The following is a 230686-nucleotide window of genomic DNA, read 5'->3' on the forward strand; positions in this document are numbered from 1 at the left end:
ACAGCGTCGACAATTTGTAATTTAAAGCCTAATGAATAATCTCGTTGTGTTCGTTTAAGCGGTGTATTATTTGACTTGGTCATAATAAGTCCTAAATGTGTAAACACATTTCAGGACGAGACAAAAGAAACAAAAAAGCCTGCGTAAATAACGCAGGCTTTTTAATATGGCTGGGGTAGCAGGACTTGAACCTACGAATGGCGGGATCAAAACCCGCTGCCTTACCACTTGGCTATACCCCAAGAGAGTAAATGAATAATATAATTAACCATTTACTTTAAAAAATGGCTGGGGTAGCAGGACTTGAACCTACGAATGGCGGGATCAAAACCCGCTGCCTTACCACTTGGCTATACCCCAACAATACTGTACAAAATGGTGCGGAAGGAGAGACTCGAACTCTCACGCCGTGAAGCACTGGAACCTAAATCCAGCGTGTCTACCAATTCCACCACTCCCGCATACTTCTATCTTATTTAAGATAAAAGTGGTGGCTACAGCGGGACTCGAACCTGCGACCCCATCATTATGAGTGATGTGCTCTAACCAGCTGAGCTATGTAGCCACTTAATCACTCCGTCTCCGAAGTGGCGCGTATTATGCTGATCTTACTTTTTGTCGTCAACCGTTTTATTACAATAAAATGTTCGTTTGGCTAGATACTAAGCAACTTAGTGATTTTAAGTAGAAATGTTGTTCAAATTCTCCAAAAAACTCTGTGATTAATCTTATTAAAACTAAGTTTGAAAGCAAATAGCTCTCTTAAATTTATTTAATCATACATAATATTTCAAAAGTTTTTTGAACCGTAAGGAAAATAAAATGTTTAAATTTCGTGCAGTGATAGTATTAATTAGTTTTATGTTTGTGAGTCTTTCTATCGTTGCAAAGGCCAAAGAAGAGGATCTCGATAAAAATTATGACTTGCTCTTAAGTGATTATGACTACAGCTTGGCTGTTAATAACATTGAATTACAGTCACAGGGGCAAATATTAAAGATGTCGTACAGTTATATTCCTCCTAAAGGAAATAACCCTGTAATTACATTACTTCATGGTAAAAACTTTATTGCTGATTATTGGACAGGTACTGCAAATTATTTAAGTCAGCTAGGGTATGGGGTGTTAATGCCTGATCAAATTGGGTTTGGTAAGTCTTCAAAACCGAAAAATTATCAATATTCTTTTGCTGGCCTGGCTAGTCATACAAAAAGTTTACTGGACAGTCTTAATATTAAAACGTCCATAATTCTAGGACACTCTATGGGTGGCATGTTAGCCAGTCGTTTTGCATTGATGTATCCACAGACTACGCAAGAGCTGATTTTGCTCAATCCAATAGGCTTAGAGAATTATCTTAGCTATGTAGAATATAAAGATACCAATTTTTTCTATCAAAATGAGCTAAAAAAGACAGCGCAAGGCGTAAAGAGCTATCAGCAAAAATTTTATTACGATGGCCAGTGGAGTGAGCAATATGCAGCACTAACTGATTTCATCGTGGGGCAAATCAATAATGCAGATTATAAAGATGTAGCTTGGGTAAATGCTAAAACATATGACATGATTTTCACTCAACCAGTGGTGACTGAGTTTGGCGATTTTTCTATGCCTGTAAGTTTAATTCTAGGTACAAGGGATAGAACAGGACCTGGGCGTAATTGGAAAAAGCAAGGGGTGGATTATGAGTTGGGCCGTTATGATAAGTTAGGTAAAACAGTCATGAAGCTCATTCCCAATGGGACATTATATGAAATGGAAGGGCTAGGGCACTTACCTCATATAGAGGATTTTGATAGGTTTACTCAAGTGTTAAATAAAGTCCTTAAGAGTGGCAACTAAGGCATAGAAAATTCTGCAATCAATTGTTCCCCTTGATAAGTTTGAAGATCGCGCTGATTACAAAAAAAGCCCGCAAAATAGCGGGCTTAGTGATTTTCTAACTTTTTACTAGTTAACGTAATTTACACATTAAATCTAAAATGGATAACGTCACCGTCTTTAACTATGTAGTCTTTACCTTCTAGGCGCCATTTCCCGGCGTCTTTAGCACCTTGTTCGCCATTAAATTCAACAAAGTGCTCATAACCTATGACTTCTGCTCGAATAAAGCCTTTTTCAAAATCGGTATGAATTACACCTGCGGTTTGTGGGGCAGTCGAACCTTCTTTGTATGTCCAAGCACGTACTTCTTGAACACCTGCGGTAAAGTAGGTATTTAGTGCAAGGAGTTCATAGCCACTACGAATTACACGGTTCAAGCCTGGTTCTTCTAGGCCCATATCCGCCATAAATTCAGCTTTTTCTTCTTCGTCTAGCTCGCCTATTTCTGCTTCTATTTCAGCACATACAGCAACTACAACAGCGCCTTCAGCATCGGCTATTTCACGTACCTTGTCTAGGTATGGATTGTTTTCAAAGCCATCGTCATTTACGTTTGCTATGTACATAGTAGGTTTTAAAGTCAGATAGTTCATGTAGCTAATTAATTTTAGCTCATCTTTATCTAACTCTAATGAACGTAATAATTCACCCTCGTCTAGGTGTGGTTTGATTTTTTCGAGTACTTTAAGCTCTGCCTTAGCATCAGCATCACCACCTTTAGCTCGCTTAGCAACGCGAATTAAGGCTTTTTCTGTGGTGTCTAAATCTGCAAGTGCTAGTTCTGTGTTGATGATATCTATATCATCCTGTGGGCTTACTTTACCTGCCACGTGTACTATGTTTTCGTTGTCAAAGCAGCGCACTACATGACCAATAGCATCAGTTTCACGAATATTGGCTAAGAATTTATTGCCTAAGCCTTCGCCTTTAGAAGCCCCTTCAACTAGACCTGCTATATCAACAAACTCCATAGTAGTCGCAATGGTACGCTTAGGATTCACTATGGCTGCTAACTTGTCTAAGCGCAGATCTGGAACAGGAACCACGCCAGTATTAGGCTCTATGGTACAAAATGGGAAGTTAGCTGCTTCAATACCAGCTTTGGTTAAAGCGTTAAAAAGTGTTGATTTACCAACATTAGGTAAGCCGACTATGCCACATTTAAAACCCATTTTGATTTCCTCGTAATATATGTGTTTTAGTTAAAATATTACTAACTAAAATTAAATTTTTGTCACTGATTAATAACCAACGTTAAAACTATAACGCTTTAAAAGAGTGCAAGCGATTCATTGCTTTTTTCAAGTCATCTTTAATTAATATATCTAGACACCTTGTGGCTTCATCGATTGCATCTTCAATTTGTTGCTGTTCTTTTTGTGGAGCTTTACCAAGCACATGACCCGTTACTCGGTTTTTATCACCAGGGTGACCAATACCAATTCGTAGTCGTAAAAAGTCTCTTTGATTTGCCATTTTGCTGACAATATCACGGATACCATTTTGACTGGAGCTGCCACCGATTTTAAATTTTGCTACGCCAGGAGGCATATCTAGCTCATCAAAAGCAACCAGTAAACTTGATAGTGGTACACGATAAAACTTTGCCATAGCTGCTACAGCTTGACCGCTTTTATTCATGTAGGTAGTTGGGATAAGAAGACGTACATCTTGTCCACCAATCGAGATACGACCGGTATAACCATAAAACTTGTTTTCAAGCTTTAAGGAACAGTTATAACTTTTCGCCAGAGATTCAACAAACCATGCTCCAGCATTGTGGCGGGTGTGCTGATATTCGGGGCCTGGATTACCCAGGCCCACAATTAACTGAATATCAGTCAAGCAACTTATTCCTCTGTTGCTTCTTCAGCTGAATCATCTTCTTCAGCTTTAGGGCCTTTTGCTATTTTAACAGTTACAACAGCTAAATCGTGTGATTCACCTTTGTTTAGTTCAAGCAAAGAAACGCCTTCAGGTAGTACTAAGTCAGTTAAATGTAGCGTTTGACCTAATTCTACGTTTTGTAGATCAACTTCGATGTACTCTGGTAAGTTACCAGGTAAACAACTAATTTCTACGTCAGCCATGTGAGTTTCAGCATGACCACCTTGAACTTTAACAGCTTCTGCAGTTTCTTCATTTATGAAGTGAAGCGGTACATTAGTGTGAAGTTCTTTATTTGCATCTACACGTAAAAAGTCAAGGTGCATAATTAGAGGTTTAAAAGCATGACGTTGCATGTCTTTAACTAATACTTCAACGCTTTCACCTTCAATGTTTAAAGTTAAAACATGAGAGTAAAAAGCTTCAAACTCTTGCGCTTGAAATACTTTGTTATGAGTAAGTGTTAAAGACTTGGCTTCTTTATCAGCGCCATATAAGACAGCAGGTACTTTACCAGCATGACGTAGGCGGCGGCTCGCACCTTTCCCTAAATCAGTACGGATTTCTGCGTCTAGTGTAAAAATTCCATCAGACATTGTGGTAACTCCAAAATAAGTAAATGTGTGTAGATTTTTGCGACCAAAATCTACGCTTATAGTAAGGTTTCGCGTTAGAAACTTACTACCCCCATAAATTAGGGCGGCGCATGTTAACATTGGCACCGCTTACGGACAAGTAGAACCTAAGATTAAATGCTTTATTTCTTTAGGCAGTGGGGCTTACAGCTTGTCATTATTAACTTAACTTGCTGAAAGAGATTTAAACACAAGTTAGACAAATAAAAGATTGAACCGAAATCGTAGAAAGGGAGGCAAGCATATGACTGTTTTCTTGGTGTCGAAAAAAAAAGCCGCTGTTAGGCAGCGGCTTTGGTGGAACTACTTAGATTAAAATATTGTTAATATTCAAACATTGCAGAGATGGACTCTTCATTACTAACACGGCGGATGGCTTCAGCTAGCATGTTTGAAAGAGTAAGTTGTTTGACTTTAGATATGGCTTTAATTTCATCACAAAGTGGAATGCTGTCAGTAATGATAATTTCGTCAATAACAGAATCTCTGAGGTTTTGCGCTGCATTTCCAGAGAAAATTGCATGGGTTGCATAGGCATAAACATTTTTTGCACCGTGGGCTTTTAATGCTTCTGCGGCTTTTGCCAGCGTACCGCCAGTATCAATCATATCGTCAACGATAATACAATCTCGGTCTTGAACGTCACCTATAATATGCATCACTTGCGCAACGTTTGCTTTAGGGCGACGTTTGTCGATGATTGCAAGATCTGTATCATTCATAAGTTTTGCAAGGGCACGAGCACGTACTACACCACCAATGTCCGGAGATACAACTACTGGGTTGTGAAAGTCTCTTTGGCGCATATCATCTAATAAGATAGGTGTACCAAAGGCATTATCTACTGGTACATCAAAGAACCCTTGAATTTGCTCTGCATGTAAGTCTATGGTTAACACACGGTCAACGCCTACATTGGATAAGAAGTCAGCAACTACTTTTGCTGTAATTGGAACACGGGCTGAACGAACTCGCCTGTCTTGACGTGCATAACCAAAATAAGGAATTACAGCTGTGATACGACCGGCTGATGCGCGGCGAAATGCATCAATCATAACAATCAATTCCATTAGATTGTCATTAGTAGGTGCACAGGTTGATTGTACGATAAATACGTCTGAACCACGTACATTTTCATGTACTTCGACACTTATTTCTCCGTCGCTAAAACGTCCAACACTCATGTGTCCTAGTTTAGTATACAATCTGTCAGCAACTTTTTGAGCTAATTCAGGTACTGCATTTCCAGAGAAAATTTTCATATCCGGCACGGTAAAACCCTCGGTGCGTATTAATAGGCGCGTTCCCTATTAATAATAAAATTGGCTGGGGTAGCAGGACTTGAACCTACGAATGGCGGGATCAAAACCCGCTGCCTTACCACTTGGCTATACCCCAATTAAACGATTAAATGTGTGCTTGGATTTGGTTATGTAAAGGAGATGAATCCACCCCTTTTGCAACGAAGCTTGTCATTTTATTTGGCAATAACGATTGAACATGTAGTGCATCTTTCTTATGTTCAAACATGGCAAATATACAAGCACCAGTACCGGTCATCCTCGACGGCGCGTATTCTAACAACCACTGTAATGCGTTTGCAACATCCACATGCCTTTCACAAACCAATTTTTGACAATCATTTCTAGTGTTTGAAAATTGATATTCTGAAAAATCTATTTTTGGTGTATTTCTGGGCAAATCTGGATCTTTAAAAATGTCAGCTGTTGACACATGACAATTGGGAAATACCACTAAATAATAACTACTTGGTACAGATGTAAAGTTGAGCTTCTCCCCAACGCCTTCAGCAAAGGCTGTTTTACCATAGATAAAAATGGGAACATCAGCCCCAAGTGATAGTCCTAATTTAGCAAGAGTGTCTAGATCAAGATTGCATTTCCAAAGGTGGTTTAGCACTAATAGGGTAGTGGCTGCATTGGATGATCCTCCTCCAATTCCCCCTCCCATGGGTAACTTTTTCTTGAGATAAATGGTGCAGCCGAACCTCTCAGCTTCTGGCGAGGGCGCTGTTTGCTTCAATAGTAACGCAGCTTTTATTATCAGATTGTCACTGTCTGGCACGCCTTCTATTGGGTTGGCTAAGTGGACTTTCCCAGAATTATTTACCTCAAAGGCTAATTCATCACCAAAGTCTAATAACTGAAATAAACTCTGTAATTGATGATATCCATTTTCGTATTGTCCGTTAATGTGTAAAAAAAGGTTTAATTTAGCGGGGCTGGGCCACCATGTTAATTGTTTAGTTTTTAATTCAGTGACCATGTGTTGACCTTAATTAAAAGTTGGCTACCAGAAGAATGATTATTTAATGTGATTTTGTGAGGCAACCATACGCCCTGGACGCTTTGGTAATCGTCGTAGTCTATAATCCAATTTTCACAAAGGGTACATTTGGGAATAGCCTGTGTCACCCAACCTTGCTCGCTAATAATCACTTCATCATTTAATTGGTACTGTCCTTTAACCCAAATTTTTAAGTTTTCAATGGGTAGTTCCCACCCAGTAATACGCGATATTAAACTGCTAGCACTAGTATCTGTATAGGTTTCATCGTCTGTGGTGATAGTTGCAAAACTTTCATTTCCTGACATTTTAAGAATGGATGTACCTATAATACTGGTTAAATTTAGTTGGTAATCAGAAACGTTTTGGTTCCAACGAAAGTTCGCGCTTTGCTTTTTGGATTGACTTTTAAAGCCAATTTTGCCTTTTATTAACCAGTTATTTTTTGTAGATAAGGTTACTTGATGATTATCAACATAAAGGTCTTTAGTTGGCTGAGTCGCGCAGCTTGTTATGACTAAGGTAAGCAGTGTAACAACAAGGTATTTAGAATACCGATTGGAATAATTGATTAAAGTTTGCACTTTTAAATAGGGCTCTGAGTATATTTGAGTGAACTAATGGGAACATACTTAGCACACAGCTTTCAATATTTATACCTTTTGCGTACAATGCCGCCCTAAATTCACTTTACGTACTTTTTAGTTTATCTATACATTTCATGACCCTTATTGCTTTTGGTATTAATCATAAAACAGCGCCAATAGAGTTGCGTGAGAAAATTGCGTTTTCTCCAGATGCTATTGTTGAAGCATTAGGTTCGTTAGAGGTTCAGACTGGTGCCGCTGAGTCAGTAATTGTCTCAACCTGTAATCGTACTGAAGTGTATGCGCAGCTTGAGCAGCCAAATAAATCCTTTATTGCTACTTGGTTAGCTAAATTCCATGGCGTAAGTGAAGTAGATGTAGACAAAAATAGCTACTTTTATACAGAACAAGATGCTGCCGAGCATATTATGCGCGTGGCATGTGGACTTGACTCCTTAATGTTAGGTGAGCCTCAAATATTGGGGCAGATCAAACAGGCTGTGACCCACTCAAAGAATACTGGGGTTATTAAAGGAAGTTTTGACCGACTCTTTCAACATACGTTTTCGGTTGCTAAAAGAGTTAGAAGTGAAACCGACATCGGTGCCAATGCAATTTCTGTGGCTTATGCATCAGTGCAATTAGCAAAGCATATCTTTTCTTCTTTGAAAAATAGCCGTGTTTTACTGATTGGAGCAGGGGAAACTATAGAACTTGTTGCCAAGCATTTAAGTGAACAAAACGTAAAATCTTTAACCGTAGCCAACCGAACTTTAGCCCGTGCCCAAGCATTGGCGGAGCCATTAGGGGCATCGGTATTAACCCTAGCGCAAATTCCTGCACACCTGAAAGATGCAGACATTGTATTTAGCTCAACGGCTAGCCAACTGCCTATTTTAGGGAAGGGATTAGTGCAACGGGCTTTAAAAGAACGTAGGCACAAACCTATGTTTTTGGTTGACCTTGCTGTTCCACGGGATGTGGAAGGTGAAGTTGCCTCCCTTGATGATGCCTATTTGTACACAGTAGACGACTTACAACAAATAGTTGAGCAAAACCTTGCAAATAGGCAAGATGCGGCAGAAATTGCACATCAAATGGTACAAGAGCAAGCGCAGCAATTTATGCGCTGGCAACAAAGCCAAGCCTCTATTGATTTACTGAAAAACTTTAGGCAGCAAAGCGAGTTACAGAAAAGTACGCTAGTAAGTAAAGCCTTGAATCAGTTGGCTGATGGTAAAAATGCTGAAGATGTTGTTCTTGAGTTAGCCAATAAATTAACGAATAGTCTTATTCATGCGCCTACCAAGGCTTTGAAAAAAGCAGCAAGTGAGCAAGACACAGAGCAACTATCCATATTAAAAGACGCTTTAGCGTTAAATAAACAGGATTAATTAGCGGCAAAGTATTCCCGCTTACAGGAAAATAATGAAAGAATCGGTACAACGAAAACTAGAATCTTTAATCGAGCGCTTTGAAGAAGTTCAAGCACTACTTGGTGAAGCTGAGGTTATTGCAGATCAAGATAGATATCGGGGTTTAACGAAAGAATATTCACAACTTGAAGATGTAGTGAAGTGTTTCCGTGATTATCAACAAGCTCAGCAAGATTTTGAGTCAGCTCAAGAAATGATGCAAGAAGATGATCCAGAAATGCGAGAAATGGCGCAGGAAGAATACAAAACAGCGAAGCAAGATATAGAAGACTATACTCAGGCGCTGCAAATATTATTGTTGCCAAAAGATCCTAATGACGATAGCAATTGCTTTGTTGAAATACGCGCCGGCGCAGGTGGTGATGAAGCCGCCATTTTTGCAGGGGATTTATTTCGTATGTACAGTCGCTATGCAGAAAAACAAGGTTGGAAAGTAGAGCTTGTGACTGCTAATGAAGGTGAGCACGGCGGCTACAAAGAAGTTATTGCAAATATTCTAGGGGATGGCGCTTACGGTATTATGAAGTTTGAGTCTGGTGGCCATAGAGTACAAAGGGTACCTGAGACTGAATCACAAGGCAGAATTCATACATCAGCTTGTACTGTTGTGGTTATGCCCGTGGTTCCAGAGTCAGAAGCTATAGAAATCAATAAAGCTGATTTAAAAATAGATACCTTTAGGGCATCTGGTGCAGGTGGTCAGCACGTTAACAAAACCGACTCGGCTATACGTATTACCCATAATCCGACGGGTATTGTAGTTGAATGTCAAGATCAACGCTCGCAACACAAGAACAGAGCGCAAGCAATGGCAATATTGCAGTCACGACTAAACCAATTAGAAGATGAAAAGCGTGAAGCAGAGGAAACGTCTACTCGTCGAAACTTGGTTGCCAGTGGTGATCGTTCTGAGCGTATTCGTACATACAATTTCCCTCAAGGTCGGGTAACCGATCACAGAATAAACCTTACTCTATATCGCCTGGATGATGTAGTTGCTGGGGATCTAGGGGCAATACTTGAGCCTATCAGGCAAGAGCATCAAGCAGACTTGTTAGCATCATTGTCTGATGAATAAATATCAGGCTTCTTAGTTTGTTAGAGGCTGGCGTAACAATAGAAAAGGCCCTTGCTTGGGCCAGAACTATCTTAACCGAGAATCAGATTAGTGATGATGGCGTACACGATTCCGCTGCCATAGATAGTAAAGTGTTACTTTGTGCTGCATTAGGTTGTGAGCAAGTTTATTTGCATACTTGGCCAGATAAAGTACCCAATAAAACCCAAATTCAAACGTTCCAACAGATGATCGAGAAACGAATCTTAGGTTATCCTGTTGCTTATATTATTGGATTTAAAGATTTTTGGTCTTTGCGTTTAGCAGTGTCAGAAGCCACCTTAATACCCCGCCCAGAAACAGAGCTTTTAGTTGAACTTGCTCTTAATCTTGCACTACCAAATACATCCCAGGTATTAGATCTTGGAACAGGGACAGGCGCCATTGCTTTAGCCTTAGCAAGTGAGCAAAGTAAATGGTCAGTAACAGGGTTAGATAAAAGCCATGATGCCGTTAACTTAGCCAAGAAAAATGGCAAAGACAATGGATTACCAGAGGTGGAGTTTATTCAGAGTAATTGGTTTTCCTCGCTGAGTTCAGAGAAAAAGTTTGAACTGATTGTTACTAACCCTCCTTATATAGAAACTGACGATTATCATTTAAAAATGGGTGATGTTCGCTTTGAACCTGCTAGTGCATTGACTTCGGGGGAGGATGGCTTAGATGACATTCGCTTCATTATCCATGAAAGTGTGAACTTCTTAGTTAAAGGAGGTTGGCTGTTAATCGAACATGGCAATAGGCAAGGAGACAGAATTGCGGATTTGCTTGTATCTAAAGGCTTTTCTAATGTTAAAATTGAGTATGACCTCAATGAGCACGCACGGGTTACCATGGGACAATTTATTTAACTAAACAAAAGAAATGTAACAAAATGTAGGCTGGGGATTGTTTGTTTTCTATTAGTTGACTATGGTAGGTAAGTGTTTGTTTTAATGAGTAAACAAAATGTCAGACGAAATATTTTTCGCGGAAGACGACTTTGAAGAAGTAAAGCTCCACGGTTCATGGAAAGTGTTAATTGTTGATGATGAGCCAGAGATACATGCGGTAACTAAACTTGCCCTTGGGGATTTTGTTTTTCAAGACAAAAAAATTGAATTTATAAGTGTATTTAGTGGTGCTGAAGCTAAAAAAGCATTTATGGAGCACGACGACATCTCTATGGTTTTATTAGATGTTGTCATGGAAACAGACGATGCTGGGTTAATTGTTGCGGATTTCATCAGAAATGAACTTAACAATCATTTTACCCGCATTATCCTTCGTACAGGTCAACCAGGACAAGCTCCAGAGCGAGATGTAATTGTTAATTATGATATTAACGACTACAAATCGAAAACTGAACTTACTGCGCAAAAGTTATTTTCTGTTGTTATTTCAGCGCTCCGTTCTTATCACGATATTAATGTAATAGAAGAAAGTAGAAAAGGATTAGAAAAGGTCATTACTGCTTCTGCTGATATCTTTAGTTTACAATCTTTTGAGAGCTTTATTGAGGGAATAATGCAGCAATTGTCTTCTTTGTTAGGAGGGACGAAAGATGTTGCATATCTAACTTCTGCTGTAATGGGCCCTAATCCAATTGACCAGTACAACTCAAGAGAGTTGTTTGTCTTCACAGGTAAAGGTGAATACGAAAATAAAGAAGGGCTAAGGTTAGAGCAGGTCATAAGTGGCCCTCGATTAAAGTCTTGTTTGTTAGCGTACACAAATAAAAGCCTAATTTATGAAGAAGAATATATGGTGGCTTATTGTGATAGCAAATCCAAAAGGGGATCTATTCTTTACCTGTCTGGATTACCTTCAAAGTTAAGTGCAAACGACAAAAAATTAATAGAACTTTTTTCTCACAATGTACAAATAGCCTTTGACAACATCTTGCTAAATAAAGAGCTGCAAGATACGCAACAAGAAGTAATTGAGAGGCTAGGACAAGCTTTAGAGAGTCAAAGCGAGCAAGGTCGGCATATTCTTAGGATTGTTAAAATTAGTCAGTTATTAGCCCGAGAAGTAGGTCTTTCAAAGGAAGAAACTGAAACCCTAGGTTTGGCTGTACCTTTACACGATATTGGCAAGATCAAAATACCAGAACATATTCTTTTAAAAGATGACAAGTTAACCCCAGATGAGATTGAAGTTATAAGGGAGCATGTTGATTTTGGCTATAATTTATTGAAGGGGTCAAATAGGCCATTAATAAAAGCTGCCGCGTTAATCGCCAGAGATCATCATGAGTTTTGGGATGGAAATGGTTATCCCAGAGGAAAGTCAGGTGACAGTATCCATATCTTTTGCCGAATCACTTCCTTAGCGGATGCTTATGATGTTATGAGACATAAACATAGCTATAAAGACGCCTGGTCACCTGAAAAATCTCTCAGCATAATTTTAGAGCAAAAAGGTAAGCAGTTCGATCCTGTTTTAGTCAGTCTATTTGAGAAAAATATTGATACAATAGAAGACATTATTACCTTGTATCCAGATCACTAAAAACCTTAAATGCTGTTTTAAGTACACTAGGTGAACTGAATTTATACAAGGTCAATTGTTTATCACTTTAAAAGGCACATCTATGTACGAAATTGTAAAAATCACTCATATGTCAGCAGTATCCTTGAGTGTTTTATTGTTTTTATTCCGCTTTATTCTCACTTTAATGAAGTCAGATAAATTACAACAAAAATGGCTAAAAATTCTACCGCACATTGTTGATACTGTACTTATAGTAGCTGCTATTACCTTATGTATTCTAATTAAGCAGTACCCAATTGTGGATGCTTGGGTTACAGAAAAGCTAATGGCATTGATTATGTACGTATTTATGGTGGCTTTAGCATTAAAGTCACAGCAAACTTGGTTAATGCGAGGTGTAGGCCTAGTGGGAGCCTTGAGTTGGGTAGCATACGCTGGCTTTGTTGCTGTTACTAAGCAGCCGTTAATTTTTTAATGTTGTGGCGTAAATCATTATTTAAAAAATTCTAATAATTTTAGTAAAGGTCCCCCTTTAGAAACCGATAAATAAGATAGTGAGTTTTTAGTTGGGGGGGATCTAGTGAAAGAATTACAGCAAGCTATTGGAGAGCAAGATTGTTTTCTTGCTGGATTGCAAGTAGCCGCAGAGTTTCAAAAAAATATGAGGTGCGTACCTTATTATCAGCAACAAATGTCAGAATGGCAGGCAGATGCAAAGTTATATCTCAAATCATCTGATGTAAATACCGCTAATTTAACTCGTCTTATAGAGTTCTTTTTCGTTGAACTCGCCTTTAGTGGTAACGAGAAACATTACTTTTCAAGCCAATGTAGTTTAATTAACAAAGTGCTCGAATATCGAACGGGTATGCCGGTAAGTTTAGCTATTGTTTTTCAATCATTGGGAAGAGCGCTAGGCTTTGACATTCATGGTGTAAATTTTCCAGGCCACTTTTTGATTAAATGTAAATTCAACAATGAGCCGACTGTATTTGTTGACCCTTTGAATGGGAAGCTACTTAATCGAGATGATTTACATACATTGTATTTTTCAATCTTAAATGAATTTGAAGATGAGGAAATGCCAGAAGAAGCCTTAAGTGAGGCTTGTTGTGAAGAGACGCTGGTTAGATTGTTACATAATTTAAAAAGTGCATATATTTCAGAAAAAAAATATGAAGAAGCACTAGGGGTAGTAGAAACCTTAGTTCAGCTTTGTCCTAATGATCCTTATGAAAGAAGAGATAGAGGGTTTTTACTACACCAGCTAGATTGCACCCAGGTTGCTATTGCTGACTACCAGTATTTCATTCGGCAATGTCCAAAAGATCCTGCCACGCAATTGCTGCAAGCTCAGCTACAACAGCTAACTGAGCAAGCACAAGTGGTACTACATTGATTATGTTCTATATTCGGCATTGATTCGTACATAATCGTAGCTAAAGTCACAGCTCCAAATTGTGGCATTTTCGGTGCCTCTATGAAGTACGACACTAATGTCTATTTCAGCCTCATTAAGTATTTTTTGGCCAGCCTCTTCTGTGTAATTCGAGGCTCTTCCGCCGTTCTCAGCTACCAAAACATCACCAAAAAACAGTTGAATGTTATCAACATCTAAATCTATCAAAGACTCACAATCACGTGAAGCGTAGCCTATCGCAGCTAACACTCTGCCTAAATTAGGATCAGAGGCAAACATAGCGGTTTTTACAAGTGGGCTTTTAGCTATCGCATAACCAATAGCTTTTGCTTCATTGTTGTCCTTTGCAGCGTTTACATTTACGGTAATAAACTTAGTTGCGCCTTCACCATCTCGTACAATAGCTTTGGCTAGATATTGTGCTGTTTCTAATAAGCCATTGAAAAGAGCTTTGTATTCTGGCGAATCAGCAGTTGTAATTTCAGTGTTACAGGCTTTACCTGTTGCCATAATAATAAACGAGTCATTGGTCGATGTATCACCATCTACCGAAATACAATTAAAGGACAAGTCAGCAATTTCTTTTGTCATTTTATCGAGAAGGGGTTGAGAAATAGCTGCATCGGTGGCGACAAACCCTAACATGGTAGCCATGTTAGGATGGATCATTCCAGCTCCTTTTGAGATACCGGTAATTTGAACTCTTTTTGGCCCAATAGTTATTGAAGTGGCATAGGCTTTAGGCGCTACGTCAGTTGTCATAATGGCCCAAGCTGCTTCTTTCCAAGCGTCTGCACTCAATCGATTAACTGCTGGTGCTAAACCTGCCAATAACCTGTCCATGGGCAAGTGTTCTAGAATAACGCCGGTAGAGAAAGGCAGTATCGAGCTAACTGGTACGTTTAGTAAGGATGCTAAATGTTCACAGGTATTTATTGCGTCATTAAACCCTTTTTTACCAGTACCTGCGTTAGCGTTACCTGTATTAATGACTAAGGCCTTAATCTGCTTTGAAGTTTTTAGGTGTTCTTTGCAGATATGCACAGGTGCAGCACAAAACCTATTTTGGGTAAACACCCCTGATACTCTAGTTTCATCTTCGAGCTCTATGATTAATATATCTTTGCGGTTAGCTTTTTTAATGTTGGCTTCGGCCCAACCTAATCGAACTCCAGGTACAACTGGTAATTTTTGGTCATCAATAGATGGTAAATTTACTGGCATGGTAATTTAAATAAGCTTAGTGATTTATTGCCGCGATGTTACTTTGCTATGAATTAATATGCAAAAAATATGAATAGATTAACTGACTCATTTGGTGTGATAAAAGTATTGGTAGGAGAGTGACTTAGATCATTAATACTGACTTTGTTGTATGAAAAACAGACGTTTAAAGAGCGTTTAAATTTACAGCGATAAAAGGCGTGATAATCACAGAGATCTAAATCACGCCTTTAAATAATGAATAGGGGACTATGTTGCCGCTATTTCAGTTTTAGGTAGCCGTATAGCTCATCTATAGGTACTGGTTGATGGAAATAAAAACCTTGTACATAATCACATCCATGTTGAGTTACAAACTCAAGCTGCTCTTTTGTTTCTATACCTTCAGCTACTGTCTTTAAGCCTAGGGCTTTAGCAATTGAAATTGTTGCCTTCACAATTTCTTCTGATTTATCTAACTCGCCAATTTTAGAAATGAAAGAGCGATCAATTTTCAACATATCAAATGGTTTATTGATGAGGTAGCCCAAATTAGAATAGCCTGTCCCAAAATCATCCATAGAAAACGCCACATTTAAACTTTTATAGCGATCCAAATATTTAGTATTTTTATCATTTGAAACAATCACTTTTCTCTCGGTGATTTCTAGAGATAGCGAGCTTCCACTTACTTCAAGTTGCTGAAGTTGCTTTTTGAAGGCATGAAATAACCCATCACACTCAAGATCTTTTAAGGAGTAGTTAATTGAGATTTTGCATTCATACTGATAGGTGTTTCTTAAGTGTTTAATGGTATTCATTACTTCAAATACAACAAAGCTGGTAATCTCAGTAATTAAATCTGATTCTTCAGCTAAGGGAATAAATCTGTTGGGCATCACTAACCCAAGTTTTGGATGATTCCATCTAATGAGGGCCTCGAGGTGTTCAGTCTCTTGGGTTCTCAAATTAATAATAGGTTGGTAGTAAACCTCGAATTCATTTTTATTTAGCCCTTCTCTTATTAATGTCTCCATTGAGGCCTTTTCAAAGGCAAAAGTAGAGAGCTCTTGAGATATAAACCTGTGAGTATTTCGACCATTTTCTTTGGCGTCATACATGGCTATGTCAGCTTGGCGAATCAACTCATCCGCTGAGTGTCCGTCAGTTGGGTAAATGCTAATCCCTACACTCGCTCCTACCGTTATTTTGTGATTTTCAACGATTATTTCTTCTTTTACCGATCGAATTAAGTTTTCTGCAACTTTAGCTGCACTTAAAGCAGAGTCTAAGTCTTGTACAATAATGATAAATTCATCACCACCAATACGAGCGATTGTGTCAACTGATCTCAATACACTGGTAAACCTTTTGGCGACTTCTACTAAAATAGCATCACCAACATTATGTCCTAAGCCGTCGTTTACTATCTTAAAGCGGTCTAAATCAATGAATAGTATGGCAAGTTGTTTTTTAGAGCGACGAGATTCCTGTAGGGCGTGTTCTAATCTATCTGCAAACAGGGTACGGTTTGGTAGCCCAGTTAATGCATCATGATTTGCAAGATATTTAATTTTATCTTGGGATTGTTTGATAACTGAAATATCCGTTAAAACACCAACATATTGAATGATCTCTCCTTGGTTATCTCTGACGGCACTTATATTTAAATAAACTGGAAAGAAGTCACCATTTTTCGCTTTATTGATTATTTCTCCAGACCAAAAACCACTTTGAGTATAAGTTCGCTTCATTTCGCTATAGAAAGCAGGGGAGTGTTGGTTAGAGCGCAAAATTTCAATTTTTTTGCCTTTTATCTCATCAATTTTATAGCCAGTTATGCTTTCAAAGGCAGGGTTTACGTTGATAATGTGCGACTCTTTATCTGTAATAACAATACTTTCTTGGGTGGTATTAAATACCATCTTGGCTTGGATACTGTCTAAATTTACTTGCTTTTGATGGTCAATGTCTTCGATAACAGAAATAAAATAAAGTGGCTTGTCACCATCCCTCACTATAGCTACATATAACATGGCCCAAAATAAGGTCTTATCTTTTCGGTAGTAGCGCTTTTCCATCTTGTAGGAGTCTCGTTTTCCATCAAGCAACTCCTTAAGTAGTTCCATATCTTGGTTTAAGTCCTCAGCGTAGGTAATATCCTGAAAAGTAAGAGTCAATAATTCTTCAGACGAATAATTCAGCATATTTGATAAAGTGCTATTTACAGATACCCATTCTCCGTTTAAGCCAACATGAGCAATTCCAATATTGGCGTTATCAAAGGTAGTTTTGAATTTCTTTTGACTTAATGATAGTTCGGCTAACGCTTGCCTTTCTTTGGAGATATCAGTAGAAAAAGACCATATTTGGGTATTACCAAGCTCATCATTACTTATGTAATCTTCCACTTTAAGGGTTGTTATTTTATCTGGTGTGGGTTCAAGCTTAATAATATAAGGTCCAAATTTTCCTTTTTCTATTAACTCTCTTTTTCGGTTAGAAAAATTTGGACTTTCATGATGGGAATATAATTCCACTAAGTTTTTGGCAAGTAGTTGTTCTCTTGTTAAACCAGAAAATGTTTGTACAGCATGGTTAGTTTTTAAGATCAAACCGTCAAGGTTGGTAATGATAACGCCATCATTTATGTTTTCTAAAACAGATTCATAACGTCTATTGAGGGCACTATTCTTCTCTTTTATTTCGTAGTTTTCATGGAATATTTCTTTGAGCTCTGCATAAGCAGCCTGAAGCTCTTCATTTGTTGATTGAAGTTCTTCGTTACTGGTTTCCATTTCTTCATTTGTCGCTTGCAGTTCTTCATTGGCACTTTGCAGCTCTTCATTTGTAGCTTGTAACTCCTCATTGGATGTTTCGAGCTCTTCAACCAGAGTTTGCATATGCTCCCTAGTTTGTTTCAACTCAAGTTCAAGCTCTTGAGTTGATGAAATATCAATTTCATTGGTACTCGTTCGAACAATCGGTAAATCACTAGAACATATACTTTGAAAGTAAAATATGTACATCTGATTACGACCATTTAATACTGGGACTAGATGTATTTTTATAAGCCTTGCTTGGCCATTTTTATTGGGAATAGAAATATAGTTACTGGAACTTATTCCTGCCTCTTTTTTTGACGTGCTAAATAGTTTACGAAGGTCAATGGCTAAACGTGAATCAACGATCTTGTATAAATTATAGGAGACAAAGCCCTCTGGAATTGAGATAAAGTCAATATTCCCTTTTTTGTACACCACGTCTAATTGTTCGTTGGTGACTATCAAGTCAGGCATTAATAGCTTGGCAGCTTCATTGATAATTGTTTGTTGAATGGGTGTATCCTCGGCACTGACAACCTGAACCTCGGAAGTCTTATTTACATATTTGGGTGGTTTAACAGTAATAGCTGAATAGTTCTTACTGGTATCTGCAACGGTTTTGAATAGTTTGTTAGGTTTATCTATAGGCGCAAAAATGTGTTCAAAGTTAGTGGCGTTTTCAGATTTTCCTAAAAACAGTAAGCCGTTGGTTTTTAGGGCGTAGTGAAACGCTGGCATAATCCAATTTTGTGCGTCTAGGTTAAAGTAGATTAACAGATTTCGACACACAATAAGATCCAAATCCTTAAATGGGGGATCTGACAATAAGTTGTGATAGCTAAATATAATGCTTTGTTTTATATCTTTTTTTATTTCAAATTCATCACTATTAATAACGAAGTATTCTTTTATATGAGCTTCTGACACGTTAGCCGTTGAGGCTTCACTATAAATACCTTGTCGAGCTATTTTTAACGAATTTTCATCAATATCTGTGGCAAAGATTGTTAGCTGAGGGGGATTGTTTCGCTCACAAAGCAACTCTTTCACTATAATGGCAACTGAATAGGCTTCTTCCCCTGTTGAGCACCCTGGCATCCATACTCTTAATTCTTTTGCGTCATGCGTTTCATTGAGGTAGGTATTTAATGTGTTTTCTAGAGATAAATAGGCTTCTTTATCTCTGAAAAAACTGGTGACTCCAATTAAAATATCGTTGTAAAGTAAATCAACCTCTTTTTCGCTGCTTTGAATTAACTGCACGTATTCAACTAGCGTTTTTATCTTTAGTGCTACCATTCTCCTTTCTATACGGCGGCTGATAGTAGCTTTTTTATAAACCGAGAAATCTACATGTTTTATTTTGTATAATGCAGCAAAAATAGCGGAAATATGATCGTTTTCAGGGCTCACTTGGTGCTTTTTAAGGACTTTATTCCTAGGGAAGTTGGCTAACGCAACTAATTCCTCACCAATTTTTTCTGCTTCAATAAGAATATCTACAACTGAGCCATTAATGGCAGCCATTGGCATACCATCGTATTTTGCAGTGCTAGGCTTTTGCACTATCGTAATGCCGCCTTCTGAATTAATTGCTCTCATACCTTGGCAGCCATCAGAGCCAGTTCCAGATAATATTATACCTACGGATCTTTCTTTCTTTTCTTTAGCAATAGATATAAATAACTGATTAACAGAAGGTTTAGGTAAAAAAGAATGCTTTTCTGGTGCAGATAAGATGATTTGATTAAGGCTATTTATCTCGACATTCTTGTTTTGTGGTGTCACATAGATTACGTCGCTTTCTAGAAAGTGCTCATGCATAGCTTCCTGTACTTTTAACGCACTTTCCCTCGCTAGTAGGTCTACTAGCATAGTGTTATGTTTTGGGCTTAGATGTTGAGCAATAATATAGGCGGTGTTGTTATTTTTAGGTAAGCCACTAATGAGGGTTGTAAGGGCTTCTAACCCTCCAGCACTTGAGCCTATTCCAACAACCATTAGTTGATTTGTATTGTCTGAGTATATCTTTTTGTTTTCTGCTGCTAATTTAGGAAAGGGAAGCTGGGTACTCGAGTCAACTAGTTTGTCACCAGATAAAACTTGATTAATGATATGGAGTAACGTTTTATCATCTGCTGGTTTAGCTACCAATCCATTAATTTGCTCTTTGATGGTGTCTAGGATGAAATCCTCTTTTACAAAGGCACTGAATAAAATGACCGGGACTGTTTTGTTAGTTTTGCGTATTTCTTGAATTAACTCTGGCCCATTCATATGCGGGAGTGTTATTTCGGTTATGACTAGGTCTGGCTTATGGCTATTAAACTTGGTTATGCCTTCAAGGCCATTTGATGCTTCTATAACATGGTTAAAAACTGAACTAAAAAGACGAGAGTAAACTTTACGTATTTCACTGTTATTCTCAATATAAAGAATTGTCACTTCATCCATCATACTCAATCACCCTGTAAATTTACTTCCATTAACTTGAAACATAACTAAAATGCCATCTAATAACAATTACTTAGTTGTTTTTATCTTTTTAAATTTAGATGTTTTTTTGGTGTCTAAATTACATAAGTATTCATATCTAATGATAGGTAGAATTACCTGTAGTGGATAATTTTATTTCCTATGGAGATGAGCATGGCAAAAACATTAACTAGTGACAGAATAATTACATTGACTACATTAGTTTCTCCAATCGATAAACGCACTGGAGAAACAAGTTTTTCAGAGTTTCTAGAAGAGAAAGTATCAATAGATGATTACAATGGATTGATGATTTCACCAAGAATTTCTGCTCAAAACTTTCGGCATCGTATAAGTGAACCAGGTTACTTTAGTGATTGGCATATGGCAGGTGATGCAACCATGATTATTATCCGAACTGGAAGCTTACGTTTAGGGTTACGTTCTGGTGAGCATAAGCTATTTTGTGCCGGTGATGTGTTTATCGCAAAAGATTGCCTGCAGCCAAACGAACAATTTAATTCTAAAGTTCATGGACACACAGCAGAAGTCATAGGAAATCAAACCTTAATGGCGGTGCACGTAAAGCTTTAATACGTAGCTTGTCATAGCGTGTCATGATTAGAGCTCATTTAACACGCTATAAATGCTTTGTGTGAGCTGTCTTAATTGCTCTGGTGTTATAATGTAGGGGGGCATAATATAAATTAACTTGCCAAAAGGCCTTATCCACACCCCTCGTTTCACAAACTCTTTTTGAAGCTTCGCCACATCAACGCTCGTTTTAGTTTCTACAACTCCTATTGCACCTAATACTCTTACATCAGCTACCGCGGCCAGTTCAATACATGGGGTGAGTTCTGCTTTTAATTGAACTTCTATAGATGCCACTTGAGTTTGCCATTTACCTTGCTGCAATAGTGATAAGCTAGCATTGGCCACTGCACATGCAAGCGCATTTCCCATAAAGGTTGGGCCATGCATAAATACACCAGGCTCACCTTGGCATACACCTTGTGCGACATCTTCCGTGCATAAGGTGGCAGCTAAGGTCATATATCCTCCTGTGAGGGCTTTACCTATGCACATAATATCTGGGCTAATATCAGCATGTTCACAAGCAAACAGTTTGCCAGTACGGCCAAAACCTGTAGCTATCTCGTCACAGATTAAAAGGATATTATAATCATCACATAATTGCCTACAGCGCTTTAAGTATTCTGGATGATAAATACGCATGCCACCGGCATTTTGGACTATAGGTTCAATAATGAGAGCGGCTAGCTCATTGTGGTGGGCAGAGATTAACTGCTCAAGTGGCTTGATATCATCCTCATTCCAGTGTTTGTCAAATCGTGTCTGTGGAGCCGGTGCAAAAATCTGCTTCGAAAGCGCATCAGAAAATAAGCTGTGCATACCATTAATAGGATCGCATACTGACATTGCCGCAAATGTATCTCCATGGTATCCATTACGGGGGGTAATAAATTTATGTTTATGGCTGTTGCCTTGACATGCCCAAAATTGCAATGCCATTTTCATTGCTACTTCAACAGACACAGAGCCAGAGTCAGCTAAAAATACTCTATCTAAACCCATAGGGGTGATATCGATTAACGAACGGCACAGTTCAACAGCAGGCTGATGGGTCAAACCACCAAACATTACATGAGAAAAGTTGTCTACTTGGCTTTTTACGGCCTGATTAAGTCTTGGGTGGTTGTATCCGTGTATTGCAGTCCACCACGAGGAGACACCATCAACTAAGGTTTCACCGGATGATAAATGTATATTTACTCCGTCGGCCTTTTCTACTGGGTAACAAGGTAGGGGATTAATAGCTGATGTGTAAGGGTGCCATACATGTTCTTGGTCAAAGTTTAAATCTTTGTTGTTCAATATTTCTTCGCTTGTAAAGTTTGATTTTTAAAATGAATTGACAATGGGTCTGCAATACATAGACTAAGCGCCAGTTTACGCAGTGTAAAGCTAAAATATTCTAAAGGATAATTTATGTCTACAACATCACATTTGGGGTCCTCTTCACATACAGCTGCCAGCTTTGCAGGTGAGGTTCGTCATGATTGGACGATTAAAGAGGTAAATCATTTATTTGCTATGCCTTTTAATGATTTGATGTTTCAAGCGCAAATGATCCACAGACAACATTTTGATCCAAACCAAGTGCAGGTAAGTACTTTGCTATCAATAAAAACGGGCGCTTGCCCCGAAGATTGTAAGTATTGTCCCCAGAGTGCTCGCTATGACACAGGGTTAGAAAAAGAGCGGCTTTTAGAAATAGAAAAGGTCATCCAACGTGCCAAAGAAGCTAAAGCTGCAGGCTCTACGCGTTTTTGCATGGGCGCTGCGTGGCGTAACCCAAAAGATAGGGATATGCCTTATGTGACCGAAATGGTCAAAGAGGTTAAAAAACTTGGGTTAGAAACCTGCATGACATTAGGTATGTTGAGTCGAGAGCAAGCTTTAGGGTTAAAACAAGCTGGACTTGATTACTACAATCACAATCTAGATACATCGCCTGAATTCTATGGAGACATAATAACCACGCGTACCTATCAAGATAGATTAGACACCTTAGACAATGTCAGAGAAGCTGGTATGAACGTGTGTTCTGGCGGTATTGTTGGAATGGGGGAGACCTCTACAGACCGCGCTGGTTTATTGACTCAGTTGGCTAACTTAGCGCAACACCCTGAAAGTGTACCCATTAACATGTTAGTTAAAGTTAAGGGGACGCCAATGGAAAATGTTGAAGACTTAGATTACTTTGAATTTATTCGTACCATAGCGGTTGCGAGGATCATGATGCCTAAATCTTATGTGCGTTTATCAGCAGGCCGAGAAGCTATGAATGAGCAAATGCAAGCTATGTGTTTTATGGCTGGGGCAAATTCAATTTTTTATGGCTGTAAATTACTGACCACCTCTAACCCAGATACCCATGAAGACGTTATTTTATTTAAAAAGCTGGGTATAAATTCGAAGCAAACAAGGGAATATTCAGACGAAGCTCATGAGGCTGCACTGTTTGAAGAAATTGAAGACAAGTTTTCAGAAAATAAAGTGACAGATGATTTATTCTACGATGCAACAGCAAATCAAGTGGATACAGTTACCAGCTAATGGCATTTAAATTTATCACTGAGGCGATGACGGCTCGATTGCAAGATGGGTTATATCGTAAAAGAGAAGTTGTCGAGGCTGCAACTGGGCCACTTATCCAAGTTGGCGGTAAACATTACATTAATTTTTCAAGCAATGATTATTTAGGAATGCGTCGCTCTTCTGTGGTGATGCAGGCTTGGGCAGATGGTTTAGCAGAATTTGGTGCAGGCAGTGGAGCATCTCCCTTAGTAACTGGATATACAAGCGCCCATCAAGCCTTGGAGGTATACCTAGCTGAGCGCCTTAATCGTGACAGGGTTTTATTATTTAATTCTGGTTTTTCTGCAAATCAAGCTATATGCCAAGCTTTGTTTGGTCATAGTAACTCAAAGGCTGCTGATACGATCATTTCAGATAAGCTTATGCATGCTTCTTTTATTGAAGGGGCTCAAGGTGTTAACGCTACACTGACCCGTTTTAAACACAATAGTATTTCCCACCTAAAAACCTTACTAGCTAAAGCCAATACAGAAAATACCTTAGTCGCAACCGAAGGTGTGTTTAGCATGGATGGTGACCAAGCCCCTTTAATAAGTATTGTTCCTTTAATTGATAATCACTCTGCTTGGCTTATGGTAGATGACGCCCATGGCTTTGGCACCTTAGGGAAGACGGGCTTAGGTGTGGTGGAAAAACTGGATCTTTCACAGCAGCAAATCCCTATTTTAATGGGTACATTTGGTAAGGCTGTAGGTACGGCCGGTGCATTTATCGCGGCCAGTGAAGAGCTTATTGAGTACCTTATAAATTTCTCTCGTCACTACATTTATAGCACCGCTATGCCAGCGGCGCAGGCTTATGCCACATTAATGAGTTTACAAGCTAAATTAGCAGACGAACGTCGCCAAATACTTAAGACAAGAATTACCCTATTTAAAGAATTAGCGAGGAGTGCAGGGCTAACATTAATGCCTTCAGATACGGCTATTCAGCCCGTTTTGATTGGCGAGCCGCAAAAAGCCTTGGCAGCAAGTGAGAGGTTGAAGAACTTAGGCCTGTGGGTGTCTGCTATTCGATATCCTACGGTTCCAAAGCATACAGATAGATTGCGTATTACCATAAGTGCATCCCATGATGAGAGAGATATTCAGGCATTGGTAGATGGCTTACAGCTTTGTTTATTGGGCTGAATAAACTCGTGAACCTTACTGCAAAATATAAATCCCGTATTGCAAAGCAATTTAGTCGCGCGGCGCATACATACAATAGCGCTGCTGATGTTCAGTTAGATATTGCTTTTGATGGCTTAAATATGCTGCCTAGTGGAAGTAGTTTAGGGCTCGATATTGGCTGTGGTACTGGCCGAATTAGCCAGCAACTGATAGCTAAATGTAACAAAGTGATCGCTATGGATTTAGCCTATGGAATGCTTGAATATGCAAAGCAGGAGAGTGCTAAACATAAGGATTTACACGGAACAAAGTCAATTCAATGGTTACAAGGGGATGCAGAGCAACTTCCTATAGCAGATAAGTCTGTTGATCTGGTGTTTTCATCTATGGCTTTGCAGTGGTGTAGCAATGAATTTGAAGCATTATCTGAAATCAGTCGTGTTATGAAACCTGGTGCTACTGCTATTTTGGGAATTATGTGTGCAGGCTCTTTTCATCAATTAAATGATAGTTGGCTAGAAGTGGATGAGCACCGCCATACAAATGAATTTAAATCAGCAAGTTGTTGGTATGAGGCAGCAAAGGCCCAAGAATTATTGGTTACTACAGTAGACAAAGAATATATAACTTGGCATCAAGACATTAGAGGGCTTTTAGCGTCTATAAAATCCATTGGAGCAAATGTTGTTTTACCTAAAATCAATAGTTCTACTGAGGTTTTAAATAATTCAATACAGGGGCTTAAAGCCCTTAACCGTGACACAATCGCCCGATTAGAATTGGCCTATCAGATGAAATACTCAGAAAACTCACAGTTACCATTGTCTTATCAGATCAGCTTTTTACGCTGCGTAAAGCCCTAAGGAATGATTTTGAAAGATTTAACTTCTAGATGTCGTACTTTTTTCGTCACAGGCACAGATACCGAAGTAGGAAAAACATTTATTAGTGCCGCATTGTTGCAAGGGTTGGCAGATAAACACTACAAAACTGCTGCCTATAAACCTATTGCGGCTGGGTGCTCTATGATAAAGGCAGGCCTTCGCAACCAAGATGCATTAACACTTCTTGGTTGTTCTACTCTCGAGTTAAGCTACAAGGAAGTTAACCCTATTGCGTATGAACCCCCAATAGCGCCACATTTAGCCGCTGCAGCAATAGGAGCTAGCATTTCACTTGAGCTAGTCAATGAAGGCTTAATCCATTTGTTAGATAAAAAACCAGATGTTTTATTAGTCGAAGGGGCTGGAGGTTGGCGTTTACCTCTTGGCCTAGATTCAGATAGTAAGCCAAGGTATTTATCTGAATTTGTAGTTGAGAATAACTTAGCTGTGATTTTAGTGGTGGGAATGCGGCTTGGCTGTCTTAATCATGCAGTGTTGACGGCAGAGTCAATACAACAAGATGGTTTAAACATAGCAGGGTGGGTCGCTAATCTTATAGACCCTGATATGCCAATGCTAAATGAAAATATCAACAGCCTAAAGACCTTAATCAATGCGCCATTTTTAGGGGCGGTGCCACAGGTTTCAGAGCCTCAGTCTGCAGTCGCATACCTAGATTTTTCAAGCCTTAATTTATAACTATTTTGCTAGTATGCTCGAGTGAGGCCCACTAGCCTGAGTGACTTACTTTTGTAAATAATGGCTGAGGTCTTGTTTGCGCTTAATGATTGTCTGCTTCGTTTTAGCAATTTTAGTTTTTTCAGTACAGCTGGCTGTAAATACTACTGCATCTAGTTCACCTTTTAGAGTTAGTCTGCCATTTTCTAACAATAAGGCACTGCCTTCGCGTATGCCGATAACAGGCATATTAGGATTTAAGACGCAAAATTCTTCAATGCGCTGAGCACGAGTTTCACCATTATGACCTGGCGCTTGATAATCTGTGTAATGGGGGTTTAACTGAAAGGGGACAAAATTCAAAGCTTCAAAGCTTGGGGGTTGAATTATAGGCATATCATTTGTTGTACGAATGCTATTGCCACATATATTAGATCCTGCACTCCAACCCACATACGGTGTTCCTTGCTTAATTTTATGCTGAATATCAACTAAAATATCCTGCTGGTAAAGGTGACTTAAAAGATTAAAAGTATTACCTCCTCCCACAAAAATAGCTTTAGCACTTTGCAATGCTTCTTTAGCATTAGGGTATTCATGGATACCAGTTATGGTTAGCAGAGGTAAAGCGTCTTGAACTTTTTGTGTGTAGTCATCCCAATTTAAAGTAACACCAGCATAAGGGATAAATAATACTTCTTTAATCGCATTAAGATGAGAATTGATGAACGATAGCCCGTGTTGTAAATACTCTTCATCTCTTTTTCGGGAACTACTTAACATTAATACTTTCATATCACTCCAATTTTTGTTCACTTTGGCCTGTGGCAGGTTAGCGGTGTAGCAGTAAATTTAGCCTTAACATTAATTCAATCAGGGCTTTGTCTTTCCTAAAAGCTATAGGGGTAACACCAAGGCTAATATTTAAAAGGGTAATTATGCTGCATAACACTTTTTATAGACAAAGTTTACTTAGTTTTACCTTAGGTTTCATTCTATTCATCTTCTAGCTATGGACTCATGTTTCTATCCAGTTAGAATACCGCACACGATTATTCACAATAAAAGTGAGATACATGCAAGGTAACAAAATCTCAGTACTTTTTGTTTGTTTAGGCAATATTTGTCGCTCCCCAAGTGCTGAAGCTGTGTTTAGAAAGAAAGCGATAGAAGCTGGACTAGATTTGAACATCGACTCGGCTGGAACAGCTGGGTATCACACAGGTGCCTCTCCAGATAAACGCTCCCAAGAAGTAGGGATAAACAGAGGCTATAGCTTTGAAGGTATCAAATGTCGAAAAGTAGATGTGCAAGACTTTCAGAATTTTGACTACATACTAGGTATGGATAACGAAAATATTAGTAATCTATTAGCTATTTGTCCTGAAGGGCTTGAAGATAAAGTAGCGCTCTTTCTTGATTATGCTGATAGCGAAGAAAACCAAGTGCCGGACCCATATTATGGTGGCAAAAGAGGGTTTGAGTACGTATTAGATTTAATTGAGCTAGCTTCTACAGGTTTAATAAAACATATAAAGAAACAATAGTGCTTTAAGCTTGCTATAACCCAAGGGTTGAAGTGTAAAGAATGCAAAATTCTGTGAGTAAATATTGCTATTTAGCGCTATACCCACTATGTTCTGCACCCCATAATCGTTGGCTAACCGTGCAGTTGAAACTTGCTAGTCAATATAACCAAATTTTACAAAGGAAAAGTCGTGAGTCAGTGGCAACCAGATAGTTGGCGTTCAAAGCCAATATTACAACAACCAACTTATCAGAATAAAAAGCACCTAGAGGAAGTTGAGAGCAAACTAAAGACCTATCCACCTTTAGTGTTTGCTGCTGAAACCAGAGATCTATTTAGCCAATTAGGAAACGTGGCTGAAGGCAAAGGCTTTTTATTACAAGGCGGTGATTGTGCTGAGTCATTTGATGAATTTAACGCACCTAAAATTCGCGATACTTTTAAAGTTATTTTACAAATGGCAATTGTGCTTACTTACGCAGGAAGATGCCCAGTAACTAAAGTTGCTCGCATGGCGGGACAATATGCTAAGCCTCGCTCTGGTGACTTTGAAACGATTAACGGTGTATCTTTACCAAGTTACCGTGGTGATATTATTAATAGTTTTGAGTTTACTGAAGCTGCTCGACAACCTGATCCAGAGCGTATGATAGAAGCCTATCATCGTGGTGCTTCAACTCTTAACTTATTGAGAGCGTTCTCACAAGGCGGGCTAGCTGATTTGCATGAAGTAAATCGTTGGAATATGGCATTTGTTGAAAACAACCCTCTTAAAAGTCGTTATCAAGATTTAGCAAAAGGTATTCAGGACTCTTTAGAATTCATGGATGTAATGGGGATCAATTCTACCAATACTCCAACTTTGCATGAAACTAGTTTGTTTACTTCCCATGAAGCCTTGTTGTTAAATTATGAGCAAGCCTTAACCCGTGTAGATACACTCACAGGTAATTGGTACAACTGTTCTGCCCATATGCTTTGGATTGGCGAACGGACCCGTCAGTTAGATCACGCACACTTAGAGTTTTTCCGCGGTATTCATAACCCAATCGGTGTGAAAGTTGGGCCTAGTATGCAAGAAGATGAACTAATTCAACTAATTGATGCCTTAAACCCTAAAAATGAAGCAGGTCGCTTGACCCTTATTACACGTATGGGAGCTGACAATTTAGAAGCTAACTTGCCTAAGCTATTACGCAGAGTTAAGCAAGAAGGGCGTAAAGTTGTGTGGAGTTCAGATCCTATGCATGGCAATACGTTTAAAGCCTCTAGTGGTTATAAGACCAGAAACTTCGATGCAATTTTGAAAGAAATTCAGCAGTTTTTTGCAGCCCATGAAGCAGAAGGTACACACGCTGGTGGTATTCATTTAGAAATGACAGGTCAACATGTGACTGAGTGTACAGGCGGCGCATACCAAATTGGTGATGATGATCTTGCTCAGGCTTATAAAACTCAGTGTGACCCTCGTTTAAATGCTGATCAAGTGTTAGAAATGGCATTTTTGGTGGCTGATCGTCTTAGAAAAAGCTAAAAAATTTAGGTACTGGTTTGAGACTATTTCAATAAATTATCTGCAATAATTTGCGCAGGTAATCATAGTCTCTATTTACCTTTGTGGCTTGAACTTTATACAGACATATTTGTTTGTATTTGACTTTGACCCCTTGTTTGTAGTGGTAAAGTCAGACTAATAAAAGTAGTAAAATATTGGTGTTTCTATCCTTCTATAAAGAGTATCAACTTAATAGTAACAGCTTATATAAAGTTACTTTCAATGCAATATTTCATCTTATATATTGAGAATGATTCTCATTCATATATAATTGTCCATTGATGTTAACTTAAGGAATAACGGTAATGAAAAACGTTTCAAAATATATACTTACGACAATGAAAAGCCTTTTAATTTTAATAGGTCTCACTAGTTTTTCTGTTTTAGCTAACGGTGATATTGGAGAGCATGTCAACCATCTTTCAGATAACCTTAAAAAATATGAAGAAGAGGTCAACTGGTTATCTACTAAAGTTGATGGCATTGTCGGTACTTATCAAAAAAGTGGTGCTAAGGCGGCTCATCCAGATGCGTTGGTTGAGCACTGGGAAGCAGTCGATTTTCATGCGGCAATTGAAACTAATTATGTACTCATTTATGCATCAATTTGGCAGGGCTTATACGGTGTAAAAGGTAGCATCGATAAAAACTCTCCAATAGCAGATGTAAGGGCTGAACAAGTAAAGTTAGAAAGAGCACTTTGGCAAGCATTAGGAGCTGTTAAAATGGCGGCCAAATTTCAAGACGAGGGTTTGTTAGCTAAAGTTAAAACAAGTGATGAAGCTCCAAAGAATTCACTTGAAGCATTGGTTGTAATCGATAAAAACATCCACTCAGTTGTTGCAAAATACGCAGAACAATTAACAGATACGGCTACAACTATAGTTCACGATACCTACCTTAATTTATTCGAAGGTGTGGAAGGTGAATTAATCGCTTTAGATGCTAAATTAGTTGAAGATTTAGAGAAAGATTTTAACGTAACATTACCGTTAGCCATTAAAAACATCAAATCTGTTGATCAAGTGCGTGAAATAGTGACGGCTATGAGTAAAAAGTTAGCGAAAGCAAAAATGTTATTAGAAAATAAAGCAAAAACTAAAAAGGACGTATTCTAATTTATGCAACGTAGAACATTAATTAAAACACTTACTTGCTTAGGTGTAGTAAGCGCCTTCCCTTTTTTATCAGCAACGAGTTTTGCTGCTTCGAGTCATGCCGTTTCAGTGGATGATTTACCTGAGTTAACAGGGGAGTTAACGCTATATCTAGGCCGAGGTGAGGGAGGTTTATATGAAGATGTTCTCAATGCGATAAAAAAGCGTAACCCAAAATTTAAATTACACATTCGCCGCGGACCAACAGCTGCTTTAGCAAATAGCATTATGGCTGAAGCTAAAGCAGGTGTTCGTCAAGCTGATTTATTTTGGGCTGTTGACTCAGGTACTATTGGTCAAATAGTTGGCGAAGGGTTGGCAAAAGAACTACCGAGTGATTTAACTCGCCAATTACAAAGTAATTTTCGCTTTACTAATTGGGCGCCTATTTCTGGTCGTATTCGTACTTTGCCTTACAATCCCACCCGAGTGTCGGTAGATAAAATCCCTGATGACATCATGGCTTTACCTGATTCAGATTTATCAATAGCTTGGGCGCCTGCTTATGCGTCATTTCAATCTTTTATTACAGCGATGCGCATGCTTGAAGGCGATAAAGCAACGACTCAATGGTTAAAAGCCATGAATAAAAAAGCTAAAAAATATGCTGGTGAGTTAGGTGTTGTTATGGCAGTAGAGCGAGGAGAGGTGGATCTTGGCTTAGCGAATCATTACTACACGCTTCGGCTTAAGTCAGGTAAACCTGATGCTAATTTAGCATTAGCTTTCAGTAAAAATGATGCAGGGTGTTTAGTTAATGTGTCGGGTGTGTTGGCGTTGAGTGAAAATAAAACGGCCACGGACTTTATTCGTTATTTACTGTCTAAAGAAGTGCAAACTTATTTGTCTGGTGAAGCATATGAAATCCCGTTAGCAGGACAATTACCTCCCCCAACGGGTATCCCAAGTTTGACCGACATATCGCCACCTGAAATAGACTTAACAAAACTGGCAGATATAAGAGCTACCTTAGTGTTGATGCGTAACGCTGGAGTGTTATGATCCACCGTGTAACTCGTTGGCCTTTATCCTATAGTTTTTCATTAGTTATAGCATTTTTGGCTTTTGTCCCAGTTATTATTTTAATTACATTAGCATCAGACAGTGCACAAATGTTTGATGCACGTAATTTCGATATTCTTAGTAACACCTTATTATTGATGTTTTTTACAGCCCTAGGCTCTGTCGCTATAGGTGTTCCGCTGGCATTAATACTCACCTACGTACATCTACCATGGCAAAGGTTTTGGTTGATTTTATTTGCCTCGCCTTTGGCTTTGCCTAGTTATTTAGGGGCTTTCACCTTTTATGCTGCTTTTGGGGGCGGCGGTGAAATCGCAAGCGTACTAGGGGTAAGCACTCCAGAAGTTAATGGGTTGTTTGGCTCAAGTTTGATTATGGTGTTATACACCTATCCGTTTGTTTTATTAAGCACTAGGTCAGCATTAAATAGTTTAGATGCTAGCCAAGTATATGCCGCAAGAACATTGGGCATGTCTTTATTACCCAGTATTTGGTTTGTCGTGTTACCGCGTATTCGTAACGCAGTTGCTGGGGGGGCATTATTAGCAGCAATGTACGCATTATCTGATTTTGCGACACCTGCCATAATGGGTTTAACCACATTTACCAGTGAAATTTATGTTGAATACAACGCCTTTGGCTTAAGCCAAGCTGCTATGTTGTCTTTACAGTTGCTTGTGGTTGTAGCATTGATTTTATATATGGAGTCTAAGGTTAAAGTGAATCAAGAGCGGCCTGGGCAACACTTAACCGTTTGGCTTAATCATTGGCAAACTAAGCTGTTGATATTAGGAACATTACCAGTGGTTATTTTGGCTATCGTATTGCCATTAGCGGTTTTTTCTTTATGGTTATGGCGTGATGGAATAGAGTATTTTGATATCCAATACGCATTTAATTCCTTATATGTATCTTTATTAGCTGCGCTAGTTACCGTTATTTTTGCATTACCTTTAGCTTATGCAGCCACAAAAGGCCGTGTTGGGCGTATTCTAGAAAGAATTACATTTATAGGCTTTGGTATTCCCGGCATCGTTATGGGCACCGCTTTAGTATATGCAGGATTACAACTTCCGTTTTTATATCAAACTTTGGCCTTACTAATCTTAGCTTATGTGTTGAGGTTTTTACCCTTAGCCGTTGGCACAATACGCAGTTCAACTGAAAATTTAGATGGGTCTTTAGCCAATGCTGCCCGTGTTTTAGGTGCTAGTCCAAAAGAAGTTTACCAGCGCATTACCTTACCCTTAACTATGCGTGGTGTAGTGGCTGGTGCGGCATTAGTCTTTTTAGAAGTGATGCGCGAATTACCGGCGACTTTATTGTTAGGACCCATTGAATTTGAAACATTATCAACCTACCTATGGCGTGTTTACGAAGCTGGGTATTTTGGTAGGGCGGCTATTCCTGGTTTAATGTTATTTTTCTTTTCTGCTTTAGGGTTGGCTATTATGTTTAGTACAGAGCGATGGGGCAATATTGTGTCAAATGAAGGAGCTTCGCGCTAATGATTCAAATTAATAATTTATCAATTCATTATGGCGATATGCCAGTGATTGAGAACCTAAACCTAACCCTAGCCAACGATGAAATACTTATGTTAGTTGGGCCTACAGGTTGTGGTAAATCTACTATATTAAAAGCCTTAGCTGGGTTAACTCCCATTACCAAAGGTGAAATAGTGCATCAAAATTGGACCGCGAATGCTAAGGAACATATTGCTCCTGAACAACGTAATGTGGGAATGGTTTTTCAAGACTTTGCACTATTCCCGCATTTAACGGTTGAGCAAAATATCGCGTTTAGATTAAAAGATAATCGCCAGTCAGAGCGGTGGATAGAGGCGTTAGGTTTACAAAGGTTTCGCCACGTTAAGCCGAATAACTTATCCGGTGGGCAAAAACAACGTGTTGCATTAGCACGAACGTTAGCCCATCAGCCAGCTTTTATTTTATTGGATGAGCCCTTATCGAACTTAGATGCCGCATTAAAGGATGATTTGCGTTGGGAAATACGCAGTGCATTAAAGGCCGCTGGCATACCTGCTATTTGGGTTACCCATGATCAAGAAGAGGCTTTATCGGTTGGTGATCGCATCGGAGTCTTACAGGCTGGTAAACTAGAGCAACTTGATAAACCAGAGGTTTGTTATAATCAGCCAGTGAACAAGTTTGTTGCTCGATTTCTCGGTGAAACTAACTTTATTAGTGCACAAATGCTGACAGAAAATACTTGTGTTGTTTCTGCCTTAGGCGTTGAGCAAACCGTCGAGCAGGCCAACGAACAGTTAAGACCAACGGCATCAGTCTATTTGTTGTTACGGCCTGAAGATTTATCTATGCAAGTTAACGAGCTTCTTGAGGGTGGAAGAGAAGGGCACGGCACCATATTTTCAATGCGCTATGAAGGCAGTAGCCGTTTATATCAAATCCAAATAGCGGGTGAGCCACAAAGCAACAATTTAGTTAAAATTAGAACTTTGCATGATATAAATTTAACAGTAGGGCAATCAGTTAATTTGCAAATAACCTCTAGCAGAGCCAAAACAATATTTTCAAAAGAGTAACTGATATAAGCTAAATTACTGTCTTACTGCAAAAGGCTATCGTCTATTTTATGAAATATTTGGCAGGCGTTTACTAAAGAGTTGGCTGTCAATTCAGCCACGCCATAGACTTCGGTTTTACAGCCGTACTTTTCATTTACTTTTTTTAGCAATAAATCAAAGTCCCCATCTCCAGACAAAAGAATGATAGTGTCTACAGTTTCAGCCGCCTCTAATAAGTCGATAGTAATGCCTACATCCCAGTCACCTTTCGCAGAACCATCACTTCTTTGGATATAAGGTTTTAGTTTTACATCAAAACCAATATGCTTGAGGGCACTTTGAAACTTTTGCTGCTGTTGGTCGCCTTTATCTATAGCGTAAGCATTCGCTAGGGTGATATCACCCTGATGATTAATATGCTGCCAAAAGCGGCGATAGTTAAATTGTCTACCGTAGGCCTGACGCGTGGTGTAGTAAATATTTTGGACATCAACAAAAATCGCAATACGTTGCAAATTAAATCTCTATTCGTGTCGGTTTTTAAATATATTAACAGTTTACAACTTTAAATATTGATTAATAGTTGACTAAAAGGTCCAATAAGTTATTGCTTATTGTTTGTAAACGGGTTAAGTTATGTTCAGGTTTGCTTAACCTCTCTCTATGCAAGCCTCCGATGTTATGTCTTTCTTTGATCCAGTCAGCCAACATTAAAAACGTGGTGTTTAAGCTAAAAGCTAAATAATCACAATAACAAGCTGAATTATTGTTCGACGAATTATTCAATATTAAGCACTCAGTGACTCGTTGCTGGTGTGCAGTAAAATGCAAATTCTTAGTTATCGTCAAAACTGTAATGAGCTTATTTTTAAATATGCGCGTAGCATTTTATAGTGAGTTTTATTATGTCATATACATATAACGGAACGCAGATCCGTGTTGAGTGCCCAGTGCACAACATTTCTGTAAATAAACAAAAAGTGGTGTTTGCCGACGTATCAGGCCAACAAATCAATATTTTTTCGAATACGTCTGAAGCAAGGCATTTCGTAGACTGGTTACTGCAAATCCACTAACTTTTAAAAAAGATAAGCCATTAGACACTTAGTCTGATGGCTTTCTGCTATCTACACCCCCATTTTTACTCGCTGCAGCTAGGCTCCAAACCTTAATCCAATACACTTGTATCGTTAGCTATACCCCATATTTGTGGCTCCTTCGTTGTTTTCCCTTGATACTAAGACTATCAAAAGGATTAATCTTAGGGCCTATTAGCTATGCACGTGTTTCGAATGTTTGTTGTGATGTTAATCATGAACGTTTCAACTTGTACCTTAGCGTCAGCAAATTTAATTTCTAATGGAAGTTTTGAAGATACTGTAATAAAAGACAATTCTTGGGCTTGGTTTAACGCAGGTGCAGTAGATGGCTGGAATGGTTCCAATATAGAAATTTGGAATGCTTTTAAAAATGTTGCTGCTTATGATGGCAGTCAACATATTGAGCTTAACGCTCACAGGGGAGGGCGTTCGCCATACTCTATATCTCAGACTTTTGCGACTGAAGTGGGAGAGTTTTATGATATCAGCTTTGCATATAGCGCAAGAGCCAGTGATCAAGAAGCATTTTGGGTTAATCTAATTGCCGACAATGATACTAACTTATTCTCAGGCTTGATGGATGATCACCAAGTAGGGCAGTGGAGTGTATTTACTACTAGTTTCCAAGCGGTGGATTTAACGACGACTTTAAGTTTTACCTCTGCAGAACCCTATTATGGTTCAGTAGGTAACTTTTTAGATAACATAGCGGTTACTCAGACTTTACCTTTGCAGTTGATTACTGAAGTTCCTGAGCCTGTCGGAATGATGTTTTTAGGCATTGCTTTTCTGGCTTTGATGCGTAGTAGGTTACTTAAGTCTGTCGAGAAAAAAACTGATGGTATTTAGCAAAAAGCATCCTATATTTCGGATGCTTTTTTAGTAGTGTTATTAGGAGCCCTGCTAAGTTTTACATACCTTGGCTAGCAAGATAACTTTCATAGTCACCTTTAAAGTCAATTATGCCGTCAGGTTGAATATCTATAATACGGGTAGCTAATGACGATACAAATTCGCGGTCATGGCTCACAAAGATTAACGTACCTTTATAGTTTTCTAATGCTAAGTTTAAGGATTCTATAGACTCCATATCCAAGTGGTTTGTCGGCTCATCCATAACTAGTATGTTAGGCTTTTGCAGCATTAATTTACCGAATAACATGCGACCTTGTTCTCCACCTGAAATCACTTTAACCGATTTATGAATATCGTTTTGTGAAAATAACAAACGTCCTAAGGTGCCACGCATAACCTGCTCGTCGTCACCTTCTTGTGCCCATTGGTACATCCAATCCATTAGTGTTTGATCTTTTTCAAAGTCCTCAGCATGATCTTGGGCATAGTATCCAATATTTGCATTGTCTGACCATTTAACACTTCCATTGGTAAGCTCAGTGTCACCCACTAAGCATTTTAGTAAGGTCGTCTTACCTACACCGTTAGGGCCAATCACAGCTACTCGTTCACCCACTTCAATCATGAGATCTAGATCTTTGTATAGCTCTTCGTCATAGCTTTTTGCTAAGCCTTCAACCTCAAGGGCTAGGCGGTGCAATTTCTTAGATTCTTCAAAACGAATAAAGGGGTTTTGACGGCTAGAGGGTTTTACTTCATCTAGTTGGATTTTATCTATCTGTCTGGCTCGTGACGTGGCTTGTTTTGATTTTGAAGCATTAGCAGAGAAGCGGCTAACAAAGGCTTTAAGCTCAGATATTTGAGCCTTTTTCTTGGCATTGTCTGACAACAAACGCTCACGGGCTTGAGTTGAGGCTGTCATATACTCATCATAGTTACCCGGGAATAGACGTATTTCGCCATAGTCTATGTCTGCCATGTGAGTACATACCGAGTTTAGAAAGTGCCTATCATGTGAAATGATGATCATGGTGCAGTTGCGTTCGTTTAATACGGTTTCTAACCATCGAATAGTATTGATATCCAAGTTGTTAGTTGGTTCATCTAAAAGCATAATATCTGGGTCTGAAAACAAAACTTGAGCCAACAATACCCGTAATTTCCAACCTGGGGCTATTTCACTCATAGGACCAAAATGTTGCTCTACAGGAATACCAACACCTATTAGTAGCTCTCCCGCTCTAGACTCTGCGGTATACCCGTCCATTTCTGCAAATTCAGACTCTAGGTCAGCAACTCTTATTCCATCAGCTTCTGTCATTTCAGGGTTTGCATAGATAGCATCACGCTCAGCCTTTACAGCCCATAATTCACTGTGCCCCATAACTACAGTATCTATGACACTGTATTCTTCATATGCAAATTGGTCTTGTTTTAGTTTACCGATCCTTTCGCCTGGATCGATAGACACATTCCCGGCTGTAGCTTCTAAATCACCACCAATTATTTTCATGAAGGTTGATTTGCCGCAGCCATTAGCGCCGATCAAACCGTATTTATTACCATTACCAAATTTGGCAGATACGTTTTCAAATAAAGGCTTTTCGCCAAATTGGATTGTGATATTAGCAGTGGTAAGCACGGTCGTTTCTCTATATATGATGTTTAAGGCTAGTCTGCTGCCTAGCGTTGAGGCAGCTAGTAAAATTCGGCGCAAATTATGCCATAAATTAATGTCCTAGCGAAGGTAATAGTGTAACTAAAATGCCGTTAATCTAGAGTGACTACTTTATCTTAGCCAACTCTTTTTTAAGGACGGTAAGCTGTTTTGTCATTAACTTGTGGGCTTGCTTAGTGGTTAAGCCAGGGCTCGACGTACTCGCAGCATTTTGATATTGCAAACGTAAGTAGAGCTTAGTGATGTCAGCAAAAGCTTGGCTGACTGGCTGTGGATATTGTTGTTGTACTATTTGACAAAAACTATGGGGAGCTTGCCAACTGGGGCGTATTGTCCCAGCTTTTTCAAGTGCGGCTAAAGCTAATCCGTATATTCTTTGTGTTGTAGAAGAGGTTTTTATTAACCAGTGTGGTAAGAAAAATAAGCCTAACATTAGTGCCACGAGGGAAAAGATCCCCAGCCCTAAAATCGATAGTCTATCAGGCGTGACTTTACCTAATATTAATTTAAATAAATCATGCTGTTTATTGTCATCAAACCCTAAAACAAAACGGCTCCAGTCGTAATCTAAATCAGTTAAAAATAATCTTACTTTATTAAGCCATGGGATATGTTTCATATGGTTAAGTGAAAAAGGCGAGCCTGAAAGAAAGCTGCCCTCTTGTTGCATTGCATCTTGTAGGCCGAACTCAATTCTATCGGGAGACACCAGTGCGGTAGGATCTATTCTCTTCCACCCAGTTTGCTGGGTCCAAGTTTCAACCCAGGCATGTGCGTCGTATTGGTAAATACTTAGATAGGGTGCTTGCTGGCCCTTTTGTGTTAACTCTCCACCTTGGTAACCCGTTACCACACGAGCTGGAATATCGCCTAAACGTAACATGAATGCCAATGCGCTGGCGTAATGGCTACAAAAACCAGCTTGCTCCTCAAATAAAAACGTATCAATAGGATCAACAGACATTAACTTTGGTCGCAAAGTATAAACAAAAGGCTCTTGAGTAAAGTATGAAAGCAAAGCATTAATAAAGTCAGCATCTTTTGGGTAGCGTTTTCGCTGTGCTGCTACCCACTTTCTGGTTTCTGGGTTAGCAGTTTCTGGGACAGTTAAGTTTAGGCGTTTGTCAAATTGAGTAAAGCTTTGCTGTGCCATGGCATGTGGATATGAGCGCACTGAGTACATGTGTTTGCTCAATAAAGGCTTGGTATTTTCTAATCGAAAATCTGAACTTTGCCATATATTATTTTTAGATTTTGCATCCCTAGGAATAGCTAAATCTAGCGCAAATAACCAGCTTTGGTGGGTTGGCTCTACAATTATGTCGTATTCGGTGGAAGGACCAGCAAGAATAGGAGAAAACCTTTTGTTTTGCCGTTTGAATTGTTGTTCTACGGTTTTACGTAAAGGAGCCGTTCGCCAGGTTTTTCCATCAAACTCTTCAAGTACAATTGCTCGCCAATATCTGTCTTTAGCTTCTGGGATCCTATCTTGAAATGTGGCTCTAAAGGCCAGCTCACTAGACTGGGATAGCTGAGCTATATCTCCTGGTGTTATTTCATCAGTAAGGCCTGTTTCAAAGCTTTTAGATGTAGGAACTTGCCATAATGGTGGCAAATGGGGGAGTGCTAGAAACAATAAAATACTGATGGGAAGGGCTTGTAAGCTCAGTTTTAACACTATTTTAGTCTGTTGTTTTATAGGTAAGCTAGGTGCTTGGAAGCAAGCTAGGCTAACTAACAATACAAGGCTCATTAGAGAATAAAAAATGTAGAAGACAAGTGATTGATTAAAAATGAAACCAGTGCCTATCACAAAAAACAAGCTGATAACTAATTGATAGACATCCCGTTTTAGCCTTGCCTGCATTAGCTTTAAAGCACAGGCTAACACGAGCAGATTAACCATAATCTCCAGTATTCCTTGGTTAAGGCTAGAGTAAACTAACCCCAATATACTTAATAAAGCTAGCAAGTTTAAGGTACGAATGGTTGGGAGGTGCTTGTAGTATTTAAGGTATATAGCGCCGCGAATAACACCACTGCAACCGATTATAATCATTACCCAACTAAGTACAGACTCATAAATACTTAAGCTAGTTAACACTAAGGTAATAGCAAGGATCACTAAGGTGATGCTTTTCACTGAGTGTTTAGCTGCAGGTTCATTGTTTGAGTGGTGAAGATTAATCATCAAAGGGTTTCACTGAATGTAGCTAAGGCTGTTAAACAGGCCAAACGGTGGGCTTGGCCAGAATTTGGTGGAATTGTTATGCTCCTTAAATCCAAGCCAAAAGTTTGGTTGTTTCGGCTTAGTTCAATTACCTGATAACAAAGCTTGCTGAGTCGATTTTCCTGCCTTTGGTGTATAGGTAAACCAACACTAGGTATGGTCTTATCTAAACTAAGCCAGCCAACCTGACTTTCTTCAGAAACAAACTGTTTACTTATCATGCCTTGGCCTTTTGCCAGCTGTTTCCATGCCACATGGTTTAATGGGTCTCCTTGTTGATAAGCTTTTAAATGAGAAAACTCGTTCTGTCCTGATAACTGGTAATCCATTTGCTCGGTCTGCTCTAACTGCTCCTGGGCTTTGGAGAATAGCGCTATGTCACAAGGGATAGGTTTAGGGAATACAGTAATCGCTTTAGGAAAAGCTATGTGAGTCCAACAGCGGTAAAGCCCTAATGGATAAAAGCTCTCAACGGTTATTCTAGGAAGTGTTAATGTACCTCTTTGTTGGCATAAAAATGCCAATGTAACTGGGTTGCTAAAGCTGTTGTTGTCAAGGTGAGTGTCATGATTAGTAGTGGTCTTTAGCTTTTTTTTGTTATGGCTTTTAAATCTAAGTGTAATTAAGCCATTTGCCATAGGGAAGTGATTGTCAGGGTTGAGCCATACGGGAAGATGAAAGTTGTCTCCTGCGTATACTTCTTGGGCTTTACCCATATGTATGCGTATCTTTGCAAAATTGATATAGCTTGTTAATAAATTAACTAAGAATACGGAAACTAAGAAATAACAGAGTAACAGCATTAAATTGTTTTGATAGTTAGTACCAAGTAAAAATAGTAGCCCACACAATCCTAAAAACAGAGTGCCAAATTTAGAGGGGAGTATGAAAATATTCTTGTGATTAAAGTGGTACTGATTGGCCACAGGAATACGTTTATCTAACCATTTATCGAACTGCCTTTGAATGATTGCCATAGTGTCTTTGTCGCTACATAGCTATAGGGTCGATTGCTTCAAGGAGAATTTGACTTAGGCTACCGTGAGTACTGAAGTCGCTTGAAGCACTTCTTAATCTGTGTTCTGCGACTGCGGGTAAAACCTTTTGAACATCTTCTGGTATTAAATAATCTCGGTTATCCAAATATGCCCAAGCTTTAGCGGCACTTAACAGTGCCTTTGTTGCTCTTGGGGATAAGGGATTTGCAAATTCATTACTTTCACGGCTAAAAGTCACTAAAGCCAAAATGTAATTAAGAATATTGTCTGAGGCGTGTACTAACCTTGCCTCTTGTTGGGCTTTTAAAAAGTCATCAACTGAAATAATAGGCTCAATTGTATCTTTTAAAAGCTCATCATTTGAAAGCAACATGCTCTTTTCTGCTGCTTTATCCGGGTACCCCAACTGAATGCGCATTAAAAACCTGTCTAGCTGAGACTCCGGTAATGGATAGGTTCCTGATTGGTGTTGTGGGTTTTGAGTACCAATTACAAAGAAGGGGGTGGGCAAATTGTGGGTTCTACCATCTAAACTGACTTGTCCTTCTTCCATGGCCTCCAATAATGCACTTTGAGTTTTAGGACTGGCTCGATTAATTTCATCAGCTAGCACCAACTGGTTAAAGACTGGACCAGGATGAAACTGAAATGTCTGCTCTTTGTTATCGAATATATTTATGCCTAACATATCTGCAGGCAGTAAATCAGAGGTAAATTGGATACGTGAATACTGTAAACCTAGTACATTTGCTAAAGCGTGGGATAGGGTGGTTTTACCCATGCCCGGAAGATCTTCAATTAATAAGTGTCCATTGGCAACTAAACAGGTTAGCGCGAGTTTTACCTGTTCTTGTTTCCCTATAAGAACTTGACTAATTGTATGGGTAGCATTTGTTAATTGGTTCTGAGTCATTGGGAGTCGTACGTGATTTATTTAGGTAAATAATTCTAGCCTAAGCAAATGACTTTTAAGATTATTTTACTGATACTTGGGTATGATATTAAATTAATCGGTGAATTGATCGCGCCAATACGTATAATTAAACACTATGTTGTTTTAAGAAAAAGAATTAAATGAAAAGTATTCAGATAGATGATGATTTATACCATTTCATCGCATCTCAAACCCAAGATATTGGTGAAAGCGCTTCAGATATTTTAAGACGCCTAGTTATGCCTGATGTTGCTAAACCTTCACAATCTAGTGTTACCAAAACAGACAGCCCTGTTGTTACACAGGCTCCCCTTCCTAAACCCGTTGCAGGCCCATGCCAAGCAGATGCAGTATTTGCGGAGCTAGAAGGCCAACAACTTACCAGTATTCCTAAAATGGTCGAGCGCTGGTTACTGGTTTTATCGGTTATTCATAAGCATCACCAAGGATTATTTAGTAAGGTACTAGGTATGAGTGGCCGCAATAGGACCTATTTTGCAACAAGTAAAGAGACATTACTTGAAACTGGGAGCAGCACAAATCCTAAGAATGTTCCTGGGTCAGAGTATTGGGTTATCACTAACAACAATACAGTTAAAAAGATTAATATGCTCAAAGAAGTAGCACAGACTATGGGATTCGATGGATCACAAGTTGAACGTTTAATAGCAGTTTTTGCACCTGAACATGTATAACAAAAATTAAGGAATATTATGGCTCTGCACCCTGAAGCTGGAAAACCCGCATCTAAGCAACAGTTAGTTAACGTAGCAAAATTAACAAGTGCTTATTATACCGATAAACCAACCAAAGGTGACAGCACACAAGCTGTGTCTTTTGGGACATCAGGGCATCGAGGTAGCTCGTTACTTTGCACATTTAACGACACTCACATAGCTGCCATTTGTCAGGCTTTGGCTGAGTTTCGATTAGAAAAAGGGGTAACAGGTCCATTATTTATGGGAATGGATACCCACGCATTATCAGAAGCTGCTTTTTCTACTGCGGTAGAGGTATTAGCAGCAAACGGCGTATCTTTGGTCGTTCAAGAAAATCGAGGATATACACCCACTCCCGTTATTTCTCACGCTATCTTAGAACATAACGCAAGTGGTGCTGAATTGGTTGGTGATGGAGTGGTAATTACTCCTTCCCATAACCCACCAGAAGATGGAGGATTTAAATACAATCCGCCCCATGGAGGTCCCGCTGATAGTGATGTTACTAATGTCATTCAGCAAAGAGCGAATGAAATTATTAGTAATGACCTAGTCGATGTTAAACGAATTAGTTTACGTGATGCTTATCAGTCGGAATATGTAACTGAGGTAGATTTTGCTGAAAAGTACATTGCTCAGTTGGGTGAAGTCATTGATATGGAAGCTATCAAAAAAGCTGGGTTAGTTTTAGGTACGGACCCGTTAGGTGGAGCAGGCTTAGGCTACTGGGATCGAATAGCCCAAACTTATGGTTTAAATATTGAGGTTGTAAACCGCAATGTTGATCAGCAGTTTGGTTTTATGCGCCGAGATAAAGACGGCAAGATTAGAATGGATTGTTCTTCTCCCTATGCTATGGCTGGATTGATTGATCTAAAAGATAAGTTTGATGTGGCCTTTGGTAATGACCCTGACTTTGATCGCCACGGTATTGTTACTCGAAAAAGTGGCTTGATGAACCCAAATCATTACTTGGCCGTTGCAATTCAATATTTATATCAACACCGCTCAGAATGGCCGCAAGATATCAAGGTGGGGAAAACACTAGTATCGAGCAGCATGATTGACCGCGTTGTAAAAGGGTTAGGTAAAGAGATTGCTGAAATGCCTGTGGGCTTTAAATGGTTTGTACAAGGGTTGTTAGGCAGCGAAATTGGCTTTGCAGGTGAAGAGAGTGCTGGTGGTATTTTCTTACGTCGTAATGGTAAACCTTGGGCTACTGACAAAGACGGTATTATCTTATGTTTATTAGCGGCTGAAATTATCGCTGTAACAGGTAAAGATCCTGGTGAACATTATCAAGATCTGACTGAGAAATTCTCGGCTCCTGTTTATACCCGAATCGATGTTGCCGCCAACCATGCTCAAAAACAAGTCTTGAGTAAAATGGATAAAAGTGTCATTCAGTCTAAAGAGTTAGCCGGTGAAACTATCACTAATATTCAAACCCATGCGCCGGGAAATAATGCGGCAATTGGTGGGGTAAAGGTAAGTACAGAGAATGGATGGTTTGCTGCTCGTCCATCAGGTACTGAAGAAATTTACAAAATTTATGCTGAAAGCTTTAATGGTGAAGAGCACTTAGCTTTATTAGTGAAAGAGGCACAAGCCTTGGTTGAAAGTGTTTTTAAATCTGCCAATGTTTAGTAACAAGTAAGCAACTTAAACTAATTAAAACCGCACTTAGCAGTTTATGTTAAGTGCGGTTTTTTATTTTTAACATATTTTTAATATATATATTCTGCAGAATTCCTGTTAAAACTACATCATTAAATTTTATCTGCACATGGTTAACTTGGTTTTCAAAGCTGGCCATAGTCAAGAAGATAAGGTTTTTAAATTTTTAATGAGGTAGTCAATGATATCAAATTCTCCAAAGTCCATTAAAACAAAGCCTTTCAACAAAAAAGTCATTAAAGATGCCATAGTGCGCCATCTTCATTGTTCATTAGGGACTGATGAGAACAAAGCCAATAATCATGCTTGGTGGAAAGCAACCTGTGCAGCCGTTCAAGAGCAAGTTTTAGAACAAGTCCGCAAAACTCAAAAGAGCCACTACTTAAATGACACCCGAGCAGTTCATTACTTTTCTGCAGAGTTTTTAATGGGCAGATTAATGTCAAATAATTTACATAACCTCGGATTATTTGAGCTTACAGAGATGGCGTTAAGAGAATTAGGTATAAGCATTGTTGATATCATGGAAGAAGAGTCTGATATGGCCCTTGGCAACGGTGGGCTTGGGCGTTTGGCAGCTTGTTTTATTGATTCTTTAGCCACCCTAGATTACCCCGCCATAGGGTATGGGTTACATTACGAAAATGGATTATTTCGCCAAGAAATTAAAAATGGTAAGCAAATTGAGCGACCAGATAGCTGGCGAGATTATGGGAATCCATGGGAGATATGCCGCCCAGAGTCCATTCAAGAGATCCCTCTTTATGGTTTTGTAGAAACCAAATACGACGCAAACGGTAAGATAGAGAAAGAATGGCACCCAGGTTCAATTGTTAAAGGGTTACCTTGGGATATTCCTATTGTGGGATACGGAGGTAAAACCGTAAATATACTTAGGTTGTGGCAAAGCCAAGCATCGGGTTATTTTAACTGGGATGTATTCAATGCTGGTGGTTATGTGGATGCGCAAAAAGAAACCGTGCAAGCAGAGACTATATCAAAGGTTTTATATCCAAATGATGAAACTCAGGCTGGTAAGGAGCTTAGGTTAATTCAGCAATACTTTTTTAGTGCTTGTTCGTTAAAAGATATTATTCGTCGTTACAAACGAGCCAATGGAGACGACTGGAAGCGCTTTACTAGTCAGGTTGTCATCCAACTTAACGATACTCATCCAGCCATTGCCATCCCAGAGTTAATGAGAATATTAGTAGACCGAGCCAAATTAGAATGGGAGCAAGCATGGGAAATTTGTACTAATACCTTTGCGTATACTAATCACACTCTTTTACCCGAAGCCCTAGAAAAGTGGCCTGTAAGTATGGTTGCTAAAATTCTACCTAGGCATTTAGAAATCATTTATGAGATTAACCGCCGCTTTATGATTGAAGTTGAGAAAATATGGCCGGGGGATGATAAGAAAAAACAAAAGCTATCAGTTATCGAAGAAGGCCATGAAAAAATGGTGTGTATGGGGAATTTGTCAGTGATTGGCTCTTTTGCAGTCAATGGCGTGGCTGAAGTGCATTCATCCCTTGTTAAAAAGTCCTTGTTTCCAGAGTTTCACCAAATATGGCCAAGGAAATTAACGAATGTCACAAACGGTATAACTCCCCGTCGTTGGTTGAAAGTATGTAATCCCAAGCTTGCTAAGTTAATTGATAAAAATATTGGGGAGGATTGGCCGCTACATTTAGATAAGCTTCAGCAATTGACAAATTTGGCTGAGGATCAAAAGTTTCAGAAGCAGTTTATGAAAATCAAGTATGACAACAAGGTTAGTCTTACTAAGGAAATACTAAATTTAACGGCGATAAAAGTCGATCCAAAGGCTATTTTTGATGTGCAAATAAAGCGTTTACATGAATACAAACGTCAGCATTTAAATTTGTTACATATCATGGCTTTATATCATAGGTTGTTAGAAAACCCTGATTATAAAATGCACCCTAGGGTATTTATATTTGGCGCTAAAGCTGCTCCAGGCTACGCCTTAGCAAAAGATATTATTTATGGAATTAATCAAGTAGCACAGAAAGTTAATAACGACCCTAGAATCAATAACAAGATAAAAGTGATATTTTTACCTAACTACCGCGTAAGTTTAGCTGAAAAAGTTATCCCAGCAGCTGATGTGTCGGAGCAGATTTCAACGGCAGGGAAAGAAGCGTCTGGTACCGGAAATATGAAGTTATCTTTAAATGGCGCCTTAACCATTGGCACCTTAGATGGCGCTAACATTGAGATTGCCGAGGAAGTTGGCACTGAAAACATTTTTATATTTGGGTTAACCGTAGATGAGGTAAGAGATTTAGATGAGAACGGTTATAACCCCTTTGACTACTACAAGACCAATAGTGAGTTAAAAGCTATCTTAGACTGGCTAGACACTGATTTTTTTACCCCAGGAAAGCCAGGAGCTTTAGCAAGTATAAAGCAAAGTTTATTAGCTGGCGGTGACCCTTACAAAGTATTAGCCGATTTTGACGCTTATTCTAAGGCACAAGCTAAAGTTGACGCTGCTTATGGCGATAAAACTACATGGGCTAAAATGGCGATACTTAATACTGCACGTATGGGGAAGTTTACCTCTGACCGAGCAATTGAAGAATATGTTGATAAAATATGGAAGTTACAAAAGTGTTCAGTGGAATAGGCGTATCCCTTTAATAGCAAGTATGAACTAGGTTTGCTTAATTTGAATTTAGTACTTTTAACTGAGCAAGTTTAGATAGAGTGAGATACATGAGTAACAATATTTAATGCAAAAAACATATGATTCTCTTACTGCAATCCCCAACAGATATGCGTTATTGAACGATATTGAAGAGGTTCTGTTATTTGATACCAACCAGTCTCTATTACTTATTGATATTGTTCGCTTTTCAGATGTGAGTAGTATTTTTGGTTATGAGTTCGGTGATAAGGTTTTACTCGAAATTGCTAATCGCATCCTATTTTTATTTGATGATAGTGTGATTTTTGGTCGCATAAGTGGTGATATTTTTGGAATGGTGCTTCCAGGTATCCACCACAGGCGTGACCTCTATCAGTTTTATATGCACCTTATTGAGCATTTTAAAACGCCCATTCATTATGGCAATCATGCGTTTATTGTTGACTTTAATGTAGGTGCAACTGCTAACCCAAAAGAAAACTCTAATGTAAATGCGTTTTTCTCGTTAGCCGAGATAGCTTTAAAACAAGCTAAAAGTAATAAGTTTGATAATTTTCAATATACTCACGACTTAAAGAACGAGCAGGGCGGACGAGCTTTAACATTAAAAGCAGATCTAAAAAGAGCAATAAATAACAACGAGCTTGAAATCTACTTCCAGCCCAAGATTGAACTCAATACCCTTAAAATAGTGGGGGCAGAATGTTTACTACGTTGGAACCATCCTTTAGATGGATTAGTGTTTCCTGGCGCATTAATAGAGGCCGCAGAATCATATAATATGATGAATGAGCTAGGTTACTGGACCTTAGAAGAGTCGATAAAGTCATCGGTATATCTCTCTAAAGTTGGTTTGCCTATTAAGCTTTCTGTGAATATGTCACCTACTCAGCTATACGATTTAAACTTTATATCTACGCTTTCGGATTTAGCTAAAAAGTACAAATTTAAGCTATCTCATTTAGAAATTGAGCTCACTGAAGATGTGGCCTTGTCTAACTCCGTTTTAGTGACTAGACAGTTATCAGATCTCAGAAAATTAGGGGTGAGTATTGCCATTGACGACTTTGGTAAAGGCTATTCAAATTTGGGGTATATGCGGGATATTGAAATTGATTGCATTAAAATTGATAAATCATTTGTACTTGGTTTAGATAACAGTCCTATAAATAAAGCCATAATTGAAGCCAGCCTTATTATTGCCAAAGCGGCCGAATGTGAGCTCATTGCAGAAGGCATTGAGAATATTCAACACTTGCATATTTTGCGGGAACTAGGTGTAGTGGCTGGCCAAGGGTTTTTGTTTTCTAAGGCTATTTCATTGCGTGATTTTGAAGAGCTTGCAAGTAAAGATATTACCGTTGGAACATCTTATGTACGCCAGCAGATGCTTAATTCAACTATTCCATAAGTTGAGACTTAGAGCGTCTTCTGATTAAGAGATTGCGTATTAAATATCGAGTTACCTTTACCGATAGCGTATTATTGTTATTTATTTAACTCATCAAATGCCTTCTTTTCTATGACATTAAAACCTAGCAGTTACAACCCGTCAGAAATTATTAATCAAGTACTTCTAAATGGAGAGTTTCTATCCTTATCTAGAACCCAACCAGCTCTATTTTCTAAGCCTTTAGACTTTAACTTGCTAAAGCACACACAAGTACACATTCTTGCTGAGGGCATTATTTGCTTTGAGCCTGAAAATGTATCAGATAAAGACTTAGTGCTTTCTTGTGGAATACACGGAAATGAAACGGCACCCATTGAGATATGTGATGCATTAGTAAAGGACATATTACTGGGTAAAATCATTGTTAAGCAAAGGTTGTTAGTGATTTTCGGAAACTTGCCTGCCATGGATATTGCTAAGCGCTTTGTTATTGAAAACATGAATCGTTTATTTAGCGGCGAACACCAAAACCTAAATGAAGGGCAAAGTGACAATGCAGAAAGGCGCAGGGCGCATCAGCTTGAACAAGCAGTTAAGCAGTTTTATTTAGGGCGCTCAGAAGACTCAAAAAGTTGCCGATATCATTATGACTTACACACTGCTATTCGCCCTTCGAAAAACCAAAAATTTGCAGTGTATCCATTCCAACATGATAAACCTTGGGATAAACAACAATTACAAATTCTTCTAGCATGTGGTGTGAATACCATTTTGTTATCTGGTAGTCCAACTACCACCTTTAGTTATTATTCTGCCAATGAATTTGAAGCCCATGCATTTACTGTCGAGCTTGGAAAAGTACAAGCCTTTGGCGAGAATGATATGTCTAATTTTAAAGACGTCATTACCACACTTACGAAAATGATATGTGCACAGGACCTAGCTTTGAAAGCCTATGATGAGAGTGATTTTTTAATATACGAAGTTAACCAAGTTATTAATAAACACCAAACTGATTTTAAGTTGAACTTTACCGATGATGTGCCTAATTTTAGTGACTTTTCCAAAGGCGAAATATTGGCAACTGAGTCTGGTAAGACTTATTTTGCTGAATATGATGGAGAGGCAGTGGTCTTTCCAAACGCCAATGTTGAAATTGGTCAGCGGGCCGTTTTAACAGTCATACCAACAAGTATTTAGGGGGAATGGTGGCAAACTTTGTATTGGATCCACAGTTAGCAAAAGATAGCGAATTTATCGCAGACTTGTCTTTGTGCACAGTTAGATTAATTAATGATGCAAATTATCCATGGCTGATCTTGGTGCCTATGGTTGCAAATATTAGCGAGGTTATACACCTTTCTGAGCAACAGCAGCAAACCCTATGGCAGGAATCTGCATTTATTAGCCGCGTAATTACACAATTGTTTACACCTGATAAGTTGAATATCGCTGCTTTGGGTAATATGGTACCACAACTCCATTTACATCATATTGCGCGTTATAAAGATGATATGAGTTGGCCAAAGCCAATATGGGGGCAATATCCAGCTAAGGGCTATTGTGATCACGTTTTGCAACAGCGAATAGCACTTATACAGAAAGCAATAACAAAAGGTATATAAAATGATTGTAACAACCACCCCTAATCTTGAAGGTAAGAAAATAGAGCAATATCTAGGAATAGTTGTAGGTGAAGCGGTGATGGGAGCTAATTTATTTAAAGATATTTTTGCTTCAATAAGAGATATTGTTGGTGGTCGTTCTGGGGCCTATGAAGATGAATTAACAAGAGCCCGTAAAATTGGTTTTCAGGAATTAGAAAGTGAAGCCCGCTCCATTGGCGCCAATGCTGTAATTGGAATAGATATAGATTACGAAGTAGTTGGTAAAGGTGGCACTATGCTAATGGTTAGCATCAGTGGTACTGCGGTGAAGTATTCTGACAAATAGGAAACTAAAAAAGGCGAGGGCTTAGTCGTCCTCGTCTTCAAATCTATCGTAGGATTTATTGTTGTCTTTGCTAGGCTTTGATAATTTTTGATTTGCACTTTGTTTCAATAACAATATATTGCCAATGATCAAGCCTAGTACCAAAGTGATAATGACTACAACAATCCAAATATTCATGATTTTCCTTTATTTAATACAAAGCGAGAATATATTTGTGACATGTTAGTTTCGATTGAACTAAAGCCCAAAACCTCAGAAGTTTTTAAGGTCTGTAGCAGTGTAACTTCATCCAATTGCTGCAAAATAACATCTGATATCGCACTATAACTTAGATGCCAAGGCTCTCTGGCAATGCCACCTTTATACTCAGAGTAGGGGCGAGTAAAGCCAAAATCTTCAGCGTACTTTTCTAACCATAAATTTAGCTTAAAACAGGGGCCGTTTTTATCGTATTCACTACATACTAATTCTAGACGACGCCCAGATGCATCTATACTGGTTTTATCATAGACATCCAAGTCTGTTCCCCAGTGGTGGCGACTAGCCCCCGGTAATGCAGACCAGGTTAAAATCACTTGTATCTTTTCCCAGTCTGTTAATTGAGACCCATCAACGGGGTTCTCATGTTCGTCCAGTAATTGGGTTTTACCAGACCACTTGTTTTCCCAAATAGTTTTTTGCCTATCGAAACTACGATAACTACTGGCAATTTGAACGTCGACTTTGTCTTTTTTAGCAGCAAGTTGTAGGGCCATAAATGCCTTAGCAACATCAGGTAAAAGCAAAAAGCCATTGTCTATTTCGACTAACTGGCTTTGCTCTTTACCTAAAATTTGTGCTTTGCTGATCACCCTAGTAACCGTTGTAGGATATCTTCATAAATGTCAGCTAATGTTTCTAAATCAGACATTTTCACGCACTCGTCAATTTTGTGAATAGTGGCATTTACTGGCCCTAACTCAATAACTTGTGCGCCTGTTGGCGCTATAAAACGGCCATCGGATGTCCCGCCAGCGGTAGATAGTGTTGTTTCTCTACCTGTGCAATGTTTTATTGCTTGCTGAGTCGCTTCTACTAAATCACCAGAGTCAGTAAGAAAAGGCTGACCATTAAATGTCCAGTCGATTTTATAGTCTAACTTATGTGCATCTAATATGTGGGTCACTTTACCAATTAGTTGCTGATCTGTTACTTCTGTAGAAAACCTAAAATTGAAGCAAACGTCTAAAGAGCCAGGTATAACGTTTCCTGCTCCTGTTCCCCCATTTATATTTGAAATTTGGAAGCTAGTAGGAGGGAACGAATCGTTGCCATTATCCCATTGGGTATTGGCTAATTCTGCAAAGGCTAAAGCAGAGTCATGAATCGGATTTTTAGCTAAATGGGGGTAGGCAACGTGCCCTTGTACGCCATTTACAACTAGATTACCTGTTAGTGATCCCCGTCGGCCATTCTTAACAATATCACCTACCTCGTTTGTACTAGAAGGCTCACCAACAAGGCACCATGTTATTTTTTCGTTTCTGGCTTCTAAGGTGTCTATGACTTTAGTTGTGCCGTTAATAAAAGGACCTTCTTCGTCACTTGTAATAAGAAACGCAATAGAGCCTTTATGATCTGGATTATTTTTAACGAAGTTCTCGGTCGCCACTAACATAGCCGCTAAACTGCCTTTCATGTCGGCAGCACCGCGACCATGTAAATATCCATCTTTTTCTGTTGCTTTAAAAGGAGGGGTTTGCCAGTTTTCTGCAGGCCCAGACGGTACGACATCTGTGTGGCCAGCAAAACAGAATACAGGTGATTCAGTACCTTTTCTTGCCCAAATATTTTTAGTATCTGCAAAGGTTAAATCTTCAATTTTAAAACCTAAAGGTTTTAATATGCTTGCCATCAAGTCTTGGCATCCAGCATCTTCTGGGGTTACTGACTTTCTGTTGATAAGGTTTTTGGTTAGGTCTATAACGCTATGGCTCATGCAAACACCTCAGAATACTGGTCGGCTTTAAAGCCAATAAAATATTGATTGTTATGGATCAATATTGGTCGCTTTATCATGGCTACATGCTCGAGCATGAGTGACATAGCTGATTCTTTATTGATATTCTGTTTTTGCTCATCGCTAAGCTGTCTGAAAGTCGTGCCCCGTTTATTTAGCATTTGTTCCCAGCCTAGGGCTTGTTCTGCATTTTGCAGCCATTCTAGTTCTAAGCCGTCTGCTCTGTAATCATGGAAAGTAAATTCAACATTGTTTGCGCTAAGCCAAGCTTTGGCTTTTTTAATCGTGTCGCAGTTCTTTATGCCATATAAAGTGGTCATGTTTTCCTTACCGGTAATTATTTTTGATGGTGGACTATAACGAGAAAAGGGCAGCGAGGTAAAGCCACGGTATTGAGTAATTTGTTAGTAGTTATATCAATTCATATTAATACAATACTTTATATGTAAATTGACATTATATTGTCTTCGTTTGCTCTGGCGCTATAGTAGTGTGCTTGTATGCCTTTCACTTTGTTGCTGTTTAAAATTGTAATAGGGCAAAGTGTACAGTCCAGTGACTTTTTCATTTTATGAATAGCGAATTCAGCTATAGCCTGACCTTGTTCAATTTGTTCTCCTTGTTTGACCAAGCGTTTGAAACCTTCACCCATCATCAGGTGAGAATCAAGCCCAAGCTGAATTTGTAGCTGTAAACCATTTTTAGCTTTTAATCGAATTTGATTGGCTAACTCAGGAAAAAACAACACTTTACCTGCAAAAGGCGCAAATACTTGGTAGCCACTAGGCTCGATAGCAACACCTTCTCCAAAGATACGTTGTGTAAAAAGAGGTTCAGGCACCTTATCTAATGGCACAACTTTGCCATTTATTGGGCTCAACAAATTAAAAGGTTTAGCGTTTCTTGGGACTTGCTCTTGGGTAATTAAGCGGTTAAATAAAGTCATTACTCCTGAACTTTATATCCATTTGCAACAAGAGCCGCGCTTGCTGATTGCAGATCATCTTGTTTAACCAGAAAAAAGTCAGTTTCAAATGTTGAAACTACAAAGATGCTAATTTTTGCAGCCGCCAATACGCCACCAATTTGTGCCATGATACCTACCATACTTAAATTAAGTGGCCCTAATACTTCAAGAGCCTTCCAGCCACTGTCTTTGTCATCACTATCTACTAAAACTGTATCAGGAACAACTAAAGACAATTCTTCATTGGTTTTACCAATAAAATAAACGGAAGCATTAAAAACTTCTGCAGGAATAGCAGCGTTATTTGGCAAACTGTGGATAACAAAGATCTCTGGCAAGATCAGTAGGCTCTGTTTAGGCATTTAGGTTAAATTTTTAAGATTGTTGATATCTCTAGGAAAACAGCCACTTATTCTCATGTCAAGCCAGCTTTATCCACGTAATCTGTGGATAAGTCTGTTGAGTACTGTTTATATAGTGTTTAATGAGCTGATATATATAGAGAATTTAGCATTGGTTGTAAAGTACGCGATAATCAATTTAAAGGTGTAAATTCATTCGTTTTATTTTAAAAAGAGGTAAAAAGTTATGAAAAAGGCTGAAGTTGGTAGCATAACCTGGCGGGATCTTACGGTTAATAATGCAGCAGAAGTCGCTGAGTTTTATCAGTCAGTGATCGGCTGGAAAACCTCTCCTGTAAATATGGGTGACTATGAAGATTATGCAATGTCTACACCCGCGACAGAAGAGGGGGTAGCAGGTGTATGTCATGCTAAAGGCCCCAATTCAAGCTTACCTGCTCAATGGTTAATGTATGTAAAAGTTGAGAATCTACAGGAATCATTGGAACAAGTGCTGGCGTTAGGTGGCAAAGTGCTAACGGATGTTAAAAAGTTAAGTGATACGAGTTATTATGCGGTAATTAAAGATCCAGCCGGAGCGGTTTGTGCAATTTATGATGAGTAAGATCAATATCACTGACGTGAGTAGATAGTCGTTTTTATGGTTGAAGTTTAATTGGAAGTGCTAAGTTAATGGCGTTATTAGATATTTATGCGGGTAAAAATGCGATAAACAGGATTAGAAATGAAGGGTTTTCTCCTGAATTGTTTGATTATATGTTGGGTGCATCAGGTGGTCCGAAGTGGTTTGTACTTGCAGGCTTAGATCGTTACATATTTACAGAGTTTTTTAAGGGGCGATCAAAACCGCTAGATATAATTGGCTCTTCTGCTGGCGCATTTAGGTTCGCTTGTTTTGCTCAAGAAGATCCCTTAGCAGCAACTAACCGTTTGGCACAGCGGTATTCAACCACACAATATTCAGACTCACCAACCCCAAAGGAGATCACCGATAAAGGCATAGCCTTACTAGATTATGTATTAGGTGATACAGGTGCGAAACAGATAGTTGATAATCCTGTTATTAAAGCGCACTTTATCGTAGCTAAATGCAAAGGGTTAACACAATTTGAATCAAAGCCCTTGCAATTAACTGGCTTGGTAGCGAGCGCAGGTGCCAACGCATTAAAACGAAAATGGTTAAATAGTTTTTATGAGCGTTTTGTTTTTTCTGCCCCCAGCAGCTCTTTGTCAATTACTGATCCTTACGGTTTAAAGACGCAATCTATTGCACTTACCGACAATAATCTTTCGCAGGCACTTATGGCGTCGGGCTCTATTCCTCTAATTATTGAAGGAGTGAAAAATATCTCAGGAGCACCCCATGGTATGTATCGTGACGGTGGTATTATCGATTATCATTTTGACCTGAGCTTTGGTCCCCAAAAAGGCTTAGTTTTTTATCCTCATTTTAATAAGCGGCCCATACCAGGGTGGTTCGATAAATCGTTAAAAAATCGCTTACCTCACAATACTAGTTACGACGATGTGGTGATGCTAGTTCCATCTGATGAATTTATTAGCCAATTACCTTATGCGAAAATACCTGACAGAAAAGACTTTGAAACTATGCCAGCGCTGCAGCGTATTCCATATTGGGAGGGGGTAATCAATCAAAGTGATAAGTTAGGGCAGGAATTTGCCAAGTTATATGAATCGCAAACGATAATTGAACATGTGAAGCCCTTTGATTTTCTCTAGATAGTGTATTGCTGGCTAACTTCTAGGCTTGTTACTCATTCATCATTATTTTTTAGTGACTGGCGTTATTTTGATTTGGATCAATGCAGTTTTTTGCCAATAATCTTTAATACCCTTAGACAAAAAGTTAATGCTACTAAGTGCAATTGTTAAATATTTACCTTGGTAGGATTAGACGGATATTATTAATCTGGGGTATGCCGATATGGACCATTATAAAAAAGTTATTGTCGCGATAGACATATTTTCTGAGCATCAAAAAGTACTGGAGCGAGCTAAAACCTTAGCTAAAAGCCCAGAAGATCTAACTTTAATTTATGCAACTTTGCCACAGCTGTATTTTGAGTCTTATGGGTATTCGTTAGGGACAGACTTTATAAGTGATAATCAAAAAAATGCCAATGCAGCCTTGGTCACGTTAGCCCAAAAACATGGTATTCCTGATGATCAAGTGGCTGCACCTATTGGTGATCCTGCTGACGAAATACATGCTTTAGCAGAAAAAATTGGTGCCGATCTTATTGTGTTAGGTACCCATGGAAAGAGCGGACTAAAACTTTTGTTGGGATCAACTGCGAATGCTGTATTGCATGGCGCTAAATGTGATGTACTCGCTATTAAAGTGTAAGACTATGGTTTGAGAGTTTTTACTGGCAGGTTAAGCCCATAACCACTAATTCAGCTAATGAGTTGGCTTGCATTTTTTCCATGACATTAGCTCTGTGTATCTCAATAGTGCGCTGACTGAGGTTTAATTCATCAGCAATTAGCTTATTGGCTTGTCCTGCAATGACTCTCTTCATTATTTGCTTTTCTCTTTTCGTTAATGTGTCTATTCGTTTTTGTATTTCAAGTTGCTGTAATGCTTTATTTTGCTCTGCTTGATTAGTCGCTAATACATGTTGGATGCAATCTAGTAATACTTGTTCACGAAAAGGTTTTTGAATGAATTCAACGGCGCCTTGTTTCATTGCTTCTACCGCTAATGGCACATCGCCATGGCCGGATAGAAAAATAATAGGCAGGCTACAATTAAGTGTCTTAAGTTTTTGCTGACATTCCATACCACTCATTCCTGGCATTCGAATATCTAACACGATACAGCCTGTTAAGCTGGCAAAGTCTTCTTCATCAAAGGCTTCTAAAAACGAAATGGCATTGGGGTAGGTTTGGTTAGGTATAGACATAGAGTCTAATAATAGGCTGATGGCGTCTAATACTGCCTCATCATCGTCAACTAAATAAACAAGTGAATCTGAGAAGGTGGTTGATTTTGTATTCATAAGGTTTATTTCTATTTTTCGATGTGGGGTAAGGTAGTTGCGCCACTGGCAGGTAATGTAAAGGTAAAAATGCTACCTGATGGTTGGCCTTTTCGATAGGTTAGTTTACCTCCGTGTGCTTCAATTATGGTCTGACTAATGGAAAGGCCTACTCCCATACCTGAAGCTTTGGTGGTGTAAAAGGGCAAAAATAGCGATTCTTCTTGTTGCGCGTTAATACCGACACCAAAATCTTGCACTGCAACTTCTATATTTTTATCCCCAACCCAATGAGTACTTATTTGTATTGGTTTAGAAGGACATGCTTGTAATGAGTCAATAGCGTTGTTGATTAAGTTAAACAACACCTGCTGGATTTGAATGTCGTCAATATTGACCATAGGACGAGGGTTATTTGCTAGGTTTAATTCAATACCATGTTCAAGGATCCGCGTGTCTATCTCAGCTAAATTTAACGTGTTTTTTATTAAAGAGCTTAAATTTACTGTGGTTCGTATAACTTGCCCTTTTTTGACAAAATTCCTTAAACGGCTAATGACTTCGCTAGCACGGTGGGTTTGAGCGCTTATTTTGTCTAATGTTGCTTTCACTTTTACCAGTGATGGGTCTTCGGACTTAGGCTGGAATTGCTCAATAAAGTTTCGACAGGCTTGAGAGTAACTAGTAATAGCTGTGAGAGGTTGGTTAATTTCATGGGCAATGCCTGCGGCCATTTCTCCCATAGTACTTAATCTTGTGAATTGGGCTAACCGCTCTCGACTTTCATTTAAATCAGCCTGAACTTTCATCCGATCGCTAATATCGCGGATGATACCCACAAACTGTGGGTGGCTTGATTTTTTCACTTCACCCACCGATAGCTCAATAGGGAATATTTCACCGTTCGACTTTTGCGCTTTTACCTCTCGGCCAATTCCTATTACTTTAGCTTGCTTAGTCTCGTTAAAGTGCTGCAAATAGCCATCGTGAGCATCTTGGTAGGGCTGTGGCATTAAAATGCGTACATTCGCGCCTATTACATCTTTAGCTTGGTACCCAAACATTCTTTCTGCAGCATGGTTGAAAACCTCGATAGCGCCTCTATGGTCAATGACTATCATTGCATCCACTGCAGCATCAAGCAGCGCCAAGAACTGTGCATTGGTATCGAGTGGGTTGGGTTTAATTGTGTTTTCTCCCATTGTTGTCAAAGAAAGGGCTCCATAAAAGGCAAAACTACGTATTTACCGAAATAATTTACGCAGAATAACGAATATATCAGCACTAAGCTTACCGCTAGTATTTATCTCAAGGCTGATCTGCATCAAGGTGAGCCAATTTACTACATATAAGTAAGGAGTGTAAAATGTCTCAGTACGTTGCCCAACAGTCTTCTTTATGCCAGCACTGCGCTATGTCAGGTATGTGTTTTGACAAATCAAATACCAAGATTGTCTCTAAATCTCGGTCCCATAAAATATTCCATAAAACGGATGCTTTGTTTCGAGCTGGTGAGAAGTTTGATGCTATCTACATATTACGCTCAGGATCGGTAAAAGCTTCGTTGGTATCAGGAATGGGGCAAGAGCAAATTACTGGATTTTACTTTCCGGGAGATTTACTTGGATTAGATGGATTTGAAACAGGAGAGCATAGCCAAACTCTCAAATTTTTAGAAACAAGTAGTGTATGCCGTATTGCTTACAGTGAGTTGGATGCCGCTATGGCTAATTCATCAAGTATCAGGTTTAAGTTACTGCAAGGTATGAGTGAAGCACTTAATCTTGATGATAAGTTTATTCTTAACTCCCATTGTATGAACGCTAGCCAAAAATTTGCTTCGTTTCTTCTAAACTTATCTGAAAAGTTTGAAAACAGAGGTTTATCGAGTCATATATTTGATTTAAGTATGAGTCGTGTGGATATAGCCAATTATTTAGGAATGGCTGTTGAAACAGTTAGCCGGCAATTAACTCAGTTGCAAAAAGAGCAAACTATAGATGTTAATAAACGTAGAATAAGCATACTGGATATTCAGCGATTACATGATTGTGTTAATGGCGATAAACTCTTGTCTAACCAATTTATTGCAATGCCTAAAACTCGTATGTCTCACCATGCAATTGCTAGTTATTAACATTAAAATCATCTTACATTAGGCTTGGAAACGCCAAGCCTAAGTAACGCCATTTTTTATACTGCCATCTAACTCAAATTGATTGATATTTTCTAACGTTGTTTTTGCAATGTTTGACATAGCCTCATGGGTAAAAAAGCCCTGATGACTGGTAATAATCACGTTTGGGAAGGTCGTTAACCTAGCCAGTACATCATCTTGGATACCTTGCGCTGATAGATCTTCAAAAAATAGTGTCTCTTCCTCCTCGTAAACATCTAATCCTAATAAGCCCACTTTGCCTTTTTTAAGGGCTTGGATCATGGCTTTGCTATCAACTAACTTTCCGCGACTGGTATTAATAATAGCTACACCGTCTTGCATTTTGTCTAAGGATACTTGGTTGATTAGATGCTGGGTATCTGAGGTTAAGGGACAATGTAAAGAGATGATATTTGATTGGACAAATATTTCGTCTAAAGAAACATAATTGGCACCCAAATTAATACACTCTTCATTTGGGTAAGGGTCGTGGGCTAAAATTTTACAACCAAAACCATGCATAATTTTAATGAATGCTTGCCCAATTTTTCCTGTACCTATTACTCCTACAGTCTTATTGTGCAGATCAAACCCCATGAGGTTACTAAGGGAAAAGTCACCTTCTCGGGTGCGATTATAGGCTCTGTGAATCCCACGGTTTAAAGACAACAATAAAGCCACAGCATGTTCAGCAATGGAGTAAGGAGAGTAGGCCGGAACTCTTACCACGGCTAAGCCTAGATTTTTAGCACATTCTAAATCTACGTGATTAAACCCAGCTGACCGCAAAGCAATTAATTTAACACCTTTTTGCTGCAATATTGTTAGCACATCAGCATCTAGAGTATCGTTAATAAAAGCACATATTACTTTTTCACCGTCAACCAAAGAGGCAGTTTCTTTGTTTAAATGGCATGATAAATATCGAATTTCATGAGACGTACCTAATATTGCATGATCAAAGTAAGTTTTGTCATATTGCTTGGTATTGTAAAACGCGATTTTCATGGTGGGTTATGACCTATTTTGAATGTCTTATAAGACTAACAGCTACTATCATTTACTTATTGATGTTGGTCAAGGTATCAATAAAACAGCGTGATTTTTGTACCAAAGATATGGTCAATATTTGCCCGAAATACAAAAATCAGTTATAAAATAATTTACTAATGGCAGTTTGAAAAACAAGCGGGTTGAATGTGACTTTTTGTCGTCTAATTAATTGTTAATTACTAAAAGGGAAGTTTATGGATATTCCATTTTTAATATTAATCGTTAGTGCTTTATCTGGCATTATTTGCATTAGCCTCGGGTTTTTAATCACGGTAAAGAAGAAATATGAGCTAATAAATGGTGTAGATTTTACAGCTTTAAAAGAGCCAGAAAAGTTCGCTACATTTGTTGGTCACAGCATTTTATTAACAGGTGTTTTGATGATGCTATTAGGCTTTCTGGTATTTCAAGAGTTTATGGGGATTTATGTATTTTTAATGCTAATTGTAGTGTTTTCTATTATCCCTTTACCCGCTTTCTTTTTCGCTAAATCAAAGTATTTGAAGTGAGAACCATTGAGAATGGTCCTCTAGTCACTCCCCTAAAGGGATAATTAACAATTGGTTTTTGCTTTTTATACTGTTTTTTATATCTAGAAATATACAGCTAAGTAAGAGTAGTTAATAAAATAGCGTTGTAACCTTTTCAGAACAGGAAACTAAATGAAGATTAAATTAATAGCCGTCCTTCTAACCTGTGCTTTATCAAGTGGGTGCGCTTCTACGTCTAATAGATTTGCAAAAGACTTTTTTGATGGTGCTAGTTCAAGTGCTGAAAGGAGACAAAACAATAAGGCTTACAATACATATAGTAACAAAGGTGATTTCAAGAATGACCTTATAGAGGATTCTATGTCCGGTGTCTTGACTGCGTTCTTTCGTGGTATTTTTAGCTTAGGTAGTGATAATAACTAGTATTAGAAAGTTTGGTACAACCGAGTGGACTCGAACCACCGACCCCCACCATGTCAAGGTGGTGCTCTAACCAGCTGAGCTACGGTTGTATTGAATTAACGCTTAAAGACAGTGCTTTGAAGCGGCGCGTATAATAACTATGCCTTTATTAGTCTGCAAGACTTTTTTAGCTACACGGGGTTAATCGACTAGCTTTCATACAAAATGTTAATAAAGCGCTGCATATTTACGCTTTTATATTTTACACGACCTAATTGTTTGATTTTAATAGTTAGCTATATTTGTGTTGCTGATATATTGCATGTTTTAAATAGGGTTTGCCAAAAGGCTAAATGTTCTTTTAGTGCCTTCGAGTATTGTTCAAAATTTTCTTGTTCTTGTTGTCTTATATAGCCTTTAAATGCCGGTGACAGTTGTCTGTGTTTAACAACCTTGTCAAATATTGGTGTGAGCTGATAGTGGTAATGATTTAACTGTCCTGCAATGGGTTGTATTTTTTCTATAAAAAATAGTCTGAAGACATTGGTTAGGTATTCAAGTTTCTGTTTTTTAGGGGGAGTATCACACCCTAATTTGGATTCGTTTATTGTTAACCAATAAGTTAGTTGCTCAAGGTGATTACTTAGTAATAATTGAGTGTGCCAAATTCGAGCCGGTAATGGGGTATCTAATAATTGTTTTAGATGGCGTTCTATTTGTGATTGTTCGTTTACTGTAGGGGCTGAAAGCTCCATTAAATAATGTAAAGCGGCTTTGGTTTCATTTAAACCATCATTAGGTGTCCCATGAACAAAGCCTGTGTTTGTTGATAATCCATGTTTTATTTCAGTACTTGTTTGAACCAGGTTGGCCCATACTTTTGGAAATTGCTGCTCTTTGAGTGATAGCCAATGGGATAGTTTGGGTTGTAATTGAGGGCTTGTGGTTTCAGACAAACAGGTTTGTAATGCTTTTATTAACTTTGCTTCGTAAATATAACGTGTAGATGGCAGTTGTATGCGCCCCAGAACAGTATTTCGCTCCGCTACTAAAGAATATAGTTCACAGTGTTTGAGGCCGTAAAAGTCAGTGAGCTTTATGGTAGTGGAAGGAATACTTTGCGTTAAGGTGTTTATTTTAGGGTAGGGGGGAAGGCTCACCTGCGCTAGTTGAGCTGGTTCTACTTCGAGTATATTTGCCATACGTGATGAGTAATCATGCAAGTGATCTTCTATTGTATTGCTTGGCGTGCAAGACATTAAGGTAAATCCTAGTCCAGCAAGTATTATTGCCTTTATCAAAATGACTAACCTTTTGTATTTGAAGATAAGCTGCGTCCTCCATCAACAGCAATAATTTGACCAGTAACATAAGTCGCTTCAACTAAAAAGCCAATCGCATGGGCGATATCTTGCATTTGTCCTAATCGCTGTGCAGGTATTTGTTCTAAAATTTGTTGCTTATCTTCTTCTTTTAATTGGGTTTCTGGCCACAATATTGCGCCGGGGGCGACCCCGTTTACTCTTATTTTTGGGGCTAATTCGATGGCCAATGATTGAGTCATAGTAACAAGCGCTGATTTTGCCATGCAATACAAGGTGTGGTTTTTTAAGGGCCTAGCAGCATGAATGTCCACCATATTGATAATCACTCCGTTATTTAGTGCTAATGTATTTGCGCAATATTGGGACAAAAATAATGGTCCCTGCATGTTGCTGCCCACTAAGCTGTGCCAGTCATCTGTTGAAATACTGCCTATTGGTGTAGGGTAAAAAGATGATGCGTTATTAATCAGTACATCTAATCGACCAAAGGCATCAATGGCTTGTTGACCAATCGCCTCTACTGCATTTATATCCGATAAGCTTCCTTGTACAAGCGCTGTTGAATTAGGCCTAATTTTATTTAGTTGTTGACTAAGGGCTTCTGCTTCTGACTTTGATTTATCAAAATGAATTACGATATTTGAGCCTAATGAATGCAGGTATTTTGCTGTATGTGCGCCTATTCGTTTGGCACTGCCTGTAATAAAGGTAACTTTGTCTTTCATTAAATGTTACTTACTCAAGGAGAAAATAGAAGGATATATCTGAATAAAGCCAAAGACTAGAGAGGGATCACTAAGGTTGAATATTCTTTGGCTGATACTTGTCTAAAGGCATTATGTTTTGGAGATTAAGTAAAGTGTTATACAGTGAATCAACCAACTCTCTATTAGCTAAGAACGATGGTAACTTACCTCCTGGGTCCCCGCCGCCTTGGTAGCTTATTTCAGTCACACCCTTAGATATAGGGGTCGCTTTCCAAGTACCTTGCATGTTTTTCATCCTAACAAATTTTGGATGGGCCGGGATTAGGGAGCTTTTATCCGAAAGTTCTATTATTACCGAGTCTTCTATATAAGAAATGGTAGAATAGGTCACCATGTCACGATCTTTAACCGGCCATGGAGCACCAAAAAACGTATTCACTAGACTTTCAGTAGCCGATACTTTTTCTAATATCTCTACTTTTATACAGTTGTGGATCCACTCCGGGCAAGCTTCGATATCATCAAATAATGCTATTAATGCCAAAGGATGTGCACGTACTTGTGTTGTTGCAAGGACTTGGTCGTATCCAGAGGCAGTTTTTTGACTATAAACGCTAACATTGTGTTTTTGTTTCTTAAGGTCCCAAGTCTCTGCATATGTTGGACTATAAAAAATTGCGCATATTAAGAGTATTAGGTATGTCACTGTTTTTGATGTTGAGCATTGCATCGATAAACCTTATCTCGTTATAATATGTGCCGCTTTGATAGTAGCAGAGCGTATTTGTTATAAGCACCCTTTTTTGGGTGTTTTTTATTTTTATCAATCGGTTTAATAGTTTAAAGCTGATTCACTATATTCGCATGTGGCGCTTGGTAGGTGTCACCACTGCATTAAGGATTCTATATGCCCGTAATTACTCTTCCCGATGGCAGTCAACGCCAATTTGATCACGCAGTTTCTGTACTTGATGTTGCTAACGATATAGGCCCTGGTTTAGCTAAAGCTACTATAGCCGGTAAAGTTGACGGTGTTCGCGTTGATGCTTGTGACCTTATTGAGCAAGATGCAAAATTGCAGATTATCACAGCAAAAGATGAAGATGGTCTTGAGATTATTCGTCACTCTTGTGCTCATTTAATAGGTCATGCAATTAAACAGCTTTATCCAGATGTAAAAATGGCTATTGGTCCAACGATTGATAATGGCTTTTACTACGATATCGATATGGAACATTCGTTAAATGACGATGACTTAGTAAAAATTGAAAAACGCATGTTACAACTTGCTAAAACTAATTACCCGGTTGTGAAAAAGGTTGTGAGCTGGCAAGAAGCGCGCGATGCGTTTGAAGCCCGAGGCGAAACCTACAAAATTCAAATTCTTGATGAAAACATAGATAAAGACGACAAACCAGGTTTGTATCATCACGAAGAATATATAGATATGTGCCGTGGTCCGCATGTTCCAAATATGCGTTTTTGTCAGCACTTTAAGATAATGAAGGTGGCTGGAGCCTATTGGCGTGGTGACAGTGACAATAAAATGTTACAGCGAATCTACGGTACAGCTTGGGCTGATAAAAAGCAGCTTAAAGCCTATTTAAATCGCTTAGAAGAAGCAGAAAAGCGCGATCACCGAAAAATTGGTAAAGCATTAGATTTGTTTCACTTCCAAGATGAAGCCCCTGGTATGGTATTTTGGCACGATGCTGGGTGGACTATTTATACTGAACTTGAAAAATTTGTACGTTCAAAATTAAGTGAATATAACTACGGTGAAGTAAAAGGTCCGTTAATGATGGATCGTAGTTTGTGGGAAAAATCAGGCCATTGGGACAAATTTGGTGACGCTATGTTTACCACTGAATCTGAAAAGCGTGAATACGCGATTAAACCAATGAACTGCCCAGGGCATGTACAGATTTTTAATCAAGGTTTGAAGTCTTACCGTGATTTGCCATTGCGAATGGCTGAATTTGGTTGTTGTCATCGAAACGAGCCTTCAGGTGGATTACACGGACTGATGCGAGTACGTGGATTTACTCAAGATGATGCTCATGTATTTTGTACTGAAGAGCAAATCCTTGAAGAAGTCGGTAGTTGTATTGATATGATTTACGATGCCTATCGAACATTTGGTTTTGAAAAAATCGTTGTTAAGCTCTCAACACGCCCAGAAAAAAGAGTGGGCAGCGATGAAGTTTGGGATAAAGCTGAAGCTGAATTAGCAGAAGCATTAAATCAAAAAAATATTGAATTTAGTTACTTACCTGGTGAAGGGGCGTTTTATGGTCCTAAAATTGAATTCACTTTATATGACTGTCTAGATAGAGCTTGGCAATGCGGTACTGTGCAATTAGATTTTTCTATGCCAGGTCGTTTAGGGTCAACTTATGTTGCCGAAGATGGTGAACGTAAAGTTCCTGTTATGATCCACCGTGCTGTTTTGGGTTCTTTAGAACGTTTTATCGGTATTTTGGTAGAAGAGTATTCTGGATTTTTCCCTCTTTGGTTAGCACCGACTCAAGCGGTTGTTATGAATATTACGGACAAACAAGCCGATTATTCGAATAAAGTAGTGAAAAAGTTAAAAGAAAGTGGATTTAGAGCCAAGTCAGACTTGAGAAATGAGAAAATAGGCTTTAAAATCCGCGAGCACACGCTAAGGCGTGTACCTTATCTGCTTGTTGTTGGCGATAAAGAGATGGAAAGTGGTGAAATTGCCGTACGTTCACGTAAAGGTGATGACCTCGGAAAAATGTCTATAGATGCGTTTATAGAAATGGCATCGTCAGAAGTCAACAGCAAAGCTATTTGATTAATCTTTTGGAGGAATAACATATTAAAGGCGCTAACATTAAGGCTAAAGATTCGAATAAAGCTCGAATCAATGAAGAAATTACGGTAAATGAAGTTCGCTTGGTAGGTCCTACTGGAGAACAATTAGGTGTTGTATCACTTACCGAAGCTATGAATACTGCTGAACAAGCAAATTTAGATTTGGTTGAAATTAGCCCTAATGCTGAACCGCCAGTATGTAAAGTAATGGATTACGGTAAGTTCTTGTTTGAAAAAAGCAAGACACTTAAAGAGCAAAAGAAGAAGCAAAAGCAAATTCAGGTCAAGGAGATTAAATTTCGCCCTGGCACTGATGAAGGCGATTACCAGGTAAAACTGCGCAACCTGCGTCGCTTTCTAGAAGCGGGTGACAAGGCCAAAGTAACGATACGTTTTCGCGGTCGTGAAATGGCGCACCAAGAGATTGGCATTGAACAGCTAAAACGTGTAAGAGCGGATTTAGAAGATATAGCCAACTGCGAGTCTTTCCCTCATAGGGTAGAGGGTCGTCAGATGATCATGGTGCTTGCCCCAATTAAGAAGTAGTTAAGGTTTACAAGTAGTTCGGATTCTGCACCCGTTCTCACCTTGCTGCAAAACATGAAACTTAGACTTTGCGTTTCTGCAAAACAAAAAGTCCTTAACAATGCGGAGTTTTAGCAATGCCTAAAATGAAATCCAACAGTGGAGCAGCCAAGCGTTTTAGAAAAACCGCTTCAGGTCGCTTTAAAAGCAAGCAGTCTCACTTGCGTCATATTTTGACCAAGAAGAGTTCTAAGCGTAAACGTCACTTACGTGGCAAAAAATTAGTACATACGGCGGATACAGCACTTATCCAACGCATGTTACCTTACGTTTAAGACAGGAGACTAGAAAATGGCAAGAGTAAAACGCGGTGTTGTCGCACGTGCCCGTCACAAAAAGGTACTGAAGCAAGCCAAAGGTTATTATGGAGCTCGTAGTCGAGTTTATCGTGTTGCTGTACAAGCAGTAACAAAAGCTGGTCAATATGCTTACCGTGACCGTCGTCAACGTAAACGTCAATTCCGTCAATTGTGGATTGCTCGTATTAATGCGGCGTCTCGTCAAAATGGTTTGTCTTACAGCCGTTTCATCAATGGTTTGAAAAAAGCTTCTGTTGAAATCGATCGTAAGATCTTAGCCGACATAGCGGTACATGATAAAAATGCATTTAGCGCATTAGTAGATGCTGCTAAAGGTGCATTAGCTTAATTCTTTAAACAATTAAGTTTAAGTTCTTTCAAGAAACGGCGAGCCAGGATGGTTCGCCGTTTTTTTTGTCTAAGGAATAATATTTCCAAATATCTCATCTCTATACTCCTTAGATAACTTCTAACTTGTCTATTTGCTGCTGAGGTGGTTTAGAGCGGCAAAGTTACTATCAGTGAGTTATTGCTAAATACTTTAATTGAGATAAAAAAAGCTTTAAAAATCCGTAGTTTCCGTACATTACGTATAGCCTCGCTACCTTGCTTTCGTGTAGAATTACCGGTTCTTAAAAATACGCATGTGCTGTAAATTTATAGCCTGACTTAATATATAATGTAATTCGAGGAAACTATGGATCTTGATGCCATAATCAAAGAGGCTGAAACTCAAATCAACCTAGCTCCAGATGTAAACACTCTAGATGGCGTTCGTGTGGAGTTTATGGGTAAAAAAGGTCGCATGACAGAGTTACTCAAAGGCTTAGGTAAATTGTCTAATGAAGAGCGTCCAGCAGCCGGCCAAAAAATTAATATTGCCAAGCAACAAATTCAAAAGCTTATTCAGGCTAGAGGCGACACCTTACGTACTCAAGAATTAAACAAGAAGCTGGCTGCGGAAAGTATTGATGTTACTTTACCAGGAAGAGGCCAATCTCGCGGTGGCTTGCATCCGGTTACGCGCACAATCAATCGTATAGAAAGCTTTTTTAATGAATTAGGCTTTAGCGTAAAAACAGGCCCTGAAGTCGAAGATGGCTTTCATAACTTTGATGCGCTGAATATTCCTGCGAACCATCCAGCTAGAGCGGATCACGACACGTTTTATTTTAATCCAGACGTGATGTTGAGAACACAGACGTCTGGCGTGCAAATACGCACAATGGAACACGAGCAGCCGCCGTTACGTATTATTTCTCCAGGTCGTGTTTACCGAAACGATTACGATCAAACTCACACTCCTATGTTTCATCAAGTTGAAGGTTTGATGGTTGATAAAGATGTGAGTTTTGCTGAGTTAAAGGGAATTTTACATGATTTCCTGAATAACTTTTTTGAGCAGGATTTACAGGTTAGATTTCGTCCTTCTTATTTTCCATTTACAGAGCCTTCTGCAGAGGTAGACGTGATGGGGAAAAACGGTAAATGGTTAGAAGTCTTAGGATGTGGAATGGTGCATCCTAATGTATTGAAGGCTGTAAATATTGATCCTGAAATATACACCGGATTTGCCTTTGGTATGGGGGTAGAGCGTTTGACTATGTTGCGTTATGAAGTAAACGATTTACGTGCATTTTTCGAAAACGATCTTCGTTTCCTCAAGCAGTTTAATTAGGTCGAGCCAAGAATATGAAATTTAGTGAAAAGTGGTTGAGAGAGTGGGTTAATCCTGCAATATCTACTGAAGAGTTATCCGAGCAGCTGAGTATGGCTGGTCTTGAAGTTGATGGTGTTGAGCCGGTAGCGGGTGAGTTTTCTGGCGTTGTGGTTGGTGAAGTCGTTGAATGCGGCCAGCATCCTGATGCCGATAAATTGCAGGTTACCAAAGTTAATGTTGGTGAAGACGAATTACTTGATATTGTTTGTGGTGCGCCTAATTGTCGTCAAGGGCTTAAGGTTGCAGTGGCAAAAGTTGGTGCGGTTTTACCTGGTAACTTTAAAATCAAGAAAGCTAAATTACGAGGTCAGCCTTCGTTTGGTATGTTGTGTAGTTTTTCTGAATTAGGTATTTCTGATGACCATGATGGTATTTTAGAGTTGCCTCAAGATGCTGAAATTGCAACAGATATTAGAGAGTACTTGCAACTTGAAGATGTGTCAGTTGAAGTTGATTTAACTCCAAATAGGGCTGATTGTTTAGGTATTAAAGGCTTAGCCCGTGAAGTCGGTGTACTGAATCAAATAGCGGTAACTGAGCCAGACGTTAAAGATGTTGATGTTACCATTGAAGATGTTCGTGCTATTTCTCTTCAAGCGTCAGACGCATGCCCGAGATACTTAGGACGTGTCATAAAAAATATAGATGTGAAAGCCTCTTCTCCATTGTGGATGGTTGAAAAGTTACGCCGCTCTGGAATAAGAAGTATTGACCCAGTTGTAGATGTCACTAATTTTGTTTTGTTAGAGTTAGGCCATCCAATGCATGCTTTTGATAATGACAAGCTTTCTGGGGACGTTATTGTACGTTTAGCAAATGACTCAGAAAAGTTAACTTTATTGGATGGCAATGAAGTGTCGTTACAAAGCAACACTCTAGTGATCGCAGACTCTGAGAAAGCACTAGCCATGGCTGGTATTTTTGGAGGACAAGACTCTGGTGTGACAGATGATACTAAAGACATCTTCTTAGAAAGTGCCTACTTTGATCCAGACTTGATTAAAGGTAAGGCCCGTCAATACGGCTTACACACAGACGCTTCCCATCGTTACGAGCGTGGGGTTGACCCTCAATTACAGCGTACAGCTATGGAAAGAGCCAGCGCTTTGTTACTTGAGATTGTAGGTGGCGAAGCAGGTCCAATTGTAGAAGCTGTAGATGAATCTCTAGTTCCTCAGAGTCGTTCTGTGACCCTTAGAAAAAGTCGTTTAACTAAAGTTCTTGGTATTGAAATTGCTTCAGATAAAGTAACAGATATTATTGAACGATTAGGGTTTGATGTTTCATTAGAAAGCGATGTTTGGAATGTAAGTGTTCCTCCCTATAGATTTGATATTAGTATTGAAGAAGATCTAATTGAAGAAGTAGCGAGAGTATATGGATACAACAGTATTCCGCATATTGCGCCTGTCGCAAGTTTGCAGATGTCTAAGCATCAAGAGCAAAAAATTCAATTAGGTGAATTAAAAAGCAGTTTAGTTGAGAATGGTTATCAAGAGGCTATTACTTACTCATTTGTTGACCCTAAAGTTCAATCTGCTTTGTATCCTGATGTAGAAGGAATGGCATTGCCACATCCGATTTCATCAGAAATGTCGACTATGCGGGTAAGTTTATGGACAGGCTTATTACAAGCTGTTTCTCATAACCAAAAGCGTCAGCAGTCTAGAGTTAGATTGTTTGAATCAGGGTTACGCTTTATTCCAGACAATAGTGAAAAAGCTGGAGTGCGACAAGAGCTGGTTATTAGTGGTGCAGTGGCTGGTACGGTCGCAGATGAAAGCTGGGATAACCCAACTAAAACAGTAGATTTCTACGATGTAAAAGCCGATGTAGAAAATTTACTTAATACTGCAGGGATATCCGAATATAGATTTGAGTTATGTCAGCACAGTGTATTACATCCAGGCCAAAGTGCTGCAATTTTTGTAGCTGATAACCTAGTGGGGTACATAGGTGCCGTTCACCCTCAATTCGAAAAGGTGTTAGGTGTTAATGGCCGTACATTTGTATTTGAATTAGAAATATCTGCATTAGGCCTTAAGAAATTACCGGTTGCAGAAGAAATTTCAAAATTTCCTGCAAATAGACGTGACATTGCAATTGTTGTAGACAATGATAAAGTAGTAGGCGACATATTGAGTTGCATAGAAAAATCTAGCGCAAATCAATTGGTTGGCCTAAACTTGTTCGATGTATATACTGGCAGTGGAATTCCAGAAGGAAAGAAAAGCTTGGCAATTTCACTCACATTACAAGACAAAAGTAAAACATTAGAAGAAAACGATATTCAGGCAACAGTTGATGAAATTTTAGCTGTTTTGTCAGACAAGTTTGAAGCATCTTTGAGGGACTGACGGTATGGCGTTAACCAAAGCCGAAATGGCGGAACATTTATTTGAAAAACTAGGGATTAATAAGCGCGATGCGAAAGATCTTGTTGAGACATTTTTTGAAGAAGTGCGTGAAGCCTTAGAGTCTGGCGAACAAGTAAAATTGTCGGGCTTTGGTAACTTTGACTTAAGGGAAAAAAGTGAAAGGCCAGGAAGAAATCCAAAAACAGGAGAAGACATCCCTATTAAAGCTAGAAGGGTTGTTACTTTTAGACCTGGGCAGAAGCTTAAAAGTAGAGTAGAGAACTCAAAGCCTAATGACTAACAATCTTTAGGCATAAAAAAACCGGTTAAGGTGAACGCCTTAACCGGTTTTTTATTGGTTTTGGTTTTATAAAACCGATACTAATGCTTTTGCTAAAGTATCAACATTGTTTTTACTGATACCTGCAATATTGACTCTGCTAGAACCAACGAAATAAACACTGTGTTGTTCTCTTACTGCTTGAACCTGTTCAGGTGTGATGCATAAAAATGAAAACATACCTTTTTGCTTTTTAACAAATTCAAAGTCTTTAGTAGCACCATATTCATTCATTTTAGATACTAACAACGAACGCAAGTCTTGCATTCTGCTGCGCATACCTTCTACTTCTGCTACCCATTCAGCTTTAAGGGCTGCATCATTAAGGATGATATCAACCAGTGCTCCACCATATGAAGGTGGCATAGAATAGATACCACGGGCAATTGCTTGGATTTGAGTTTGAATGGCTTGGCGAGTCTTAGTGTTTTCAGTAACCATGACAGCAATACCCACTCTCTCACGGTATAGACCGAAGTTCTTAGAGCATGAAGCAGCTATTAGTACTTCAGGTAGGTTGTTTACCAATAAACGCATACCATAAGCATCTTCTTCTAACCCATCACCAAAACCTTGGTAAGCAGTATCTACAAAAGGAATGAAGCCTGTCTTTTTAGCTAGCTCTAAAACTACTTGCCATTGCTCTTTGCTTAAATCGGCACCTGTTGGGTTGTGGCAGCAACCATGTAGTAAAACTATGTCACCTTTTTTCACCTTACCTAAACATTCAGCCATAGCATCAAAGTTTATTGAGGCATTTTCTTTATCAAAATACGGGTAAGTTTCTAAATTTAAACCAGCATTGCCGATCAAAGGGATATGGTTGGCCCAAGTTGGATCACTTACCCAAACTGTAGTTGTATCGTCACAACGCTTAACTAATTCTGCTAGGATGCGCAACGCGCCACAGCCACCTGGAGCTTGAACTGCTGCAATACGATCTGCTAGTAATACAGGGTTACCTTTGCCTAACATTAACTCTAGCATGCCATCAATATAACCTTGTACACCTTGAGGGGTGATATAAGTCTTTGAGTCTTCTTTATCTAGCAAAATCGTTTGAGCTTTACTAACTGAGCTTAAAATTGGGGTGTGACCTTGTTCGTCTTTATAAACGCCAACACCTAAGTCAATTTTGTGTGGATTGTTATCAGCTTTAAACGCCGTAGATAAACCTAAAATAGGGTCGGCTGGAAGTTGCGGCAATACGTCAAACATGATGTTCCTTAAATGATCTTTATTAAAAAGGCTGAATAGGCGCGTATTATGACATCGCGTATTGAAAAAACGAGTCGATTTTGCACTAAATTATATTGAAATTAAAATTTTTACTTGATGTGCACACAGCTTCACTATTGTAGGTCTTCTCATGCCAGAATACATTGTGATTTTTATCTACTTTTAATACAGTGGAAGAGCGTGTGCCGTAATCTTTACCTTTAATAAATATCGAAGACACATAACGTTCCCACTCAAGTGATACACCTGTCTTAGGAAGTTCTTCATCTGGCGCTTTAGAGGTATCTAACAACAGCTCAAATAAAATATTGGAGTGAATATCGTGGCCATCTTTGCAGTACTCTTCTAGTGCAGCTACGCCTTTATTTATTTTGGGCCAGGGACTATTTAAGTCTGCATTCGATAATCCATAGTAGCCATCAGTGAGGGCTTGTAATTCGTCACTATGGTTATTGTATACAGATAGCTTATTCCATTTTCCAAATAGAAGGTTGTAGCCATTGTAGTTTTGCTTACTACTAGATAACTTCGTGCCATAGCTATCACTAGGATGTTTTAAAAATTCACTGACCAGCTCGCCACGGGATACAGCATTTGGATTGATTCTTTCAGGGTTTCGAATATTCGTTAAAGAGGCTAAAAAGCCTTGCTTATTGATCCCCATCCATGTTCCGCCCGCCACCATATCTTGGCCTGCGAGTATTTGCTGATTAGGAGGCCAATAATGGGACTCAGTGGTTTCGCGATTAAAGAATTCGTCTCGATTTGCAGCAATCACCAGGGGATAATCTTTATGGCGATTAACTGCTACAAATAATATACACATTAAATTACCTTACAAAGCCTTACTCTTTAGTTTATCTACTTCTACAAACAAGTTTTCTGTTCTCTCAACAAACTCCTGCGTATCTATACTGCGGGTTAGGTTATATGTTGGCGGAAGTAAAATAGGGTCATAAGTAGGGCGAGGGTTGAAGTCTTCACTGTTAATGAACCCAAGAACATAGATAGGCGCTATGATAGCGGCGCTCATTAAAACAGAGATAACATTTCTGCGTCTGTTGGTTTGGTGGAATCCAATGAATAAGGTTAACCAAATAAAACCTACCGTAAGGCCTGCAAACAACAATAATTCAAACCATGAAAACCAACCACCTGGGTGGATGTTAAAAATGACAACACTTTTTGCCAGCAGCAGTAAATTAACCAGCAGGAACATCAATAATGTTAAATTAACTTGATTGGTTAAGTGGCTTTCTTTTTTAACAACTTTTGCAAGTATAGCGAAACATAAAGGCCATAAACAAAATGCTGCCAATTGGCCAAGTTCAGTCGGTAGTGCTTTGATAATATTAAACTCATTAACACTGCTAAAAAATTCTAATGCCAACATTAAACCTAAGCACAAAAATGAAAGTGCGACGGCAAGGGGGGCTCTATTTAACCAGTTTAAATTTTCTTCTAGCTCACTTAATGGAATAGCCTCAGCCAATGGCGCTTTAGTGTCTATTATTCTAAGACGGGTGCGGCCGACTTTGATTATATCCTGTGGGTTTAACTTTGCCTGTGTAACAAACTTGTTGTTTACTTTTATACCATTTGCAGACTTGCAATCATTTACCATTAAAAGCCCAGACTCAGGATCCATGGCAACTAACATATGACTAGGGCATACATAAGGGTCGTCTAGACGCAGGTCATTGTTGAAATCTCTTCCAACACACACATAGTCTTGTTCAAATTTATAGTGCTTTAACGGGATGTTTTTGCGAGAAAGAAGCTCTAATACTATTGCCATGATATTGCATCCATAAATTTTTGTGAAAACACTAAGGCTGAGTCTTTGGTTACCCCTGCTAGGGTATAATGGCTGAGTAGCCCTTTGTTTTTGTGGTCTATGCTAGCGCCAACAAAAAGAACATCGTATAGCTCATCGAAATCTTTATAGGCTCTTACACAAAAAACTGTTTTATTTGTGACTCCATGACGATTTGTCACTTTATCTTCTTCACATTTAAAGTTGGTGACATCTGCCTTAGATGCGTTATTACTTGGTCCGGCTCCAGTAATACTTTGAGAGAAGAAATTATAAAACCGATGCTCACCTAGGGATTTACCGTCTAACCATTCAAACTCTAATTCTAAGCCTCCTGTGCGTAAACCACCGTGCACATATATCTGTTCATCAAGTTGGCAGCGACTCTCAACGGATAAAAATAGCGCTTCTTTATCACTAGTATTAGAGCCACCCCAGCATGAAATAAACTCGGTAATATTTGAAGGGACCAATGCTTCGCCTAGCTCTCTGGTTGGCCACTCTCTCATTTTCAATCTATCGATCAATACTTGCTGATTGGCCTTTATTTGCTGTTGCAATCGGGCTTTTAACTGGTCATTTTCGAGGGGAGCTGCTTCTTGGCTTTCTAATAGCCCCAGTATTTTGGATAATGGAATTAGAAAACCAATTTGATTACCAGCAGTTGCTACGTTAACACCCATCACTTCACCCAAGTCGTTGACTACAGGCCCTCCACTCATACCTGGGTTAATGGAGCCAGTAAAATGAATACGCTGATAAAAGCTATTTTTCTTTAAGCCATTAAAGGTACCCGGGACTACTATCATGCCTAAATCATGGGGGTTACCTAATGAATAAATATCACTGCCTTGTTCTGGAAGAGAGGATGCAATAGGGAAGGCCGCTTCATCAGCAAGTTGGAGCTTTCTAACCAATGCTAGGTCATTAACAACATCCACATCAACTAGCTGCAATTTGCCTTCGCTACCATCGTTAGCCATGTACTCAATACGGAATTTGTCAGGGTTATAAACATATTCTGAAACAACATGGTAATTGGTGACTATATTGCCTTGAAGGTCAACTTGGAAACCAGATCCTATTGATGATTTGTTACCAGATTCAAGTTCAATAATTTTTATTTGATACAAAGCTGTGCGGTGTTGCCCAAATAAACTTTGAGCGGTTTGCTGGCTATAGGCTGTAAAGCTAAACAAACACAACAAAAATACTAAAATTTTCAATATATAACTTCCGGTGAAAGTGGGTAAAAGCTTAAGTAGACTTCAGTTTTAGTGTTAACATCTTGTTTACACTAGATAAAACGGTCTCTTTAAGTAAATGTGCCAATAGTGTAAATTGCGCGGCCCAATATTGAAATGCTTGATAGACTAAATAATTCTATTCTTTGAACAAAACTATTCACTCAAAGGCGCTGTTTAGATATTTATTGCAAAACTTGATACAAGTAGAGGCTGATTCTAGGGGATATTGATAGTAAAATAGTTAAGTTATCAAAGTATTATTAAGTCTCTGTAATTTTTTATTATAAGAAAAAGCTTATCAGATTTGGTCCTTTGCAATATATCGGCAACAATACGCCCAATATTTAAATTTACGTTTATTGTCTTAGCACTCATCAATATAGAGTAAAATGCTCGAGATAAACTCATTAACATCGTGCCAGTCACGGAGAGAAAAGATTGAAAAATAAAGGTTTCACCACTCGTCTAGTTCATGCTGATCGCCTTATTAATAGCCCTGAAAGTGGCGCAGTACATCAGCCGACAACTAACTCAGTTTTGTTTGAGTTCAAAGAAGCTCAAGATATTGTTGATGTTTTCCAAGGTAAGCAAGCAGGTCATGTTTATGGTCGTTCATCAACTGGCTCAAATGTCGCCCTACAGAATATTCTAAACTTTTTAGAGGGTGGGGTAGGAGCGGTAACCTTTGCAACGGGAATGGCTGCAATTACAGCGACTATGCTAAGTCTATTTAAAGCAGGTGATCACATATTAGTGAGTCATTTCTTATTCGGAAATACCCGTAGTTTGATTGAAACTATGGGGGCACTTGGAATAGAAGTGGACTTTGTTGACGTAACCGATGTGATAAATGTTAAATCTGCATTCAAAGAAAATACAAAAGCAGTTTACTTAGAAACCATTGCGAATCCTGTTACCCAAGTTGCAGATTTAAGGGCTATCGGACAGCTATGTGAAGACAGAAAGGCTTTGTTCTTGGTAGACAATACTATGACACCTGCCAATATGTTTGATGCTAAGTCTGTGTTGGCGTCTTTAACTATTGGCTCATTAACTAAATATATTGCTGGCCATGGTAATGTTTTAGGCGGTGCGGTTGTAGATACGGGCTTATTCGATTGGGCTAGTTTTGAAAATATATTACCTCTTTATCGCACAGCAGATACTAGCCAATGGGGGTTAACTCAAATTAAGAAAAGAGGGTTACGTGATATGGGCGCAACCTTGGCGCCTGCTTCAGCTCATGCCATATCAGTAGGTCTAGAGACGCTAGCATTACGTACTGAAAAAACTTCTGAAAACGCGTTGCGTTTGGCTACTTATTTACATGGTCATGAGCATGTAGCTGCGGTTTACTATCCAGGGTTAGCAGATCACCCTCAACATTTTTTGGCAAGAGAGTACTTTAATGGGTACGGCGGTATTCTTAGTTTTGATTTGACTGATGGTATCGATCCAATAGCATTTTTAAATGCCTTAGATTTAGTCATATGTGCTACTCACTTAGGAGATACTCGTACTTTAGCGCTTCCTGTCGCTCCAACGATTTATTTTGAGTGTAGTGAGCAACAAAGGAAAGACATGAATATCAGTGACAATATGATACGTATGTCTATTGGCATCGAAGATATTGATGATCTCGTCGCTGACTTTGAGCAGGCATTTGCTAAATTTTAATGAGCAGTATCCGTTAATTATTGTTCATATAACTCTAGCGGAAGTCCATCCGGATCACTAAAAAACGTAAACTTACGCTGGGTATATTCGTCGACTCTTATTGGTTCGACGTCTATACCAGCATCTTGTAAATACTTTGAAACTATTTCGATGGAGTCAACGGCAAAAGCTAAATGGCGAAGGCCTTGAGCTTCAGGAAAACTAGGCCTTGGTGGTGCGTTTTCAAATGAAAATAATTCAATTTGTTCACCATTGGGTAAGCTTAAATCGAGTTTGTATGAGTTGCGTTTTTCTCTGTAATTTTCAGCAATTACTTTAAGTCCCAATATTGAGGTATAAAAGTGTTTAGATACCTCGTAGTTAGAACAAATTATTGCGACATGGTGGAAAGATTTAAGCAAATCGATAACTCTTTTTGTGAATGGGTAAGTTTCAACATATATAGTATTTTCAATCCATGCATATAACAAGATTTGGTTTTTTGTAATGATCCAAGGCTACTTTTATTTAGTTGCAGTAATTCTAAATGCTTAATTTGTCCAGCAAAGCGTTTTTTCGATTGGCGTTGAAATGGTTAGCTATCATTCCTACCATACCGTTTTTATTGGTGTCTTTTGCTTTATCGTTATATTCCTACTGGCCTAGAGACTTCTCTAAGCAGAACAGCTTTGAGATTGGAGACGATATTGAGTACTTTACTATCTCTGCACATGGTGTCCATGACAGCCCCTCAAGCTGGAGTGATTTATTACAAGCTTTGATGCAAGAAAGCCCATACACTAGTTTGTTAAACATCAAGCAGCAAAACCATAGTCTCGATTGGGAAAGGCACTCAAGCAATGTGTTTATTTGCTCTGTTGCCGGTAGGAAATTGGGAGTTGAGATAGGTGTTCGTTTAGCGTCAAAGATAAATATAAAAGGGATTCATGCCGTTGGGCATAGCTGTGGCTCATTTGTGGCACTTGGTATTTGTGAGGGAGCTAAGTCAGTTAAAGCGAATATACTTGTGCAAACGACCTATTTAGACCCTGTTTCGGTTTATTCTGGTGTTTTTTGGGATTATGGTCTGCATAACTTTGGAACATGTGCAGATTTCAGTGATAGCTATATTGATACCCGTGATACTGTTCCTGGTAGTAACTTGCCTTTAGCACATGCTTTTACTTTTGACGTGACTAAAACGCAAGCCGAACAAACTAATCATATCGCTCCACATGCTTGGCCAACCATGTACTACTTAAAGGCTTTTAAACAGCAAAATGTGCCTATATTTTACAATAATCAACAACAGGTTTTAGCTAGATATAAAAAAGGAGAGTTTGTTGTATTAGAGTAAAACTGTTTCCAGCACATCCATCTCCTTAAATTTAGCTATTATCTTGGGACTTAAATTACACTATTTCGTAACTAGTGGTTATATCGACCTTGTTGGCTAACATTAGCATGACCGAGCAATATTTTTCTGCTGATAGCTGCACTGCTCGAGCGACATGTTTCTCAGACAGGTCACTACCCGATACAATATAATGTGCATGAATAGCCGTGAAAAATCGCGGCGCCTCTTCTGCTCTTTGGGCTTCTAATTTGCATTCACAATGGGATATTTGCTTTCTAGATTTTTTAAGGATATCAACTACATCAATTGACGAACAAGCACCAACTGATAACAAAACAGTCTCCATTGGTGTCATATGTTCACCACTTCCATCTAATACTAGATGCTTGCCTGTTTCCGTTTCACAATTAAATTTTAGTTCTTTTTCCCAACTTACTGTTGCTTTCATTTACTCTTCTTTCTTATCTATTTAATTTAAGACTGAGTACCGGATACAAGTGTTACCTTGGTTTTATCCAATAAAATACGTTTTTGTTTGTAAAGTGATCCCAAGGCCTTTTTATAGGTATTCTTACTTACATTAAAGCGTTTAGATATTTCTGCCGCGGGGCTTTTATCGGTTAATGTAGACAGGCCGCCATGGGCTATTAGATCTTCTATTATTTGTTCTTCTAATTCATTACGGGCACTTGGATCATGAAATTGAAAGCATAAGTCAATTTTACCATCCTCACGAACACGCTTAATGTACCCTTCCATTGAGTGACCCACTTTTATGGGTTTGAAAACCTCATCCTTAAAAATTAAGCCAAGATGCGAGCCATTAATAACTGCTTTATAGCCCATCTCTGTTTGACCACATATCAGTAAATCCACTTTTTGTTTAGCCTGATATAAGCCTGACTCTGCATTGGATTCTTCATATAAGAATTCATTTAATTTAGTGGAAGCGGCTAATCTACCTGTTTCTTCATCGCAAAATACATACACAACGTAGGAAACACCTTCTGCCATAGGGTAATCTTGTTCGCTAAAGGGTACCAACAGGTCTTTTTCTAAGCCCCAATCAACAAAGGTTCCTACTTTAGTGATACTCACAACCTTTAAAAAAGCACATTGATCAACAAATGCTTTTGGACGTTTAGTGGTAGCAATAATGCGGTCGTCACTGTCGTGATAAATGAATGCCTTAACTTCATCGTTTACTGCGCAACCCAACGGAGCTGATTTAGTTGGCAACAGAATTTGACCTGCGTCACCACCATCTAGATAAAATCCAAAAGGGACTTCCTTGGAAACAGTTAATGTATGAAATTTTCCGACTTGCAACATAGTAAATTCGATTTTTGAAAGCTAAATAATATGAGCATTGTACCTGATTTATTTATTAGTCAATACGTTACAAAAAAATTAAAGGCCGATAAGATACTCTTCTTTTAATGAATTGATTCATGGCATAATTAGAAACTTGGAACTTAAATTAGTTAGAATGATGATGGATACAAATACTGTTTACCTAAATGGCGAGTTTATGCCAATGACTCAAGCTAAAATTTCTCCCTTAGATAGAGGGTTCTTATTTGGTGACGGTATATACGAAGTTGTGCCTTCTCATAATGGGAAATTAATAGGGTTTAGTTTGCATATGGAGCGTATGCAAAAAGGATTAGACTCTATTGGAATTAAATTATCTAAATCAGTAGATGAATGGCGAGATATTTTTGAAACGCTTATTCAAAAAAATGCTGCTGAAAGCGTCGCTGTATATTTACATGTTAGCCGCGGCGCTGATGTGAAGCGTTTTCATGCTTATCCAGATAATGTCTCACCCACAATATTTGCCTTTGCTTTCGAAATAGCACCAGCTACTGTTGCTGATAGAAAGTTTGTAAAGACATTTAAAGTCACCAGTACTGAAGATTTACGTTGGAAGCGCTGTCAAATTAAATCAACATCTTTGTTAGGCAATGTGATGCATTTACAACAAGGCATAGATGCGGGAGTGAACGAAATTTTACTCTACAACTCAGCTAATGAACTTACTGAGGCCGCTGCCTGTAATGTTTTTATTGTTAAAGATGGCAAGGTTTTCACGCCACCTTTAGATAATCAAATATTGGCAGGGGTTACTCGCAATATGGTTTTAGACATTCTGCGCACCCATAGTGATCTTGAAGTCCAAGAGCGTGTCATCTCCATGGAAGAAGTGAGGCAGGCCGATGAAGTTTGGCTAACCAGTTCTAGTAAAGAAATTGCTCCAGTAGTGGAGTTGGATGGAGAGCACATTGGCGATGGTCAAGTAGGAGCTGTATGGGAGTTTTCTCAAAAGTTATATTCAGCTAACAAGTTTTCATACTAGGCTATTTGCAATAGGCCGTGTCTCATTTATCAGTAGGGATCAGTAACGCAGCTTATGTCCAGACCAGCTAAAATATATGTAGACTTAGACGCATTAAAAGCCAATTATAAATTGGCTCAAACTCTTGCTCCTAACTCATCAACAATCGCAGTGGTAAAGGCTGATGCATACGGACATGGCTCTGTAGAGATATCTAAAGCGCTCCAGTCTAGTGTTGAAATGTTTGCTGTCTCATGTTTAGAAGAAGCATTAACCTTACGTCAGGCTGGCATTGAAAAGCCTATCTTATTACTAGAAGGGTGCTTTAGTGCTGATGAAATCCCTATTGCTAGTGAACACAATTGCCAAATTGTTATACATAATCAAGAACAAATTGAAGCACTGGAAAACGCAGCTATTCATCGTCCAATGCCGGTATGGTTAAAAATCGATACGGGCATGCATCGTCTCGGGTTTGCCCCTGAAGCGCTTCAACGCGTCTATTCGCAACTGCAGCGGTGCCAGCAAGTGAGTAATATTGTTTTAATGAGCCACTTTTCTCATGCTGATGACTTGGCATCCACCAGTGCACAGCGGCAAATCAATATGTTTGAACAATGCCTTGATACTATTCATACCAAGGATATACCCATCAGTCTGGCTAATTCTGCAGCTATTTTAGCCCGTCCTAATAGCCATGGAGATTGGAATCGTGCAGGTATTATGTTGTATGGCTTGAGTCCATTTTTAGAGCCTCAAAAATATGCTGATAAGTTGCAGGCAGTGATGTCGTTTGAATCAAGTATTATTGCTGTGCGCTGGATAAATGCAGGCGAATCGGTAGGGTATGGCGACACTTGGACAGCTAAAAGAAGGTCTTTGATCGCAACTATAGCTGTTGGTTATGGTGATGGTTACCCCAGAACGGCTAAGTCTGGAACACCGGTATTAGTCAATCACCAGAGAGTTTGTTTAGTTGGTAGGGTGTCTATGGATTTAATCTCAGTTGACGTGACTGATTTAAAAGAAGCTAAGGTTGGCGATCATGTTGAGCTTTGGGGGAAAAACCTATCTGCTAATGAGGTGGCGAAATGGGCGGGTACAATAGGCTACGAGTTAGTTACCCGAATGCCAAAACGAGCACAGCGCCTAATTAAATCCTAGTCCAGCTGGTTGGGTTAGTTAAATTGGTACTAAAGTTTCACTCAGTAAAATATATATCTAATGCAGTTAAGCTAACTGTATTGAAGACTTAATTAGGAGCCTTTATGTTTAAAAGCAAAACTGTAAAGTTGTGTGTGTTCTTCGTAGGGATAGCAGTAAATATCGCTGTTTCAGCGCAGGAGCCAAAAGAAAGTGAAGAAAAGAGTCAAAAAAGCATTCCAAAGCTAGTCAGTTTTCACACATCACATAAAGGCAAATTTAACGGTGTTAAAGTTAATTATGATGTAGTTGCAGCTGAAACAGCACTGTCCAATGAAGAAGGCCTGGTGGTTGGCCACTTGTTTTCAACAAGTTATTTTAGAACTAATGACAAAAATACTAATCGTCCTGTTGCCTTTATTTTTAATGGTGGGCCGGGGTCGGCATCTACTTGGTTACATATGGGGTTATTAGGGCCAAAAAACATTAATGTAGTCAGTGACGCTTCAAGTGATGACGGGGCTGCACCTTTTGGTCTCAGTGACAATGAATTGACAATACTGGACAAGGCAGATTTAGTGTTTATTGACCCTATAGGTACTGGGTATAGTCGATTAGTTGGTGATGGAAAAGCAGAAGATTTTTGGGGGTTAAAAGCAGACACAGACTCAATTGCTGAATTTATTAGAATTTGGATAACTAAGCATAAACGCTGGAATTCTGCTAAATACCTTATAGGTGAAAGTTATGGTAGCCCAAGAGCAGTAGGGGTGGCTAAGGCGCTACGCTCTAATGGTTTAGACATAGCATTGAATGGCATAGTGATGATATCCCAAGCTATGGATTACACTGGCAGTACCCCAGTGGATGATAATCTATTAGCATTTGTTACTTATTTCCCAACATTAACTGCTGTTGCCCATTATCACCAAAAAGCAGGAGTAGGAGAGCCACTCGAATCTTTCCTAGATAAAAGTCGTACCTTTGCTGTTGATGAATATTTACCTGCTTTATTTAAAGGTAATTTATTAAGCGCTGCTGAAAAGCAAGAGATTGCCGCTAAAATGTCTTCTTTCATAGGCTTAAGCCAGACCTATATTTTACAGTCAGACTTAAGAATACTGTCTGGTCGCTTTGCAAAAGAGCTACTCAGAGATGAAGGCAGAACCATTGGTATACTTGATGGCCGTTATACTTCTGAAGAGATTGATGTGATTGCTGGACGCCCAACCAGTGATGCTGCCAGTGAAAGTATAGGTAGTGCATATGCTGTTGCCATAAATGAATACATGCAAAATGACCTTAAAGTTAACCTGCAAACTCCATATTATCTTAGTTCTTCGAAAGTGGGCAAAAACTGGGATTGGTCAGCTATAGAGCCAAACGCCTATGGGGAACCTGAATATGTAAAAGTAGCCAGAATACTGAGCAAAGAAATGCGTCAAAATAAGGATTTAAAATTGTTGGTAGCCAGTGGCTACTATGATTTAGTTACTCCGTTTTTTGACGCTGAGTATACGGTTGCTCGTCATGGTTTTCAGCGTAAAAATGTTACTATGACATATTACCCAGGTGGTCACATGATGTATGTCCACAAGCCATCTCATAAGCGTTTGTTACAAGACATATACGATTTTATTAACTAACCAAAAAGTCAACAGAGGTTACTTTTCAGCAATTAATACTGCTCTTAATGGAGCAGGGTAACCTTCAATCGTTTTATTGTGATCATCAGGATCTAAAAAGTCTTCCAGTGACTGAGTGTCCATCCATTCAGTTGCTCGTTGCTCTTCAATTGTGGTTTGTGCCAAATCAACTACTTTGATATTTTTAAATCCAACCCTCTGTAACCAAAGGGTTAAAGCAGCCGTACTAGGTAAATACCAAACATTACGCATTTGTGCATAACGCTCTCCAGGCATAAATACGGTTTGCTCATCCCCCTCGACTACTAGAGTTTCAAGTACTAATTCACCACCTTTACGTAGTTGGTTTTTTAATTGGTACAAAAAGTCTATTGGGCTTCTCCTGTGGTACAAGACTCCCATGGAAAATACAGTATCAAAGGCATTAAGCTCGGGGAGTTGCTCAACCCCAACCGGCATTAGGTGTATTCTAGGATCAGGATTGAAATGCTTTATTGCTTGAAATTGCATTAAAAATAACTGCGAAGGGTCTGCACCGACAACCATTTTTGCGTTTTCACCTAACATACGCCACATGTGATAACCGCTGCCACAACCAACGTCCAGTACGTATTTATCTTTTAGGCTTTGAATATGAGGTTGTACTCTGTCCCACTTCCAATCAGAACGCCACTCAGTGTCAATATGCACACCGTGAATATTAAATGGTCCTTTACGCCATGGCATAAATTGTTTGAGTAAGCCGGTAAATTGTTTTTGGGTGTATTCATCTACATCCGATGCAACACCAAACTCGACTCCTTCACTAATATTAATTTTTGAAACATCAGTGTTAGGCAGCTTGTTAAGTAGTTTTACCCATTTATTAAAGTCGCCATGTAATTGCTCTTTATGCCAAGTCGCAATTTGTGCTGGTAATACCTCTAACCAATGGCTAAGAGGGGAGTCAGCTAATTGCTTATAAAAATCGTTGAACCAAGTGACAGCCAAGAGGCCTCCTTAATTTTGCTAGGCTCTTTTGTTGGCATCTAGCATTGAGAAAAATTGATATTACTATTGCAAAAAATAAACGGGATAAAGAAGCATTTATTTCTACTTAACTAAAATAGGTGTGCTTAATCTAAGACTTTATCGCCACCATAGAAGAAAAATTGAAACAGGTAAACCAGTGAACGAGATCGTCAAAGCCAGCTGCTGTTATCCGAGATTTATGCTGCTCAAATGACTCTATCCGCATTACATCTTCTAAGGCTGTTCGTTTTTGACTGATTTCTAACTCGCTGTAACCATTACGACGTTTAAACTCATGATGTAAATCTATTAATAACTCATTGCCCTTTTGTGTACTATGACTTAGCTTTTCGGACAAGATGAGTATACCGCCTGGCTTTAAACCATTATAAATTTTTTGGATTATGGCATCCCTTAATTGTGGATCAATAAACTGCAAAGTGAAGTTCATTATGACCACGCTAGCTTCGTTGATATCTATATTTTGAATATCATTGCAAATGACGGTAATTGGGGTGTTAGCTTTAAATGCTTGTACATGTAATTCGCAGCGCTTGGCCATGGCTTCTGAGTTATCAACTGCGATAATTTTACAGTTTTTAGCCTGAATATATTTACTAGCTGATAGACTTGCAGCGCCTAATGAACACCCAAGGTCGTAAATTGATGTATTGGGCTGTGCAAATTGCGCACTAATTTGGCCAATTGTATCAACAATAGTGTTATAGCCGGGAACAGAACGTTGGATCATATCCGGAAATACTTCTGCTACGGATTGGTCAAAACTAAATGCATCTACTTTCTGAGGTTTTGAATAAATGGCGTCTTTGCTTGATTGCATCATAAATTGCGGGATTTAGAATAAATTTCCGCAATTCTACCTGCGAGGCTAATTGCAATCAATTTTCATCAATAGATAACTGTTAATTATAAAGTTGGCGATGAGTGATTAAAATGTGACGATGAATTTTATACACTTGTTATTAATCAACTTTTTAGTTGGTGATTATTGACATCAAGCCGATACACAGACATTAATACAATAAAATAACAGTAAATTTGATCTGTATCCTGTTTAGGTATATCCACAAGCGGGGATTCTTAGTACTCTTACAATACAACGGAATACTGTGAATTCAGGGTCAAAGCTATCCTGATAAAAAACAAGACAAGGTTACATGAATGACAACTTTTTTAATTGCTGATGATCATCCTTTATTTAGAGAGGCTTTAGTAGGTGCTTTAACACCGCTATTTGAAGATCTTAATATTAAACAGGCTGACTCATTAGATTCTACGATTGCTACGCTGAAGAGTAATAAACCTTTTGACTTAGTTTTATTGGATTTGAATATGCCGGGTTGTGACAGCTTTTTGGGGCTTATAAGAGTTTTACAAGCATTTCCAGATTTGCCAGTCGCAGTTATTTCTGCAAGTGATTCAACTCAAGTTGTCAGCAAAGTCATGAGTTTAGGTGCAAGAGGATTTATCTCGAAAGTCACGCCTACTAGCACTATAGCCGAAGCCTTAAAACATATTTTGAATGGTGGTACTTGGGTACCAGAAGCCCATAAAAAATCTATTGAGGTAGAGTTGCCCACTGTCGATGTTGCAGGTTTAGTTGCAGAGCTTACTCCTAAACAATTTAAGGTCATTAAGTTGTTACAAGATGGTTTGCTAAATAAACAAATAGCATCAGATCTTAATATTACAGAGGCCACTGTTAAAGCTCACATAAGTGCAATATTTAAAAAGCTAGGGGTAAAAACCCGCACCCAAGCAGTTCTTTTATTAAAAGAATTAGACATAGAATAACGATAAAATTGAGCCTCAGTGATTAACCTTTCTTTACCTTTAACGGATTTACATCGGCATCTAGACGGGAATATACGTCTGTCAACCATTTGGCAATTGGCCCAAGAGTTTTCAATAGAGCTTCCGTACACTTCATTCGACGATTTTGCTAGGAAGGCTTTTACCCATGATAATGTCACTGACTTGCTGGGTTTTTTACATAAAATGGAATTGGGTGTTTCTGTATTGGCATCAGAGCAAGCTTGTTACCGTATTGCCTATGAAAATGTTGAAGACGCAAAACTTGCGGGCCTAACTTACGCTGAGCTTCGCTTTTCTCCAAGCTTTATGGCAAGGCACCACAACTTACCTATCGAAGCCGTAGCCGAAGCCGTCATAGCTGGTACTGCAGGTGCTAGTAAAGCTTTAAATATGCCTGTACAGCTTATTGGAATTTTAAGCCGAAGCTACGGTGTAGAAAATTGTCAACAAGAGCTCAATGCTTTACTTCAATATAAACATCAAATTTGTGCATTAGATTTAGCTGGCGATGAAAAAGGCTTTCCAGCAAAACAATTTAGTGATCATTTTAAAGCTGCTCGCGAAGCCTCTTGGGACATAACCGTTCATGCGGGAGAAGCAGATGGCCCAGATAGTATTTGGCAAGCAATCGAATATCTTGGTGCAACAAGAATTGGTCATGGTGTGGCAGCCGCTCAAGACGACAAGCTTTTAGATTACATGGCTAAAAATGAAATTGTGGTCGAGTGCTGTTTGACGTCTAACTATCAAACTGGGGCATGTATAGACACTGCTAACCACCCAATTAAGACTTTTTTGAATCGAGGACTATTAACTACCTTAAATACTGATGACCCAGGCGTTTCAGGTATTGAAATTTCCCATGAGTATGATGTAGCTAAAAACATAGTTGGTCTGTCTAACGTCCAGTTAGAGCAATTACAAATAAACGGTATCAAAGGATCCTTTGCATCCGAAGATTTTAAAAAGCGCTTTTTATCTTAGCCCTTTTAAAGGGGCGCTCAACCATTCAAATAAAGTATATATTTGCAGCCAAAGCAATAACCGTTGTAGTTTTAAACGAAATCTTACTCCCCTTTATTATCTTAGAGATATTCAGATAGTTGAATGTTTTAACAGGTGTTTTTCACAAAGGCTTTAAAAAGCTCAGTGGTAAATTCTGATAAACCTTAATTAAGCCCACAAAATAGCCTAGTAGGTAGGTATTTTATTTAATACCTAGATGCTTTAGCTCACATCTTTTTAACCAGTAACTTATTATATTCTACTAAAAATTCTAATTTTCAAATTGGCGCCTTAGCGCCCAAAACTAGGCTGTTAAAGTTGATTAAAAATATTTGTTTAAGTTTACTGCTGGTAAGTAATGCAAGCTTTGCAGTGGGACAAAAAGTACTAGAGCAAAGCGTTGAGACCATAAATTTAGGGCTTATTGGCGCTGCTTCAACGTTCGCCTTTTTAGTACTTACGTTACTTATTTCAAAGTTTAATCTTTACCGGTTACGGAGAAAGCTAGCTCGTCACGATAGTGAGATGGCTGCTAAACAAGCATTGTTAAATGATTTTAAGGTGGGCATGCTACACATTAATGGCGCCGGTGAAATTATCTTTGCTAATACAGTAGCCGCTTTTCTATTAGGCAGTAATCAAAAAAGTTTAACCAACAGATCTGTATTTGAATTTTTTAATAACGATGAACAAGAGCAGCTCAGCAAAGGCTTGTCATCTCCTAAATACAGCCATTTTCAAACTTATGTAAAAACTAGTAAGCGCCATTTACAGTTGGGCTTTGTTCAACATCAAGATGAAATTAACAAGATCAGCAATGTTATTTCTTTAGTCGATATTAGTAATTATCAAACTGAAATTTCTGTTCACAAAGACCAGTTAAATTACTATGAATCCGCTCTTGATAGTAATCAAATTGGCCAGCTTTCTATAGATTTAGAGGCTAAAACATTTTCAGCTAATCAGGTTTTTGCCAATTTGCTTGACCGTGACGATATCTTTTCTGGTGAGCTTAAGGATTTCACAGCGCTAATCGATAAAAAAGATATATTTGATTGGGAGCAAGCTATAACCCAAGCAAAAGCTAAAGATAGGTTTGAATTAAATTTGGGGATCTTAATAGGCCATGATCAACAACCAAAAGTAAGTGGTACGGTGCCTGTTGATAATATTCATTCTAGAGTACTACCTGCTAGGCTAGTTGGCATGTGCCGTGAAAAAGACAAAGCAGGGAATAGCGTTCGCTTTGACTTTGTTGTCTATGATAGGTCTGAAATTGAAGAGTCAAAACGTTTAGTTCAAGCAAGTTATCAGCAAATTAAAACTCATATACATAGTAACCCTAACCCTGTTTATGTTCTTGATAATGAAAGTAGATTTGTTGATTGTAATACCGCATTTGAAAAGCTTTTTAATGTGAAGTTAAAGAGTATCCAGCAAAAAGGTATAGAGGTCATCACAGGGCTGCCAAAGCATATAGTTAAACTCCATAGTGAAACAGGTACAAATTTTGGTGGTCTTAATGTAGGCCATGAAAAAGAGTTTGAAGTGACCCAGGAGGATGGCAGTACTCATATTATTAAATTAAAACTTAAGTTTTATTCTGATGATAAAAATAATCGTGCAGGTGCCGTGTGCATGTTACAGGACTTAACTGAGCTAACCCGTGCGAAGCAAAAGCTGGTAGAAGAGCGAAAACACTTTACTACTATTTTGGATTTAGCTCCGGCTGCTGTCGCTACCATAGACGCAGAAGATAGGATCATACAAGCTAACATTGCAATGACAGACAGGTTAGGCCTCAGTGAAAGGGAGCTTAAAAAGGATACCTTTTATCAGCTGTTTTCCGACCCCAGTAACGCAGGTAAGGCTGCTAAAACGATACATAAAACTGGCCGCCTAAGAGCCTTTCAAGCTAAGCTCAAGGGTAAGAAAGACGAGTTGCATCCGAGTGAATTACATGTCGATTTATTAAATAAAGAGCGACAAGAATATCTTTGTTGGATATCAGACAGAACGGGTGAGCAATATCATCAAGATAAGTTTGACGGCCTATTACTCCACAGCAGTATGCCAATGGCAATTTTAGGGGAGGGAGGATTTACGAAACTTAACCCTGCCGCCTGTGATTTCTTTGAGGTTGAAGATGAGCAAGAGTTACTTGGAAGTACTCCTTATGCGGATAACTTAAACATTGATCATATAGCAACTGAAGAACTAGAGAGGCACATCACTAAAGTCAAATTAGATGGGCAAGCCAAGTCAATGCCTTGGCAGCATCAGGTCAATCAACAGTTATTACCTTGCCATGTTACCTATGTGCCTATGTACAAAGGGAAAGAATTTGATTCGATTTTATGTATTTGGGCTGACTTTAGAGAGATTCAACAGGCCGACCAAGCTCGTATAGAAGCTATAAATAAACAAAAAGCCGCCGCTCAACAGGCAGAAGAAAAGCAAAAGTTATTTGAGTCCAGTCAAAAGCAATTGGAAACCAAAACTCGCAGCTTGGTTGATACAGAAAGTAAGTTGCAAGTAGCCCAAGAGCATCTTTCAGAAAAACAAAATGAATTTAGTGATTTACAACAAGCTCACGAAAATATCACCCATCACCTGAAGCAGCTCCAATGTGATTATAACGCAAGTCGAGAAGAGTTAAGCCAAGTCCAAAGTGCAAATTCAGAGCTAACGATACAACTTCAAGAATCAACAGAAAAAGTGAGAGGTTTGCAGGAGCAAAGAAATCAAATTTCAGATGCATTGCAAAATAGCGAACAGAAATATAAAACAGCCCAAGAAGAGCTAGTTGCAAGTGAAAGAAATACCGAAGAGTTAAAACAACAGCAGCTTCTGCAACAAGCTAAAATGAATGACTTTGTAGCAGAAATAGAAGAACTGCAGCAATCAATTGGCGCTAAAGATCAACAGATTACTGAAGTTGGCAGTCAAATCATGTCTTTGCAATCTGAATTAAACCGTTCGGATGATGTGAGTGATAAATTACGTAAACAGTTAATGAACCAACGAAAAGCCAGTGAAGAGGCGCAAAAGCAAAAACGTAATATCGAACAAACTTACAAAATGGCGCAATCAGAATTAAGTAATAAAGTGCGCCATGTTGAGCATTTACAAAGTGAAATGCAAAAGTTTGAAGAAATGTCTAATCAGCAAAAAGGAGACATGGAAAAACAGCAAAGTCAGCTAACTCAAGAGCTAGCGGAAAAACAACAGCTGTTACAACAAACCCAAGAAAAGCTTAATGAAACTGAACGTGCGGCCACTAGAGAAAAGCAGGCCAGAGAAGAGCAACAAAAGCGCTTCGATCAGTTGCAGCGAGAGTTAAGTGAAATGGAAAGTCGAAGCCAGTCCCAGCAAGAGGAAATGGTTAAGATTGAGCAACAGTGGGTAAGTAAACAGCATAAAGTGCAACAAGAGCTTGAAGCTAAACAATTACAGCTCCAAGAAACAGAGCAATATTTACATCAAGCCAAACAGCAAAGTGAAGCTGAAAAGGCGCAAAGAAAACAGCAAGAAGCTGTATTTGAAACCTTGCAAGCTGAATTAGCTGAAATGGAAACTCGCCATCAGAAACAGCAGGAAGAAAGTGCCCTACGGGACCAAAAATGGCAACAACAGCAACAAGATATGCACCAAGAGTTGTTAGCAAAACAACAGTTATTACAAGTAACCGAGCAAAACTTAAAGCAGGCTAAAAAGCAGACTAAAGAGGAGAAAAAAGAACAACAGGCTTTATTTGATAAGTTACAAGCCGAGTTGCTAGAAATGGAGTCACGTAATTCAAAACAACAGCAGCAAATGGCTCAAAGTGATGCTGAGTGGCAACTTCAACAGCAGAAAGTACAAGAAGAGCTCAAAGCCAAGCAGCAACAACTACAACAAACTGAGAAGCAGTTGTTACTGACAAAACAGCAAACAGAGGCAGAGAAGGCCCAAAAAGAACAGCAACAAGCTCTTTATGAAAAATTACAAGAAGAGTTGTTAGAAGTTGAAAAGCGCAGTGAGCAACAAGAACAGGCTATTGCCCAAAGTGATCAAGACTGGAAGCGACAACAACAAGCGTTAAAAGATGAAGTGGAAGCAAAGCGTCAGCAACTAAAAAATACCCAGGTTAATTTAGATGATATTAAGCGCCAAGCAGATGCAGAAAAGCTTGCACGTATTGCCCAGCAACAGAAGTTAGAACAGTTGACTGTAGAGTTAACAGATGTTGAAAGCCGAGCAATTAAACAACGTGAAATGATCCAAGGCAGCGACGAGCAATGGCGTGCACATCATGCTGAAATTGAAGAACAAAAGAAACAGCTGCAATTAGCGCTTGTTGAAGCTGAAAAACAAAACAACCAATTAAAACAGAAGCTACATAATAATTTAGAGCAATTACAAGATGCTGAGTCTCAGGTGAATGAAACCCAAAGCGCTGAGCAAAGTTTACAATTGGAATTGAGTAATGCTAAACAGCAAGCAGACTTTTTACAAACTCGTTTAGCCTTGCAAGAACAGCAAGAGAAAAAACTACAGCAACAACTAGCTCAGCAGCAAAGAAGCTTACAAGGAAGTGAAAAGAGCATTCAATCCCTTGAGGAGAAACAAGCACAGCTAACTGAAGAATTAGAAGCCGTACAAAAAGAGTATTCTCAAAGTAAAGAGTCTTTGCATGCCCAGCACAGCGATCATGAAGCCTTGACTAAGCAGCTGCAAAAATTAGAGAAAGAGTTAACAAGCAGTAAAAATCAATTAGATAGTAAAGAAATGGCTTTGCAAGATGCTCAACAACAGCTGCAGACTAATCAGGCTAAATTAGCAGAGCAAGAGTCCGCTTTATTATCAGCTCACAAAGAAGAATTGCAGCAGGCCGCTGAGCAGGTGCCCGTTAGTGTTAATGAAAAGCAATCTGCAATTGGGAACATAGAAATGCCAAGTGATCCTAGTGTGTGGTTTGACCTACTGCCTTACCTCCAGAAGTATCAAAGTAATAAGGCACTGCCTGTTGCTCTTACTGAACTTATGGATGAATTACAAAAAGGAATTGAAGATACCAATAACGCTGTAGATGAAGATGATGTAACTAAGATTTTAAGTGGCGCTCGTAAGCTAGGCTTGGTCGCAGATAAAGTAAATTCAGATGCTTTAACAGATGTTGTTAACAGGTTAGAAGCTGATTGTAGACAAGGTTTAGTGGACAATATTGCTATTTCTTGGCCCACAGTGCAGCGTTCTTTGAATAATACCTTACGGGTGATTTTTTCTCACTTACATGCTTAACGTTACTCACTAAATTATGGGTACTTTAATCCGTACCCATATGAAAATAGGCTTGTTTTATTGTCGTCAGCAGAGGTTTTAGGCCAATCGAAAGCGAGTTTTCCTTGAAAGTTTTTGTCGCCAAATAGAAGATCTGCGACGCCTTGTCCTTCAGAACCAGGTAGCCAAGCTGCCACAAAAGCAGATGATAGGGCCATTTCATTGTCAATGATAAGGGGCCTGCCCGAAATTAATACAGTAATAACGTGTATCCCCTTATCGGTGATGTTTTTTATGGTTTGTATATCTTCTGGATGAAAATCAGATAGTTCCAGGGAATCTCCATATGCTTTGAGTAATTTCATTTGCCCATTTATTTTAGTACCTGATTCTAATACCTGTTTATCATCAACCCGAATATCACCTTGCCCTTCTGAATAGGGGGTTTCTCCTATTACGACAATTGCAAAATCGTGAAGTGCTGGATCTGCGTCTTCTCCTTGGTTTTGACTTAATGTAGCATGCTTGGCTAAGGAAGATATTCCTTGCCAAATTGAGGTACCACCTTGAATACATTTGTTACCTGAAATACCTTGCCAATTAATAGTAAACCCACCACATTGATGGCCTATGTTATGGGCATTTTTACCCGCTACAAGTATTTTGGATTGTTTGCTTAAGGGGAGGATATTGCTTTCATTTTTTAGCAACACTAAAGATTTTTGCACTGCTTCTCGGGCGACTTGTCTATGTTCACTAGAGCCAAATGATGCATGATTTGACCATTTCCTTTTTGCTGGGCTAGGTTTATCAAATAAACCAAATGCAAATTTTACAGTTAATATACGCCTAACAGCATCGTTTATTCGGGAAATAGCTACTGTACCTAACTCGACATGACTAATGAGGTTATCTATAAACATTGCCCAGTTTCTTGGAACCATGAACATATCTATTCCAGCATTTACTCCCAAAGCGACGGCGAGGTAAAAGTCTTCAGCTAAGTAATCAATACCCTGCATGTCAGAAATGATTATGCCTTCAAATCCTAATTTTTGCTTTAAAGTATCGGTTAACAAAAATTTGTGTCCATGGCACTTGTCTCCATTCCAACTGCTAAAAGATACCATGATACTAAGTACGCCTGATTCTATTGCTTTTACAAATGGCGGGATATGAGTTTTCTGTAATTCTTCCCAGCTCAAAATAGCATCGCCATGGTCAATTCCATAGCTTGCTGCACCATCAGCTATCCAATGTTTAGCACATGCCATTATATAGTCATCAGACAAGTCTCCCTGTAACCCTTTAACCATTTCTGCTGCATATTTAATAACGGGTTTTGGCTTTGATGCATAGCTTTCATAGGTGCGGCCCCAGTGGGTATCATGAGCGATTGCTAGGTTGGGAGCAAAACTCCAGTCCACCCCAGTTGCTAATACTTCTTTGGCGGTTATAGTGGCAATTTTTTTTAACAATTTTACATCGTTAGCTGCACCCAAGCCTATATTATGGGGGAACACTGTTGCGCCGCTGACATTATTGTTGCCATGAACCGCGTCTAAACCATATAAAATAGGGATCCCTAAATGGGCGTTGTCTTTTTGGGTTGATGCTTGCCAATAAGCCTCATTCATATTTACCCAACCTTCAGGATGATTATTGTTTGGGCTTGAACCTGCGCTGCTTAAAATTGAACCTATATGATATTGCCTTGCTTGCTCTGGCGTACAGGTCATGCGTTCAGCTTGAGTCATCTGACCGACTTTTTGCTCGATAGTCATATTATTAAGTAAGGTGTCGACCTTTTGTTGAATCAACTTGTTTTGCAGCAAAGCTTGACTGTGTTTCTTCATCTAAAAATTTAAACGCTTCTAATAGGGTTGTTGCATGGTAATGTGTATAAAGATCCCAAGTTTGTATTGAATTAGGTGTTTCAACTGAATTAACTGGTTAGCGTCAACTAAAAACTTCTAAGTCATATTAAGTTATTTATTGGGACGCACTAGTTAACTTTGTTATTTAAAGGTAATTTTTATACTTTTTATTAACATTGTAACCTTATTTTACTTTGGTGTTTACACAATGAAAATAAGTCAAAATGAACCAAAAGTAAGGCCAGTTGGACTATTTTTATGAAAACGTTTTCTTGATTTTTACTTGAGAGTTCAATAAAGAAGCTAATGAAGGCGGCAGCCCCTTATTTTAAGGTAATGTTTGTTAGATAATGGCCTCTAGGCCGCAAAGTATCTCTTCAAGAGTTAGGTAAACAATAAATCTTGTTGGTCGTGGCTTACGTCCTGTTTGGCTTGTTTTAATTGCGAATTTTTACTGATTTATTAGCCTCTGTGCTTTTTAATTACTATGCATTAATAGCATCATAGAAATTAACATATTAGCTCGACGCTTCCTTAATTAATCCAAGATTATGAATTATAGGAAGACGCCTACCTTAACCCTATTTTTCATGAAGTGAGTGTTACGATGACTGAGTTTGCTGAGGCAAATCAAACTACAAGTGGTGAATTTATTGATATGGCAGGTGAGCGTTATTATGCCATTCGTAACCTAGATAAAATGAAACCATTTTTTATTAGCTTAGTGTCAGATAGTGACCACTGGTTATTTGTATCCTCCACTGGAGGATTAACAGCTGGGAGAGTCTCTCCTGAAACGGCATTATTTCCTTACGCTCCCGTAGATAGAATTCATGAAAGTTACTTAAATACGGGTCCTAAAACACTAATTAAGCTTGGCTTGTCTAGTAACACCTATCACTGGCAACCTTTCAATAGAGACTATAATCGCCAATTTAAAACCGTTCAGAATTTATATAAAAACACAGTAGGAGACAAACTTTGCTTCGAAGAAGTTAATGTCGACCTAAAGTTAGTATTTCGTTATACCTGGAAAACAAGTGACGAGTTTGGTTTTTGCCGAGATTGTGAACTTGAGAATTTAAGTGATGAACCTGTAAAAATTGAATTAGTAGACGGTTTACAAAATATTTTACCAGCTGGAACTCCTCGTTTAACCCAAAGTGTATCGAGTAATTTAGTTGATGCCTATAAATGGTCAGAGCTTGACGAAACAACAGGGCTTGCTATGTATACGGTTTATTCAGGGATAACCGATAGAGCAGCTCCAAGTGAGTCACTAAAAGCCAATACTGTGTTTTCAATTGGGTTAAACAACCCAACAATTTTGTTAAGTAATGAACAGTTAAGTGCTTTTTCTGAAGATAGTTCTTTAGTTACAGAGACTTTTAAAAGAGGAATTCGAGGGGCTTATTTTGTTAATGCTCAAGTAACCATTGGGATTAAATCTAAACAAAATTGGAAATTGCTTGCGAATATCGAACAAAGTCAAAGTCAAGTGGCTAACCTTTTAGAAAAATTAAGTAATAAAGACTATGTAGGTGATTTGGTTGATAGGTCTATTTTAGACGGCTCCAACAAACTTATAAAAATAGTGGCAGCGACAGATGGCCTTCAAGTTACAAATGAAGAGAACGTCTGTGTCCACCATTATGCAAACACCTTATTTAATGATTTACGAGGTGGGGTGTTCAATGACAAATATTCAATATTAACTAGTGACTTTATCGAGACCGTTAAAGCCTTTAACCAAGTTATCTGTAACAGGCATATTGGTGCATTGCAGCAACTTCCCAGAACCATGGAAGTTAGTGCGTTTACCGCTGCTATTGCTAGCTTAGAAGATCTTCAATTACAGCGCTTAGCCAATGAATATTTACCTATAACCTTTGGCCGCAGACATGGCGACCCTAGTCGACCTTGGAACCAATTTGAGATTAAGCTAAAGGATACTCAAGGCGAGCCTTTACTTTCCTATCAAGGTAATTGGCGAGATATTTTTCAAAATTGGGAGGCGCTAACCTTCAGCTACCCTGAGTTTATTGAAAATGTTATTTCTAAATTTATTAACGCTTCAACTATCGATGGATATAACCCTTACAGGATTACCAAACAGGGAATAGAGTGGGAGATTGAAGAGCCAGAAGACCCTTGGAGTTTTATTGGTTACTGGGGCGATCATCAGATTATTTACCTTCAAAAAATGCTTGAGTTGTCTCATAAGTTTCATCCAGAGCGTTTGAATAAAATGTTACATCAAGACATGTTTTGTTATGCGAATGTGCCTTATCGAATCAAGTCATTCGAAAGTATATTAAAGGATGCAAAAAACACTGTTGATTTTGATGAATACGCAGCGCAGATTATCGATAAAAGAGTGCTGGAAATAGGCTTTGATGGGAAATTGATTTTGGATGAAGAGGGGGAGGTTTATCAAGTAAATTTACTTGAAAAGCTAATAGTTCCTCTGCTTTGTAAACTAGGAAATTTTGTTGTTGATGGTGGCATTTGGTTAAACACACAAAGGCCAGAATGGAATGATGCTAATAACGCTATTGTAGGTCAAGGTTTGTCTATGGTTACCCTCAACTACTTGAGCCGTTATGTTAGGTTTTTCCAATCATTGATTGATAACGAAACTGGTGAGGTTAATGTCTCATATGAAGTGGTTTTATGGTTACATGAATCCACCAGAATACTGTCGAATTTATGTGGGAAATTGAATGGTAAACCAGTCTCTAGTGCTCTGCGTTTTGAGGTTTTAGCAGAGCTTGGCACTGCAGCGTCCCGTTATCGTTTAGCCGTATACCAGAGTCAAAGGTTTAGCCACAAAATAGAATGTAATATTACAAAAATAAAAGAGTTATTGAGCTGCTCATTAAAGGTAATAGAACACACCATTGAAACCAGTAAACGTAGCGATGGACTGTACCATTCTTATAATTTACTCGAGATATCATCTAACACTGCCACTGTGACTCACTTGTATCCCATGTTAGAAGGCCAAGTTGCTGCTCTTAGCTCTGGTGCTATCCCCATAGAGGAAGTGACTAAAGTGATAGATAGATTGTTTGAAAGCGATATTTATCGTGCTGATCAGAAAACATTTATGCTTTATCCAGATCGCGCTCAAATTCCATTTTTACAAAAAAATATTCTTACTGAATCTCAAGTAAAGCCTTCTCCAATATTAATGGAGATGTTAACCAAGAAAGATGAACGTATTGTTTTACGTGATGTTCAAGGGCGTTATCGCTTTAATGCAAATATTAAAAACAATGACGATTTATTAGAGCAACTCGGCAAACTTACGACCTCCTACGACAAACTGGACTTCCATGCCATCAGTCAAATCGAAAAAATTTATGAGGAGGTTTTCAATCACAGTGCGTTCACGGGAAGGTCCGGTGGTATGTTTGGTTTTGAAGGCTTGGGGTGCGTGTATTGGCACATGGTGGCTAAACTCTTGTTAGCAGTAAAGGAAAATTACGACAGAGGGATTGCTGAGTCAGCAGAGCCAGCGGTGCTTAAACATTGTGGGGAGCTCTACTATCGAATAAGAGAGGGTATTGGTTTCAATAAAACCCCAAAAGAGTATGGTGCTTTTCCATGTGACCCATATTCACATACACCAAAGCATGGAGGAGCCCAGCAGCCTGGAATGACAGGCCAAGTTAAAGAGGAAATTCTTACTCGTTTTGGAGAACTAGGGATTGATATTAAAGGAGGTAAAATACACTTTTCTCCCAGTATCTTGCGCCCTCAGGAGTTTTTGGTTGAAGCAAGGGTGCTTCATTACTTTGACGTTAATCATAGGCCAGCTTCTATTGAAGTTCCGGTTAATGGTTTAGGGTTTACTTATTGCCAAGTCCCCATTATTTATGAGATTACTGAGACGCAACCACATCTAGTTGTTAGTTTCTTAGATGGAAGTGTAGAGCGTTTTAAGGGCTCTAGCTTAAGCAGAGAACATAGCAAAGCTTTATTTTTACATGACGGTGAAATTAGGGAAATACGTCTTAGTATCAAAAGAACTCAGTTGTTTGCTTGAAAAACGAGTGCGACATAAGCCCAATTTTAGTCGCTGGGTAATTTATCTTCCATAAGTTTGTTTTTTTCTGTAATAATTATTTTAATGTTTGAGAATTATCACTACTCTTAGCACTTATCAAATCTAAGTATGCTAAGTACAAGCATTAACACTAACGTTGAAGCTAAAGAATTATTAAATGTTTTTTGGTGTTCGGCCGATGATAATAATTAGAAGGTAGAAAGATCGCTTTAATTTTAAGTGTATTTGATTTCACACTTAAGCTCTTTAATGGATTGTATAGCCTATAGTGAGTTCATAGTGTGAGCTGAGAACACGGAAAATAAGAATACTTTGCTAGATAACAGGAAATTAGAAAATAATGTTTAACAATAAAAAGTTACAAGCTGAAATATCAAACTACAAAGAGCGTTTACATCTTAAAAGGCAAGTTCTAGATAGTTTAAGCCAAGAGATGCTTCATCTTACTCTCTCCCAAGATGGTATCGTTCAGAACGTTAATTCTTTATTTCTATCAGAAACCGAGTTATCAGAAAGTTATGTTGTTAATACTCGTTTTACCGAATTGGTTCATGAAAAATCCCGAAATACTCCACACTTTATGCAACTTAGAAAGGCAATTGAGTCTAAGCAGCATTGGTCTGGTGCGGTAGAATTGCAAAACGCAGATAAGGTAATTTGGTTGAGAATTATTTTACAGCCTATTACCAATATAGCCGGAGCTTGTACTTCTTTTGACGTGTTTGCGAGTAATCTGACAAGAACAATTGAAAAGTCAGTGCATCAAGAGAACATGATGTCTGCGTTACTTCGTTCAATGGCAGTAATAGAGTTTACACCGGACGGATTAGTTGAACATGCTAATGAGTTATTCTTACAGGGAATGGGCTATAGCCTCGAAGAAATTAAACACAAGCACCATAGAATGTTTTGTTTAGATGAAGAAACAAATTCTCCTGAGTACGCGGCTTTTTGGCAAAGGCTAAACGAAGGTAAGTTTATAGCATCTCGTTTTAAACGGGTTGATAAACATAATAATATTGTTTGGTTAGAGGCGTCTTATAATCCAATTTTTGATAATTATGGGAAGTTATACAAAATTGTTAAATTTGCCACGGTGATAACTGAGCAAGTACAACTAGAAGAGCGCACAAATAGAGCAGCTATGATTGCCTTTGATATTTCACAGACCACTGATGAAAACGCAAAGCAGGGCGCGGATTTGATGGAGCAGACTGCAAAGGTTATGCAGCAATTAGATGGCCAGATGACATATGCTTCAGAAAATATCGATGCCCTAGAAGTTCAATCGAAAACCATTAGCACGATAATTCAGTCTATTAGCAGTATTGCAGACCAAACTAATTTATTGGCATTAAATGCAGCAATTGAAGCGGCTCGGGCTGGTGAGCAGGGTAGAGGTTTTGCGGTGGTTGCAGATGAAGTTAGGGAGCTAGCATCACGAACTAGCTTGGCTACAAAAGAAATTGTAGATGTAGTTTCTAAAAACCAAGAGTTAACAGATCAAGCTGTTGCAACAATCAATAATAGTAAAGGCACCGCAAATGACGTTGCTGAGCGTTTAAGCCATACCAATGACGTAATCGATGAGATTCGTATAGGCGCTCAAAAAGTAGTTGAAGCTGTATCCCAATTTGTTACTAATTTAGATGAACGAAAATAGCTATTTAAAAATGTAATACATTTAAAATTTAGCTTAGTTTAGAATTTAAAGGCCGTTTGATAAGTGTTTATCAAACGGCCTTTTATATTTTATTATGCACATTAATTTTTGGTGTTTTTGAGTCACCCATTTTTAGTCATGTATTTACCCCACAGTGCAGGTTATTAATTTGAGATTATTGAATGTTTGAAGTTGTAATATTAGCTATTGCGTTAAGTATGGATGCTTTTGCAGTGGCACTTAGCATTGGTGCTAATCATGGTGTAAAAGAACACACTGTAGGTTTCAAGGTAGCCCTCTATTTTGGAATATGCCAAGGAGCTATGCCCCTAATCGGATTTTGGCTGGGTGATCATACTTTTAATTGGGTGAGTGAATGGGAAAACTGGATTGCTTTTGTTTTATTAGTAGGGATAGGTGGTAAGATGATTTACGAAACCTTTTGTGATGGCCCTAACGAGAGTGTGTCTATCGTTACTCATAAACTACTATTTTTACTAGCAATAGCAGTGAGTATTGATGCACTAGCCGCTGGTTTTACATTAACAGTTTTAAATGTAAACCCTTATCTAGCTTGTTTTATAATTGCTATTACAACATTTATTTTTAGTTTACTAGGTGTGTGGATTGGCATTAAAAGTGGCACTTTTTTGCAGCGTAAAGCCTCATTATTCGGCGGTATAATTTTAGTTCTTATTGGCTTTAAGGTGTTAGTTGTTTAGGTGAAATAAACTGAGATAAAGGTCTTATTCAAACAGAAATATCCCAGTTGTATTCATGAACCAATTCACTTTTTAATTAAAATAAGTTCAAGCTCTTCTAAAGACTTTCCTTTGGTTTCTGGTAGATATTTTAGAATAATCCCCAGTCCTAATAATGCAAAACCGCCATAAATTGAAAAAGTAAAGGCAGCTCCAAGATTCGCAAGTTCCCAAGGAAATAGTAATTGAACTAAAAAGCTTACTCCTGAGTTAATTAAACCAACAAACGATATGGCTATTCCGCGTATTCTATTTGGAAACAACTCAGAAAATAAAACCCACATTACAGGCCCTAACGACACCGCAAAGCAAGCCACAAAGCTAAGTATACTTACTAATATTATGGTGCCGTTCATTTGTATGGCTGCTGCAACTAACTTTGCTTCTAAAGCTGCAGCTTGGTCAGCACCTAATGCGTCAACCAAGGCCGCTTTAAAGGTTAAATCACTAGAGTAGCTTGCATCTATCATTGAGCTTAGATTATGAACATCTAGCGATGATGTTAATTTTGCTAACGATTCTGTAGTCAAGGTATAGGTAGCGAGATTAAATTGATAGGCTAAAGTGAACATGCTAATTGCTATACCAGTTACACCAATTACAAGTAACGATTTACGGCCTATTTTATCAATTAACCCAATAGCCACTAGTGTAAATACCACATTCGTTAAGCCTACCAAAATGGCTTGCATGAAAGATGCGTCTGTTCCAATACCTGTTTGTTCAAATATCATTGGAGCGTAAAAGAAAATAGCGTTGATCCCTGTTATCTGTTGTAAGACGGCAATGGATATACCAACAACCATAACTAGGCGCATTGATGGCTTTAAAAGACTTAAAATGGAGCCTTTAGAATCGTTATCACCTATTGATAGGCTCTTTGATATGGCTGGAAGCTGTTCAATAGCAGCTTGCTCACCCAAAGCCTTCTTTAACGTCACTAATGCTTGGGATGTTTTTCCTTTCAATATTAACCATCTAGGGCTCTCCGGAACAAAAAATAGACATATAAAATAAAGTAAAGCTGGTATGGCTTCTATGCCTAGCATCCACCTCCAAGCTGATTGCTCGATTTCTGGGGATATAATAAATTCGCTATCTCCATTAATAACATTCAATATTAGGTAATTAGTAAAAAATGCAGTAGAGATACCCAAAACAATATTAAGTTGATTAAGAGACACCATTCGCCCTCGATATTTAGCAGGGCCAATTTCTGCAATATACATAGGTGCAATTATTAATGCTGCACCTACGCCTAAGCCACCTAACATTCTGGCTATGACCAATGCTAAAAAGCTAGGTGCGAGAGCTGAAGCTATTGCCGAAATAAAGAATAAAGCCGCTGCGCATTTAAGAGTGTTTTTTCTTCCGAATCTGTCACTTAATGGCCCTGCTGTCATCATAGCAAGTGTTGCTGTGAGAGAAAGAGAGGCCACTGCCCAGCCTAGTTCTATTTTAGATAAGCGAAACTCTGCTTCTATAAATTTTATAACTCCAGAAATAACAGATGCATCAAATCCCATTAAAAAACCGCCAAGGGCAATAACAAGAGATACATAAAAAACATAAAGGATTGAATTCGGCTGTTCTTTGTTCATTTATAGATGCCTATAATTTTTCATATGAAAATTTGTTAAAGGGTTGTTATGTTAGGATTTGGCAACGCTAGACTATTTGTTCGCAAATAGCCCCCAATTGCGTTTAAACGGTCCGTATTATAGATGAGGCGGACCAATCCACTGGCTAGCTAAGTGCCACAAGTGTAAACTCTTTGTTATAAAATAAACTTGCGATTAGTGATTTTAGTTTGATTATTCTAGTTTGCAGCATCGCTAGCCTTAAAGAGCATGAACAGGACAAGAGTTTTAATCTTATATTTTCAAATTGTCTTTTTTTACATACTGGAATATTCAGATGATATCGACCGAATTTGATTCTTTACCCAAGAAAGATGAATGGGTGCCTATTTATAAATTTTGGCTTCTACACGTTGGCTTTTGGGTGTTTGTAAGTGTTATTAGCTTCGTTTCTCTGACCCTTTGGTACGGCCCCTATGATTGGACTCACATATTACATATGCTGGCACAAGCTTTGGTAGGATTGACCCTCACTATAATTTTATACTTTGGTTTTATTCGTATCTGGAACATTAACATCACATACCGGGCAACCCTTGGATTAGCTATGGTGTTGCTGGTCTCTTTTGTCTGGACCTTTTTTAGAATAGAAGCCTTTGTCTTATTGACAGAAGACACAACTGAGTGGAGTGAATTTGGTGGTTGGCATTTTGCTAGTATGTTTATCTTTTTGTGTTGGGCAGGGATGTTTCACGGGATTCGCTACAATGACTTATTACAAACTGAACATAGAATAATGTTAAAAGCAGAAGCTGAAGCAAGGGAAGAGCAATTAAAAAGAATTCGAGCTCAATCTATCGCGCGGGACTCTCAAATAAAGATGTTGCGTTATCAACTGAACCCTCACTTTTTATGTAATACTTTAAATGCTATTAATTCTCTTGTTGAAGTAGAAGAGTCGGAGAAAGCACAAAAAATGACAGTACAGCTTAGCCGTTTCTTGAGGCATTCTTTAGATAATAACCCTGATACAAAAATTACCTTAAAAAACGAAGTTGCCGCAATTAACTTATATCTTGAGATAGAGAAAACGCGGTTTGGCGACAGGTTAGGACTAGATTTCAATATAGATAGTGATGCTCAAATGGCGTTAGTTCCTAGCTTGTTATTGCAGCCTATAATTGAAAATTCTATGAAGCATGCTATCTCGCAAAATGAATTAGGGGGGACTATTAGTTTAGCGGCAAAGGTTGAAGCTGGACGATTAAAGCTAGCGCTAAGTGATACTGGTAGTGGCAGTAAAATTGGTAAAAGTAAAATGGAAAGCTCAAAGGGAAGGGGTGTAGGGCTTCGTAATACAAATGATAGGCTCAAAGCTCTATACCAAGATGATTTTTCTATTGATATTACGATTTTATCTTCCGGAGGGTTGAAAACCAGTATTAATATTCCGTGGGAAGATGGTTTAATTGAAACAAATTTTGTGTCAAGTGAGGGTCTCTTGCATTCACATAAAGAGCAATACATATGAGCAAAATAAATACTTTGATTGTTGATGATGAACCACTAGCATTAAAACTATTACAAGCTAAATTAAAAAAACTACCAGAAATAGAAATAGTCGGGCAAGCAAGTAATGGCAGAGAAGCGATTTCAGCAATTATGGATTTAGCCCCTGACTTAGTATTTTTAGATATTCAAATGCCAGGGCTGAATGGATTTGATGTGGTTAAAAATTTACAAAGTGATATGTCACCACTAGTGGTTTTTACAACAGCTTACGAACAATATGCTCTCGATGCCTTTGATATTCATGCAGTGGATTACATCTTAAAGCCTATAGATGATGAGAGAATTAAAAGAGCTGTACATAGAGCCCAGCAACGTTTAAGTAAAGAAAAACCAAGTAGTAAACCCAGTATTTTAGGTGCCATCAATGCTATTGAGCATAATAGTGACAGGCAAGACAAAAATACAAATAAGGTGAGCCAATCACTTTCTGACCAACAAGTTGATCGTAAAGTAGTCATTAAAGATAGAGACGAAATTACAATTTTGAAACAATCTGATGTTGAATGGATTGATGCCGCTGGAGACTATGTTTGCCTTCATGCTAAAGGTAAAACTCATATCAAACGTATTACATTAAAGGAGCTTTTGGAGGAGTTGGATACCACATTATTCAAACGGGTACATCGTTCGACAATTGTAAATTTAAATTTCATTCAAAAAGTCATTCCTCATACTAAAGGAGAGTTCTTTTTACAGTTGGGTGAGTTTGAAAAGATAAAAGTAAGTCGTAATTACAAAGACTCAATAAAACACTTTTTAGCAGGTGGATAACGAAAAGCACTGATCTACAGTACTTTTCGTTTACAGCTTACTTTTTACTTTTTACTTTTTCGGGAATTAGAATATTTCGACTTAGGTTTTTTAGCTTTATGAGCTGCTGTTTTTTCGCGGTTTATCTGCGTCGCCGTAGCTTTGTTACTGCGTTGATTCCGAGTGTTTTTAGAAACACTTTTCAATAAGCTAACACGGTTGCTTACTTCAAAACCTGGTTTGTTGATCCGCTTAATTTTGTTGCCAATTAGTTTCTCAATCCTTGCAACTGTACTTTCTTCTTCTCTACTGACAAATGATATTGCATATCCTTGATTACCCGCTCGGCCTGTTCTTCCGATTCTGTGTACATAGTCTTCAGGTAGGTAAGGAAGGTTAAAGTTCACCACATGGTCTAAGCCTTGAATGTCTAATCCTCTGGCAGCTACTTCAGTTGCAATTAATACTTGTATTTTAGCCGATTTAAAATCTGCAATAGCTCGCCTTCTTGCACCTTGGCTTTTATCTGAATGACAAACAGCTGCATCAATTTTAGCTAATTTTAAAGCCGACATTAGTCTGTCTGCTTGGTCTTTAGTACTCGTAAATACAAGTACTTGGAACCAGTTGTTTTCTCTTAACAATACTTTAAATAAATCAACTTTTTTAGCCTCTTCTACTGGGTACATAACATGTGAGACAGTATCAGCTGTGGTGTTTATCTTTGTTACTCGGATCTCACTATGATTTCGCAACACTTTGTGAGATAACTCGTTTACAGCAGCAGAGCTAGTGGCTGAAAACAAAAGAGTTTGCCGTGTTGGAGGTGTTTGACTTAGTAAGGTGTTCACGTCGGCAATAAAGCCCATATCTAACATCCTGTCAGCTTCGTCTAAAACCACAAATTCAGCATGGGCTAATGTGACACTTCGTAAGGCAATGTGCTCTAACAAACGTCCCGGAGTTGAAATAAGAATATCAACTCCTTGTTTTAACTTAGCACTTTGACCACCCATTTTTACACCACCAAATAGGGCAGTCACAGATAAGTTACAAAATTGCGTATAGCTAGCTATGGCATTGGCTAACTGCTCTGCTAACTCTCTTGTGGGCGTTAAAATAAGAGCTCTAGGATTATTGGGGATAGTTTCCTTTGGTGTATCTAGCATTTGTTGAATGATAGGTAACGAAAATGCGGCTGTTTTGCCTGTGCCTGTTTGGGCATTAACTAAGAGGTCTTTACCTCTTCGGGCTGGCACTATGGCTTGTTTTTGCACAGGAGTCATATCAGTATAACCACAAACATCTAGTGCCTTTTGGATTTCACTGGCTAAACCTAAATTTGTAAATTTCATATTGTTCCTAAACCTTGCAAAAATGAGCGCGGAATATACAGCATTTAACTATAAATTGGTATTAAACCTCTTGATAACTTCAATAGTTACGGATCTTGGGCCGCAATTGAAAAAGTTTCATTAAATATGGGTTTTGTGACTAGCTAGTCTTTGAATAGCTAGCGAAGAAGGGATTTTTTATCACTAAGTTAGTGTTACCCTGATTAAGTATCTAAAAGTAAAAAGCCGTTAGTATGAATTTCATACTAAACGGCCCAGGGAGTCGGCAGTTCACTACGCTGCCTACTAGGTAAGTCGCCTTTTTAGGATAAAAAGTTCAAAATTTATTTAAAAAAAATTATTTTAGTATAAGTATTTCAATTTATATTAACTTTTAGGATGAAATTATGAAAAATGGTGGGTTAATTTTAGTTGTTGTTCTCATCTTATTAGGATGTGACAAAAATGAAGTGGGTGATATTTCACTTGGAGCCTTTACGACTAAGGATATCAAGCTAAATATTTTAGTTGACCCTGTAGTGACTGGGGTAACTTGTCATATAGCAAGTATTGAAGCAGACCTTAGTTTGTCCGACCCCTCAGATAGTTCAATTGCTTGTCGTCAAACTGGCCCTATTACCACAGCTATGATCCAAGCAATTGATAAGTCAAAATCTGGAGATATCGTGTTTAAAAAATCAAAAAGCATATTTTTTAAAACGATGAAAATTAGACGAATTTATGATGAGATGAGCCAAACATTAATGTATGTGTCTTACTCTACCAAAGAGACATCCGGTAGTTTTAAGCATAGTTTATCAACTGTTCCGTTATGGGGAACCCAAGCTTATGTAATGAAGGGGGATTAACCCGCACTTACTATTCAAGGTTATCTCAAAAGGCGTTAATAACAAATGTGGAAACTAAACAGATGACAATGTGAAGCAGTTTGTTGTCTACACCTAATGCTTGTTGCTACCTATATCATTTATTTTTAAGTGAATAAAAATAATTGAACCCATTTGAAGTCACATTCGACTTTAACTATATGAAACGAAATAGTGATCAAATATTAACTGAATGCTTAGTCATCCAATGCCAGCTAGGTGATGAGCTTGCTTGGCAGAAGTTAATTCGCATTTGGTACCCAAAGCTATTGCGATATGCCATCCGTCGGGTCAATGATCCTTCAAAAGCAGAAGATGTTGTGCAGATAACTCTTGAGGTCATGTGTAAATCCTTAAGGAAACTCCATGATCCAGCTACATTCCCAACTTGGATCTACAGGGTATTACATAACAAATCTGTAGATTTTATTCGTCAAAAACAGCAACAGGTAAGATTAGATGAAGAATACAAAGCTTTTTGTAACCTTAGCGATGGGGATGTTAATCAGGAAGCTACTAAAAACTTTGAGGTTTTGTTGGCAGGACTTCCAGCACTAGCATATGAGCTTGTGCACCTACATTATTTAGAGGGGTTAAGTATGTCTGAGATATCTAAGATCATAGGTGTGCCACCGGGAACGGTAAAATCTCGGTTGTATTATGCAAGAAAACATATCAAGAGTAACTTAAAAGGAGATTTCAATGGATAAATTTGACAAAAAAATATTGAACGGAATACAAGATAGCAAAGATTCTGATAACTTTTCAGAAGAGCAAGCCAATGCCTTGCAATTGATAGGTAAAAGCTTTCATGGGACATTTAGATTGAGCTTTATTGTAGTGGTTTCATTACAACTTATATTTGCCGCAGGTGCATTTTATTGTGGTTTTAAGTTGCTTAATCAAGATGATATTAGCTTAAAGATTAATTGGTTAGCAGGAACCCTGTTATCTGGTGTAGGCTTTGCTATCGCAAGAATTTGGTTTTTTATGGAGTTAAATAGATTGTCCGTCATTAGAGAAATAAAAAGAGTAGAACTGCAAATTGCGTTACAGAATGAGTCTAGTAAATAATAGATAGCTTATTTAAATTATTGGTGACAGAAACTTTTAGTAAGGCTTTAAGGTAATAATGAAGTGTTTTTTTGGATTGTTTTTAATTTTAAGTGTTATTAGCTTTAAGGCTAGTGGTGATTCTGCGCATTTAGCCGTAGCTGCTAATTTTAGGCAGTGTATGCAAGAGTTAATACGGGTATTAGAGCAAGAATCAGATCACTCTTATGTCTTATCTTTTGGCTCTTCAGGAAAGTTTTATGCACAGATTTTGAACGGCGCTCCTTATGATGTCTTTTTCTCTGCTGATACTAAAAAGCCAGTTGAGATAGATAAAGTAGGGTATGCAGTAGCAGATAGCAGATTTACCTATGCTATTGGCCATTTAGTTTTAATGGGCAAAGTAAAACATAATAGCGTGAGTGCAAAAGATGTACTAGTTAAAGGGGATTTTAATAAAATAGCCTTGGCAAACCCTAGAGTCGCTCCATATGGTTTAGCAGCGTTAGAAGTGCTAGAACATTTAACCTTACAGCAAGAGTTAAAGCCTAAGTGGGTAATTGCTGAAAATATCGCGCAAGCTTATCAATTTGTTAATTCTGGAAATGCTGAGCTGGGATTTGTGGCTTTGTCACAAGTGGCTTTACAGAAACCTTCCGAACATTCTGTATGGACTATTCCGGCAGAATGGCATACGCCGATTGAACAGCAAGCAATAGTGTTAAAAAAAGCGCAAAACAATTTGGCTGCATTAGCACTGGTTGATTTTATGCAATCAGAGAAAGGCCAAACTATCATATCTTCATTTGGGTATAGCTTAACTATGAGTCCTGCGGTTTGAGTTTATCACAAGACGATCTAGATACCATTTGGTTAACCTTGCGCTTAGCGTCCACAGTGACTGTTTTGCTTCTTATTTTTGCAACTCCCATTGCTTGGTGGTTAGCAAAAACCTCTTCATGGTTAAAGGTGCCGGTTGGAGCTTTGGTAGCCTTACCCTTAATCTTGCCCCCCACGGTTTTAGGGTTTTATTTATTGATATTGATGGGCCCCAATGGGCCCGTTGGTAAAGTGACACAAAGTTTAGGGATAGGCCTTTTGCCTTTTACCTTTCCCGGATTGGTAATTGCGTCAATGATTTATTCTTTACCATTTGTGGTGCAGCCTATACAAAATGCGATTCAAAGCATTGGGGAAAGGCCCTTAGAGGTGGCCGCAACTTTAGGTGCAGGTCCTGTGGATCGTTTTTTTACTGTAGTTTTACCCTTGGCGAAATCCGGTTTTATTACGGCTGCAGTACTTGGTTTTGCCCACACAATCGGAGAGTTTGGAATAGTGTTGATGATGGGAGGCAGTATTCCAAACGAGACTAGAGTGGTTTCAATACAAATCTATGATCACGTCGAAGCGTTGCAGTACGGTAATGCTCATTTTCTAGCAGCTATCATGTTAGGGTTTTCGTTTCTGGTATTACTTTTATTGTTTGGTTTACAGCGAAAAAGAATAGGGGGAAATAATGGAAAATAACCCCAGTGTTTTAGACGCGAAAGAACGAATGATGAATGCTAGGTTTGAAAGAATTGCTAGGAAAAGTAACGATAGCGTCTTTGAGTTAGACCTTAGTTTTAAAATACCAACTTTAGGTGTAACTGTTATTTATGGCGAGTCAGGTTCTGGAAAAACCACTTTATTAAGGTGTATTGCAGGTCTTCAGAAAGCAACTACCGCAAGCCTCTCAATAAATGGTGAGGTATGGCAAGCTGAAGGCTATTTTAAAGCCCCTCATTGTCGCTCGATTGGCTATGTTTTTCAGGAGCCAAGTTTATTTGAACATTTAACCGTTGCAGGAAACCTATCCTATGCTGTGAAACGTTCAAACAAAGCCTTTGACAAAGGCTTTTATGATCAGGTTGTCAAAGTGATGGGCATTAGTTGTTTATTAGATAGAAGTTCTAATCTTTTGTCTGGAGGAGAAAAGCAAAGAGTTTCAATTGCAAGGGCATTGTTAGCACAGCCAACTCTATTACTAATGGACGAACCACTGGCGTCTTTAGATGTTAATCGAAAACTAGAAATTTTACCCTATTTAGAATCGTTACGAGACAAGTTTGAGATCCCTATTTTATATGTAACTCATTCTCTTGACGAGTTAGTGCGTTTAGCTGACCGAGTTTTAGTACTAAAAGATGGGAAATTAATCAGACAAAGTAATGTACCAGAGTTGTTTTCAAGTTTAGATATGCAGTGGCAAAGTTACCATGAGCTTGGGTGTGTTCTTGACTGTCATGTTCTAGAGATAGATGAGAAGTGGCAGTTAATGAGAGTGACTTTTGATGGTGGGCAATTATGGTTACCAAAGCATGCTAATGACATCACAAACTCATTCTGTAGGTTAAGAGTTTTAGCAAGTGATGTGAGTGTTGCCTTACAGGCATACCCTGATTCGAGTGTTTTAAATCAGTTAGCAGCGGTTATTATAGAAATTATTCAAGAAACAGAATCTGCAACTGCCCTTATAAAACTAAAAATAGGTGCTACGACCCTAATAGCTAGAGTTACGAATAAGTCAGTTTCACTACTTGGTTTATCTGAAGGGAAAGCCGTGTGGGCGCAAGTTAAATCAGCGGCCATTATAAAATAATTAAAATGGTTTCTTAAGCCGGTCAAGCAACAGGTTTATAAGGTGTTGAGCTTTTGCATGCTCGAAAAAACTAGATGCAAAAGCTGAATGTTAAGAGTTATAACGAGCTAACTAGGGTGATATGCCTTTGCCATTTCAGCGATTTGTTTTCGCATCCATATATGAGCATCATCTAAATCTGAACTAACATGCCAATATAAAAAATATTCAAGTAAGGGAAGATCGAAAGGCATTTCATACAGAGATAAGTCGTAGTGTTTTGCTAGGTGGTAAGGTAAACAAGCGATTAAATCTGTCTTAACAATAGCTGAGGGGACAGTTAAAAAATGTTGGCCGCGCATGACCACTTTTCTTTTTTCCCCTAGTTTATCAAGGGCAACTTCTATTGGGCCTGGCCCAATTCTTCTTTGGGATACATTAATGTGGCCTAACCTTAAAAATGCATCTAGTGTCATACCATTTGCTAAATCAGGGTGATTTTTACGAGCAATAACCACAAAGCGGTCTTGTGCAAGCTTTTGCTTACAAAGATACGGATCGGTAAAAGAAGATGCATCAGCGTAAAAGTCTAAGTTTCCACTGGCCATGGCAGAAACAATATTTTTACGGCTTACTTCATAGTTAGTGACGGATATTTGCGGTGCACTTTTTTGTAAGGAGGCCAGTAGGCGGGGCATTATAGTTGCTTCTAATAAATCTCTGGTGGCGAAACTATAGGTTTTTTCGGCTTTCAACGGATCGAATATATGACTCTCTTGAACACTTTTCCTGAGTAAACCTAAAGCTTCTCTAGCCGGTCCTATTATATTTTGAGCAACAGGAGTAGGGGTCATGGAATGTCCCGTTCTTACAAACAATGGGTCGTTTAGCATTTCGCGTAAGCGGGCTAATGAATTACTCACTGCCGGTTGCGTTATACAAAGTACATCTGCGGCCTTAGTAAGGCTTCCCGCGGTGTAGATAGCATCAAAAACAGCAAAAAGATTCAAATCGATACGGTGTAAATTCATAAAAAGTACTCATGTGACGAATTTTTTAAATGATACGTTATTTATTAGTTAAATCAATGTTAAAGTATGTTAAATATTCATTATATTGATATTTTCCTTGCTGTTAGAATGACCAAACTAAGTTTATTTTGGAGTAGTACATGAATAAGAAATTATTAGAATTAATCCCCGGGGAACAATTACCTGTGAGTGAATGGGTAACAATAAGCCAGTCAGATATCAATCTGTTTGCCGAGGCAACGGGTGATCACCAGTGGATACATGTTGATGAAGAACGTTGTGCTAAAAATAGTCCATATGGATGCACAATCGCCCATGGATATTACTCTGTTACCTTGATACCTAATTGCCTATATGCTTCTATTCAAGCTGATCCGAACTTTCCAACCTTGCTAAATTATGGTGTGGATAAGATCCGTTTTATTGAGCCTGTACGGGTCAACGATAAAGTGCGTTTTCACTCAACCTTAGTAAAAACAGAGCAGAAAGGAACAGGTAAGCTTTTTTATTTTGAGACAACAGCTGAGATTGAAAACAGAGAAAAACCAGCCTTAAAAGGTGTGTTTTTAACCTTACTTGTCGGAGCAAACTAGTCATTATGCACGGCCATTGTTATGGTCGTGCCCATCTTTCTCCAACCATTGATTCATTTTATTAACTAAATATTATCCTTTAGTTTTAATGGTCGGACCATCCTGATGTCTTATGTTTACATATAAATAACAATTCGTTTACAGTTGGGGTTTTGCCGCCTACTATCCTTGATGAGATCTGAAAAGCTTGTTGGTTCAGGTACTCATTAATGACAACGTTATTAGAGTTAAATTGTTCATTGGGTTTTGGCAAAGCGCGATATTTAGTCTGAGTCCTATGTAGAGAATTTAATTACTAATAATCACCTACTGGGAACACAGTATGAGACTAAAAACACAATTTACAGTACTAGCTGCTGCAATATCTGCTCAGCTTTTAACCGCTAATAATATTGCTAATGCCCAAGAGCAAGAAGCAGAAAAAGAGCAAGACGTTGAATTGATTATGGTAACTGGGAGCTTTGTGAGACGTAGCGAAAATTTCGAGTCACCATCTCCTTTAGCAGTAATAAATAGCACCAATATTGACTCTATTGGTGCAAAAAGTATAGCTGACATAACGCAATCGCTAACTATAAACACAGGTGCTGAAAATAATCCTGATGCATTCACGCAAAATGCGACAGCTGGTACATCTAATATTAATTTACGGGGGCTAGGCGTTGCTTCAACGCTAGTATTGTTAAATAGCAAACGACAGGTAGTAAATTCTCAGCCCACAAACGAGGGCTTAAATTTTGTTGATACAAGTTCTTTAGTGCCGATGATTGCAATTGATCGTATGGAAGTTATTAAAGATGGTGCCTCTGCCCTGTATGGTTCAGATGCTGTAGCCGGTGTCGTTAACTTTATTACTAAGCGTAATTATGAAGGTGCTAAAGTGACTCTGGATTATCAGGATGGAGCTTATGGTGATAACAGTGAATATAATATTCAAGGGCTTTGGGGCGCAGTTGGTGATAAGAGCAGTGTAATGGGCGCCTTAAGTTATACGAATCGCTCTCCCTTATTCATAAGCGATAGACGTTTGTCTCGTCCTCAAGATGATACTAGTAATTTGGGTAACCCCGGTTCATTTTTTGGGGTTCCTGGCGTACCCGCAGGTGTGCCTGTTATTGATCCCACAGGTTGTGAAGAATTTGGGGGGACTATTAACGATCTTGGAGCTGGTATTCCTGGTATTGGCTTATGTCAATTTGATTTTGGACCTGGGTATTCTTACGTACCAAAAGAGTCTCGTTTAAATGTTTATTTAAACAGTACTTATGAATTTGACAACGATATGGTTTGGACTACAGAGATAAGCTTGGCACGTAATCGAGCTGAACGTGGCGGAGCACCTAGTTTCCCCATTCTGACTGGACCTGTTGTACCAGCTAGTCATCCTAATAACGTGTTTGGCGCAGATGTTGTATTTTTCGGCCGTGCTGAGGGAAATGGTATCGACGCTGACCCTGCAAACACAGAGTCAGATACATTCCGATTTAATACAATGCTAACAGGTGAGCTTGAAGATGGTTTCTGGGAATTAAGTTATACCAACGCCAGTAATGATTTTTTGTTTCGCGTTGAAGATGTTATCAAAGATAAATTTACCCTTGCATTAAATGGCTTAGGGGGGCGCGGTTGCGATCCTATTTCGGGCACTCCAGGTGAAGGGTTGTGTGAATATTTCAACCCCTTTGCTACATCGTATACAACATCGCCTAATTCTGAAAATGTAATTAACTCATTTTCTGGTGAACAAGTTATTGATTCAAATGCAGACTTAGAAGTACTAGAAGGTTTTGCTTCCATTAGTGTTTTCGAAATGGATGGCGGCACAGCAGGTCTGGCATTTGGTGCTCAGTATAGAAAGGAGCAACTGAGCCAAGACTATGACGCTTTATCTAACGAAGATTCCTTTACATTTGTTATTGGCAACCCTGATTTAAAAGGTGACTTAGACGTAATAGCGGCCTTTGCAGAACTTGCATTACCTGTTCTTGATACACTTGATGTGCAACTAGCGTTGCGTTACGAGAACTACGGCGGCACTATTGGTGACACCCTTGATCACAAGATTGCGTTTAACTATCGAGCGACGGATGATTTTTCACTGAGAGGATCATTATCATCATCATTTAGAGCACCATCAATATTTATGCGTGACGGCGGTGCAACTAGTTTGCAGCAATTATCAGATCCTTTAATAGGAGGTGGAAGTGCTTTTGCTGCGGTAAGAACCTCAGGTAATGAAGATTTAACTCCTGAAGAGTCGGAAGCTTACAACCTTGGTTTCTCATTTGAACCCATAGATGATTGGTCTATCGAGATGGATTATTGGAATTTTGATTTTGAGAATCTGATAATTCAAGAAAATGCACAAGCTATACTAAATTTGGACCCTTCAGATACGACTCGATTAAACCGAGCTGGAGATCCTGAAACTGGTCCTCTTATAGGTGTCAATAACACCTATGTTAATGCTAGTTCGTTAAATACGGCTGGGGTTGATTTTGTAACTAGTTATAAAATTGATACCGATAGTGCTGGTACGTTCACCCCAAATATTACAGCAACATACGTTACTAAGTATGACTTAGATGACCCCCAAGCTGGAAAAATAGATGGTGTTGGGCGCCGTAACTTTTCAAATATTGGTGTATCGTCTCCTGAATTACGTGCAAACTTTGGTTTAGGGTGGCAAATGGAGGCTTACAGCGCCAATATTTATGTACGCTATATTAGCTCATATGATGACGATCAAAACTGTGCTGACGGTAATGCCTTTACAAGTAGCTGTACTGTAGGTTTTAAAGAAGTGGATAGCCATGTGACATATGACGCACAATTTAACATTAATGTGTCTGCCTTACTTGATATACAAACTGAATACGTATTCACAATCGGTGGGGTTAACCTTACCAATGAGAATCCACCACAAGTATTTACAAATAGTGGTTTCGACTCTAAGGTCCATGATCCAAGAGGGCGACAAATATATGCGCGACTAGCCATTGAATTTTAATGTTTAATTGAAAGTGTAAAAATAACTCCCGGCTAAGTCGGGAATTTTTTTATCTACACTTTGTTAATTTATACTTGGCATAAGTTCTATTAGGGAAACTTATCACATGAAAAAATATACTGAAAAACAAATACGTGCCTCATTGGATGGGTTAAATAATGAGACAACGGGTAATAAAAGACAATCAATTAGTGAAAACCTTTAAGTTTACAAGTTTTATTGAAGCTTTTAGTTGGATGACACAAGTAGCAATTTGGTCTGAAAAGCTTAATCATCACCCCCATTGGTATAATACATATCATAAGGTTGATGTATCTCTATGTACTCATGATATTAATGGCATTACAGAATTAGACTTCGCCTTAGCCCACAAGATGGAATTCTGCTTTGTATAACAATTATCTAATTGCTAAATGATTTATAATTAGTAAAAAGCTATTTCTTCGGTGTTTAATTGAACAGTGTGCCTGTTGTTTGACCGTTTGAACAGGTTTTTAATCTTTATCAGTATTAACTGCTTGCACCGCAATCTTTGCTATGTATAATACGCCCCACTCAAGACGAGGCAGCAATTAGAAAGCCTTTTATTGAAGAAGATTTCAAGCGCGGGATGGAGCAGTCTGGTAGCTCGTCGGGCTCATAACCCGAAGGTCGTAGGTTCAAATCCTGCTCCCGCAACCATATTTTATAAAGAGTTGAATCAAAGTATTCATAGATTTATAAAGTTATTGGTTGCAATAGTAATAGTGAAGTTTTTTTAAAAGTTTCAAGCGCGGGATGGAGCAGTCTGGTAGCTCGTCGGGCTCATAACCCGAAGGTCGTAGGTTCAAATCCTGCTCCCGCAACCATATGATAAACCACAAATAAACACATGTTTATTTGTGGTTTTTTTGGTTTAGGTGTTGCTGAAAAGCAGATTGATAACTCGTTCGTTTTAAAATTGGCCGTTTTTAGTGGGTGAGCTTATGCTAGCCTTGCAACTAACTAGCTCGGTCTGTACAATACGTCGCACTTGAGAAGCGAACTCCCTCATTGATTAATGATAGTAACGCTTTATTTGTGGGGAGTTATTGAAGACGTATGTTTAATTTAGTTAAGCCGTTTTTGTTATCCCACAACCACTTTTTAAAATTTGGGTTATCTCCCAGTTTTAGTTTTATAGTGGACTAGGGTCCAGAAACAAATAACCCCGCATGTACGGGGTTTTTTGTGTTCGTAATTTACACTCTTAATGTGAAGTTTATAGAGTCATACGGGTAATTAATTTTCTGGGCATTTGGCCCTTTTTTTGTTTTTGGAGCAAGATTTTGTCGCAACTCGAACAAAAGTTAACCGAAATGTTAACGTCGCCGGTTGAAGCTTTAGGTTTCGAAATGGTGGGTGTTGAGTTTATCCGAGCAGGTAAACATTCAACATTAAGAATATATATTGATCATCCTGATGGTATCGGTGTTGAGCATTGTGCTGAAGTTAGTTATCAAGTAAGTGCAGTGTTAGATGTAGAAGATCCAATCAGTACAGAATACAACTTAGAAGTGTCGTCACCAGGAATGGATAGGCCTTTATTTAAAGAAGCACATTATTTAACCTGTGTAGGTGAAGTGGTGTCGGTTAAATTGAAGATCCCAATGGGAGACAGACGTAACTATAAAGGAAAGGTGTTAGGGTGCGAAGCAGGCAATCTAACGTTAGAAGTTGATAACCAAACCCATGTTTTGGCTATTGCGAATATTGAGAAAGGTAATCTAGTCCCCTCTTTTGATTAAGATGGAGACCTGACAAGGGCTTTCGTAAGAGAGTAATCAGTGAGGCAACAATGAATAAAGAAATTTTGTTAGTGGCTGAAGCCGTTTCAAACGAAAAACAGGTTCCAAGAGAGAAAATCTTTGAGGCGTTAGAGTACGCTATTGCCAGCGCAACTAAAAAGAAAAATGATGGTGAAATTGAAGTACGTGTAAGTATTAATCGTGATACTGGCCACTTTGATACATTTCGCCAGTGGTTAGTGGTAGCTGATGATCATGAACAAGAAAACCCAATGGCTGAAATGTCGTTATCTGCTGCTCAATTAGATGAGCCAGACATTCAGTTAGGTGATTATGTAGAAGATCAAATCGAATCAATCGCTTTTGACCGAATAACTACTCAAACAGCTAAGCAAGTAATTGTGCAAAAGGTTCGTGAAGCTGAGCGAGATCAAGTTATTTCTGAATATCAAGATCGTGTTGGTGAGCTAGTTACAGGGACAGTGAAGAAAGTAAATCGTGATAACGTTATTATTGATTTAGGAAATAACGCTGAAGGTGTTATTTACCGAGACGATATGCTACCTAGAGAAACTTTCCGCCCAGGAGATAGAGTCCGTGGCTTGCTTTATGTCATTCGACCAGAAGCTCGTGGGGCACAGTTATTTATAAGCCGTACCCATGCTGATATGTTGGTAGAGCTATTCCGTATCGAAGTTCCAGAGATTGCAGAAGAGACGTTAGAAATAAAAGCGGCTGCTCGTGATCCAGGCTCTAGAGCAAAAATAGCAGTAAAAACAAATGACAAGCGACTTGATCCTGTCGGTGCTTGCGTTGGTATGCGAGGTTCACGTGTTCAGGCTGTATCAGGCGAATTAAGTGGTGAGCGAGTTGATATTGTTCTTTGGGATGATAACCCAGCTCAGTTTGTTATTAATGCTATGGCTCCAGCTGAAGTATCTTCGATTGTAGTGGATGAAGATAAACAATCTATGGATGTAGCAGTAGAGCCAGATAATTTAGCGCAAGCTATTGGCCGAAGTGGTCAGAATGTTCGATTAGCAAGCCAGTTAACTGGTTGGGAATTGAACGTTATGACGACTGAAGAATTGAAATCTAAACATGAAGAAGAAAACGCTAAAGTACTAGGTGTCTTCACTAACGGTTTAGATATTGATGAAGATTTTGCTTCTGTTTTAGTGGATGAAGGTTTCACTACTTTAGAAGAAATAGCTTACGTTCCAATTAATGAGCTATTAGAGATAGACGGTTTAGAAGAAGAGATGGTAGAAGAGTTACGTAACAGAGCACGTGCTACTTTAACCACTCGGGCGTTGGCCAACGAAGAAACCCTTGAAGCCGCAGAGCCTAAAGAAGAGTTGTTAAAGCTTGAAGGGATGGACAAACATGTAGCCTATATGTTGGCAACTCGTGGGATCACTGATCTCGAAGGGCTTGCAGAACAAGGTACAGATGAAATTTCAGATATAGAAGAATTAAGCGAAGAGAAAGCCGGTGAGTTGATCATGGCCGCTCGTAATATCGTTTGGTTTAACGAAGAATAGGTCACCAGGAGGAATACCAATTATGGCAGAAGTATCCATAGAAAAACTCGCCACTGATATAGGCACTTCGATTGATCGATTAGTTCAACAATTTAAAAGTGCAGGTATTGTGAAAGCAGCTGGTGACAGTGTTTCAGAAGACGAAAAGCGTGTTTTATTAGACTTTTTAAGCAAGCAGCACGGTGGGAACGGCTCAGAAGCTCCTAAACGTATGACATTGCAACGAAAGACAACGAGTACGCTTAATACAGGAAAATCCAAAGCGGTTACTGTTGAAGTGCGTAAAAAGCGTACTTACGTAAAACGTTCTGAGCTTGAAGAAGCCAAAATGGCTGAAGAAGAAGCGAAGCGTTTAGCTGAAGAGCAAAAGGCTAAACTTGAAGCTGAGCAAAAAGCTGCTGAAGAGGCTAAAAAAGCCGCAGAAGAAAAAGCTAAAAAAGCCGCAGAAGCGAAAGCTAAGGCTGACGCTGAAAGAGCTGCTCGCGCTGAAAAAGCAAAAGAAGCTGCTGAAGCTAAACAAGCAGAAGAAACAAGTTTAAGCCCAGAAGAGCAAGCTGAACAAGATCGCATTCGTATTGAAGCTGAAAAGCTTCGTAAAGCTCAAGAAGAAGAGACTCAACGTAAACTGGAAGAAGACGCTAAGAAAGCTGCTGAAGAAGCGAAAAAGCTAGCAGAAGAAAACTCGCGTCGTTGGAAAGAAGAAGAAGAGCGTCGTAAAAAGCAAGAAGCAGAAGAAGTTCATTTGCACTCTAATCGTTATGCTCAAGAAGCTGAAGATGTTGAAGATATGCAGTCAGAGCGTGGCGGTCGTAGACGTAAAAAGTCTAAGAAAAATGCTGGTTCTGATTTGAAACACGCTTTTAATAAACCAGCTTCTCCTGTGGAAAGAGTGGTTAAGATTGGTGAGTCTATTACTGTAAGTGAGTTAGGTAGTAAGTTAGCTATTAAAGCGACAGAAGTCATCAAAACTCTTATGAAAATGGGCGAAATGGTTACTATTAACCATGTATTGGACCAAGAGACAGCTGTATTAGTTGTTGAAGAAATGGGTCACAAATATGAGCTAGTTAATGATAATGCTCTAGAAGATGAATTAATTGCAGATGCAAGTGGTGGTGAAAAAGCAGGTCGTGCACCTGTAGTTACTATCATGGGCCATGTTGACCATGGTAAAACATCACTACTTGATTACATTCGTCGCGCAAAAGTGGCCGATGGAGAAGCTGGCGGTATTACGCAGCACATTGGTGCATACAGTGTTGAAACTGATAATGGTCGTATTGCCTTTTTAGATACTCCTGGACACGCCGCGTTTACTGCAATGCGTGCTCGTGGAGCGAATGCAACAGATATCGTTATCCTAGTTGTTGCAGCAGATGATGGCGTTATGCCTCAAACCAAAGAAGCGGTTCAGCACTCGAAAGCTGCAGGCGTACCTTTGATAGTTGCTGTTAATAAAATGGATAAAGATACTGCTGACCCAGATCGTGTTAAAACTGAGCTATCTCAGTTAGAAGTTATTTCTGAAGAGTGGGGTGGTGAGCATCAGTTCGTAAACGTTTCTGCAAAGACAGGGTTAGGGATTGATGAGTTATTAGAAGCCATTAGCTTACAAGCTGAAGTACTTGATTTACAAGCTGTACCTAAAGGCCCTGCTAAAGGCATAGTGATCGAGTCTCGTCTTGATAAAGGCCGCGGTCCAGTTGCTTCAGTATTAGTACAAGAAGGCGAATTAAAAGCCGGTGATATCATGCTATGTGGTGTTGAGTATGGCCGTATTCGTGCTATGCGTGATGAACATGGTAAAGACGTCAAGGTTGCCGGACCTTCTACTCCAGTAGAAATACTTGGTTTATCTGGTGTACCGATTGCTGGTGAGGATGCGTTAGTCGTGCAAGATGAGCGTAAAGCACGTGAAGTTGCGACTAAGCGTCATACTAAACAACGTGAGCTTAAATTAGCTAAGCAACAAAAAGCAAAACTAGAAAACATGTTTGCAAACATGGAAGCTGGTGATGTTAGTGAGCTTAACGTGGTACTTAAAGCGGATGTTCAAGGTTCTGTTGAAGCTATCTCTGAATCTTTAACTAAGTTATCTACCGATGAAGTAAAAGTGAATATTGTAGGTAGCGGAGTAGGTGGAATAACTGAAACCGATGCTACATTAGCTGCTGCTTCAAGTGCCATAGTAGTTGGCTTTAACGTACGTGCTGATGCATCTGCTCGTAAAGTTGTTGAAGCTGAAGAAATTGATTTGCGTTACTACAGTGTTATTTACCAACTTATTGATGAAGTAAAACAAGCAATGAGTGGTATGTTGGCGCCAGAGTTTAAACAAGAGATCATTGGTCTTGCGGAAGTTCGTGACGTATTTAAGTCACCTAAAATTGGTGCTATTGCCGGTTGTATGGTAACTGAAGGTATTGTTAAACGTAGTAACCCAATTCGTGTTTTACGTGATAACGTTGTAATTTATGAAGGTGAACTAGAGTCACTTAGACGCTTTAAAGATGATGTGCAGGAAGTTCGTAATGGAATGGAATGTGGTATCGGTGTTAAAAATTATAATGATGTTAAAGCTGGCGACCAGATAGAAGTATTTGAAATCGTTGAAGTAAAACGTGAACTATAAGATTGACACTGCTAATAGGCGAATGCCTATTCCGAGTTAAGTTGATTTAACGGAGGCCTCGGCCTCCGTTTTGTTTATATTGGGCACTGAATAAGTCCTAGGAGAATTAAAAATGGCAAGAGAATTTTCACGTACCGACAGAGTCGGTCAGCAAATTCATAAAGAGATCGCCAGTATTTTGCAAAATGAATTTAAAAATCGTGACCCTCGTTTAGGTATGGTTACGGTTTCTGGGGTAGAAGTATCTAGAGATTTAGCCCATGCAAAAATCTTTGTAACTTTTTTTGAGAATGATGAGGATCAAATTAAAGAGTACCTAACCATACTTGATGATAATAAGGGATTTATTCGTAAGTTATTGGCCAGCAGAATGCGTATGCGTGCTGTACCTGCTGTGAAGTTTGTAAGAGATGGCTCTTTAACAGAGGGGATACGTATTGCAAATTTAGTTAGTGATACTCTAAATAAAGATGCCGAGCGTGCTAAAGAAGCTGGCCGCTCTTTAGATGATAATGAAAGTGACGAGAACATTTAATTAATGGCTAGAAAAAGAAAAGGCCGTTTAATTAATGGCATTATTTTATTAGATAAAGGCCTTGGCTTATCCTCTAATCATGCTCTGCAGCAAGTTAAGCGCATGTTTAACGCAGCAAAAGCAGGTCATACTGGTGCATTAGACCCACTAGCAACAGGTATGCTTCCTATATGTTTAGGTGAAGCGACAAAGTTTTCTCAGTTTTTGTTAGACGCTGATAAAACTTATCAAGTCACAGCTAAGTTAGGGGTGCGTACTACAACTTCTGATGCAGATGGTGAGGTTGTTGATACTAAACCTGTAAATGTAAGTAAAGAGCAATTACTTGCCGCATCTGATAAGTTCAGAGGTCCAATTAAGCAAGTGCCCTCGATGTATTCTGCTTTAAAATACCAAGGTAAGCCTTTGTATTTTTACGCCCGCCAAGGTATTGATATTGAAAGGGATGCCCGTGACATAACTATCTTTAAGTTAGTCATTGACCGGTTTGATGGCGATGAAGTAGATATGACAGTACATTGTAGTAAAGGCACTTATATTCGCTCCTTAGTTGATGACTTAGGGCAAGTGTTGGGGTGTGGAGCTTATGTAAGTAAGCTCCATCGTACTCAAGTTACAGATTATCCTATAGATAAGATGATGACCATCGATGAGCTACAAGCAATCCGGGATAAAATTGATAACGAATCCGCTGACCTGTTAAGCAATGATACTTTTACTGAACTCGATAGTTTATTGCTACCAATGGACTCTGCTGTTAAAGCGTTGCCAGAGGTGGACATTGAAGAGATTGGCGAAGGATTTTTTAGAAATGGTAATCCCGTAAATTACAACGGTTCGTCTGAGTACACGCTAGACACCTTGGTAAGGGTGTACAGTGAGCAAAGTGGTTTGTTTTTAGGTGTCGGCTTTATTGATGAAGATGGTAAAGTAGCTCCGAAACGCTCTGTGGTTTATTAAAGCTAAATAGTCCTTGTTATTGTGAGGTGCATAGCTATAATACGCGCTCTTTTTGATTCGCTGAATTAGTGATCGGCGAGTTGTATCTTTAAACTCTTATAATTTGGAGAAAATTATGTCACTAACTACACAAGAAACAGCAGCAATCATTGCTGAATATGGCGTTAAAGAAGGCGACACAGGTTCACCTGAAGTACAAGTTGCATTACTTACTAGTAATATCAACAAGTTACAAGGTCACTTTGCAGACCATAAAAAAGATCATCACTCACGTCGTGGTCTATTACGTATGGTTAGCCAACGTCGTAAACTTCTTGATTACCTTAAGGGTAAAAATGTTGAGCGTTATCAAGACTTGATCAAACGTTTAGGCTTACGTCGTTAATCGACCTAAGCTTACAAAAAAGACGCGAAAGCGTCTTTTTTTATGGGTGAAATAAACTAAGTAGTTAATAGGCTTTATAAGTTCCACGTATTGGGTAGTCTTTAGACTGAATAAACTTTATACCTTCAAGTAATTTTGTTAAGTCAGGCCTAGAAAAAGGGGCGTTACTTTTATCTATAATATGGATTTTATTCTCTGGGTTAATTACAAACACACATGGCTCAGCGAAGTTATGGTCAGTTTCTTCTGGGCTTCTAGGTTCTGAAATATAAACCCCTAATTGACTCATTTGTGGCTCTGATAAACCAGCAAATACTGCAAAATCCAGTTGGTCAACTTTATGTTTTAGTAGGGTATTTAGTTGCTCTACAGAGTCAGCGGAAACTGCTACAACTTCTATATCTGCTTTTTTATATTCCTTATATAATTCGTTGAGTTCGTTAAGGTAAGTTGCACAAATTGGACAATGAACACCTCGATAAACAACAACCATTTGCCAGTCTGCAACTGAAGGAAATGTGCGTGTTAAAGGAGTATCAATATTGTCTTTTGATTTAACGAAAAGCTCAGGGAAGTCATGTCCAGGTTGAATAATTGTATTCATAGTATTTCCATTTTTAATTGGTGGTACTAATACAGAGCACAATGTATTCCAGTTAATAATTATCGAAATATCAATACCTTATAATATTTACTGTTGTAGAGTGGGGCTATTAATACATACTAGATTGTAAAATTTTCATATAGTAGTTTCGGACTTTGAAATTACCTAACAGAAAATAAAGCCCATAAAAAAAGCGACCTTTAGGTCGCTTTTTTAATAAATTAAGGAGTTTATTTTTCTATTTTATTGTAAGGGCGTTTTGCTTCACCAGTATATAGTTGGCGAGGACGACCGATTTTCTGACCTGGTTGGCTTAACATTTCGTGCCAATGTGAAACCCAACCTACTGTACGTGCTAATGCGAAGATACAAGTAAACATATTGGTAGGGATCCCAATAGCTTTTAAGATGATTCCAGAGTAGAAGTCTACATTAGGGAAAAGTTTCTTTTCTGCAAAGTAAGGGTCGCTGAGGGCTATTTTTTCAAGCTCCATTGCTACGTTAAGTAATGGATCATCGATATTTAGTTCTTGTAACACTTCGTGGCAGCTTTCACGCATAACAGTTGCACGTGGGTCAAAGTTTTTATAAACCCTATGACCAAAGCCCATTAATCTGAAAGGGTCAGCTTTATCTTTTGCTCGGGCTATAAACTCTGGAATACGGTCAACAGAGCCAATTTCTTCAAGCATTGTTAAACATGCTTCGTTAGCACCACCGTGAGCAGGTCCCCATAGTGAAGCTACACCTGCAGCTATACATGCATATGGGTTTGCACCTGATGAACCAGCTAAACGAACTGTAGAAGTAGAAGCGTTTTGTTCGTGGTCTGCATGTAAAATGAAGATTCTATCTACTGCTTTTGCTACTGCAGGGCTGATTTTATAGTCTTCTGCAGGAACAGAGAACATCATATTTAAGAAGTTTTCTGCGTAGCTTAAGTCATTTCTTGGATAAACAAATGGCTGACCAATGTTATATTTGTAACACATAGCTACAAGTGTTGGCATTTTAGCTACTAAGCGGTATGCGCTGCGTAATCTTTGTTCTGGATCACTAATGTCTAAATCGTCATGATAAAAAGATGACATAGCGCCAACTGTTCCACACAACATTGCCATTGGGTGTGCATCTCTTCTGAATCCACGGAAGAAATTATTAACTTGATCGTGAACTAAGGTGTGGCGAGTAATGGTATCTTTAAATTCGTTGTATTCTTCGGTATTGGGGGTTTTATCATGAAGAAGCATGTAACAGACTTCGATATAGTCAGCTTCTCTTGCTAAATCTTCTATCGAATAACCTCTATGTAACAAAATACCTTTGGCACCGTCAATAAATGTAATTGATGATTCACAAGAGCTCGTGGCCATAAAGCCTGGATCGTGAGTGAAGTAACCGGTGCTACCTAAAGTACGGATGTCAATGACATCATTACCTTCGGTTCCAGACAAAATCGGTAGTTCAACTTCTATGTCACCTGCTTTCAAAATGGCTTTGTTATCTGCCATACAATGTTCTCCTCAGAATCGTTTTTATGTTCTAAATTAGCTTATGACGCTAAATGTAGGGGGTGAAATCGCCGCTATTTGTACTGACAATGCGTCTTGATGTCAATTAATATGCGTTTTCGTACAGTAAATATTCACTTTTTTTGTGTCTTAAAAGCAAATAAGTTTTTCGCATACCATGGTTAACATTCTTATTAGAAGCTGTTAACACTCGATTATAACAATTGTATATGCGTAATGAGAGAAATGTATAATGATAATTTTATTATCCTAATGTAAAGCATACCTTGACCTAACACAATTTAAAGAACTTATTTGTTAAAAGAGTTAAGCCTTTAATACTCAACAATAATTGTATTTCCTGTCGCTGCTGGATATACTTCGTAGGCTTTCCGTGCTGAAAATCCGATTGCATACTTATTGTTAATGTTTGATTTACATAAAGTTAACACTAAGGTTGGCTTTTCAGTATAAGTCGGCATCAAGATGTCAGTTGCAAAAATGTTTAACAACCTCCGGGTAAAAAGAGCGATAAACGTGAAAAAACAAAGACCAGTTAATTTACAACTCAACACTATTAGTTTTCCTCCCGCAGCTATTACTTCCATTCTCCATCGTATTACAGGCGTAGCATTATTTTTTGCATTAATGTTTGTGATCTGGGCGTGGGCAGTATCTGTATCTTCTTCTGAAGGTTTTTCTTTTGTTCAACAACAGATGAATGGACCTTTAGGTTTATTTGTTTCAATTGGAACTATTTCAGCCCTTTTGTTTCATGTGCTAGGTGGTATCAGGCACATGATAATGGACATGGGACACTGGGAAGAGCTTCAATCAGGTGATTTAAGTGCAAAAATTATTATTGCTGCTTGGATTATTCTAACTGTCGTAATAGGAGTTGTATTATGGTAACCGGTCAAGCAAGTTTCAAACGCAATGGTATACAGGACTTCGTCACTATACGAGCTACTGCCATTATCATGGTTGCGTTTGCATTATTTATGGGTGGCTTCTTTGTATGTACTCCAGAAGTTACTTATTCTATTTGGAAAGATTTATTTTCAAATCTAGCTATGAAGGTATTTACCTTCGCAGCTCTAGTATCAATCATGCTTCACGTACGTATAGGTATGTGGCAGGTACTGACTGACTATGTTAAAGCTCCAGGCTTGAGAGCGTTTATCCAATTTATTCTTAACCTAATTGCATTTGTTTATGTAGTCGTAGGTTTATTTGTTTTGTGGGGTGTGTAAATGAGTATTCCTGTTCATGAATTTGACGCAGTTGTTATAGGAGCCGGTGGTGCTGGTATGCGCGCGGCATTGCAGATTTCGGAGTCTGGGAAATCTTGTGCATTATTATCTAAAGTATTCCCAACTCGTTCACATACGGTTTCAGCACAAGGCGGTATTACTGTAGCTCTTGGAAACGCCCACGAAGATAACTGGGAATGGCACATGTACGATACTGTGAAAGGTTCAGATTATATCGGTGACCAAGACGCTATTGAATATATGTGTAAGACGGGCCCTGAAGCCATCATCGAAATGGAAAATATGGGATTACCATTTTCTCGGTTTGAAAACGGTAAAATTTACCAACGTCCTTTTGGCGGGCAGTCTAAAGCATTTGGTGGTGAGCAAGGTGCACGTACTGCTGCAGCGGCTGATAGAACGGGCCACGCTCTGCTGCATTTGCTGTATCAACAAAATGTAAAGAATAAAACTAAAGTATTTAGTGAATGGTATGCACTTGATTTAGTTAAAAACCAAGACGGTGATGTAGTAGGTTGTACTGCTATTGATATTGAGTCTGGTGAAGTGGTGTACTTCAAATCTAAAGCGGTTGTTTTAGCAACTGGTGGTGCAGGGCGTATATATGCCTCAACTACCAATGCCCATATTAATACCGGTGACGGCGTAGGTATGGCCTTACGTGCTGGTGTTCCTATGCAAGACATGGAAATGTGGCAGTTCCACCCAACAGGTATCGCAGGCGCTGGTACTTTAGTTACTGAAGGTTGTCGTGGTGAAGGTGGCTATCTACTTAATAAAGATGGCGAACGTTTCATGGAACGTTATGCACCAAATGCTAAAGACCTAGCTGGTCGTGATGTTGTTGCTCGCTCAATGATGACCGAAATTCGTGAAGGTCGTGGTTGTGATGGTCCGTGGGGACCCCATTGTAAGCTTAAGTTAGATCATTTAGGTAAAGAAGTACTTGAGTCACGTTTACCAGGTATATTAGAGCTGTCTCGTACATTTGCGCACGTTGACCCAGTTAAAGAGCCTATTCCTGTTATTCCTACTTGTCATTATATGATGGGTGGTATTCCTACTAATGTTGACGGTCAGGCGCTAAGTATTGACGCTAGCGGTAAAGAAACACCGATTAAAGGTCTGTTTGCATGTGGTGAAATTGCATGTGTATCTGTACATGGTGCAAACCGTTTAGGTGGTAACTCTCTTCTTGACTTAGTTGTTTTTGGTCGCGCAACAGGTTTACATCTTGGTTCTGCTATTGACGGTATCGAAGCTCGCGACGCATCTACAGACGATGTTGATGCTGCACTTACTCGATTTAATCGTTGGGAGAATTCTGAAGCTGGTAAAGGTGAAGACCCTGTACAGATTAAGAAAGACTTGCAGCAATGTATGCAGCTAAACTTCTCGGTATTCCGTGAAGGTGAAGCTATGGCTACTGGCTTAAAAGAGCTGGGCGAAATTCGCGAAAGATTACAACATGCTCGTCTAGATGATAAGAGTAATGATTTTAATACTATGCGTATAGAATGTTTAGAGTTAGATAACCTAATGGAAACTGCATACAGTACAGCTGTTGCTGCTAACTTTAGAACTGAAAGTCGTGGAGCTCATAGTCGCTTTGATTTCCCAGAGAGGGACGATGACAATTGGTTATGTCATTCAGTGTTCTTACCTGAGAATGACCAAATGCTTAAGCGTGACGTGAACATGTCACCTAAGTTACGTGAAGCTTTCCCACCTAAAGCAAGAACTTACTAGGAGTAACGACAATGCAATTGAATTTTTCTGTTTACCGTTACAATCCTGATGTAGATAATGCTCCTCGTATGCAAGACTATCAATTAGAAGTCCAAGAAGGACAAGATATGATGGTATTAGATGCGTTAATAGCATTAAAAGAACAGGACGCAACGCTTTCTTTCCGTCGTTCGTGCCGCGAAGGTGTGTGTGGATCTGACGGTGTTAACATGAATGGTAAAAATGGCCTAGCATGTATTACACCTTTGTCTGCATTAAAAGGGTCTAAGATTGTAATCAGACCATTACCAGGCTTACCTGTAGTTCGTGATTTGGTTGTGGATATGACACAGTTTTACACCCAATACGAGAAAATTAAACCATTCTTAATCAATGATAACAATCAACCTCCAGCTCGAGAGTTTTTACAAGCGCCAGAGGAGAGAGAGAAGTTAGACGGACTTTACGAATGTATTTTATGTGCATGTTGTTCTACATCATGTCCTTCTTTCTGGTGGAATCCAGATAAGTTTATTGGACCAGCTGGCTTGCTTCATGCCTATAGATTCTTGGCAGATAGCAGGGATACAGCAACAGAACAGCGTTTAAGTGATTTAGACGATGCTTTCAGTGTGTTCAGATGTCATGGCATTATGAACTGTGTGAGTGTATGTCCTAAAGGTTTGAATCCGACTAAAGCAATTGGTCATATCAAATCAATGTTATTAAAAAGAGCTGTATAGAGGCTTTAGGCCAATGCATTAGTATTGGCCTATTAATCCTATAAACGGGTGTTTACCCATCGATTAATTTTAAGCGTGCACTTGCACAACTTAATTTGCAAGTCTGATTAAACCAAGGGAAGACAATGCAACAAAGCGTGATGAAAGCATGGTGGGATTCATCTCACATGTCTGGCGGCAACGCTACTTATGTAGAAGATATGTACGAAGCTTATCTAGAAGATGCGCAAAACGTGTCAGAAGAATGGCGTAACGTATTTGATAAATTACCTGATGTAGAAGGTGTAGCAGTAGAAACTAAACACAGTTTAGTACGGGAACAATTTCGTACATTAGCTGCATTAGGTCCAGCTGCAAGAGCAGGTGCTACCTCAACTCAAGTCTCAGGTAGTGGTGATGAAAAACAAGTAAAAGTATTACAGTTAATTAATGCTTATCGCTTTAGAGGTCATCAGCACGCTAACCTTGACCCTCTTCAACTCTGGAAGCAACCTAGAGTTCGTGATTTAGAATTATCCCACCATAACCTTTCTGAAAGTGACTTTGATACAAGTTTTAACGTTGGCTCTTATGCCATAGGAAAAGAATCATTACCCCTTGGTGAGTTGTTTAAGTCTTTAAATCGTACGTATTGTGGTTCGATTGGTACTGAGTATATGCACATTACCGATACAGACCAAAAACGTTGGTTACAGCATCGAATTGAGTCAGTCCAAGCCAAGCCAGAAATTTCACGAGATGAAAAAGTCAGTATATTAAAAGGCTTAGTTGCTGCCGACGGTATGGAAAAATATTTAGGTGCCAAGTTCCCAGGTGCCAAACGCTTTTCACTTGAAGGTGGTGATGCTTTAGTACCTATGCTTAAAGGGCTAATCAGCCATGCTGGAAGCAAAGGCACTAAAGAAGTTGTGATTGGTATGGCTCACAGAGGTAGATTAAATACCTTAGTGAATGTACTCGGTAAAAACCCATCTGTGTTATTTGATGAGTTCGCTGGTAAGCATGATGATAGTCTTGGTGCTGGTGATGTAAAATACCATGCAGGCTATTCGTCTGATTTTGCCACACCAGGTGGTAACTTACATTTAGCGCTTTCCTTTAACCCTTCGCATCTTGAGATTGTAAATCCTGTTGTAATAGGTTCAGTAAGAGCAAGGTTAGACAGACGTGGTTGTACTGATGGCTCTGTAGTATTACCCATTACCATTCATGGTGATTCTGCAATCGCTGGACAAGGGGTTGTTCAAGAGACATTTAATATGTCACAAACCCGTGGTTTCCAAGTTGGCGGTACAGTACGTATTGTAATCAACAACCAAGTAGGTTTTACCACTTCAAAAACAGAAGATACTAGGTCTACTCAATACTGTACCGATATTGCTAAAATGGTGCAGGCACCGATATTCCATGTAAACTCAGATGATCCTGAAGCCGTATTATTTGTTACTAAGCTAGCACTTGATTATAGAAATCAATTTAAGCGTGATGTGGTAATTGATTTGGTTTGTTACAGACGTCACGGTCATAATGAAGCGGATGAGCCAAATGCGACTCAGCCGTTAATGTATCAAAAGATTAAGAAACATCCTGTTCCACGTAAAATTTATGCTGATCAGCTAATTGCTGAGGGCAGTATTGAAGCCCATGAAGTTGAAAAGTTAGTGAGCGAATATCGAGCTGCTTTAGACCACGGCGCTTGTGTGGTTGAAGAATGGCGTCCAATGACTGAGCATTCTGTAGACTGGTCTCCTTATCTTGGTCACGATTGGGATGTTAAGTTTGATGGTGCAATTAGCAAAGACAAAATTTTAGAACTTGGAAACAAGTTATGTAGCTTCCCCGAAGGGCACAAGTTGCATTCTAGAGTAGCTAAACTCTATCAAGACAGAAAAGCTATGGTTGCCGGTGAAAAGGCTTACGATTGGGGTATGGCTGAAAACTTAGCCTATGCATCAATTGTAGATGGCGGCGCGAATATTCGCATGACAGGACAAGATTCTGGCCGTGGTACTTTCTTCCATCGCCATGCTGTATTGCACAATCAAGCTGATGGCAGCGCTTACATGCCTTTGCAAAATCTACATGCAGAACAAGGTAAAATTGAAATTTATGATTCAGTATTATCTGAAGCCGCTGTACTTGCCTTTGAGTTTGGTTACGCGACTGCAGAGCCAGGAACGTTAACCATATGGGAAGCACAGTTTGGTGATTTCGCTAACGGCGCTCAAGTTGTAATTGATCAATTTTTGAGCTCTGGAGAAGCTAAATGGGGTCGTTTATGCGGTCTCACTATGCTGCTACCTCATGGTTATGAAGGTCAAGGTCCAGAGCATAGTTCAGCTCGCTTAGAGCGTTTCTTACAAATGTGTGCAGATCACAACTGGCAAGTGTGTGTACCATCAACGCCAGCTCAAGTATTTAATATGTTGCGACGCCAATCATTACGTCCAATGCGTAGGCCTTTGATTGTAATGTCTCCTAAGTCATTATTACGTCACCCACTAGCTACCTCTTCAATTGATGAATTGGCCGAAGGTGTGTTCCATAATGTAATTGATGAAGTAGATGACATTAGTCCAAGTAAAGTAAAACGTGTTGTTATGTGTTCAGGTAAGGTGTACTACGATTTACTTGAGCAAAGACGTAAGAATGAACAAGACGACATTGCGATTATACGTATTGAGCAACTTTATCCTTTCCCTCATGATGAGATTGGTCAAGTAGTAAGCAAGTATAAAGCAGTTGAGGATTGGGTTTGGTGTCAAGAAGAACCACAAAACCAAGGTGCTTGGTATTGTAGTCAACATCACTTTTGGGCTGCATTGCCAAAAGGTGCGACATTGACTTATGCAGGTAGAAAGGCGTCGGCCTCTCCAGCTGTAGGATATATTTCAGTTCACAACCAACAGCAAAAAGACTTGGTTGATGATGCATTAACAATTAAATAAGGAACCAGTATGACAATCGAAATAAAAGTACCGGTATTACCTGAATCAGTGGCAGATGCATCAATCGCGACCTGGCACGTAAAGGTAGGTGATAAAGTCAGCCGAGATCAAAACTTAGTTGATATTGAAACAGATAAAGTAGTGTTAGAAGTAGTCGCACCAGCAGACGGGGTCATTTCAGAAATTTTCCAAACTGAAGGTGATACCGTTTTAGGTGAGCAAACAATTGCAAATTTCGAAGAAGGTTCAGCAACTGCTAGTGCACCCGCGCCTGTTGCAAGTGCAGAATCAAGTCAACCATCCGGTAATAAAGGTGAGTCAGTGGATATTAAGGTACCTGTTCTGCCAGAATCAGTGGCAGATGCAACGATAGCAACTTGGCATGTACAGCCAGGGGAAGCTATTTCTCGTGATCAAAATTTAGTAGATATTGAAACAGATAAAGTTGTTTTAGAAGTTGTTGCCCCGGCAGATGGATCCCTTAGTGAGATTCTATCTCCAGAAGGTGAAACAGTAACAGGTGAGCAAGTGATTGCTAAATTTGTCGCTGGTGCTGCAGCCGCTGCTCCAGTTGCAGAAGCGCCAGAAGCCTCTTCAGAAGACAATGATGCTCTTAGTCCTTCAGTTCGTCGTTTACTGACAGAAAAAGGCATAGATGCGTCAAGCATTAAAGGTACAGGTAAAGGCGGACGCATCACTAAAGAAGATGTTGAAAAGTCATTGCAAGCTCCTGCAGCTAAGTCAGCTGCTCCAGAAGCTGCCGCTCCAGCAGTTGCGTTAGGTAATAGAACTGAAAAACGTGTTCCTATGACTCGCTTGCGTAAGACTATTGCTACTCGTTTGTTAGAAGCTAAAAATAGCACGGCTATGCTTACTACCTTCAACGAAGTTAACATGAAGCCAATCATGGACTTACGTAAACAATATCAAGAGCAATTTGAGAAACGCCACGGTATTCGTCTAGGATTTATGTCTTTTTATGTTAAAGCTGTAACTGAAGCATTGAAGCGCTTCCCAGAAGTTAACGCTTCAATTGATGGCGACGATATTTGTTATCACAATTATTTTGATATCTCTATTGCTGTATCTACTCCTCGTGGTCTTGTAACACCCGTACTAAAAGATACTGACGCGCTAGGAATGGCTGGTATCGAAGGTGGAATTAGAGAATTAGCCCTTAAAGGTCGTGATGGCAAATTAAGTCTTGCCGACATGCAGGGCGGTAACTTTACTATTACAAATGGTGGTGTTTTTGGTTCACTGATGTCAACACCCATTCTAAATCTTCCACAAAGTGCTATTTTGGGTATGCATAAAATCCAAGATAGACCTATGGCGGTAAATGGCAAAGTAGAAATCTTGCCAATGATGTATTTAGCACTTTCTTATGATCACAGAATCATCGACGGTAAAGAGTCGGTTGGTTTCTTGGTTACTATTAAAGAAATGTTAGAAGATCCAACACGTTTATTACTAGACGTGTAATTGAACGAGGCAGGGAAGGCATGTCCTTTCCTGCATCTCGCTATTACTAATTGTATTGGTAATGGCATTAAAAAAATAAAGCAGCTAACAAGCCGCTTTTTTCTTAAATAAAACGGGTAAAAAACCATGAATTTGCATGAATATCAAGGCAAGCAATTATTCAAAGAATATGGCTTGCCAGTGTCTGAAGGGATCGCTACAGATTCTCCAGAAGAAGCTGCAGCAGCGGCAGATAAAATTGGCGGAAGTGAGTGGGTGGTTAAATGCCAAGTACACGCAGGTGGCCGAGGTAAAGCTGGCGGTGTTAAACTAGTTAAGTCGAAAGAAGAGATTAAAGCCTTCGCTGAAAACTGGTTAGGTAAAAACCTAGTTACTTTTCAAACTGACGAAAACGGACAACCGGTAAGCAAAATATTAGTTGAATCTTGTACTGATATTGCTGACGAACTTTATTTAGGTGCTGTTGTTGATCGTACTTCACGTCGTATCGTATTCATGGCTTCTACTGAAGGCGGTGTTGAAATTGAAACCGTTGCTGAAGAGACTCCAGAAAAAATTCTAAAAGCTGAAATTGATCCAATTGTTGGTGCTCAGCCTTATCAAGCTCGTGACATGGCTTTCCAACTAGGCCTTAAAGGCGTACAAATTAAGCAATTCACTAAGATTTTCTTAGGCCTAGCTAAAATGTTCGTTGACCTAGATATCGCATTAATCGAAATCAATCCTCTAGTAATCAAAGATGACGGTGATATTCACTGTCTAGATGCTAAAGTAGCTATCGATGGTAACGCTGCTTACCGTCAACCTAAAGTTAAAGCTATGCACGATCCATCTCAAGATGACGCCCGTGAAGCGGAAGCTGCAAAATGGGAACTTAACTATGTAGCTCTAGACGGAAACGTTGGTTGTATGGTTAACGGTGCCGGTCTTGCTATGGGTACTATGGATATCGTTAACCTACATGGTGGCAAGCCTGCTAACTTCCTTGATGTTGGTGGCGGTGCCACTAAAGAGCGTGTTGCTGAAGCATTCAAAATCATTCTTTCTGACAGTAATGTTAGTGCAGTATTAGTTAACATTTTTGGTGGGATTGTACGTTGTGACATGATCGCCGAAGGTATTATCGGTGCAGTTAAAGAAGTAGGTGTTAAAGTTCCTGTTGTTGTTCGTCTTGAAGGAACAAACGCTGAATTAGGTCGTGAAGTATTAGCTAAGTCTGACCTAGACATCATAGCTGCTAGCAGTCTAACTGACGCAGCACAGCAAGTTGTTAAAGCCGCGGAGGGCAAATAATGTCTGTATTAATTAATAAAGACACCAAAGTTATCTGTCAAGGTTTTACTGGTGGTCAAGGTACATTCCACTCAGAACAAGCCATAGCTTACGGTACACAAATGGTAGGTGGTGTTACACCTGGTAAAGGTGGTACAACTCACCTAGACCTTCCTGTTTTCAATACAGTACGCGAAGCAGTAGAGGCAACAGGCGCAACTGCAACTGTTATCTATGTACCTGCACCTTTCTGTAAAGATTCAATCGTTGAAGCGGCAGACGCTGGTATAGAATTGATCATCTGTATCACAGAAGGTATCCCAACTATCGATATGTTATTCGTAAAAGAATACTTGAACGTTAAAGGCGTTCGCATGATCGGTCCTAACTGCCCAGGTGTTATTACTCCTGGCGAATGTAAAATTGGTATCATGCCTGGCCATATCCATAAGCCTGGTAAAGTGGGTATCGTATCTCGTTCTGGTACACTTACGTACGAAGCAGTTAAGCAAACTACAGATGAAGGTTTCGGCCAGTCTACTTGTGTAGGTATAGGTGGTGATCCTATTCCTGGTTCTAACTTCATCGACATTTTGAAGTTGTTCCAAGAAGATCCAGCTACAGAAGCAATCGTTATGATTGGTGAAATTGGTGGTTCAGCTGAAGAAGAAGCTGCAGAATTTATCAAAGCTAACGTAACTAAGCCTGTTGTATCTTATATTGCAGGTGTAACTGCCCCTGCTGGTAAGCGTATGGGTCACGCCGGTGCAATTATCGCAGGTGGTAAGGGTACAGCTGATGAGAAGTTCAAAGCACTTGAAGATGCTGGTGTTAAAACAGTTCGTTCACTTGCTGATATCGGTAAAGGCCTACGCGAAATTACTGGTTGGTAATTTCTAAGTAACTTTATTAGTTGATATTTAAAAGCCCGCTGCTAGCGGGTTTTTTTATTTGTCGGTATGGGTAAATTCACTCTAATACCTATATTCAGGCAGAGGTGGTTATTCAATGAGCTCCAAGTTTATGTCCACAGCTAAGTTTAAGTTACCTTTTAAAATTGAGGTGGAAAATTGAGTTTTGCTAATTTTTTTATTGGGTGTCATCATGGTTTAAAAAAATAAATTGCGACTTTCGGTGGGTCTTATTATGAAAAACAATAAAAATAACCTAATTCGTTTAGGAGTAATGTTTGTAGCTTGTTTGGGAATGATTACATTTCATACTAATGGGGCTATCGATTTTAAAGTTGATCCCGATTTAAGTCGTGCAATTGATTGGTATACGGGAGTAACCGGAAGAGTTGATGATGTTAAAGCTAAAGCACTTCTAGATAAGGCTGCTTTAAAAGAAACTCCCTTAGCAGTAATGTGGATAGCGAGGGTACATTCCACAGGTCGCATGGGATATTCATCAGACAAGGGAAAAGCTATGGAAATTGCTAAAACGGTTATCGATGAGGTTGAAAAGTTAGCGGCTAGCCAGATACCGGAGGCACTTTTCCTCATGGGAACGGCATATGCAGAGGGACTTGGCAAAAGTTTAAATCCTGAACAGGCTGTAGTCTGGTATCGCCGAGCTGCAGTCCTAGGCAATGTACTAGCCCAACATAATCTAGGTAATGCCTATGCTTTTGGTAAGGGCGTAGATCAAAGTGATGAGTTAGCCATTAAGTGGTGGCTTATGGCGGCTGAGCAGGGGGATGCTATTCCACAATATCAGCTAGGGCTTGCTTATGAGAAAGGGAAGGGAGTCGCTACAGATTTAAATATTGCAAATACTTGGTATCAAAATTCTGCGGCTAGAGGCTATGCCAAAGCTAAAACTGCAATAAAAAGGTTAAACAGGCTTAATCGCTTAAAACGAGATTAGCCTTATATCTTTTGTTAAAGATTGGTTCGAGATCACCTTAATATATTTAGATAGGGCGTGTAATATTTCCACTTATCACCTAAATTTTTTACACATGTGTAGTTTAAACATCGAACAAGCCTGTTAATTCTAACGATGTTGTATTTTCTATTTTTCGTAATTTATTGATATTTAATTGATTTATTTTGTTTTTCTGAGGTTTCTTGGCACTGGCTTACTTTGTGCTACTAGTAGGTTGTAAGTGGCGTTTCTTTGTAGCTAAGAAGCAATCAGGGTAGTTTTTAATAATTAAACAAGAGGTAAGTTATGGATATCATCAGAATAATTTTGTCAATTCTTCTCCCCCCATTAGGTGTATTTTTGCAGGTGGGCCTAAGTGGTGCATTTTTTCTAAACATCTTGCTTACTTTGTTGGGATATTTACCTGGCATCATTCACGCTGTCTGGATTATTGCTAGAAGATAGTTATGGCGTGGGGCCCGCTTTTCGTAAATTAGTCTAGCGGGCTTCCTTTAAAATATTATAATGGCTGGTTCGTTAGCCTTAACAAGCTGACACTAAAAGGACTTCGTGTTTGTTCTTTGTAAAGGGCGTGGGTTACCAAGTTCAAACTCTTTTAGTTTACGTATGAGACTAGCTTATCACCCTGTGTCAATCCTGATACTACTTCAACCATATTGTCGTGCGATTCTCCTATCCGAATGAAGCGACGAGTTAAGCGCCCTTGATTGTTGACCCATACCTTATTTAACTGGCCAAAGCTTTCTATTAAGTGTTTGGGAATTAAAATAATCGACTCTTCTCCTGTGGGAATTTGTATTCGCGCAAACATTCCAGGGCGTAGACGTTCGTCGTGCAGAATATTCGCTTTAACAACAAAACTGTGGGCATTGGGATCTGCAGCAGGCACCATCTCTGATATAACTGCTGTAAGATTTAAATCTAGGCTGTCTATGTATACCGATAGTTTTTGTCCAAGCTTTAAGTTTATCGCTATTGACTCTCTAATATCTGATTCGATTAGTATGGAGTTAGGGTTGTACAAGGCTAAGATAGGCTCTCCGGGAGCTGCCATGTTCCCAGGCTCTGCTTTTCTATCGACTATGCGCCCAGCGAAAGGAGCGAGAATAGTACTATATGCTAATTCGGCCTCAGCCTCTTGCTGACCTTGTTGTGCAGTTTGAATCTCGCCTTTAAATCGTGTAAACACCGCTTGTGCTTGGTCAAGCTCTGCTTTTGAAGCAAGCCCTTTTTGTTTTAGGTTTTTAACGCGTTTAAGGGTGTTTTGTGCGTCAACTAATTCACCTTGAAGTGACTCTACTTTGGATTGAGTTTGGGCAAGCTGGCTTTGAAGATCCTTATTCTCTAACATCACAAGGGGCTCTCCTTGAGCGACACTGTCACCTGAACGCACGGTGATTTTTTCTATTTTTGCCAGTATACGGCTGGATATTAGGGTCGTTTCTCGTGCTTTTAAACTGGCAGGGGCATATTCATATTTGGGAACTAGAGTACTGGTCACTTCAAATGCTGCTACAGGTATCTTGCTTTGTGCATTAACCAATTCGTTCGCTGGGATTTTATCGTTAAATAATCCAGCCATCCAGGCAATAGATATAGCCAAAACTAAAATGGCAATCAAAGGAGCAAAACCTTTTCGTACTATGTTTGAAATCATGCGTGATTCTCCCGAGTGTTAGATTGTGACTTTGGTTCTCTTGGGGCGATATTTAAAGAGCTTGGTTTATCAAATACTAAGAAGTAAACCATGGGAACCACAAGTAGTGAAAAGAAGGTTGAGGCGATAATGCCAAACATAATTGCAAGGGCTAGGCCGCTAAAAACAGGGTCTAGAATAATAACAATATTACCTAATAAGGTAGTTCCAGCTGTAAGAAGGACTGGCCGCATTCTCACTGTTCCTGCTGCAAACAAGGCATCTTTAATTGTATTGCCGTTTGACCGTGCTAAAGTAATAAATTCTATCAATATTAATGAGTTACGTACTACTATACCTGCTAAAGCAATCATGCCAATCATAGCTGTTGCCGTGAATAATACTGGGTCAGGGGCATTGCCAATCCATCTCTCTCCCATTTGATTCATTAGCCAAAATCCAGGCATAATTCCAATTATGGTTAGGGGAATTGCAGACATAATAATTAAAGCTAAGTTAGTGCTTGAGACTTGCCACCGTAACACTATAAAAATTCCAACTAATGCAAACGCAAATGCTATGCCCATATCCCGAAATACATCTATTGTAATTAACCATTCGCCTTCGCCACCAAAGTCAATATCTATGCCCTCTGGAACGGCCCAGCTTATACCTGCTCCAGAATTTAAATAAGTGCGGGATTGCCAGTTTTCGCTAGCGTCTTTAGAGTCTTGTTCTAGGTTAACATTTGTTACTTTTGAAGAGCTATTGGTATGTATCCTGTCTGCTGTTACATCAGCTATTACTTCTGCGGGTGTGCGTCCAGATAACTCAGCAGTGACATAGATTACGGGCCGTAAGTCTTTATGAAGAATAGGTTGGCTTACGGTTAACGAATGCCAGCTACCAAGTTCAGCTAAACTAACTACAGGTTGTGGTGCAGGCTCCAGTCCCACGCCAGCATCTTGTTGTGCAATGCCTTCCAAACCTCGTAAGGGGAGTCCATTAAAGTCGTTGGCTTGGTTTGCGGTTTCAAAAGGTAATTTTAGTTCAATTTCTAAAGGAGTAACCTCATTGTCAGTTTGTAAAATACCAGTACCCATGCCTGTAGCTGCTATTTCTAAGGTTTGATTGACTTCTTCCGTAGAGATACCTGACAACGCAGCTTTTCTTTTATCTATGATAAAACGCGCGACTTCTTGAGTAGCTGATAAACTGGAGTCTAATTCTACTAGGTGCGGCACTTTTGAAAGTCGTTCCATCAGTATTTTAGCTGCTTGCTCTTGTGTAGAGCTTGCTATAAATGGTTCAGCATATACTTCGGCTACTAAGGTACTTAATACCGGTGGTCCAGGTGGAACTTCAACAACCTTTATGTGGGTATCTTTAGTTTGTAATGGTAAGAGTAATTCTCTTAACCTCAAAACAAGGCCGTGGGATTGTTGTTCACGTTTATTTTTATCTATTAATATAAGGCGAACTTCTCCTTGGTGAGGGGAGTTTCTTAAATAATACTGGCGCACCATTCCGTTAAAATCTATCGGAGAGGCTTCACCCACATAAGCAGCAAGAAACTCAATTTCTGGTAGGCTTTTGGCTATCTCTATCACTTCTTGTGTTTTAGCGGCCGTTTGCTCTAGAGTAGCAGACTCGGGTAAATCAATTAGAAGTTGGATTTCATTTTTGTTATCAAATGGTAATAATTTCAAAGGGACTGCACGAAGTAAGGGCAGTAAGCTTGCTGCAAGAAATAAAGCTAAGACCATAAACAACCCCAACTTAGCTCGACCTTTAGTGGCGATAAGAGGCGCAAGCAAGCGCCGGTAAAAGGAAGAGGAAGTGGGACTATCGATTTCACCTGGTTTTAAAAGTTTTGCTGCCAACCAAGGGGTGATAAAAAACGCAACCACACCAGATAAAATCACACTTATTGGTACATTGAAGGCCATGGGTGCCATATAGGGCCCCATCATGCCAGTAATAAAAGCCAAGGGCACAAAGGCAAGAATTATGGTCACTGTTGACATAATCAAAGGCGCTTTTATCTCGGCCATGGCTTCAACAATTCGTTGGTTTTTTGTTTTCTTTTTATTCGGTAATGTCAGAAAGCGGCTAATATTGTCAATGCCCGTAATAGGGTCATCTACCAATAAGCCTAAAGATAATATTAATGCAAATAGGGTGACACGGTTAATACTGTAGCCAAACATTAGGTCTAATAGTAAAGTCAATCCATAGCAAACTGGCACAGCTAAGCCGACAACAATTGCAGCTCGCCATCCCAGAAATATGGCAATGAAAACCACTACCGTAAATACCGCAAATGCTAAACTTGCACTTAAATTGTTGACCTTCTCATTGGCAGTTTGCCCATAATTTCTCAGGACTTTGTAATCAATCTCAGTTGGCAAAAAACTGCGTTTTAGTTCTGCCATCTTGTTTAGTACTTCTTTGGAGACTTTTACGGCATTAGTCCCTTTTTGCTTTGCAACACTGATGGTGACCATAGGGCTTGCTTGGCTGTTTAACTTATGGGTAGAGCCTGTAGCGTTTCGCTGTTTTATAAAATAATGGCTGTAATCAAGCCATTGATATGAGGTGATGGTTTTTTGTGAATCTTTTACCTTAGCAATATCTTGTAACAGTACTGCTTTACCATTGACCATATTAACGACGATATTCTTTAAGTCATCAAGGCTTCTGATGACATCCCCCGACTCAATTACCACTGACTTTGACCCTATGATCACGGCAGCTGATTGTTCTAATTGGTTAGAACGTTTGATGGCACTATATACGTCTAAGGCTGTCGTTCGGTATCCAGAAAGGGCAGCAATATCTAATTCGACTTCAATTTTTCTTGGCCTACCGCCTACGATATTAACTTCACTGGTGTTGTTGATACCTTGTAATAAGGTTGTTATTTCTTCACCAATTCGTCGTAGAGCAACATCATTATATGTTTGTTCATCGTGACTAATTAGCCCTATCATAACAATCGGAATATCGTCTACTTCAATAGATTTTAGTCTCCAATTTGTTACCACAGAGGGCATTAAATTCTCGTTTGAGTGGAGTTTATTGTAAGTATTGATGAGAGCTTTTTCGCGGTTCTCTCCAACAAAAAAACGTAGGACTAGTGATAGCTTTCCATCAATAGTGGTGGAGTAGGTGTGCTCAACTCCAGCTATTTGTGTGAGTAACTTTTCTAATGGTGTGGTGACTTGGCGTTCTATTTGACGGGCTGACAAATTAGGCACATCCACCATGATTTCTATCATAGGAACCACAATTTGTGGTTCCTCTTCCCTAGGTGTAGCTTGAAGTGCAACTAAACCCGCAATGAATGAAAATAAGAATAAAAATATAGGTAAGCCTCGATTTAACAAAGCGTATTCAATTGCTCTATCAAAGGGAGACTCGAGTTTTAAGTTAGCCACGTTTACATTGCCTTAATTTAGGTTACTAATTACAGAAAAACTCATATAGTTTTTCAATAATTTGTTTTACTCGAATATCACTTACCGAATAGTAGATGCTCTGAGCATCTCTTCTGGTATCCACAAGTTTGTGTTGCCTTAATATGGCTAAATGTTGTGACAGAGCAGATTGGCCTAGAGGTATTGATTGGTTTAAATCAGAGACGCTGCGCTCTTCGTCTAATAAAGTGCATAAGATCATTAGTCGATTCTTATTCGCTAATATTTTTAAAAATGCTTCGGCATTGCCTGCATTACTTGCCAATTCATCTAAGTTCAAAGTAACCCCCTGTAACTATATTAATTTTGTTTCACATTAGTATAACTATAATATTAGAAATTGCTAATATAAGTTGATTCTAATATTAGAAAGAGCTAATGTAATGGAAATTCAATAATGGGAGCACAAATGAAATTACATGCAATGTTGAGACTTATTGCAGGGGTATTTATTTTAATATCTTTGGCTTTATCCCACTGGGTTCATCCTAACTGGGTATATCTGAGTATTGTGATTGGGCTAAATCTTATCCAATCAGCATTCACTTTGTGGTGCCCAATGATCAGTATTTTACAAAAACTAGGTGTTGAGGAATAAACTATGTTAAAAGCCATTCCAGATTTGATTTCAGAAGTAAAACAGAAGTTACGCTGCGTTGATGCCAAAACAGCAGCTGCAGAGCGAAGCATAAATGGTGGGGTACTTATAGATGTAAGAGAGCCAGCGGAACATCTAGCGTTTCCAGCTCCAGGTGCGATTAATATACCAAGGGGCTTGTTAGAAATGAAAATGTTGGAGTTAGAAAAAGACGCTTCAAAAGCTATCTACTTACATTGTGCTACATCCGCTAGAGCCGCTTTAGCAGCTGAGCAATTAACAAGGGTAGGCTATGAAAATGTTACTGTTATTACCTGTAAGGTGGAAGACATAAAGGCAGCAGTTGACTCCCTGTCTTATGGTGAACAGTGAAGTAAAGCTTTGGTGAGTTAGGTGATTATTTGTACTTTATCTCCAACAGTGACTCGTCCATCAGCAATTACGCGGCAGCATACTCCACCTCGCCAATCTGGGACAAGAGCTTGTGTTAGACCAAGGTATTGTTGATCCATTCTAGGGCAAGGGTCAGTTTCTCGGGTAATTAAGAGTCTTAGATGGCCTATTTTTATTTGTTGGCCAACCATGTCTTCATTAAAGGTAATGCCAGATACCAAGAGGTTTGAGCGCCGAATAGTCCAAGGCAGTGAAGTTGCTAGCTCTTTGCAGCTTATTTCCCATTGCTCTTTACTTAATACTGTTACTTGGCGCTTACCCGGTTTACCCCTAAAGTCACCATCAACACCGGCAACTCTAGTGAGCATTGCTTGAGGTATACATTCCATAGGTGCTTTTGATTGTTTACGTATAGCGATACCAAGTAATTGCATGGCAACTCCAATTTTTGCTGTTAACCTAAAATGTGCTCTTGTTTTTGAATATATTTTAGCCTTAAACCGAGTAAAACTGCTGCTGTTGTCAAACCACTTATGAAGCCAATCCAAAAGCCAGCTGCAGCCATTTTAGGTACAATCCAGTCGGTTAATCCCAAAATACAACCTATTGTCATACCTACGCCCCAATAAGATATGAAGCTCAGATAGAACATAGCTGCTGTATCCTTATAGCCACGCAGTGCGTGACCAGAAATAACTTGAATTGCATCTGAAAATTGAAACATAGCTGCAAACAATAATAGGCTAGAAGCCAAGTCTATTACTAAAGGGTCGATACTATATAACTGCGAAATAGGAACTCTTAGTATGACAGTTGTTAAGGCTGCAAAAGCAGAGGTACAGAACCCTAAGGTAAAGGCGCATTTAATGGCTAATTTGGCTTGCCGAGGGTTTTGTTCACCCAATAAAAAACCGATACGTATGCTGGTAGTAATCCCAATGCTCAGGGGGATCATAAACATTAATGCTGAAAAATTAAGTGCAATTTGATGTGATGCCACAATTGTAGGGCCAAATGGCGCTAACAAAATAGGTACAGCAGCAAACAAGGTCACCTCAAACAATATCGTTAACGCGATAGGTAGTCCCAATTTAAAGCTAGCAACCATATCAGTTAGGCGAGGGGAGTAAATTTTTTGGTACAGATTAAACTTAGCTAACTTGCTTGATTTTAATGTGTACAACCAAGTTGTAAAAAGCATAGCGCAAAACACTAAACCAGTAGCGATACCACAACCGGCACCTCCTAACTCTGGCAATCCGAATTTACCGTATATAAGAATATAGTTAGCAGGAATATTAACCAATAAACCTATGACCATTATTAGCATGCTAGGTTTGGTTATTGACAAACCTTCGCAATAGTTACGAAGTGCTTGGTAAACCGCAAAGGCAGGCATCGAGTAAAGTACATATTGGATGTAATCGACGCTTATTTCCCTTAACTGGGCATCCATGTTTACCAGATCTAATAGTGGTTCAAATACCAATGAAAACAACAGCGCAAAAACAGATATGGTCAACGCTAACCAAATCATTTGTTGTGTGGCGTTCGCTACTTTATCTATTTGTTTTGAGCCATTAAAGCGGGAAATCATGGGGGGAAGAGCTAAAGTAATCCCTTGAATAAACACAAGAATAGGGAAAGTAAACCCAAAGCCTATTGCAACAGCTGCCATATCGGTGGCTGAGTATCTTCCTGCCATTACAGTATCAGAAACCCCCATAAGGGTTTGGGTAATTTGCGCAATTAATAGCGGCCAAGCAAGTTGGATAATAGTTTTAAGTTCTTGTTTAAATGCCACTACTGTCTCTTTAATTTATTACTGCAACGCTTTGGGCTTCATTTATAATGAAACCCTTAAAAAACTTTGGTAATTCGGCGATATTTGAAGGTTAAAAAGGTTGAATTTTGACTGTCTCACCTTGCTCAATATTACTTGAATCTTGGCTAAGCAGTATATAACAGTTTGCATTGGCAATAGAACTCATAATACCCGAGCCTTGTTTACCATTTGGTTTCACTAGAAGCTCATCAGTTACTTCATCTCGGTAAAAAATCCCTCTTTGGAAATCAGCTCGTCCTGGTCGCTTATAAATAGTGCAAGCCGCTTTTGCTAAAAAATAGGGGCGAGACTTAGGTTTTTCACCACAAATATATTCTAGAAGTGGCGTCACTAAAGTTTCAAAAGTCACATAAGAGGAAACAGGGTTACCTGGTAAGCCACAAAACCAAGCGTCTTTTAATTTACCGAACGCAAAAGGTTTTCCAGGTTTAATCGCAACCTTCCAAAAATTAATACTGCCAAGTTCATCCAGTATATCTTTAACGTAGTCGGCTTCTCCAACGGAAACCCCACCGCAAGATAATACCAGGTCGCAGTGCTCGCCCGCTTGGGCAAATGTGGTTCTTAATTCTTGTTTGTTGTCTTTAATAATTCCAAAATCAAAGACCTCTACAGCAAAGGACTTAAGGAGCGCTGTTAAGGCATAGCGGTTACTTTCAAATATTGCACCCTTAGTTAACGTCTGCCCAACTGGCGTGAGTTCGTCTCCTGTCGCTATGATTGCCACTTTAATAGGCCGCACAACCCTAACTTCTGGTATGCCAATTGAAGCAAGTAAGGCTAAGGATGCAGCCGTTATCTTAGTTCCTTTAGTTAGTATGACTTGGCCACTTTTAATGTCTTCACCAGCTTTACGAATACTATTGCCAGCACTTGGTTTTTGTAAAAAGGTGACTTGATCACCTGTTTTTTGAGTGTTTTCTTGCATCATTACAGAATCTGCGCCAGCTGGAATGATAGCGCCTGTCATTATCCTAACGCATTCACCTTTTAAAACCTGCCTATCATAAGGAGAGCCTGCTAGGGCGGTGCCTACAAGTGTAAGCTGCTTAGTATTATCTAAATCGTTACTACGTAACGCGTAACCATCCATTGCTGAATTATCTGCAGGAGGTACATTAATAGTGGCGGTAACATCTTCGAACAATACTCTACCCAGTGCGCTTTCTATCTCTACCCATTCACTTTCATTAACAGGTGTAATGCTTTCAAGCATTTTTGAGATAGCTATATCTATGGGTAAAAGACCAGGGGCGTCGCAGGTTTGTATCATAACTAGTTTGCTACATTTAAATTAATTGAGTGAATTTGCAGAGTATCGCAAAAGTCTAGAAAAAGACAAAAAACTACCAACTAGTGAGTTAGTTCACTGTGATATTTCTTAAATTTACAAGGTTTATAACTTTTCTATTTTATAACCCTGGGCTTCCAATTTAGCTAAAATACCGTCAGGGCCAGATAGGTGCAATGCGCCTACTAATACAAATTCTGTGGGCTCATCTTTTAACATTGAAATGATTTGAGGGTACCAGTTGCTATTTCGTGTGGAAATTAAGTCCTCGTAGATAGCAGGGTAATCAGATTTAAACGGGTAAATCCCTACCTCAGCCATGGTGCCCATATCTCCATTAAGCCAAGCAGTATGCATTTTTGTAAATGAGGTATCCATTGTCTTTATATCTTTGAGTGTATAATCGATCATCAAATTTGGATCTTCATTACCCATGTTCGCTAAAAACTGTAATTGTTGGTCTGGGGTTTCAAGCCAAGCCTGTTGCTTTTTATCAGCGGTTGCTTTTTTTGAAAAGAAAACGTCAACGCCTTCACTGGTATATCCCATAGATTGCAACTCCATCATACTGAGGGTAATAGCGATCATGCCAGGCTTATAGTCGGCAAGAGCTTGGATAGGAATACTTTTTGAGGATAAAAATACAGACAAAGCCTGATAGGTATCTGCATTTAACACCTTATCTATAGTGGTACCATCACTAAAGGTCATTGTCGTCATCATTTTTTGAGCGAACTCTGGTTGGCCCACTGCTACCATATCTGTCTCAAATACTAACTTACTACTTAGTTGATAGGCCGTGTCATATTCTTTAGGTAAAGGGTAATCATCGGGGGTTAAAATATGAATAGTACCAGCGATAAATAGACTATGATTTGCTGAGGATACTTTCCAAACAGAAGCTGCCTGGATCTGTGATACAAAGGCTAATCCAAGGAACGACAAAAGGGCTCTAAAAAACGTCATGTAGAATCTAGTCCAACTTATTGGGAGGTTTAATTTACACAGAGAATACTGGTTTTATTGAGCATATGCCAATGCACTTTTTGAAACTCACAAGCTATTAGTCGGCTATTAAATTTAAGAACGACAATAACCATACTATTTGTGCGCCAATTTGGTGCTATTGCACTAAATTATCAAAGAAAACCCTTGTATACTTAAGTTTAATATTTATAAGTTATTGAATAATAGCGGTTTTAATTTTGGCATTCTTTGTGCTTTGTTTAAAACAGGAAAACACAATATTATTTTACAATCGTTTACTTTTCATAAATGCGTGCAAAGTAAATCGGCAAAGAAGCCCACAGGTTCAAGTCTCTTGAATTACCCGTGGGCTTTTTTTTTGTTTCAAAAAAGGCCAGAGGTGACCCGATGTCAAGTTTGATAAATGCAAATAACGCACAAAAAATGCGAGTAGTGGTAGTAGGTAATGGAATGGTTGGCCATTACTTTGTTGATGAACTAATTAAGGCAAATAAAGCTGATGATGATATCCAAATAGATGTTACGGTTTTATCAGCAGAGCCAAGACTAGCCTATGACCGTGTACATTTATCAGAGTATTTCAGCGGAAAGACTGCTGAAGAATTGGCTTTGACTACTCCAGAGTATTACGAGCAGAATAATATTAACTTTGCCCTAAGTGCAAAAGTTGTCAATATTAATAAACTGGCAAAAACAGTGACGACTGAGTCGGGCGATGTTTATGAATACGACAAGCTAGTTTTGTCTACAGGCTCGTACCCATTTGTACCTCCTATCCCTGGAAATGACCAACCACATTGTTTGGTTTATCGAACTATTGAAGATTTAGAGAATATCAGTGCATCATCTGCTGTCAGTAAAGTGGGTGTGGTAGTAGGCGGTGGTTTATTAGGCCTAGAAGCTGCTAACGCATTAAAAGAAGCTGGATTACAAACTCACGTTGTAGAATTTGCACCGCAACTCATGGCTGTACAAGTTGATGTGGGCGGTGGACGTTTATTACGTAGTAAAATCGAAAATCTTGGGGTGCAAGTTCATACTCAAAAAGCCACTCAAGTCATCGAAAAAGGTGATGTATGCCGCTATAAAATGGTTTTCGCAGATGGCACTGAATTAGAAACAGACATGATTTTGTTTTCTGCTGGTATACGTCCATCAGATGCTTTAGCTAGAGAGTTTGACATTGAAATAGGGCCTAGAGGCGGCATAGTCGTAAACGATCAATGTTTGACCAGTGATGCAGACATATATGCAATTGGTGAATGTGCTCTTTGGAATAACTTCATCTTTGGTTTGGTTGCACCTGGTTACACTATGGCTAGAGCTGCTGCGAGTCATATTATTGGTGGTGACTTGACTTTCCAAGGCGCTGATATGAGTACCAAGCTTAAACTTATGGGAGTAGAAGTTGGCTCTATAGGCGATGCCCATGCAAAAACTGAAGGCTCTCTATGTTACACATACGAAAATCAACCTGATGAAGTCTATAAGAAAATAGTGATTGATGCCGAGCAAAAGAAATTGCTTGGTTCTGTATTGATAGGCGACACCAGTGACTACGATACCTTATTGCAATACGCGTTAAATGACATTGAGTTACCAGCCAACCCAGAAAGCCTTATCTTGCCCTCTAGTGGTGATGCGCCAGTTGGTTTAGGCCCAGACGCACTGCCAGATACTGCTACGATTTGTTCTTGTCACAATGTTTCAAAAGGCGACATTATCGAAGCTGTTGATCAAGGCGCTTGTGATGTCAGTACAGTTAAAGGGTGCACTAAAGCTGGTACTGGTTGTGGTGGTTGTGCTGCCTTGCTGAAAACGGTTGTTGATAGCGAACTAGAAAAGCGAGGAGTCGAAGTAAAAAAGGACATATGTGAACATTTCGCTTACTCGCGCCAAGAATTGTTTCACCTTATAAAAGTTGGCGGCATTAAAACTTTCGAAGAGCTTTTGAGTAAACATGGAACAGGGCTAGGGTGTGAAATTTGTAAGCCTGCGGCTGGCTCTATACTCGCATCAGTTTGGAACGATTATATTCTTAAACCAGACCATGTCAGCTTGCAAGATACTAACGATACTTACCTCGGAAACATGCAAAAAGACGGCACTTATTCAGTCGTACCTCGTATGCCAGGGGGAGAAGTCACTCCAGATAAACTGATAGCGTTAGGTCAAATTGCCAAAGAATACAAGCTGTATACCAAGGTGACCGGTGGAACACGTATCGATTTGTTTGGTGCGCGTGTTGATCAATTACCAGATATTTGGGAAAAGCTTGTCAAAGCCGGATTTGAAACGGGTCATGCCTACGCTAAAGCATTAAGAACCGTTAAGTCTTGTGTAGGAAGTACTTGGTGTCGTTACGGTGTGCAAGACTCAGTTGGTACCGCAGTAGACCTAGAGAACCGTTATAAAGGTTTACGTGCTCCTCATAAGATTAAATTTGGTGTGTCAGGGTGTACCCGTGAATGTGCCGAGGCCCAAGGTAAAGACATAGGAGTTATCGCAACCGAAAATGGTTGGAACCTATACGTATGTGGTAATGGTGGTATGAAGCCCCGTCATGCAGACTTGTTTGCTACAGATCTAGATACCGAAACCTTAGTGAAGTATATCGACAGAGTTCTAATGTTCTATGTACGTACAGCTGACCGTTTACAACGTACGTCAGTATGGATGGAGAACTTAGAAGGTGGCTTAGAATATTTACAAAAGGTTGTCATTGAAGACTCTTTAGGCCTAGGTGCTGAATTAGAAGCTGCAATGCAAAATGTTGTTGATACTTACCAATGTGAGTGGAAAACCACTATTGAAAATGAGCAGTCCTTAAAACGTTTCCGTCAATTCGTTAACAGCGAAGATAAAGATATGAATATTGTTTTTGTTGAAGAGCGTCAGCAAATTCGTCCTGCAACTGAGCAAGAAAAGCTCGAGTTTAGCGATGCCCAAGTTGAAAAATTGGCAACAGAATTAGTTTAAGGAGACTCTCAATGACTACACAAAATAATTGGACAACAGTATGTAGCGATACTGACCTAGTTGATAACTCTGGTGTTTGTGCCTTAGTAAACAATAAGCAAATAGCTATTTATAAGTTTAAAACGGGAAATCAAGAGCAGATATTTGCATCAAGTAACTGGTGCCCATTTGGTAAGGCGAATGTATTGTATCGTGGTTTACTTGGGTCTGTTCAAGACAAGAAGGTCATAATATCTCCTCTGTACAAGCAAAGGTTTTGTTTAGAAACAGGGGAATGCCTGGATGACGACAAGGTAACGTTGGCTGTTTACCCAGTTCGTATTGAACAAAATCAAGTGCAGTTACAGTTGGCAGATTAAGTTATGTTGAATAGCCCATCTATTAAAGGCCAAAGTAAAAATGCCAGTGCTTCTTTAGCTACCACAACCTGTCCTTATTGTGGGGTAGGTTGTGGTGTGGACGTCAATCTTGATACAAAAGGTAAATTGTTATCGGTAACAGGTAGTTCGGATCACCCAGCAAACTTTGGTCGTTTGTGTGTTAAAGGCAGTAAATTGCTAGAGACAAACTCAGCAGATGGGCGTTTACTTTATCCAACTATTATGGGTGAAAGGGCCAGTTGGGATGAGGCTATAGAAAAAGTAGCCAATAAGTTCAATGAAGTCATTGCAAAGCATGGTCCAGATTCAGTGGCATTTTATGTTTCAGGGCAATTGTTGACCGAAGATTATTATGTCGCCAACAAACTTATGAAGGGATATATAGGCAGTGCCAATATAGACACTAACTCTCGCTTGTGCATGTCTTCAGCGGTTGCCGCATATAAACGAGCATTTGGTGCTGATGCAGTGCCATGCTGTTATGAAGATTTAGAACTTACAGAGTTGTTGGTGTTGGTAGGCTCTAATGCTGCTTGGACCCATCCAGTCTTGTTTCAGCGTATAGAGCGCGCCAAGAAAATCAACCCAGATATGAAGGTTGTCATTATAGACCCACGTCGCACTGCCAGTGCTGAAATAGCGGATTTACACCTAGCTATAAAACCAGGTACAGATGTTGCGCTTTTCAACGGTTTACTACACTTTTTATCAAATGAAGCTGGGCTAGATAAGGATTATATTAATGCGTATACCCAAGGGTTTGAACAGGTTTTAGAAAGTTGCAAAGGTGCAACCCTTAATGTTACTGCAAAACTATGTGATGTTTCAGTGGTGGATTTGACAAACTTTTATCAAATGTTTTTAAGCAAAGATAAAGTTATTACCGCTTATTGTATGGGAGTAAATCAGTCGACATCTGGAACAGATAAAGCCAACACCATAATTAATTGTCACCTAGCAACAGGAAAACTTGGAAAAGAAGGCTGCGGTCCATTTTCGTTAACGGGTCAACCCAATGCAATGGGTGGGCGCGAAGTAGGTGGCTTAGCTAATATGTTGGCCTGTCATATGGATATTGATAATCCTGAGCACCGCCAGACAGTTCAAAGCTATTGGGACTCACCTAGTATTCCTACCAAGACAGGCTTGAAAGCCGTGGATATGTTTGACGACATTAATCAAGGCAAAGTAAAAGCAGTGTGGATTATGGCAACCAACCCTATGGTAAGTATGCCAAATAGGCAAAAAATAGCCAAAGCCTTAGCCAAGTGTGAATTAGTGGTGGTTTCTGATTGCGTTGAGAAAAATGATACCTTAAATTTTGCTCATGTTGCTTTGCCTGCTACTGGTTGGTCCGAAAAAGACGGTACAGTTACCAATTCAGAGCGACGAATTTCAAGGCAAAGGGGCTTGATGCCAGCCACTGGTGAAGCCAAACACGATTGGCAAATTATATGTAATGTTGCAAAGGCAATGGGATTTGACTCTGGGTTTAACTTCAGCAACCCAAGTGAAATTTTTGCTGAATATACTGGCCTTACTGCATTTAATAATAATCAATCTCGAGACTTAGATTTGTCTGGTCTTAGCGGTATGTCTGAGACAGAGTATAACCGTTTAAAGCCTATCCAATGGCCTGTCGTAAATAGTGAAACACATAAAGATCTTGTTGGTACAAAGCGCTTATTTACAGACGGTAAGTTTTATACCGCTAGTGGTAAAGCACAGTTTGTTGCAACAGGTTACACCCCCGCAGAGCAAATAACGTCTGATGAATTTCCATTTATTTTAAATAGTGGCCGAGTTCGAGATCAGTGGCACACTATGACCCGAACCGGTAAAACTGCAGAGCTCACTTCACATATTAGCCGTGCATTTATCGCCATACACCCAACTGATGCTGCAAACTTATCTGTTAAAGATAATGATTTAGTAAACTTGCATGCGGCCCATACCTTAGGCACCGAGACAAAAGTTTGTTTACCAGTAAAAGTAGACAGCAATCAAAGGCAAGGTGAATTATTTGCTCCCATTCACTGGAGTGAAACCAATAGTGCTAGTTCAAACATAGCGGCCCTATACACGGATGCTAATGATAAAATTTCAGGGCAACCTGAGTTAAAACATGCGGCAGTCTGTATAGAGAAAGTGACGTTTGAACATCAGGGGCAATTGTTTGTGCAGCAAAGTTTATCTGTTGCATTGCTCAAGCAAACCTTTGAATATTTTGTAATGATCCCATTTGAAAAAGGTACCCTAGTTTCATTTGCCACCAATCAAGATCTAACCTCTTTGAGAACATGGTTGGTAAATAACTTCCCGTTATTTGAAGAGTGGATTGGGGCAAACAGTAAAATATTCAGCAGCACCTGTGGTTTACGTGAAGGGCAACTTGTACTTTCAATGGGAACCTCTAGTGATTCATTGGAGTTAGATCAGGCTTGGATAAGCAGCTTGATTGGTGAGAAAAACATTAATCCTGAACAGTTACATGGTTTGTTAAACTTAGAGCCAGACGAGAGTTTTAAGCAAGGTAAATTGATTTGTAGTTGTTTCAAGGTAGGTGAAAACACCATTATTGATGAAATAAAGCAAGGTAACTGCAGTGTTGACGGTTTAGGTGCAAGTTTAAAATGTGGCACTAATTGTGGCTCTTGTAAGTCTGAGCTAAGTCAATTAATTACTCAGCATAAGCCAAAAACTCTTCCCGTAGATAAAGATACATTAATTACATTGGAGGCCGTGTAATGTTTAATAATAAAGTGTTAAGCCAACAAGGGCACTCTACCTTCTTTAAAAAGGCTTTTAATTTGACTTTTAAAAGTAGCCAAGTGTTTGACTCAATGGCTAAGTTTTCATTTTTCGAAGCTAAAACAAAAGAGAATCAGCGATCACGAGCTGAGAAGGGCCATGTATATTTAATTGGAGCAGGTCCCGGCGATGCTGAATTATTAACTTTGAAAGCATATAGGCTGATTCAACAAGCCGATGTGGTCATGTATGACTGGTTAGTTAATCCAGACATTATAAATATGATCCCTTCTAATGTAGAGCGGATTTTTGTGGGTAAAAAATGCGGTAACCACAGTATGAAGCAAGGTGATATCTGCGAGCTAATGGTAGAAGTGGCGCAAACAGGAAAAAATATTGTTCGTCTTAAAGGTGGTGATCCAGCCATTTTTGCACGCGCCGGAGAAGAGTGTGACATCTTAGCCGCGCACCAAATTGATTTTGCCATTGTCCCTGGTATTACAGCGGCGTCGGGTGCTTCAGCTTATGCTGGTATTCCGTTGACACATCGCGAGTGTGCTCAATCAGTGAGATTTATCACAGCTCATTTGAAGTCAACAAAAGCTGAGCCTAATTGGTCAGCCATAGTAAAAGGAGCTAAAGGCGCCAAGGATAACGGTGAGACTTTAGTGTTTTACATGGGCTTGAAACGTATTCACACTATTATGGCTCGTCTTGAAGAGCATGGTTTATCCCTTGAAACACCAGTGGCAGTGGTTGACCAAGCATCTACTGCTCAGCAAAGAGTGTGTGTAGGTACCCTAAGAGATATAGCAGCTAAAGTAGATGCTGAAAACTTTCAAGGTCCTGCTGTGACTATTGTAGGCGAGGTTGTAAATAAACGGCATCAGGTAAATTTGTCGTTATTATCTAAAACAAGTCACACAGTTACCGCATAGGGCGCTCTTTGTAAGCTTTATTACCAAGGTTTCAATTATTTAAAGCGGGTCTTTACCTAGGCGTTAATATCCGCTTCTAATGGTACTAGGGCGACTAAAACCGCTATCTAAAATATTGAGATAACCAAAGATAATAACCCTTTATTCGTTATTGTAAACTCAGTAAAATCACCTCAAATTTCGCCCTTATAAGAGACTTATGTCAGATTCAATTGTTCAGTTTAAAGATTTTATTCGCATTATTGGCCGCGGCCAAAGAGCTGGACGAACGCTTACCCAAGCAGAAGCAAAGCAAGCAATGAGCATGTTAATTCAAGGTGAGGCAACGGCCGAACAAAAAGGAGCCTTTTTGATGTTGCTTAGGGTCAGAGAAGAAACTGCAGAGGAACTAGCTGGCTTTACAGAAGCTTTTCGTGTTCACAATAATCAAGATTTAAAAGCACTTAATATTGATTTAGATCTAGGGTGTTATGCTGGTAAGCGTCGGCACTTACCCTGGTTTTTACTGTCGGCTATTTTGTTAGGTCAAAATGGTAAGCGGGTATTTTTACATGGTACGCACGAGCCAGACTCAAAACGCTTGTATCTAAAAGAAGTTTTGCCACAGTTAGGCTTTAAGGTGGCAAATGATCCCCAGCAGGCTTCACAGGCACTTCGTGAGTTTGGCTTTAGCTACATGGACTTAAAAGTAATTAACCCAGAATTAGATGCTGTTATCCAACTTAGAGACTTGTTTGGATTGCGTTCATGCGCCAATACTTTAGCACGATTATTAAATCCCTCTGGAGCTACCCACAGTTTACAGGGAATTTTTCATCGTAAAGTGGATGAGAAACACCAACAAACAGCTTGCTTGTTAAATGACGCTAATACTCTATGTTACAGAGGGGAAGGTGGTGAGCTAGAATTTAATCCACTTCGGGATGTGACCCTGTTTATTAACCGCGGTACTCACAAAACCACTATAGATGTACCCAATACATTAGATACTTATGTAACAAAACCTGATGAATTGGACCCTCTGCAGCTAGTGAAAGTATGGAGTGGAAAAGTAGAGGACGAATACGGCACATGTGCGGTACTGGGAACAGCTGCAACCATGCTGGTGTTAATTGAAAACCTTAGTTGGGAAATGGCGTATGCTAAAGCCACTAAAATATGGGAAAGTCGGGATAAAACTTGGCCAGTGGCAATTCAAGATAATCAATCTGAGGTTAACTTGTTTGATACTCGGGGTAAGCATTACGCTCACTAGTAGGTGAAGTATATATCGGCAGTAAGGTAAACACTGCCGATATATAGTCGCTTAGCGGTTTGCGGTTTTAGTTGTTTCTGGCGTTAGTCCTAGTAAGGCCTGTTCTTGAGTGGTATTTTTTGATTCACCTAAGTGCACAATTGGTTTGTTTCTAACGCACATTAGGGCATCGCTAAATACTCTGCAGCTACCTTGGTATAAATCATTATGACTATTGGTGTATTCACACCTATCGCCTTTTTCGGCTTGGTTACAAGCCAGCCAAGGTAGTTCATCACCATGACCATTGTGGGCATTTACAGAAATAGAGCCTAGGCTAAGGGCGAGTATGAAACCTTTTACTAAGTGCATGATTTACTCCAATAATACTAGTTTGCTGTTTCACCAGAAAAGCAGCCTATAAAGGTGTTTTCTCCTGGCCCTGCACTGTGATAATGATAACCGCGTACATCGTCGGTTTGCCCGCGGCAATCATCTAAGTCGGTAGGCTCATCGCCGTTTTCATCGAGCATGCCATAAATGGCAAACCCATCCATAGCGTAACCTATCATGCCCGCATGGCCGTCGACTTCAAACTCAATGGCTGGACAATCTCCATCACCTTGGTTTGCGCCATGGTAGTGGTATCCTGCAGCGGGATTAACGTGGCCTACACAATCATCAAAAGCAGCAATGGTATAAGCGCCTAAAATAGCATCTGTTGGCGCAGCCGCCGCAAGGTTAACTCCGTTTAAGGCAAGGCCTGTGTTGCCGCCTAAGTTCCCAGGACTGCTACGTAATACTGGCGTGACAGGAATTAAATATGTACTTTCAACGCCACCGCCTGTTTCATCTGCAAAGTAATCAAGATCGCATTGTACGCAGTGATTATAATATTGAGGGTCTACCTGAGGTTGGGCTGCAGCTTCGCAGGCCTCTTGTGTGTCTGTGATATTAACTACACCTGTGTCAGCATCATATAGTTGCCAGTAACTGTCTCCGTAAAATACGTCTAAGTTTTGAATAAATTCACCGCTGAGATCATAAAGTACACCATCATCAAACCATTTTCCGGCTTCATCAGCTGTTGCAGTGATTGTCCCTGGGCAAAAATCTCCTAGTTCACTGCGGTCCGCTGGAAACCCAGAAATTGTAATAGAGTAACAACTAGTTGAAGCACCATTTGATAAAGTACAGTCTACTGTTTCCACTGAGACTAATGATTCAGTTGCAAATAGAGAGGTATCAACAGATAAAATATTGTCATCTGAACTACTGGCATCATCGCCTGATTCATCAATAGTGTCTTCAATGGCATCGTCGATAACGTCATTTGTACTGTCGCTGCATCCAGTGAGTCCAAAGGCTAATGCCGAGGTTATGAACACAGCGAAAAATGGATGTTTATTCATTTAGTAAATCTCTACAGTTTGTAAGAATTTGTAACTAAATAATATCAAGCTCGTATAAGAGGATTGTGCAAAAACTGTGAAACGCAATTTGTCTACTCGTTAGGTTTTGACTTTTACACCATGGTTTAAATCTGTCAGAATTTACTGCTCACCTAAGGTCTTAGTTAACTTGGATCTTAATGTAAAGTTTATGTTTGTAACTAAAGCTTAAATGCTGTTTGCTTTAGTCATAGAAAAGTACCGAAACAGCGCCTATTTTGGATCCAGTATGAAGATTGAGTTAAGTATCGCGACTACAAGTAATATTGAAGAGGTATTAGCACTTCATTATCGCTACCAAATTGACTCGATAAATGATGAAGATAAAAAAGATGGATTTATAACTACAGCTTTCACTGAAGCTCATCTTAAAAGTTTAATTCAAGATGAAAGTGGTTTATTTATCGCAACCGTAAATGACAGAATTGTAGCCTATGCTATGGCGGCATCTTGGAGTTTTTGGTCCCAGTGGCCTATGTTTGCTTTTATGATAAATCACCTTGATGACTCAAGGTGTTTAGGGGCAGAGGTAACAGCAGAAAACTCTTATCAATATGGCCCTGTTTGTGTAGATAAAAGTGTCAGAGGGCAAGGAGTGTTTGAGCACATTTTTGAGTTTGCGCGATTTGAAATGGCTAAACGGTATCCTATATTGGTGACCTTTATTAATAAAATTAACACCCGCTCATATCAGGCCCACACGAGTAAGACTCCTCTAAAAGTAATTAAAGAGTTTGAGTACAACAATAATCATTATTACAAGTTAGCCTGCAAAACTAAGTGATAGATAAAAACCGTTAGTTAAATAAGTAATACGGGTTAAACGCGAATTTTACTCCTTATACTAGCGTTAAAAGTTACCTGATTAGTCACTTAAACAAAGGATAAGTGCGGTTTTCCCGCAATGTAAGCTCGTCTGAATATATTGAAATATTGGCTTAGAGCACTAGCTGCCATATCTTGTTTTGCCAATTTTAGTACTTCAATTGCCACTTCTGCAGTGCAAAGTTGGTGCGTGTGAGCGGCTTCTCTGAGCTGATAAGACGAGGCACTTTCGGGCGTGATACCTAATACAGGTATATTAGATAAAGAAGGGCTCTTGAACATCTTTTTGGCTTCTCGCCAGGTACCATCTAATAGAATAAATAATGGTACTTTCTGTTCGTTTGGGCCTATTGCCGCTTGCGGGGTGTCAATACATCGACTTGCTGCAGCATGTTGGTGAGGAAATACCACAATGGGCGCGTAAGTGGGGTTTTCTAAAAGCGCTAATAGTTTTGAGTCTGGTGCGACTCTATCCCATTTAAAGGCATAGTTATCTTTAATAACGTCAGCAATGACTCTGCCTGTATTACTAGGCTTGTAATATTCACTTTTATACATGAGTAAACAAAAAGCAGCGTTACAATCTATACTTGGACGTTTTGCACAAATACAGTTATCGACTGGGATTAAACATCTTTCACAGCGTGTGACTTTGTGGCCTCTAGCTCTAAAATCTTTGGTAGATAAGGCTAGCTCTTGTTTGCGTAAAATATCTACTGAATTAATGTGCGCCAAAAATATCCCGTGAAAATGTATCAAGTGTTGTAATATCATCGCTTTTTTTGATGGCATAGAACAGTGAAAACATGAAATTTCAGGTAGATCCTAATATTCAAATTACCCATATTGGCCCAGAGCATGCAAATGTACTGTATGAGCTGACTAATAAAAACCGTGCTTATTTAAAACAGTGGCTTGGTTGGATAGATTTGGTACAAACTTATGAGGATACTGAAACCTTTATAGAGACGGCTATAGATCAGCATAACAATAATCAGGCCTCAACCTTTGTCATTTTTTATGAGCAAACTTTGGTAGGGGTGGCTGGGTTTAATCAGTTAGACCATGTTAACCGCTGGGGTACTATAGGGTATTGGTTGTGTGAGTCTTTTACAGGCAAAGGAATTGTGACTAAGGTAGTCAATCAGCTGTTAGATTACGGGTTTGAAGAGCATAATCTGCATAAAATAGAAATACGCTGTGCAACCCAAAACCTTAAAAGTAAAGCCGTCATAGAAAGGCTAGGTTTAACCTACGAAGCAGAATTACGTGAATGTGAGTGGTTGTACGATAAGTTTGTCGACCACTGTGTTTACTCTATTTTAAGTGAAGAGTTTAAGAGCAGCTTAATTAAAACCGAAACACTGTCATCTAAACAAGACTCTTAGTTAACTAACGGGTTAAAATACCTATAGAAAGTATCTAAATTAAGGCTAATGAATATGAGTTATTTATCAAAAGATGTATTTAGTGATCTAAGTAAAATGTCACCTGAACAAAGGTTCGAATATGCATTAGAAAAAATGTATGAAACAACAAAACTTTGGGGGCTTTATGGTGAAAATGGCTGGGTAATGCTCAAAGCTGATGATGATGCATGTTTCCCTATCTGGCCCCATGAAGAATTTGCAGAGGCTTGGAAGAAAGCAGATGATCCTGCGAGTCAGCCTAAGCAGATACACTTTGCTGAGTGGCTAAGTATTTGGCTTCCAGGGATGAAAAAAAACAATACCCTAGTGTTAGTATTTCCCCTTTCCGGTGAAGAAGAAGGGATCATGCTTGACGCACAGGAAATGCTTAACTGTATTGAAGAAGACTTGGGTTCCTTGCCAGCAGCAGAAACCAAGTAAATGCCCAATACCCAAAAAGAAGCTGGGTTAGGTGATATAAATGCTCGTTTTAAGGTGTATATAGCTAATCGCCCAAACTTTGCTGATTTTCAAACACTGCAAACTATAAAGTCTTTGTCCAATGCTGAAATTACTGCCATAGGAAAAGCCTGCGGTAATGGTTGGCGAAAAGTATTTAATGTTTACGCTAAGTTGGTATTTGCACTGAATTCTGAAACTTTGGTGCCTTTACGTCAGTCTGATTCTTGGCAAGGGTTTAGAGATAACTTGTTATTAAGCAAAGGTTCGAATACCAGCTTGCTATTTACAGAGCCCAAGCATTCTAATAAAGGTATTCAGCTTGTCATGGGGAAAACCTACGCCAAGAGTTTAGGTTTATCATTAGAGTGGATAAACCATGATTTTGCTATTGAAGCAAAATCAGGAATTATCGTGTGCCCATATTTTGATTATCGCCAGTTATCCAATATTAAAATTATTACTTTAGTTGAGCTGATAAAACAACAAAACGCTACTTTATCAAGCAGTGAGTTATAGAATTCCATTATGCCATTTAACCCTATGCGCCAACATTTTTCTGCTTTTAACGACCAATCTGATTTTAAAGGGATTTATTTAGATAGCGGCGCCACCACCCAAAAGTTACAAACGGTAATTGATATTACTAATCGGTACTATCAATCCTCAGTAAATGTTCATCGTTCTAGTTATAAATTAGCCTCAGATACTACTCAAAAGTTTGAAGATGCTAGGCGCACGCTACAAAGTTTTATAAACGCAAAAGATCATAGAGAGATTGTCTGGACTAAAGGAGCGACAGAAAGTATTAATTTGTTAGCTGCCTGCTTGCCTCGCTCTTTACTACAAAAGGGTAAGAACATTGTTATCTCAACCCTAGAGCATCATGCCAATATCGTTCCTTGGCAAATACTAGCCGAGCAGTATGGTTTAACGCTAAAAGTGATGCCTATTAATGATAATGGCGTGCTGTTGTTAGAAGAGGCAGTCGCGCTTATTGATGAACATACGGTACTCGTCGCTATAGGTCATGTATCCAATGCCCTTGGTAATATTAACCCTATTAAAAGTATTATTACAAAGGCTAAGACAGTTGGGGCATTAACCCTTATTGATGGCACTCAGGCTGTTAGTCATATGGCTGTAGATGTGCAGGACTTAGATTGTGATTTTTATGTGTTTAGTGGTCATAAAATGTTTGGGCCTACAGGGGTAGGGGTATTCTATGGAAAGCTTCCTTTACTAGAAAATATGCCGCCATATCAAGTGGGCGGTGAAATGATTAAAAAAGTAAGCTTTAAGGGCAGTGAGTTTTTAGGGCCTCCATTAAAGTTTGAAGCGGGTACACCCAATATTGCCGGTGTATTAGGTTTAGCTGCAGCTGCAAATTTTATAAAAAGCAACAGAGATACAATTGTAAAACAAGAGTTGGCATTAAGCCGCTATCTACAGCAGAGCTTAGCAAGTCTTACGGGCATTAAAATCTGGGGAGATCCTCAGCATAAAATCGCTACTTTTTCTTTTACTGTTAACGGTGTGAATCACTACGATTTAGCCAGTTACCTTAATATCCAAAATATATCAGTTAGAGTAGGGCATCACTGTGCTATGCCTTTGATGGAAGCTCTTGGTGTTGATGGCACTATCAGAGTATCAATTAGTTGTTATAACACAGAGCATGAGCTCACTAACTTTATTGAGGCCTTAAAGTCCGGTATCTGTCTATTTACTAATAATAGTGACTCTGTCTTTAAGAACAAAATTTCAGAAGAAAAAGCCGTTGATAGACCCGGGGAGTTGGCCTTGGCTATTTCCCAAGCAAAAAGCTGGGATGAAAAGTACCGACATATCATGTTGGCAGGAAAATCTTTCCCACGCCTCCCAAAAGAGCAACTTAAAGAAGACTTAGAAATTTTTGGTTGTGAAAGTCAGGTATGGCTAAAGTGTGAGTTAATAGATAGTACTTTATATATTCAAGGGGACTCTCCTAGTAAAGTGGTCAGAGGGCTATTGGCCATTATTTTTGAGTATCTAAGAGGTAAGCGTCCAAACGAAGTGTTAGATTTTGATCTAAATACTCATTTAAAGTCTATTGGATTAGACAGGTATCTTAGTAATTCAAGAGCAAACGGTATTGAAGCTGTTTTAGATAGAATTTTTGATTTTTGCAAAGAGTATTCAAACACTCAGAATTAATATGGAGCACTAAGTGTCTAATCATAACCCAACAACTTCACCCCGTCCTTTGTCGCAAAAATTGCTCTTGGGAGCGCTGCTGATTATCTGTTTGTCGGTAGGCGGATACTGGGGCAATAAAACCGTGCAGACTTATCTAGGTCAGTCTGCTGTAGATGCAACTGGGCTTAACCCAATGTTATTGCCTGAAGCGCTAGCAGCTGCAAAAAGCAGTAATAAACTGGTGCTAGCAGATATGTCCGCCATTTGGTGCCCAACCTGTCGGCGTTTAGACAAAGAAATTTTTGCTAATGAAGAAGTGAAGGCTGAGCTCGAAAAAAACTATGTGTTTGCGCGAATAGAATACGAGTCGCCAGCGGGGGAAGACTTTCGTCGTAGCTATGATGTTGAAGGCTTTCCAACCTTATTAATCTTAGATGAAAATGCAAAAAAGTTAATACAGTTGCCATTGGAGTTTGACCCTAAGAAGTTTATAGAAAATATTCAAAAAGTTAGCCAAGCTGTTAATTAAAAAACTGGTATCAATAAACAAGGAAAAACTTATGGGCAAACAGTTATTCTATACTTGGTGTTTTATTGCTTTAGTGTTTGTTAGCGGTAAGAGTCATGCAAACCATAAGCCCATAGAAGTGAAAGTATTTGTAGCTGCTATGTTTGAAATTGGTGAAAACACTGGCGATAAAGCAGGTGAGTTTCAACATTGGTACGAGAGGTACTTTACAGACTCCAAGCCTATATTTGTATCTGGGGCAAAGTCCTCAGTATATTGCAATGAATCAGGGGTATGTGGTTCTACATTAGGAATGGGGAAAGTCGCATCATCTGCCTCTATGCTAGCAATATTATTAAACCCACTTTTTAACCTTGATAAAGCTTACTTTGTACTAAGTGGAGTAGCGGGTACGCCACCGTCAAAAGGGACGATTGGGGACGTAACATTAGCAAGTTGGCTAATAGATTATGATTTAGGACACAGGTGGGCGCCAGAAGAAGGTAAGTTGGGGGCACCTACTTTCATGCCCCGAAAAGGGTATGAAGATATAAGGCGATATCAATTAAATTCGCAGTTAGTAGCTTGGTGCTACAAATTAGCTTTAAATGCTAAGTTGAAAGACTCCAAGTCAGCTCAAGCATACGGGGCCCGTTACACGCAACAACAAGCTAGACGCTCTCCAAAGATTCTCATAGGTACTCATATGACAGGTGATACCTTTTTTCATGGCCCTGGCTTATCAGCAGAAGCACAATACATAGCAAGCCTGTATGGCGCCGATGACTATATTGCAACAGAGATGGAAGCTGCCGCCATTACGCAAGTGATTAATAGGCTCCATGGAACACAGCGCGTAATTAGCTTGAGAGGTTCAGTGAATTTTGACCAAGGCAATGAAAATGAAAGTACATTAGCGCACCTCGATCCGGCGCCGGGAGAAACCGCTGGAGGCTTTACTGAAACCGTTGAGAATATTGTATCTGTCGGCGCTAAAATAACCGACCACATAATCGCTAATTGGGATGTGTGGAAAGATAAAATCCCAGAGTTTTAATGGGTAAATAATAACACCCTTGCGCTAGCCTCTTCAATATAGTATTTTTGAAACGAATTTAAGTTATATATACGTTAAAACAATAGCTTACTCGGTATCTTAGGGAATTTTCATAAAATGGACTGGAGCTTGTTCGGTGGCGTTATTTTCGCTAACGGATTGGCGTTAATCTCGGGGTTTTTGTCATCAATGTTTTACAGACAGTGGAACTTTGTGATGTGATTTATGACTAACTCTCTGTATAGAGAAAATAGGACCATATATGAGCCTGGTAATCGAAAGTATTTACCGTAATTTTTATGATTTAATGTTTAAGTTGAACCCTAAAAATAGTGTTCCGCCTGCAGGAATGATGTTTGATAAAATTTCATTTAACTTGAAAGGTAAACAAAGATCGGCCGCTATTTTTGTTCCTGAAAATTACACACCTATCAAAGAATGGCCCTTAATTGTGTTTTTACATGGTGGGGGGGTGGAATATAAAGAAACCAGTATTCACTTTGCGAATAGCCAACTAATTAGTGTCGCTATTAACGAATATAACGGTGACTTTCCGGCAATTGTATTGCTACCTCTTTGTTTGGGTAAAAAAGTATGGGCTCATATTCCAGCCAAACCAATTCAAACAGAGTGGAGATTAAATACATTTGGGACTGAGTCTGCCCCAAATGTATCAGACTATCTAACTCAATCCATCGAAGCTGTGCTTTCAAAATACAATATTGATCAATCTAGAATAAGTTTAACTGGCCATTCAATGGGGGGGGAAGGTGCAATGCGTTATGGTGCAATTAACTCTAACAAAATATCTGCTATAGCGACATCCGCAGGCTCTGCCGTTATTGTCCCAGATGATGCTCCTAGGTTAGCCCAGATGAATATATGGATGTATCAAGGTTCAAATGACCATATTAGTACTAATGAGTTAGCACGGAAAACTGTACAGGAAATTACAAACGCCGGTGGCAGCGTAATGTATAAAGAGTTAGAAGGAGTGGGTCATGAGGTAGGGGAGAACTTCTATCATGATCCACAGCTAATTGACTGGCTAGTGGCACAAAGGAAAGAGAAATTTATCGCCGTCAGTTGATTGATTACTGCTTCACTGGATATCCTTTACTTGAGCAGTATCAGTATAGTGACTACAATGTCGCAATTTTTTCTATTTAGGTTTTATTAAATGAATGACAAAGCTTCACTCCCAGAACTTCCTGACCGACTTTCTAGTAATCCTCGTAGTAAGTTTTACAATGAAGATTGTTTTGAACATGAAATTGGTATCAAATTAAACGGTAAAGAACGCACCAATGTTGAAGAGTATTGTGTAAGTGAAGGTTGGATTAAAATTCCGTCACCCAAGGCTCTAGACAGACGAGGTCAGCCAATGTTGATTACACTAAAAGGTACAGTTGAAGCCTTTTATAGTTAATCATTATATTTACTAGCGCAGACTTAAACTGACAGTTACTCTTTTTCAATTTGTGACTGTCAGCTTATATTTGATCTAACTTTTCTCTACCCAAATTGATTTCCATCAACTAATGTTCCAAGATCATTTTTGCAACATTTCTTATACACGGTTTTTTGCTTCTATCCATTGGGCCATATATTGGGTACTTTTTAGATGATGATGTTGTAGCATTTGTCCAATAAAATTCTGACTCCTATGACCATCTAAATTATTTGTAGCCTGCTCTATTTTTTCCAAAATCCGATTTTCAATTGTAGTAGCATCAAAATTTTGGCTTAAAAGTTCGTAGCCTAAATTTTGACAATGCATCCATAGTGTATGGTCTTGATATAGTTTAATTGCATTTTCAGCGATTAGCTCAGCAGTACTAGCTGAATCTTGAAGCTCGTCTAATTGAGTTATCAAACCTGGCCAAGGCAAGCCCATCTGCATGCCTTCTGTGCCTATTTGCGTAGTAATATTGGGGGTGCCACACATCATGGCTTCAGCTAGTTTACCTTTTATACCTGCACCAAATCGTAGAGGTGCTAAACACACCCTTGCTTGCTCCATGACTTGTTTCGAGTCTTGTGCCCAACCTTTAACTAAAAAACCTTGCTTGGAATTATGTAACTGGGTGGCCTTAGGTGGTGGGTAGGCACCATAAATGTGTAGTTCTACCTTTGGAAGTTGTGCCCGAATTAATGGCCATATCTCTTGTTTTAACCACAGTACGGCGTCCCAATTGGGTTCATGGCGAAAGTTTCCTATGCTAATAAAGTGCTGTCGATTTTCAAACTCCGTACCTGCTTTGGGGGCTGCTGGCTTTTCAAGCATGAAAGGGCTATGCACCAATAAATGTTTAGGTACCTTGTAGTAATTAAGTAATAGCTCTAGCTCATAATCAGAAATGATCAAGCTTAAATCGCACCTGAAAATTGCAGCAACTTCTCGTTTTGCAAGCTCAGTGTTTAAATCAGGTTTTTTGATACTGTCACCACATTTTAAAGCTTTATGACGAGCTTGACGTAACGAGTGGAGGTCTTCTGTATCTAAAATTCTAAGAGCATTGGGGCAGTATTTCGCTATTCGCCACCCAAATTGTTCTTCTAACATAAAGCGGTCAAAAAGAACGATTGTTGGGTCTAACTCTTGTAGAAACTCATCAAAACTAGTGCAATTTATTTTGATAGAAACTTCTTTAATTCCAAGTTGTTGTAAATCTACTTTATGGTCGCCTTGTATAGCTGGGCTTGCAAAGGTTACTTTCCACCCTTGTTTTAAAAATAAAGTCAATTGGCTTAATAAATGGCTACCAGCGGCGGATGAGTTTGGCTCTGGCCATACATAACCTAACACTAGGACGTTTTGTTTACTCATTAGTTTACAACTTAAGAATTAATAGGTTTTTACTGGGGCGCCAGGTAGATATTTTGACCTTAGGCAGATTGTTCGATCTAATTTGTTAAATACAAAGTATATTACAATACTAGAAACATTGGGATGTAATATTCAGGCTTACAATTACATCACTAACCTATGGCATAAACTTTATCTTGTTGCGAAATTTTTTAAGGTTATATTAGGTCTGTTAATCGGGAACTATTTAAGAAATTTATCAAGGAGAAAATATGAAAGCGCTGAGCTTACTACTACTAAGAGTATCAACAGGATTGTATTTAGTATTTTGGGGGTTAGTAAAACTCACTGCGACTGACAAAGCTAATGCTGTGTCTGATAAATATTACAATGGCCTTCTAACAGGAGATATAATCAATATTGGTCTGGGGTCGCTGCAAGTGCTAGTTGGAGCTTTGGTGGTGTTAGGTCTCATGAGACGTGTGGCTTACTTTGGTCAACTCTTTTGGTATGTAGCTGGCTTGCTTCCTATTTTACCTTATATTATTGACCCTTTCGGTATGTATATTGCTGATTCTGCAAAACTTACCTTCTTCCCCTCAACTACTTTACTGTTTGCTTCTTTAATACTTATTGCATTTAAAGAATATGATACCTACTCAATTGACGCTAAAAAAACGCAGTAAGATGAACTAGTCATTACTAGTTTTAAATTTTTATTTTCTAATTTTTAACCCCTTGTTACAAATTATAGAAGTAGCAATGGGGTAATGGTTTTATTTTTATATTCACATACAACAAGGTGTTTTATGCCGCAACGAACGTCACGCTCTTTTTATACTGGGATCATTATTACTTTGAGCCTATTAATGGTTGCATGTAGTAAAGAACAAAATGCTACACAAGCACGTCCTATGACGGAAGTAGATGTTAGTAACCCAATAGCAGCAGTGGTTGATATATGGGATGAATATACTGGCCGTTTTGAAGCTGTGGATTATGTTGAGATCCGAGCCCGTGTCAGTGGTTATCTTGAAGAGATTAAATTTGAAGACGGTCAACAGGTAAAAGCAGGTGATGTTTTGTTTGTAATTGATCAACGTCCCTTCCAGATAAATTTACAAAGTGCACAATCAAATTTAGACATTACTGAGAAAGAATATAAGCGTGGTTTAGAGTTAAAGAATAACAACTCTATTTCTCAAGAAGAGTCAGATCGTCGAGCTTCAGAATATCAACTTGCACTCGCTGCGTTTGATGAAGCAAAGTTAGACTTAGAGTTTACAGAGGTAAAATCGCCAATTGACGGCATAGTATCTCGAGATCTTGTCAATAAAGGTAACTTAGTTACCGGTGGTGCCTCAGGTGCGACTTTACTGACAACCGTGGTATCTGTTGATCCCATACATTTTTATTTTGAAGCCGGTGAGCGTGACCTTCTTAAGTATTTACGTCTTGCACAGTCAGAAACCAGAAAAAGTTCACGAGTATATCCGAATGAAGTAAAAGTGCGATTACAAGATGAAGCTGAGTTTAGTCATTTTGGGGTTATGGATTTTGTTGATAATAAGGTCGATGACAGTACAGGCACAATTCAGGGTAGAGCTGTTTTTGATAACAAAGATGGCTTTATATTACCCGGCCTTTTTGGTCGTATCAGCTTAATCGAAACCAAAAATGCAAAGGTTATTTTAGTTCCAGATAGCATTATAGGAACTGACCAGTCTAGAAAATATGTAATGGTAATTGACGATGAAAATAAGGTGGGTAGAAAGTACGTTACCTTAGGAAAATTACACTCCAAAGAGTTGAGAATAATTAAGTCTGGCCTTTCTCCTGAAGACAGGGTGATTGTGAATGGTTTTGTACGAACTCGACCAGGAGCGACCGTGTCGCCCAACAGTGTTGATATCAGTAAACAATATAGTTTGTAAGTTAGGGTATTTATGAATTTTACTCAATATTTTATATCTCGCCCTAAATTTGCCTCAGTATTAGCCATTATGGTGATGATAATAGGTAGTATTGCCTATTTAGGATTACCCGTTGAACAATACCCTCAGGTGGCTCCGCCTACTATTCAGGTTACAGCTTCTTATCCGGGGGCGAATGCAGAAATAGCAGCTAAAACTGTGGCTACACCAATAGAGCAACAAATTAATGGTGTAGAAGATATGCTGTACTTATCTTCACAATCTACTGCTGATGGCTCTGTCACTATTACTGTGACTTTTAAACTTGGAACTGATCTCGATAAAGCCCAAGTTCAGGTACAAAACCGTGTGGCAATTGCCGAGCCTAGATTACCTGAGCCTGTTAAGCGCATAGGTATCACAACAGCTAAAAACTCACCAGATTTAATGTTAGTAGTTAACATGTTTTCTCCAAATGGCACCTATGATCAAACCTATATTGCTAACTATGTCGCACTACATATTCAAGATCAGCTTTCAAGAATCGAAGGGGTGGGGAATCTACGGATATTTGGAGCCAGCCAATATTCTATGCGTGTGTGGTTAGATCCAGACCGCATTGCTTCACTCGGTATGACGGCCTCAGAAGTGGTTACTGAGTTACAAAGTCAAAATATTCAAGTGTCCAGTGGTACTTTAAACCAGTCGCCTGTTCTACAAGGTCAAACGGCATTTGAATTAGCGGTTCAAACACAAGGGCGCTTACAAGAGCCGGAGGAGTTTGAAAATGTCATTATAAAAAATACTGATGGTAAAATTGTAAGGCTAAGAGATGTGGGCCGGGTTGAGCTAGGTGCAGAAAGCTATACTACTCGTGGTTATCTTGGAGATAAAAAAGCGATAGCGATCCCTATTTTTCAACGTCCAGGTACTAATGCCTTAGAAACAGCCGATACCATTAAAGGCATTATGCAGGAGCTAGAGCAAAAGTTTCCACCTGATTTAGCTTATAAAATTGCTTATAACCCCACTGAGTTCATTAGCCAGTCTATAGACGCTGTAAAAATGACAATTTATGAAGCGATAGTTTTAGTTGTTTTGGTTGTTATAGTATTTTTACAGAGCTGGCGAGCGGCTATCATTCCAGTTGTTGCTATTCCTGTATCGCTCATTGGTACCTTTGCCGTTATGAGTGCGCTTGGTTTTTCACTCAATAACCTCACGCTGTTTGGACTTGTTTTGGCCATTGGTATAGTGGTCGACGATGCCATAGTTGTGGTTGAAAATATGGAGCGTTTGCTTGCTGATGGTAAGAAGCCTATTGAAGCGGCTAGAGAAACCATGAAGGAAGTAGGGGGCGCAGTTATTGCTATTGGCATTGTTTTAGTCGCGGTATTTTTACCTACAGCATTCATAGGCGGTATATCAGGACAGTTTTATAGTCAGTTTGGTATTACCATTGCTATTGCGACTATGATTTCGGTTTCAGTGTCTCTTATTCTTAGCCCTGCTATGTCTGCCGTATTACTGAAAGCTCATAAAGTAGAAGATAAAGAAAACAGTAAACTTGGTATCGGGACTTTGCTTGCCAATGGTTTTAACCAGGGGATGGATAAGCTGTCTGATGGGTATGGCTTTTTAACCAGTAAACTAATTCGGTTAATTCCCTTAGTTATCTTGGTTTATATAGGACTAATGGTATTAGCTGGTTACTTGTTTTCCTCGGTTCCAAGAGGTTTTATTCCCCAGCAAGATCAAGGCTACGTTATTGTGAGTATACAATTGCCTTCAGGTGCATCATTGTCTCGCACTGATGAGGTGGTGAATGAAGCCATAGAACGCTTACTTAGCGTCGAAGGTATTCGTACTTCAGTGGCATTTGCAGGGTTCTCAGGGGCTACATTTACAAACGCATCTAACTCTGCGGCTATCTTCACACAGATGTTGTATTTTGAGGATAGGGCCAAAAAAGGGCTCACATTTGAGAAAATATATGCTGATGTTCAGGCTCAAATGGCACAGATTAAAGAGGCCTTTATAGTCGTTATTCCGCCACCTTCGGTTCGTGGTATAGGTAATGGTGGTGGCTTTAAAATGATGATAGAAGACCGTGTAGGTCACGGTTTGCCATTTCTTGAACAATCAATGTGGCAGCTCGCAACAGCTGCCAATCAGGCCCCTGCTACGACTCAGGTGTTTAGTCTGTTTGAAACCAACACTCCGCAATTATACGCCAATATAGATCGTGAGAGGGTAGAGCGTTTAGGCGTCCCAGTTTCTGAAGTTTTTTCCGCCCTAGAGGTGTACTTGGGCAGTGCTTTTGTTAATGATTTTAGTTATCTAGGCAGAACCTTTAGGGTAACAGCGCAAGCCGACTCCCAATATAGAATGACGCCGGAGGATATAGGTCGAATTCGAGTTCGTAATGAAGATGGGCTAATGGTGCCGTTAAGTTCAGTGGCTACTTTTGAGTACAGATCTGGTCCTTCAAGAGTACCTAGGTATAACCTGTATCCAGCTGCAGACCTACTTGGCAACACTGCTCCTGGGTATAGTTCGGGAGAAGCAATAGCGACAATGGAAAAACTGGCAGAAGAGATTTTACCACCAGGTATCGATTTTGAATGGACTGAGCTTGCATATCAGCAGCAACAAGCCGGAAACACAGCCACCATTGCATTTGTTCTGGCCGTAGTCTTTGTATTTCTATTGTTAGTGGCTTTATACGAAAGCTGGACATTGCCATTGTCGGTTATTTTAATCGTGCCTATGTGTTTGTTAAGTGCCATTACAGGAGTGTGGTTATTGGATATGGACAACAATATATTGACTCAAGTGGGGTTAATTGTATTGGTAGGACTAGCTAGTAAAAATGCTATTTTAATTGTTGAGTTTGCCCGCCACCTAGAGCAGCAAGGTGTACCTATGTATAAAGCTGTGGTTGAGGCAGGAAAACTTAGATTACGCCCAATATTAATGACATCGTTTGCTTTTATTTTAGGAGTCGTGCCACTTGCAATTGCAACAGGGGCAGGTGCCGAAATGCGCCAAGCTCTTGGTGTGACTGTGTTCAGTGGAATGTTAGGTGTTACCCTATTTGGTTTGTTATTCACACCAGTTTTTTACGTAGTATGTCGACGGATTTCCATGTTCATGAAAGGGCAAACCTTAGATGAACAAGGAAGAGCTCCAATTTAGTAGCAAGGGATTGACTAAGATTAAAAGCCACACTGCAATTTATGGTGTGGCTTTTTTATGTCTATTGGTGTTTTTAAAAGCATAAAAAAACAGTGGCCAAATAGACCACTGTTTTAAGTTTTTATTAGTTACTTTTTACAAGAAACCTTAAGAAAAACGCTCCTCTAAGTACTTAATAATTTCTGAAGACTCGTACATCCATACTACTTTCTCGCCCTCTTCAATTCGTAAACAAGGAGTTTGAATTTTGCCCCCTTGTTGTAACAACTCTTCTCTAAACGGAGATTTAGAAGCATTGCGACGAACTATAGGTAAGTTTAGTTTATGCATGACTCTTCTTGTCTTAATACAAAAAGGGCACGCAAAAAACTGATACAAAGATAAACCATGTATCGCTTTTTCTACCTGCCTTTGTTCGTCAGGTGTACGCGTTTTTTTAGCCCCTCTGGTAATTAAATCAATGGCAGCTATAAAGCTACCTAATAGATTACGAACTAGGTTAATTAAGAGTTTCATGTATTTCGCTCATTGGATCATATAAAGGGGTTAACAAGGATTTATATTGTATAGAAAATACCTAATTACTGTAATTGTTAATTGCGATGGAGTAAATTGATTTAAACAATTACAACAAGTTAGACTATGAAATATATAGAAATTAATGAAGAGCCCATTGCCTTGTATCAACTCTTAAAGTTTGAAGCATTAGTCTCTAGTGGAGGAGAAGCAAAAGCCGTAATTGATGAGGGTAAAGTGTCAGTTAACGGAGATGTTGAAACTAGGCGGCGTAAAAAAATCATGGTCGGTGACTTGGTAGAGTACGACAGTCAGGTATACACAGTAAAAGTCTGTTAAACCTTGATAGTTTAATGGGTTATGAGAGGGCTCATAACCCATAGTACATTTTATTCGGTAATAGGCTCTTCTATAAAGGCGTCTGATTCCTTGTTATCAAGTAGGTCAAATGCTTGCTTGTCACGGACATTTTTTTGAACAGTAATAGCGGCAAATAAACTTAACACATAGGACATGGCATAAAACCCTTTTTCACTTAATAATAGGTTTGCATTGATTAACCCAATAACTAATAACGCAACAGATACGCCGGCTGATGCCCAAGAGAGCATATAGTAAATTTTTGATGTATTTATCCCTTCAGCTTTATCTCTGATGGTTTTTTGTAGTGAGACCATAGAAAACAAGCCATATAAAATTATTGCAAGATAATAACCTTTTTCATTCAATGCCATGTCTGCATTAAACAAACCGATTCCGTAGGCACCAGCGCCAACTATAAGGGCAACAATAGAAGCTAATGTATAAGGCTTAGTGGGGGCTTGGATTTTCATAGTAGTTCCTTGATATTTAATTTTGCAGTTGAGTAACTGGTTATAAAGTTATCAAAGTCTAAGAATTAATAAACCTTTCTATGACTTGTATCTAATTCATAGTACCAAGGTATAGATATTTAATACTTTGCGGCGCTAAGGTACACATTTAAGCCGTAAGGCGATTGGTAAGGAGTATTTAAGATTTTTGTTTAGTCATTACCATTAAGGGAAAACAAAAGAGAGAAGGTGGAGTTTAGATTCTGATAGCTTTAATAAGAGAATGATGTGTAACTAGGCTGCTACCTTTAGTATGCAACAGCCGAATGTTTAAATGAAGATTATGGTTAAACCTGATCTTTTAATTCTTCAACCCATAATGCAGTAGCGCCACAGACTGCAACGGGCATCACTAGGAAATTAACAATAGGGATCATAGAACAAATACTTACCGTTATTCCGAAGCTAAAACTCTGCGATTTATTATTCCCTAATACGTATTTCATCCTAGAGAAGGGTACCTTATGGTTATCAAACGGGTAATCGCAATATTGTATTGCCATCATCCAAGCACTAAATAAAAACCATAAAACTTGTCCAAATAACGGGAGAATAAAAAATAATAACAGGAAGCCTATGGCTCGTGGCAAGTAGTAACTTAATTTTGCTAATTCCCGTCCTAGGGTGCGGGGGATATCTTTAAATATATCTAACAAGCCAGTGTCATCCATTGTTTGCCCAGTTAAGTGCTGCTCAACTTTTTCAGCAAGTAAGCCATTAAAAGGTGCGGCTATCCAGTTAGCTAAGGTGCCAAATATTAATGAAAAAACAAGGAGTATGCTGATAACTGCTATAGGCCAAATAATGTAGCTTAACCCTTGCTTCAACCAGCTTAGCCATTCCCAATCTGGGATCAGGTCTACCATCCAGACAATGCTGGCACTAATTTCACCAAATAGAAAATAAATTGCCACAGAAAACAATACTAGGTTTATAGCTAAAGGAAAAAACACAAATCGTTTTAAACCTTTAGTTGAAATCAGGCTAAACCCCAATAAAAAATAATGCATAGTAAACTTATTAACCTTATGTTTTGTTTGAATTAACTTAGTTAAAAACCAGTACAAGCTGTAAATTGATGAAGAGAAGTATACGGAACTCACACAGATGTTCAAAACGTCAATTGTTACACTTGATGACTTTTGGTACATTCATCTCCTGAACAATAATAATTATAATATTTTTAGGGACTATACGACCTAGTGTCTTTCAATTTATGCGCCTGAAAAAAATAAAATTGGCTGGATTTAAGTCTTTTGTTGATCCAACCACCATCCCATTTCCAGATGATATGACGGCCGTCGTTGGCCCGAACGGCTGTGGAAAATCTAATGTCATTGATGCAGTGCGTTGGGTGCTTGGTGAAAGCTCGGCTAAAAACCTCCGTGGTGACGCTATGACCGATGTTATTTTTAATGGGTCAACGGCGAGAAAGCCAGTTTCTCAGTGTAGTGTTGAATTAGTTTTTGATAATTCTCAGGGCCGCATCCAAGGGGAATACGCCGGTTACAACGAGCTTTCTGTAAAGCGTATTGTGACTAAAGAGGCTAAATCTAGCTACTTATTAAATAATGCTAAATGTCGTCGCCGTGATGTAACTGACCTGTTTTTAGGGACAGGGTTAGGGCCTAGAAGCTATGCCATTATAGAGCAGGGCATGATTTCTCGGTTAATCGAGTCCAAACCTCAAGAGTTGAGGGTGTTTATTGAAGAAGCTGCTGGCGTGTCTAAATATAAAGAAAGAAGGCGCGAAACAGAGACTCGAATTCGTCATACCAAAGAAAATCTCGAACGCTTAGAAGACGTGCGCGGTGAGTTAGGGCAACAACTAGAAAAACTGCAACGTCAGGCAGCTGCAGCTAATCGATATAAAGAATTAAAGAAAAATGAGCGACAGTATAAAGTAGAGCTCGCTGCGCTGCGTTGGCTCAAACATAGTAAGAAAGTAGAGCTGTTAGAAGCTGATATTACTCAAAAGAATGCTGATATTGAAGCCTATGTGGCTACTCAACGTAATGAAGAAAAAGACATAACCCTCTACAAAGAGCAGCAGAGTGATCTAAAGCAAAAAATTTCAGATATTCAGCAGCAGCTATTTAAGGTGAGCACAGATATCACCCGTATTGAACAAATTCAGATCCATACCAAGCAAAGGCAACAACAAATCCAGAAAGACTCTCAGGGCCTGAGAGAAGAAATTACTGATATTGAAATATCGCAGCAACAACACATAGACACCATTGAAGATCTAGTACAACAGATACAATTAGCTGAGCCAGAGAAAGAGCTGTTAGATGAAGAAGTAGAGCAAGCCCAATTATCTTTAATGGCTTCTGAAGAAGAGTTGAGTCAAGCGCAACATGCCTGGCGAGCGCAAGATCAAAAGTTCAATCTAAGCAAGCAACAAGCTCAAAGTTGTCATGGCAAAATCCAAACTATTATGTCAATGCAGTTACGGACACAGCAACGTATTGGTGAGCTAAAAGATGAGTTGGCTATGGAATCAGATGAAGATCTAGGTTATCAAATTGAGCAATGCCAAGAGCAAATTCTTTTAAAAGAACAAAACATAACTGAGTCAGCAGAGCTAGTAGAGACAAATTCAAAATTAGAAAACCAGTATATTGAAGAACAAGTTCAAGCTAATCAGGTACAGGTAAGTATTCAAGGAGAGTTACAAAGTCTACAAGCTCAGATCTCCGCATTACATGCTCTGCAACTATCATCACAAAAAAATAGCTCATTAGCTGATTTACTTGATTCCCACAATCTAGACGCTACCACCTGGTGGCAAACCCTAGATATACAGACTGGATGGGAAAAAGCTTTTGAAACCGTAACCTTAAATTGGCAAGGGGCAATGGAAGTTAGCAATAATAGCATTCTTGAGTCACTCAATTCTCAGGTTGGGGGGCTATGGGCCTTTGCTGACAAATATATTGATGTAATACCTGCAGATTCGCTAGCCAGTAAACTAAACAATAAAAAAGTCCCCGTTTGGTTGACGCATATTATGTTTGCTGAAGACCAAGATGAAGCAACATCTCTGCTATCTAAGCTAAAAAGCCACCAATCAGTCGTTACTAAAGAAGGTGTTTGGTTTGGACCTGATTGGATGATATCTGGGCCTGTTGAGCAAGAGGCGGGTTTGCTGCAAAGAGCCAGTCAGATAAAAATACTAGAAACAGAAAAAGAAAACACAGCAAAACGCTTAGAAGAGTCACAATTAGCACTTCAAGAATTAAAACAGTTATTAGATGCAGCTAAAGAACAACATAAGCTCGCAAAGCATCAGCTTGATGAGCATAAACAACAATGGCAAGAATATAAAAATCAATTGCAGCTGTTTACAGGTCAACAGCAACAACAATTGAGTAGACATAGCCGCCTAATAGAAGAGTTAAATCGCTACCAAGAAACATTTGAAGATGAAAAGCAGCAGCTCGAAGAATTAGCGATGCAAGCTGAAGAGCTAGATCAAGCGGTTGAGGTGCTTCAAGAGCAACAAATAACAGCAGAAGAAGACAGAGAGCGATATCAACAAAACATAGCCACTAACCGTAGCAAATTAGAAAGCGGAAAAACCAATTTACATCGACTAGCACTGCACTTACAAAGTATCCAAGGTCAGCATAAAACCTTAACTACCGAACAACAGCGGGAGCAGCAACGATTAGAGACAATAAAGCAGAACTTAGATTTATTGCAAGCTGAGCTCGCGGAACTAGCAATGCCTTTAGAAGAGCAAGTTGAGAATTTACAACAATATCTAGATCTAAAAGCATCCCTTGAAGTTGAGCAGAACCACTTGTCGGAACGCTTGTCAGAGGTAGAAGAAAAACTAATCGAAGCAGAAAAAGGCCAACAAGGGGTTACCGACAAGATCCAAGCCATGCTTACTGAATTACAAGCTGTGAAGTTAGAGTGTGAAGGCTATCGCGTCCGTGCAAATGGTTTTCTAGAGCAAGTAGAAGAGATGCAGCAGAAGCTACAAACTGTGTTGGATAGTATGGACGACAATGCTGATGAAAATGAGTGGCAACGATTACTAGATAAAACCACAGCATCAGTAAGTCGTTTAGGGGCAGTGAATTTGGCCGCAGTAGAAGAGTACGAAGTTCAAGCCCAGCGGAAACAGCATTTAGATGACCAGAATGACGATCTGGTGTCGGCTATGGAGATTCTAGAGCAAGCAATACGCAAAATCGATAAAGAGACTAGAACCCGTTTTAAAGAGACCTTTGATATAGTCAATGATGATTTGAAAATGTTGTTTCCTAAGGTGTTCGGCGGTGGCTCTGCATATTTAGCATTAACGGATGATGACTTACTGGAAACTGGCGTAACCATAATGGCAAGACCGCCGGGAAAGAAAAACAGTACAATTCACCTGCTTTCGGGTGGTGAAAAAGCGCTGACCGCTTTATCATTAGTGTTTGCCATATTTAGGTTAAACCCGGCGCCATTTTGTTTGTTAGATGAAGTGGATGCGCCTCTTGATGATGCTAACGTAGGGCGTTTTTGTAAATTAGTATCTGAAATGTCAAAAAGTGTGCAGTTTATTTATATTACCCATAATAAAATTGCAATGGAAATGGCCACCCACTTAACAGGTGTCACAATGGCTGAGCCTGGTGTTTCAAGAATGGTAGCGGTGGACGTAGAAGAAGCGGTTGCAATTGCAAATGCTTAAAGTGCGTTAACCATAAATTATAAAGAATAAAAAGTACGAGTGAATTAAATGGAAGATGTTTTACGTTGGTCATTATTAGTAGTCGGCAGTTGTGTCATCATAGGTGTAGCCGTACATGGTATATGGGTTTCACGTAAAAATAGTGAACAAAAAACAACTAAAAAAAGAGCCAAACCTATCCTTCAGTCTGATGATCTTTATGAAGAAAATGAGCTGTCCGATGACTCAGAAGTGGTAACTGATATTAATGAAAACATAGTTGAGCCACCGCTAGCAGAGCAAGATGATGCCTTGTCTAAAGATGACTTAGGTACGGATAAATTTGATGATTTAGGTATTGGCAGTGTCAGAGTAGTGTCAACAACTGCAGATACCGACCCCAAAGCCCCAACAGGGCCAGAAACGACAGAAGTCGAAGCTGCGAAAGAAGCAAAGGTAACACAAGAGTCAAATGCCAAATCAGGGCGCATCTATGCATCTGTAGTTACTCAGCCTAAACCTGAATATGTTAAGAAAAGTCATGTTTCTATGAACCAGAGCAGCGAGCTTAGTCAACCAAAGATTGTTGAGCCCAGCACAACTTCCAATTCTACAAGAGGTACGAGTCAGGCGTTCGGTCAAGTAAGTACAAGTTCTGTAACTGATGGTTATGAAGCCCCTGAGCCGCCTCCATTTTTACTTAAAAAGGGATCTTCTCAACAAGCACCAATAGTGCAAGGTTTACAAGAAACTAAAAACGCTGCAGAGCATCAAGCTGAGCTAACTACAACTAGCCAGCAAGAGCAGGTAGAAGAAAAACCATCCTTAAGCGAGCAAGCTCGTAACCTTGTAAAGCGTAAAAAGGCAGAAACCTCTCGAAAACGTCGAGAGCCTAAATTAGCTGAAGACCAACTACGCATTGATTTTGATGAAGAGGTTACAGAGCAAGTTGAGCCAAGTGCGCCAAAAGAAGCTAAAGCACAACAAACCCAAAGCGTGCAAGCTCAAGAAGTGTTAGTTTTAAACGTTAAAACCCCAGACGGAGACCCTATCTCTGGTGCTGCTTTGTTACCTATGTTACTAACACTTGGGTTTAAGTTTGGTGATCAAGATATATTCCATCGCCATGTGAACTCTAACGGTAAAGGTCCTGTATTGTTCAGCCTAGCCAATATGTTTAAGCCAGGCGTATTTGATATTGATAACCTTGAAAACTTTTCAACTCAAGGGGTCTCTTTATTTATGATTTTGCCCATAGAGGGCGAACCCCATCAGGTCTTCAATATGATGCATAATGCCGCTAGAAAAATCGCTGAGGAATTTTCAGCTCAAATCTACGATGCAAAACGCACCTTGTTAACCAAACAAAGCCTACAACAATATGTTGAAAAAATTCGAGAATTCGAACGCCAACGTATGCTACAAAACGGGTAAAACTTACTTATTATCCCCTTGCTTGAAGTGAGGGGAACGCTTAACTTCTTTTCTATGGAATGCTTTTTATGGCAGTCTCGCAAGACACAATTTTAAAACTCGCTGCAATCAAATCCACCATTACCGAATACAATTATCAATATTATGTATTGGATAACCCTTCAGTACCTGATGTTGAATACGACAGACAAATGCAGGCTTTAAAAGCCATTGAAGCTGCACATCCAGAATTACTTACCCCGGATTCGCCTAGCCAAAAAGTAGGTGACATGCCATTGCCTGAATTTGAGCAGGTAGAGCATGAAGTTCCTATGCTGTCTTTAGATAACGCTTTTGATGAAGAAACCTTTCTGGCCTTTGAAAAGCGAATGAAAGATAGATTAAAGCGTGATGTTAACATTGCTTTTAGCTGTGAGCCGAAACTTGACGGCTTAGCGGTAAGCTTACTTTATGAAAACGGAAAATTGGTCCGTGGTGCCACAAGAGGCGATGGTAGAATAGGAGAGAACATTACAACCAATGTACGTACTATTCGCAATATTCCCCTAACCTTAAGAGGTAATGATTACCCTCAGCGCCTAGAAGTTAGGGGCGAGGTAGTGATGAGCCGTGATGGATTTATTAAGCTAAATGAAACCCAATTAGCAGAGGGTAAAAAGGTTTTTGCTAATCCTAGAAACGCTGCTGCTGGTAGCTTAAGGCAACTAGACTCCCGTATTACAGCCAAACGACCCTTAATGTTTTTCACCTACTCCCTTGGTTTAGTAGAAGGCGAACAGAACCCTCTAGCTGATACCCACTCAGCCCGTTTAAAACAATTAAGTGAATGGGGATTACCTCTTAGCCAAGAATTACAGGTAGCCCAAGACGCGACAGGGTGCTTAGCATACTATCAAGCTATTGGTGCAAAACGAGATGCTTTAAACTACGACATTGATGGCGTGGTGTTTAAAGCTGATGATATTGCTTTACAGCAAGAGCTTGGCTTTGTGGCTAGAGCTCCCCGTTGGGCCATTGCCCATAAGTTTCCTGCCCAAGAAGAAATGACAGTAGTGCAAGAGGTAGAGTTTCAAGTAGGGCGAACGGGCGCCATAACACCTGTTGCTAGATTAGAGCCGGTATTTGTTGGTGGTGTTACAGTATCTAATGCCACGCTACATAACCAAGATGAGATACAGCGCTTAGGCTTAAAAGTAGGTGATACGGTTATCATTAGGCGAGCAGGGGATGTTATTCCTCAAGTCGTATCGGTTATTATAGAAAAGCGCCCAGCAGATGCTAAAGATATTGTTTTCCCGAAAACATGTCCTATCTGTGATTCGAATATAGAAAAGCTTGAAGATGAAGCCGTTGCCAGGTGCACTGGTGGCTTATATTGCGCCGCTCAATTAAAAGAGTCTATGAAGCACTTCGCATCTCGAAAAGCTTTCGATATTGATGGCTTGGGAGACAAAATTATCGAGCAACTGGTTGATCAAAAGCTTGTTAAAACTCCAGCTGACTTTTTTAAACTTGAATTAGTACAGATATCAAATCTAGAGCGTATGGGTGAAAAGTCCGCGGCTAATTTGATTCAGTCTTTAGAAAAAAGTAAACAAACAACCTTAGCTAAATTTATCTATTCGTTGGGTATTAGAGAAGTAGGTGAAGCTACAGCTGGTAATTTAGCTGCGCATTACTGTGAGTTAGACGCAATTAAAGCCGCCAGTTTAGAAAGCTTGCAAGAAGTAAGCGATGTTGGGGTAATTGTAGCTCAGCACCTAGTTAATTTTTTTACTGAAGCCCACAACCTGCAGGTCATTAATGATTTACTAGCAGTTGGGATCCACTGGCCCAAAGTTGAAAAAATTGCCTTAGATTCGTTGCCACTAGCAGGCCAAACCTATGTCTTAACGGGTACCCTGTCACAAATGGACAGAAACACAGCCAAAGCTAAATTACAAAGCTTAGGCGCTAAAGTCTCTGGTAGTGTATCTGCAAAGACAAGTTGTTTGATAGCAGGTGAAAAAGCCGGGTCTAAGCTTAGTAAAGCTGAAAGCCTTGGTATAAAGGTGCTAAACGAGCAAGGTATGTTGGATCTATTTAATGAGTTGGAGAGTCACTAAATGCAGTGGCTTTACAATGGGCTTTCTAATATTAGTGCTTTTATGCAGCCATATTATAGTGAGATAGCCCTGACTTTAATCGCCACTATATTAGTCGTATTTGGTGACCTCCTTAACAAATATATAAAGCGGCTGATTAGCCCATATCATTTTATTATTCGTACCTGTGTGTTTGTACTTATCTGTGCGTTTGGTTACGGGCTTCTTATTGTGTTTGTTACTCCCTATATTAAGCAATTGATTTTACTAATACCCCATACTTATCGGGGGCTAGGGATCATCTCTGCATTTTTGTTATTAGGGTATTTAGCAGAAAACAGGCGATATATTTAAACAAAAAGGCTAAAAAAGGCAGCGAAATCACTTGTATATAGCACTTTTCGCTCACCTAGTATTTTAGCTTTTTTGTAACTTGACCTAGCAAGCTAAGGTTTATGCTTTGTTAGCGTGGCTTTCATGGGCAACTTCATGCTTTAAGGTCATAGCTATTAATAAGATGGCGCAAATACAACCGCCAACTAAGAGTACAAAGCCACCATCCCATCCAAAATGATCCACTGTGTATCCTAATGCTATGTTGGCGACAACGGCACCTCCAAGGTAGCCAAACAAGCCTGTTAATCCAGCGGCCGTCCCTGCAGCCTTTTTGGGGACTAGTTCTAATGCAAATAAACCAATTAACATGACTGGGCCATATATCAAAAAGCCTATTGCCATTAATGCTGCAATGTCGATGTTTGGATTACCAGCTGGATTAAACCAATAAACAAGTACAGCTGCGAGCACGAGTACCATATAAAGTATCGCCGCTGGAGCTCTGCGGCCTTTGAAGCAGGCATCACTGATATAGCCGCATAAAAGGGTGCCAGGAATACCGGCCCATTCATATAAAAAGTAGGCCCATGAGCTTTTATTAAAAGAGAAGTCTTTTACTTCGTATAAGTAGGTTGGAGCCCAGTCTAATACTCCGTAACGAATTAGATAAACGAAGGCATTTGCCACGGCGATAAACCATAAAAGTTTATTATTGAGAACATATTTTAGGAATATCTCTTTGGCACTAAACTCTGCTTCGTGTTTATCTTGATAATTTTTAGGGTAGTCTTGACGGTGTTCTTCAATAGGCGGCAAGCCACAGGATTGAGGGGTATCTTTTAGTGTAAAAAATATAAAAACAGCTATAAATGATGCTACCGCGGCAGGTACATAAAAGATACTGTTCCAGTCGTTAAACCAAGCCATTCCCAAAATAGCCAATGGTCCTATTAAACCGCCACCAAGGTTATGGGCAATGTTCCAGAATGAAACTGTTTGGCCTCTTTCATTTCCAGAAAACCAGTGCACCATAGTGCGACCACAGGCAGGCCAGCCCATTCCTTGCGCCCATCCGTTAAGAAATAACAAAATAAATATTGACGTTACACTCGCGGTGGCCCAAGAGGTAAAACCAAATAGAAACATCACAGCTGCAGAGAGCAATAGGCCTGTGGAGAGGAAATACCTTGGGTTACTGCGGTCAGATACACTGCCCATCAAGAACTTGCTTAAGCCGTATGCGATAGATACAGCTGAAAGTGCTAAACCTAGCTCGCCTTTGGTAAAACCTTGCTCTTCAATAAGAAAGGGCATGGCAAGAGAGAAGTTTTTACGGACCAGGTAGTAGCCCGCATATCCAACAAAAATGCCTATAAACACTTGCCAGCGCAAGTGTTTATAGGTGTTATCAATGTTTTCTGCAGGTAAACGCTCAAGGTGAGCTGCAGGTTTAAAAATACCGAACATAATAGTTTGACCTAATTGTTTTTCTCAATTAGAACAAAATATTAGTATTAGATATATGACTAAATTTACTTGTTTGCGAACCAACGGGCGATGACTTGCCTTTCTTCCTCCGTCATACCTGTGCGATTCATCAATGGCATATCTTTAGTCACCACAGCCCTTTGATGTATTAATGCTGCTTTAGACTCAATCTCGTCCCAAGTGTCATATTTAACACCTAGTGGTGCAATCACAAAAATATCATCGGTTGGTGCTGCTGAGTGACAATTTGCACAGTGCACCTGCATAACATCAAATACAGCTTGTTGATCTGGGTTTAGTACTTTAGGTTCAGCTTGCACTGCAGCTATGGCTTGCTCTTCAAGGGTAGTTGGCTGTGGTGCAACTGCTACTGTTGCAGGCATAGAAACCCAGTAGGCAATGGCAAACATTCCAATTGCGCCGCTTACCAAGATTGAAGGTCGTGAAATACCTATATGTTTAAGGTTGAAATAGTGACGTATCCAAGCAGATACTAGGCCAATAGCCATTAACACCAGCCATGCTTGTTCATGCTGATAAGTCATAGCATAGTGATTGCTGATCATTATAAACAACAAGGGCAGGGTAAGGTAATTGTTGTGCACTGAACGTAGTTTGGCGCCTAAGCCCCAGCTTGGATCGATTTCAGTTTTATTGGTAACGGCATCTACCATCAAGCGCTGTGCGGGCATTATTTTGAAGAAAACGTTGCCTGCCATGATTGTGCCGATCAATGCCCCAACATGTATGAAAGCACCACGGCCACTAAACCAATGGGTTGCTAGATAACTTACAGCGGCTAATAGAATCAAAAACATGAGCCCAAACGCTTTAGGGTAACGACCTAGTGGGCTGCGACATGCTGCTTCATAAATGAATAAACCGCCAAAAATTAGCGCTAAGCCCCTTGCTATGGCTTCACCAGGTGTTAAGTCCATTACTGATGTATCTATTAGATAAATAGCTGCGCCGTGGTAATACACTAAACTCAAAAGTAAAAAGCCGCTTATCCAAGTGGTGTAGGCTTCCCATTTAAACCAGTGAAGTTTTTGGGGGATAACTTCAGGGCCATATTCGTATTTGGCTACTTCGTAAAACCCACCACCATGGACGGCCCAAAGGTCTCCTTTTATACCTTTTTTCTTTTTCCAATCTGGAGGGGTATCCAAATTGTTATCAAGCCAAACAAAATAAAACGAAGCACCTATCCAGGCAACGCCGGCAATAACGTGAAACCAACGAATAAATAGTGAAATCCAATCAAGTAACATTATGTGCTTCCTCTTTTGTTTGTTTCTTGGCTTGATAAACTGGCTCACCTGCTACGTAGGTAGCATGTATGGCTCTGTCATCAGCTAACATACTTAATGCGAAGATTAAGTCTTGGGGGGTTCTATGGTTTTCAAAACGAAGTGTTGTTAACTCATCAAACTCAGGATCGAGTATGACAAAATCTGCGTCAGTATCCACATTAAGGTTACCAATTTTATCATCTAGCCCTAGGGTAACTGCAGCGCCTTGGGTCATAAGGTAAAGACCTTGCATAGGGTCGATTTGATTCCCTTTAAGCTGGCATATTTTGTATGCTTCACCTAGGGTTTTCAGCATACTAAAACTTGTACCACCACCTACGTCTGTGGCTAGCATTACAGGTACGTTTTCTTGTTGTGCTTTGGCCAAATCAAATAGACCACTGCCTAAAAATAAATTGGAAGTAGGGCAAAATGCGATACTGGCTTGGGTTTCTCTTAACCTTTGCCACTCAGTTTGCTCTAAATGTATACCATGGCCAAACACTGCGCCTTTACGCAGCAGATTGTAATGGTCGTAAACGTCTAAATAATTTTTACGCTCAGGGAATAACTCTTTTACCCAAGCTATTTCATTATGGTTTTCAGATAGGTGCGTTTGAATGTAAACATCAGGATATTGCTGGGCCAACTCTCCAAGTGCGTGTAGCTGCTCTTTGGTACTTGTAGGTGCAAACCTTGGGGTAATGGCATATTTTAAACGGCCATTGTTGTGCCAAGTGTCTATCAAATCTGCGCTATCTCGTTGTGCACTTTCTGGAGTATCTTGTAGCCAATCAGGACAATGCCTGTCCATGCACACCTTACCGGCAATTAACAACATGTCAGTTTTTTGGGCTTCTTCAAACAATGCATCTGTGGCTTGCTTGTGTACCGATGAATACACCATTCCCGTGGTCGTTCCATGGCGATGAAGCTGATTTAAAAATACCTTGGCAATACGACTTGCATAGTCTTTGTTTTCAAATTTGCGCTCTACTGGAAAGGTGTAATCTGTAAGCCAATCTAATAGCTGTTCACCAAAACTTGCAAGCATTTCTGTTTGCGGGAAGTGTAAATGACTATCAATAAAACCAGGTAAGATTAACTTTCCAGAAAAGTCATGGTGAACTGCTCCAAGATATTGATTTATATTATCTTTATACTCACCAATAAACTCAACTTTGCCGTTACGCGTTACCAAAAGGCCGTCAGCGATAAACACGTAGTCAAGTTTAGGCGAGCTTGTTGCTGCAGCAAAATGCAGCAAAGAAGCGCGATAGGTTTGCGTACTCATAATGTGTGTTTTCTCACTAGCTACCGCGATAGCTGCTAAAGCCATATGGCGAAATTAGTAGTGGGACATGATAATGCCCCCCGTCTTCTATAAGCTCAAAATGTACGTCCACAAAAGGGTAAAACGCTTCTTTGTGGTGGGCTAAAAGGTAGTCTTTGGTATAAAAACGTAAGCAGTATTCACCTGCTTCAAACTTAAAGTCTTGCCACTGGTTACATCTGCCATCTGTATCTGTTAAACCTTCTATCTTAGTACCATCATATGTGGTCAATAAAAGTTGCATTCCTGCAGCAGGTTTTCCTAAGGTGGTATCTAATACATGGCTTGATAAACTAATGCTCATTATTCTACTGTTCCTTCTTCTAATCCTTTGGATATTCTCAAAAGAGTAATTTTAATTTGTTCTGCCGCTGCTAAGGTAACCTCAGTAGCCGTATCATTTTCAAGTCTTAATGTAAGGGCATCTAACATGGTTTGTGCACTTAGGCCGCTGGCGCAAATGATAAAAATAAATCCATTTTTATCTAAATAGGCTTTATTTGCTGTTGCCAATGATTGCAGTACTGCTTCATCAGCTTCTGATGCCCCTTGTTGCTCGTTACTAGCCATGTTTTTGGTTGCGGCGTACTTGGCTCTTAGACTGTTGACATCGCCAATCATTGGATGTGCTTCAAAGGCTTGTAAAAAATCACTGGTGCTGCAGGTGTTCCAAATATCTACTGCATGGGATTTGACAGCATCAACACTGGTAAAAGGACGGCCTGTCGCCATGGCCTTGAACCAAAATTCAGATGCACAGCATTGGCTAAACCAATTTTCTGCTTCAGTTGTTGATAGGGTATTTAATGCTGATAAAGATAACGTCATTTAGGCACTCACTTTTGTGGTTCAGCTACTAAAGATTTAAATAGTAGTTTGTTGTCACGCCAAGCCTGTTTTTGGGTGTCTTGGCTGGGTGATTGTGTGTTTAGTTTTTGAATAATTTGGGCAGCCATAGAAACGGCCACCTCTATTGGCTGCTTACCCGGAATATCCAACATGCCTACCGGACTCACTAAGCGTTCGATATCTGCCGCTGGCCAGCTTTTGTGCTCAAGTCGAGTAACAAACCTTCTAGCTTTGGTTTTTGAGCCGATCATGCCAATAAAAGGCAAGGCTTGATTACTTAGTGCAGCTTCTACTAAGTCAAAGTCTAACTGATGATTGTGGGTCATAATCATCACCCAAGACCCGTCGGGTAGGTTACTCAGTGTATCTTCAGGATGTTCTGAGTGTATGAGCTTGACGTTGGTTGGAAGTGATTGGTAATCAATTTCATCAAGGAGTGCTTGGCGGTTATCAATCCAATGTATTTGTAAGGGCAACTGGGCCAGAATAGGAACAAGAGCCTTTGATACATGACCTGCGCCATATATGGCAATGTGCTGAGTATGTTGGGTAAATACTTCAAACAACACATTAGTTGCTCCGCCACAACATTGACCTAATTTACTCGATAACGGGTAATGTTCTACTTTTTGAGTGGTGGCATTTTCCAATAACAATGTTCTAGCTTGCTTAGTAATCTCAAACTCTAAATGGCCGCCACCTATAGTATCGAAGGTACAGTCATCACACACCAGCATTTTGGTTCCACCATCTCTTGGTGTTGAGCCTGCGGTGGCCAAGAGTGTCACTAATACATAGCTTTTACCCTGCTGTTGACACTGATAAACAGCATCAAACCATGTGCTAGATTTCATTGCTATTATCCAACCATGCTTGTGCTAGCTCAATGGCGTTAAATACTTTTTCTGGTGTGGCAGGGGGATGCAGCACAGGGTCCACTTTATAATTAGTGATACTTGAAATGGCATCTTTTAATGCGCACCACACCGAGTTTGCCAGCATAAAGGGTGGCTCACCCACCGCTTTAGAATGATAAATACTGTCTTCGTCATTCGCCCTAGGGTAGAGATCAACATTGAATATCTCGGGGGTGTCACCAATAGCCGGTATTTTATAGGTGGCTGGGTTGTTACTAATAAGTTTACCTTTATCATCCCATAGTAATTCTTCACTGGTTAACCAGCCCATGCCCTGAATAAAGCCACCTTCAATTTGACCTATGTCGATAGCTGGGTTAATGCTTTTGCCTACATCGTGAAGTATATCAACCTGATTGACCTTGTATTCACCGGTTAAGGTATCAATTGTGACCTCAGAGCAGCTTGCTCCATAGGCAAAGTAGAAGAAAGGTCTGCCTTTTCCGGTCTCTCTATCGTAATGAATTTTAGGCGTCTTATAGAAGCCAGATGCAGAAAGAGATATACGGTTCATGTAGGCTTGCTGCACTAGTTCAGCAAAGTTTATAGTATGGGTTCCTAGAGTAACTTCTTGTTGACTAAACGCTACTTGCTGCGGATCACCTTTTACTTGCTCTGCAAAAAAGTTTGCTAACCTTTCTTTAATTGTAAGGCAGGCATTTTGCGCAGCTTTTCCGTTCAAGTCTGTGCCACTTGATGCTGCCGTTGGCGAGGTATTAGGGACTTTATCGGTACGGGTTGAGGTCACTTCAATATGGGATAGAGGTAAACCAAACTCGTTGGCAACAATTTGTCCAATTTTAGTGTGCAAGCCTTGCCCCATTTCTGTACCACCATGGCTAACTTGAATACTGCCATCGGTATAAATATGTAATAGGGCACCCGCTTGGTTTAAGTGTTTGGCTGTAAAAGAAATACCAAATTTTATTGGGGTTAACGCCAATCCTTTTTTGATAATAGGACTGGTTTCATTGAACTGGCGAATTTCGTCTCTACGCTGCCAATAATTACTAGATTTTTCTAGGCGTTGAATTAAATCTTCAAGGAGGTTGTGCTCTACTGGCATGCCATATTGGGTAGTATTGCGAGTATCTTTTTGATACAGGTTGAGCTTACGTACGGTTAATGGATCTTTGCCGACTTTACGAGCAATGGCGTCCATGATGGCTTCAGCCATAATCATACCTTGGGGACCACCGAAGCCGCGATAAGCTGTATGCGAAACTTGGTTAGTACGGCATCTATGGCCTTCTATGTAACAATCAGCAAGATAATAGCCGTTGTCAGCATGAAACATAGCGCGGTCAACTATGGCATCAGATAAATCAGGAGAGTGACCACAATTACCATTAATTTCTACGTGGGTGGCCTGCAATAATCCTTGTTCGTCCGCGCCAATATTAAAGCGGTTCTCGAATGGATGCCGCTTTCCTGTTGCTGCCATATCTAACATTCTTGGAAGGCGTATCTTCACGGCTACTTTGTTTCTTGTGGCAAGCAAAGATGCTAAACAAGCCCACTGGGCAGCTTGGGTTTCTTTACCACCAAATCCACCACCCATGCGGCGCATATCAACCACAACTTTATGTAATTTAATATCAAGGACTTCAGCTATCAGCTTTTGTACTTCACTTGGATGTTGACTGGAAGTATATACGGTAACTCTGTCTTCCTCTTCAGGAATGGCCATAGATATTTGGCCTTCAAGATACATATGCTCTTGACCGCCAATCACTAGCTCGCCACTAATTTTTAACGGGCTTTTATCGTAACTTGCTTGAAAGTCACCGTGGCGCATAAAGTGAGGAGGGCGTACAAAGTTATTCTGTCGCTTTGCTTTGTCAACAGATAGACAGGCTTCGTCTGGGGCGATCTCTATTTTTGCTTTTAGCGCTGCTTTTTGCGCAAGTGTAATAGATGTGGCTAGTACCGCAAAAATGGGTTGGCTGTGATAATGGATCTTTGAATCTGCCAGTAGAGGGTCTCCAGCAAAAACTGGCCCTATATCTTTATGACCTGGTATGTCATCAACTGTAATTACGTCAATCACACCTGGGCTAGCTTTTACTGCTTCTAGGTCAATAGAGGTAATAATCCCTGATGCTACAGGGCTAACACCAACCGCGCCATGATGAATATTGGCAGCCTCTGGAATATCGTCTACGTAGCGGGCAAGACCACTGACTTGCCTCTTACCACTTTCATGTTTATGGGATTTTCCAGCTGAGCCTTGGGTTTGACTATCGAAACCAGGTTGTGTGATAAGTTTACGCATGGCTAGTTACTCCAGTGCTGTGAGGTACATGTACCACACGAGTTGCGATTGTATTGGCTTGGTGATTACTCTCAAGCCAGAAACGCTTCCATAGATTTTCTAGCATGGTTATTCTGTATTCTTTGGTGGCTCTAACATCATCTAGTGGCGTAAAGGCTTTAGATAAAATTTGTTTACCGATTTCAAAGGTATTTGAGTTTGACCAATCTTTACCAATAACTGCCTGATTGAGTTCTTCAACAATTGCTGGAATAGCTGCAACACCACCAAAGCCAGCAGATAGACTAACCACCTTGTTATTGTCTAAAGCAATATTAAATACCGCACATACTGCAGAGATATCATCTTCGTAACGTTTTGAAATTTTATAAGCTCTAATGCTTTGATTAGGGGCTAAATATGGAATAAATATAGCCGCAACCCATTCTCCCTTTTGTAACGCAGTTTTGCGGTAATCTAAGAAAAACTCATTAGCGGGTATGGTGCGTTTATCTGTTCCATTATCGATATGGATGATTGCATTTAAGGCTAATAACACCGGTGGCATATCACCAATAGGAGAGGCATTTGCTACATTTCCTCCCAGTGTGGCTTGGTTACGTATTGGAGTGGCGGCAAAGCGCCAAAGTAATTCAGATAAATCAGGAAAATGTTTTAATAATACCGGTTCAATCTCGTTAAAGGGGAGGGCTGCGCCTATCATTACCCCCTGTTCTTGACTGTCTATGGCGATAAGTTCTGGTACTAGACTCAGAGAGATTAACTTGTCAAAAGAGTGTAACTGTTGAGTAATTTGTAGTGCTAAATCAGTACTGCCTGCAAACATTTTTGCATCTGGATAGTCTTGTATCGCTGCTGCTAACGCTTCCCTGGAGGTAGGGATTATAAGGTTATCTGTATCGATGGCATTTTTATCAATAGATTGCAGTGCAGTGATGGTTTGTGATGCTGCTTGGCTAAATTTATCGTCTGCTTTATTTGCACATACATTTAACGCGGCATCGATGATTGGTCGATATCCAGTACATCTGCATAGATTTCCCGAAAGGGCGTTGATAACTGTCTCGCGATCTGCTTCAACTGGTTGATGATAAAGGGCAAACATAGACATAATAAACCCTGGGGTACAAAATCCACACTGCGAACCATGTTCGTCAACCATGCTTTGTTGTACCGGGTGTAATTTATTATTATCACTTAAGTGCTCAACGGTAATTAATTGTTTACCATGTAGTGCAGATAAAAGTGTCACACAGCTGTTAATCGCTTTATATTTAAGAGTCTGCTCATTAGTTTTAGACACTTCTGCGATAACAACTGTACAGGCACCACAATCTCCAGAAGCACAACCTTCTTTGGTACCTGTTAATTTTTTATTCTCACGAAGATATTCTAATAAGGTTAAGTCCGCCTTTTCTTCCTGAATATGGTTCATCTGACTATTTAACAAAAAGGTGACCATCTTTTTAACTCCAGCGAATAAATTAGTAAATTAGACATTATCCTTAAAGACTGACGAATTACAATAAAAACCTGACTAAATGGTCAGGTTTAATTCGCAAGGATACAATAGGACATAGCAAACCCTAAATCTTTAGTATTTAAAAGCAATTTAAATGCCGTTTGCTTGTCTTATATTATGTTAGCTTTATAAGCTAAAGATTATTCACAAAAAAGTGTTAAAGTATTAAGTATTCGACATAAAAAACACTTAGGTTAATTCAATAACTAAAGGAAATAAAAACCGTTAATGACTACAAATAGAAATGATAAAGACGTCACTATTGGTGAATTAAATAGAAGTAAAATTCTAAGTGCTGCTGAAAAAGAGTTTGCTTCTCATGGATATAAAGGGGCAAGAGTTCAGCAAATTGCAGACAGAGCGGGCTTACCAAAAACCAATGTTTTGTATTACTTCAAAACCAAAGAAAGCCTTTATCTAGCAATTCTAGAAAACATTATGCACCTTTGGAATAGTCGCTTTGATGAAGCCACAGTAGAAGATGACCCCGCTCAAGTATTAGCTCAGTATATTGCTGATAAAATGGAGATTTCTCGTTCTCATGCTAATTCATCTAAAATTTTCGCACTGGAAATCATCAATGGTGCACCAAACTTGAACGATTTTTTCAAAGATCAACATTCGAAATGGATGGCGGGTAGGGTAGCTGTGATTAATGAGTGGATTAATGCTGGCAAACTAAAAGCTACTAACCCTTATTATTTATTGTATAACATTTGGGGTACTTCTCAGCATTATGCTGATTTTTCTACGCAGATCACGGAACTTCAAGGCAAATCTATGGGTCAATTAGATTTTGAAAATGCAACCAAAAATCTTATTCACTTGATTTTAACTGGCTGTGATCTAAAGGTCCCGGCTGAATTTAGGTAATTTATGAAACACGCATATCCAAGGGATTTAATAGGCTATGGGCAAAATCCCCCCCATCCACAGTGGCCTAACAAAGCCAAGTTGGCTGTACAATTTGTTCTTAATTATGAAGAGGGTGGTGAAAATAATATTCTTCATGGTGATGAACACTCAGAAACCTTCTTATCGGAAATCGTAGGTGCCCAAGCTTACAATGATCGCCATTTAAGTATGGAATCTATGTATGAATATGGCAGCAGAGCCGGCTTTTGGCGTTTGTATAACTTGTTTGTGAAATACAAATTACCTATTACTGTTTTTGGCGTGACTATGGCACTACAACGTAACCCTGAAGCCGTAGCAGCTATGCAAGAAGCCAACTGGGAAATTGCTAGCCATGCGATGCGTTGGATACATTTTCAGGATATGCCTGAAGAGCAAGAAAAGAAAATGATAGATGCTGCTATACAATTGCATCAAGCTATTACTGGTAGTAAACCTGTTGGGTGGTATACAGGGCGCACTAGCCCTAATACCCTTAAGCTAATTGCAGATAGAGACGACATTTTATATTGCGCAGACTCTTATGCAGATGATTTACCTTATTACGATGAGCAATACGCAAAACCACTTTTGATGGTCCCGTATACCTTAGATACCAATGATATGAGATTTGCTACCCCTCAGGGCTTTAATAGTGGCGAGCAATTTTATCAGTATTTAAAAGATGCCTTCGACGTACTTTATGCAGAAGGGGAAACCGCTCCTAAAATGTTATCTATTGGCTTACATTGCCGAATAATAGGACGTCCAGCGAGAATGGCTGCGTTGCAAAGGTTTATTGAGTATGTGCAAAGCCATGATAGGGTGTGGTGCTGTACTCGGGAGCAAATAGCAAATCATTGGAAAGATAATTTTCCAGCCTAGCGTAAAATGTCAATAAGCATTAAAAAACCGACTGTATTCTAAACGAATACGTCGGTTTTTTTATTTAGACCAATGATTTCAAGCAGTTTAGATTAAGTCTTTTTACTTCAAATCTAGTACATATCTTAAAACAAACACAGCTGCCATGGCGTAGGTAATAAGGGTGACTTGTTTATAACGGCCAGTTCCTATCATGATACCCACATAAGTAATAAACCCTAATGCTATACCTTCACTGATACTAAAGGTTAGTGGCATAGCTAATAAAGCGACAGTTGCAGTAGCTAATGCGGTTAAATCATCAAAATCGAGCTGTCTAAAAGAATCCATCATTAAAATGCCCACCATAATCAAGGCAGGTGTGGTCGCCATCAAAGGAATCACTTTCATTACTGGCGTTAAAAACAAAGCAAGTAAGAAGCACAATGCAACAAATATTGCAGTTAACCCTGTTCTACCGCCCGATGAAACCCCCGCTGCAGACTCTACATAAGAGGTTACAGGAGAAGTACCAACAGCAGCTCCCATTACACTAGCAACAGCATCAGCTGTCATTGCTTTACCAAGCTTAGGTAGCTCTCCCTGCTTGTTTAGTAGGTTGGCGCGACGTGACACACCAATTAAGGTGCCGATTGTGTCGAACATGTTGACGAACAAAAGTGCAAATATCAGATCCCATGTTTCTGCTAGGTGTTCAATGGGGTACATGATATCCATTGCAAAAAATGTATTCGATATTTCATCAGGAAGACCAATAAATTGATCTGTATGCTGGGTTAAATAGCCATCTCCGACGGGAATAAATGCACCGGCAACACTAAGGGTAACAACCGAAATTAAAATGGCACCGGTTACGTTGCGGATCATCAATACTATTGTCAGTATAATACCCGCTAAGGCTAATAAAGTTGCAGGCTCCGATAAGTCACCTATAGATACGAACGTGGCAGGGTTGTCGATGACAAGACCAGCATTTTTTAATCCAATGAACGCAATAAAAAGTCCAATACCACACTGAACCCCTATTTTTAGTGCCGCTGGTATGGCTTCTGCAATTTTAGTCCTTACCCCTGTTACTGATAGTAATAGAAACAAAATACCGTTCCAAAATACAATTCCTAAAGCAGCATCCCAAGGTACTTCTCTTGTTAAACAAATAGTAAAGGCAAAAAAAGCATTTAGGCCCATACCAGGTGCCATTGCTATTGGGTAATTAGTCATAAACGCCATTAACAAACAACCAATACATGCAGCAATAGCTGTAACTGTAATTAAGCCTTCGATAGGCATACCACTGGCACCTAATATGCTGGGGTTTACCACTAAAACGTAAGACATAGCAGCAAATGTGGTCAGTCCTGCTATAAACTCTGTTTTAAGGTTGGTGCCTTTTTCTTTTAATTGGAAATAATGCTCGAGAAGTTTAGACATTGGATTTCACTCTGGTTATGGCTGATTTAATTATCATTTATTATTAGCTAGTAGAAAGTCCTGCAAAAAGCTGACCAATTAGTCTGGTAATGCTTGGCTTTATGCTGTAAATAATATCAAGGACTTATAGGTAGGTCTGTATACTTTTGAGAAAATAGAGACAGGGTATTGCTAAGTCGTACAAAAATTGCGTTAGCGTGCAAATCTATGCACCATTAGTTAGCGAATTTAGGTAATTTGGTGCAACCCATTTTAAGAATAAGTAGAAATAAGTTTAGTGGCTAGGTGAGTGATGAATAAAGAAGAATTAAAAAAATGGGTATCGGTACAGCCCAAAGTAGAACTGCATTTACATATTGAAGGCAGTCTTGAGCCTGAACTCATGATGGAGTTAGCTAAAAAGCACAGTGTTGAATTACCTTATCAGTCAATCGCAGAGGTTAGACAGGCATACGATTTTCAAGACTTACAGAGTTTTCTAGATTTATATTATTTAGGGGCATCCGTGCTCATAGATGAAGATGATTTTTATCAGTTAATGTGGCGCTATTTATGCCAGTGTAGGGCAGATAATGTGGTCCATGCTGAAATTATGTTCGACCCGCAAACCCATACCGAAAGAGGCATCGATTTTTCAGTGTTTATGGCGGGATTTAAGCGCGCTATTAGTCAAGCCAAGCAAGAATGGGGGCAATCCTGTTTGCTGATTATGTCCTTTTTACGGCATTTAAGTGAAGAAAGTGCCATCGATACACTTAAGGCAGCCACACCCTATTTGTCTGATATTACAGCGGTAGGTTTAGATAGCAGTGAAATGGGAAATCCTCCTGAAAAGTTTACTGAAGTTTTCAAAATGGCAAAAGCACTAGGGTTAAAACGCGTTGCCCACGCTGGTGAAGAAGGGCCGCCGGCGTATATTTGGGGAGCAGTTAAAACACTTGATGTTCACCGGATTGATCATGGTGTTCGTAGTATTGAAGACCCAGCTTTAATTGAGTTTTTAGTGGAGTCGCAACATCCATTAACGGTTTGTCCTTTATCTAATACTAAACTTAAAGTGTTTGAGCATATGCAGCAGCATAATATTTTAACCTTGTTAGATTTAGGTTTACTGGTAACGGTTAACGCAGATGATCCTAGTTATTTTGGTGGCTATTTAAATGATAACTATCATGCACTTATTGATAATTTACCCATCGAAAGGTCGCAGCTAAAACAGTTATTGATAAATGGTTTTAAGGCTAGTTTTTTAGCAGAGAACCTGACTGAAACATGGTTAGCCGAGATAAATTAATGTAAAGCTAAGCAGATAAAGAAAACGGCTCACTAGAGCCGTTTTTACGTTTTATTCAACTTGAAACTATTTGTCCCTTGAAGCCATAGCTACCACAATTTGCAGTGCTTCTGATTTAGTAAAGCCCGATTCTATTAAGGCTAAGTAATGTTTACGTAATAACTTAGCTTGGGCCTTTACCAGTTCATCGTTACTCAGGGCTGTTGTTTGGTTAAGTAGTTGCTCTGATAACTGGGCATTCATAAAATTACTGGGATGCTTTCGCTCCTGCGCATTTACAGTACCAAGCAGCGGTATTAGTAGAGTTGTTACAACAAAAATAATTTTTAACATTCATTCAGTACCTAATTTTTATTGGTATAAACTTGATTGCTTTTGTTAGCTTAAGTTCAAAACTCAGCGACTTAAGGTCTTAATCAATGCAGTGTGCTGCGGAAATTCAGATAAAAGTTCGCTTGTTTTTCCTAGCTGCATATCAGAATACTCAAAGCCCGGTGCAACGGCTTCACCAATCAAACCATATCCAAAATCACCATCCGTTGGGATTTTAGATGCTTTCCAAATGCCACCTTTAACCAGCATTTGCATTTTGTGGCCTTTAGTAGGATCTGGCCCCATTACATGGGTTTCTAAACGCCCATCTGGGTGTAATAAGTAATAGGTAATCGGGTCTCCAGTATGAAAGTAATGCATTATATCTGACTGATTTTTATGAAAATGGCCGATAGGAGATTCAGCACTTAGCAAATAAAATATGCTGGTCATAAGTGTTCTAAGACCATTATCGGCCAAAATTTTTGGTCTATGGGACGCTTTAAAGGTTTGTTTAAAGTAGCCACCTTCTACATGTCCTTCTAATCCCAATGCTTTAACCAATTGTTCGGTTGTTAACTGTGTTGATGCTAGAGGCTCTATTTCAGCAGGCAGAGGTATATTTCTTGTTTCGACTTTCTCAATAGCAACCCCTTGTTCGCTAGGTAAGGTATGTTTATATTGCTCCCAATTTGCCACTATTGTGTCTACAACTTTACTGCCCACTAAATAGGCGGACTCAAGTGAAGAGCGCATGCCAGCAAAACCTGCATCCCCACTTTCATTTTTTAAGTTTTCAGAAGCTGAAACGCCTGTCGGTGGGGTGGAATAGTTACTAGCAGTTCGCAGTACTAAAAAGCGGTTTTTGTCGGCTATTTTTGCATTATGCAGGTAACTCATAGCTTGATAACTGCCGGTATCTTCCATTCCTGAAGTAACAAAATTGCCTTTACCTTGGGTCCAATAGTAGGTCCAGTCATTTGCCCATTGATTAAGCTTTTCTCCATGCCAAAAAGTAGAGGCTGCCATTTGGTCACCTTTTAGTACAAAAGGTGGCTTTTGAGCGTTAGGGTAGTTTGTATATTGGCTCCTTATTTCATGCATTCCAGAGTAGTCATTTAATGGAATATCTTTGGTTAAATTAAATGCCCAATCCACTAGTGGTTCATTTAATTTATATACCTCGCCGTTAGTAGATAACGGGCCCGATTGAGCAGTGGCACCACTAGATACAGGGTCGTTAGCAAATAATGGGAAATAGCCACTTGGCCAGTTTTTGGGAATTTCCCTTGCATCTATTTCGTGAGCAAGGTCGCCATCTACTAGGTAGGTTGCCCAAACAGCAGAGCCTATTGATGCGTCAGCTGGGTCAACACCAGCTATGCCTGCTACCAGCCAATAGGCATGAGTTAGGTCAAACCTTGAATCTAAACCTAATGCCATGATGGCTGCAGTTGCTCTTGCAGTCCCCATGCCTGTTACTATGCCCATTACTCCGGTTTCTGGGTTGATACAAATTTCATGAAATGAGGTATCAAAAGGAAGGCAGGTATTAAGTTCTTGTCCTAGTTTCCATAGTTGAAATTCTCCAGGTTTATCACCTTGGTCTTCACCGATTTCGAACATACTTACAACAACGACTTTTATTTCTATCTTTGTGTCTGTTTTCACTTGCTCTTGGCTACACCCGAAAACAAATAATACGCACAGAGACATCAGTAGTTTAGCGTACATAACGCATCCTCAAATTGTTATTCTATTATTAGAAGAAATAAAAAAGGGTAAATATGCAGAACATATTTACCCTTAATACAAATGTAAACTTAAGATTTAGAATTTATAAGTAAACTTAGCTTGGTAATGACGAGGCAATTCAGGTAACACGATTTGAGCACCAAATAGATCTGGGAAATTCGCTCTAAAATATCTCTCATCAGTTAAGTTCTTGATGTTCAAGCTAGCTGTCCAAGACTCAGCTTCATAGAATATACCAGCGTTCACTAGTGTATAAGAAGGTAAAGTCACAGACTGTGAGAAGCTTGAATAAGTTTCATCCGCTTTTACAATACTTGCATTGGCAGCAAAGCCGTTTTGGAAGTCATAAGTGGCATTTAAGGTGTAGATGTTTTCAGGAATACCTGCTTTACGGGCTCCTTCTTTATCAAACACTAGACCAAGTCCAATAACATTTCCGCCGTAAATTAAAGATGGATCTGATAATGACGTTAAGTCTTCGGCTCCAAAGAATGCAAACTGGGTTCCAACATTACCATTGTTATATGCTGTTAAGTTATACACTTTAATATTGGTATAGCCTGCACCAATTACTAAGTTTTCGTTTACAACCCAGCGTAACTCAAACTCTGTCCCTTTGTTTTCCGTCGTAGCATTGGTAACAATAGCCTGTGCACTAAAGTCTGTACGCTCTTGCTCATAGATAGATAAAGCAAAATATAAACTGTCGTCTAAGAATGAACCTTTCACACCATACTCAAATAAGTCAGAAGTATCGAAAGCACCATCTTCTAATTGACCAACGCCAATTTCAGCACCTTGACCTGCCACTAAGGTAGCTTGTTCTGCAGCTGTGATGTACGGAATAAGACCAAATGGTGTTTTGTAAGAAATACTGGTGTTCCAAGAAACGCCGCTTTCAGTGCCACTGGCTGATTCAACTTCACCGCCACCTAATAACAAGTCACCACGGCTAGTGGTTTCAATGTCGATAGAGTCGTAACGTAACCCTAATACGATATTAAGACCGAAATCCCAAGTTAGGTCAGTCATGGCTGCGATACCGTAATCGGTATAATTACCCTTGTCATAGTTATCGTAGTTAGCATTGATTGATGTAGCTAATTGTCTTTTATCAAGGGCAGTAGAAGGCCCTGTTAAATCTCTACGGTTGAAGTATTCGTAGGTAAAGTCATCGCCGTGTAAGAATTGAGTATGACGAACTGACGGAGATACTTGTAGTTGTGCTAAAAATGAGTCTGTTTCCCACTCGTTAGAGAATACAAGTTTGTTTTCGATTACCGAGCTGTCATGGAATTGTGAGAAGCCATAAGCATTCTCATTAAGGTTGTCATATGCTTCATAAAACAATTGGTTTTTGATTTCCCAACCACTGTCTGAGAAATAGGTAACATCAAAATACAGGGTTTCTACAACGTTTTGTAAAACGTCTTCTGGAGCAACTAGTACTTGGTTACCTTTCAAAGTTGCAGTGCCTACATCAACAAGCCCCATAGAGTCAGTAGCGTCAGCATCAGTAAATGATGATGCAGGTACATAGAATCCACCACTTACATAATCGCCATTTTCATCAAAAATTGTTAGACCACCAAGATCAACAGCAGCACCATACTCATCATGAGAAATTAAACCATCAAAGTCTGTATCTAACGGCTTTGCATCCCCAGTCACATAAGTACCGTTATCAACTAGGTCTTGTGTTAAACGGTTCCAACCAGCAACTTGGTTACCATCATAATCATGGTACATAGCACCAAACTCTACTAAAACGTTGTCTGTCACATCAATATTAAAAGACGCTTGTAATACAGTTTGGTCTGTCGACGTGTTGTCGTAGTAGCTGCCTGAGTTTTCTACTTCACCATATAAGTAGAAGCCCATTTCTTTATCTCCGATTTTACCTGGACCACCAACTTCAGCAGTCATAATGCTCTTATCCCAAGAGCCAGTAGTATATGAAAATGCGCCTTCGTTACTATCTAGGTATTGACCGCCACTAGCACGTGCTGACTTAGGGTTAAAGTTAAGGTAGCCACCAATTTTTGCAGGACCATAAATCGGAGATGCTGGACCACGTACTATATCAATACGGCTTGAGGCACCGATAGGAGTAGGGTAGTTACCTGGGTTGTCTAGGCGTTTAACGCCACGGAAGTATGTTTCGCCTGGAGTACCACGTACATCTAGAGAACCTGCTACACCAAAGAATGACTGAGTAAAGGTACCAGGTGCGAACGCTACTAATTCATCAATATCGCTTACACTAAAACGTTCTAATTGTTCTTGGCTTATAGTAGATGCAGAGCGAGGAGTTTCTAGAATTGATTTACCAAAGCCAAATACGGCTTCAACATCTTGACCTGGAAGACTGCCCAAAGAGCCAGTTACTTCAATACGCTCTACAGACTCTTCTTCAGTTTCTTGAGCTAGAACTTGGCTAGGTAGCAGTGCTGCTAGCCCAATTGCTACTGCAGTAGCAATAGAATTTGATTTGAACGTTTTATTTCTCATTATGGTTTTCCCAAATTTTATTATTTACTTCTACGCTCTCGATATTATCAATCAAGGGCTTTTTTATGTGTCTTAAATTAAACTGCACGATTAATGCCAACAACCTGTCCACTTGGTCAGGTTGTTGGTCTGCGCGATAATTGATTGATTTTATTTAATATTTTTGAACTATTTCTAGCTTTACATGCCTAGGAGTGAAATTGAGATTTACAAATAGCTTTGATTTGCCCCTTTTTGGGGCGGTTGATTTTGGTTATGCACTTACATGGTAGGCTACCTTGGCTAACTAGCTATCTTTAGCCAAGAACTTTGCTTTGTAGTTTACGAGCTAGATCTTGATGTTCAGACATTAACTGTGCTATTTCAACATTAATGTGTTGCTCATCTTCAATCTGCCATTTACCCGCTACCATTAACTTATTCACCTTATAAGCACCACAGGTGACAAGCGCATCAAGTGGGCTACCCACACCTGAAAATCTTAATTCATCTAATGAAAATAGGGCTATATCAGCTTGTTGCTGAGGCTTTAACTGTCCTAAAGCCGGGCGCTTCAAAACAGCAGCAGAGCCTTTAGTGGCATATCCTAGTACTTTTTCTGCAGTGATAACTTCTGCACCGTAGCGCAGTCTTTGCTGTAGCAAAGACTGTCTTGCTTCTTGGATCATATTCGAGCAATCGTTTGATGCTGAGCCATCTACAGCTAGGCCAATGTTACATCCTGCTTTTTCAAGATCAATTGTGGGGCATATCCCTGATGCAAGCAGCATGTTTGAGCTGGGACAATGGGCTATTCCCACTTTAGCCTTACCTAGTCTTTGAATTTCTTGTTCAGAAAAGTGAATGCCGTGAGCTAACCATGTACGATTATTTAACCAGTCACATGACTCTAAATAGTCGAGCGGGCGCATGCCATACTCCCTCAAACAGAAGTTGTTTTCATCTTCTGTTTCTGCCAAATGAGTATGCAATAACACATCATTATGACTGGCTAATTTTGCTGTGTTTTTCATTAATTCTGTAGAAACAGAAAAGGGTGAGCAAGGCGCTAAAGCGATTTGTATAAAGGCATCATCTGCTCTGTTGTGATAACGACTAATTAATCTTTGACTGTCTTCTAGGATAGTATCTTCAGTTTGTATTACGCTATCTGGCGGGAGTCCTCCAGAACTTTCACCTAGGCTCATTGAGCCTCTAGTTAAGGTGGCTCTGCACCCTAAAGTTTCTAGAGCTGCTACTTGAATGTCGATAGCATTCTCTAACCCTTTTGGAAAAACATAATGGTGATCTGCAACACAGCTCGTTCCAGAAAGCATTAACTCCAGAGCTGCGAGTCTGGTAGCACTGTAGATCATGTCTTCATCTAAATGTGCCCAAACTTTATATAAAAACTTCAACCAAGGAAATAATGGTTTATTAATAGCCCCTGGCACGCAGCGAGTTAAGGTTTGATAAAAGTGATGATGGGTATTAATGAGGCCAGGTGTTAGGACCATGTTACTGCAATCGATATAACTGTCTATATGATTGACTGGGGCTTGTCCACTTGGCACTAATTCTAATATTTTAGTTCCTTGAATTACCAATCCATTAGCGGCATTGAGGTCATTGCCAGTAAATACTGCTGCTGGTGATTTTAACCATAAGGTTTTATTAGACATTTTTTACTCTTAAATTAAGGTTGTTCTTTAGCTGATTTTTGAGGATCAGGTATTAATACGCTCATAATTATCGCACAAAACCCCGCTGTGGTAACCGATGAAGAAACAATGTTCTTAATCAAAACGGGTAATTGAACAAGTACATCCGGCACCATCATAACCCCTAAACCTAATCCTATGGAGGTTGCGATTATAATACCTTTACGACGGTCAATAGGTTCACTGGTAAGTATTTTAATACCCGCTGTTGCTATGGTGGCAAACATAATAAGGGTGGCTCCACCCACTACAGGTTTAGGCATAAGTTGTATGACCGAGCCAATAATAGGAAATAACCCTAAGATCACCAAAATGCCCGCGATATAAAAACCCACATGGCGGCTAGCGACACCTGTCATTTGAATAACCGCGTTGTTTTGGCCAAATGTGGTATTCGGAAAGCTATTAAATATAGCTGCCAACATAGAGTTGACACCATCTGCCAAAATTCCACCTTTTATGCGCTTGATATAAACAGGGCCACTGATGGGCTGTTTGCAGAATAAACTATTGGCTGTTAAATCCCCCGAGGTTTCAATTGCGCTAAGTAAATAAACCAGAGCTACTGGTACAAATATATCCCATTGAAAGGAAATACCGTATTTGAAAGGTTCTGGAAAACTAAAAATAGGGAAATCAAGCATATCATCAAATGATAAAACACCTTGCCACCAAGCAATTACACACCCAACAAACATTCCAATAAATATTGCTGATAGCCGCAGAATAGGGTGTTTAGATAAGTTTAAAACGACCACAATAAACATTACGGTAAAGCCAAGGCTAATGTTTTCAACCGAGCCTAAATCCTCCGCGCCAAATCCGCCAGCTAGGTCTGTCATACCCACCTTAATCAAGGTAATGCCGATTGTGGTAATGACTATGCCCGTTGTTAAAGGTGTTATTACCGCTTTTAAATAATCTATGAAACGACTGAGGACTATTTCAATAAATGCACCCCAAAAACAAATACCGAACATAACAGCGAGTATTTCATCGTTACTGCCGCCTTGTCCTTTAACTGCAAATCCAGCAATGAGAAGTGAACTGATAAAGGTAAAACTTGTTCCTTGAACGGCAATTAACCCACATCCAATTGGTCCAAAGGTTTTAGTCTGAATGAAGGTAGAAATACCAGACATCATTAATGCCATACTGATTAAATAGGGAATTTCTGCTGTTAATCCTAACGCTGAGCCTATAACTAGAATTGGAGTAATAATCCCAATGAAAGAGGCCATAACATGTTGAAGAGCCGCATTGATACAATCTAATACTTTAGGTTTGTCATATAAGTCGTACAATATTTCATCATTGTTTTGCATAGCGCTAAATTACCGATAATTGTTATTTTTAGATATAGAGTTTTACAAGCAAGTTTGTGACCACTTGGTCAAACCATTGTGAGGCCCTAAATTTACAGTTATTATCAAATTTTTTAATGATTACTACTGGGTAAAAGCAGTATTAGCCAAGCTTTGTGTCACCTTATGCTACCTTTTGGTGCACTAACCAAAATCTATAAAACAATGTAAACCCAGTCTTTAGGAACAAAATGAAGAACAATAATTTAGTGTCCACCGAGTGGCTTCAAGACCATTTAGTGGATGAAAATATAGTGGTTTTGTATACGCAAATGGATAATCCAGTAACAGGTGAAAAAGATACGCCACCACTAGGTTATATTCCTAATTCAGTGTTTTTCGATTTTGAAACTGTTTTTTGTGATACAGAATCTAAGTGGCCTCATACCATGCTTAGCGAAACAAGGTTTTCCCAAGAACTTGGAAAGCTTGGTCTTTGTAGTGACTGTTTAGTGGTTGTGTATGATAACAAAGGGATTTATAGCTCGCCTCGAGTTTGGTGGATGTTAAGGTCTATGGGGTTTGAGCAGGTTTATGTATTAGATGGTGGGTTACCAAAATGGCTCAAAGAGGGACGAGACTTTCATAAATCCCTATCAACAAGAAAGCCAGTTAAGCAAGTTAGCGTGAGTCAAAATTCTGGATTTTTTATTAGCGCTGAAAATATTTTAAAAGATCACCACAGCTTACAAATTTTAGACGCGAGAAGTCAGGGGCGTTTTTATGGCACGGCTCCTGAGCCCAGAGAAGGCTTGCGATCTGGTCATGCACCAGGCGCTATAAATTTACCCTTTACAGACTTAGTAGATGGCGCAGAGCTAAAGTCGACAGCTGAGTTAACATCCATCTTTGAATCTTTAAACTTAGCGCTTGATGAGCAGTTGGTTTTTAGCTGTGGTTCAGGTGTTACTGCCTGTATTTTAGCGTTAGCAGCAAGCCAAGTAGGTTACCAAAATTTAGTTGTGTATGATGGTTCATGGGCAGAGTGGGGAGCTAGAGAGGAACTACCGGTTGTATTAAATTAGTTCAATCACACTAGATTTCTAACCTGCTAAACAGCAGGTTAGAAATACTATCTTTTATTTTAAGCGGTTGGATATCCACAAAGATTGATAGGGTGCAACTTCGTATTCTAAATCTTCGAGGCTAATGGTTTCACCGCTAATCAGGTCTATCCAAGAGTCTGTACCAATTAGGTTTAAGTCACTCAATCTCATCATCTGTGGTTCGTCTGATACATTAAATACACAGAAAATACTTTGGCTACGTCCTAAGCTTTGTCGCCAAAATCCAAACAATTGTTCACCTAATTGCAGCGTAAATTGTGTGGCATTAGGGTGAAAAGCAGGCTGTTCTTTGCGTATATTCAACAGCTCGGTAATTCGAGCGTGCACTTTTGCATGCTGACTATAGGGCGATGCTAGTTCATTCTGCAGTTGCCCGTATTGCCACTTATGACGATTGATAGAACGATTATGACTGGTATTTTTCACACGCTCGTAATCATTGGTGGTGCCAAGCAAACTATGAATGTATAAACCTGGAATACCTTCTAAGGCAAACATTACGCTGTGGGCACAAACAAAACGTTCTAAGCCCCATTTGTCGGTACCTTTAGTGGTGCCTTGCAAGGCGTCATACAAAGCAATGTTAATTTCGTAGGCTTTTTGTTCTCCGGTTTCTGACTTTCTCCATGAGATACGGCCACCAAAATTTTGCATAGTATTAACTAGGGTGCCTAGTTCTTCATCGTCTAATAAGCCTTCAGCAGGTCTTAACCCTATGCCGTCATGGGAGGCGATAAAGTTAAAGAAAAAGGTACCATTTTGCGCTGGAGGCATGCTGCACAGCCAAGCTTTCAAATGGGTACATGATCCTGTTACTAAGGAGTTAACAAGTAATGGAGGCAATGAAAAGTTATAGATCCCATGCGCTTCATTGGCATTACCAAAATAAGTCAAATTTTGACGATTGGGAATGTTAGTTTCTGTGATGATAACTGCATCGCTTACTGCATGTTCAATAAGGGTACGTAATAGTCTTATTGCTTCATGGGTTTGCTCTAAGTTGATACAAGTAGTGCCGAGTTTTTTCCATAAAAATGCCACAGCATCAAGTCGAAATATTCGAATACCAGTATCTAAATATTGGCGAATAATGGAAACAAAGGTATCGAGTACCGCTGGATTCCTGAAATCAAAATCTACTTGATCGTGACTAAAGGTACACCACACATACTTTTCGCCGTTTTGAGTTTCAGTGAGCCTCAATAGGTCAGAAGTACGCGGACGAGTCACTTCAGAAATATCATCAATAGGTAAAGCCGTGAAGAAAAAATCACTACCTGGTCCTTCACCTTTAATAAAGTTTTGAAACCAAGCGCTTCTAGAAGAACAGTGATTTATTACCACATCAGACATCATGCGATAGTCTTTTGTAATATCTTCAATGTCATCCCAGTTTCCTAATGACTCGTTGACGCTTGAGTAATCTATAACTGAAAAACCATCATCAGAACTATAGGGAAAAAAGGGCAAAATATGCACACTATTAATAGAGTCTCCACAATATTGCTTTAAAAAGCTATGAAGAGTTTTAAGTGGCTTCTCACCTTCTTTTTCAATGCTATCACCATAAGTGATAAGCATGACATCCTTCTGATCCCAATTGTTATGATGGCGTTTTGGTTCTTCTGTTAACTTATCTTCAACAATTCCCATTGTGTTGATAAGTGTCCCTGCAAGCTCTTTATGGGACACCGCCAAGTCAACGTCTTGGTATATTACATCTAAGTGATGTTCAACTCTTTCAGTTAGTTGCTCAAATACCGATAACATCTATTGCCCCCTATGCTTGGTTAAACTCTAAGTAATCTTTTTCTACTGCATCTTTTAATTCGTCTAAAACATCTGGCATTGCACTGACTACACGATTCCAACTAGGAATGAAAGGCGTTTCCATTGGGTTATCTAGAAAACTTTCACCGGCTGTCATAATGTTTCGAGCAAAAAGTTCTACTGCTTTTTCTTCGTTGTGAATATCTAGATTAAGGCCGTTCATAATGGCGTCATTGTGGTAGGTTTCCACAAAATCTAAGGCAATTCGATAATAGGTTGCCTTTAATGATCTGAAAGACTCTGTTGTAAAGGTTTCCCCTTGGGTGGCTAATTTTCTAAATAGCGCCTTGGTGATATCTATAGACATCTTTGATAGGCCACCATTTTCATTATCAGCGGATAAATCTTGATGCTTATGATCATAGGTTTTAGCAATATCCGCTTGGCACAGTCTGTTGTGAGAGTAGTTGCGCTGCATTTCAGATAACACACCTATCTCTAAGCCCCAATCACTTGGTATACGAATATCATTTAAAACATCTCTTCTAAATGAAAATTCTCCCGCTAGCGGATATCTAAAGCTGTCCATGTATTCTAAATAGTCATTGTGTCCAACAATTTTTTGTAACGCTCTGATTAATGGTGTAACCAATAAACGAGATACACGTCCATTTATTTTTCCATCTGCAACACGGGCGTAATAGCCTTTACAAAATTCATAGTTAAATTGAGGGTTGGCTACTGGGTATATTAACCTAGCCAATAATCCACGGTCGTAAGTGAGTATGTCACAGTCATGGAGCGCCACTGACTCAGCTTTACCTGTTGCCAGTATATATCCCATGCAATACCAAACGTTACGACCTTTGCCCAATTCTTTAGGGGCTAAACCTAGTGACTCTAATTTAGCATCCAAAGCTTTTAATCTTGGGCCATCGTTCCATAAAACTCTGTGGTCTTGAGGAAGTTTTCCAAAGAACTTCAAAGCATGTTGGTATTGTTCGAGTTCAGCTCTGTCTAGACCAATAACGATTTGAGAAAGATAAGGTACTTTGCTGATGTGGTTAATGATATTAGGTAAGGCTTCGCCTTCTAATTCTGAAAATAAAGAAGGAAGAATTAACGCCATGGGGCGTTTTTTAGCGAATCCCATTAATTCTTTTTCAAGATCTTCAATAGGGCGCTCTGAGAGGTTATGTAAAGTGGTTACAATACCGTTTTGATAAAAATCAGCCATTATAGCTCCGTGTTCCGGTTATGAAAAAATTAACAATTGAAAATAATGTGGTTTAGGCTGTCAGCCCATCCCTCTGGCCCGAATCGCTTAGTGGTATGAACATCATTTTCTTTCGTGAGTATTGGTGGTTCATTTACAGGTGATAATATTCTTACTGCGATATCAGCCGCATTAAGCATAGCAACGTCATTTTGACCATCACCTAGGGCAATGCTGGTGTACTCCTTATTTGCTTTCGTAGATTCAAATAGTTTTTTTAGCCAAATCAAAGCTTTACCTTTATCACATTCGCCAGATAAGTGTAAAAACCTGCCTCCTTGTAAAGGTTTAGCGCCTAAATTTTCTAACGCTTTTAAAAACAGAACTTTGGTATCTTGGTCACCTAACCATAATATAGGCTCGCCATATTCTCTTGCACTTGCTAGTTCCGCTTGGGCTTGGGACAGTCCAGTTGCATCAACTATTTCTGCATTTGTCATATTGGCAAAATGATTAAACTGGCCATCAAATTCGCCTTTTAATTTATCTAGTAATCCACGCCAGTAAGCTACTGGTTTTGAAAACTCCTTAATCCAAAAACCGTTTTTAGCCAAGGTATCTTTTGGTTGCTCATTAAAAAAACCTTCGGGTATAAATATCGCGGCACCATTTTCAACGATAAATGGCGTCTGTAGCCCTAAATCACTGCGAATTTGTTTCAATTCAGCGTAGGTTTTACTGGTGGTTGGTATAACAGGAATATTTTGTTCAGCTAATTTATCTAGGGTAGGGACGGCTGCTGCAAAACTATAGGTATGGTGATCAAGTAGGGTTCCGTCTAAATCACTAAAAACTAATATCTCGTTATTCATGAACTTCCTTAGTGGTGTGTTCAACAATTTTTCGCTTAGCGTTTAGTTTAAATACATGATCACAGGCAGCAGGTAAAGTTTTTAATCCATGTTCAGTGAGTCTTTGATAATACTGAATGAAATCTAAAATTTGTTGTTCATTCATCAAACCAGAGTGTGGCTTTGACCCGACTGCTGCAATTAATTTTTGCTCTTGCTCTAATCGCCAGCCATAAACATCTTTAAACGAAGGCGCGGCTAACATCACCCACTTATCCATAAAACTATATAAAGACGCATAGTGAAGTGAAAGCTGAGTATTGGCATAGGTACGCCAAACGGCTTCTGGGTCTTGGTCTGACTCTAATTTATTCACAGGCTCTTTAAGTTGTTCTGGTGATTGAGCTTGAACCCCCCAACACCAGCCTTCGAATATCACTATATCAACAGCTTTAGTAATTGTTGTCCAGTTAGCAACGGGATGTGGGTCGTCTGTCGCTTTATTAAACCTAGGAATTGTTGCGGTTTGTTGTTGTCTTAAAGCATTTAATACTTCTTTTGCCTGTTCCATATCATGGGTACCTGGTACGCCACGGGTTTGTAATAGTGGGTGTATGGTTTCTGCAAGGCTATGCCGCTTAGCATGGCTAAAATAGAAGTCATCTAATGACATCACTACTACGTTAAGAGAATGGGTTTCTGTAAGATAGGCCTTAATAAATTCAGATAAAGTAGACTTACCCGAACCTTGACTGCCATTTATGCCAACAAAATAGGGTGTGTCTGCACTTGTTTGGTGCATTTTAATTTCTTCCGCTAAGGGCACATAATATTGGTTGGCAATATCAATAAATGCTTCCGATAGCTTATGTTGTTTGATGAATTCACTGATCATTAATACATTAGTCCTTCATAATTGCACTTTAAAAGTGCTGTTTTTAAGAACGATTTATTCTTCCTAGTCAGTTTAACTACAACTTATGTGCCAGATTAAAAATGCCATATATTTTTATACAAACCTAGTGTTTTTATGACACCAATAAGCATTTATGATACAAATAGTTGGAATCAACTGCTGAATCCTTTCAGCGTTTTATAACTCCGAGCCTCTACACCTAAATCATAGACATGGTGTTTGGGCCGCAAATCTCAGGTTTGCCAGGGTTGCAAAAGAAATTGAGCAGCCTCCCGTAAGAGTCTTAATCTCTTCATTTTGGAAAGGTGTTAACAATCTATGTTAGAAGATAAATTTGGGCGTCGCTTCCATTACTTGCGACTGTCTATTACTGATGTCTGTAATTTTAGGTGTAACTATTGTTTACCAGACGGTTATCAGTGCGAAAACGACCGAGACTTTTTAAAGGTTTCTGAGATCAAAACCCTAGTTTCAGGGTTTGCTAAACTTGGCACTAGTAAGGTTCGCATTACAGGTGGCGAGCCTGCACTAAGAAAAGACTTATGCGATATCATCAAAGTTTGTGCCTCGACTGCTGGCATTGAACATATAGCCATGACGACTAATGGCTTCAAGTTAGAGTCAGATATTCAAGCTTGGGTCGATGCGGGTCTAGATGCCTTAAATATCAGTATTGATAGTCTAGATCCTAGAATGTTTGCCTCTATTACCGGACACAATAAGTTAGAAAGTATATTACGAGGTATTGATAAGGCATTAGCTTTAGGGGTGCGTGTAAAAGTTAACGCCGTATTAATGAAGCAATATAACGAAAAAGAGCTTGAGCCTTTTTTAGCTTGGTTAAAAACAACGCCCGTTACCTTAAGGCTAATTGAGCTGATGCAAACCGGTGATAACAACGAGTTTTTCCAACAAAACCATGTTTCTGGTATGCCTATTAAAGATAAATTACTGGCTGGCGGTTGGAGTCAACTAATTCGCGATAAATCATCTGGCCCTGCTCAAGAGTTCTATCATCCTGATTTTGAAGGACGAATGGGATTAATTATGCCTTACAGTAAGGATTTTTGTGCCAGTTGTAATAGGTTACGGATATCGTCTCTAGGTAAATTACATTTATGTTTGTTTTCTGAACAAGGGTTAGATATTAGGCCTGCCTTACAAAGTGCCAACGATGAAATGTTACAGCATCAGCTAACTGCCTTGTTAGGTGATAAAAAAGCGACACATTGGTTGCAAGAAGGTTACACCGGAGCGACTAAACACCTAGCTATGATTGGTGGGTGATGTTAGCAGGACTTGTTCTAGCCGGTGGCCAGTCTAGGCGAATGGGGCTTGATAAGAGTTACCTCAGACTAGCTCACAATAACCTTTCGCTACTTGAGAATAGCCAACAACTGTTATCACAAGTATGTGAGCCTATTTTAGTCAGTGGCTCGCAGCATCCACAGGGTATTGTCGATCTTTACCCTAAACTAGGTCCTATGTCTGGTATTCATGCTGGAGTACAATATATCCGGTTGCATTATCCTAATGTCACAGAGCTTATTGTTGTTCCCATTGATATGCCAAACCTTTCTTTAAACGAACTAAATCAGTTGTTAGTACGGGGGAGAGAGTCTGGTGTTTTGGTGGGTTTTGACACCTTTAATTTCCCTTTGTATATCCCAGTAGTTAAAAATGTTTTGGATTATCTTGACGGTTTGTTTCCACATACTGACAGCACTGAAAATCTGCAACAAAAAGATAAGCAGTATTCAATTCGAAATTTTATTAATGGTTTAAATGGAGAGAGGTTAGCTCCTCAAGCCACAGAGCCTTTTGATAACATTAATACTCCACAGCAGTGGCAAATGCACTGCGAAATGAAAAATGAGAAATAAAACCATGAAAGCAAACGCCTCTGCCCCAAAAGAGCCCTTAAACATTGCTGTATTGACTGTGTCTGATACTCGCACCGAAGCTAACGATACCTCAGGTGCTTATTTAGTGAGTGCTGCCGAAGCTGCTGGACATAATGTATTAGATAAACAGATTGTAATAGATGACAAATTTCAAATAAGAGCCTTGGTTTCTAACTGGATAGCCTCAAAAAACATACAAGTGGTATTAGTGACAGGTGGTACAGGTTTTACCGCAAGAGATACCACGCCAGAAGCTATGCAACCTTTGTTCGATAAAAGTATTGAGGGTTTTGGTGAGCTCTTCAGACATATTTCCTATTTAGAAATAGGCACATCAACTGTGCAATCCAGAGCCCTTGCTGGGATGGCAAATGGTACTGCTATTTTCTGTATGCCAGGCTCAACCGGAGCATGTAAAACAGCGTGGAATGGCATACTACTAGAGCAATTAGATAATACCCACAGACCTTGTAACTTCGTGGTTCATTTAAAAAACATAACGACAACATGTGAGTCCAGAGAGGCATAAGATGACAAATCCAAATTCAGATGTATTGACCCATGTTGATGAGCACGGTCAAGCCAATATGGTGGATGTGTCTGATAAGACAATATCCAAGCGACTAGCCGTGGCCCAAGGCAGAATTAACATGTCTAAAACCGCTTTCGAAATGGTGGTTAATAACCAGCATGCTAAAGGTGATGTATTGTCGGTAGCCCGCATAGCAGGTATTCAAGCAGCTAAGAAATGTGGAGATCTTATTCCTTTATGTCACCCACTAATGCTAACTAAAATTCAAGTAGACTTTTATCCTGAAGCCAATGAAAACAGCATCAGGGTAGAGGCCTTGTGCAAGTTAGCCGGTAAAACAGGGGTAGAAATGGAAGCTCTTACCGCTGTTAGCGTAGCCACATTGACCTTATTTGATATGTGTAAAGCGGTAGACCCTTTAATGACAATTAGCGATATACAGGTCTTAGAGAAACAAGGTGGTAAAAGCGGTGATTGGACAAGGTAACAACAGCAAATGATTACAATTTTATTTTTTGGACAACTAAAAGAGCGGATCAACACCACTCGTTTAACACTTGAGTTTAGCAATGACGGCGTAACCTTAGATACTGTTGCCAAGCTAAGAGACGTTTTGGTGGTCAAAGGTGATGTTTGGAGAGAAAACCTTGGGTTTGGAACGGCTCTGGTGGCTGTAAATCAGCAAATGGCGAGTGAAGATACGATTATAAAAGACGCCGATGAAGTCGCATTTTTCCCTCCTGTAACAGGAGGCTAATGGCTATGATTGATGCAAACACCTATATCAAAGTTCAAGAAGCTGATTTTAGTCTTGCACAAGAGTACCAAGCCTTAATTACTGGTAATAGTCAAGATGGCGCTGTGGTGACTTTTTGTGGTCTGGTTAGAGACATGAATGCAGAGCAAACTGTAAAGAGTCTTTTTTTAGAGCATTATCCTGGGATGACTGAAAAGTCTTTGCAAGCAATTATTGAGCAAGCAAGAGACAAGTGGCCTTTAGGTAGGGTAAGAGTAGTACATAGGGTAGGGAAGCTAGACGTTTCCGAGCAAATAGTATTTGTGGGTGTGACCAGTCAGCATAGGCAAGCAGCCTTTCAAGGTGCTGAATTTATAATGGATTATTTAAAAGTACAGGCACCATTTTGGAAAAAAGAGTCAAGTGATACAGGTGAATACTGGGTTGAATCTAAGCAAAGTGATGACCAAAAAGCCAAAAGCTGGGAGTCATAAAATTACGCCTTGAATTATCGAGTTGTCGTCCCTGACAACTCGTATTTGAGCTTCCTAATCTTTAATTAGTCCACCCACAGCTTCTGTCTTTGTTTTGTTCATCAAGCCAGACTTTTAATGGAGCAAAATAATCCAAGATTGCACTTGCATCCATTTCACCTTTTCCAGTTAAACTCGCCAAGGCTTCTTGCCAAGTATGACTTTTGCCCATTTCTAACATGGCGTTTAACGCAGCCCCCGCTTCTTTACTGCCGTAAATTGAGCAGCGATGTACAGGATCTGTGTTACCCGAAATCTCACATAAGGTTTTGTGAAATTGAAATTGCAAAATATGAGCTAAAAAATAGCGGGTGTAAGGGGTGTTTCCCGGTACATGATATTTAGCACCTGGGTCAAAAGCATCTGCTGGACGTTCAACAGGGGCCATAACTCCTTGATACTTTTCTCGAAGCTCCCACCAAGCTGTGTTGTAATTTTCTGGCGTGACTTCTCCAGAAAATACTTTCCAGCGCCATTGGTCTACCATCAAACCAAAGGGCACAAAGGCAATTTTATCTAAGGCAAGCTTTAACAACATACCGATATCATTTGAAGCATCTGGCACGGTATCCACTAACCCTATTTCTTTTAGGTATTTAGGGGTAATCGACAAGGCAATAGTGTCGCCTATAGCTTCATGAAAACCGTCGTTAGCTGACCCCCGATAAAGCAAAGGCTGAGTGTTATATGCCCGCTGGTAATAGTTATGACCGAGTTCATGGTGTATTACAGCAAATTCTTCACCGGTTTTTTGAATACACATTTTGATCCGTAAATCATCAATGTCGTTTAAGTTCCAGGCCGATGCATGACAGATGACATCTCTGTCAGCAGGTTTAGTAAACTGAGAGCGCTCCCAAAAAGTATCAGGTAAGGGTTCAAACCCCAGTGAAGAGAAAAATGACTCGGCTTGCTTCACCATGGTCACTTCGTCGTAGTTATGTTTAGCTAAAGCGGCAGTGACGTCTATGACTTCAAGTTTTTGTTCAGGTTTAACTATGTCGTATATATTCCCCCATGATTGGGCCCACATATTACCAAGTAGATGAGCTGGTATTGGCTTATCTTGAGGCACTTTGCCCTCGCCATACTCTTCACCGAGCTCGGCTCTTACATGACAATGTAAAGCGTCATAGAAGGGCTTAACCTGCCCCCACAATCTGTCTAGCTCCATGGAAAAGTCGTCTGCCGGCATGTCATAACTACCACGCCAAAGGGCACTGATATCTTCAAAGCCAAGCTCTTTAGCTCCTTCATTCGCCAGTACCACTTCTTCTTCGTATAAAGGCTTCATAGGAGGAGACACTTCACGCCAACCTTCCCAAAGTTCAAGTAATTCAGCCTCATCTCGACTAGTGGCCATAATTGCAGACATCTGGGTTAACCCCATGCATTGTTCTGAATCTCGACAGTATTTGCCGCTACCGTACATACCTTCTAAGTCAGAAGTGATTTGTGATAACTTTTGAGATTTTGTTGGATCGGCTGGGGCCGGCAGTACTAAACTGTTGCGCATTAAATCGAGTTTACGACGGGTATCTGCATCTACTTCAACATGATTAAAGTCGGCTGCTTGTTTCGCTAGCTTAGTAGACAAGCTCCCCAGCTTTTCATTCATGTAAGCTGACAGGGCCGCTGTGTCTTGATTTATATAGGTTTGATAAGCCCAAGCCGCTTGAGCAGAGGGAGTCATCAATGTCTCAATTTCTTGTTGAGCTTGCTCTACAAACTGCACCGCATCTGTTGCTGTTAGTTGTTTGCTGGTTAGACTTGTATCTGCACCTTTTGGTAATGTTTGATCTGCCCCGCAGCTAGATAAAGCAGCAGTCAGAGATAACATTAATACACTTAATGGATAGTGTTTCTGCATAAATTTCCCTTGATATTTTTATTGGTTTTGATGACAGTTTATCTTGATGAAATCAACTAAACTTTTGTTATTTTTCAACATATTATGCAGCTAAGTTAGTCCTCAGACTAGAGGCTTTTTGTGTGAGGTAGATTTGTTACCCTAAAACTCCAGGTGTATTTATTTTTAAAATAATACAATGGTTACTTTTAATGTACTTAACAGTAATAAGACAAGGGAATTTGTTTTATTATAGGAATATTAAATCCAGTGGAGTTGCCTTTTGTTTAGTTACCGTCATAGTTTTCACGCAGGAAATCATGGAGATGTTTTAAAACACATCTGCCAAATGATGCTTATCAATAAGCTAAAAGAGAAGGATAAAGGCTTTGAGTACTTTGATACCCACAGTGGGGCAGGAGTGTATGATTTACAGTCGCAAGAAGCACTGAAAACCCTAGAGTTTAAGCAAGGTATTGAACGTTTAGCCATAGATAAAAATAGCCATGTTTTGGTTAATCAATATCATGAGCTTGTGACTGCTTATCAAAAGTTTAATCAATATCCAGGTTCACCAGAGATTGCTAAATCTTTGCTCAGAGAACAAGACAAGTTAACTTTGATGGAGTGGCACCCCCAAGAAGTTAAAAATCTAAAGCAAAATTTGAATGGTAAAAATATCTCAATTCATCACAGAGATGGTTTTGAAGGGCTAATTGCTTTGACGCCACCAGCTTTGAAAAGAGGCTTAGTGTTAATCGATCCTCCCTATGAGTTAGAGTCAGAGTATGAGCAAGTGTTACAGACAGTTTGTAAGGTTCATAAACGTTGGGCAACGGGAATTTTTGCTATTTGGTATCCGCTAATAAGTGAAAGAAAAACCGATGAAAACAGTTTTAGCACCACAAATAGTAAGTTGGGTAAAAGTCAGAGTCTAATTACCTCATTAAGCCAGCAGCCCTTTAAAAATCTACTTAATATTGAGTTATGCGTAACCTCGCCCAGTGACTTTGGTGGTATGTATGGCTCTGGAATGGTCATTATTAATGCGCCTTGGCAGTTAGATGTCAATATGGAAAAATCTTTGCAGCAAATAACCCCTTTATTAGCACAAGATAGTGGCGCGAGTTTTAAGGTTGAATGGTTAATTGAAGGCTAAAAATCAGTAAAAAGGTAAGCTGAATAGTTATATTAACTAACTATGAGTCTTTGATGACGTTTTATAAACCTTGCTAACTATCATTAATATTCTATGAGCATCAAAGTCAATAACCTGATAAATTTTAACTTGTAAGCCTAATAATAACGTCTTAGCCAGCGGCTATTGATTTGTAAAAAATATAGAGAACACATGTCAGATATAAAATTAGTTGATTTGTTTAACTTAGAAACCTTAGAGAAAGGCCTATTTAGAGGTCAAAGTTGGGACTTAGGATTTAGGGCTTTATTCGGCGGCCAAGTCTTGGCACAAGCATTAGCTGCTGCTCAGCTCACTTTGCCTGAGGGGAGAATAGCCCACTCATTTCATAGCTATTTCTTATTACCGGGCGATGCCACTAAGCCTGTGGTATTTGACGTTGAAAATGTTCGAGATGGCAGAAGTTTCTCCACTCGAAGAATCAAAGCAATCCAAAATGGCAAAAGTATATTTTACATGACCGCGTCTTTTCAAAGTCCAGAAGTAGGGCTACAGCATCAAGCTGCAGTTATGCCTGATGTGCCGCCTCCTGAGTCGATAACCCCAGACATCAGATTAATGGAGAAAATTGCAAAAGAGTTGGGCGCAAGTCCCACTAGCATTGCGTACCACAAAGTTATTGATATGCGTACGGTGCAAACCATAGATATCAATAGCCCAGAAGTGCTTGAGCCCAAGCGTTATATATGGATGAAGGCAGAAGACGTTCTCTCTGGTAATCTTAATTTGAATCAAGTGATGTTGGCCTATGCGTCTGATTACAACTTTTTAGCTACGAGTCTTCAACCCCATGGGATTTCGGTGCGTGATAAAAACTTGCGAATTGCCACCATAGACCATTCAATGTGGTTTCATCATCACTTTGATTTTGATGAATGGCTATTATACTGCGCTGAAAGTCCCTTTAGTGGTAGTGCTAGGGGCTTAGTTAGAGGTCAGTTCTTTAATCGCGAAGGAAAACTTGTGGCTTCCACTATGCAAGAAGGCCTGATGCGTAAGATTAGTCGATAATATGATGTATTCATTAGGAAAACACAAAGTAGATAAAGCTTCTGGGGTGTATTTAGCACCTGGCTGTCACGTTATAGGCCAAGTTAAACTAGAGAAAAATGTGAGTGTTTGGTTTAACGCTGTAATCAGAGGTGATAGCGACCTTATCACAGTGGGTGAGGACTCTAATATTCAAGACGGCGCCATCTTGCACACAGACAAAGGGGGTCCAATGAGTATTGGAAAAGGAGTAACCGTGGGGCATAAGGTCATGCTGCATGGTTGTTCTATCCAAGATTACAGCTTAATTGGTATCAATAGCGTGGTTTTAAATGGTGCTAAAATTGGTAAGCATTGCGTGATAGGCGCTAATAGTTTAGTCACTGAAAACATGGAGATACCTGATGGGTCCTTGGTTATGGGGAGCCCAGCAAAAGTCGTTAAAAGTATTCCCCAAGAACAACGAAAGCTTTTAGAAAAGTCAGCGCAACATTATGTTCACAATGGCAAATGGTTTTCAGAAGCATTAAAAATCCAAAGTTAAGCTCCATAAGTCAATAATGGGAGCTGGCATTAGCTGCGCTTCCCGTATCAATACAGCAATATCTTTATCATTTACGTGCATTATTTATCTTGTTTATGCTCACCATTAAGTGGTTGTTGAATTAAATAAACATTGGCACACTCTCTTTAATAAATTTTTATAGGTTATCTTTTATGTCTACAACATTTTCTTCTTTCATACCCCCCAAGCGTATCTTAATGGGGCCGGGTCCATCTGATGTTTATCCTCAAGTATTACAGGCTCTAGCTAGGCCAACTATTGGGCATTTAGACCCTCAATTTGTGGCTTTGATGGATGAAGTAAAATCATTATTACAATATGCATTTCAAACCAAAAATGAACTGACCATGCCCATATCTGCACCGGGCTCAGCTGGAATGGAAGCAGTGTTTGTGAATTTAGTTGAGCCAGGGGATAAGGTTATTGTTTGCCAAAATGGTGTGTTTGGCGGGCGTATGCAACAAAATGTAGAACGCTGCGGCGGTGTGGCTATTACTGTTGAAGATGAATGGGGAAAACAGACAAGTCTTAGTAAATTACAAGAAGCACTTGAAGCCAACCCCGATGCTAAAGCCGTTGCTTTTGTACATGCTGAAACATCTACTGGGGTTCTGAACGACGCTGAAGCGCTTTGTAAGCTAGCGAAAGAATATAACTGCCTAACTATAGTAGATGCTGTTACCTCATTAGGTGGCAGTGAACTTAAAGTCGATGAATGGCAAATCGATGCCATATACTCAGGTACACAAAAGTGCTTGTCATGTGTGCCAGGCTTATCTCCAGTGTCCTTTAGTCCACTGGCGATTGAAGCCATTAAAGCTAGAAAAACACCAGTGCAAAGTTGGTTTTTAGATATGGATCTTGTGATGGGTTATTGGGGTAAAGGCGCTAAGCGAGCCTACCACCATACGGCACCTGTAAATAGCCTATATGCGCTCCATGAATCTTTATTGATATTAAAAAATGAAGGTTTACAAGAATCTTGGAAGAGACACCAAACAAACCATTTAAGCCTTAAATCGGGCCTAGAAAAATTAGGGCTAGAGCTTGCAGTGGATGAGCAATATCGTTTACCGCAACTAAACTCTGTGCGGATACCCGAACACATAGATGATGCCGAAGTCAGAGCTAAGCTGTTAAACGACTATAATCTAGAGATTGGGGCTGGTTTAGGAGGTTTAGCAGGCAAGGTGTGGCGCATCGGATTAATGGGCTGTGCCTCGAATCAAAAGAATGTTGACTATTGTGTTAATGCACTAAACGACGTACTAAAATAATTCTCACCCTTAAAAAATTGTCGACAATTTATCTTGATATATAGAATATTTGTTTTAATATGTTCTACATCATTTAATTTGTCGACAATATGCTTTGCTTGATTCTAGTACTACTTCCACATCAAAATTAACCCGAGCAGATACTGTTTTTACAGATTTGCGTCAGCGTATCGTTGAAGGGGATATCTTCACTGGCACTAAACTTAGCGAGCCAGAATTAGCCAAATACTATGATATTAGTCGTAGCACCTTACGAGATGCCCTGTCTCGTTTAGAAGGTTGCGGCTTATTGGAACGAAAAGCCAATATTGGGTATCGAGTTGTCACATTGTCGACAGAGCAGCTTTTAGAAATATTTAGAGTGCGAGAGTCATTGGAAGGTACTGCATGCCGTTTGGCTGCAAAAAATATGACCAAAGAGCAAATCGCTGAACTAAGAAACCTACTTGTTATTCACAACCAAACTGAATCATTGCAACAGGGCGAGGCTTACATTCAAGAAGAAGGTGATCTCGACTTTCACTTTCGTATTGTCATGGGCAGTGGCAATAAATTGTTGATACGCCTGCTGTGTGAAGAACTTTACTACCTAGTGCGTATGTACCGCTTTCAGTTCGGTATGGCCAGCCCCAGAGCTAAAAAAGCCTTCAGAGAACACGAAAATATTATTCAGGCCATCGAAGATAAAGATGGCGAATTAGCTGAAATACTCATGCGTAGGCATATCTCAGCATCCCGTCTAAACGTTGAAAATCGGATGAACACACTATGAAGTCAGCAGGAAAGCGTTTTCGCGACGCCTTAAAAAACAATACTCCTTTACAAATTGTCGGCACCATCAATGCGTATACCGCCATGATGGCTAAGCAAATAGGGCATCAGGCCATTTATTTATCTGGTGGAGGGGTAGCCAATGCCTCTTATGGCTTGCCTGATTTAGGAATGACATCTTTAAATGATGTGCTGGTTGATGTTCAGCGTATCACTAGCGCCTGCGATTTACCCCTAATGGTGGACATAGATACAGGCTGGGGCGGTGCATTTAACATAGCTAAAACCATTAGAGATATGGAAAAAGCGGGAGCTGCTGCGGTACATATGGAAGATCAGGTTGCGCAAAAGCGCTGTGGTCATAGGCCAAACAAAGAAATTGTTTCTAGTGCTGAAATGGTAGACCGCATAAAAGCTGCCGTTGACGCCAGAACCGATCCTGATTTTTTTATTATGGCTAGAACCGACTCATTTGCCCAAGAAGGCATTGATGCCGCCATCAGCCGAGCCAAAGATTATGTGGCAGCTGGTGCCGATGGAATTTTTGCAGAAGCAGTAAAAACTGAGGCGCATTACCGTGCCTTTGCTGAAGCATTAGATGTTCCAATATTGGCAAATATTACCGAATTTGGGCAAACCGAACTTTGGAATGCTAGTGAGCTTAAAGAGTGGGGGGCAGATATGGTGTTGTATCCCCTTAGTGCCTTTAGAGCAATGAACAAAGCCGCTGAAAATGTTTACCAGTCTATCCTTGTTAACGGTGACCAAAAAGCGGTTGTCGAAACAATGCAGACTCGTATGGAGTTATACGATTACCTTGGATATCACGAGTATGAGCAAAAGTTAGATAGCTTGTTCTCAGAAGGAAAAAACAAGTAATCGCTATGGAGCTTTTTTAAGTACGGCGTATTTTTTTGCGCGCTGACATTGTTAACAAACAGGACAAAATTATGGTGGATAAAAAACTAAGTGGTGCCGGTTTACGTGGCCAAAGTGCCGGTGAAACTAAATTATGTACAGTTGGAAAGTCAGGTTCAGGTTTAACATATTGTGGGTACGATATTTCAGATCTTGCTGATAACGCTACATTTGAGGAAGTGGCTTACCTACTGTTTAATGGTGAGCTTCCAAATCAGCAACAATTAGATAGCTATAAACAAACACTAGCCCAACAAAGGGACTTACCTGAAGCACTTAAATCGGTACTAAAACTTATTCCTGCTGACGCACACCCTATGGATGTAATGCGCACTGGCTGTTCATTTTTAGGAAATCTCGAGCCAGAAGGCGATTTTTCTAATCAAGGCCAAGCTGCTAATCGTTTACTGGCGGCATTTCCTGCCATTATGTGTTTTTGGTACCGTTACAGCCATCAAGGTATTGAAATAGATTGCAGCAGTGAAGAGCCTTCTCTTGCTGGCCACTTTCTAAAGTTATTAACCGGTAAAACACCATCCGCTCAGCATCAAAGAGTGATGGACGTGTCCCTTATTCTATATGCTGAACATGAATTTAATGCTTCTACTTTCACCGCTAGAGTATGTGCATCCACATTATCTGACTTGCACTCCTGTATCACGGGCGCAATAGGCTCTCTTAGAGGTCCATTACATGGGGGAGCAAATGAAGCGGCAATGGAGATGATTGAGAAATTTACTTCTCCTGACGATGCCAAAGAACAAATGGCAGGAATGTTAGCCCGTAAAGAAAAAATCATGGGCTTTGGCCATGCTATTTATCGAGAGTCCGATCCCCGTAATGTCATCATAAAAAGGTGGTCTGAAAAGCTGGCAGATGAATATGGTGATTCATCCTTATACGATATATCTGTGGCTTGTGAAGAGTTTATGTGGGACACCAAAAAACTGTTTTGTAACGCTGATTTTTTTCATGCATCTGCTTATTTTTACATGGGCATCCCGACAAAACTATTTACCCCAATATTTGTATGTTCGCGTTTGACAGGCTGGGCAGCCCATGTCATGGAACAACGTTCAAACAATCGTATTATTAGGCCTAGTGCAGATTACATAGGTGCGAAGCCTAGAGTGGTTACTGCTATATCAGAGCGCTAATCCAAAGAGTTAGGCCGAATGTTATTCGGCCTATTTTCAGTTTCCTATCTTTTGAGTCTTTTTATGAACTATGAATTTCGTAAGTCGCTTCCAAACTTTAAATACAATGGCATGTCTATCGACTACTTTGATACCAAAGAAGCCGTAGATACTATTCGAGCAGGGGCCTATAAAAAGTTACCCTATACCTCCCGTATTTTAGCGGAGCAGTTAGTTAGAAAATGTTCACCTGAGACGTTGCAAGAGTCCTTATTACAACTCATAGATTCTAAGCAGGATTTAGACTTTCCTTGGTATCCAGCCCGTGTTGTATGTCACGATATTTTAGGTCAGACCGCATTAGTTGATTTAGCTGGGCTTCGTGATGCCATAGCCGACCAAGGTGGCGACCCTTCAAAAGTGAATCCGGTTGTACCTACCCAGTTAATTGTTGATCATTCCTTAGCGGTAGAACACGGTGGGTTTGAAGTTGACGCATTTCAAAAGAACAGAGCCATTGAAGATAGACGTAATGAAGACCGTTTTCACTTTATAGAGTGGACTAAAACAGCCTTTAAAAACGTTGATGTTATACCTGCAGGTAATGGCATCATGCATCAAATTAATTTGGAGAAGATGTCGCCGGTGATCCAATTACGGGATGGGGTTGCATTTCCTGATACCTGTGTGGGAACAGATAGCCATACTCCCCATGTAGATGCATTAGGCGTCATCGCAATTGGTGTGGGAGGGTTAGAGGCAGAAACCGTCATGTTGGGGCGACCATCTATGATGCGATTGCCGGACATTATAGGTGTAAAACTAACTGGCACTAGGCAAGCGGGGATAACCGCCACTGATATTGTATTAGCGCTGACAGAGTTTTTACGAGACGCCAAGGTGGTTTCTTCATACTTGGAGTTTTTTGGAGAAGGTGCCGCTCAGTTAACCATAGGTGACCGCGCCACTATTTCTAATATGACTCCTGAATACGGTGCATCAGCTGGGTTATTTTATATTGATCAGCAAACTATAGATTATTTAAAAATGACAGGGCGAGAGCCAGAACAAGTTGAATTAGTGCAAGCCTATGCAAAACATACCGGGCTTTGGGCGGATGATTTAGCAGAAGTAACCTATGAGAGAGTCCTAGAGTTTGACCTATCAAAGGTTGGCCGCAACATGGCAGGCCCTTCGAACCCACATAGGCGAGTGGCCACATCAGAATTAGCAAATAAAGGCATAGCTAAGAAAGTTGAGCATCTAGAAGGAAAAATGCCTGACGGGGCTGTAATTATTGCTGCCATTACAAGCTGTACCAACACCAGTAATCCCAGAAATGTCGTCGCTGCTGGGTTAATTGCCAAAAAAGCTAATCAACTAGGATTACTGCGAAAACCTTGGGTTAAATCGTCTTTTGCACCAGGCTCTAAAGTAGCTAAGTATTATTTACAAGAATCAGGCTTGTTATCTGAAATGGAAAAGCTTGGCTTTGGCATAGTCGCTTATGCCTGCACCACTTGTAATGGTATGAGCGGTGCATTAGATCCAAAAATTCAAAAAGAAGTGATAGACAGAGATTTATACAGTACTGCTGTTTTGTCCGGTAACCGAAATTTTGATGGTCGTATTCATCCCTATGCAAAGCAAGCGTTTCTAGCGTCGCCTCCTTTGGTTGTAGCTTATGCTATTGCCGGAACCATTCGTTTTGATATTGAAAAAGACCCGTTAGGGTACGATGAAAGTGGCGCAGCCATTAGGTTGAAAGATATTTGGCCAGACGATCAAGAAATTGACGAGATAGTGAGTCGATTTGTTAAACCTGAACAGTTTAAAAAAGTGTATACCCCCATGTTCGATTTAGGGGCATTTGAGCCTGCTGACAGCCCTCTTTACAATTGGCGGGCGCAAAGTACTTATATTCGTCGACCACCATACTGGGAGGGCGCACTAGCAGGTAAACGTACCATGCAAGGTATGCGACCTTTGGCAATACTAGGAGATAACATTACCACTGACCATTTATCGCCTTCAAACGCAATTATGTTGAACAGTGCGGCAGGAGAGTATCTCCATAAAATGGGGTTACCTGAGGAAGACTTCAATTCTTATGCTACTCACAGGGGCGACCACCTTACCGCGCAGCGCGCAACTTTTGCTAATCCTAAATTGTTAAATGAAATGGTGGTAGAAAATAATCAAGTTAAACAGGGATCATTCGCAAGATTAGAGCCAGAGGGCAAGGTGATGCGAATGTGGGAAACTATAGAAACCTACATGGAGCGTAAACAAGCTCTAATTATTATTGCTGGCGCAGATTACGGTCAAGGCTCGTCAAGGGATTGGGCTGCTAAGGGAGTACGTTTGGCTGGGGTTGAAGTCATACTTGCAGAAGGGTTTGAGCGAATTCACCGAACCAACTTAGTGGGAATGGGAGTGTTGCCTTTAGAATTTCTAAATGGACAAAATCGTATAACCCTAGGTTTAACTGGAAAAGAAACTTTTGATGTTATCGGTAAACACAGTGCTACTGGTCAATTAAGCGTTAAAATTAACCATGAAAACGGCTCACAGCAAACTATCGAGGTAAAGTGCCGCTTAGATACAGCCGAAGAGGTGCGAGTGTATGAAGCAGGTGGGGTGTTACAGCGTTTTGCTCAAGATTTTCTTGAAGCTAGTAGCGAGTAATTGGGAGAAAAATCAATGAGTATTAATAAGCAAATCGGTATACCTGCTACTTATATGCGTGGTGGTACTAGTAAAGGTGTTTTTTTTAATTTAGAAGATTTACCGCTGAAAGCCCAAAAACCTGGAAAAGCCAGAGATAATCTGCTGTTAAGAGTAATAGGTAGCCCAGATCCCTATGGTAAACATACCGATGGTTTGGGGGGCGCTACCTCTAGTACCAGTAAAATAGTGATTCTTTCAAAAAGTGATGAGCCAGGCCATGATGTAAACTATCTATTTGGGCAGGTAGCCATAGACAAACCTTTTATTGATTGGAGTGGCAACTGTGGCAATTTAACCGCAGCTGTTGGGGCGTTTGCCATTGAAAATGGGATAATTGATGGCAATCTAATACCTGAAAATGGCTATGCTGTAGTTCGTATTTGGCAAGCGAATATCAGTAAAACAATCATTGCCCATATTCCCATTGTAAATGGTAATGTTCAAGAAACTGGTGACTTTGAGCTTGATGGGGTGACTTTTCCTGCAGCTGAAGTCAAAGTCGACTTTGTGGCCCCAATTGATGCCAACGAAGCTACTTTTCCAACAGGTAATTTAATAGATGATTTAACGGTTCCTCAAATAGGTACCTTTAAGGTCACTATGATCAACGCAGGTATTCCAACCATATTTTTGGACGCTGCGGACCTAGGGTACTCAGGGACTGAATTACAAGAGGAAATCAATAGTGATGATTTAGCGCTGCGAAAATTTGAAACAATTCGAGCCTATGGTGCTGTAAAAATGGGCTTAATCAATCATATTGATGAAGCCAAATCAAGACAACATACTCCAAAGATTGCATTTGTATCGCCGCCAAAAGAGTACATTAGCTCAAGTGGCAAAAAGATTTTAGCAAAAGACATAGACCTGTCTGTAAGAGCCCTTTCAATGGGCAAGCTGCATCATGCCATGATGGGCACAGCTGCTGTAGCAATTGGAAGTGCAGCTGCTATCCCAGGGACCATAGTCAACCTAGCTGCAGGCGCAGCAAATAAAAACACCATAGTGTTTGGGCATCCCTCTGGCACCTTGAAAGTTGGGGCTGAAGTGCAATGTAGCAACCAAGTTTGGAGCATCGATAAAGTATCTATGAGTCGCAGCGCCAGAAAATTAATGAAAGGGGAGGTTTATATTCCAGAAGATTCTTTTTAAACTGTCTAGGTGCCTACTCAACATTAAGACAATTCCTATTAGCTCTCAATTATTACAATCAAATTCACAGGTATGTCCAATCTGCCGTACTGCTAATCAATGTACGGCAACCAAAGGCACATGCTGGTGTTTTAATGAGCCTATCCCTAAAGCATTAATTGCACTTCTAAAAGACAGTCGTGATGCGGTCTGTATTTGCAAAAATTGTGTGCTTAAGTACAAGCGAGCCCCAGAAAAATTTAAAATATAAGTATGATTAAGTTAGGGTTCATGATTAGCCGTTACCATTGGCTACTTTAATTTACAAAGGAATCGTTATGCGTATCACAGTTTTAGTAGTGTTATTGGCTTGTATTGGCCAAATAAGTGCAAAGCAGGTTAATGGACCTGTTGATCTTACCCGTCAGATAGAAGTAACAGGCATTGGCAAAGTATATAGTGTGCCTGATAGATTTAGTTTTACTTTATCATTAGAAGAAAAAGGTGCATCGGCAGCTAAGCTTAACCAAGCTATGGGTTACAAAACTAAAAATATCATAGATGCATTTTTAGACCTAGGGGTGAAGAAAAATTCCATTCAGGCATTGCAAGTTAGGTTTAATCCGTGGATTGAGTACAACAATAAACAAAGGGAGCAAAAGGGCTTTATCCTCACTCGGACTATTAGCGTTACCTTAGATAATTTGCAGCTTTATGAAAAAGCTATAGACAGTGCACTTAGTCTTGATCTCACAAATATCTCTAACTTTAACTACAGCAGTAGCCAATCTGAGCAGTATTATCAAGCGTCGCTGCGCCAAGCATTACTTAATGCCAAAGCAAGAGCCAAAGACATGGCGAATACTTTAGACTTGAAATTAGGCAAAGTAATATCCATATCTGAGCAATCCGCTGGCCAGGCTGTACCTGTTCGTATGCGTATCCAAGATGCAGAAATGAGCAAGAGTTATGAGCCTGGAGAGATGACAACTGAAACCCAAGTACGTGTGGTGTTTTCTCTTCAATAGCAAGTTACCAATAAACTATCCTAGGTTATTTTTTAATGAATCCAGAAAAACAACAGCAGTATGCTGAGTTAGTGCAGCAAGCGGAGGCATTAATTGCCTCTGAGACCGATATAACGGCCAATATGGCAAATTTGAGCTCACTCATTTATTGGGCGTTAAAAGATGTAAATTGGGCAGGCTTTTACTTGTGTAAAGACGAACAATTAGTTTTGGGGCCCTTTCATGGTAAACCTGCTTGCATTCGAATCCCAATGGGAAGAGGAGTATGTGGTACTGCTGCCCAGGAGAATCAAATACAAGTTATTAAAGATGTTCATGAGTTTGCTGGCCATATTTCTTGTGATGCAGCTTCAAACTCTGAAATAGTGTTGCCCATAATTAAAGACGGTAAGGTTTTTGCTGTTTTAGATTTAGATAGTCCATCGATAGCAAGGTTTGATGAGCAAGATAAAGATGGCTTAGCACAATTAGTAAAATTGTTTGAAAAGTCATTGATTGTAGATGAGGCATCTAAATGAAAAACTTAGTTGATATTCATGTTGCCTTAGCAACGGTTGATGATATGGATTTTTGGGAAGACAGAGCAGAGCTTGCTACTGATAGGTTAAATACCATACTGCATATGGTTTACGATCAGGCCCATGAAGACATAAAAACTGAGTCTTTAGAGAACATGATCCAATATATTTGGGAAAATTGGCGAGAAGATAGCCATTTACTCGATATTGATGACGATGATTTGTACGACTGGGTTGACCAACTTCTAGCAACTTGGGATGATGAGCACCAAGAACCTCGTAATTAAACAAACTAGAAGACTTAATGGACAATCCACAAAAATTTTCGAATAGCAAAGAAGTAATAAACTTCTTAGTTGAGCAATTTCCTGCCTGTTTTAGCAACAAAGGTGACGCCAAACCATTAAAAATTGGAATCTTTCAAGATTTGGCAGAGCGTTTGGCTGAAGAAGAGCGCGTAAGTAAAACACTATTGCGCTCATCTTTACGTCATTACACCAATAGCTGGCGTTATTTGCATAGCATTAAAAAGGGTGCACAACGAGTTGATATTGATGGTAATGCAGTTGCCACAATTGATGATGAACATGTAGAACATGCACAAAAACAACTTGAGGAAAGTAAAGCTAAAGTTGCTGAAAAGCGTAAAGAGCAAAAAGCAGCTGGACTAGAAGCCAAGAAAAACTTCAAAAAGAAAGATGTACCTAAGTTCAAACCTACATCCAAGACTAAAAAGCCAACCCAACCCAAAGAAAAATTACCACCCGCAGAGCGCCTTAATGACAGTCAAATTGTTGCAGGCACTGCTGTAACGGTGAAAGTTGGGAAAACCCCTATGCCAGCAACTATCACAGATGTCGCTAAAGATGGTATTCAAGTGCAACTTGATTCAGGAATGGTGGTCAAAGTGCAATTAGAAAATTTAAGGTTGGCTCGCACCAAGAGGTAATTAAATGATTAAATCAATTCGTGTATCGGTATTATCCGCATTAGTAGTCGCTAGCACAGGAGCATTTGCGCTAGAAAGCAGTTTAGGTGTAAAGGACTTACCAAAACTTAGCCAAGAGTCGCAGCATGTAGCTGCAGCAAAAAGAGTGTCTTCCCAATTTTTGCGGGCCCATTACAAGCAAATTGATTTAGATGATGAATTATCTGTAAAAATATTTGATCGCTTTATTCGTTCTTTAGACTTTAATCGAAACGTTTTTACTGCGGCTGATATTGCAAAATTTTCTGAAAATAGTAAGAAATTTGATGATGCTATCGATAAAGGTAATTTAAGTATCGCTTACGATATTTACCAGTTGAATATGCAGCGCCGTACCGAACGTTACCAGTTTGCTTTAAGTCTATTGGACAAGGAGTTCGATTTTGAACAAGCAGGCGACAAATTCGTTTATGATAGAGAAGACGCGCCTTGGGCAAAGGACGAAGCAGAGCTAGACGAGCTTTGGCGTCAAAGAGTTAAATATGACGCCCTCAACCTTAAGCTTGCCGGTAAAGAATGGCCAAAAATACAAGAGTTACTGAGCAAAAGGTATGAGCGTGCCATCAAGCGCTTGACGCAAACCTCAAGTGAAGATGTATTTCAAACTGTGATGCATTCGTTTGCTAGAAGTATTGAAGCACATACTAGTTATTTGTCACCCCGTAATGCAGAACGTTTCCAAATGGAGATGAATTTATCTTTTGAAGGGATAGGCGCTGTATTGTTGAGTGAAGATGACTACACAGTGATCCGCAGTGTTGTACCTGGTGGACCTGCTGATTTATCTCAAAAGATTAAACCTGAAGATAAAATTGTAGGTGTAGCGCAAGATGACGATGAATTTGTAGATGTTATTGGCTGGCGCTTAGATGAAGTTGTAGAGCTTATCAAAGGCCCTAAAGGTAGCACTGTAAAACTTCAAATTATGAAAGGATCTTCTGAGTCAAGTGTACCTGATGTGGTAACTCTTGTACGTGACAAAATCAAATTAGAAGATAGGGAAGCTAAGTCTGAGGTGTACACGCCTAAAACTGGTCCCCATAAAGATCAAAAGTTAGGGGTGATTACCATTCCTTCTTTTTACAATAAATTACATCAAGATGTAAAAAGAGAAATCGCTTCTTTGACTGAGCAAGGAGTTCAAGGTGTTATTGTCGATTTACGTGGTAATGGTGGAGGCTCTTTAACTGAAGCTACATTGCTATCTGGGTTATTTATTGACAAAGGTCCAGTGGTACAAATAAGAGATGGAGCAGGGCGCATCAGGTTAGAGCAAGATCTTGATGGAAAAGTTTTTTATGATGGCCCTTTGACTGTCTTAGTCGATAGATATAGTGCATCTGCTTCAGAAATCTTTGCTGCTGCCATGCAAGACTATAACCGAGCCTTGATCTTAGGTGAGCAAACTTTTGGTAAAGGTACGGTACAACAGCACCGTCCACTAGGTCGTATTTACGATTTGTATGAAAACCCACTAGGTAGTGTGCAGTTTACCATAGCTAAGTTTTATCGAATCGATGGTGGTAGTACCCAGCATAAAGGTGTGATCCCGGATATATTATTCCCATCTGTTATCGACCACGCTGATTGGGGTGAAAGCCAAGAAGAAAACGCATTGCCGTGGGACAGTATTCCTCGAGCCAACTACACCACCTTTAGTGAAAATAAAGATGTGGTGGCAAATATTCAAGCCTTGCATGATAGCCGTGTTAAGAGTGAATTTAACTATATCTATGAAGATATGGTGAGGTACAAATCTAAAAAAGAAGACAAAACCATTTCTCTGGTTGAATCTGAACGTTTAAAAGAAAAAGCAGAGAACGAACAAAGAGCCTTAGTAAGAACAAATGAACGTTTAGCCCGTTTAGGTTTAGAGAAAGTTGAAAACCTAGATGACTTACCTGAAGAACTTGAAGAAATAGATGGCTTTTTAGAAGAAGCGGCGAACATTACATATGATGTTTTAGCTGCAGGGATCTACGCAATAAATAGTAAATAAAAAGTATGGCTCCTTCATGGGGCCATACTTTTGTCTCATAAAAATATAATAATAAAAAGGTTAATGCATGAGTGCACGTGGAGAGTTTTCGTCTCGATTAGGGTTCGTGTTAGCTGCTGCTGGTTCTGCAGTTGGTCTAGGGAATATTTGGGGTTTCCCGACCCAAGTTGCAAGTAACGGCGGTGCCGCGTTTGTTTTGGTTTATATTGTTTTAGCTTTTTTATTAGCCTATCCGGTGCTAATGGCTGAACTAATAATTGGGCGAGCCACCCGTTCTAATATGGTAGATGCACTAGCCAAAATATCAAATGGTAATCTTCTAGGTAAATCCGCAGGGGTTTGGGGCTTTGTTACTGTTTCCCTTATTTTGTCTTTCTATGCACTTGTGGCAGGTTGGATGCTGTCCTATTTTGTGCAAACTATTAGTGATATGGCAGGTCAAGAATCACTATCTACTTGGTTGGTAACTACGTCCTACACCAGAGATATTCTATTTTGTGGACTATTTTTATGTCTGACAGCCAGCATAGTAACGGGAGGAGTCAGTAAGGGAATAGAGAAATGGTCTGTTCGTCTGATGCCTGCATTATTTATTATCATTGCTTTATTAATTGTTTATGTGTCTACCCTTAAGGGCGCCAGCGAAGGGTGGAAAGCTTATCTGCAGCCAGATTTTAGTTTAATTATGGATCCTAAATTATTGGTTAACGCTATGGGACAGGCATTTTTCTCTATGTCTTTAGGTGTGGGAACTATGCTCGTTTACGGCTCATATGTAAGCAAAAAAGAAAACCTACCCAATTTAGGTGCCTCTGTTGCCTTAGTTGATATTGGCGTCGCAATACTAGCTGGTATGTTAATTATCCCCGCAATGTATGTTGCGCTTGATAAAGGAATTAAAATATTCACCGAGTCTGGTGCGTTAATCGATGGACCTAATCTTATCTTTGCTGTTTTACCCTCTTTATTTGACTCTATGGGCACCATGGGTGTGGTAGTAGCATTTGTGTTTTTTGCATTGATGCTAATTGCAGCACTAACGTCTTCTATTTCTATGTTAGAGGTACCTGTAGCTTATGTGGTTGAAAGTAAAAAGGTTGACCGTAAAAAAGCGGTGTGGCTTTTAACAATAACCATCTTTATTCTGAGTTCTATTATTGCCTTTAATATGGCTGCTTTATTTGGTTTGGTAATTGATATTACAACTAAGTATAGCCAACCATTATTGGGGTTAGTGTTGTGTATTTTTGCCGGCTGGGTTTGGAAGCGGGACCAAATATTAACTGAAATTAAACAAGGAAATGAACAAGCAGAGCAGAGCATATTTTGGAAGGTTTGGCCTTGGTATGTGCGTTTTGTCTGCCCTGTGGTTATTGTTGTTATGTACTATCTATCTATTGTTGATTAGATAATTTTGTAAACTTACGTTGGACCCTGAATGACATGTTAGAAGAAAAACAAAAAAAAGAAGCTACCTTATCTGACGCCTTAATTCCTATTTTTATTTTAATTACTTTATTGGGTGGCTCTGTATATCTGTTTGAAGATAACTCTTCATATGGCCCAAATCAGATAGCCCTACTTATTGCTATGGGTATTGCTGCAATCATTGGGATAAAAAATGGTTA

At 39.4% G+C, this 230686-nt stretch carries 204 protein-coding genes, 8 tRNA genes and 1 riboswitch (1 of these 213 cut by a window edge); of the genes, 131 read left to right on the plus strand and 81 right to left on the minus strand.

The genetic code is table 11. The features are described from left to right. Positions 1–167: 167 nt before the first annotated feature. From ACMUMK_RS06530 to ACMUMK_RS06545, 4 genes are all read right to left on the minus strand, one after another. Positions 168–242, minus strand: a tRNA-Gln gene (locus ACMUMK_RS06530). A 43-nt stretch (positions 243–285) separates the two neighbouring features. Next, positions 286–360, minus strand: a tRNA-Gln gene (locus ACMUMK_RS06535). Between the two features lie 16 nt (positions 361–376). Next, positions 377–461, minus strand: a tRNA-Leu gene (locus tag ACMUMK_RS06540). 27 nt (positions 462–488) lie between these two features. Continuing rightward, positions 489–565 (minus strand) — tRNA-Met (locus ACMUMK_RS06545). A 296-nt stretch (positions 566–861) separates the two neighbouring features. On the opposite strand from ACMUMK_RS06545, the gene ACMUMK_RS06550 reads away from it, so the two are divergent. Then, entirely contained in the window at positions 862–1842 is a 981-nt protein-coding gene (locus tag ACMUMK_RS06550; RefSeq protein WP_414701374.1) for an alpha/beta fold hydrolase, read from the plus strand. Between the two features lie 122 nt (positions 1843–1964). Here ACMUMK_RS06550 and ychF read toward each other — a convergent pair whose 3' ends face one another. From ychF to lolB, 7 genes are all read right to left on the minus strand, one after another. Further along, a complete protein-coding gene (gene ychF / locus ACMUMK_RS06555; protein WP_414700339.1) occupies positions 1965–3056 on the minus strand; it encodes a redox-regulated ATPase YchF in 1092 nt (363 codons plus the stop codon). 88 nt (positions 3057–3144) lie between these two features. Continuing rightward, on the minus strand, positions 3145–3729 hold the full coding sequence (gene pth, locus ACMUMK_RS06560) for an aminoacyl-tRNA hydrolase (RefSeq protein WP_414700340.1): 585 nt from the start codon (positions 3727–3729) through the stop codon (positions 3145–3147). A 5-nt stretch (positions 3730–3734) separates the two neighbouring features. Next, positions 3735–4367 (minus strand): 50S ribosomal protein L25/general stress protein Ctc, encoded by a 633-nt coding sequence (locus tag ACMUMK_RS06565; RefSeq protein WP_414700341.1) that lies wholly within the window; start codon positions 4365–4367, stop codon positions 3735–3737. A gap of 362 nt (positions 4368–4729) precedes the next feature. Continuing rightward, a complete protein-coding gene (locus ACMUMK_RS06570; RefSeq protein ID WP_414700342.1) occupies positions 4730–5677 on the minus strand; it encodes a ribose-phosphate pyrophosphokinase in 948 nt (315 codons plus the stop codon). Positions 5678–5729: 52 nt separating this feature from the next. Then, positions 5730–5804 (minus strand) — tRNA-Gln (locus ACMUMK_RS06575). 9 nt (positions 5805–5813) lie between these two features. After that, complete coding sequence (gene ispE / locus ACMUMK_RS06580) at positions 5814–6692, minus strand: 4-(cytidine 5'-diphospho)-2-C-methyl-D-erythritol kinase (protein ID WP_414700343.1); 879 nt, start codon at positions 6690–6692, stop codon at positions 5814–5816. Next, entirely contained in the window at positions 6677–7297 is a 621-nt protein-coding gene (lolB, locus tag ACMUMK_RS06585) for a lipoprotein insertase outer membrane protein LolB (protein ID WP_414700344.1), read from the minus strand. The genes ispE and lolB overlap by 16 nt, the downstream gene beginning before the upstream one ends. Positions 7298–7434: 137 nt before the next feature. Between lolB and hemA the strand changes: the two genes are divergently transcribed. The 6 genes from hemA to ACMUMK_RS06615 all read left to right on the plus strand — a co-directional run bounded on the left by hemA (position 7435) and on the right by ACMUMK_RS06615 (position 13727). Further along, positions 7435–8694: a glutamyl-tRNA reductase gene (hemA, locus tag ACMUMK_RS06590; RefSeq protein WP_414700345.1), complete on the plus strand. Its 1260-nt coding sequence runs from the start codon at positions 7435–7437 to the stop codon at positions 8692–8694. A gap of 34 nt (positions 8695–8728) precedes the next feature. Beyond that, positions 8729–9814, plus strand: a complete 1086-nt coding sequence (gene prfA, locus ACMUMK_RS06595) for a peptide chain release factor 1 (protein ID WP_414700346.1) — start codon at positions 8729–8731, stop codon at positions 9812–9814. A 17-nt stretch (positions 9815–9831) separates the two neighbouring features. Beyond that, complete coding sequence (prmC, locus tag ACMUMK_RS06600; RefSeq protein WP_414700347.1) at positions 9832–10704, plus strand: peptide chain release factor N(5)-glutamine methyltransferase; 873 nt, start codon at positions 9832–9834, stop codon at positions 10702–10704. Positions 10705–10801: 97 nt separating this feature from the next. Next, complete coding sequence (locus ACMUMK_RS06605) at positions 10802–12346, plus strand: DUF3369 domain-containing protein (RefSeq protein WP_414700348.1); 1545 nt, start codon at positions 10802–10804, stop codon at positions 12344–12346. An 82-nt stretch (positions 12347–12428) separates the two neighbouring features. Then, complete coding sequence (locus ACMUMK_RS06610) at positions 12429–12803, plus strand: SirB2 family protein (protein ID WP_414700349.1); 375 nt, start codon at positions 12429–12431, stop codon at positions 12801–12803. Positions 12804–12908: 105 nt separating this feature from the next. Further along, complete coding sequence (locus ACMUMK_RS06615; RefSeq protein ID WP_414700350.1) at positions 12909–13727, plus strand: SirB1 family protein; 819 nt, start codon at positions 12909–12911, stop codon at positions 13725–13727. Here the strand turns inward: ACMUMK_RS06615 and argJ are convergent, their stop codons facing one another. Continuing rightward, on the minus strand, positions 13728–14972 hold the full coding sequence (gene argJ, locus ACMUMK_RS06620) for a bifunctional glutamate N-acetyltransferase/amino-acid acetyltransferase ArgJ (protein WP_414700351.1): 1245 nt from the start codon (positions 14970–14972) through the stop codon (positions 13728–13730). It abuts the gene before it with no gap. Positions 14973–15232: 260 nt separating this feature from the next. Continuing rightward, positions 15233–20233 carry an EAL domain-containing protein gene (locus ACMUMK_RS06625; protein ID WP_414700352.1) on the minus strand — a complete coding sequence of 1667 codons (5001 nt, stop codon included), beginning with the start codon at positions 20231–20233 and terminating at the stop codon, positions 15233–15235. A gap of 192 nt (positions 20234–20425) precedes the next feature. Between ACMUMK_RS06625 and ACMUMK_RS06630 the strand changes: the two genes are divergently transcribed. Beyond that, positions 20426–20845 (plus strand): hypothetical protein, encoded by a 420-nt coding sequence (locus ACMUMK_RS06630; protein ID WP_414700353.1) that lies wholly within the window; start codon positions 20426–20428, stop codon positions 20843–20845. A 27-nt stretch (positions 20846–20872) separates the two neighbouring features. Here ACMUMK_RS06630 and bioA read toward each other — a convergent pair whose 3' ends face one another. Beyond that, a complete protein-coding gene (gene bioA / locus ACMUMK_RS06635) occupies positions 20873–22150 on the minus strand; it encodes an adenosylmethionine--8-amino-7-oxononanoate transaminase (RefSeq protein WP_414700354.1) in 1278 nt (425 codons plus the stop codon). Positions 22151–22264: 114 nt separating this feature from the next. Here bioA and bioB point away from each other — a divergent pair, with 114 nt between their 5' ends. The 4 genes from bioB to bioD are packed head-to-tail and all read left to right on the plus strand — an operon-like array spanning position 22265 to position 26132. Next, the gene (gene bioB / locus ACMUMK_RS06640; RefSeq protein ID WP_414700355.1) at positions 22265–23395 is read left to right on the plus strand and encodes a biotin synthase BioB; all 1131 of its coding nucleotides are present in this window, start codon (positions 22265–22267) and stop codon (positions 23393–23395) included. Next, the gene (locus ACMUMK_RS06645; protein WP_414700356.1) at positions 23395–24567 is read left to right on the plus strand and encodes an aminotransferase class I/II-fold pyridoxal phosphate-dependent enzyme; all 1173 of its coding nucleotides are present in this window, start codon (positions 23395–23397) and stop codon (positions 24565–24567) included. The genes bioB and ACMUMK_RS06645 overlap by 1 nt, the downstream gene beginning before the upstream one ends. 8 nt (positions 24568–24575) lie before the next feature. Continuing rightward, entirely contained in the window at positions 24576–25412 is an 837-nt protein-coding gene (locus tag ACMUMK_RS06650) for a methyltransferase domain-containing protein (protein ID WP_414700357.1), read from the plus strand. A 3-nt stretch (positions 25413–25415) separates the two neighbouring features. After that, positions 25416–26132 (plus strand): dethiobiotin synthase, encoded by a 717-nt coding sequence (gene bioD, locus ACMUMK_RS06655; protein WP_414700358.1) that lies wholly within the window; start codon positions 25416–25418, stop codon positions 26130–26132. A 45-nt stretch (positions 26133–26177) separates the two neighbouring features. On the opposite strand, the gene pepE is transcribed toward bioD, so the two are convergent. After that, a complete protein-coding gene (pepE, locus tag ACMUMK_RS06660) occupies positions 26178–26906 on the minus strand; it encodes a dipeptidase PepE (RefSeq protein WP_414700359.1) in 729 nt (242 codons plus the stop codon). A gap of 281 nt (positions 26907–27187) precedes the next feature. Here pepE and ACMUMK_RS06665 point away from each other — a divergent pair, with 281 nt between their 5' ends. From ACMUMK_RS06665 to ACMUMK_RS06690, 6 genes are all read left to right on the plus strand, one after another. After that, positions 27188–27658 (plus strand): low molecular weight protein-tyrosine-phosphatase, encoded by a 471-nt coding sequence (locus ACMUMK_RS06665; protein ID WP_414700360.1) that lies wholly within the window; start codon positions 27188–27190, stop codon positions 27656–27658. A 171-nt stretch (positions 27659–27829) separates the two neighbouring features. After that, on the plus strand, positions 27830–29173 hold the full coding sequence (locus ACMUMK_RS06670; protein WP_414700361.1) for a class II 3-deoxy-7-phosphoheptulonate synthase: 1344 nt from the start codon (positions 27830–27832) through the stop codon (positions 29171–29173). Between the two features lie 326 nt (positions 29174–29499). Next, the gene (locus ACMUMK_RS06675; RefSeq protein WP_414700362.1) at positions 29500–30312 is read left to right on the plus strand and encodes a hypothetical protein; all 813 of its coding nucleotides are present in this window, start codon (positions 29500–29502) and stop codon (positions 30310–30312) included. Between the two features lie 3 nt (positions 30313–30315). Beyond that, the gene (locus ACMUMK_RS06680) at positions 30316–31353 is read left to right on the plus strand and encodes a substrate-binding domain-containing protein (RefSeq protein ID WP_414700363.1); all 1038 of its coding nucleotides are present in this window, start codon (positions 30316–30318) and stop codon (positions 31351–31353) included. Beyond that, positions 31350–32882: an ABC transporter permease gene (locus ACMUMK_RS06685; protein WP_414700364.1), complete on the plus strand. Its 1533-nt coding sequence runs from the start codon at positions 31350–31352 to the stop codon at positions 32880–32882. Before ACMUMK_RS06680 ends, ACMUMK_RS06685 begins: the two co-directional genes overlap by 4 nt. Next, on the plus strand, positions 32882–33940 hold the full coding sequence (locus tag ACMUMK_RS06690) for an ABC transporter ATP-binding protein (RefSeq protein WP_414700365.1): 1059 nt from the start codon (positions 32882–32884) through the stop codon (positions 33938–33940). The genes ACMUMK_RS06685 and ACMUMK_RS06690 overlap by 1 nt, the downstream gene beginning before the upstream one ends. Before the next feature lie 23 nt (positions 33941–33963). Here ACMUMK_RS06690 and ACMUMK_RS06695 read toward each other — a convergent pair whose 3' ends face one another. Further along, positions 33964–34437, minus strand: coding sequence for an NYN domain-containing protein (locus tag ACMUMK_RS06695; protein WP_414700366.1), 474 nt, complete (start codon positions 34435–34437; stop codon positions 33964–33966). Between the two features lie 390 nt (positions 34438–34827). Here ACMUMK_RS06695 and ACMUMK_RS06700 point away from each other — a divergent pair, with 390 nt between their 5' ends. Both ACMUMK_RS06700 and ACMUMK_RS06705 read left to right on the plus strand, forming a co-directional pair. Next, entirely contained in the window at positions 34828–34998 is a 171-nt protein-coding gene (locus tag ACMUMK_RS06700; RefSeq protein WP_414700367.1) for a hypothetical protein, read from the plus strand. Between the two features lie 201 nt (positions 34999–35199). Then, the gene (locus tag ACMUMK_RS06705; protein ID WP_414700368.1) at positions 35200–35871 is read left to right on the plus strand and encodes a DUF642 domain-containing protein; all 672 of its coding nucleotides are present in this window, start codon (positions 35200–35202) and stop codon (positions 35869–35871) included. Positions 35872–35932: 61 nt separating this feature from the next. On the opposite strand, the gene ACMUMK_RS06710 is transcribed toward ACMUMK_RS06705, so the two are convergent. The 4 genes from ACMUMK_RS06710 to ACMUMK_RS06725 all read right to left on the minus strand — a co-directional run bounded on the left by ACMUMK_RS06710 (position 35933) and on the right by ACMUMK_RS06725 (position 41696). Beyond that, the gene (locus tag ACMUMK_RS06710) at positions 35933–37519 is read right to left on the minus strand and encodes an ABC-F family ATPase (RefSeq protein ID WP_414701375.1); all 1587 of its coding nucleotides are present in this window, start codon (positions 37517–37519) and stop codon (positions 35933–35935) included. A gap of 142 nt (positions 37520–37661) precedes the next feature. Continuing rightward, positions 37662–39746: a transglutaminaseTgpA domain-containing protein gene (locus ACMUMK_RS06715; RefSeq protein ID WP_414700369.1), complete on the minus strand. Its 2085-nt coding sequence runs from the start codon at positions 39744–39746 to the stop codon at positions 37662–37664. Continuing rightward, positions 39746–40762: a DUF58 domain-containing protein gene (locus ACMUMK_RS06720; protein WP_414700370.1), complete on the minus strand. Its 1017-nt coding sequence runs from the start codon at positions 40760–40762 to the stop codon at positions 39746–39748. Before ACMUMK_RS06720 ends, ACMUMK_RS06715 begins: the two co-directional genes overlap by 1 nt. Before the next feature lie 13 nt (positions 40763–40775). Continuing rightward, entirely contained in the window at positions 40776–41696 is a 921-nt protein-coding gene (locus tag ACMUMK_RS06725; protein ID WP_414700371.1) for an AAA family ATPase, read from the minus strand. 161 nt (positions 41697–41857) lie between these two features. Here ACMUMK_RS06725 and ACMUMK_RS06730 point away from each other — a divergent pair, with 161 nt between their 5' ends. From ACMUMK_RS06730 to ACMUMK_RS06760, 7 genes are all read left to right on the plus strand, one after another. Then, positions 41858–42412 (plus strand): Negative modulator of initiation of replication, encoded by a 555-nt coding sequence (locus ACMUMK_RS06730; protein ID WP_414700372.1) that lies wholly within the window; start codon positions 41858–41860, stop codon positions 42410–42412. 18 nt (positions 42413–42430) lie between these two features. Then, on the plus strand, positions 42431–44083 hold the full coding sequence (gene pgm / locus ACMUMK_RS06735; protein WP_414700373.1) for a phosphoglucomutase (alpha-D-glucose-1,6-bisphosphate-dependent): 1653 nt from the start codon (positions 42431–42433) through the stop codon (positions 44081–44083). A 211-nt stretch (positions 44084–44294) separates the two neighbouring features. Beyond that, positions 44295–46769, plus strand: a complete 2475-nt coding sequence (locus ACMUMK_RS06740; protein WP_414700374.1) for a glycogen/starch/alpha-glucan phosphorylase — start codon at positions 44295–44297, stop codon at positions 46767–46769. Positions 46770–46875: 106 nt separating this feature from the next. Continuing rightward, a complete protein-coding gene (locus tag ACMUMK_RS06745) occupies positions 46876–48201 on the plus strand; it encodes a putative bifunctional diguanylate cyclase/phosphodiesterase (protein ID WP_414700375.1) in 1326 nt (441 codons plus the stop codon). Between the two features lie 111 nt (positions 48202–48312). Continuing rightward, a complete protein-coding gene (gene astE / locus ACMUMK_RS06750) occupies positions 48313–49383 on the plus strand; it encodes a succinylglutamate desuccinylase (protein WP_414700376.1) in 1071 nt (356 codons plus the stop codon). Between the two features lie 5 nt (positions 49384–49388). Next, positions 49389–49808, plus strand: coding sequence for an HIT domain-containing protein (locus tag ACMUMK_RS06755; protein ID WP_414700377.1), 420 nt, complete (start codon positions 49389–49391; stop codon positions 49806–49808). 1 nt (position 49809) lies between these two features. After that, positions 49810–50136 (plus strand): heavy metal-binding domain-containing protein, encoded by a 327-nt coding sequence (locus tag ACMUMK_RS06760; protein ID WP_414700378.1) that lies wholly within the window; start codon positions 49810–49812, stop codon positions 50134–50136. A gap of 21 nt (positions 50137–50157) precedes the next feature. On the opposite strand, the gene ACMUMK_RS06765 is transcribed toward ACMUMK_RS06760, so the two are convergent. The 6 genes from ACMUMK_RS06765 to ACMUMK_RS06790 all read right to left on the minus strand — a co-directional run bounded on the left by ACMUMK_RS06765 (position 50158) and on the right by ACMUMK_RS06790 (position 53464). Continuing rightward, a complete protein-coding gene (locus ACMUMK_RS06765) occupies positions 50158–50313 on the minus strand; it encodes a DUF2897 family protein (RefSeq protein WP_414700379.1) in 156 nt (51 codons plus the stop codon). Further along, on the minus strand, positions 50310–50987 hold the full coding sequence (locus ACMUMK_RS06770; protein WP_414700380.1) for a M15 family metallopeptidase: 678 nt from the start codon (positions 50985–50987) through the stop codon (positions 50310–50312). Before ACMUMK_RS06770 ends, ACMUMK_RS06765 begins: the two co-directional genes overlap by 4 nt. Then, entirely contained in the window at positions 50984–52114 is a 1131-nt protein-coding gene (dapE, locus tag ACMUMK_RS06775) for a succinyl-diaminopimelate desuccinylase (RefSeq protein ID WP_414700381.1), read from the minus strand. The genes ACMUMK_RS06770 and dapE overlap by 4 nt, the downstream gene beginning before the upstream one ends. Further along, complete coding sequence (locus ACMUMK_RS06780) at positions 52111–52455, minus strand: ArsC family reductase (RefSeq protein WP_414700382.1); 345 nt, start codon at positions 52453–52455, stop codon at positions 52111–52113. Before ACMUMK_RS06780 ends, dapE begins: the two co-directional genes overlap by 4 nt. Positions 52456–52574: 119 nt before the next feature. Beyond that, positions 52575–53081, minus strand: coding sequence for a PTS glucose transporter subunit IIA (locus ACMUMK_RS06785; protein ID WP_414700383.1), 507 nt, complete (start codon positions 53079–53081; stop codon positions 52575–52577). Then, a complete protein-coding gene (locus ACMUMK_RS06790) occupies positions 53081–53464 on the minus strand; it encodes an ACT domain-containing protein (RefSeq protein ID WP_414700384.1) in 384 nt (127 codons plus the stop codon). Before ACMUMK_RS06790 ends, ACMUMK_RS06785 begins: the two co-directional genes overlap by 1 nt. 226 nt (positions 53465–53690) lie before the next feature. On the opposite strand from ACMUMK_RS06790, the gene ACMUMK_RS06795 reads away from it, so the two are divergent. The 3 genes from ACMUMK_RS06795 to ACMUMK_RS06805 all read left to right on the plus strand — a co-directional run bounded on the left by ACMUMK_RS06795 (position 53691) and on the right by ACMUMK_RS06805 (position 55832). Then, positions 53691–54068: a VOC family protein gene (locus tag ACMUMK_RS06795; protein ID WP_414700385.1), complete on the plus strand. Its 378-nt coding sequence runs from the start codon at positions 53691–53693 to the stop codon at positions 54066–54068. A 68-nt stretch (positions 54069–54136) separates the two neighbouring features. Beyond that, positions 54137–55204, plus strand: a complete 1068-nt coding sequence (locus tag ACMUMK_RS06800) for a patatin-like phospholipase family protein (protein WP_414700386.1) — start codon at positions 54137–54139, stop codon at positions 55202–55204. A gap of 205 nt (positions 55205–55409) precedes the next feature. After that, the gene (locus ACMUMK_RS06805) at positions 55410–55832 is read left to right on the plus strand and encodes a universal stress protein (RefSeq protein ID WP_414700387.1); all 423 of its coding nucleotides are present in this window, start codon (positions 55410–55412) and stop codon (positions 55830–55832) included. Positions 55833–55851: 19 nt separating this feature from the next. Here the strand turns inward: ACMUMK_RS06805 and ACMUMK_RS06810 are convergent, their stop codons facing one another. Both ACMUMK_RS06810 and ACMUMK_RS06815 read right to left on the minus strand, forming a co-directional pair. Further along, positions 55852–56487, minus strand: a complete 636-nt coding sequence (locus tag ACMUMK_RS06810) for a response regulator transcription factor (protein WP_414700388.1) — start codon at positions 56485–56487, stop codon at positions 55852–55854. Positions 56488–56498: 11 nt separating this feature from the next. Further along, a complete protein-coding gene (locus ACMUMK_RS06815) occupies positions 56499–57668 on the minus strand; it encodes a two-component system sensor histidine kinase NtrB (RefSeq protein WP_414701376.1) in 1170 nt (389 codons plus the stop codon). A 164-nt stretch (positions 57669–57832) separates the two neighbouring features. On the opposite strand from ACMUMK_RS06815, the gene ACMUMK_RS06820 reads away from it, so the two are divergent. Further along, positions 57833–58603 carry a helix-turn-helix domain-containing protein gene (locus ACMUMK_RS06820; protein ID WP_414700389.1) on the plus strand — a complete coding sequence of 257 codons (771 nt, stop codon included), beginning with the start codon at positions 57833–57835 and terminating at the stop codon, positions 58601–58603. A gap of 39 nt (positions 58604–58642) precedes the next feature. On the opposite strand, the gene ACMUMK_RS06825 is transcribed toward ACMUMK_RS06820, so the two are convergent. Beyond that, positions 58643–59632, minus strand: a complete 990-nt coding sequence (locus ACMUMK_RS06825; protein ID WP_414700390.1) for a 2-hydroxyacid dehydrogenase — start codon at positions 59630–59632, stop codon at positions 58643–58645. A gap of 239 nt (positions 59633–59871) precedes the next feature. Here ACMUMK_RS06825 and ACMUMK_RS06830 point away from each other — a divergent pair, with 239 nt between their 5' ends. Next, positions 59872–60186 carry a hypothetical protein gene (locus ACMUMK_RS06830; RefSeq protein ID WP_414700391.1) on the plus strand — a complete coding sequence of 105 codons (315 nt, stop codon included), beginning with the start codon at positions 59872–59874 and terminating at the stop codon, positions 60184–60186. Between the two features lie 153 nt (positions 60187–60339). Then, a complete protein-coding gene (locus tag ACMUMK_RS06835; RefSeq protein ID WP_414700392.1) occupies positions 60340–60591 on the plus strand; it encodes a hypothetical protein in 252 nt (83 codons plus the stop codon). 12 nt (positions 60592–60603) lie between these two features. Here the strand turns inward: ACMUMK_RS06835 and ACMUMK_RS06840 are convergent. The 4 genes from ACMUMK_RS06840 to ACMUMK_RS06855 form a co-directional block, all read right to left on the minus strand. After that, positions 60604–60680 (minus strand) — tRNA-Val (locus tag ACMUMK_RS06840). Between the two features lie 186 nt (positions 60681–60866). Then, a complete protein-coding gene (locus ACMUMK_RS06845) occupies positions 60867–61829 on the minus strand; it encodes a DUF3080 family protein (protein ID WP_414700393.1) in 963 nt (320 codons plus the stop codon). A gap of 47 nt (positions 61830–61876) precedes the next feature. Next, positions 61877–62620: a pteridine reductase gene (locus ACMUMK_RS06850; protein WP_414700394.1), complete on the minus strand. Its 744-nt coding sequence runs from the start codon at positions 62618–62620 to the stop codon at positions 61877–61879. Positions 62621–62690: 70 nt separating this feature from the next. Next, entirely contained in the window at positions 62691–63332 is a 642-nt protein-coding gene (locus ACMUMK_RS06855) for an START domain-containing protein (protein ID WP_414700395.1), read from the minus strand. Positions 63333–63509: 177 nt separating this feature from the next. On the opposite strand from ACMUMK_RS06855, the gene thrS reads away from it, so the two are divergent. The 7 genes from thrS to ihfA all read left to right on the plus strand — a co-directional run bounded on the left by thrS (position 63510) and on the right by ihfA (position 70705). Continuing rightward, positions 63510–65423 carry a threonine--tRNA ligase gene (gene thrS / locus ACMUMK_RS06860; protein WP_414700396.1) on the plus strand — a complete coding sequence of 638 codons (1914 nt, stop codon included), beginning with the start codon at positions 63510–63512 and terminating at the stop codon, positions 65421–65423. Positions 65424–65461: 38 nt separating this feature from the next. Next, complete coding sequence (gene infC, locus ACMUMK_RS06865) at positions 65462–65989, plus strand: translation initiation factor IF-3 (RefSeq protein WP_414701377.1); 528 nt, start codon at positions 65462–65464, stop codon at positions 65987–65989. A gap of 116 nt (positions 65990–66105) precedes the next feature. After that, positions 66106–66303 carry a 50S ribosomal protein L35 gene (gene rpmI / locus ACMUMK_RS06870; protein ID WP_254855198.1) on the plus strand — a complete coding sequence of 66 codons (198 nt, stop codon included), beginning with the start codon at positions 66106–66108 and terminating at the stop codon, positions 66301–66303. Between the two features lie 16 nt (positions 66304–66319). Next, positions 66320–66676, plus strand: coding sequence for a 50S ribosomal protein L20 (gene rplT / locus ACMUMK_RS06875; RefSeq protein ID WP_133470422.1), 357 nt, complete (start codon positions 66320–66322; stop codon positions 66674–66676). A 348-nt stretch (positions 66677–67024) separates the two neighbouring features. Further along, positions 67025–68005, plus strand: a complete 981-nt coding sequence (gene pheS / locus ACMUMK_RS06880; protein WP_414700397.1) for a phenylalanine--tRNA ligase subunit alpha — start codon at positions 67025–67027, stop codon at positions 68003–68005. A gap of 14 nt (positions 68006–68019) precedes the next feature. Then, positions 68020–70404, plus strand: a complete 2385-nt coding sequence (gene pheT / locus ACMUMK_RS06885; RefSeq protein ID WP_414700398.1) for a phenylalanine--tRNA ligase subunit beta — start codon at positions 68020–68022, stop codon at positions 70402–70404. Between the two features lie 4 nt (positions 70405–70408). Then, positions 70409–70705 carry an integration host factor subunit alpha gene (gene ihfA, locus ACMUMK_RS06890; RefSeq protein WP_414700399.1) on the plus strand — a complete coding sequence of 99 codons (297 nt, stop codon included), beginning with the start codon at positions 70409–70411 and terminating at the stop codon, positions 70703–70705. A gap of 66 nt (positions 70706–70771) precedes the next feature. Here ihfA and ACMUMK_RS06895 read toward each other — a convergent pair whose 3' ends face one another. From ACMUMK_RS06895 to ACMUMK_RS06910, 4 genes are all read right to left on the minus strand, one after another. Continuing rightward, positions 70772–71962: an aromatic amino acid transaminase gene (locus ACMUMK_RS06895; RefSeq protein ID WP_414700400.1), complete on the minus strand. Its 1191-nt coding sequence runs from the start codon at positions 71960–71962 to the stop codon at positions 70772–70774. Between the two features lie 85 nt (positions 71963–72047). Beyond that, the gene (locus tag ACMUMK_RS06900; protein WP_414700401.1) at positions 72048–72809 is read right to left on the minus strand and encodes an NRDE family protein; all 762 of its coding nucleotides are present in this window, start codon (positions 72807–72809) and stop codon (positions 72048–72050) included. Positions 72810–72818: 9 nt separating this feature from the next. Next, on the minus strand, positions 72819–73781 hold the full coding sequence (locus ACMUMK_RS06905; RefSeq protein ID WP_414700402.1) for an FHA domain-containing protein: 963 nt from the start codon (positions 73779–73781) through the stop codon (positions 72819–72821). Further along, positions 73772–75025 (minus strand): S1 family peptidase, encoded by a 1254-nt coding sequence (locus ACMUMK_RS06910; RefSeq protein ID WP_414700403.1) that lies wholly within the window; start codon positions 75023–75025, stop codon positions 73772–73774. Before ACMUMK_RS06910 ends, ACMUMK_RS06905 begins: the two co-directional genes overlap by 10 nt. A gap of 459 nt (positions 75026–75484) precedes the next feature. Here ACMUMK_RS06910 and ACMUMK_RS06915 point away from each other — a divergent pair, with 459 nt between their 5' ends. Beyond that, positions 75485–76723, plus strand: coding sequence for a cystathionine gamma-synthase family protein (locus tag ACMUMK_RS06915; protein ID WP_414700404.1), 1239 nt, complete (start codon positions 75485–75487; stop codon positions 76721–76723). 17 nt (positions 76724–76740) lie between these two features. Here ACMUMK_RS06915 and ACMUMK_RS06920 read toward each other — a convergent pair whose 3' ends face one another. After that, positions 76741–77124, minus strand: coding sequence for a VOC family protein (locus tag ACMUMK_RS06920; RefSeq protein ID WP_414700405.1), 384 nt, complete (start codon positions 77122–77124; stop codon positions 76741–76743). Positions 77125–77282: 158 nt separating this feature from the next. On the opposite strand from ACMUMK_RS06920, the gene ACMUMK_RS06925 reads away from it, so the two are divergent. Beyond that, the gene (locus ACMUMK_RS06925) at positions 77283–78059 is read left to right on the plus strand and encodes a hypothetical protein (RefSeq protein WP_414700406.1); all 777 of its coding nucleotides are present in this window, start codon (positions 77283–77285) and stop codon (positions 78057–78059) included. 55 nt (positions 78060–78114) lie between these two features. Here ACMUMK_RS06925 and ACMUMK_RS06930 read toward each other — a convergent pair whose 3' ends face one another. Continuing rightward, on the minus strand, positions 78115–78507 hold the full coding sequence (locus tag ACMUMK_RS06930) for an OsmC family protein (RefSeq protein ID WP_414700407.1): 393 nt from the start codon (positions 78505–78507) through the stop codon (positions 78115–78117). A 26-nt stretch (positions 78508–78533) separates the two neighbouring features. Next, on the minus strand, positions 78534–79391 hold the full coding sequence (locus tag ACMUMK_RS06935; RefSeq protein ID WP_414700408.1) for a S1 RNA-binding domain-containing protein: 858 nt from the start codon (positions 79389–79391) through the stop codon (positions 78534–78536). Between the two features lie 157 nt (positions 79392–79548). On the opposite strand from ACMUMK_RS06935, the gene ACMUMK_RS06940 reads away from it, so the two are divergent. From ACMUMK_RS06940 to ACMUMK_RS06950, 3 genes are all read left to right on the plus strand, one after another. After that, entirely contained in the window at positions 79549–80418 is an 870-nt protein-coding gene (locus tag ACMUMK_RS06940) for an aminotransferase class IV (RefSeq protein WP_414701378.1), read from the plus strand. Positions 80419–80472: 54 nt separating this feature from the next. Next, positions 80473–81561, plus strand: a complete 1089-nt coding sequence (gene alr / locus ACMUMK_RS06945; RefSeq protein WP_414700409.1) for an alanine racemase — start codon at positions 80473–80475, stop codon at positions 81559–81561. Positions 81562–81665: 104 nt separating this feature from the next. Further along, a complete protein-coding gene (locus ACMUMK_RS06950) occupies positions 81666–83186 on the plus strand; it encodes a S10 family peptidase (protein ID WP_414700410.1) in 1521 nt (506 codons plus the stop codon). 18 nt (positions 83187–83204) lie between these two features. Here the strand turns inward: ACMUMK_RS06950 and cmoB are convergent, their stop codons facing one another. Both cmoB and cmoA read right to left on the minus strand, forming a co-directional pair. Beyond that, complete coding sequence (cmoB, locus tag ACMUMK_RS06955) at positions 83205–84176, minus strand: tRNA 5-methoxyuridine(34)/uridine 5-oxyacetic acid(34) synthase CmoB (RefSeq protein ID WP_414700411.1); 972 nt, start codon at positions 84174–84176, stop codon at positions 83205–83207. Positions 84177–84306: 130 nt separating this feature from the next. Then, positions 84307–85038, minus strand: coding sequence for a carboxy-S-adenosyl-L-methionine synthase CmoA (gene cmoA / locus ACMUMK_RS06960; RefSeq protein WP_414701379.1), 732 nt, complete (start codon positions 85036–85038; stop codon positions 84307–84309). Positions 85039–85379: 341 nt separating this feature from the next. Between cmoA and ACMUMK_RS06965 the strand changes: the two genes are divergently transcribed. The 3 genes from ACMUMK_RS06965 (at position 85380) to ACMUMK_RS06975 (ending at position 92321) form a co-directional block, all read left to right on the plus strand. Further along, positions 85380–86012 (plus strand): response regulator, encoded by a 633-nt coding sequence (locus tag ACMUMK_RS06965; RefSeq protein ID WP_414700412.1) that lies wholly within the window; start codon positions 85380–85382, stop codon positions 86010–86012. A gap of 18 nt (positions 86013–86030) precedes the next feature. Beyond that, positions 86031–87017, plus strand: a complete 987-nt coding sequence (gene add, locus ACMUMK_RS06970; RefSeq protein ID WP_414700413.1) for an adenosine deaminase — start codon at positions 86031–86033, stop codon at positions 87015–87017. 339 nt (positions 87018–87356) lie between these two features. Continuing rightward, positions 87357–92321 carry a PAS domain S-box protein gene (locus ACMUMK_RS06975; RefSeq protein WP_414700414.1) on the plus strand — a complete coding sequence of 1655 codons (4965 nt, stop codon included), beginning with the start codon at positions 87357–87359 and terminating at the stop codon, positions 92319–92321. Between the two features lie 14 nt (positions 92322–92335). Here the strand turns inward: ACMUMK_RS06975 and ACMUMK_RS06980 are convergent, their stop codons facing one another. Next, positions 92336–94156, minus strand: coding sequence for a glycoside hydrolase family 3 protein (locus ACMUMK_RS06980; protein WP_414700415.1), 1821 nt, complete (start codon positions 94154–94156; stop codon positions 92336–92338). Positions 94157–94784: 628 nt separating this feature from the next. Between ACMUMK_RS06980 and ACMUMK_RS06985 the strand changes: the two genes are divergently transcribed. The 3 genes from ACMUMK_RS06985 (at position 94785) to ACMUMK_RS06995 (ending at position 100634) form a co-directional block, all read left to right on the plus strand. Further along, positions 94785–98228, plus strand: a complete 3444-nt coding sequence (locus ACMUMK_RS06985; protein WP_414700416.1) for a hypothetical protein — start codon at positions 94785–94787, stop codon at positions 98226–98228. Between the two features lie 361 nt (positions 98229–98589). Further along, the gene (locus ACMUMK_RS06990; RefSeq protein WP_414700417.1) at positions 98590–99912 is read left to right on the plus strand and encodes a methyl-accepting chemotaxis protein; all 1323 of its coding nucleotides are present in this window, start codon (positions 98590–98592) and stop codon (positions 99910–99912) included. A gap of 182 nt (positions 99913–100094) precedes the next feature. Further along, positions 100095–100634, plus strand: coding sequence for a manganese efflux pump MntP family protein (locus ACMUMK_RS06995; protein WP_414700418.1), 540 nt, complete (start codon positions 100095–100097; stop codon positions 100632–100634). A gap of 65 nt (positions 100635–100699) precedes the next feature. Here ACMUMK_RS06995 and ACMUMK_RS07000 read toward each other — a convergent pair whose 3' ends face one another. Then, a complete protein-coding gene (locus tag ACMUMK_RS07000) occupies positions 100700–102274 on the minus strand; it encodes a sugar porter family MFS transporter (RefSeq protein WP_414700419.1) in 1575 nt (524 codons plus the stop codon). 316 nt (positions 102275–102590) lie between these two features. On the opposite strand from ACMUMK_RS07000, the gene ACMUMK_RS07005 reads away from it, so the two are divergent. Next, positions 102591–103784, plus strand: coding sequence for a sensor histidine kinase (locus tag ACMUMK_RS07005; protein WP_414700420.1), 1194 nt, complete (start codon positions 102591–102593; stop codon positions 103782–103784). Further along, positions 103781–104596: a LytR/AlgR family response regulator transcription factor gene (locus ACMUMK_RS07010; protein WP_414700421.1), complete on the plus strand. Its 816-nt coding sequence runs from the start codon at positions 103781–103783 to the stop codon at positions 104594–104596. The genes ACMUMK_RS07005 and ACMUMK_RS07010 overlap by 4 nt, the downstream gene beginning before the upstream one ends. 44 nt (positions 104597–104640) lie before the next feature. On the opposite strand, the gene ACMUMK_RS07015 is transcribed toward ACMUMK_RS07010, so the two are convergent. Beyond that, on the minus strand, positions 104641–105930 hold the full coding sequence (locus ACMUMK_RS07015) for a DEAD/DEAH box helicase (protein ID WP_414700422.1): 1290 nt from the start codon (positions 105928–105930) through the stop codon (positions 104641–104643). A gap of 386 nt (positions 105931–106316) precedes the next feature. Between ACMUMK_RS07015 and ACMUMK_RS07020 the strand changes: the two genes are divergently transcribed. The 6 genes from ACMUMK_RS07020 to modC all read left to right on the plus strand — a co-directional run bounded on the left by ACMUMK_RS07020 (position 106317) and on the right by modC (position 110490). Continuing rightward, positions 106317–106778, plus strand: coding sequence for a CreA family protein (locus ACMUMK_RS07020; protein ID WP_414700423.1), 462 nt, complete (start codon positions 106317–106319; stop codon positions 106776–106778). A 143-nt stretch (positions 106779–106921) separates the two neighbouring features. Then, a complete protein-coding gene (locus ACMUMK_RS07025; protein WP_414700424.1) occupies positions 106922–107506 on the plus strand; it encodes an RNA polymerase sigma factor in 585 nt (194 codons plus the stop codon). Beyond that, positions 107499–107870: a DUF6768 family protein gene (locus ACMUMK_RS07030; RefSeq protein WP_414700425.1), complete on the plus strand. Its 372-nt coding sequence runs from the start codon at positions 107499–107501 to the stop codon at positions 107868–107870. The genes ACMUMK_RS07025 and ACMUMK_RS07030 overlap by 8 nt, the downstream gene beginning before the upstream one ends. 58 nt (positions 107871–107928) lie before the next feature. Further along, complete coding sequence (modA, locus tag ACMUMK_RS07035) at positions 107929–108690, plus strand: molybdate ABC transporter substrate-binding protein (RefSeq protein ID WP_414700426.1); 762 nt, start codon at positions 107929–107931, stop codon at positions 108688–108690. Then, positions 108687–109376, plus strand: a complete 690-nt coding sequence (modB, locus tag ACMUMK_RS07040; RefSeq protein WP_414700427.1) for a molybdate ABC transporter permease subunit — start codon at positions 108687–108689, stop codon at positions 109374–109376. The genes modA and modB overlap by 4 nt, the downstream gene beginning before the upstream one ends. Then, a complete protein-coding gene (gene modC, locus ACMUMK_RS07045; protein ID WP_414700428.1) occupies positions 109366–110490 on the plus strand; it encodes a molybdenum ABC transporter ATP-binding protein in 1125 nt (374 codons plus the stop codon). The genes modB and modC overlap by 11 nt, the downstream gene beginning before the upstream one ends. Positions 110491–110597: 107 nt before the next feature. On the opposite strand, the gene ACMUMK_RS07050 is transcribed toward modC, so the two are convergent. Then, positions 110598–111500, minus strand: a complete 903-nt coding sequence (locus tag ACMUMK_RS07050; RefSeq protein ID WP_414700429.1) for a LysR family transcriptional regulator — start codon at positions 111498–111500, stop codon at positions 110598–110600. A gap of 140 nt (positions 111501–111640) precedes the next feature. Between ACMUMK_RS07050 and ACMUMK_RS07055 the strand changes: the two genes are divergently transcribed. The 11 genes from ACMUMK_RS07055 to rpsO all read left to right on the plus strand — a co-directional run bounded on the left by ACMUMK_RS07055 (position 111641) and on the right by rpsO (position 122925). Then, positions 111641–112093 carry a MaoC family dehydratase gene (locus ACMUMK_RS07055; protein WP_414700430.1) on the plus strand — a complete coding sequence of 151 codons (453 nt, stop codon included), beginning with the start codon at positions 111641–111643 and terminating at the stop codon, positions 112091–112093. A 322-nt stretch (positions 112094–112415) separates the two neighbouring features. Beyond that, complete coding sequence (locus ACMUMK_RS07060) at positions 112416–115103, plus strand: TonB-dependent receptor plug domain-containing protein (protein ID WP_414700431.1); 2688 nt, start codon at positions 112416–112418, stop codon at positions 115101–115103. Between the two features lie 158 nt (positions 115104–115261). Next, positions 115262–115498 carry a 4a-hydroxytetrahydrobiopterin dehydratase gene (locus ACMUMK_RS07065; protein WP_414700432.1) on the plus strand — a complete coding sequence of 79 codons (237 nt, stop codon included), beginning with the start codon at positions 115262–115264 and terminating at the stop codon, positions 115496–115498. A 209-nt stretch (positions 115499–115707) separates the two neighbouring features. Next, positions 115708–115784: transfer RNA gene (locus ACMUMK_RS07070), tRNA-Met, on the plus strand. A 90-nt stretch (positions 115785–115874) separates the two neighbouring features. Continuing rightward, positions 115875–115951: transfer RNA gene (locus ACMUMK_RS07075), tRNA-Met, on the plus strand. 459 nt (positions 115952–116410) lie between these two features. After that, positions 116411–116869, plus strand: a complete 459-nt coding sequence (gene rimP / locus ACMUMK_RS07080) for a ribosome maturation factor RimP (RefSeq protein WP_414700433.1) — start codon at positions 116411–116413, stop codon at positions 116867–116869. 50 nt (positions 116870–116919) lie between these two features. Next, positions 116920–118413, plus strand: a complete 1494-nt coding sequence (gene nusA / locus ACMUMK_RS07085; RefSeq protein ID WP_414700434.1) for a transcription termination factor NusA — start codon at positions 116920–116922, stop codon at positions 118411–118413. Positions 118414–118435: 22 nt separating this feature from the next. Continuing rightward, positions 118436–121045: a translation initiation factor IF-2 gene (infB, locus tag ACMUMK_RS07090; protein WP_414700435.1), complete on the plus strand. Its 2610-nt coding sequence runs from the start codon at positions 118436–118438 to the stop codon at positions 121043–121045. A gap of 112 nt (positions 121046–121157) precedes the next feature. After that, positions 121158–121580 (plus strand): 30S ribosome-binding factor RbfA, encoded by a 423-nt coding sequence (gene rbfA / locus ACMUMK_RS07095; RefSeq protein ID WP_414700436.1) that lies wholly within the window; start codon positions 121158–121160, stop codon positions 121578–121580. A 3-nt stretch (positions 121581–121583) separates the two neighbouring features. After that, positions 121584–122540, plus strand: a complete 957-nt coding sequence (gene truB, locus ACMUMK_RS07100) for a tRNA pseudouridine(55) synthase TruB (protein WP_414700437.1) — start codon at positions 121584–121586, stop codon at positions 122538–122540. 115 nt (positions 122541–122655) lie between these two features. Then, on the plus strand, positions 122656–122925 hold the full coding sequence (gene rpsO, locus ACMUMK_RS07105) for a 30S ribosomal protein S15 (RefSeq protein ID WP_414700438.1): 270 nt from the start codon (positions 122656–122658) through the stop codon (positions 122923–122925). A gap of 64 nt (positions 122926–122989) precedes the next feature. On the opposite strand, the gene ACMUMK_RS07110 is transcribed toward rpsO, so the two are convergent. After that, positions 122990–123529 (minus strand): redoxin domain-containing protein, encoded by a 540-nt coding sequence (locus ACMUMK_RS07110; RefSeq protein ID WP_414700439.1) that lies wholly within the window; start codon positions 123527–123529, stop codon positions 122990–122992. 230 nt (positions 123530–123759) lie between these two features. After that, the gene (gene gltA / locus ACMUMK_RS07115) at positions 123760–125040 is read right to left on the minus strand and encodes a citrate synthase (RefSeq protein ID WP_414700440.1); all 1281 of its coding nucleotides are present in this window, start codon (positions 125038–125040) and stop codon (positions 123760–123762) included. Between the two features lie 537 nt (positions 125041–125577). Here gltA and sdhC point away from each other — a divergent pair. From sdhC to ACMUMK_RS07165, 10 genes are all read left to right on the plus strand, one after another. Then, positions 125578–125952, plus strand: coding sequence for a succinate dehydrogenase, cytochrome b556 subunit (gene sdhC / locus ACMUMK_RS07120; RefSeq protein ID WP_414701380.1), 375 nt, complete (start codon positions 125578–125580; stop codon positions 125950–125952). Beyond that, positions 125946–126293, plus strand: a complete 348-nt coding sequence (gene sdhD, locus ACMUMK_RS07125) for a succinate dehydrogenase, hydrophobic membrane anchor protein (RefSeq protein ID WP_414700441.1) — start codon at positions 125946–125948, stop codon at positions 126291–126293. Before sdhC ends, sdhD begins: the two co-directional genes overlap by 7 nt. Continuing rightward, positions 126294–128063: a succinate dehydrogenase flavoprotein subunit gene (gene sdhA, locus ACMUMK_RS07130; protein ID WP_414700442.1), complete on the plus strand. Its 1770-nt coding sequence runs from the start codon at positions 126294–126296 to the stop codon at positions 128061–128063. A gap of 11 nt (positions 128064–128074) precedes the next feature. Then, complete coding sequence (locus ACMUMK_RS07135; protein ID WP_414700443.1) at positions 128075–128785, plus strand: succinate dehydrogenase iron-sulfur subunit; 711 nt, start codon at positions 128075–128077, stop codon at positions 128783–128785. 125 nt (positions 128786–128910) lie between these two features. After that, the gene (locus ACMUMK_RS07140) at positions 128911–131733 is read left to right on the plus strand and encodes a 2-oxoglutarate dehydrogenase E1 component (RefSeq protein WP_414700444.1); all 2823 of its coding nucleotides are present in this window, start codon (positions 128911–128913) and stop codon (positions 131731–131733) included. 9 nt (positions 131734–131742) lie between these two features. Then, a complete protein-coding gene (gene odhB, locus ACMUMK_RS07145; protein ID WP_414700445.1) occupies positions 131743–133218 on the plus strand; it encodes a 2-oxoglutarate dehydrogenase complex dihydrolipoyllysine-residue succinyltransferase in 1476 nt (491 codons plus the stop codon). Positions 133219–133344: 126 nt separating this feature from the next. Then, positions 133345–134511 carry an ADP-forming succinate--CoA ligase subunit beta gene (gene sucC, locus ACMUMK_RS07150; protein ID WP_133470469.1) on the plus strand — a complete coding sequence of 389 codons (1167 nt, stop codon included), beginning with the start codon at positions 133345–133347 and terminating at the stop codon, positions 134509–134511. Further along, the gene (sucD, locus tag ACMUMK_RS07155) at positions 134511–135383 is read left to right on the plus strand and encodes a succinate--CoA ligase subunit alpha (protein ID WP_414700446.1); all 873 of its coding nucleotides are present in this window, start codon (positions 134511–134513) and stop codon (positions 135381–135383) included. Before sucC ends, sucD begins: the two co-directional genes overlap by 1 nt. 253 nt (positions 135384–135636) lie before the next feature. Beyond that, entirely contained in the window at positions 135637–136359 is a 723-nt protein-coding gene (locus tag ACMUMK_RS07160) for a tetratricopeptide repeat protein (protein ID WP_414700447.1), read from the plus strand. 306 nt (positions 136360–136665) lie between these two features. Further along, positions 136666–136824, plus strand: coding sequence for a YqaE/Pmp3 family membrane protein (locus ACMUMK_RS07165; RefSeq protein WP_414700448.1), 159 nt, complete (start codon positions 136666–136668; stop codon positions 136822–136824). A gap of 151 nt (positions 136825–136975) precedes the next feature. Here the strand turns inward: ACMUMK_RS07165 and ACMUMK_RS07170 are convergent, their stop codons facing one another. From ACMUMK_RS07170 to ACMUMK_RS07180, 3 genes are read right to left on the minus strand one after another with little or no spacing between them, the layout of a single operon-like run. Next, a complete protein-coding gene (locus tag ACMUMK_RS07170) occupies positions 136976–138037 on the minus strand; it encodes an efflux RND transporter periplasmic adaptor subunit (RefSeq protein WP_414700449.1) in 1062 nt (353 codons plus the stop codon). Then, on the minus strand, positions 138034–141456 hold the full coding sequence (locus ACMUMK_RS07175) for an efflux RND transporter permease subunit (RefSeq protein ID WP_414700450.1): 3423 nt from the start codon (positions 141454–141456) through the stop codon (positions 138034–138036). Before ACMUMK_RS07175 ends, ACMUMK_RS07170 begins: the two co-directional genes overlap by 4 nt. Before the next feature lie 25 nt (positions 141457–141481). Further along, positions 141482–141775, minus strand: coding sequence for an ArsR/SmtB family transcription factor (locus ACMUMK_RS07180; RefSeq protein ID WP_414700451.1), 294 nt, complete (start codon positions 141773–141775; stop codon positions 141482–141484). A 129-nt stretch (positions 141776–141904) separates the two neighbouring features. On the opposite strand from ACMUMK_RS07180, the gene ACMUMK_RS07185 reads away from it, so the two are divergent. Both ACMUMK_RS07185 and ACMUMK_RS07190 read left to right on the plus strand, forming a co-directional pair. Then, positions 141905–142093, plus strand: a complete 189-nt coding sequence (locus ACMUMK_RS07185) for a DUF2892 domain-containing protein (RefSeq protein ID WP_414700452.1) — start codon at positions 141905–141907, stop codon at positions 142091–142093. Positions 142094–142096: 3 nt separating this feature from the next. Beyond that, positions 142097–142465, plus strand: coding sequence for a rhodanese-like domain-containing protein (locus ACMUMK_RS07190; protein ID WP_414700453.1), 369 nt, complete (start codon positions 142097–142099; stop codon positions 142463–142465). A gap of 17 nt (positions 142466–142482) precedes the next feature. Here ACMUMK_RS07190 and ACMUMK_RS07195 read toward each other — a convergent pair whose 3' ends face one another. The 4 genes from ACMUMK_RS07195 to ACMUMK_RS07210 form a co-directional block, all read right to left on the minus strand. After that, positions 142483–142920 carry an MOSC domain-containing protein gene (locus ACMUMK_RS07195; protein ID WP_414700454.1) on the minus strand — a complete coding sequence of 146 codons (438 nt, stop codon included), beginning with the start codon at positions 142918–142920 and terminating at the stop codon, positions 142483–142485. A gap of 20 nt (positions 142921–142940) precedes the next feature. Next, on the minus strand, positions 142941–144290 hold the full coding sequence (locus ACMUMK_RS07200; RefSeq protein WP_414700455.1) for an MATE family efflux transporter: 1350 nt from the start codon (positions 144288–144290) through the stop codon (positions 142941–142943). 91 nt (positions 144291–144381) lie between these two features. Beyond that, entirely contained in the window at positions 144382–145605 is a 1224-nt protein-coding gene (glp, locus tag ACMUMK_RS07205) for a gephyrin-like molybdotransferase Glp (protein WP_414700456.1), read from the minus strand. Between the two features lie 123 nt (positions 145606–145728). After that, positions 145729–146589, minus strand: a complete 861-nt coding sequence (locus ACMUMK_RS07210; RefSeq protein ID WP_414700457.1) for a TraB/GumN family protein — start codon at positions 146587–146589, stop codon at positions 145729–145731. 408 nt (positions 146590–146997) lie between these two features. Here ACMUMK_RS07210 and nirB point away from each other — a divergent pair, with 408 nt between their 5' ends. The 5 genes from nirB (at position 146998) to ACMUMK_RS07235 (ending at position 154913) form a co-directional block, all read left to right on the plus strand. Next, complete coding sequence (gene nirB, locus ACMUMK_RS07215; RefSeq protein WP_414700458.1) at positions 146998–149589, plus strand: nitrite reductase large subunit NirB; 2592 nt, start codon at positions 146998–147000, stop codon at positions 149587–149589. Between the two features lie 11 nt (positions 149590–149600). Next, entirely contained in the window at positions 149601–149948 is a 348-nt protein-coding gene (gene nirD, locus ACMUMK_RS07220) for a nitrite reductase small subunit NirD (RefSeq protein ID WP_414700459.1), read from the plus strand. 3 nt (positions 149949–149951) lie between these two features. Further along, positions 149952–152717: a molybdopterin-dependent oxidoreductase gene (locus ACMUMK_RS07225; RefSeq protein ID WP_414700460.1), complete on the plus strand. Its 2766-nt coding sequence runs from the start codon at positions 149952–149954 to the stop codon at positions 152715–152717. Continuing rightward, positions 152717–153658 (plus strand): uroporphyrinogen-III C-methyltransferase, encoded by a 942-nt coding sequence (cobA, locus tag ACMUMK_RS07230; RefSeq protein ID WP_414700461.1) that lies wholly within the window; start codon positions 152717–152719, stop codon positions 153656–153658. Before ACMUMK_RS07225 ends, cobA begins: the two co-directional genes overlap by 1 nt. 199 nt (positions 153659–153857) lie before the next feature. Next, the gene (locus ACMUMK_RS07235; protein ID WP_414700462.1) at positions 153858–154913 is read left to right on the plus strand and encodes a glycosyl transferase family protein; all 1056 of its coding nucleotides are present in this window, start codon (positions 153858–153860) and stop codon (positions 154911–154913) included. Positions 154914–154964: 51 nt separating this feature from the next. Here ACMUMK_RS07235 and ACMUMK_RS07240 read toward each other — a convergent pair whose 3' ends face one another. Together ACMUMK_RS07240 and ACMUMK_RS07245 are read right to left on the minus strand one after the other, a co-directional pair. Beyond that, entirely contained in the window at positions 154965–155264 is a 300-nt protein-coding gene (locus ACMUMK_RS07240; protein ID WP_414700463.1) for a hypothetical protein, read from the minus strand. Between the two features lie 17 nt (positions 155265–155281). Further along, on the minus strand, positions 155282–156304 hold the full coding sequence (locus ACMUMK_RS07245) for a YHYH protein (protein ID WP_414700464.1): 1023 nt from the start codon (positions 156302–156304) through the stop codon (positions 155282–155284). A 268-nt stretch (positions 156305–156572) separates the two neighbouring features. Between ACMUMK_RS07245 and ACMUMK_RS07250 the strand changes: the two genes are divergently transcribed. Continuing rightward, on the plus strand, positions 156573–157127 hold the full coding sequence (locus ACMUMK_RS07250) for an N-acetyltransferase family protein (RefSeq protein WP_414700465.1): 555 nt from the start codon (positions 156573–156575) through the stop codon (positions 157125–157127). An 89-nt stretch (positions 157128–157216) separates the two neighbouring features. On the opposite strand, the gene ACMUMK_RS07255 is transcribed toward ACMUMK_RS07250, so the two are convergent. Continuing rightward, positions 157217–157903, minus strand: coding sequence for a tRNA-uridine aminocarboxypropyltransferase (locus tag ACMUMK_RS07255; protein WP_414700466.1), 687 nt, complete (start codon positions 157901–157903; stop codon positions 157217–157219). A gap of 71 nt (positions 157904–157974) precedes the next feature. Here ACMUMK_RS07255 and ACMUMK_RS07260 point away from each other — a divergent pair, with 71 nt between their 5' ends. The 8 genes from ACMUMK_RS07260 (at position 157975) to ACMUMK_RS07295 (ending at position 164208) form a co-directional block, all read left to right on the plus strand. Further along, positions 157975–158556: a GNAT family N-acetyltransferase gene (locus ACMUMK_RS07260; RefSeq protein WP_414700467.1), complete on the plus strand. Its 582-nt coding sequence runs from the start codon at positions 157975–157977 to the stop codon at positions 158554–158556. A 54-nt stretch (positions 158557–158610) separates the two neighbouring features. Further along, positions 158611–159018, plus strand: coding sequence for a DUF2750 domain-containing protein (locus tag ACMUMK_RS07265; protein ID WP_414700468.1), 408 nt, complete (start codon positions 158611–158613; stop codon positions 159016–159018). Beyond that, positions 159019–159555, plus strand: coding sequence for a DUF6942 family protein (locus tag ACMUMK_RS07270; protein WP_414700469.1), 537 nt, complete (start codon positions 159019–159021; stop codon positions 159553–159555). Between the two features lie 9 nt (positions 159556–159564). Beyond that, positions 159565–161232, plus strand: a complete 1668-nt coding sequence (locus ACMUMK_RS07275; RefSeq protein WP_414700470.1) for an aminotransferase class V-fold PLP-dependent enzyme — start codon at positions 159565–159567, stop codon at positions 161230–161232. A gap of 13 nt (positions 161233–161245) precedes the next feature. Next, positions 161246–161743, plus strand: coding sequence for a thioredoxin family protein (locus ACMUMK_RS07280; protein WP_414700471.1), 498 nt, complete (start codon positions 161246–161248; stop codon positions 161741–161743). 31 nt (positions 161744–161774) lie between these two features. Further along, a complete protein-coding gene (locus tag ACMUMK_RS07285; RefSeq protein WP_414700472.1) occupies positions 161775–162779 on the plus strand; it encodes a purine-nucleoside phosphorylase in 1005 nt (334 codons plus the stop codon). A 262-nt stretch (positions 162780–163041) separates the two neighbouring features. Beyond that, positions 163042–163869, plus strand: a complete 828-nt coding sequence (locus tag ACMUMK_RS07290; protein ID WP_414700473.1) for an alpha/beta hydrolase-fold protein — start codon at positions 163042–163044, stop codon at positions 163867–163869. 90 nt (positions 163870–163959) lie between these two features. Beyond that, the gene (locus ACMUMK_RS07295) at positions 163960–164208 is read left to right on the plus strand and encodes a DUF3297 family protein (RefSeq protein ID WP_414700474.1); all 249 of its coding nucleotides are present in this window, start codon (positions 163960–163962) and stop codon (positions 164206–164208) included. 141 nt (positions 164209–164349) lie between these two features. Here ACMUMK_RS07295 and ACMUMK_RS07300 read toward each other — a convergent pair whose 3' ends face one another. Continuing rightward, positions 164350–165609 carry a glycosyltransferase family 4 protein gene (locus tag ACMUMK_RS07300; RefSeq protein ID WP_414700475.1) on the minus strand — a complete coding sequence of 420 codons (1260 nt, stop codon included), beginning with the start codon at positions 165607–165609 and terminating at the stop codon, positions 164350–164352. A gap of 251 nt (positions 165610–165860) precedes the next feature. Between ACMUMK_RS07300 and ACMUMK_RS07305 the strand changes: the two genes are divergently transcribed. The 3 genes from ACMUMK_RS07305 (at position 165861) to ACMUMK_RS07315 (ending at position 170699) form a co-directional block, all read left to right on the plus strand. Further along, positions 165861–166274: a DoxX family membrane protein gene (locus ACMUMK_RS07305; protein ID WP_414700476.1), complete on the plus strand. Its 414-nt coding sequence runs from the start codon at positions 165861–165863 to the stop codon at positions 166272–166274. Positions 166275–166397: 123 nt separating this feature from the next. Then, positions 166398–167522, plus strand: a complete 1125-nt coding sequence (locus tag ACMUMK_RS07310; RefSeq protein WP_414700477.1) for an efflux RND transporter periplasmic adaptor subunit — start codon at positions 166398–166400, stop codon at positions 167520–167522. A gap of 12 nt (positions 167523–167534) precedes the next feature. Then, positions 167535–170699 carry an efflux RND transporter permease subunit gene (locus tag ACMUMK_RS07315; protein ID WP_414700478.1) on the plus strand — a complete coding sequence of 1055 codons (3165 nt, stop codon included), beginning with the start codon at positions 167535–167537 and terminating at the stop codon, positions 170697–170699. Between the two features lie 147 nt (positions 170700–170846). On the opposite strand, the gene ACMUMK_RS07320 is transcribed toward ACMUMK_RS07315, so the two are convergent. After that, entirely contained in the window at positions 170847–171215 is a 369-nt protein-coding gene (locus ACMUMK_RS07320) for a glutathione S-transferase N-terminal domain-containing protein (RefSeq protein ID WP_414700479.1), read from the minus strand. A 126-nt stretch (positions 171216–171341) separates the two neighbouring features. Here ACMUMK_RS07320 and ACMUMK_RS07325 point away from each other — a divergent pair, with 126 nt between their 5' ends. Then, positions 171342–171554 carry an RNA-binding S4 domain-containing protein gene (locus ACMUMK_RS07325; protein WP_414700480.1) on the plus strand — a complete coding sequence of 71 codons (213 nt, stop codon included), beginning with the start codon at positions 171342–171344 and terminating at the stop codon, positions 171552–171554. A gap of 50 nt (positions 171555–171604) precedes the next feature. Here the strand turns inward: ACMUMK_RS07325 and yiaA are convergent, their stop codons facing one another. Continuing rightward, on the minus strand, positions 171605–172048 hold the full coding sequence (yiaA, locus tag ACMUMK_RS07330; RefSeq protein WP_414700481.1) for an inner membrane protein YiaA: 444 nt from the start codon (positions 172046–172048) through the stop codon (positions 171605–171607). A gap of 326 nt (positions 172049–172374) precedes the next feature. Next, positions 172375–173097 (minus strand): sulfate transporter CysZ, encoded by a 723-nt coding sequence (gene cysZ, locus ACMUMK_RS07335; protein WP_414701381.1) that lies wholly within the window; start codon positions 173095–173097, stop codon positions 172375–172377. A gap of 206 nt (positions 173098–173303) precedes the next feature. On the opposite strand from cysZ, the gene smc reads away from it, so the two are divergent. The 4 genes from smc (at position 173304) to ACMUMK_RS07355 (ending at position 180631) form a co-directional block, all read left to right on the plus strand. Next, on the plus strand, positions 173304–176780 hold the full coding sequence (gene smc, locus ACMUMK_RS07340) for a chromosome segregation protein SMC (RefSeq protein WP_414700482.1): 3477 nt from the start codon (positions 173304–173306) through the stop codon (positions 176778–176780). 48 nt (positions 176781–176828) lie between these two features. Continuing rightward, positions 176829–178193, plus strand: a complete 1365-nt coding sequence (gene zipA, locus ACMUMK_RS07345; protein WP_414700483.1) for a cell division protein ZipA — start codon at positions 176829–176831, stop codon at positions 178191–178193. A gap of 68 nt (positions 178194–178261) precedes the next feature. After that, a complete protein-coding gene (gene ligA, locus ACMUMK_RS07350) occupies positions 178262–180298 on the plus strand; it encodes an NAD-dependent DNA ligase LigA (protein WP_414700484.1) in 2037 nt (678 codons plus the stop codon). Beyond that, on the plus strand, positions 180299–180631 hold the full coding sequence (locus ACMUMK_RS07355) for a DUF3392 domain-containing protein (RefSeq protein ID WP_414700485.1): 333 nt from the start codon (positions 180299–180301) through the stop codon (positions 180629–180631). Positions 180632–180730: 99 nt separating this feature from the next. On the opposite strand, the gene glpT is transcribed toward ACMUMK_RS07355, so the two are convergent. The 8 genes from glpT to xdhA form a co-directional block, all read right to left on the minus strand. Beyond that, a complete protein-coding gene (glpT, locus tag ACMUMK_RS07360) occupies positions 180731–182080 on the minus strand; it encodes a glycerol-3-phosphate transporter (protein WP_414700486.1) in 1350 nt (449 codons plus the stop codon). 65 nt (positions 182081–182145) lie between these two features. Beyond that, positions 182146–183372, minus strand: a complete 1227-nt coding sequence (locus ACMUMK_RS07365; protein ID WP_414700487.1) for a urate hydroxylase PuuD — start codon at positions 183370–183372, stop codon at positions 182146–182148. Then, positions 183362–184687: a guanine deaminase gene (guaD, locus tag ACMUMK_RS07370; protein ID WP_414700488.1), complete on the minus strand. Its 1326-nt coding sequence runs from the start codon at positions 184685–184687 to the stop codon at positions 183362–183364. Before guaD ends, ACMUMK_RS07365 begins: the two co-directional genes overlap by 11 nt. 16 nt (positions 184688–184703) lie before the next feature. Further along, entirely contained in the window at positions 184704–185030 is a 327-nt protein-coding gene (gene uraH, locus ACMUMK_RS07375; protein ID WP_414700489.1) for a hydroxyisourate hydrolase, read from the minus strand. Further along, a complete protein-coding gene (gene uraD, locus ACMUMK_RS07380) occupies positions 185030–185554 on the minus strand; it encodes a 2-oxo-4-hydroxy-4-carboxy-5-ureidoimidazoline decarboxylase (protein WP_414700490.1) in 525 nt (174 codons plus the stop codon). Before uraD ends, uraH begins: the two co-directional genes overlap by 1 nt. Positions 185555–185562: 8 nt before the next feature. Beyond that, positions 185563–186429 (minus strand): xanthine dehydrogenase accessory protein XdhC, encoded by an 867-nt coding sequence (gene xdhC / locus ACMUMK_RS07385; protein ID WP_414700491.1) that lies wholly within the window; start codon positions 186427–186429, stop codon positions 185563–185565. After that, positions 186419–188767: a xanthine dehydrogenase molybdopterin binding subunit gene (xdhB, locus tag ACMUMK_RS07390; RefSeq protein WP_414700492.1), complete on the minus strand. Its 2349-nt coding sequence runs from the start codon at positions 188765–188767 to the stop codon at positions 186419–186421. The genes xdhC and xdhB overlap by 11 nt, the downstream gene beginning before the upstream one ends. Further along, positions 188760–190229, minus strand: coding sequence for a xanthine dehydrogenase small subunit (gene xdhA / locus ACMUMK_RS07395; protein ID WP_414700493.1), 1470 nt, complete (start codon positions 190227–190229; stop codon positions 188760–188762). Before xdhA ends, xdhB begins: the two co-directional genes overlap by 8 nt. A 288-nt stretch (positions 190230–190517) precedes the next feature. On the opposite strand from xdhA, the gene ACMUMK_RS07400 reads away from it, so the two are divergent. Together ACMUMK_RS07400 and puuE are read left to right on the plus strand one after the other, a co-directional pair. After that, entirely contained in the window at positions 190518–191162 is a 645-nt protein-coding gene (locus tag ACMUMK_RS07400) for a TetR/AcrR family transcriptional regulator (protein WP_414700494.1), read from the plus strand. A gap of 3 nt (positions 191163–191165) precedes the next feature. After that, entirely contained in the window at positions 191166–192068 is a 903-nt protein-coding gene (gene puuE / locus ACMUMK_RS07405) for an allantoinase PuuE (RefSeq protein WP_414700495.1), read from the plus strand. A 102-nt stretch (positions 192069–192170) separates the two neighbouring features. On the opposite strand, the gene ACMUMK_RS07410 is transcribed toward puuE, so the two are convergent. Next, complete coding sequence (locus ACMUMK_RS07410; protein ID WP_414700496.1) at positions 192171–193499, minus strand: NCS2 family permease; 1329 nt, start codon at positions 193497–193499, stop codon at positions 192171–192173. Between the two features lie 292 nt (positions 193500–193791). On the opposite strand from ACMUMK_RS07410, the gene ACMUMK_RS07415 reads away from it, so the two are divergent. Next, positions 193792–194793, plus strand: coding sequence for an adenosine deaminase (locus ACMUMK_RS07415; RefSeq protein WP_414700497.1), 1002 nt, complete (start codon positions 193792–193794; stop codon positions 194791–194793). Positions 194794–194859: 66 nt separating this feature from the next. On the opposite strand, the gene ACMUMK_RS07420 is transcribed toward ACMUMK_RS07415, so the two are convergent. The 5 genes from ACMUMK_RS07420 to ACMUMK_RS07440 form a co-directional block, all read right to left on the minus strand. Beyond that, positions 194860–195126 carry a hypothetical protein gene (locus ACMUMK_RS07420; RefSeq protein ID WP_414700498.1) on the minus strand — a complete coding sequence of 89 codons (267 nt, stop codon included), beginning with the start codon at positions 195124–195126 and terminating at the stop codon, positions 194860–194862. Positions 195127–195189: 63 nt separating this feature from the next. Next, positions 195190–196839, minus strand: coding sequence for a cupin domain-containing protein (locus ACMUMK_RS07425; RefSeq protein ID WP_414700499.1), 1650 nt, complete (start codon positions 196837–196839; stop codon positions 195190–195192). A 96-nt stretch (positions 196840–196935) separates the two neighbouring features. Then, positions 196936–199371 (minus strand): TonB-dependent siderophore receptor, encoded by a 2436-nt coding sequence (locus ACMUMK_RS07430; RefSeq protein ID WP_414700500.1) that lies wholly within the window; start codon positions 199369–199371, stop codon positions 196936–196938. 296 nt (positions 199372–199667) lie between these two features. After that, positions 199668–201032: an 8-oxoguanine deaminase gene (locus ACMUMK_RS07435; protein ID WP_414700501.1), complete on the minus strand. Its 1365-nt coding sequence runs from the start codon at positions 201030–201032 to the stop codon at positions 199668–199670. Between the two features lie 14 nt (positions 201033–201046). After that, positions 201047–202396, minus strand: coding sequence for a nucleobase:cation symporter-2 family protein (locus ACMUMK_RS07440; RefSeq protein ID WP_414700502.1), 1350 nt, complete (start codon positions 202394–202396; stop codon positions 201047–201049). A 230-nt stretch (positions 202397–202626) separates the two neighbouring features. On the opposite strand from ACMUMK_RS07440, the gene ACMUMK_RS07445 reads away from it, so the two are divergent. After that, positions 202627–203460, plus strand: coding sequence for a sulfurtransferase (locus ACMUMK_RS07445; RefSeq protein WP_414700503.1), 834 nt, complete (start codon positions 202627–202629; stop codon positions 203458–203460). 54 nt (positions 203461–203514) lie between these two features. Here the strand turns inward: ACMUMK_RS07445 and ACMUMK_RS07450 are convergent, their stop codons facing one another. Genes ACMUMK_RS07450 through ACMUMK_RS07465 form a run of 4 tightly spaced genes read right to left on the minus strand, consistent with a single transcriptional unit; the run spans position 203515 to position 208234 of the window. Further along, positions 203515–205272: a sugar phosphorylase gene (locus ACMUMK_RS07450; RefSeq protein ID WP_414700504.1), complete on the minus strand. Its 1758-nt coding sequence runs from the start codon at positions 205270–205272 to the stop codon at positions 203515–203517. A 10-nt stretch (positions 205273–205282) separates the two neighbouring features. Next, positions 205283–206509: a glycosyl transferase gene (locus tag ACMUMK_RS07455; RefSeq protein ID WP_414700505.1), complete on the minus strand. Its 1227-nt coding sequence runs from the start codon at positions 206507–206509 to the stop codon at positions 205283–205285. Between the two features lie 29 nt (positions 206510–206538). Next, positions 206539–207360: an HAD-IIB family hydrolase gene (locus ACMUMK_RS07460; RefSeq protein WP_414700506.1), complete on the minus strand. Its 822-nt coding sequence runs from the start codon at positions 207358–207360 to the stop codon at positions 206539–206541. Beyond that, complete coding sequence (locus ACMUMK_RS07465) at positions 207353–208234, minus strand: P-loop NTPase fold protein (RefSeq protein WP_414700507.1); 882 nt, start codon at positions 208232–208234, stop codon at positions 207353–207355. Before ACMUMK_RS07465 ends, ACMUMK_RS07460 begins: the two co-directional genes overlap by 8 nt. Before the next feature lie 192 nt (positions 208235–208426). After that, positions 208427–208579, plus strand: a riboswitch (molybdenum cofactor riboswitch). On the opposite strand from ACMUMK_RS07465, the gene moaA reads away from it, so the two are divergent. The 6 genes from moaA to moaE all read left to right on the plus strand — a co-directional run bounded on the left by moaA (position 208574) and on the right by moaE (position 211921). Beyond that, the gene (moaA, locus tag ACMUMK_RS07470; RefSeq protein WP_414700508.1) at positions 208574–209542 is read left to right on the plus strand and encodes a GTP 3',8-cyclase MoaA; all 969 of its coding nucleotides are present in this window, start codon (positions 208574–208576) and stop codon (positions 209540–209542) included. It overlaps the preceding riboswitch by 6 nt. Next, a complete protein-coding gene (locus ACMUMK_RS07475) occupies positions 209542–210138 on the plus strand; it encodes a molybdenum cofactor guanylyltransferase (RefSeq protein ID WP_414700509.1) in 597 nt (198 codons plus the stop codon). Before moaA ends, ACMUMK_RS07475 begins: the two co-directional genes overlap by 1 nt. Before the next feature lie 4 nt (positions 210139–210142). Continuing rightward, positions 210143–210688 (plus strand): molybdenum cofactor biosynthesis protein B, encoded by a 546-nt coding sequence (moaB, locus tag ACMUMK_RS07480; RefSeq protein WP_414700510.1) that lies wholly within the window; start codon positions 210143–210145, stop codon positions 210686–210688. A gap of 1 nt (position 210689) precedes the next feature. After that, positions 210690–211178: a cyclic pyranopterin monophosphate synthase MoaC gene (gene moaC, locus ACMUMK_RS07485; protein WP_414700511.1), complete on the plus strand. Its 489-nt coding sequence runs from the start codon at positions 210690–210692 to the stop codon at positions 211176–211178. 9 nt (positions 211179–211187) lie between these two features. Continuing rightward, complete coding sequence (moaD, locus tag ACMUMK_RS07490; RefSeq protein WP_414700512.1) at positions 211188–211448, plus strand: molybdopterin converting factor subunit 1; 261 nt, start codon at positions 211188–211190, stop codon at positions 211446–211448. A gap of 5 nt (positions 211449–211453) precedes the next feature. Beyond that, positions 211454–211921 (plus strand): molybdopterin synthase catalytic subunit MoaE, encoded by a 468-nt coding sequence (gene moaE / locus ACMUMK_RS07495; protein WP_414701382.1) that lies wholly within the window; start codon positions 211454–211456, stop codon positions 211919–211921. Between the two features lie 61 nt (positions 211922–211982). On the opposite strand, the gene ACMUMK_RS07500 is transcribed toward moaE, so the two are convergent. Beyond that, positions 211983–213830, minus strand: coding sequence for a M2 family metallopeptidase (locus ACMUMK_RS07500; protein ID WP_414700513.1), 1848 nt, complete (start codon positions 213828–213830; stop codon positions 211983–211985). 262 nt (positions 213831–214092) lie between these two features. Here ACMUMK_RS07500 and ACMUMK_RS07505 point away from each other — a divergent pair, with 262 nt between their 5' ends. The 17 genes from ACMUMK_RS07505 to nhaC form a co-directional block, all read left to right on the plus strand. After that, a complete protein-coding gene (locus ACMUMK_RS07505) occupies positions 214093–214968 on the plus strand; it encodes a 23S rRNA (adenine(2030)-N(6))-methyltransferase RlmJ (protein ID WP_414700514.1) in 876 nt (291 codons plus the stop codon). A gap of 192 nt (positions 214969–215160) precedes the next feature. Beyond that, positions 215161–216018, plus strand: coding sequence for an acyl-CoA thioesterase domain-containing protein (locus ACMUMK_RS07510; protein ID WP_414700515.1), 858 nt, complete (start codon positions 215161–215163; stop codon positions 216016–216018). Between the two features lies 1 nt (position 216019). After that, a complete protein-coding gene (locus ACMUMK_RS07515; RefSeq protein ID WP_414700516.1) occupies positions 216020–216541 on the plus strand; it encodes a gamma carbonic anhydrase family protein in 522 nt (173 codons plus the stop codon). Positions 216542–216714: 173 nt separating this feature from the next. Next, positions 216715–217839, plus strand: coding sequence for a pyridoxal-phosphate-dependent aminotransferase family protein (locus ACMUMK_RS07520; RefSeq protein WP_414700517.1), 1125 nt, complete (start codon positions 216715–216717; stop codon positions 217837–217839). A gap of 94 nt (positions 217840–217933) precedes the next feature. Next, on the plus strand, positions 217934–218611 hold the full coding sequence (locus ACMUMK_RS07525) for a GntR family transcriptional regulator (protein ID WP_414700518.1): 678 nt from the start codon (positions 217934–217936) through the stop codon (positions 218609–218611). Next, entirely contained in the window at positions 218608–219489 is an 882-nt protein-coding gene (gene prpB, locus ACMUMK_RS07530) for a methylisocitrate lyase (protein WP_414700519.1), read from the plus strand. Before ACMUMK_RS07525 ends, prpB begins: the two co-directional genes overlap by 4 nt. 71 nt (positions 219490–219560) lie before the next feature. Further along, the gene (prpC, locus tag ACMUMK_RS07535; RefSeq protein ID WP_414701383.1) at positions 219561–220685 is read left to right on the plus strand and encodes a 2-methylcitrate synthase; all 1125 of its coding nucleotides are present in this window, start codon (positions 219561–219563) and stop codon (positions 220683–220685) included. 63 nt (positions 220686–220748) lie between these two features. After that, positions 220749–223352 carry a Fe/S-dependent 2-methylisocitrate dehydratase AcnD gene (gene acnD, locus ACMUMK_RS07540; RefSeq protein ID WP_414700520.1) on the plus strand — a complete coding sequence of 868 codons (2604 nt, stop codon included), beginning with the start codon at positions 220749–220751 and terminating at the stop codon, positions 223350–223352. 15 nt (positions 223353–223367) lie between these two features. Further along, a complete protein-coding gene (prpF, locus tag ACMUMK_RS07545; RefSeq protein ID WP_414700521.1) occupies positions 223368–224546 on the plus strand; it encodes a 2-methylaconitate cis-trans isomerase PrpF in 1179 nt (392 codons plus the stop codon). Positions 224547–224625: 79 nt separating this feature from the next. Beyond that, positions 224626–224796: a cysteine-rich CWC family protein gene (locus tag ACMUMK_RS07550; protein WP_414701384.1), complete on the plus strand. Its 171-nt coding sequence runs from the start codon at positions 224626–224628 to the stop codon at positions 224794–224796. Positions 224797–224863: 67 nt separating this feature from the next. Continuing rightward, entirely contained in the window at positions 224864–225553 is a 690-nt protein-coding gene (locus ACMUMK_RS07555; RefSeq protein WP_414700522.1) for an SIMPL domain-containing protein, read from the plus strand. Positions 225554–225588: 35 nt separating this feature from the next. Next, entirely contained in the window at positions 225589–226071 is a 483-nt protein-coding gene (locus ACMUMK_RS07560) for a GAF domain-containing protein (RefSeq protein WP_414700523.1), read from the plus strand. Beyond that, positions 226068–226358, plus strand: coding sequence for a hypothetical protein (locus ACMUMK_RS07565; RefSeq protein ID WP_414700524.1), 291 nt, complete (start codon positions 226068–226070; stop codon positions 226356–226358). Before ACMUMK_RS07560 ends, ACMUMK_RS07565 begins: the two co-directional genes overlap by 4 nt. 17 nt (positions 226359–226375) lie before the next feature. Further along, positions 226376–227020 carry an RNA chaperone ProQ gene (gene proQ / locus ACMUMK_RS07570; protein WP_414700525.1) on the plus strand — a complete coding sequence of 215 codons (645 nt, stop codon included), beginning with the start codon at positions 226376–226378 and terminating at the stop codon, positions 227018–227020. 4 nt (positions 227021–227024) lie between these two features. Beyond that, the gene (gene prc / locus ACMUMK_RS07575; protein ID WP_414700526.1) at positions 227025–229058 is read left to right on the plus strand and encodes a carboxy terminal-processing peptidase; all 2034 of its coding nucleotides are present in this window, start codon (positions 227025–227027) and stop codon (positions 229056–229058) included. Positions 229059–229125: 67 nt separating this feature from the next. Further along, entirely contained in the window at positions 229126–230466 is a 1341-nt protein-coding gene (locus ACMUMK_RS07580) for a sodium-dependent transporter (RefSeq protein ID WP_414700527.1), read from the plus strand. A gap of 35 nt (positions 230467–230501) precedes the next feature. Beyond that, positions 230502–230686, plus strand: the 5' portion of a protein-coding gene (gene nhaC / locus ACMUMK_RS07585) for a Na+/H+ antiporter NhaC (protein WP_414700528.1). Its footprint extends 1276 nt past the window's final position; only the first 185 of its 1461 coding nucleotides appear in the window; it begins with the start codon at positions 230502–230504; its stop codon lies off the right edge, out of view.

The sequence above is a fragment of the Paraglaciecola sp. 2405UD69-4 genome, from assembly GCF_047525415.1.
Classification (GTDB): domain Bacteria; phylum Pseudomonadota; class Gammaproteobacteria; order Enterobacterales; family Alteromonadaceae; genus Paraglaciecola.

Coding starts and splice junctions, on each gene's coding strand:
- ACMUMK_RS06550 (WP_414701374.1), top strand. CDS start 862: ATGTTTGTGAGTCTTTCTATCGTTGCAAAGGCCAAAGAAGAGGATCTC.
- ychF (WP_414700339.1), bottom strand. CDS start 3,056: ATGGGTTTTAAATGTGGCATAGTCGGCTTACCTAATGTTGGTAAATCA.
- ACMUMK_RS06565 (WP_414700341.1), bottom strand. CDS start 4,367: ATGTCTGATGGAATTTTTACACTAGACGCAGAAATCCGTACTGATTTA.
- ispE (WP_414700343.1), bottom strand. CDS start 6,692: ATGGTCACTGAATTAAAAACTAAACAATTAACATGGTGGCCCAGCCCC.
- hemA (WP_414700345.1), top strand. CDS start 7,435: ATGACCCTTATTGCTTTTGGTATTAATCATAAAACAGCGCCAATAGAG.
- prfA (WP_414700346.1), top strand. CDS start 8,729: ATGAAAGAATCGGTACAACGAAAACTAGAATCTTTAATCGAGCGCTTT.
- ACMUMK_RS06605 (WP_414700348.1), top strand. CDS start 10,802: ATGTCAGACGAAATATTTTTCGCGGAAGACGACTTTGAAGAAGTAAAG.
- ACMUMK_RS06610 (WP_414700349.1), top strand. CDS start 12,429: ATGTACGAAATTGTAAAAATCACTCATATGTCAGCAGTATCCTTGAGT.
- argJ (WP_414700351.1), bottom strand. CDS start 14,972: ATGCCAGTAAATTTACCATCTATTGATGACCAAAAATTACCAGTTGTA.
- ACMUMK_RS06625 (WP_414700352.1), bottom strand. CDS start 20,233: ATGATGGATGAAGTGACAATTCTTTATATTGAGAATAACAGTGAAATA.
- ACMUMK_RS06630 (WP_414700353.1), top strand. CDS start 20,426: ATGGCAAAAACATTAACTAGTGACAGAATAATTACATTGACTACATTA.
- bioB (WP_414700355.1), top strand. CDS start 22,265: ATGTCTACAACATCACATTTGGGGTCCTCTTCACATACAGCTGCCAGC.
- ACMUMK_RS06645 (WP_414700356.1), top strand. CDS start 23,395: ATGGCATTTAAATTTATCACTGAGGCGATGACGGCTCGATTGCAAGAT.
- bioD (WP_414700358.1), top strand. CDS start 25,416: ATGATTTTGAAAGATTTAACTTCTAGATGTCGTACTTTTTTCGTCACA.
- pepE (WP_414700359.1), bottom strand. CDS start 26,906: ATGAAAGTATTAATGTTAAGTAGTTCCCGAAAAAGAGATGAAGAGTAT.
- ACMUMK_RS06665 (WP_414700360.1), top strand. CDS start 27,188: ATGCAAGGTAACAAAATCTCAGTACTTTTTGTTTGTTTAGGCAATATT.
- ACMUMK_RS06675 (WP_414700362.1), top strand. CDS start 29,500: ATGAAAAACGTTTCAAAATATATACTTACGACAATGAAAAGCCTTTTA.
- ACMUMK_RS06680 (WP_414700363.1), top strand. CDS start 30,316: ATGCAACGTAGAACATTAATTAAAACACTTACTTGCTTAGGTGTAGTA.
- ACMUMK_RS06685 (WP_414700364.1), top strand. CDS start 31,350: ATGATCCACCGTGTAACTCGTTGGCCTTTATCCTATAGTTTTTCATTA.
- ACMUMK_RS06690 (WP_414700365.1), top strand. CDS start 32,882: ATGATTCAAATTAATAATTTATCAATTCATTATGGCGATATGCCAGTG.
- ACMUMK_RS06700 (WP_414700367.1), top strand. CDS start 34,828: ATGTCATATACATATAACGGAACGCAGATCCGTGTTGAGTGCCCAGTG.
- ACMUMK_RS06705 (WP_414700368.1), top strand. CDS start 35,200: ATGCACGTGTTTCGAATGTTTGTTGTGATGTTAATCATGAACGTTTCA.
- ACMUMK_RS06715 (WP_414700369.1), bottom strand. CDS start 39,746: ATGATTAATCTTCACCACTCAAACAATGAACCTGCAGCTAAACACTCA.
- ACMUMK_RS06720 (WP_414700370.1), bottom strand. CDS start 40,762: ATGGCAATCATTCAAAGGCAGTTCGATAAATGGTTAGATAAACGTATT.
- ACMUMK_RS06725 (WP_414700371.1), bottom strand. CDS start 41,696: ATGACTCAGAACCAATTAACAAATGCTACCCATACAATTAGTCAAGTT.
- ACMUMK_RS06730 (WP_414700372.1), top strand. CDS start 41,858: ATGAAAAGTATTCAGATAGATGATGATTTATACCATTTCATCGCATCT.
- pgm (WP_414700373.1), top strand. CDS start 42,431: ATGGCTCTGCACCCTGAAGCTGGAAAACCCGCATCTAAGCAACAGTTA.
- ACMUMK_RS06740 (WP_414700374.1), top strand. CDS start 44,295: ATGATATCAAATTCTCCAAAGTCCATTAAAACAAAGCCTTTCAACAAA.
- ACMUMK_RS06745 (WP_414700375.1), top strand. CDS start 46,876: ATGCAAAAAACATATGATTCTCTTACTGCAATCCCCAACAGATATGCG.
- astE (WP_414700376.1), top strand. CDS start 48,313: ATGACATTAAAACCTAGCAGTTACAACCCGTCAGAAATTATTAATCAA.
- ACMUMK_RS06755 (WP_414700377.1), top strand. CDS start 49,389: ATGGTGGCAAACTTTGTATTGGATCCACAGTTAGCAAAAGATAGCGAA.
- ACMUMK_RS06760 (WP_414700378.1), top strand. CDS start 49,810: ATGATTGTAACAACCACCCCTAATCTTGAAGGTAAGAAAATAGAGCAA.
- ACMUMK_RS06765 (WP_414700379.1), bottom strand. CDS start 50,313: ATGAATATTTGGATTGTTGTAGTCATTATCACTTTGGTACTAGGCTTG.
- dapE (WP_414700381.1), bottom strand. CDS start 52,114: ATGAGCCATAGCGTTATAGACCTAACCAAAAACCTTATCAACAGAAAG.
- ACMUMK_RS06780 (WP_414700382.1), bottom strand. CDS start 52,455: ATGACCACTTTATATGGCATAAAGAACTGCGACACGATTAAAAAAGCC.
- ACMUMK_RS06785 (WP_414700383.1), bottom strand. CDS start 53,081: ATGACTTTATTTAACCGCTTAATTACCCAAGAGCAAGTCCCAAGAAAC.
- ACMUMK_RS06790 (WP_414700384.1), bottom strand. CDS start 53,464: ATGCCTAAACAGAGCCTACTGATCTTGCCAGAGATCTTTGTTATCCAC.
- ACMUMK_RS06795 (WP_414700385.1), top strand. CDS start 53,691: ATGAAAAAGGCTGAAGTTGGTAGCATAACCTGGCGGGATCTTACGGTT.
- ACMUMK_RS06800 (WP_414700386.1), top strand. CDS start 54,137: ATGGCGTTATTAGATATTTATGCGGGTAAAAATGCGATAAACAGGATT.
- ACMUMK_RS06805 (WP_414700387.1), top strand. CDS start 55,410: ATGGACCATTATAAAAAAGTTATTGTCGCGATAGACATATTTTCTGAG.
- ACMUMK_RS06810 (WP_414700388.1), bottom strand. CDS start 56,487: ATGAATACAAAATCAACCACCTTCTCAGATTCACTTGTTTATTTAGTT.
- ACMUMK_RS06815 (WP_414701376.1), bottom strand. CDS start 57,668: ATGGGAGAAAACACAATTAAACCCAACCCACTCGATACCAATGCACAG.
- ACMUMK_RS06820 (WP_414700389.1), top strand. CDS start 57,833: ATGTCTCAGTACGTTGCCCAACAGTCTTCTTTATGCCAGCACTGCGCT.
- ACMUMK_RS06825 (WP_414700390.1), bottom strand. CDS start 59,632: ATGAAAATCGCGTTTTACAATACCAAGCAATATGACAAAACTTACTTT.
- ACMUMK_RS06830 (WP_414700391.1), top strand. CDS start 59,872: ATGGATATTCCATTTTTAATATTAATCGTTAGTGCTTTATCTGGCATT.
- ACMUMK_RS06835 (WP_414700392.1), top strand. CDS start 60,340: ATGAAGATTAAATTAATAGCCGTCCTTCTAACCTGTGCTTTATCAAGT.
- ACMUMK_RS06845 (WP_414700393.1), bottom strand. CDS start 61,829: ATGTCTTGCACGCCAAGCAATACAATAGAAGATCACTTGCATGATTAC.
- ACMUMK_RS06850 (WP_414700394.1), bottom strand. CDS start 62,620: ATGAAAGACAAAGTTACCTTTATTACAGGCAGTGCCAAACGAATAGGC.
- ACMUMK_RS06855 (WP_414700395.1), bottom strand. CDS start 63,332: ATGCAATGCTCAACATCAAAAACAGTGACATACCTAATACTCTTAATA.
- thrS (WP_414700396.1), top strand. CDS start 63,510: ATGCCCGTAATTACTCTTCCCGATGGCAGTCAACGCCAATTTGATCAC.
- rpmI (WP_254855198.1), top strand. CDS start 66,106: ATGCCTAAAATGAAATCCAACAGTGGAGCAGCCAAGCGTTTTAGAAAA.
- rplT (WP_133470422.1), top strand. CDS start 66,320: ATGGCAAGAGTAAAACGCGGTGTTGTCGCACGTGCCCGTCACAAAAAG.
- pheS (WP_414700397.1), top strand. CDS start 67,025: ATGGATCTTGATGCCATAATCAAAGAGGCTGAAACTCAAATCAACCTA.
- pheT (WP_414700398.1), top strand. CDS start 68,020: ATGAAATTTAGTGAAAAGTGGTTGAGAGAGTGGGTTAATCCTGCAATA.
- ihfA (WP_414700399.1), top strand. CDS start 70,409: ATGGCGTTAACCAAAGCCGAAATGGCGGAACATTTATTTGAAAAACTA.
- ACMUMK_RS06895 (WP_414700400.1), bottom strand. CDS start 71,962: ATGTTTGACGTATTGCCGCAACTTCCAGCCGACCCTATTTTAGGTTTA.
- ACMUMK_RS06900 (WP_414700401.1), bottom strand. CDS start 72,809: ATGTGTATATTATTTGTAGCAGTTAATCGCCATAAAGATTATCCCCTG.
- ACMUMK_RS06905 (WP_414700402.1), bottom strand. CDS start 73,781: ATGGCAATAGTATTAGAGCTTCTTTCTCGCAAAAACATCCCGTTAAAG.
- ACMUMK_RS06930 (WP_414700407.1), bottom strand. CDS start 78,507: ATGAAAGCAACAGTAAGTTGGGAAAAAGAACTAAAATTTAATTGTGAA.
- ACMUMK_RS06935 (WP_414700408.1), bottom strand. CDS start 79,391: ATGTTGCAAGTCGGAAAATTTCATACATTAACTGTTTCCAAGGAAGTC.
- ACMUMK_RS06940 (WP_414701378.1), top strand. CDS start 79,549: ATGATGATGGATACAAATACTGTTTACCTAAATGGCGAGTTTATGCCA.
- alr (WP_414700409.1), top strand. CDS start 80,473: ATGTCCAGACCAGCTAAAATATATGTAGACTTAGACGCATTAAAAGCC.
- ACMUMK_RS06950 (WP_414700410.1), top strand. CDS start 81,666: ATGTTTAAAAGCAAAACTGTAAAGTTGTGTGTGTTCTTCGTAGGGATA.
- cmoA (WP_414701379.1), bottom strand. CDS start 85,038: ATGCAATCAAGCAAAGACGCCATTTATTCAAAACCTCAGAAAGTAGAT.
- ACMUMK_RS06965 (WP_414700412.1), top strand. CDS start 85,380: ATGACAACTTTTTTAATTGCTGATGATCATCCTTTATTTAGAGAGGCT.
- ACMUMK_RS06980 (WP_414700415.1), bottom strand. CDS start 94,156: ATGAAGAAACACAGTCAAGCTTTGCTGCAAAACAAGTTGATTCAACAA.
- ACMUMK_RS06985 (WP_414700416.1), top strand. CDS start 94,785: ATGACTGAGTTTGCTGAGGCAAATCAAACTACAAGTGGTGAATTTATT.
- ACMUMK_RS06990 (WP_414700417.1), top strand. CDS start 98,590: ATGTTTAACAATAAAAAGTTACAAGCTGAAATATCAAACTACAAAGAG.
- ACMUMK_RS06995 (WP_414700418.1), top strand. CDS start 100,095: ATGTTTGAAGTTGTAATATTAGCTATTGCGTTAAGTATGGATGCTTTT.
- ACMUMK_RS07000 (WP_414700419.1), bottom strand. CDS start 102,274: ATGAACAAAGAACAGCCGAATTCAATCCTTTATGTTTTTTATGTATCT.
- ACMUMK_RS07005 (WP_414700420.1), top strand. CDS start 102,591: ATGATATCGACCGAATTTGATTCTTTACCCAAGAAAGATGAATGGGTG.
- ACMUMK_RS07010 (WP_414700421.1), top strand. CDS start 103,781: ATGAGCAAAATAAATACTTTGATTGTTGATGATGAACCACTAGCATTA.
- ACMUMK_RS07015 (WP_414700422.1), bottom strand. CDS start 105,930: ATGAAATTTACAAATTTAGGTTTAGCCAGTGAAATCCAAAAGGCACTA.
- ACMUMK_RS07020 (WP_414700423.1), top strand. CDS start 106,317: ATGAAAAATGGTGGGTTAATTTTAGTTGTTGTTCTCATCTTATTAGGA.
- ACMUMK_RS07030 (WP_414700425.1), top strand. CDS start 107,499: ATGGATAAATTTGACAAAAAAATATTGAACGGAATACAAGATAGCAAA.
- modA (WP_414700426.1), top strand. CDS start 107,929: ATGAAGTGTTTTTTTGGATTGTTTTTAATTTTAAGTGTTATTAGCTTT.
- modC (WP_414700428.1), top strand. CDS start 109,366: ATGGAAAATAACCCCAGTGTTTTAGACGCGAAAGAACGAATGATGAAT.
- ACMUMK_RS07050 (WP_414700429.1), bottom strand. CDS start 111,500: ATGAATTTACACCGTATCGATTTGAATCTTTTTGCTGTTTTTGATGCT.
- ACMUMK_RS07055 (WP_414700430.1), top strand. CDS start 111,641: ATGAATAAGAAATTATTAGAATTAATCCCCGGGGAACAATTACCTGTG.
- ACMUMK_RS07060 (WP_414700431.1), top strand. CDS start 112,416: ATGAGACTAAAAACACAATTTACAGTACTAGCTGCTGCAATATCTGCT.
- ACMUMK_RS07065 (WP_414700432.1), top strand. CDS start 115,262: ATGAGACAACGGGTAATAAAAGACAATCAATTAGTGAAAACCTTTAAG.
- nusA (WP_414700434.1), top strand. CDS start 116,920: ATGAATAAAGAAATTTTGTTAGTGGCTGAAGCCGTTTCAAACGAAAAA.
- infB (WP_414700435.1), top strand. CDS start 118,436: ATGGCAGAAGTATCCATAGAAAAACTCGCCACTGATATAGGCACTTCG.
- rbfA (WP_414700436.1), top strand. CDS start 121,158: ATGGCAAGAGAATTTTCACGTACCGACAGAGTCGGTCAGCAAATTCAT.
- truB (WP_414700437.1), top strand. CDS start 121,584: ATGGCTAGAAAAAGAAAAGGCCGTTTAATTAATGGCATTATTTTATTA.
- rpsO (WP_414700438.1), top strand. CDS start 122,656: ATGTCACTAACTACACAAGAAACAGCAGCAATCATTGCTGAATATGGC.
- ACMUMK_RS07110 (WP_414700439.1), bottom strand. CDS start 123,529: ATGAATACAATTATTCAACCTGGACATGACTTCCCTGAGCTTTTCGTT.
- gltA (WP_414700440.1), bottom strand. CDS start 125,040: ATGGCAGATAACAAAGCCATTTTGAAAGCAGGTGACATAGAAGTTGAA.
- sdhD (WP_414700441.1), top strand. CDS start 125,946: ATGGTAACCGGTCAAGCAAGTTTCAAACGCAATGGTATACAGGACTTC.
- sdhA (WP_414700442.1), top strand. CDS start 126,294: ATGAGTATTCCTGTTCATGAATTTGACGCAGTTGTTATAGGAGCCGGT.
- ACMUMK_RS07135 (WP_414700443.1), top strand. CDS start 128,075: ATGCAATTGAATTTTTCTGTTTACCGTTACAATCCTGATGTAGATAAT.
- ACMUMK_RS07140 (WP_414700444.1), top strand. CDS start 128,911: ATGCAACAAAGCGTGATGAAAGCATGGTGGGATTCATCTCACATGTCT.
- odhB (WP_414700445.1), top strand. CDS start 131,743: ATGACAATCGAAATAAAAGTACCGGTATTACCTGAATCAGTGGCAGAT.
- sucC (WP_133470469.1), top strand. CDS start 133,345: ATGAATTTGCATGAATATCAAGGCAAGCAATTATTCAAAGAATATGGC.
- sucD (WP_414700446.1), top strand. CDS start 134,511: ATGTCTGTATTAATTAATAAAGACACCAAAGTTATCTGTCAAGGTTTT.
- ACMUMK_RS07160 (WP_414700447.1), top strand. CDS start 135,637: ATGAAAAACAATAAAAATAACCTAATTCGTTTAGGAGTAATGTTTGTA.
- ACMUMK_RS07165 (WP_414700448.1), top strand. CDS start 136,666: ATGGATATCATCAGAATAATTTTGTCAATTCTTCTCCCCCCATTAGGT.
- ACMUMK_RS07170 (WP_414700449.1), bottom strand. CDS start 138,037: ATGATTTCAAACATAGTACGAAAAGGTTTTGCTCCTTTGATTGCCATT.
- ACMUMK_RS07185 (WP_414700452.1), top strand. CDS start 141,905: ATGAAATTACATGCAATGTTGAGACTTATTGCAGGGGTATTTATTTTA.
- ACMUMK_RS07190 (WP_414700453.1), top strand. CDS start 142,097: ATGTTAAAAGCCATTCCAGATTTGATTTCAGAAGTAAAACAGAAGTTA.
- ACMUMK_RS07195 (WP_414700454.1), bottom strand. CDS start 142,920: ATGCAATTACTTGGTATCGCTATACGTAAACAATCAAAAGCACCTATG.
- glp (WP_414700456.1), bottom strand. CDS start 145,605: ATGATACAAACCTGCGACGCCCCTGGTCTTTTACCCATAGATATAGCT.
- ACMUMK_RS07210 (WP_414700457.1), bottom strand. CDS start 146,589: ATGACGTTTTTTAGAGCCCTTTTGTCGTTCCTTGGATTAGCCTTTGTA.
- nirB (WP_414700458.1), top strand. CDS start 146,998: ATGTCAAGTTTGATAAATGCAAATAACGCACAAAAAATGCGAGTAGTG.
- nirD (WP_414700459.1), top strand. CDS start 149,601: ATGACTACACAAAATAATTGGACAACAGTATGTAGCGATACTGACCTA.
- ACMUMK_RS07225 (WP_414700460.1), top strand. CDS start 149,952: ATGTTGAATAGCCCATCTATTAAAGGCCAAAGTAAAAATGCCAGTGCT.
- cobA (WP_414700461.1), top strand. CDS start 152,717: ATGTTTAATAATAAAGTGTTAAGCCAACAAGGGCACTCTACCTTCTTT.
- ACMUMK_RS07235 (WP_414700462.1), top strand. CDS start 153,858: ATGTCAGATTCAATTGTTCAGTTTAAAGATTTTATTCGCATTATTGGC.
- ACMUMK_RS07240 (WP_414700463.1), bottom strand. CDS start 155,264: ATGCACTTAGTAAAAGGTTTCATACTCGCCCTTAGCCTAGGCTCTATT.
- ACMUMK_RS07245 (WP_414700464.1), bottom strand. CDS start 156,304: ATGAATAAACATCCATTTTTCGCTGTGTTCATAACCTCGGCATTAGCC.
- ACMUMK_RS07250 (WP_414700465.1), top strand. CDS start 156,573: ATGAAGATTGAGTTAAGTATCGCGACTACAAGTAATATTGAAGAGGTA.
- ACMUMK_RS07260 (WP_414700467.1), top strand. CDS start 157,975: ATGAAATTTCAGGTAGATCCTAATATTCAAATTACCCATATTGGCCCA.
- ACMUMK_RS07265 (WP_414700468.1), top strand. CDS start 158,611: ATGAGTTATTTATCAAAAGATGTATTTAGTGATCTAAGTAAAATGTCA.
- ACMUMK_RS07270 (WP_414700469.1), top strand. CDS start 159,019: ATGCCCAATACCCAAAAAGAAGCTGGGTTAGGTGATATAAATGCTCGT.
- ACMUMK_RS07275 (WP_414700470.1), top strand. CDS start 159,565: ATGCCATTTAACCCTATGCGCCAACATTTTTCTGCTTTTAACGACCAA.
- ACMUMK_RS07285 (WP_414700472.1), top strand. CDS start 161,775: ATGGGCAAACAGTTATTCTATACTTGGTGTTTTATTGCTTTAGTGTTT.
- ACMUMK_RS07290 (WP_414700473.1), top strand. CDS start 163,042: ATGAGCCTGGTAATCGAAAGTATTTACCGTAATTTTTATGATTTAATG.
- ACMUMK_RS07295 (WP_414700474.1), top strand. CDS start 163,960: ATGAATGACAAAGCTTCACTCCCAGAACTTCCTGACCGACTTTCTAGT.
- ACMUMK_RS07300 (WP_414700475.1), bottom strand. CDS start 165,609: ATGAGTAAACAAAACGTCCTAGTGTTAGGTTATGTATGGCCAGAGCCA.
- ACMUMK_RS07305 (WP_414700476.1), top strand. CDS start 165,861: ATGAAAGCGCTGAGCTTACTACTACTAAGAGTATCAACAGGATTGTAT.
- ACMUMK_RS07310 (WP_414700477.1), top strand. CDS start 166,398: ATGCCGCAACGAACGTCACGCTCTTTTTATACTGGGATCATTATTACT.
- ACMUMK_RS07315 (WP_414700478.1), top strand. CDS start 167,535: ATGAATTTTACTCAATATTTTATATCTCGCCCTAAATTTGCCTCAGTA.
- ACMUMK_RS07320 (WP_414700479.1), bottom strand. CDS start 171,215: ATGAAACTCTTAATTAACCTAGTTCGTAATCTATTAGGTAGCTTTATA.
- ACMUMK_RS07325 (WP_414700480.1), top strand. CDS start 171,342: ATGAAATATATAGAAATTAATGAAGAGCCCATTGCCTTGTATCAACTC.
- yiaA (WP_414700481.1), bottom strand. CDS start 172,048: ATGAAAATCCAAGCCCCCACTAAGCCTTATACATTAGCTTCTATTGTT.
- cysZ (WP_414701381.1), bottom strand. CDS start 173,097: ATGCATTATTTTTTATTGGGGTTTAGCCTGATTTCAACTAAAGGTTTA.
- smc (WP_414700482.1), top strand. CDS start 173,304: ATGCGCCTGAAAAAAATAAAATTGGCTGGATTTAAGTCTTTTGTTGAT.
- zipA (WP_414700483.1), top strand. CDS start 176,829: ATGGAAGATGTTTTACGTTGGTCATTATTAGTAGTCGGCAGTTGTGTC.
- ligA (WP_414700484.1), top strand. CDS start 178,262: ATGGCAGTCTCGCAAGACACAATTTTAAAACTCGCTGCAATCAAATCC.
- ACMUMK_RS07355 (WP_414700485.1), top strand. CDS start 180,299: ATGCAGTGGCTTTACAATGGGCTTTCTAATATTAGTGCTTTTATGCAG.
- glpT (WP_414700486.1), bottom strand. CDS start 182,080: ATGTTCGGTATTTTTAAACCTGCAGCTCACCTTGAGCGTTTACCTGCA.
- ACMUMK_RS07365 (WP_414700487.1), bottom strand. CDS start 183,372: ATGTTACTTGATTGGATTTCACTATTTATTCGTTGGTTTCACGTTATT.
- guaD (WP_414700488.1), bottom strand. CDS start 184,687: ATGAGTACGCAAACCTATCGCGCTTCTTTGCTGCATTTTGCTGCAGCA.
- uraH (WP_414700489.1), bottom strand. CDS start 185,030: ATGAGCATTAGTTTATCAAGCCATGTATTAGATACCACCTTAGGAAAA.
- uraD (WP_414700490.1), bottom strand. CDS start 185,554: ATGACGTTATCTTTATCAGCATTAAATACCCTATCAACAACTGAAGCA.
- xdhC (WP_414700491.1), bottom strand. CDS start 186,429: ATGAAATCTAGCACATGGTTTGATGCTGTTTATCAGTGTCAACAGCAG.
- xdhB (WP_414700492.1), bottom strand. CDS start 188,767: ATGCGTAAACTTATCACACAACCTGGTTTCGATAGTCAAACCCAAGGC.
- xdhA (WP_414700493.1), bottom strand. CDS start 190,229: ATGGTCACCTTTTTGTTAAATAGTCAGATGAACCATATTCAGGAAGAA.
- ACMUMK_RS07400 (WP_414700494.1), top strand. CDS start 190,518: ATGACTACAAATAGAAATGATAAAGACGTCACTATTGGTGAATTAAAT.
- puuE (WP_414700495.1), top strand. CDS start 191,166: ATGAAACACGCATATCCAAGGGATTTAATAGGCTATGGGCAAAATCCC.
- ACMUMK_RS07410 (WP_414700496.1), bottom strand. CDS start 193,499: ATGTCTAAACTTCTCGAGCATTATTTCCAATTAAAAGAAAAAGGCACC.
- ACMUMK_RS07415 (WP_414700497.1), top strand. CDS start 193,792: ATGAATAAAGAAGAATTAAAAAAATGGGTATCGGTACAGCCCAAAGTA.
- ACMUMK_RS07420 (WP_414700498.1), bottom strand. CDS start 195,126: ATGTTAAAAATTATTTTTGTTGTAACAACTCTACTAATACCGCTGCTT.
- ACMUMK_RS07425 (WP_414700499.1), bottom strand. CDS start 196,839: ATGTACGCTAAACTACTGATGTCTCTGTGCGTATTATTTGTTTTCGGG.
- ACMUMK_RS07430 (WP_414700500.1), bottom strand. CDS start 199,371: ATGAGAAATAAAACGTTCAAATCAAATTCTATTGCTACTGCAGTAGCA.
- ACMUMK_RS07435 (WP_414700501.1), bottom strand. CDS start 201,032: ATGTCTAATAAAACCTTATGGTTAAAATCACCAGCAGCAGTATTTACT.
- ACMUMK_RS07440 (WP_414700502.1), bottom strand. CDS start 202,396: ATGCAAAACAATGATGAAATATTGTACGACTTATATGACAAACCTAAA.
- ACMUMK_RS07445 (WP_414700503.1), top strand. CDS start 202,627: ATGAAGAACAATAATTTAGTGTCCACCGAGTGGCTTCAAGACCATTTA.
- ACMUMK_RS07450 (WP_414700504.1), bottom strand. CDS start 205,272: ATGTTATCGGTATTTGAGCAACTAACTGAAAGAGTTGAACATCACTTA.
- ACMUMK_RS07455 (WP_414700505.1), bottom strand. CDS start 206,509: ATGGCTGATTTTTATCAAAACGGTATTGTAACCACTTTACATAACCTC.
- ACMUMK_RS07460 (WP_414700506.1), bottom strand. CDS start 207,360: ATGAATAACGAGATATTAGTTTTTAGTGATTTAGACGGAACCCTACTT.
- ACMUMK_RS07465 (WP_414700507.1), bottom strand. CDS start 208,234: ATGATCAGTGAATTCATCAAACAACATAAGCTATCGGAAGCATTTATT.
- moaA (WP_414700508.1), top strand. CDS start 208,574: ATGTTAGAAGATAAATTTGGGCGTCGCTTCCATTACTTGCGACTGTCT.
- ACMUMK_RS07475 (WP_414700509.1), top strand. CDS start 209,542: ATGTTAGCAGGACTTGTTCTAGCCGGTGGCCAGTCTAGGCGAATGGGG.
- moaB (WP_414700510.1), top strand. CDS start 210,143: ATGAAAGCAAACGCCTCTGCCCCAAAAGAGCCCTTAAACATTGCTGTA.
- moaC (WP_414700511.1), top strand. CDS start 210,690: ATGACAAATCCAAATTCAGATGTATTGACCCATGTTGATGAGCACGGT.
- moaD (WP_414700512.1), top strand. CDS start 211,188: ATGATTACAATTTTATTTTTTGGACAACTAAAAGAGCGGATCAACACC.
- moaE (WP_414701382.1), top strand. CDS start 211,454: ATGATTGATGCAAACACCTATATCAAAGTTCAAGAAGCTGATTTTAGT.
- ACMUMK_RS07500 (WP_414700513.1), bottom strand. CDS start 213,830: ATGCAGAAACACTATCCATTAAGTGTATTAATGTTATCTCTGACTGCT.
- ACMUMK_RS07510 (WP_414700515.1), top strand. CDS start 215,161: ATGTCAGATATAAAATTAGTTGATTTGTTTAACTTAGAAACCTTAGAG.
- ACMUMK_RS07515 (WP_414700516.1), top strand. CDS start 216,020: ATGATGTATTCATTAGGAAAACACAAAGTAGATAAAGCTTCTGGGGTG.
- ACMUMK_RS07520 (WP_414700517.1), top strand. CDS start 216,715: ATGTCTACAACATTTTCTTCTTTCATACCCCCCAAGCGTATCTTAATG.
- prpB (WP_414700519.1), top strand. CDS start 218,608: ATGAAGTCAGCAGGAAAGCGTTTTCGCGACGCCTTAAAAAACAATACT.
- prpC (WP_414701383.1), top strand. CDS start 219,561: ATGGTGGATAAAAAACTAAGTGGTGCCGGTTTACGTGGCCAAAGTGCC.
- acnD (WP_414700520.1), top strand. CDS start 220,749: ATGAACTATGAATTTCGTAAGTCGCTTCCAAACTTTAAATACAATGGC.
- prpF (WP_414700521.1), top strand. CDS start 223,368: ATGAGTATTAATAAGCAAATCGGTATACCTGCTACTTATATGCGTGGT.
- ACMUMK_RS07555 (WP_414700522.1), top strand. CDS start 224,864: ATGCGTATCACAGTTTTAGTAGTGTTATTGGCTTGTATTGGCCAAATA.
- ACMUMK_RS07560 (WP_414700523.1), top strand. CDS start 225,589: ATGAATCCAGAAAAACAACAGCAGTATGCTGAGTTAGTGCAGCAAGCG.
- ACMUMK_RS07565 (WP_414700524.1), top strand. CDS start 226,068: ATGAAAAACTTAGTTGATATTCATGTTGCCTTAGCAACGGTTGATGAT.
- proQ (WP_414700525.1), top strand. CDS start 226,376: ATGGACAATCCACAAAAATTTTCGAATAGCAAAGAAGTAATAAACTTC.
- prc (WP_414700526.1), top strand. CDS start 227,025: ATGATTAAATCAATTCGTGTATCGGTATTATCCGCATTAGTAGTCGCT.
- ACMUMK_RS07580 (WP_414700527.1), top strand. CDS start 229,126: ATGAGTGCACGTGGAGAGTTTTCGTCTCGATTAGGGTTCGTGTTAGCT.